This window comes from Streptomyces sp. NPDC085932, from assembly GCF_044540525.1.
Classification (GTDB): Bacteria; Actinomycetota; Actinomycetes; order Streptomycetales; family Streptomycetaceae; genus Streptomyces; species Streptomyces levis.
Genome location: NZ_JBITSJ010000002.1, coordinates 512,147 through 739,441, shown reverse-complemented (window position 1 = coordinate 739,441; position 227,295 = coordinate 512,147). Strand labels below are relative to the sequence as shown.

193 protein-coding genes, 3 tRNA genes and 2 pseudogenes (1 of these 198 running past the window's edge) are annotated in these 227,295 nt (G+C 73.1%); 89 read left to right on the top strand and 109 right to left on the bottom strand.

Features of this window, described 5'->3' with window-relative positions:
• The first annotated feature begins 1 nt into the window (after position 1).
• The 7 genes from ACIGAQ_RS12485 to ACIGAQ_RS12455 all read left to right on the top strand — a co-directional run bounded on the left by ACIGAQ_RS12485 (position 2) and on the right by ACIGAQ_RS12455 (position 9,312).
• Positions 2 to 1,006, top strand: a complete 1,005-nt coding sequence (locus tag ACIGAQ_RS12485; protein ID WP_399781892.1) for a zinc-binding dehydrogenase — start codon at positions 2 to 4, stop codon at positions 1,004 to 1,006.
• A gap of 111 nt (positions 1,007 to 1,117) precedes the next feature.
• A complete protein-coding gene (locus ACIGAQ_RS12480; RefSeq protein WP_311685074.1) occupies positions 1,118 to 2,086 on the top strand; it encodes a hypothetical protein in 969 nt (322 codons plus the stop codon).
• Positions 2,087 to 2,228: 142 nt separating this feature from the next.
• A complete protein-coding gene (gene chvE / locus ACIGAQ_RS12475; protein WP_399781887.1) occupies positions 2,229 to 3,341 on the top strand; it encodes a multiple monosaccharide ABC transporter substrate-binding protein in 1,113 nt (370 codons plus the stop codon).
• A 46-nt stretch (positions 3,342 to 3,387) separates the two neighbouring features.
• Positions 3,388 to 4,938: a multiple monosaccharide ABC transporter ATP-binding protein gene (mmsA, locus tag ACIGAQ_RS12470; protein WP_311685076.1), complete on the top strand. Its 1,551-nt coding sequence runs from the start codon at positions 3,388 to 3,390 to the stop codon at positions 4,936 to 4,938.
• Positions 4,935 to 6,179 carry a multiple monosaccharide ABC transporter permease gene (gene mmsB / locus ACIGAQ_RS12465; protein ID WP_311685077.1) on the top strand — a complete coding sequence of 415 codons (1,245 nt, stop codon included), beginning with the start codon at positions 4,935 to 4,937 and terminating at the stop codon, positions 6,177 to 6,179. Before mmsA ends, mmsB begins: the two co-directional genes overlap by 4 nt.
• Positions 6,180 to 6,236: 57 nt before the next feature.
• Positions 6,237 to 7,385, top strand: coding sequence for an aldose epimerase family protein (locus ACIGAQ_RS12460; protein ID WP_399781883.1), 1,149 nt, complete (start codon positions 6,237 to 6,239; stop codon positions 7,383 to 7,385).
• A 184-nt stretch (positions 7,386 to 7,569) separates the two neighbouring features.
• On the top strand, positions 7,570 to 9,312 hold the full coding sequence (locus ACIGAQ_RS12455; protein ID WP_399781880.1) for a pyridoxal phosphate-dependent aminotransferase: 1,743 nt from the start codon (positions 7,570 to 7,572) through the stop codon (positions 9,310 to 9,312).
• A gap of 57 nt (positions 9,313 to 9,369) precedes the next feature.
• On the opposite strand, the gene ACIGAQ_RS12450 is transcribed toward ACIGAQ_RS12455, so the two are convergent.
• The 4 genes from ACIGAQ_RS12450 to ACIGAQ_RS12435 all read right to left on the bottom strand — a co-directional run bounded on the left by ACIGAQ_RS12450 (position 9,370) and on the right by ACIGAQ_RS12435 (position 12,882).
• Positions 9,370 to 10,806, bottom strand: a complete 1,437-nt coding sequence (locus ACIGAQ_RS12450) for a family 43 glycosylhydrolase (protein ID WP_399781877.1) — start codon at positions 10,804 to 10,806, stop codon at positions 9,370 to 9,372.
• Complete coding sequence (locus ACIGAQ_RS12445) at positions 10,788 to 11,768, bottom strand: arabinan endo-1,5-alpha-L-arabinosidase (protein ID WP_399781874.1); 981 nt, start codon at positions 11,766 to 11,768, stop codon at positions 10,788 to 10,790. Before ACIGAQ_RS12445 ends, ACIGAQ_RS12450 begins: the two co-directional genes overlap by 19 nt.
• 144 nt (positions 11,769 to 11,912) lie before the next feature.
• Positions 11,913 to 12,371: a pyridoxamine 5'-phosphate oxidase family protein gene (locus ACIGAQ_RS12440; protein WP_399781871.1), complete on the bottom strand. Its 459-nt coding sequence runs from the start codon at positions 12,369 to 12,371 to the stop codon at positions 11,913 to 11,915.
• Between the two features lie 28 nt (positions 12,372 to 12,399).
• A complete protein-coding gene (locus ACIGAQ_RS12435; RefSeq protein ID WP_399781868.1) occupies positions 12,400 to 12,882 on the bottom strand; it encodes an ATP-binding protein in 483 nt (160 codons plus the stop codon).
• A 130-nt stretch (positions 12,883 to 13,012) separates the two neighbouring features.
• On the opposite strand from ACIGAQ_RS12435, the gene ACIGAQ_RS12430 reads away from it, so the two are divergent.
• Both ACIGAQ_RS12430 and ACIGAQ_RS12425 read left to right on the top strand, forming a co-directional pair.
• The gene (locus ACIGAQ_RS12430; RefSeq protein WP_399781865.1) at positions 13,013 to 13,855 is read left to right on the top strand and encodes a Scr1 family TA system antitoxin-like transcriptional regulator; all 843 of its coding nucleotides are present in this window, start codon (positions 13,013 to 13,015) and stop codon (positions 13,853 to 13,855) included.
• Complete coding sequence (locus ACIGAQ_RS12425) at positions 13,852 to 14,034, top strand: DUF397 domain-containing protein (protein WP_362274389.1); 183 nt, start codon at positions 13,852 to 13,854, stop codon at positions 14,032 to 14,034. The genes ACIGAQ_RS12430 and ACIGAQ_RS12425 overlap by 4 nt, the downstream gene beginning before the upstream one ends.
• 4 nt (positions 14,035 to 14,038) lie before the next feature.
• Here the strand turns inward: ACIGAQ_RS12425 and ACIGAQ_RS12420 are convergent, their stop codons facing one another.
• Entirely contained in the window at positions 14,039 to 14,590 is a 552-nt protein-coding gene (locus tag ACIGAQ_RS12420) for a YciI family protein (protein WP_399781862.1), read from the bottom strand.
• A gap of 99 nt (positions 14,591 to 14,689) precedes the next feature.
• Here ACIGAQ_RS12420 and ACIGAQ_RS12415 point away from each other — a divergent pair, with 99 nt between their 5' ends.
• Positions 14,690 to 15,253 (top strand): dihydrofolate reductase family protein, encoded by a 564-nt coding sequence (locus ACIGAQ_RS12415; RefSeq protein ID WP_383322960.1) that lies wholly within the window; start codon positions 14,690 to 14,692, stop codon positions 15,251 to 15,253.
• A 92-nt stretch (positions 15,254 to 15,345) separates the two neighbouring features.
• On the opposite strand, the gene ACIGAQ_RS12410 is transcribed toward ACIGAQ_RS12415, so the two are convergent.
• Positions 15,346 to 15,999 carry a DUF4360 domain-containing protein gene (locus ACIGAQ_RS12410; protein WP_362274397.1) on the bottom strand — a complete coding sequence of 218 codons (654 nt, stop codon included), beginning with the start codon at positions 15,997 to 15,999 and terminating at the stop codon, positions 15,346 to 15,348.
• A 373-nt stretch (positions 16,000 to 16,372) separates the two neighbouring features.
• A complete protein-coding gene (locus ACIGAQ_RS12405) occupies positions 16,373 to 16,831 on the bottom strand; it encodes an Rrf2 family transcriptional regulator (RefSeq protein WP_344538707.1) in 459 nt (152 codons plus the stop codon).
• 113 nt (positions 16,832 to 16,944) lie between these two features.
• Here ACIGAQ_RS12405 and ACIGAQ_RS12400 point away from each other — a divergent pair, with 113 nt between their 5' ends.
• Entirely contained in the window at positions 16,945 to 19,917 is a 2,973-nt protein-coding gene (locus ACIGAQ_RS12400) for a beta-galactosidase (protein ID WP_399781857.1), read from the top strand.
• 10 nt (positions 19,918 to 19,927) lie between these two features.
• On the opposite strand, the gene ACIGAQ_RS12395 is transcribed toward ACIGAQ_RS12400, so the two are convergent.
• Positions 19,928 to 21,442: an alpha-N-arabinofuranosidase gene (locus tag ACIGAQ_RS12395; RefSeq protein ID WP_399781854.1), complete on the bottom strand. Its 1,515-nt coding sequence runs from the start codon at positions 21,440 to 21,442 to the stop codon at positions 19,928 to 19,930.
• Between the two features lie 343 nt (positions 21,443 to 21,785).
• On the opposite strand from ACIGAQ_RS12395, the gene ACIGAQ_RS12390 reads away from it, so the two are divergent.
• From ACIGAQ_RS12390 to ACIGAQ_RS12380, 3 genes are all read left to right on the top strand, one after another.
• Positions 21,786 to 22,397, top strand: coding sequence for a toxin-antitoxin system, toxin component family protein (locus ACIGAQ_RS12390; protein ID WP_311685098.1), 612 nt, complete (start codon positions 21,786 to 21,788; stop codon positions 22,395 to 22,397).
• A complete protein-coding gene (locus ACIGAQ_RS12385) occupies positions 22,394 to 23,623 on the top strand; it encodes a hypothetical protein (protein ID WP_399781851.1) in 1,230 nt (409 codons plus the stop codon). The genes ACIGAQ_RS12390 and ACIGAQ_RS12385 overlap by 4 nt, the downstream gene beginning before the upstream one ends.
• A gap of 247 nt (positions 23,624 to 23,870) precedes the next feature.
• Entirely contained in the window at positions 23,871 to 25,271 is a 1,401-nt protein-coding gene (locus ACIGAQ_RS12380) for an FAD-dependent monooxygenase (RefSeq protein ID WP_362274409.1), read from the top strand.
• Between the two features lie 63 nt (positions 25,272 to 25,334).
• Here ACIGAQ_RS12380 and ACIGAQ_RS12375 read toward each other — a convergent pair whose 3' ends face one another.
• From ACIGAQ_RS12375 to ACIGAQ_RS12360, 4 genes are all read right to left on the bottom strand, one after another.
• Entirely contained in the window at positions 25,335 to 26,183 is an 849-nt protein-coding gene (locus ACIGAQ_RS12375) for an SMP-30/gluconolactonase/LRE family protein (RefSeq protein WP_399781847.1), read from the bottom strand.
• Positions 26,180 to 26,953, bottom strand: coding sequence for an IclR family transcriptional regulator (locus tag ACIGAQ_RS12370; protein WP_311685107.1), 774 nt, complete (start codon positions 26,951 to 26,953; stop codon positions 26,180 to 26,182). The genes ACIGAQ_RS12375 and ACIGAQ_RS12370 overlap by 4 nt, the downstream gene beginning before the upstream one ends.
• A gap of 125 nt (positions 26,954 to 27,078) precedes the next feature.
• A complete protein-coding gene (locus tag ACIGAQ_RS12365; RefSeq protein ID WP_311685109.1) occupies positions 27,079 to 28,323 on the bottom strand; it encodes a helix-turn-helix domain-containing protein in 1,245 nt (414 codons plus the stop codon).
• Between the two features lie 3 nt (positions 28,324 to 28,326).
• Entirely contained in the window at positions 28,327 to 28,479 is a 153-nt protein-coding gene (locus ACIGAQ_RS12360) for a hypothetical protein (RefSeq protein WP_010042314.1), read from the bottom strand.
• A 214-nt stretch (positions 28,480 to 28,693) separates the two neighbouring features.
• Between ACIGAQ_RS12360 and ACIGAQ_RS12355 the strand changes: the two genes are divergently transcribed.
• The 10 genes from ACIGAQ_RS12355 to ACIGAQ_RS12310 all read left to right on the top strand — a co-directional run bounded on the left by ACIGAQ_RS12355 (position 28,694) and on the right by ACIGAQ_RS12310 (position 40,565).
• Positions 28,694 to 29,689 (top strand): DUF3068 domain-containing protein, encoded by a 996-nt coding sequence (locus tag ACIGAQ_RS12355; RefSeq protein WP_311685113.1) that lies wholly within the window; start codon positions 28,694 to 28,696, stop codon positions 29,687 to 29,689.
• A gap of 216 nt (positions 29,690 to 29,905) precedes the next feature.
• Entirely contained in the window at positions 29,906 to 31,057 is a 1,152-nt protein-coding gene (locus ACIGAQ_RS12350; RefSeq protein WP_362274416.1) for a glycosyltransferase family 4 protein, read from the top strand.
• Positions 31,058 to 31,149: 92 nt separating this feature from the next.
• Positions 31,150 to 31,875: a class I SAM-dependent methyltransferase gene (locus ACIGAQ_RS12345; protein WP_362274418.1), complete on the top strand. Its 726-nt coding sequence runs from the start codon at positions 31,150 to 31,152 to the stop codon at positions 31,873 to 31,875.
• The gene (locus ACIGAQ_RS12340) at positions 31,872 to 36,044 is read left to right on the top strand and encodes an alpha-(1->3)-arabinofuranosyltransferase family protein (RefSeq protein WP_399783139.1); all 4,173 of its coding nucleotides are present in this window, start codon (positions 31,872 to 31,874) and stop codon (positions 36,042 to 36,044) included. Before ACIGAQ_RS12345 ends, ACIGAQ_RS12340 begins: the two co-directional genes overlap by 4 nt.
• Positions 36,041 to 37,288 (top strand): condensation protein, encoded by a 1,248-nt coding sequence (locus ACIGAQ_RS12335; protein ID WP_399781840.1) that lies wholly within the window; start codon positions 36,041 to 36,043, stop codon positions 37,286 to 37,288. The genes ACIGAQ_RS12340 and ACIGAQ_RS12335 overlap by 4 nt, the downstream gene beginning before the upstream one ends.
• Positions 37,285 to 38,028 (top strand): class I SAM-dependent methyltransferase, encoded by a 744-nt coding sequence (locus tag ACIGAQ_RS12330; protein WP_362274421.1) that lies wholly within the window; start codon positions 37,285 to 37,287, stop codon positions 38,026 to 38,028. Before ACIGAQ_RS12335 ends, ACIGAQ_RS12330 begins: the two co-directional genes overlap by 4 nt.
• A gap of 15 nt (positions 38,029 to 38,043) precedes the next feature.
• Positions 38,044 to 38,949, top strand: coding sequence for a hypothetical protein (locus ACIGAQ_RS12325; protein WP_399783136.1), 906 nt, complete (start codon positions 38,044 to 38,046; stop codon positions 38,947 to 38,949).
• On the top strand, positions 38,946 to 39,167 hold the full coding sequence (locus ACIGAQ_RS12320) for a Trm112 family protein (RefSeq protein ID WP_399781837.1): 222 nt from the start codon (positions 38,946 to 38,948) through the stop codon (positions 39,165 to 39,167). The genes ACIGAQ_RS12325 and ACIGAQ_RS12320 overlap by 4 nt, the downstream gene beginning before the upstream one ends.
• A complete protein-coding gene (locus ACIGAQ_RS12315) occupies positions 39,164 to 39,991 on the top strand; it encodes an FkbM family methyltransferase (RefSeq protein WP_362274425.1) in 828 nt (275 codons plus the stop codon). Before ACIGAQ_RS12320 ends, ACIGAQ_RS12315 begins: the two co-directional genes overlap by 4 nt.
• Positions 39,957 to 40,565: a hypothetical protein gene (locus ACIGAQ_RS12310; protein WP_399781834.1), complete on the top strand. Its 609-nt coding sequence runs from the start codon at positions 39,957 to 39,959 to the stop codon at positions 40,563 to 40,565. The genes ACIGAQ_RS12315 and ACIGAQ_RS12310 overlap by 35 nt, the downstream gene beginning before the upstream one ends.
• A 277-nt stretch (positions 40,566 to 40,842) precedes the next feature.
• Here the strand turns inward: ACIGAQ_RS12310 and ACIGAQ_RS12305 are convergent, their stop codons facing one another.
• From ACIGAQ_RS12305 to ACIGAQ_RS12295, 3 genes are all read right to left on the bottom strand, one after another.
• Positions 40,843 to 42,213, bottom strand: coding sequence for an MFS transporter (locus tag ACIGAQ_RS12305; protein ID WP_399781831.1), 1,371 nt, complete (start codon positions 42,211 to 42,213; stop codon positions 40,843 to 40,845).
• A 56-nt stretch (positions 42,214 to 42,269) separates the two neighbouring features.
• Complete coding sequence (locus tag ACIGAQ_RS12300) at positions 42,270 to 43,148, bottom strand: RimK family alpha-L-glutamate ligase (RefSeq protein WP_399781828.1); 879 nt, start codon at positions 43,146 to 43,148, stop codon at positions 42,270 to 42,272.
• Between the two features lie 102 nt (positions 43,149 to 43,250).
• Positions 43,251 to 43,955 carry a FadR/GntR family transcriptional regulator gene (locus ACIGAQ_RS12295; protein ID WP_399781825.1) on the bottom strand — a complete coding sequence of 235 codons (705 nt, stop codon included), beginning with the start codon at positions 43,953 to 43,955 and terminating at the stop codon, positions 43,251 to 43,253.
• A 209-nt stretch (positions 43,956 to 44,164) separates the two neighbouring features.
• Here ACIGAQ_RS12295 and ACIGAQ_RS12290 point away from each other — a divergent pair, with 209 nt between their 5' ends.
• From ACIGAQ_RS12290 to ACIGAQ_RS12255, 8 genes are all read left to right on the top strand, one after another.
• Entirely contained in the window at positions 44,165 to 45,472 is a 1,308-nt protein-coding gene (locus ACIGAQ_RS12290; protein WP_399781822.1) for an SLC13 family permease, read from the top strand.
• A gap of 57 nt (positions 45,473 to 45,529) precedes the next feature.
• Positions 45,530 to 46,975, top strand: a complete 1,446-nt coding sequence (locus ACIGAQ_RS12285) for an acyl-CoA synthetase (RefSeq protein WP_399781819.1) — start codon at positions 45,530 to 45,532, stop codon at positions 46,973 to 46,975.
• Positions 46,968 to 48,308 (top strand): carboxyl transferase domain-containing protein, encoded by a 1,341-nt coding sequence (locus tag ACIGAQ_RS12280; RefSeq protein ID WP_399781816.1) that lies wholly within the window; start codon positions 46,968 to 46,970, stop codon positions 48,306 to 48,308. The genes ACIGAQ_RS12285 and ACIGAQ_RS12280 overlap by 8 nt, the downstream gene beginning before the upstream one ends.
• Before the next feature lie 80 nt (positions 48,309 to 48,388).
• On the top strand, positions 48,389 to 48,727 hold the full coding sequence (locus ACIGAQ_RS12275) for a CU044_2847 family protein (RefSeq protein WP_311685141.1): 339 nt from the start codon (positions 48,389 to 48,391) through the stop codon (positions 48,725 to 48,727).
• Complete coding sequence (locus ACIGAQ_RS12270) at positions 48,724 to 50,412, top strand: trypsin-like peptidase domain-containing protein (protein ID WP_399781813.1); 1,689 nt, start codon at positions 48,724 to 48,726, stop codon at positions 50,410 to 50,412. The genes ACIGAQ_RS12275 and ACIGAQ_RS12270 overlap by 4 nt, the downstream gene beginning before the upstream one ends.
• A gap of 78 nt (positions 50,413 to 50,490) precedes the next feature.
• The gene (locus ACIGAQ_RS12265; protein ID WP_399781810.1) at positions 50,491 to 51,498 is read left to right on the top strand and encodes an AAA family ATPase; all 1,008 of its coding nucleotides are present in this window, start codon (positions 50,491 to 50,493) and stop codon (positions 51,496 to 51,498) included.
• Positions 51,488 to 55,948: an SAV_2336 N-terminal domain-related protein gene (locus ACIGAQ_RS12260; protein WP_399781807.1), complete on the top strand. Its 4,461-nt coding sequence runs from the start codon at positions 51,488 to 51,490 to the stop codon at positions 55,946 to 55,948. Before ACIGAQ_RS12265 ends, ACIGAQ_RS12260 begins: the two co-directional genes overlap by 11 nt.
• Positions 55,949 to 56,116: 168 nt before the next feature.
• Entirely contained in the window at positions 56,117 to 57,154 is a 1,038-nt protein-coding gene (locus ACIGAQ_RS12255; RefSeq protein WP_311685147.1) for a rod shape-determining protein, read from the top strand.
• A 51-nt stretch (positions 57,155 to 57,205) separates the two neighbouring features.
• On the opposite strand, the gene ACIGAQ_RS12250 is transcribed toward ACIGAQ_RS12255, so the two are convergent.
• Positions 57,206 to 58,159 (bottom strand): anti-sigma factor RsbA family regulatory protein, encoded by a 954-nt coding sequence (locus ACIGAQ_RS12250; protein ID WP_399781804.1) that lies wholly within the window; start codon positions 58,157 to 58,159, stop codon positions 57,206 to 57,208.
• Positions 58,156 to 58,512 carry an STAS domain-containing protein gene (locus ACIGAQ_RS12245; RefSeq protein ID WP_362274453.1) on the bottom strand — a complete coding sequence of 119 codons (357 nt, stop codon included), beginning with the start codon at positions 58,510 to 58,512 and terminating at the stop codon, positions 58,156 to 58,158. Before ACIGAQ_RS12245 ends, ACIGAQ_RS12250 begins: the two co-directional genes overlap by 4 nt.
• 184 nt (positions 58,513 to 58,696) lie before the next feature.
• On the opposite strand from ACIGAQ_RS12245, the gene ACIGAQ_RS12240 reads away from it, so the two are divergent.
• The 7 genes from ACIGAQ_RS12240 (at position 58,697) to uppS (ending at position 64,695) form a co-directional block, all read left to right on the top strand.
• Positions 58,697 to 59,383, top strand: coding sequence for an ANTAR domain-containing protein (locus ACIGAQ_RS12240; RefSeq protein ID WP_399781799.1), 687 nt, complete (start codon positions 58,697 to 58,699; stop codon positions 59,381 to 59,383).
• Between the two features lie 144 nt (positions 59,384 to 59,527).
• Positions 59,528 to 60,730: a hypothetical protein gene (locus ACIGAQ_RS12235; RefSeq protein ID WP_311685155.1), complete on the top strand. Its 1,203-nt coding sequence runs from the start codon at positions 59,528 to 59,530 to the stop codon at positions 60,728 to 60,730.
• A gap of 1 nt (position 60,731) precedes the next feature.
• A complete protein-coding gene (locus ACIGAQ_RS12230) occupies positions 60,732 to 61,301 on the top strand; it encodes a hemerythrin domain-containing protein (RefSeq protein ID WP_311685157.1) in 570 nt (189 codons plus the stop codon).
• Positions 61,298 to 61,744 carry a DUF2243 domain-containing protein gene (locus tag ACIGAQ_RS12225; protein ID WP_311685159.1) on the top strand — a complete coding sequence of 149 codons (447 nt, stop codon included), beginning with the start codon at positions 61,298 to 61,300 and terminating at the stop codon, positions 61,742 to 61,744. Before ACIGAQ_RS12230 ends, ACIGAQ_RS12225 begins: the two co-directional genes overlap by 4 nt.
• The gene (locus ACIGAQ_RS12220; RefSeq protein ID WP_311685161.1) at positions 61,741 to 62,505 is read left to right on the top strand and encodes a cytochrome c oxidase assembly protein; all 765 of its coding nucleotides are present in this window, start codon (positions 61,741 to 61,743) and stop codon (positions 62,503 to 62,505) included. The genes ACIGAQ_RS12225 and ACIGAQ_RS12220 overlap by 4 nt, the downstream gene beginning before the upstream one ends.
• 11 nt (positions 62,506 to 62,516) lie before the next feature.
• On the top strand, positions 62,517 to 62,657 hold the full coding sequence (locus ACIGAQ_RS12215) for a hypothetical protein (RefSeq protein ID WP_311685163.1): 141 nt from the start codon (positions 62,517 to 62,519) through the stop codon (positions 62,655 to 62,657).
• Between the two features lie 286 nt (positions 62,658 to 62,943).
• Entirely contained in the window at positions 62,944 to 64,695 is a 1,752-nt protein-coding gene (gene uppS, locus ACIGAQ_RS12210) for a polyprenyl diphosphate synthase (RefSeq protein WP_399781794.1), read from the top strand.
• A 30-nt stretch (positions 64,696 to 64,725) separates the two neighbouring features.
• Here uppS and ACIGAQ_RS12205 read toward each other — a convergent pair whose 3' ends face one another.
• The 26 genes from ACIGAQ_RS12205 to ACIGAQ_RS12080 form a co-directional block, all read right to left on the bottom strand.
• A complete protein-coding gene (locus tag ACIGAQ_RS12205; RefSeq protein ID WP_362274468.1) occupies positions 64,726 to 65,982 on the bottom strand; it encodes an ATP-grasp domain-containing protein in 1,257 nt (418 codons plus the stop codon).
• A 29-nt stretch (positions 65,983 to 66,011) separates the two neighbouring features.
• Positions 66,012 to 67,244: an acetyl-CoA carboxylase biotin carboxylase subunit family protein gene (locus ACIGAQ_RS12200; RefSeq protein ID WP_399781790.1), complete on the bottom strand. Its 1,233-nt coding sequence runs from the start codon at positions 67,242 to 67,244 to the stop codon at positions 66,012 to 66,014.
• A gap of 3 nt (positions 67,245 to 67,247) precedes the next feature.
• Complete coding sequence (locus ACIGAQ_RS12195; protein ID WP_362274471.1) at positions 67,248 to 67,760, bottom strand: flavin reductase family protein; 513 nt, start codon at positions 67,758 to 67,760, stop codon at positions 67,248 to 67,250.
• Positions 67,757 to 69,112 carry an LLM class flavin-dependent oxidoreductase gene (locus tag ACIGAQ_RS12190; protein WP_399781787.1) on the bottom strand — a complete coding sequence of 452 codons (1,356 nt, stop codon included), beginning with the start codon at positions 69,110 to 69,112 and terminating at the stop codon, positions 67,757 to 67,759. The genes ACIGAQ_RS12195 and ACIGAQ_RS12190 overlap by 4 nt, the downstream gene beginning before the upstream one ends.
• Positions 69,113 to 69,169: 57 nt before the next feature.
• Positions 69,170 to 70,129 carry a D-2-hydroxyacid dehydrogenase family protein gene (locus tag ACIGAQ_RS12185; protein WP_399781784.1) on the bottom strand — a complete coding sequence of 320 codons (960 nt, stop codon included), beginning with the start codon at positions 70,127 to 70,129 and terminating at the stop codon, positions 69,170 to 69,172.
• 1 nt (position 70,130) lies between these two features.
• Positions 70,131 to 71,153 (bottom strand): mandelate racemase/muconate lactonizing enzyme family protein, encoded by a 1,023-nt coding sequence (locus ACIGAQ_RS12180; protein ID WP_399781781.1) that lies wholly within the window; start codon positions 71,151 to 71,153, stop codon positions 70,131 to 70,133.
• The gene (locus tag ACIGAQ_RS12175; RefSeq protein WP_399781778.1) at positions 71,150 to 72,529 is read right to left on the bottom strand and encodes a DUF6025 family protein; all 1,380 of its coding nucleotides are present in this window, start codon (positions 72,527 to 72,529) and stop codon (positions 71,150 to 71,152) included. The genes ACIGAQ_RS12180 and ACIGAQ_RS12175 overlap by 4 nt, the downstream gene beginning before the upstream one ends.
• Positions 72,526 to 75,084: an aconitate hydratase AcnA gene (acnA, locus tag ACIGAQ_RS12170; protein ID WP_399781775.1), complete on the bottom strand. Its 2,559-nt coding sequence runs from the start codon at positions 75,082 to 75,084 to the stop codon at positions 72,526 to 72,528. Before acnA ends, ACIGAQ_RS12175 begins: the two co-directional genes overlap by 4 nt.
• A complete protein-coding gene (locus ACIGAQ_RS12165; RefSeq protein WP_399781772.1) occupies positions 75,081 to 76,490 on the bottom strand; it encodes a citrate/2-methylcitrate synthase in 1,410 nt (469 codons plus the stop codon). Before ACIGAQ_RS12165 ends, acnA begins: the two co-directional genes overlap by 4 nt.
• Entirely contained in the window at positions 76,487 to 78,073 is a 1,587-nt protein-coding gene (locus ACIGAQ_RS12160; RefSeq protein WP_311685183.1) for an amino acid adenylation domain-containing protein, read from the bottom strand. Before ACIGAQ_RS12160 ends, ACIGAQ_RS12165 begins: the two co-directional genes overlap by 4 nt.
• A gap of 228 nt (positions 78,074 to 78,301) precedes the next feature.
• Positions 78,302 to 78,916, bottom strand: coding sequence for an RraA family protein (locus ACIGAQ_RS12155; protein WP_311685184.1), 615 nt, complete (start codon positions 78,914 to 78,916; stop codon positions 78,302 to 78,304).
• A 44-nt stretch (positions 78,917 to 78,960) separates the two neighbouring features.
• Complete coding sequence (locus tag ACIGAQ_RS12150) at positions 78,961 to 81,606, bottom strand: YCF48-related protein (protein ID WP_399781768.1); 2,646 nt, start codon at positions 81,604 to 81,606, stop codon at positions 78,961 to 78,963.
• Between the two features lie 65 nt (positions 81,607 to 81,671).
• Positions 81,672 to 82,898, bottom strand: coding sequence for an MFS transporter (locus tag ACIGAQ_RS12145; protein WP_362274489.1), 1,227 nt, complete (start codon positions 82,896 to 82,898; stop codon positions 81,672 to 81,674).
• Between the two features lie 48 nt (positions 82,899 to 82,946).
• Entirely contained in the window at positions 82,947 to 83,909 is a 963-nt protein-coding gene (locus ACIGAQ_RS12140; protein ID WP_399781765.1) for a hypothetical protein, read from the bottom strand.
• On the bottom strand, positions 83,909 to 84,583 hold the full coding sequence (locus tag ACIGAQ_RS12135; RefSeq protein WP_399781762.1) for a response regulator: 675 nt from the start codon (positions 84,581 to 84,583) through the stop codon (positions 83,909 to 83,911). Before ACIGAQ_RS12135 ends, ACIGAQ_RS12140 begins: the two co-directional genes overlap by 1 nt.
• A 61-nt stretch (positions 84,584 to 84,644) precedes the next feature.
• Positions 84,645 to 85,298 carry an ATP-binding protein gene (locus tag ACIGAQ_RS12130; RefSeq protein ID WP_311685189.1) on the bottom strand — a complete coding sequence of 218 codons (654 nt, stop codon included), beginning with the start codon at positions 85,296 to 85,298 and terminating at the stop codon, positions 84,645 to 84,647.
• 431 nt (positions 85,299 to 85,729) lie between these two features.
• Positions 85,730 to 86,287, bottom strand: coding sequence for a pyridoxamine 5'-phosphate oxidase family protein (locus ACIGAQ_RS12125; protein WP_311685190.1), 558 nt, complete (start codon positions 86,285 to 86,287; stop codon positions 85,730 to 85,732).
• The gene (locus ACIGAQ_RS12120; protein WP_399781757.1) at positions 86,287 to 87,576 is read right to left on the bottom strand and encodes an ATP-grasp domain-containing protein; all 1,290 of its coding nucleotides are present in this window, start codon (positions 87,574 to 87,576) and stop codon (positions 86,287 to 86,289) included. The genes ACIGAQ_RS12125 and ACIGAQ_RS12120 overlap by 1 nt, the downstream gene beginning before the upstream one ends.
• A complete protein-coding gene (locus ACIGAQ_RS12115; protein ID WP_399781754.1) occupies positions 87,573 to 88,445 on the bottom strand; it encodes an NAD(P)-dependent oxidoreductase in 873 nt (290 codons plus the stop codon). The genes ACIGAQ_RS12120 and ACIGAQ_RS12115 overlap by 4 nt, the downstream gene beginning before the upstream one ends.
• A 49-nt stretch (positions 88,446 to 88,494) precedes the next feature.
• Positions 88,495 to 89,232, bottom strand: coding sequence for a TSUP family transporter (locus tag ACIGAQ_RS12110; RefSeq protein WP_311685196.1), 738 nt, complete (start codon positions 89,230 to 89,232; stop codon positions 88,495 to 88,497).
• Positions 89,225 to 90,454 (bottom strand): MFS transporter, encoded by a 1,230-nt coding sequence (locus ACIGAQ_RS12105; protein ID WP_399781751.1) that lies wholly within the window; start codon positions 90,452 to 90,454, stop codon positions 89,225 to 89,227. The genes ACIGAQ_RS12110 and ACIGAQ_RS12105 overlap by 8 nt, the downstream gene beginning before the upstream one ends.
• Position 90,455: 1 nt before the next feature.
• On the bottom strand, positions 90,456 to 91,424 hold the full coding sequence (locus ACIGAQ_RS12100) for a diiron oxygenase (protein ID WP_399781748.1): 969 nt from the start codon (positions 91,422 to 91,424) through the stop codon (positions 90,456 to 90,458).
• Entirely contained in the window at positions 91,421 to 92,746 is a 1,326-nt protein-coding gene (ectB, locus tag ACIGAQ_RS12095) for a diaminobutyrate--2-oxoglutarate transaminase (protein ID WP_399781745.1), read from the bottom strand. Before ectB ends, ACIGAQ_RS12100 begins: the two co-directional genes overlap by 4 nt.
• A complete protein-coding gene (locus ACIGAQ_RS12090; protein ID WP_399781742.1) occupies positions 92,743 to 93,717 on the bottom strand; it encodes a 3-methyl-2-oxobutanoate hydroxymethyltransferase in 975 nt (324 codons plus the stop codon). Before ACIGAQ_RS12090 ends, ectB begins: the two co-directional genes overlap by 4 nt.
• The gene (locus tag ACIGAQ_RS12085; RefSeq protein ID WP_399781739.1) at positions 93,707 to 94,876 is read right to left on the bottom strand and encodes a pyridoxal phosphate-dependent aminotransferase; all 1,170 of its coding nucleotides are present in this window, start codon (positions 94,874 to 94,876) and stop codon (positions 93,707 to 93,709) included. Before ACIGAQ_RS12085 ends, ACIGAQ_RS12090 begins: the two co-directional genes overlap by 11 nt.
• A gap of 9 nt (positions 94,877 to 94,885) precedes the next feature.
• Positions 94,886 to 96,265: an LLM class flavin-dependent oxidoreductase gene (locus ACIGAQ_RS12080; protein ID WP_399781736.1), complete on the bottom strand. Its 1,380-nt coding sequence runs from the start codon at positions 96,263 to 96,265 to the stop codon at positions 94,886 to 94,888.
• A 262-nt stretch (positions 96,266 to 96,527) separates the two neighbouring features.
• Between ACIGAQ_RS12080 and ACIGAQ_RS12075 the strand changes: the two genes are divergently transcribed.
• A complete protein-coding gene (locus ACIGAQ_RS12075; protein WP_399781733.1) occupies positions 96,528 to 97,778 on the top strand; it encodes an acetyl-CoA carboxylase biotin carboxylase subunit family protein in 1,251 nt (416 codons plus the stop codon).
• A 34-nt stretch (positions 97,779 to 97,812) separates the two neighbouring features.
• Entirely contained in the window at positions 97,813 to 98,817 is a 1,005-nt protein-coding gene (locus ACIGAQ_RS12070; protein ID WP_399781730.1) for a ketopantoate reductase family protein, read from the top strand.
• A 151-nt stretch (positions 98,818 to 98,968) separates the two neighbouring features.
• On the opposite strand, the gene ACIGAQ_RS12065 is transcribed toward ACIGAQ_RS12070, so the two are convergent.
• The 3 genes from ACIGAQ_RS12065 to ACIGAQ_RS12055 all read right to left on the bottom strand — a co-directional run bounded on the left by ACIGAQ_RS12065 (position 98,969) and on the right by ACIGAQ_RS12055 (position 99,371).
• Positions 98,969 to 99,042, bottom strand: a tRNA-Ile gene (locus ACIGAQ_RS12065).
• Positions 99,043 to 99,220: 178 nt separating this feature from the next.
• Positions 99,221 to 99,293 (bottom strand) — tRNA-Asn (locus ACIGAQ_RS12060).
• A 5-nt stretch (positions 99,294 to 99,298) separates the two neighbouring features.
• Positions 99,299 to 99,371 (bottom strand) — tRNA-Asn (locus ACIGAQ_RS12055).
• A 158-nt stretch (positions 99,372 to 99,529) separates the two neighbouring features.
• On the opposite strand from ACIGAQ_RS12055, the gene ACIGAQ_RS12050 reads away from it, so the two are divergent.
• From ACIGAQ_RS12050 to ACIGAQ_RS12035, 4 genes are all read left to right on the top strand, one after another.
• Positions 99,530 to 99,835: a YtxH domain-containing protein gene (locus tag ACIGAQ_RS12050; protein WP_311685211.1), complete on the top strand. Its 306-nt coding sequence runs from the start codon at positions 99,530 to 99,532 to the stop codon at positions 99,833 to 99,835.
• A gap of 150 nt (positions 99,836 to 99,985) precedes the next feature.
• Complete coding sequence (locus tag ACIGAQ_RS12045) at positions 99,986 to 101,431, top strand: FGGY family carbohydrate kinase (protein ID WP_311685213.1); 1,446 nt, start codon at positions 99,986 to 99,988, stop codon at positions 101,429 to 101,431.
• A 111-nt stretch (positions 101,432 to 101,542) separates the two neighbouring features.
• Positions 101,543 to 103,276: an ABC transporter ATP-binding protein gene (locus ACIGAQ_RS12040; RefSeq protein WP_311685215.1), complete on the top strand. Its 1,734-nt coding sequence runs from the start codon at positions 101,543 to 101,545 to the stop codon at positions 103,274 to 103,276.
• A complete protein-coding gene (locus ACIGAQ_RS12035) occupies positions 103,276 to 105,204 on the top strand; it encodes an ABC transporter ATP-binding protein (protein ID WP_399781725.1) in 1,929 nt (642 codons plus the stop codon). Before ACIGAQ_RS12040 ends, ACIGAQ_RS12035 begins: the two co-directional genes overlap by 1 nt.
• Positions 105,205 to 105,306: 102 nt before the next feature.
• Here the strand turns inward: ACIGAQ_RS12035 and ACIGAQ_RS12030 are convergent, their stop codons facing one another.
• Complete coding sequence (locus tag ACIGAQ_RS12030) at positions 105,307 to 106,608, bottom strand: RNA polymerase sigma factor (protein ID WP_311685219.1); 1,302 nt, start codon at positions 106,606 to 106,608, stop codon at positions 105,307 to 105,309.
• A gap of 138 nt (positions 106,609 to 106,746) precedes the next feature.
• Here ACIGAQ_RS12030 and ACIGAQ_RS12025 point away from each other — a divergent pair, with 138 nt between their 5' ends.
• Together ACIGAQ_RS12025 and ACIGAQ_RS12020 are read left to right on the top strand one after the other, a co-directional pair.
• Complete coding sequence (locus ACIGAQ_RS12025; RefSeq protein ID WP_311685221.1) at positions 106,747 to 107,364, top strand: hypothetical protein; 618 nt, start codon at positions 106,747 to 106,749, stop codon at positions 107,362 to 107,364.
• Positions 107,361 to 108,353, top strand: coding sequence for a nucleotidyl transferase AbiEii/AbiGii toxin family protein (locus ACIGAQ_RS12020; RefSeq protein ID WP_399781721.1), 993 nt, complete (start codon positions 107,361 to 107,363; stop codon positions 108,351 to 108,353). The genes ACIGAQ_RS12025 and ACIGAQ_RS12020 overlap by 4 nt, the downstream gene beginning before the upstream one ends.
• A gap of 6 nt (positions 108,354 to 108,359) precedes the next feature.
• Here the strand turns inward: ACIGAQ_RS12020 and dnaG are convergent, their stop codons facing one another.
• From dnaG to ACIGAQ_RS12000, 4 genes are all read right to left on the bottom strand, one after another.
• The gene (dnaG, locus tag ACIGAQ_RS12015; RefSeq protein ID WP_311685226.1) at positions 108,360 to 110,276 is read right to left on the bottom strand and encodes a DNA primase; all 1,917 of its coding nucleotides are present in this window, start codon (positions 110,274 to 110,276) and stop codon (positions 108,360 to 108,362) included.
• Between the two features lie 29 nt (positions 110,277 to 110,305).
• Complete coding sequence (locus ACIGAQ_RS12010) at positions 110,306 to 111,571, bottom strand: FAD-dependent oxidoreductase (RefSeq protein WP_311685228.1); 1,266 nt, start codon at positions 111,569 to 111,571, stop codon at positions 110,306 to 110,308.
• Between the two features lie 133 nt (positions 111,572 to 111,704).
• A complete protein-coding gene (locus tag ACIGAQ_RS12005) occupies positions 111,705 to 112,982 on the bottom strand; it encodes a deoxyguanosinetriphosphate triphosphohydrolase (protein WP_399781717.1) in 1,278 nt (425 codons plus the stop codon).
• Positions 112,983 to 113,116: 134 nt separating this feature from the next.
• A complete protein-coding gene (locus ACIGAQ_RS12000) occupies positions 113,117 to 113,887 on the bottom strand; it encodes a sirohydrochlorin chelatase (RefSeq protein ID WP_399781714.1) in 771 nt (256 codons plus the stop codon).
• A 212-nt stretch (positions 113,888 to 114,099) separates the two neighbouring features.
• Between ACIGAQ_RS12000 and ACIGAQ_RS11995 the strand changes: the two genes are divergently transcribed.
• On the top strand, positions 114,100 to 114,786 hold the full coding sequence (locus tag ACIGAQ_RS11995) for an ElyC/SanA/YdcF family protein (RefSeq protein WP_311685234.1): 687 nt from the start codon (positions 114,100 to 114,102) through the stop codon (positions 114,784 to 114,786).
• A gap of 102 nt (positions 114,787 to 114,888) precedes the next feature.
• A complete protein-coding gene (locus ACIGAQ_RS11990; RefSeq protein ID WP_399781710.1) occupies positions 114,889 to 117,042 on the top strand; it encodes a molybdopterin oxidoreductase family protein in 2,154 nt (717 codons plus the stop codon).
• 3 nt (positions 117,043 to 117,045) lie between these two features.
• On the opposite strand, the gene ACIGAQ_RS11985 is transcribed toward ACIGAQ_RS11990, so the two are convergent.
• Positions 117,046 to 118,710: a M4 family metallopeptidase gene (locus ACIGAQ_RS11985; RefSeq protein WP_399781707.1), complete on the bottom strand. Its 1,665-nt coding sequence runs from the start codon at positions 118,708 to 118,710 to the stop codon at positions 117,046 to 117,048.
• 139 nt (positions 118,711 to 118,849) lie between these two features.
• On the opposite strand from ACIGAQ_RS11985, the gene ACIGAQ_RS11980 reads away from it, so the two are divergent.
• Positions 118,850 to 119,263, top strand: coding sequence for a gamma-glutamylcyclotransferase family protein (locus ACIGAQ_RS11980; protein WP_399781704.1), 414 nt, complete (start codon positions 118,850 to 118,852; stop codon positions 119,261 to 119,263).
• Between the two features lie 99 nt (positions 119,264 to 119,362).
• Here the strand turns inward: ACIGAQ_RS11980 and ACIGAQ_RS11975 are convergent, their stop codons facing one another.
• A complete protein-coding gene (locus ACIGAQ_RS11975; RefSeq protein WP_311686692.1) occupies positions 119,363 to 119,971 on the bottom strand; it encodes an NAD(P)H-dependent oxidoreductase in 609 nt (202 codons plus the stop codon).
• A 269-nt stretch (positions 119,972 to 120,240) separates the two neighbouring features.
• On the opposite strand from ACIGAQ_RS11975, the gene ACIGAQ_RS11970 reads away from it, so the two are divergent.
• Positions 120,241 to 120,762, top strand: coding sequence for a hypothetical protein (locus ACIGAQ_RS11970; protein ID WP_311686694.1), 522 nt, complete (start codon positions 120,241 to 120,243; stop codon positions 120,760 to 120,762).
• Between the two features lie 112 nt (positions 120,763 to 120,874).
• The gene (locus ACIGAQ_RS11965) at positions 120,875 to 121,564 is read left to right on the top strand and encodes a class F sortase (RefSeq protein ID WP_399781700.1); all 690 of its coding nucleotides are present in this window, start codon (positions 120,875 to 120,877) and stop codon (positions 121,562 to 121,564) included.
• Here ACIGAQ_RS11965 and ACIGAQ_RS11960 read toward each other — a convergent pair.
• The gene (locus ACIGAQ_RS11960; RefSeq protein ID WP_311686698.1) at positions 121,502 to 121,894 is read right to left on the bottom strand and encodes a helix-turn-helix domain-containing protein; all 393 of its coding nucleotides are present in this window, start codon (positions 121,892 to 121,894) and stop codon (positions 121,502 to 121,504) included. The two genes, ACIGAQ_RS11965 and ACIGAQ_RS11960, sit on opposite strands and share 63 nt — an antisense overlap.
• Before the next feature lie 106 nt (positions 121,895 to 122,000).
• Between ACIGAQ_RS11960 and ACIGAQ_RS11955 the strand changes: the two genes are divergently transcribed.
• Entirely contained in the window at positions 122,001 to 122,897 is an 897-nt protein-coding gene (locus tag ACIGAQ_RS11955; protein ID WP_399781696.1) for an NAD(P)-dependent oxidoreductase, read from the top strand.
• Here ACIGAQ_RS11955 and ACIGAQ_RS11950 read toward each other — a convergent pair.
• Positions 122,894 to 123,676 carry a sulfite exporter TauE/SafE family protein gene (locus ACIGAQ_RS11950; protein ID WP_362274554.1) on the bottom strand — a complete coding sequence of 261 codons (783 nt, stop codon included), beginning with the start codon at positions 123,674 to 123,676 and terminating at the stop codon, positions 122,894 to 122,896. The two genes, ACIGAQ_RS11955 and ACIGAQ_RS11950, sit on opposite strands and share 4 nt — an antisense overlap.
• 153 nt (positions 123,677 to 123,829) lie before the next feature.
• Here ACIGAQ_RS11950 and ACIGAQ_RS11945 point away from each other — a divergent pair, with 153 nt between their 5' ends.
• From ACIGAQ_RS11945 to ACIGAQ_RS11915, 7 genes are all read left to right on the top strand, one after another.
• On the top strand, positions 123,830 to 125,047 hold the full coding sequence (locus ACIGAQ_RS11945) for an NAD(P)/FAD-dependent oxidoreductase (protein WP_399781693.1): 1,218 nt from the start codon (positions 123,830 to 123,832) through the stop codon (positions 125,045 to 125,047).
• Positions 125,047 to 127,653: a nitrite reductase large subunit NirB gene (gene nirB, locus ACIGAQ_RS11940; RefSeq protein ID WP_399781690.1), complete on the top strand. Its 2,607-nt coding sequence runs from the start codon at positions 125,047 to 125,049 to the stop codon at positions 127,651 to 127,653. Before ACIGAQ_RS11945 ends, nirB begins: the two co-directional genes overlap by 1 nt.
• Positions 127,650 to 128,000, top strand: a complete 351-nt coding sequence (gene nirD, locus ACIGAQ_RS11935) for a nitrite reductase small subunit NirD (protein WP_399781687.1) — start codon at positions 127,650 to 127,652, stop codon at positions 127,998 to 128,000. Before nirB ends, nirD begins: the two co-directional genes overlap by 4 nt.
• A 132-nt stretch (positions 128,001 to 128,132) precedes the next feature.
• Entirely contained in the window at positions 128,133 to 129,071 is a 939-nt protein-coding gene (locus ACIGAQ_RS11930; protein ID WP_311686708.1) for a superoxide dismutase, read from the top strand.
• Between the two features lie 401 nt (positions 129,072 to 129,472).
• Positions 129,473 to 130,630, top strand: coding sequence for an alkaline phosphatase PhoX (locus tag ACIGAQ_RS11925; protein WP_362274562.1), 1,158 nt, complete (start codon positions 129,473 to 129,475; stop codon positions 130,628 to 130,630).
• 111 nt (positions 130,631 to 130,741) lie between these two features.
• Positions 130,742 to 131,215: an excalibur calcium-binding domain-containing protein gene (locus ACIGAQ_RS11920; RefSeq protein ID WP_399781683.1), complete on the top strand. Its 474-nt coding sequence runs from the start codon at positions 130,742 to 130,744 to the stop codon at positions 131,213 to 131,215.
• Positions 131,216 to 131,307: 92 nt separating this feature from the next.
• Complete coding sequence (locus ACIGAQ_RS11915; RefSeq protein ID WP_399781680.1) at positions 131,308 to 131,826, top strand: NUDIX hydrolase; 519 nt, start codon at positions 131,308 to 131,310, stop codon at positions 131,824 to 131,826.
• 7 nt (positions 131,827 to 131,833) lie between these two features.
• Here ACIGAQ_RS11915 and ACIGAQ_RS11910 read toward each other — a convergent pair whose 3' ends face one another.
• From ACIGAQ_RS11910 to ACIGAQ_RS11900, 3 genes are all read right to left on the bottom strand, one after another.
• Positions 131,834 to 133,183 (bottom strand): erythromycin esterase family protein, encoded by a 1,350-nt coding sequence (locus tag ACIGAQ_RS11910; RefSeq protein WP_399781677.1) that lies wholly within the window; start codon positions 133,181 to 133,183, stop codon positions 131,834 to 131,836.
• Between the two features lie 172 nt (positions 133,184 to 133,355).
• Positions 133,356 to 136,103 (bottom strand): pyruvate, phosphate dikinase, encoded by a 2,748-nt coding sequence (gene ppdK, locus ACIGAQ_RS11905; RefSeq protein ID WP_399781674.1) that lies wholly within the window; start codon positions 136,101 to 136,103, stop codon positions 133,356 to 133,358.
• Between the two features lie 406 nt (positions 136,104 to 136,509).
• A complete protein-coding gene (locus ACIGAQ_RS11900; RefSeq protein ID WP_399781671.1) occupies positions 136,510 to 137,712 on the bottom strand; it encodes an ROK family protein in 1,203 nt (400 codons plus the stop codon).
• Positions 137,713 to 137,832: 120 nt separating this feature from the next.
• On the opposite strand from ACIGAQ_RS11900, the gene ACIGAQ_RS11895 reads away from it, so the two are divergent.
• The 3 genes from ACIGAQ_RS11895 to ACIGAQ_RS11885 all read left to right on the top strand — a co-directional run bounded on the left by ACIGAQ_RS11895 (position 137,833) and on the right by ACIGAQ_RS11885 (position 143,099).
• Positions 137,833 to 139,245 (top strand): MGH1-like glycoside hydrolase domain-containing protein, encoded by a 1,413-nt coding sequence (locus ACIGAQ_RS11895; RefSeq protein WP_399781668.1) that lies wholly within the window; start codon positions 137,833 to 137,835, stop codon positions 139,243 to 139,245.
• A complete protein-coding gene (locus ACIGAQ_RS11890) occupies positions 139,242 to 141,179 on the top strand; it encodes a glycogen debranching N-terminal domain-containing protein (RefSeq protein WP_311686720.1) in 1,938 nt (645 codons plus the stop codon). The genes ACIGAQ_RS11895 and ACIGAQ_RS11890 overlap by 4 nt, the downstream gene beginning before the upstream one ends.
• A gap of 153 nt (positions 141,180 to 141,332) precedes the next feature.
• Positions 141,333 to 143,099, top strand: a complete 1,767-nt coding sequence (locus ACIGAQ_RS11885) for a CDP-alcohol phosphatidyltransferase (RefSeq protein ID WP_399781664.1) — start codon at positions 141,333 to 141,335, stop codon at positions 143,097 to 143,099.
• Here ACIGAQ_RS11885 and dusB read toward each other — a convergent pair whose 3' ends face one another.
• A complete protein-coding gene (dusB, locus tag ACIGAQ_RS11880) occupies positions 143,100 to 144,233 on the bottom strand; it encodes a tRNA dihydrouridine synthase DusB (RefSeq protein ID WP_399781661.1) in 1,134 nt (377 codons plus the stop codon).
• Between the two features lie 78 nt (positions 144,234 to 144,311).
• On the opposite strand from dusB, the gene ACIGAQ_RS11875 reads away from it, so the two are divergent.
• Complete coding sequence (locus ACIGAQ_RS11875) at positions 144,312 to 145,760, top strand: MFS transporter (protein ID WP_399781658.1); 1,449 nt, start codon at positions 144,312 to 144,314, stop codon at positions 145,758 to 145,760.
• 100 nt (positions 145,761 to 145,860) lie between these two features.
• Positions 145,861 to 146,067, top strand: coding sequence for a hypothetical protein (locus tag ACIGAQ_RS11870; protein WP_311686726.1), 207 nt, complete (start codon positions 145,861 to 145,863; stop codon positions 146,065 to 146,067).
• 34 nt (positions 146,068 to 146,101) lie between these two features.
• Here the strand turns inward: ACIGAQ_RS11870 and ACIGAQ_RS11865 are convergent, their stop codons facing one another.
• The 5 genes from ACIGAQ_RS11865 to ACIGAQ_RS11845 form a co-directional block, all read right to left on the bottom strand.
• A complete protein-coding gene (locus ACIGAQ_RS11865) occupies positions 146,102 to 146,959 on the bottom strand; it encodes a GNAT family N-acetyltransferase (protein ID WP_399781655.1) in 858 nt (285 codons plus the stop codon).
• 100 nt (positions 146,960 to 147,059) lie between these two features.
• Positions 147,060 to 147,647: a TetR family transcriptional regulator gene (locus tag ACIGAQ_RS11860; protein ID WP_399781652.1), complete on the bottom strand. Its 588-nt coding sequence runs from the start codon at positions 147,645 to 147,647 to the stop codon at positions 147,060 to 147,062.
• A 25-nt stretch (positions 147,648 to 147,672) separates the two neighbouring features.
• The gene (locus ACIGAQ_RS11855; RefSeq protein ID WP_399781649.1) at positions 147,673 to 148,677 is read right to left on the bottom strand and encodes an aldo/keto reductase; all 1,005 of its coding nucleotides are present in this window, start codon (positions 148,675 to 148,677) and stop codon (positions 147,673 to 147,675) included.
• An 85-nt stretch (positions 148,678 to 148,762) separates the two neighbouring features.
• Positions 148,763 to 149,377 carry a LysE family translocator gene (locus tag ACIGAQ_RS11850; RefSeq protein WP_399781646.1) on the bottom strand — a complete coding sequence of 205 codons (615 nt, stop codon included), beginning with the start codon at positions 149,375 to 149,377 and terminating at the stop codon, positions 148,763 to 148,765.
• Between the two features lie 136 nt (positions 149,378 to 149,513).
• Positions 149,514 to 150,896 carry a glycine--tRNA ligase gene (locus ACIGAQ_RS11845; protein ID WP_311686736.1) on the bottom strand — a complete coding sequence of 461 codons (1,383 nt, stop codon included), beginning with the start codon at positions 150,894 to 150,896 and terminating at the stop codon, positions 149,514 to 149,516.
• A gap of 227 nt (positions 150,897 to 151,123) precedes the next feature.
• Between ACIGAQ_RS11845 and ACIGAQ_RS11840 the strand changes: the two genes are divergently transcribed.
• Genes ACIGAQ_RS11840 through ACIGAQ_RS11825 form a run of 4 tightly spaced genes read left to right on the top strand, consistent with a single transcriptional unit; the run spans position 151,124 to position 154,269 of the window.
• On the top strand, positions 151,124 to 152,104 hold the full coding sequence (locus tag ACIGAQ_RS11840) for a metal ABC transporter solute-binding protein, Zn/Mn family (protein WP_399781642.1): 981 nt from the start codon (positions 151,124 to 151,126) through the stop codon (positions 152,102 to 152,104).
• Between the two features lie 20 nt (positions 152,105 to 152,124).
• Complete coding sequence (locus tag ACIGAQ_RS11835; RefSeq protein ID WP_362274597.1) at positions 152,125 to 152,892, top strand: metal ABC transporter ATP-binding protein; 768 nt, start codon at positions 152,125 to 152,127, stop codon at positions 152,890 to 152,892.
• Positions 152,892 to 153,794, top strand: coding sequence for a metal ABC transporter permease (locus tag ACIGAQ_RS11830; protein WP_311686743.1), 903 nt, complete (start codon positions 152,892 to 152,894; stop codon positions 153,792 to 153,794). Before ACIGAQ_RS11835 ends, ACIGAQ_RS11830 begins: the two co-directional genes overlap by 1 nt.
• Positions 153,795 to 153,852: 58 nt before the next feature.
• Positions 153,853 to 154,269: a transcriptional repressor gene (locus tag ACIGAQ_RS11825; protein ID WP_311686745.1), complete on the top strand. Its 417-nt coding sequence runs from the start codon at positions 153,853 to 153,855 to the stop codon at positions 154,267 to 154,269.
• A 102-nt stretch (positions 154,270 to 154,371) separates the two neighbouring features.
• On the opposite strand, the gene ACIGAQ_RS11820 is transcribed toward ACIGAQ_RS11825, so the two are convergent.
• From ACIGAQ_RS11820 to ACIGAQ_RS11805, 4 genes are all read right to left on the bottom strand, one after another.
• Entirely contained in the window at positions 154,372 to 155,121 is a 750-nt protein-coding gene (locus tag ACIGAQ_RS11820; RefSeq protein WP_399781637.1) for a YoaK family protein, read from the bottom strand.
• 107 nt (positions 155,122 to 155,228) lie between these two features.
• Entirely contained in the window at positions 155,229 to 156,062 is an 834-nt protein-coding gene (locus ACIGAQ_RS11815) for an isoprenyl transferase (RefSeq protein ID WP_311686749.1), read from the bottom strand.
• 34 nt (positions 156,063 to 156,096) lie between these two features.
• Positions 156,097 to 156,843, bottom strand: a complete 747-nt coding sequence (gene recO / locus ACIGAQ_RS11810) for a DNA repair protein RecO (protein ID WP_399781634.1) — start codon at positions 156,841 to 156,843, stop codon at positions 156,097 to 156,099.
• A gap of 26 nt (positions 156,844 to 156,869) precedes the next feature.
• Positions 156,870 to 157,085 carry a hypothetical protein gene (locus tag ACIGAQ_RS11805; RefSeq protein WP_311686753.1) on the bottom strand — a complete coding sequence of 72 codons (216 nt, stop codon included), beginning with the start codon at positions 157,083 to 157,085 and terminating at the stop codon, positions 156,870 to 156,872.
• Between the two features lie 330 nt (positions 157,086 to 157,415).
• Here ACIGAQ_RS11805 and ACIGAQ_RS11800 point away from each other — a divergent pair, with 330 nt between their 5' ends.
• Together ACIGAQ_RS11800 and ACIGAQ_RS11795 are read left to right on the top strand one after the other, a co-directional pair.
• The gene (locus ACIGAQ_RS11800) at positions 157,416 to 157,931 is read left to right on the top strand and encodes a GNAT family N-acetyltransferase (protein ID WP_399781631.1); all 516 of its coding nucleotides are present in this window, start codon (positions 157,416 to 157,418) and stop codon (positions 157,929 to 157,931) included.
• A gap of 49 nt (positions 157,932 to 157,980) precedes the next feature.
• The gene (locus ACIGAQ_RS11795; RefSeq protein ID WP_399781628.1) at positions 157,981 to 159,462 is read left to right on the top strand and encodes an alpha/beta hydrolase; all 1,482 of its coding nucleotides are present in this window, start codon (positions 157,981 to 157,983) and stop codon (positions 159,460 to 159,462) included.
• 22 nt (positions 159,463 to 159,484) lie between these two features.
• Here the strand turns inward: ACIGAQ_RS11795 and ACIGAQ_RS11790 are convergent, their stop codons facing one another.
• Positions 159,485 to 159,931 carry a protein phosphatase gene (locus ACIGAQ_RS11790; RefSeq protein WP_399783133.1) on the bottom strand — a complete coding sequence of 149 codons (447 nt, stop codon included), beginning with the start codon at positions 159,929 to 159,931 and terminating at the stop codon, positions 159,485 to 159,487.
• Positions 159,931 to 160,331 (bottom strand): annotated as a pseudogene (locus tag ACIGAQ_RS11785) (FadR/GntR family transcriptional regulator); the annotation flags it as partial. The gene ACIGAQ_RS11790 and the pseudogene ACIGAQ_RS11785, both read right to left, overlap by 1 nt.
• Before the next feature lie 261 nt (positions 160,332 to 160,592).
• Here ACIGAQ_RS11785 and ACIGAQ_RS11780 point away from each other — a divergent pair.
• Genes ACIGAQ_RS11780 through ACIGAQ_RS11760 form a run of 5 tightly spaced genes read left to right on the top strand, consistent with a single transcriptional unit; the run spans position 160,593 to position 167,118 of the window.
• Positions 160,593 to 162,224, top strand: coding sequence for an ABC transporter substrate-binding protein (locus ACIGAQ_RS11780; RefSeq protein WP_399781625.1), 1,632 nt, complete (start codon positions 160,593 to 160,595; stop codon positions 162,222 to 162,224).
• A gap of 4 nt (positions 162,225 to 162,228) precedes the next feature.
• The gene (locus tag ACIGAQ_RS11775) at positions 162,229 to 163,191 is read left to right on the top strand and encodes an ABC transporter permease (RefSeq protein WP_399781622.1); all 963 of its coding nucleotides are present in this window, start codon (positions 162,229 to 162,231) and stop codon (positions 163,189 to 163,191) included.
• Between the two features lie 8 nt (positions 163,192 to 163,199).
• Positions 163,200 to 165,173, top strand: a complete 1,974-nt coding sequence (locus tag ACIGAQ_RS11770) for a dipeptide/oligopeptide/nickel ABC transporter permease/ATP-binding protein (RefSeq protein WP_399781619.1) — start codon at positions 163,200 to 163,202, stop codon at positions 165,171 to 165,173.
• Positions 165,170 to 166,189 carry an oligopeptide/dipeptide ABC transporter ATP-binding protein gene (locus ACIGAQ_RS11765; RefSeq protein WP_399781616.1) on the top strand — a complete coding sequence of 340 codons (1,020 nt, stop codon included), beginning with the start codon at positions 165,170 to 165,172 and terminating at the stop codon, positions 166,187 to 166,189. The genes ACIGAQ_RS11770 and ACIGAQ_RS11765 overlap by 4 nt, the downstream gene beginning before the upstream one ends.
• Positions 166,186 to 167,118, top strand: a complete 933-nt coding sequence (locus ACIGAQ_RS11760) for a dihydrodipicolinate synthase family protein (protein ID WP_311686764.1) — start codon at positions 166,186 to 166,188, stop codon at positions 167,116 to 167,118. Before ACIGAQ_RS11765 ends, ACIGAQ_RS11760 begins: the two co-directional genes overlap by 4 nt.
• Here the strand turns inward: ACIGAQ_RS11760 and ACIGAQ_RS11755 are convergent.
• The 6 genes from ACIGAQ_RS11755 to leuA all read right to left on the bottom strand — a co-directional run bounded on the left by ACIGAQ_RS11755 (position 167,115) and on the right by leuA (position 175,141).
• Positions 167,115 to 168,302 carry an exo-alpha-sialidase gene (locus ACIGAQ_RS11755; protein ID WP_399781613.1) on the bottom strand — a complete coding sequence of 396 codons (1,188 nt, stop codon included), beginning with the start codon at positions 168,300 to 168,302 and terminating at the stop codon, positions 167,115 to 167,117. The genes ACIGAQ_RS11760 and ACIGAQ_RS11755 overlap by 4 nt on opposite strands.
• Positions 168,303 to 168,305: 3 nt before the next feature.
• Positions 168,306 to 168,968: a response regulator transcription factor gene (locus ACIGAQ_RS11750; protein ID WP_311686767.1), complete on the bottom strand. Its 663-nt coding sequence runs from the start codon at positions 168,966 to 168,968 to the stop codon at positions 168,306 to 168,308.
• Positions 168,965 to 170,218 carry a histidine kinase gene (locus tag ACIGAQ_RS11745; RefSeq protein WP_311686769.1) on the bottom strand — a complete coding sequence of 418 codons (1,254 nt, stop codon included), beginning with the start codon at positions 170,216 to 170,218 and terminating at the stop codon, positions 168,965 to 168,967. The genes ACIGAQ_RS11750 and ACIGAQ_RS11745 overlap by 4 nt, the downstream gene beginning before the upstream one ends.
• A 49-nt stretch (positions 170,219 to 170,267) precedes the next feature.
• Entirely contained in the window at positions 170,268 to 172,361 is a 2,094-nt protein-coding gene (locus ACIGAQ_RS11740; RefSeq protein ID WP_399781608.1) for an MMPL family transporter, read from the bottom strand.
• Positions 172,362 to 172,534: 173 nt separating this feature from the next.
• A complete protein-coding gene (locus ACIGAQ_RS11735) occupies positions 172,535 to 173,233 on the bottom strand; it encodes a TerB family tellurite resistance protein (RefSeq protein WP_311686772.1) in 699 nt (232 codons plus the stop codon).
• 186 nt (positions 173,234 to 173,419) lie between these two features.
• Positions 173,420 to 175,141 (bottom strand): 2-isopropylmalate synthase, encoded by a 1,722-nt coding sequence (gene leuA, locus ACIGAQ_RS11730; RefSeq protein ID WP_311686774.1) that lies wholly within the window; start codon positions 175,139 to 175,141, stop codon positions 173,420 to 173,422.
• Between the two features lie 334 nt (positions 175,142 to 175,475).
• Between leuA and ACIGAQ_RS11725 the strand changes: the two genes are divergently transcribed.
• The 3 genes from ACIGAQ_RS11725 to ACIGAQ_RS11715 are packed head-to-tail and all read left to right on the top strand — an operon-like array spanning position 175,476 to position 178,214.
• Positions 175,476 to 176,537 (top strand): M4 family metallopeptidase, encoded by a 1,062-nt coding sequence (locus ACIGAQ_RS11725; RefSeq protein ID WP_399781604.1) that lies wholly within the window; start codon positions 175,476 to 175,478, stop codon positions 176,535 to 176,537.
• A 20-nt stretch (positions 176,538 to 176,557) separates the two neighbouring features.
• Positions 176,558 to 176,824, top strand: a complete 267-nt coding sequence (locus ACIGAQ_RS11720) for a protealysin inhibitor emfourin (RefSeq protein WP_311686778.1) — start codon at positions 176,558 to 176,560, stop codon at positions 176,822 to 176,824.
• Positions 176,825 to 176,882: 58 nt separating this feature from the next.
• On the top strand, positions 176,883 to 178,214 hold the full coding sequence (locus ACIGAQ_RS11715) for a GH1 family beta-glucosidase (protein WP_399781600.1): 1,332 nt from the start codon (positions 176,883 to 176,885) through the stop codon (positions 178,212 to 178,214).
• Between the two features lie 13 nt (positions 178,215 to 178,227).
• On the opposite strand, the gene era is transcribed toward ACIGAQ_RS11715, so the two are convergent.
• Entirely contained in the window at positions 178,228 to 179,181 is a 954-nt protein-coding gene (gene era / locus ACIGAQ_RS11710; RefSeq protein WP_311686782.1) for a GTPase Era, read from the bottom strand.
• A 181-nt stretch (positions 179,182 to 179,362) separates the two neighbouring features.
• On the opposite strand from era, the gene ACIGAQ_RS11705 reads away from it, so the two are divergent.
• Positions 179,363 to 180,670 carry an ammonium transporter gene (locus ACIGAQ_RS11705; protein ID WP_399781598.1) on the top strand — a complete coding sequence of 436 codons (1,308 nt, stop codon included), beginning with the start codon at positions 179,363 to 179,365 and terminating at the stop codon, positions 180,668 to 180,670.
• Positions 180,667 to 181,005 carry a P-II family nitrogen regulator gene (locus ACIGAQ_RS11700; protein WP_399781595.1) on the top strand — a complete coding sequence of 113 codons (339 nt, stop codon included), beginning with the start codon at positions 180,667 to 180,669 and terminating at the stop codon, positions 181,003 to 181,005. Before ACIGAQ_RS11705 ends, ACIGAQ_RS11700 begins: the two co-directional genes overlap by 4 nt.
• A 26-nt stretch (positions 181,006 to 181,031) precedes the next feature.
• Here ACIGAQ_RS11700 and ACIGAQ_RS11695 read toward each other — a convergent pair.
• The 9 genes and pseudogenes from ACIGAQ_RS11695 to ACIGAQ_RS11655 form a co-directional block, all read right to left on the bottom strand.
• Positions 181,032 to 181,247, bottom strand: a pseudogene (locus ACIGAQ_RS11695) (hypothetical protein); the annotation flags it as partial.
• A gap of 98 nt (positions 181,248 to 181,345) precedes the next feature.
• A complete protein-coding gene (locus tag ACIGAQ_RS11690; protein WP_311686788.1) occupies positions 181,346 to 181,699 on the bottom strand; it encodes a cytidine deaminase in 354 nt (117 codons plus the stop codon).
• Between the two features lie 20 nt (positions 181,700 to 181,719).
• Positions 181,720 to 182,079 (bottom strand): MmcQ/YjbR family DNA-binding protein, encoded by a 360-nt coding sequence (locus ACIGAQ_RS11685; protein WP_311686790.1) that lies wholly within the window; start codon positions 182,077 to 182,079, stop codon positions 181,720 to 181,722.
• Entirely contained in the window at positions 182,076 to 183,380 is a 1,305-nt protein-coding gene (locus ACIGAQ_RS11680; RefSeq protein WP_311686792.1) for a hemolysin family protein, read from the bottom strand. The genes ACIGAQ_RS11685 and ACIGAQ_RS11680 overlap by 4 nt, the downstream gene beginning before the upstream one ends.
• A 6-nt stretch (positions 183,381 to 183,386) precedes the next feature.
• Entirely contained in the window at positions 183,387 to 183,884 is a 498-nt protein-coding gene (gene ybeY / locus ACIGAQ_RS11675; protein WP_311686795.1) for an rRNA maturation RNase YbeY, read from the bottom strand.
• Between the two features lie 14 nt (positions 183,885 to 183,898).
• Positions 183,899 to 184,966, bottom strand: coding sequence for a PhoH family protein (locus ACIGAQ_RS11670; protein ID WP_311686797.1), 1,068 nt, complete (start codon positions 184,964 to 184,966; stop codon positions 183,899 to 183,901).
• A 180-nt stretch (positions 184,967 to 185,146) separates the two neighbouring features.
• Entirely contained in the window at positions 185,147 to 186,283 is a 1,137-nt protein-coding gene (locus ACIGAQ_RS11665; RefSeq protein WP_362274648.1) for a PfkB family carbohydrate kinase, read from the bottom strand.
• A gap of 135 nt (positions 186,284 to 186,418) precedes the next feature.
• Positions 186,419 to 187,708, bottom strand: a complete 1,290-nt coding sequence (locus ACIGAQ_RS11660; RefSeq protein ID WP_399781588.1) for a glucarate dehydratase family protein — start codon at positions 187,706 to 187,708, stop codon at positions 186,419 to 186,421.
• Positions 187,705 to 188,652 (bottom strand): 5-dehydro-4-deoxyglucarate dehydratase, encoded by a 948-nt coding sequence (locus ACIGAQ_RS11655; RefSeq protein ID WP_399781586.1) that lies wholly within the window; start codon positions 188,650 to 188,652, stop codon positions 187,705 to 187,707. The genes ACIGAQ_RS11660 and ACIGAQ_RS11655 overlap by 4 nt, the downstream gene beginning before the upstream one ends.
• 95 nt (positions 188,653 to 188,747) lie before the next feature.
• Here ACIGAQ_RS11655 and ACIGAQ_RS11650 point away from each other — a divergent pair, with 95 nt between their 5' ends.
• Both ACIGAQ_RS11650 and ACIGAQ_RS11645 read left to right on the top strand, forming a co-directional pair.
• Entirely contained in the window at positions 188,748 to 189,530 is a 783-nt protein-coding gene (locus tag ACIGAQ_RS11650; protein ID WP_399781583.1) for an IclR family transcriptional regulator, read from the top strand.
• A 216-nt stretch (positions 189,531 to 189,746) separates the two neighbouring features.
• Complete coding sequence (locus ACIGAQ_RS11645; protein ID WP_399783130.1) at positions 189,747 to 191,072, top strand: MFS transporter; 1,326 nt, start codon at positions 189,747 to 189,749, stop codon at positions 191,070 to 191,072.
• Positions 191,073 to 191,132: 60 nt separating this feature from the next.
• Here the strand turns inward: ACIGAQ_RS11645 and ACIGAQ_RS11640 are convergent, their stop codons facing one another.
• The 10 genes from ACIGAQ_RS11640 to hrcA form a co-directional block, all read right to left on the bottom strand.
• Positions 191,133 to 192,125, bottom strand: a complete 993-nt coding sequence (locus ACIGAQ_RS11640) for an adenosine deaminase (RefSeq protein ID WP_311686810.1) — start codon at positions 192,123 to 192,125, stop codon at positions 191,133 to 191,135.
• A gap of 20 nt (positions 192,126 to 192,145) precedes the next feature.
• On the bottom strand, positions 192,146 to 193,051 hold the full coding sequence (locus ACIGAQ_RS11635) for a ribonuclease Z (RefSeq protein ID WP_399781579.1): 906 nt from the start codon (positions 193,049 to 193,051) through the stop codon (positions 192,146 to 192,148).
• A gap of 5 nt (positions 193,052 to 193,056) precedes the next feature.
• On the bottom strand, positions 193,057 to 193,410 hold the full coding sequence (locus ACIGAQ_RS11630; RefSeq protein WP_362274661.1) for a histidine triad nucleotide-binding protein: 354 nt from the start codon (positions 193,408 to 193,410) through the stop codon (positions 193,057 to 193,059).
• 85 nt (positions 193,411 to 193,495) lie between these two features.
• Positions 193,496 to 196,645, bottom strand: coding sequence for a S41 family peptidase (locus ACIGAQ_RS11625; protein WP_394814335.1), 3,150 nt, complete (start codon positions 196,643 to 196,645; stop codon positions 193,496 to 193,498).
• A 90-nt stretch (positions 196,646 to 196,735) separates the two neighbouring features.
• Entirely contained in the window at positions 196,736 to 197,293 is a 558-nt protein-coding gene (locus ACIGAQ_RS11620) for a hypothetical protein (protein WP_399781576.1), read from the bottom strand.
• Positions 197,294 to 197,342: 49 nt separating this feature from the next.
• The gene (locus tag ACIGAQ_RS11615; protein WP_311686820.1) at positions 197,343 to 197,735 is read right to left on the bottom strand and encodes a VOC family protein; all 393 of its coding nucleotides are present in this window, start codon (positions 197,733 to 197,735) and stop codon (positions 197,343 to 197,345) included.
• A 16-nt stretch (positions 197,736 to 197,751) separates the two neighbouring features.
• A complete protein-coding gene (locus ACIGAQ_RS11610; RefSeq protein WP_399781573.1) occupies positions 197,752 to 198,492 on the bottom strand; it encodes a 16S rRNA (uracil(1498)-N(3))-methyltransferase in 741 nt (246 codons plus the stop codon).
• Positions 198,489 to 199,577, bottom strand: a complete 1,089-nt coding sequence (locus tag ACIGAQ_RS11605) for a nitronate monooxygenase (protein ID WP_399781570.1) — start codon at positions 199,575 to 199,577, stop codon at positions 198,489 to 198,491. The genes ACIGAQ_RS11610 and ACIGAQ_RS11605 overlap by 4 nt, the downstream gene beginning before the upstream one ends.
• 100 nt (positions 199,578 to 199,677) lie before the next feature.
• Positions 199,678 to 200,814, bottom strand: coding sequence for a molecular chaperone DnaJ (dnaJ, locus tag ACIGAQ_RS11600; RefSeq protein ID WP_311686826.1), 1,137 nt, complete (start codon positions 200,812 to 200,814; stop codon positions 199,678 to 199,680).
• Positions 200,814 to 201,830 (bottom strand): heat-inducible transcriptional repressor HrcA, encoded by a 1,017-nt coding sequence (gene hrcA / locus ACIGAQ_RS11595; RefSeq protein ID WP_031111606.1) that lies wholly within the window; start codon positions 201,828 to 201,830, stop codon positions 200,814 to 200,816. The genes dnaJ and hrcA overlap by 1 nt, the downstream gene beginning before the upstream one ends.
• A 171-nt stretch (positions 201,831 to 202,001) precedes the next feature.
• On the opposite strand from hrcA, the gene ACIGAQ_RS11590 reads away from it, so the two are divergent.
• Both ACIGAQ_RS11590 and ACIGAQ_RS11585 read left to right on the top strand, forming a co-directional pair.
• Entirely contained in the window at positions 202,002 to 202,733 is a 732-nt protein-coding gene (locus tag ACIGAQ_RS11590) for an MBL fold metallo-hydrolase (RefSeq protein WP_362274675.1), read from the top strand.
• A 31-nt stretch (positions 202,734 to 202,764) separates the two neighbouring features.
• On the top strand, positions 202,765 to 203,568 hold the full coding sequence (locus ACIGAQ_RS11585) for a DUF3097 domain-containing protein (protein ID WP_399781565.1): 804 nt from the start codon (positions 202,765 to 202,767) through the stop codon (positions 203,566 to 203,568).
• 12 nt (positions 203,569 to 203,580) lie between these two features.
• Here ACIGAQ_RS11585 and hemW read toward each other — a convergent pair whose 3' ends face one another.
• Both hemW and ACIGAQ_RS11575 read right to left on the bottom strand, forming a co-directional pair.
• Positions 203,581 to 204,813: a radical SAM family heme chaperone HemW gene (hemW, locus tag ACIGAQ_RS11580; protein ID WP_362274678.1), complete on the bottom strand. Its 1,233-nt coding sequence runs from the start codon at positions 204,811 to 204,813 to the stop codon at positions 203,581 to 203,583.
• A gap of 47 nt (positions 204,814 to 204,860) precedes the next feature.
• Positions 204,861 to 207,209: a SpoIIE family protein phosphatase gene (locus ACIGAQ_RS11575; protein ID WP_399781562.1), complete on the bottom strand. Its 2,349-nt coding sequence runs from the start codon at positions 207,207 to 207,209 to the stop codon at positions 204,861 to 204,863.
• A 192-nt stretch (positions 207,210 to 207,401) separates the two neighbouring features.
• Here ACIGAQ_RS11575 and ACIGAQ_RS11570 point away from each other — a divergent pair, with 192 nt between their 5' ends.
• Together ACIGAQ_RS11570 and ACIGAQ_RS11565 are read left to right on the top strand one after the other, a co-directional pair.
• Entirely contained in the window at positions 207,402 to 211,427 is a 4,026-nt protein-coding gene (locus ACIGAQ_RS11570; RefSeq protein ID WP_399781559.1) for a HAMP domain-containing protein, read from the top strand.
• Positions 211,424 to 211,894 (top strand): response regulator, encoded by a 471-nt coding sequence (locus tag ACIGAQ_RS11565; protein ID WP_311686836.1) that lies wholly within the window; start codon positions 211,424 to 211,426, stop codon positions 211,892 to 211,894. The genes ACIGAQ_RS11570 and ACIGAQ_RS11565 overlap by 4 nt, the downstream gene beginning before the upstream one ends.
• 12 nt (positions 211,895 to 211,906) lie before the next feature.
• Here the strand turns inward: ACIGAQ_RS11565 and ACIGAQ_RS11560 are convergent, their stop codons facing one another.
• Together ACIGAQ_RS11560 and lepA are read right to left on the bottom strand one after the other, a co-directional pair.
• A complete protein-coding gene (locus ACIGAQ_RS11560) occupies positions 211,907 to 213,781 on the bottom strand; it encodes an AMP-dependent synthetase/ligase (RefSeq protein ID WP_399781556.1) in 1,875 nt (624 codons plus the stop codon).
• Between the two features lie 274 nt (positions 213,782 to 214,055).
• Positions 214,056 to 215,924 (bottom strand): translation elongation factor 4, encoded by a 1,869-nt coding sequence (gene lepA, locus ACIGAQ_RS11555; RefSeq protein ID WP_399781553.1) that lies wholly within the window; start codon positions 215,922 to 215,924, stop codon positions 214,056 to 214,058.
• 238 nt (positions 215,925 to 216,162) lie between these two features.
• Between lepA and rpsT the strand changes: the two genes are divergently transcribed.
• On the top strand, positions 216,163 to 216,429 hold the full coding sequence (gene rpsT, locus ACIGAQ_RS11550; protein ID WP_010042013.1) for a 30S ribosomal protein S20: 267 nt from the start codon (positions 216,163 to 216,165) through the stop codon (positions 216,427 to 216,429).
• A 176-nt stretch (positions 216,430 to 216,605) separates the two neighbouring features.
• Here the strand turns inward: rpsT and ACIGAQ_RS11545 are convergent, their stop codons facing one another.
• Positions 216,606 to 217,001 (bottom strand): nuclear transport factor 2 family protein, encoded by a 396-nt coding sequence (locus ACIGAQ_RS11545; protein WP_362274690.1) that lies wholly within the window; start codon positions 216,999 to 217,001, stop codon positions 216,606 to 216,608.
• Between the two features lie 99 nt (positions 217,002 to 217,100).
• Between ACIGAQ_RS11545 and ACIGAQ_RS11540 the strand changes: the two genes are divergently transcribed.
• Complete coding sequence (locus ACIGAQ_RS11540) at positions 217,101 to 217,526, top strand: VOC family protein (protein ID WP_399781548.1); 426 nt, start codon at positions 217,101 to 217,103, stop codon at positions 217,524 to 217,526.
• Positions 217,527 to 217,654: 128 nt separating this feature from the next.
• Here ACIGAQ_RS11540 and holA read toward each other — a convergent pair whose 3' ends face one another.
• From holA to leuS, 8 genes are all read right to left on the bottom strand, one after another.
• Positions 217,655 to 218,644: a DNA polymerase III subunit delta gene (gene holA, locus ACIGAQ_RS11535; RefSeq protein WP_179272662.1), complete on the bottom strand. Its 990-nt coding sequence runs from the start codon at positions 218,642 to 218,644 to the stop codon at positions 217,655 to 217,657.
• Between the two features lie 206 nt (positions 218,645 to 218,850).
• Positions 218,851 to 219,096, bottom strand: coding sequence for a hypothetical protein (locus ACIGAQ_RS11530; protein WP_362274693.1), 246 nt, complete (start codon positions 219,094 to 219,096; stop codon positions 218,851 to 218,853).
• Between the two features lie 79 nt (positions 219,097 to 219,175).
• A complete protein-coding gene (locus ACIGAQ_RS11525) occupies positions 219,176 to 220,018 on the bottom strand; it encodes an arylamine N-acetyltransferase (protein WP_399781545.1) in 843 nt (280 codons plus the stop codon).
• 4 nt (positions 220,019 to 220,022) lie between these two features.
• Positions 220,023 to 222,548, bottom strand: coding sequence for a ComEC/Rec2 family competence protein (locus ACIGAQ_RS11520; protein WP_399781542.1), 2,526 nt, complete (start codon positions 222,546 to 222,548; stop codon positions 220,023 to 220,025).
• A gap of 170 nt (positions 222,549 to 222,718) precedes the next feature.
• Complete coding sequence (locus ACIGAQ_RS11515; protein ID WP_399781539.1) at positions 222,719 to 223,960, bottom strand: helix-hairpin-helix domain-containing protein; 1,242 nt, start codon at positions 223,958 to 223,960, stop codon at positions 222,719 to 222,721.
• 119 nt (positions 223,961 to 224,079) lie between these two features.
• Entirely contained in the window at positions 224,080 to 224,925 is an 846-nt protein-coding gene (locus tag ACIGAQ_RS11510; protein WP_311686849.1) for a DegV family protein, read from the bottom strand.
• Between the two features lie 72 nt (positions 224,926 to 224,997).
• Positions 224,998 to 225,744: a hypothetical protein gene (locus tag ACIGAQ_RS11505; RefSeq protein ID WP_311686851.1), complete on the bottom strand. Its 747-nt coding sequence runs from the start codon at positions 225,742 to 225,744 to the stop codon at positions 224,998 to 225,000.
• Between the two features lie 216 nt (positions 225,745 to 225,960).
• A protein-coding gene (gene leuS / locus ACIGAQ_RS11500) for a leucine--tRNA ligase (RefSeq protein ID WP_399781535.1) crosses the window boundary here: on the bottom strand, positions 225,961 to 227,295 show its end. It continues 1,548 nt past the right edge of the window; only the last 1,335 of its 2,883 coding nucleotides appear in the window; its start codon lies beyond the right edge, outside the window; the stop codon is at positions 225,961 to 225,963.

Here is a 227,295-nt window from a genome sequence, read left to right as displayed (position 1 = left end):
CGTGAGCACCGCGGTTGTGATCGACGCCCCGGGCGAGCACCGTCTCGTCCCGCACGAGCCCCGGCTGCCCGGGGCCGGCGAGGCCCTGGTGCGCGTGCACGCCTCCGGCATCTGTGGCAGCGACCGCGAGGTGTACCAGGGCAACCGCCCCGAGGGCTATGTGCGCTATCCGCTCACCCCGGGCCACGAGTGGTCCGGGACGGTGGAGGCCGTGGGCGCGGACGTCCCCGCCTCCCTGGTCGGCCGGAAGGTCGTCGGTGAGGGCTTCCGCAACTGCCAGGTCTGCGACCGCTGCCACGCGGGCGACACGACCCTGTGCGCGGCCGGGTACGAGGAGACCGGGTTCACCCAGCCGGGCGCGATGGCGGCCACCCTGACCCTCCCGGCCCGTCTGCTGCACGTACTGCCGGACGGCTGCGACCTCACGGCCGCGGCGCTGCTGGAGCCCGCCGCGTGCATCGCGGCCGCCGCGCTGAAGGCGAACGCGCGGCCCGGCGAGAGGGTCGCCGTGGTCGGCACGGGCACGCTCGGCATGTTCGCCGTGCAGTTCCTGAGGGCGAACTCGCCCGCGGAGTTGCTGGTCGTCGGCACCCGCCGGGACCGTGAGGCGCTGGCGCGGCAGTACGGCGCGACGGACTTCCGGACCAAGGACCAGCAGCTCCCGGACGACGTCGACGTGGTGATCGAGACGGCCGGGTCCGCGGACGCCGCCCGGCTCTCCGCCGCACTGCTCAGGCGCGGGGGCCGGCTGGTCCTGACGGGCATCCCGGCCCCGGGCGCCGAGGGCCTCGACCCGACCGACCTGGTCGTACGGCAGCTGGAGGTGCACACCGTCTTCGGCGCTCCGCCGGACGCCTGGGCGCACACCGTGCGGGTGTTCGCCGCCGGGCTGCTCGACCCGCTGCCGCTGGTGACGCACGAGCTGCCGCTCGCCGAGTTCCCGCAGGCCATCGAGCTGGTGGGCGCCGGCGATCCGAAGGTGGGCAAGGTGCTGCTCCGCCCGTAGCCGTACGCCGGTACGGGGGCGACCTGACGGCCCCCGTACCGGCGTACACCCAGCCGTGCCGTACCCAGAGCCGCGAACCTCGTCCGAAATATCGAACCGAAGGACATTCCTGTGACCGACGCTTCCGCCCCGGCCGCCCGCAGGCCCGGTGAGCAGGCGCTCACCGCGCTGGGCCTGAACGCGCCCGCCCTCGACCCCGCCGACGCGTCGCCGCACTCCTTCCCCGGCGGCGGCCGCTGGCGCACGGAGATCCCCTCGTGCGAGGGTCCCGAGGCGCTGGCCGTGGTGCTGAAGGAGGCCTCGCGGCTGGACGTGCCGATCCACCGGATCAGCCAGGGCAGCGGTGTGTGGATGCTGACCGACGCCGAGATCACCGAGATGGTGGAGGCGACGGCCGAACGCGACATCGAGCTCTGCCTGTTCACCGGCCCGCGCGGCACGTGGGACATCGGCGGGTCCACGCGCACCGACTCGCGGGGTGCCGGACTGCGCGCCCGCGGCCACGACGCCGTCGCCGGATGCGTCGAAGACGCCGTCCGGGCCACGGAGTTGGGCGTCAAGTGCCTGCTCGTCGCCGACGAGGGCGTGCTGTGGACGCTGCACCGGGCCCGCATGTCCGGCATTCTCCCGGCCGACACCACGCTCAAGGTGAGCGCGCTGATCGGCCCCGTCAACCCGGCGGCGTACGCCGTCCACGAGCGCCTCGGCGCCGACTCGGTGAACGTCCCGAGCGACCTGACGCTCGATCACCTCACCGAGATCCGCCGGGTGTCCGCCGCCCCCATGGACATGTACATCGAGGCCCCCGACGATCTCGGCGGCTACGTCCGGATGTACGAGGTCGCCGAGCTGATCCGGCGCGGCGCACCGCTCTACCTGAAGTTCGGCCTGTCGAAGGCGCCCGGGATCTACCCCTACGGGCACCACATGCGCGAGCTGACCCTGGCCACCGCCAAGGAACGCGTGCGGCGCGGCCGGCTCGCCCTGGACCTCCTGGCCCGCCACGGGGCCGACGGCGACATGGCGCCGCTGGGCTCACGGCTGCCGGGTGATCTGCAACGGTTCGAAATCTCGTCATAACGTTCCGGAAACTCGTCTTACAAAAGACGACACAGCCGACCACAATCCCACACATCTCTTCTCGGTCTTTCCGGCACGACCACCCGGAGCGACTTTCGCGCCTCCCAGACCGAGCCCTGCACACAGATCAAGGATGATGATCATGCGTAACCGCAGAGCCGCCTTCGCCGCCATAGCCGGAGCCGCGTCCCTCGCCCTGACCCTGACCGCCTGCGGGCAGAACAGCGAGGGCGGCAGCGAGGAGAGCGGGGACAGCGCCAAGGGCGCCACCATCGGCATCGCGATGCCGACCAAGTCCTCCGAGCGCTGGATCGCCGACGGCAAGAACGTCGTCACGGAACTGGAGTCCAAGGGCTACAAGACCAAGCTGGTCTACGGCGAGGACGACCCCGACCAGCAGGTCTCGCAGGTCGAGAACCTGATCACGCAGGGCGTCAAGGCGCTGATCATCGCCGCCATCGACAACAAGTCGATGAACAACGTGCTCCAGCAGGCCAAGGACGCGAACATCCCGGTCATCTCCTACGACCGCCTGATGCTCGGGTCGCAGAACGTCGACTACTACGCGTCGTTCGACAACGAGAAGGTCGGCGAGCTCCAGGGCACCTACATCGTCGAGAAGCTCGGCCTGAAGGACGGCAGCAAGAAGGGCCCCTTCAACATCGAGCTGTTCGCCGGCTCCAACGACGACAACAACACCCGCTACTTCTTCGGCGGCGCGATGAAGGTCCTGCAGCCCTACATCGACAAGAAGCAGCTCGTCGTCCGCTCCGGCCAGACCGAGCTCAACCAGGTCACCACCCTGCGCTGGGACGGCGGCACCGCCCAGAAGCGCATGGACGACATCCTGACCTCGGCCTACAAGAGCCAGCGCGTCGACGCCGTCCTCTCCCCCTACGACGGCATCTCCATCGGCATCCTGTCGGCCCTGAAGTCCGACGACTACGGCTCCAAGAGCAAGCCGCTGCCGGTCGTCACGGGCCAGGACGCCGAGGTCGCCTCGGTGAAGTCGATCATCGCCGACCAGCAGTCGATGACCGTCTACAAGGACCTCCGCAAGCTCGCCAAGGTGTCCTCGAACATGGTCGACGCGCTGCTCAACAAGAAGAAGCCCGAGGTCAACGACACCAAGACCTACGACAACGGCGCGAAGGTCGTCCCGGCCTACCTGCTGGAGCCGGTCGCCGTCGACAAGGGCAACTACCAGAAGGAGCTCGTCGACTCCGGCTACCTCAAGGAGAGCGACCTCAAGTAAGCCCCGCCACCCACCGACGATTCACCACTGATTGGAAGGCACGACCATGGCGGGACCCGTCCTGGAAATGCGCTCGATCGTCAAGACCTTTCCCGGCGTCAAGGCGCTGTCGGACGTCACGCTGACCGTCCGGCAGGGCGAGGTCCACGCCATCTGCGGGGAGAACGGCGCCGGCAAGTCGACCCTGATGAAGGTCCTCTCCGGCGTCCACCCGCACGGCACGTACGAGGGCGACATCCTCTTCGAGGGAGAGGTCTGCCAGTTCAAGGACATCCGGGCCAGCGAAGAGCGCGGCATCGTGATCATCCACCAGGAGCTGGCCCTGGTGCCCTACCTCTCGCTCGCGGAGAACATCTTCCTCGGCAACGAGCACGCCACGCGGGGCATCATCAGCTGGACCGAGACCCTGCGGCACGCCACGGAACTGCTGCGCCGGGTCGGTCTGTCCGACCACCCGGACACCCGCGTCGCCGACATCGGCGTGGGCAAGCAGCAGCTCGTGGAGATCGCCAAGGCGCTGTCCAAGAAGGTGAAGCTGCTCATCCTGGACGAGCCGACCGCCGCCCTGAACGACGAGGACAGCGGCAAACTCCTGGATCTCATCCTGGAGTTGAAGAAGCAGGGCATCACCTCGATCATCATCTCCCACAAGCTCAACGAGATCCGCAAGGTCGCCGACTCGGTGACGATCCTCCGCGACGGCCAGACCATCGAGACCCTCGACGTGAAGGCGCCGGAGACCACCGAGGACCGGATCATCAGCGGCATGGTCGGCCGCGACCTGGAGCACCGCTTCCCGGAGCGGACGCCGCACGAGCCCGAGGAGGGCGCCGCACCCGCCCTGGAGATCCGCAACTGGACCGTGCACCACCCGATCGACCAGCAGCGCAAGGTCGTCGACGACGTGTCCCTCCAGGTGCGCCGCGGTGAGATCGTCGGCATCGCGGGCCTGATGGGCGCCGGCCGCACCGAACTGGCGATGAGCGTCTTCGGGCGCACCTACGGCCGGTACGCGGGCGGCACGGTCCTGAAGGACGGTACGGAGATCCGTACGAAGTCCGTCCCGGAGGCGGTCAAGCACGGCATCGCGTACGTCACCGAGGACCGCAAGCACTACGGCCTCAACCTCATCGACACCATCAACCGGAACATCTCGCTGAGCGCCCTGGGCAAGGTCGCCAAGCGCGGTGTGGTCGACGAGCACGAGGAGCGGCAGGTCGCCGAGGGCTTCCGCAAGTCCATGAACATCAAGGCGCCGACCGTCTTCGAGCCGGTGGGCAAGCTGTCCGGCGGCAACCAGCAGAAGGTCGTCCTCAGCAAGTGGATCTTCTCGGGTCCGGACGTGCTGATCCTGGACGAGCCGACCCGCGGTATCGACGTCGGGGCCAAGTACGAGATCTACACGGTCATCGACCAGCTGGCCGCCCAGGGCAAGGCGGTCGTCTTCATCTCCTCCGAGCTGCCCGAACTGCTCGGCATGTGCGACCGCATCTACACGATGGCCGCGGGGCGGCTGACGGGTGAGTTCTCGCGGGCCGAGGCCTCCCAGGAATCGCTGATGCGTCAGATGACGAAGGACAAAGAGGTATCCCGATGAGCACGGACGTGACCGCCAAGAGCCCGGCCCCCGCGCCGCCGGGCAGGAGCGGAGGAGCCGCGGGCGACGGCCTGCTGGCCCTGGTGCTGGACGGCATGCGCCGCAACATGCGGCAGTACGGCATGCTGATCGCGCTGGGCCTGATCGTGGTGCTGTTCGCCGTGTGGACCGACGGCGACCTGCTGCTGCCGCGCAACGTCTCCAACCTGGTGCTGCAGAACAGCTACATCCTGATCCTGGCGATCGGCATGATGCTGGTCATCATCGCGGGCCACATCGACCTGTCGGTCGGCTCGCTGACGGCGTTCGTCGGCTCGATGGCCGCCGTGTTCATGGTCAAACAGGACATGCCGTGGCCGCTCGCGGTGGTGCTGTGCCTCGCCGTGGGCGCGGTCGCGGGCGCGGTCCAGGGGTTCTTCATCGCCTACGGCGGCATACCGTCGTTCATCGTGACCCTGGCGGGCATGCTGATCTTCCGCGGTCTGACGGAGATCTTCCTGGAGGGCCAGACCCTCGGCCCGTTCCCGGACGGACTGCAGAAGGTCGCCAACGGCTTCCTGCCCGAGGTCGGCCCGAACACCAACTACCACAACCTCACGCTGCTGCTGGGCTTCGCGATGATCGCCTTCGTGATCTTCCAGGAGGTCCGTGACCGCAAGCGGCAGCAGGAGTTCGCGCTCGACGTCCCGCCCGCCAAGCTGTTCCTGCTGAAGCTGGTCGCGATCGGCGCGGCCATCCTGACGCTGACGCTGCTGCTGGCCAGCTACAAGGGCGCCCCGATCGTGCTGCTCATCCTGGGCGTGCTGCTCGTCGGCTTCGGCTACGTGATGCGCAACGCGATCATCGGCCGCCACATCTACGCGATCGGTGGCAACCTCCCGGCGGCCAAGCTGTCGGGTGTGAAGGACAAGAAGGTCACCTTCCTGGTCTTCCTGAACATGGGCATGCTCGCGGCCCTGGCGGGTCTGGTCTTCGCCGCCCGCTTCAACGCGGCCTCTCCCAAGGCCGGCCTCAACTTCGAGCTGGAGGCGATCGCGGCCTCGTTCATCGGCGGCGCGTCGATGAGCGGCGGTGTCGGCACCGTCCTCGGCGCGATCATCGGCGGCCTGGTCCTGGGCGTGCTGAACAACGGTATGAACCTCGTCGGCATCGGCACCGACTGGCAGCAGGTCATCAAGGGCCTGGTGCTCCTGGCGGCGGTCGGGTTCGACGTGTGGAACAAGCGCAAGGTCGGTTCGTAAGTCCATCAGGGCCCCGCCACCACGGCGGGGCCCTCTCCTCATACGGGAGCCGCACACATGGAACTGAACAGACGCACGGTCATCGCGGGAGCGGCGGCGGCGGGCATGGCCGCCACCACGCTCGGCGGCACGGCGCACGCCACGGGAGGCAGGAAGCCGGTGAAGACGCTCTTCGGCAAGCTCGCCGACGGCACGAAGGTGCACCTCTGGTCCCTGGAGAACGGCGGCACCCGCCTGAAGGTCCTCTCCTACGGCGGCATCGTGCAGTCCCTGGAGATCCCCGATCGCCGCGGCCGCTACGCCAACGTCTCCGCGGGCTTCGACAACATAGAGGACTACGTCGCCAGCAGCCCGTACTTCGGCGCCCTGATCGGCCGGTACGGAAACCGCATCGGCCAGGGCAAGTTCACGCTCGACGGCAAGAACTACCAGCTCTCCGTCAACGACGGCGAGCAGAGCCTGCACGGCGGCGCCAAGGGCTTCGACAAGCGCGTCTGGGACGTCGAGCCGTTCGTGAAGGGCTCCGACGTCGGCCTGTACCTGTACTACACGAGCGTCGACGGGGAGATGGGCTACCCGGGCACGCTCAAGACGAAGGTGACGTACACCCTCACCAGGCACGGCGACTGGCGCATCGACTACGAGGCCACCACCGACAAGGCCACCGTCGTCAACCTCACCAGCCACGTGTACTGGAACCTGGCCGGCGAGGGCAGCGGCACCATCGAGGACCACGAGCTGTCGATCGCCGCCTCCCGCTACACGCCCACCGACGCGGGCCTGATCCCCACGGGCGAGCTGGCCAAGGTCGCGGGCACCCCGTTCGACTTCCGCAGGGCCAAGCCGATCGGCCGGGACATCCGCGTCTCCCACCCGCAGCTGGTCACCGCCAAGGGCTTCGACCACAACTGGGTCCTGGACAAGGGCATCACCGCCCGGCCCGAGCACGTGGCCACCCTGCGCGACCCGTCCTCCGGCCGCACGATGAAGATCTCCACGAACGAGCCGGGCCTGCAGTTCTACTCCGGCAACTTCCTCGACGGCACGCTCACCGGCCCGTCCGGCCGCACCTACCGGCAGGGCGACGCGCTGTGCCTGGAGACACAGCACTTCCCGGACTCGCCGAACAAGCCGTCGTTCCCGTCGACGGTGCTGCGGCCCGGGCAGACGTACCGGACGACGACGATCCACACGTTCGGCCGCTGACCGGCACCTGCGGTCGTCTCAGCCGTCTGCACCGGTGGCACACGTCTTCCTGAGGGAAGCCTCAGTGGTTGAACGGCGTCACCCGGGTCTCCGTATGTAAGGGCGGCCCGCGCTCCCCCGCGCGGGCCGCCCTTGAACGTCGGGTCCGGCCGTCCCCCACGGGCCCGCCCCCTACGGAGGTTTCATGGCCGACAACGTCACGTCGCTGTTCCGCAGTACCGCGGCACACAGCCCGTCGATGGCGGCTCTGACACGCGAGGGCGGCGAAGGGGCCGGCCCCGTGGACTTCTGTATCCCCTGCAACCCCTACTTCCCCACCCCGGCCATGTTCGAGGACATGGCGGGCAAGCTGCGCGACATCATCACCTACTACCCGAGCAGCGCCGACACGATCACGGCCGAGCTGTGCAGCCTGCTCCAGCTGCCGCCGCAGTGCGTCGCCATGGGCAACGGCTCGACCGAGCTGATCACCTGGATCGACCATCTGCTGGTCCGTGAGTCCCTCGCCGTCCCCGTCCCCACGTTCGGCCGCTGGACCGACCAGCCCATGGAGACCGGCAAGCGGGTCGACATGTTCCCGCTCCAGGAGTCCAGCGGCTTCGCCCTCGACCTCGCCCAGTACGCCGAGTTCATCCGCGCCCGCGGCACCCGGGTCGCCGTGATCTGCAACCCGAACAACCCCGACGGCGGCTTCCTGCACAAGCACGCCGTCGTGCAGTTCATGGACGCCATGGCCGATCTCGACCTGGTCGTCATCGACGAGTCGTTCCTGGAGTTCGCCGACGCCGAGGCCGAACCCTCCGTCGTGCAGGAGGCGATGCTCCGGCCCAACGTCGTCGTGCTGCGCAGTCTCGGCAAGAACTTCGGCCTGCACGGCATCCGCTTCGGCTACCTCGTCGCCAACCCGGCGCTCGCGGGCCGCATCCGTTCCATGCTGCCCAAGTGGAACCTCAACTCCTTCGCCGAGCACGTCGTCTTCATGCTCAAGGAGCACGGCCCCGAGTACGCGCAGAGCCTGCAACAGGTGCGCCGGGACCGCCTGGACATGGCGAGCCAGCTCTCCGCGCTGCCCGGCCTGACGGTCTACCCGTCCCAGGGCAACTTCCTCTTCGTGCGCCTGCCCGTGGGCGCCGAGGGCACCGTGGTCCGGGACCGCATGCTCACCGAGCACCGGATCCTGGTCCGCGAGTGCGGCAACAAGATCGGTTCGTCCAGCCGCTTCCTGCGTCTCGTGGTGCGCCCCCAGGTGGACGTGCGTCGCCTGGTGTCCGGCCTGGAACAGGTGCTCTACGGGACGTCCAGGAGGGGAGCCGCCGTACCCGAGCTGGGCAACGGGACCAGCTACAGCTCGGGTACGGCGGCCGTGGACCGGCTGGTGAGCGAGACGAACGGGGCGGGAACGCGGGGGCTGGCGGCGCAGGCTCTGGCCGCGCCGGGCGGACCCGGACCGGCGGCGGTCCCTGCCCCCGTTCCGGCCGCGGTTCCGGCCGCCGCGAGCGCCGGTCCCGGTGGCCCGGGTCTCGCCCCCGCACCGGCGCCCGCCGCGCCGATGCCCACCCCTGTGCCTGCCCCCGTCCCCGCTCCGGCCGCCGGCATCGGCATGCCGCTCCCCGCCGCCGCGTCCGCCGTGCCGGCGGGTGTGGGCGGCGGGATGCCGATGCCGGCCGCGGCACAGATGCCGCAGCCGCAACCGCAGCCGGTCCCGCAGATGCCCCAGCCGCAGGTGCCCCAGCCCCAGGTACCGCAGCCGGCACCCCAGCCGGTGGCCGCGCCCTTCACCGGGCCCACGCCGCCCGGTGTTCCGGCCCGTGGTGGCCTGACGGCCGCGCAGGTACGGGGCACGAACGGCCTGACGCCCGCGCCGGCCACGGGCTGGCCCGCCGCGCAGAGCTGGCCGAACGCGGCGGGGATGGGCCAGGCGGGGTAGTTCCGGGGGCGGAGCCGTCGTGGCTGGTCGCGGGGTTCCCCGCCCCCCAGGGCGGCGCTACACGGCCGTCAGCTTCCACTGCTGGCACGCGTTGTTCAGCCATGCCCACTGGCGTACGTCCGCCCCGTCCGCCGTCCCGCAGTTCGCCACGTCGGCGACCTTGCCCGTCGCCTGGTTGGTGATGCGGACGAAGCCGCCGTCCGTGGCCACGAAGCGGAACCGCTGGCAGGTGTTGTTCAGCCACGACCACTGCCGCAGGTCGGCGCCGTCGGCGGCGGAGCAGTCGGCGGTGTCGAGGACCTTGCCGGTGGCGACGTTCACCAGGCGGTGGGTGTCGTCGCCGAGGTCCTCCAGGCGCCAGCGCTGGTTGGCGTTGCCGTTGCAGGTGTACTGCGCGACGTTGGCGCCGTCGGCCGACGAACCGCCCGCCACGTCAAGGCACTTGCCGCTGTTGCGGTTGGTGACCGTGTAGGTGGCGGAGGCGCCGGACGGCTCCCCGGAGGGCCCGGGGAGGGAAGCCCCCAGCCGCACCGGTGTGCCGAAGTTCGGTGTCCCGTCGGCGTTCCAGGTGAACTTCTGCGCGCGGGTCGTCCGGCCGTTGTCGCAGCCCTCGGAGGCCGAGTCGTTGGCGTGGTAGACGATCCAGTTCTCGCGGCCGTCGGGTGAGGTGAAGAAGCCGTTGTGGCCGGGCCCGTACACCCCGCCCGCGTCGCTGCGCTGGAAGACGGGCGTGGACTTCTTCGTCCAGGACGACGCGGCCAGCGGGTCGGGGCCGGTCAGCTCCAGCTGCCCGAGCTTGTAGTCGGGGGTCCAGCAGCCGCTGGCGGAGTAGATCAGGAAGGTGCGGCCGCCCCGCTGGAGCACCTCGGCACCCTCGTTGACCGTGCCGCCCTGCCGTTCCCAGGCGTACGTCGGAGTCGAGATGGTCGAGTAGGAGCCGCTGACGGTGTACGGGTTGGACATGGGGGCGATGACGAGGTTCTGCGTCCCGCCCGTGATGGCGCTGCCCAGCATGTACAGCCGGCCGTTCACGTTCAGCACGCTCGGATCCAGCATCCACACGCTGCTGAGCTGCCCCTTGTAGGTGTACGGCCCCATGGGGTCGGAGCCGGCGCTCTCCAGGACGTGGCTGCGCTGGGTCGGGTTGTAGTCGGACACGTTCTGTCCGGCGACGTAGTACAGGTACCAGCGGCCATTGAGGAAGTGCAGCTCGGGCGCCCAGATGTTGCAGCAGCGGGAGGCGGCGTCGCCCTTCCACACCTGGACGCTGGGGGCGGTGGAGAGCCCGGCGAGGGTGGTGGACTTGCGGATGGTGATGACGTCGGTCCAGCTGGTCGTCACCAGGTAGTAGTTGCCGTCGTGGTAGGAGATCCAGGGGTCGGCGCCCTTGACGGACTTGACCGGGTTGGTGAAGGAGGCGGCGCTCGCCTGCGGCTGCCCGACGGACAGGGCCAGCAGCAGGGCCGCCAGCAGCGTCAGTAGGCGACGGGCCATCCGCTGCTCCAGTTCAGGAGGTTGATGCCGAGCTTGGGCGTGCCGTTGTCGTTGCCGTCGTAGTAGTGGTAGACGATCAGGTCGCCGTCGGCGTCCTTCAGGATCGACTGGCCGCCGGGACCGATGACGCTGCCGTGCGATTCGAGGACGGGCGTGCCACCGTTGTTCATCAGGTCGACGCCGTTCCTGTCGCGGTAGGGGCCGGTGACGCTGGTGGCGCGGCCGACCTTCACCTTGTACGTGGAGCCGGTGCCGGCGCAGCAGGTGTCGTAGCTGGCGAAGAGGTAGTAGTAGCCGCCCCGCTTCACGATGAAGGGCGCCTCGACCGCCTTGGTCCCGGTGGGGCGGGAGGCAAGCGAGTACCGGGTGGTGTGGGAGGCCAGCTGCTTCCCGGTGGCGGGGTTGATGCGGATCATCTTGATCCCGGTCCACCAACTGCCGAACGACAGCCACCACGTGCCGTCGTCGTTCACGAAGAGGTTCGGGTCGATGGCGTTGAAGTCGCTGGCGGAGTTGGAGGTGTAGACGGTGCCCTGGTCGGTCCAGCTGCCCGGCTGGCCGGTGGTGGAGGTCGCCAGTCCGATGGCGGAGGTGTTCGAGCCGAACTTCGAGACGGAGTAGTACATCAGGTACTTGCCGCCCTGGTAGGAGATGTCCGGCGCCCAGGCCTCGGGGACGGAGGAGTAGTTCCGCCACCAGCTCGGCCTGCTGGTGAAGGCGTCGGCGCCGTTGCGGAAGGCGGTGCGGTCTCTGCTGGTCTTGTGGGCGATGCCGCCACCGGTGGCGTAGAGCAGGTACTGGCCGGACGAGGTGCGGATCATCGACGGGTCGTGGGTGACGATGTCGCCCGTGACGCGGCCGGGGTTGGGGTAGGCGGACGCCGTGCCCGGGATCAGGGCCAGGAGGGCGGCGGCGGGGAGGGCGAGCAGGGCGGTGCGCCTGTGCAGGGGGATGCGGCTCATGCGGTGTTCCTCCTTGCGGTGGGGGAGTTCGAGTGGTCGACATCTCGAACGATGCTCGCAAGTTCGAACGGACCGTAGAATCGAACCCCTTGCGCGTCAATGGTCCGCGCAGCAACAACCGGGCGCCCGCCCCGGGCAGGTGCCCTACCCCTCGACGTCGAGCGCCGTCCCGTACAGCCGGTCCACCCGCAGCCGGATGACAACCCGCTGCTCGTCGACCAGTTGCCGCAGGAACGCGCCCTCGTCCTGCGGCGCGGCGTCCGCCGGGATCATGGCGAGCAGCTCCCGCCCGACCGCGTCGCCAGGGACGGACGTGACGTCGGAGACCTCCGCCTCCCCCTCGGCGACGGCGAACGACCAGACGTCCCCGCCCTGCACGTGCAGGGCGGCGCGGGGTTCGCGGCGCAGGTGCGTAACCTTGACGCGGTCGGCCGTGGTCGAGAACCGCAGTGTGCGGGACTCGGCGTCCCAGCTGTACGCCATGGTGGTCAGGTGGGGGTGGCCACTGCGCTTGACGGTGGCGAGCGTGCCGAACCGCTGCGCGGCGAGCAGGTCGGACAGGGCTTCGTCGGACAGGATGCGGGGCGTCGCTCTGTCAGTCATGCCCTCACCAACGCCGGGGCGCCGCGGGTCATTTCGAGCCGGGGACGTCGATCCATTCCGGCAGGTCGACCTCCGCCCGCACGGTCTTGCCGGGCGGCTCGCGGTCGAGCACCTCCCAGCGGTCCGCGAGCGCGTCGACGAGGACGAACCCGCGGCCGTGCTCGTCGAGGGCCCGGGGCGTCCGCACGGCACCCGGTGCGGGCGGACGCGGCGGCCCGCTGCGGGAATCGGCCACCTCGATGCGGACTCGGCCCGGCGCGAGCTCCAGCCGCAGCGCGAAGTCCCGCCCCGGCACACGGCCGTGCGTGACGGCGTTGGCCGCCAGCTCGGCCACGACCGCCCCGACCGCGTCGGAGACGTCCGTGCCGTAGGGGATGCCCCAGGAGTGCAGCTCGCTCAGCGCGAGGCGGCGGGCGAGTCGGGCACCGCGTGGAGTGGAGCTGAGACGCTGCTTGAACACACGTACGGTGACCGGAGGTCGGGCGATGCTGGGGATGATCGGCGCTTTCATGCGCCCAATGTGACCTGCGGGGATGGCGATCCGCCAGGCCGGAGCCGCGTACGCTGCGGCAGCGTACGCGGTCACGGACTGGACAGTACCGGTGACGGGCCGTGACCATGATCCGGGGAGGTGACCGACAGTGGTCGATGGCATGGCGGGGATGGGCACGGGTGGCGAGCCGGAGTCGTCGGACAGTCTGCGGACGTTCGGGGCGGTGGTCCAGGGCTTGCGCGAACACGCCGGGCTGAGCCGGGAAGAGTTCGGGGAACTGGTGCGGTTCTCCAAACACACGGTGGCTTCGGTGGAGCTGGGGAGGCGGATGCCGGATCCCACATTCGTGGCACGCGCGGAGGAGGCCTTGGGTATGGCAGGTGTCCTCCAGAAGGCAGCGGGACGCCTGGAGCGGCAGCCAGGTTTGGCGGCATGGTTCCGACGTTGGGCTCAGCTGGAGCAGGTGGCGATCACCCTGTACACCTACGAGTGCCGCATGGTTCCGGGCCTCCTGCAAACGGAGGCCTACGCACGCCAGCTGTTCATCGACGAGCTGCCCCCGCTGGGCGACGAGCAGGTTGAGGCTCAGTGGACAGCACGAGCGGAGCGGCAAAAGTTACTGCAGGAGCGTCCGAACACCGCGTTCAGCTTCATCGTCGAGGAGCACGTGTTCTTACGGCGCACAGGCGGGAGCCAGGTCACGCGCGACCTCATCGACCACGTGCTGAGGGTCGCGCAGTTGCGCAACGTCGAGATCCAGATCATGCCGTTGAGGCAGGAGTCCCATGCCGGGCTGCACGGCCCTCTCCAATTGCTGGAAACCCCCGATAACCACTGGTTCTCCTACCTCGAAGGACAGCAGAGCGGCCAGCTGATCAGTGACCGGAAAGTAGTCAGCGTGCTGCAAAGGAGGTATGCCAGGATGCGAGCACAGGCTCTCTCCCTCTCAGACTCCGTGAGCCTGTTGCAGCGCCTGCGAGGAGACCTATGAGCACCAGTGAGCTGACGTGGATCAAGTCGAGCTACAGCAGCAGTGGCTCCGGCGACTGCCTGGAGGTCGCCACCTGCCCCGACACCATCCACATCCGGGACTCCAAGAACCGGCAAGGCCCCGAACTCCGCGTCTCCCCCACCGCCTGGTCCGCCTTCCTCACGCACGCCGGCGAGTAACCCCTCACCTCCGCCCCCCGAACTCCCACTCCTGCACCTCGACCTCGGCATACGCGCCCCGGGTCAGCACCGCACCCGCCGCCTCCGCGTCAGCGGCACGTACCAGTGCCGCCGTACCCACCCACACCTCACCGTCGTCGGACAGCAGTGGCCCGTACGCGATCAGGTCGTCCCGCACGGCCGCCGGGACGTCGAGATCCACACCCGGCCCCGCGCCGAAGCCGAGCACGAGGTAGCGGTTTCCGCCCGACCGGCCGCCGGGGAACTCCCACATGGTCCGCCCGAGCACGTTCCGCCACCGCCGCAGCAGGACGTCCCGGTACACCCCGGCCTGCTGGTTGGGCTCGTCGAAGGCGAACGCCCGGGCGGCGGCGGGGTCCGGGAGGTCGACGATGTGGACACTGCCCGTGGGGGTCTCCCCGTCCGCGGCGAAGGTGGGGCCACGCGCGATCAGCTCCGCCTGGTAGCCGTCCTTGTAGGCCCAGTGCGCCTCGCCCAGCTCCTGGCGCAGCGGCAGGGAACCGGGCCGGTCACGGTGGTAGCAGAAGAACTCCATGCCTCATCCAATCGCGTCCGGCCGGGATCGCGCGCGTCGCGATGAGTTCTGCCTGGCCCGGCGGTCGTAAGGTCGGAACCGTCAACCAGGAGGACTTCGATGCGCAGCGTGACCTATTCGATGAACGTCTCGCTCGACGGCTACATCGTCGGGCCCGACGGCGATTTCAACTGGTCGGAGCCCCTCCCGGACGTCTTCCGCTACTGGATCGACGACATCCGGCAGGTCGGCGTCCACGTGATGGGGCGGCGGCTGTACGAGACGATGCTGTACTGGGAGACCGCCGAGCAGGAGACCACCCCGGACGAGGCGGAGCGCGAATGGATCGGGCTCTGGAATCCGCTCCCCAAGGTGGTGTTCTCCACCACCCTGTCGGAGGTGCGCGGCGCTGCCCGCCTGGCCTCCGGCAGCCTCGCGGAGGAGATCGAGCGGCTGCGGGCCGAGCCGGGCGAGGGCGAGATCGCGATCGGCGGTGCGACGCTCGCCGCGCAGGCGGCCGATCTGGGGCTGATCGACGAGTACCGGGCCATGGTGTACCCCGTCCTGGTCGGCGGCGGCATTCCCTTCTTCCCCCGCGGTGAGCGCCGGGTGGATCTCGAGCTCGTGGAGACCCGTACGTTCAGCTCCCAAGTCGTCCTGCTGCGCCACCGCGTGAAGCGTTAGACGGCTGGCCGGGCTGCACCGGGGGCCGGCTCCTGCTCCGGCCCCCGGCGGCTCACTGATCGGGCCACTCCTTCGAGCCGCCCGTCAGGCCGTCAGGACCGCCCGGGACACTCCTTCCACGCCATGTGGTACACGGTGCTGATGTCCCCGTCCGTCGAGTCCATCGTCATGAAGCTGACCTTGTCGGCCGCCTGCGTACCGGCGTTGACCCGGATCTCGGTGTTGATGTTGAAGTTGCGCTGGACGCCGCAGGGCGCGTAGACGAGCTGGGCCCAGTCCGTCTCGTCGGTGGCCTGCCAGTTGTCGTTGTACGGGCCGCTGAAGGGGTGGCTGCGGTGCGCCGTGCTCGGGGAGCCCTGGAAGTAGTACGAGGCCCGCTGGGTGGCGCTCGCCCCGCGCTGCAGTGAGGCGAAGCCCCGGTAGTCGGCGCTGGCGATGGCGTACGTGAAGCCCTGCGGCACGTGGACGATCAGGCTGAGCTGGCAGTTCTTGCGGAACGCGGTGGGGTCGGAGCTCCCGCCGGCCTGGGCGAGGTAGTCGCTGTAGGTCACCGTGAAGGCCGTGTTGTCCTCGGAGACGGCGACCGCGGTCGTGCCCTGGGGGCAGCCGGAGCCGTTCACGGTGGCGACCTTGATGACAATCTTGTCCGGGGGCGGGTCGACGAACCCGGAGGACGGGGATTGTGCGGGAAGTGCGCTGGTGAGCAGTGCGGCGATCGCGCCGCTCAGGAGCAGGCCACCGGCCATGGTTCTCCCATCCGTTCGTGGGGGGTGGATCGAAAATGGACATGGACATGTCAAGACGACCGCCCATGCGCGCCCGACCTGTGTCCTTGAGATGGAGGAGCTGTGAAGGCCGGGAGCGGTCGCATCGTACGCAGGGCGACAGGCGTCGGCCAGGTCGGTCTCCGGCCATTCACAGGGGCCGGATTTCACATCGCCGGAGGTGAGGGGGCCGCCCTCCCGTCCGGCCCCGCTCCGGCGCCCGCCCCGTCGCCACGCCCGTGCCACCGGACGCATAAGGTGCGTTACCAATGCGTCGACCGAGGCCCCCGAGGACGCGATGAGGATCACCCACGGACCCGCACCCCGCCGTCCGCTCAGCCGCGGGCGCGGCCCGTCACGGGTTCTCCCAGGCCGCCGGTTCGGCCGCCAGCCGCTCCACCGGCTCGGGCAGCGCCCCGGCCGCGAGGTCGGCGATGGTCACACCCTCCAGGATGCGGCGCACATTGGCCCGCAGCGCGATCCACAGCGGCAGCAGCGGCTCGGCGGTGCCGGTGTAGGCGAGACCGGTCGGCCGCTCGCCGCGCACCGAGACGATCGGGCCGTCCACGGCCCGGATCACGTCCGCGACGGTGATCAGGTCCGCCTCCCGGGCCAGGCGGTAGCCGCCGCCCCCGCCGCGGCGGCTGTCGACGACACCACCGCGGCGCAGATCGCCGAGGATCCCCTCCAGGAACTTGTGGGGGATGTCCTGCGCGGTGGCGACGGCTTCCGCCTTGACCGGCCCCTGGCCCTGCCGGACGGCCAGTTCCACGACCGCTCTCACCGCGTAGTCCGCACGTGCCGAGATCCTCATAGGACCATTGTCGCGGTCACCCTGTAGACATTGAGCACACGCACCACACACCGCACCGCACCGCACCCCGCATGACGCACCACGCACGGCATGGCACAACAGGAGGCGCTCCCTTGGAGCTCAGCAGGCGTACCTTCCACGCTCTCGCCGGCACGGCGGCGCTCGGCTTCGCGCTGACCGGCAGCGGGTCGCCGACCTCCGCCAACCCGGCCCGGACCGCCCCGACGGGCCCGCCGCCTCCCGTGCCGCGCGCGGACGGCCGACGGCACGAGATCGGCTTCGACCGGTACTCGCTGCTGATCGACGGCCGCCGCCTGGTCCTGTGGTCGGGCGAGATGCACCCCTTCCGGCTGCCGAGCCCGTCGCTGTGGCGCGACGTGCTGGAGAAGATGCGCGCCCACGGCTACAACGCGGTCAGCGTGTACGTCGCCTGGAACCACCACTCCCCCGCACCCGGCCGCTACGACTTCACCGGCGTGCGCGACCTGGACCTGTTCCTGCGCACGGCCGCCGAGACAGGGCTGTACGTGATCGTGCGGCCCGGCCCCTACATCAACGCCGAGGTCGACGCCGGCGGCTTCCCCGGCTGGCTGACCGCGACCGACGGCACGGCCCGCACCTCCGACCCGACGTATCTGCGCTACGTCGACGAGTGGCTCACCGCCGTCAACGCCGTGGTGGCCGGACGCCTGTTCACCCGCGGCACGGGCACGGTCCTGCTCTACCAGATCGAGAACGAGTACGACGCGCACGTCGGCGAGCCGGCCGGGCGCGCCTACATGTCGTACCTGTACGAGAAGGTCCGCGCCGACGGCATCGACGTGCCGCTGTTCCACAACGACAAGGGCAGGAACGGCCATTGGGCGCCCGGGTCGTTCGGCACCGGCGGGGAGAAGGGGCGCTGGCTGTACGGGTTCGACTCCTACCCCGAGCCGGACGAGGTGCCGCCGGACTGGGGGCACTTCGGGCCCGGCGGGGCGAAGGGCGGGGCCACCGCCAGCCCGCGCACGCCCGGGTTCGTACCGGAGTCCGGCGGCGGCTGGTTCGACCCGTGGGGCGGCTCCTGGTTCGACGGCAAGGGCTACGCCGAGTCGCGCCGGACCAGGGACGCGGCCTACGAGCGGCGCTTCTACCTGACCCACCTCGCCAACGGCATCACGCTGCACAACGTCTACATGACGTACGGCGGCACCTCCTGGGGGTGGCTGCCCGCACCCGCGGTCTACACGTCGTACGACTACGGGGCCGCCTTCGACGAGGCCCGCAACGCCACCCCGAAGCTCGCCGCGATGCACCAGATCGGGCAGTTGCTGCGCCACGTGCCCGACCTCGCCAAGCTGAACCCGGCGAAGCGGGTGCGCGCCACCGACGAGCGGGTCCGGGTCTACCACCTCACCAACCCCGACACCGGCGCCCACGTCTACGTCCTGCGCAACGACACCGGCGAGGCCGTCTCCACCACGCTGCCGGACGCCGGGATCGACGTGCCGGTCACCGTCCAGGCCCGCGACGCCAAGCTGATCGCGGCCGGGCTGCGGCTCGGGCGGCGGACCCTGGTGCACTCCACCGTGCAGCCCATGGTGAACCTGACCGCGGGACGGCAGGACATCGCCGTGTTCACCGGCCGGCGGGGCGAGATGGCGCAGGTCGTGCTGGAGTGCGCGGACGAGCCGACGCCGATGCGGCTGGACGCGGAGCCGGCCTGGGCCTACAACCTCGGCAAGCTGAACATCACGGCTCCGCTCGGGGCCGGCGGACTGAGCCGGGTACGGGTCGAGGGCGACGGCGTGGACACGCCGATGCTGGTGCTGTTCGCCGACGACGCCACCGCGCTGCGCCTGTGGCCCTACGAGACGCCGTCCGGCCCGCTCCTCGTCTACGGCCCGGCCCTGCTGCGCTCGGCCGAGCTGCGCGGCTCCACCGTCCACCTCACCGGTGACACCATCGGCGCGACCGGCCTGGAGGTGTGGGGGCCGACCGGGATCACCCACGTGACGTGGAACGGGCGGGCGGTGCCCACGCGGATCAGCGCCTCCGGCAGCCTGCTCGCGCTGCGGCCGCTGCCCGGGGTGGCCCGGCCGGCCCTGCCCGCCCTGGACCGCTGGCGGCGTCGCACCGAGAACCCGGAGGCCGAGCCGGACTTCGACGACGCGGACTGGACGATCGCCGACAGGACGACGACCTTCAGCACGACGCCCGTGCCCGACGGGCAGCCCGTGCTGTTCGCCGACGACTACGGCTTCCACTACGGCGACGTCTGGTACCGGGGCACGTGGACGGGCGCGGGCGGCGTCGAATCGGTTTCCCTGGCCTACAGCACCGGCACCCAGGGCCTGCTGATGGCCTGGCTCGACGGCGAACCGCTGGGCACCCACCGCATGCCCGTGCCGGACCGGAGCCGGGCCCGGCAGGGGACGTGGACGGCGCAGGTCTCCTTCGACCTGCCGGACGAACTGCGCGAACGGCTGCGGGAGGAGGAGCCCGGGACGCGCCACGTGCTGTCCGTGCTCGTGCGGCCGATGCAGCACGACATGGACGGCGAGGCGCGCGACACGCACAAGGCCGCGCGCGGACTGACCGCGGTCGCCTTCGAGGGCGCCGACCCTGAGGTGACCTGGCGCATCCAGGGCGCCACCGCGCCCGACCCGGTGCGCGGTCCCCTGAACAACGGCGGGCTGTACGGCGAGCGCGAGGGCTGGCACCTGCCGGACCACGACGACCGGGACTGGACGAGGACCGAGCTGCCCCGGGCCGGGCGGCGGCAGGGCGTCACCTGGTACCGCACGGGCTTCCGGCTGGACGTCGACCCGGGCGTCGACGCCTCGGTCGGTCTCGTCCTCGACGACGATCCGGGCCGGGCCTACCGTGTGCAGATCTTCCTCAACGGCTGGAACCTCGGCCAGTACATCAACGACGTGGGGCCGCAGCACACGTTCGTACTGCCGAACGGGATCCTGCGCACACGTGGTGCCAACACACTGGCGCTGGCGGTGCTGTCCGACGGGACCACACCCTCCGGGCCGGGGACCGTGCGGCTGACGCTGCTCGGTGCCGCGGCCGGAGGAGTGCCCGTGAAACCGGTGTGACCGGGCGCCGTCACGCCAGCCGGATCACGTTCCAGGACAGCGGCTCCAGGACGGTGCTGAGCGTGCCGTCCTGGAGGGTCGTGCCGTCGACCGCGTGCGGGGTGACCCGGTCGGGGTCGTCGAGGGTGTTGCGGGCGTCGGGGTCGGCGTCCGCGAGGGCGCTGTGCTCGACGACCGAGGTGAGGCCGAGGCCGCCGAGGGTGACCTCCAGCGGCAGCGCCTCGGTGCGGCCGCGGTTGACCGCGAAGACGGTGACCGAGCCGTCCTCGCCGCGCACGGCGGTGGCGTGCAGCAGGTCGGTCTCGCCGTACTTCCTCGTCCGGTACGTCGGTGAGTCCACGCGGACGTCGAGGACCCGGCCACGGCCGTACCGGGCGGCCTGCGCGAACGGGAAGAACGTCGTCTGCCGCCAGGCCGGGCCGCCCGGCTCGGTCATGATCGGCGCGATGACGTTGACGAGCTGGGCGAGGCAGGCGACGGTGACCCGGTCGGCGTGCCGGAGCAGGGCGATGAGGAGCGAGCCGAGGACGACGGCGTCGGTGACGCTGTAGTTGTCCTCCAGCAGGCGCGGCGCCTCCGGCCAGTCGTGCTGCTCGAAGGTCTTGGCGTGCGCCTCCCACTCGGGCAGGTACCAGACGTTCCACTCGTCGAAGGAGAGGTTGATCCTCTTCTTCGACTTGAGTTTCGCGCCCACGTGGTCGGCGGTCGCGACGACGTTGTCGATGAAGGACTCCATGTCGACGGCGGAGGCGAGGAAGGAGTCGAGGTCGCCGTCCTCGGGCCAGTAGTAGGCGTGCAGGGAGATGTAGTCGACGAGGTCGTACGTCTCCTCCAGGACCGTCGCCTCCCACGCGGCGAAGGTCGGCATGGACTGGCTGGAGGAGCCGCACGCGACGAGTTCGACACCGGGGTCCTGCTGGCGCATGGCCCGGGCCGTCTCGGCGGCGAGGCGGCCGTACTCCCCGGCCGTCTTGTGGCCGGTCTGCCAGGGGCCGTCCATCTCGTTGCCCAGGCACCACAGCCGGATGCCGAAGGGGTCCTTGTCGCCGTGGGTCACGCGCAGGTCGGACAGGGCGGTGCCCTCGGGGTGATTGGCGTACTCCTGCAGTTCCAGGGCCTCGGCGACGCCGCGGGTGCCGAGGTTGACGGCCATCATGGGCTCGGCCTGGGGGCCGATCTTGCGGAGGAAGCCGATGTACTCGGACAGGCCGAAGCGGTTGGTCTCGGTGGAGTGCCAGGCCAGGTCGAGGCGGCGGGGGCGGTCCTCGGCGGGGCCGACCGAGTCCTCCCACCTGTAGCCGGAGACGAAGTTGCCGCCGGGGTAGCGGACGGCGGTGACGCCGAGTTCGCGGACCAGGGCGAGGACGTCCTGGCGCAGGCCCTGGTCGTCGGCCGTGGGGTGGTCCGGTTCGAAGACGCCGGTGTAGACGCAGCGGCCGAGGTGCTCGACGAAGCTGCCGAAGAGGCGGGGGCTGACCTCGCCGACGACGAAGGCCGGGTCGAGGGTGAAGCGGGCGGTGTGCATGGTCGCCTTTCGGGGTGGGTGGTTCCGTCTCGGTGGCGGCTGCGGGTCCGTGGGGGCTGATCGCGCCCACGCGGCGGAGCCGCACATGAGCACAGCCCCGCGCCCCTTCGCGCCACCCTTCTCCGTTCGGGATATCGACAGTCGCTCGTCACTTCGGACGGGACCGTAGGTTCGAAGCGTCGGCGCGTCAATGGTGCGGTCGCGGATTGGACATGACTCAGCGGGCACGAACGGTCGTTCTCCGTTGAACATCGGACGCCGGATCGCATGACGCGCACACTTTCGGGCGCGTAGGCTCGGACGGGCCGCCGAAGCCGCCGGCCGGTGGTGAGAAGGGGGAGCGATGGACATCGCGGGCGCGCGGACGATGGCCGCCCGAGTCACCGCCGCGCTCGGGCGCTCGCGCCGCGGCGCGGCCCTGCGCGGCCTGGCCGCCGACCTCACCGCCGCGGTGCGCGCCAGACCCCAGGCGCCCTCGGACGTACGGTCGTTGTGCCGGGCGCTGTGTGAGGAGATGAGCGCGCGGCGCGGCGGGCGCCCCGTGGAGCTGCGGTTCGAGCGCTTCCCGGACGAGATAGAAGTGACCGGCCTGTGGGTCGAGTTCCAGGACTTCGACCTGGTCATCGTGGAGGAACGAGCCGAGGCGGTGCAGCAGTTGGTCATCCTCGGGCATGAGCTGTGGCATCTGCACGCGGGGCACGGGCATCACCACGGAGCGGGCGCGGCGGCGGCCCACGCGTTCGCCGACCGGCCGGGGTGGGACGACGTCGCCCTGGCGGTGGCCGCCCGCAACGGCTCCCGGGAACGGGACGAGGCCGAGGCCGACGCCTTCGGGCACCGGCTGGCGGCCGGGTGCCGGGCGCTGCTGCCGGGCGGGCGCGGGCCGGACGTACCCCTCGAACCCGTGCAGCGTTCGCTGTACTACCGGGGGCCGCGAGGAGGTGCGGCACCGTGACGACGGTGGCGCTGACCCCGGTCGAGTTCGTCAACCAGTTCTATCCGAACTTCTGGTGGATCCCCGCGGGGGTCCTGGCCGCCGCCCTGGCCATCAAGCTGCCGAGCATCATCCGGCTGTGGAAGGACCCGATGCTGCGCGCGGTCGGCGGGCTGCTGCTGCTCGCCTGCGCGGTGTTCGTCTTCGTGGCGCCGTCGACCATCGCGCGGGTCAACCGGCTCACCGGGGTGGCGAACTTCTCGGGCCCCTGGGTCTACTCGCTGCTCACCGCGTTCTGCGCCTTCTGCCTGCTGCTGATCATCTCCTGGCGCAACGGCCTGTCCGACCGCTCGGACCGCACCCGCCGCGCGATGCGCGGGGTCGTGGCGGTCTACTCGGGCGTGATCGTCGCCATGTGGGTGCTGTTCGCCCTCGCGGACGTGCCGGTGGAGCGGCTGCGGGACCTCGACACGTACTACGCGAACACCCCGTACATGCGCGAGGTGATCGTGCTGTACCTGCTCGCGCACACCACGGCCGCGCTGGTCACCAACGGGCTGATCTGGAACTGGGTGCGCACCGACGGACTCGACTCGTTGCTGCGCTGGGGGCTGAAGTTCCTCGGCGTGGGCTACGCGGCGCAGTTGTTCTTCGACGTCGCCAAGATCAGCGCCGTGGTGGCGCGTTGGTCCGGGCGGAACGTGGACTGGCTGAGCACGGCCGTCGCCCCGCCGCTCGCCTGCCTGTCCGCCGTGCTCATCGCGATCGGCTTCATCCTCCCGCACGCCGGGCAGTACCTGCACGGCCGCTGGCACGTGCGGCTCGCCCACCACGAACTGCGGCCGCTGTACTTGCTGATGAGGACAGTCAACGGCACCGGGGTGCCGTTCCTGCTGCGTGCCACTCCGGAACTGCGGCTGGTCCGCCGGGAGACGTTCATCCGCGACGTGCTGCTGCCGCTGGCCCGGCACATCGACGAGGACCGGCGTGAACGGTTCCACGACGCCGCGCTCGCCCTCGGCCACCCGCCCGAGCGGGCCGAGGTGCTCGCCGCCACCGCGGCGATCCTGGACGCCGCCGAGGCCGGGACCCGGACCCCGCAGGACGACGGCGGCGGGGCCCGTGACACCACGGAGCTGCTGCGCGGGATCGGCGCCGTGTCCCGGGCCCTGCGCCGCACGGAGGACCTCCGGGCGATCCGCGCGCTGGCCCGTGACCACGCGGAGGGCAGATCGCTCACCGGCTGACCGGCCCTCCGGAGGGCACCCTCCGGCGTCCGCGGGCGCCGTGCCCCGGCCCGATGCGCGCACGGGGCCCGCACGGGGGGCCGCGCGCCCGGTGTGTGAAGGTACGGTGAGAGCCGTCCGGGACGAGGTCCGCACGGCTCGAAACGCGGTGCCGGGGGGCGGTGTTGTGCGCCGCGCGGCCGTGGCCGGACGTCGGGGAGTGCCCGCAGGGGGCAAGGAGCCTTCATGGCTGAGTGCGAGGAGTCGCATGTCGCGTAGAGCTGTCGTCATCGGTGCGGGGCTGGCCGGCATGCTGGCCGCGGCGGCCCTGTCCGCCGTCGCGGACGAGGTGGTCGTGCTCGACCGCGACGACCTGCCCGAAGGGCCGGAGCACCGCAGGGGTCTGCCGCAGGGGCGTCACGCGCATCTCCTCATGGCCGGCGGCCTGGCCCCCATGGAGGACCTGGTGCCGGGCGTGAGCATGCGCAAGCACCTGCTCGCCGCCGGTGCGCACGAGATCCCGCTCGGCTCGGGCATGGTCGCCCTCACGCCCGAGGGCTGGTTCCGGCGCTGGCGCCACCCCGGCCCGCGGATGCTGACCTGCACCCGGGCGCTGCTCGACTGGGCGGTGCGGGGGGCCGTCCTGGACAACACCGGGGCGGTCGTCCGCAAGGCTCGGGTGCTGGAGCTGACGGGGTCGCGGCAGCGGGTGACCGGGGTCCGTCTCGCGACCGCCGCCGGGGAGGAGGACCTCGCCGCCGACTTCGTGGTGGACGCGAGCGGGCGCGGCTCGCGGATCGTGACCTGGCTGGCGGGGCTGGGCATCGACGACGTGCGCGAGAAGACGGTGGACGCCGGCCTGGTGAACGCCACCCGTCTCTACCGCACCCCCGAGGGGGCGGATCGTTTCCCCTTGACGATGGTGCAGGCCGATCCGTATCAGGGGCGCCCCGGACGCAGCGGCATGGTGCTGCCGATCGAGGGCGACCGGTGGATGGTCAGCCTCGCCGGCACCCGGGGCGGTGGCGAACCGCCCTCCGACCCGGACGCGTTCCTGCGGTACACCCTGGACCTGCCCGACCCCATCGTGGGCCGGCTGATCTCCGGAGCGGAACCGCTCACCGAGGTGCACGTCAGCCGCAGCACCAGCAACCACCGCCGCTACCTGGAGAAGGCGCGCACCTGGCCCGAGCGCCTGGTCGTCCTCGGTGACGCCCTGGCCACGTTCAACCCCGCCTACGGGCAGGGCATGTCGGTGGCCGCGCTGGGCGCCCGGGAGCTGGACCGCGAGCTGCGGCGGTCGGGCCTCGACGCGCCCGGGCTGGCCCGGCGGGTGCAGCGGCGGGCGGCCCGGCCGGTGGAGTCCGCGTGGACGATGGCGGTGAGCCAGGACGTCTGGTACCCGGGGACGCGGGGCGGCTCGCCCGGGGTCGCGGACCGGCTGGTCACCGCCTACACGCGCCGCATGATCCGCACGGCGACCGGCTCGTACACGGCGGCGTCGGCCCTCTGGGACGTGATGAGCATGACGACGGGACCGACGCGGCTGCTGCGGCCCTCGACGGTCCTGGCGACGCTGAGCGGACCGCCGTTGCCGCCGGCGGCGGGGGCGCCGCTGACGGAGGACGAGCGGGCGGTCCTGCGACGACTGGACCGCACGGGAAGCTGAGGCGGGGGACTCGCCCGGGCCCGGGGGCGGTCCGGTTCGCGCTTCCGGCCGCCCCGCCCCCGGTCAGCCGGCGAACGCGGGCTGGGCCACTCCCCTGCCCGCCCCCGGCACCACGAACAGCGACCCCGCCAGGGCGGGCGGGTCGCTCAGGCCCGTGCGGGCCGTCGTGACGTACAGGTCGCTCAGCCCGGCCCCGCCGAACGCGCAGGCCGTCACCAGCGGCACGGGCAGGTCGATCACCCGGTCCAGCCGGCCCTGCGGCGTGTACCGCCGCACCGCACCGCCCGCCCACAGGGCGACCCACACGCAGCCGTCGGCGTCCACGGTGAGCCCGTCGGGGAAGCCGGCGCCCTCCTCGATCTCGGCGAGGGTGCGCCGGCCGGACACCCGCCCGTCCGCGTGGTCGAAGACGTCGATGCGGCGGGTGGGGGTGTCGATGTAGTACATGAGCCGCCCGTCGGGGCTCCAGCCGGTGCCGTTGGAGACCGTGACGTCGTCGAGCACGACCTCCACGGCGCCCTCGCCGGTGACGCGGGACAGCGTGCCGCCGCCCGGCGCCTCGTCGTAGCGCATGGTGCCGGCCCACAGCGCGCCGTCGGGCGCGACCGCGGCGTCGTTGGCGCGCCGGCCGGGCACGGGTTCCCGGTGCAGCCAGCGGAACTCTCCGTCGGGGTCGAGGAGCCCGACGCCGTCGCGCAGGTTGAGCACCAGGCCGCCCCCGGCACGCGGCTTCACGGCCCCCACGTGCTGCTCGGTGCGGCGGACCGTGCGCCGGCCGGTGGCCGGGTCGTAGCTGTGCAGGCGCGAGCCGAGGATGTCGATCCACAGCAGCCGGGAGGCCGCCGCGTCCCAGGTCGGGCCCTCGCCCAGCTCGGCCTCGGCGCGCACGGCGATCTCGTACGGCCTCGTCATGCCACGCTCCGGTGGCCGAGGTGCTCGGACAGCTCGGCGGCACCCTTCGCGGCGAGCTGCTCCAGCTCGGCGCGGCGCTCCTCGCTCCAGCGGATCATCGGCACGGAGATCGACAGGGCGGCGACGACCTGCCCGGTGCGGTCGCGGACCGGCGCGGCCACGCAGCTGACGTCCGGGTTGGACTCGCGGCTCTCCACGGCGAGGCCCCGTTCACGGATCCCGGCCAGGGCCTCGCGCAGAGCGCCCGGGTCGGTGATGCTGTTGGGGGTCATCGCGACCAGCTCGGCGCCGTCGGGGATCCGCGCGGCGAGCTCGTGCTCGGGAAGGGAGGCGAGCAGCATCTTGCCGACGGAGGTGCAGTGCGCGGGCAGCCGGCGGCCGGCGGCCGACACCATCCGCACCGCGTGCGTGGAGTCGACCTTCGCGATGTAGATGACGTCCGTGTCCTCCAGGATCGCCACGTGCACGGTCTCGTCGCAGGTCTCGGCGACGGACCGGGCGACCAGCTGCCCCTCGGCCGCGAGGTCGAGCTGCTCGGCGTAACGGGCACCGAGCTGGTACGGGCGCACACCGAGCCGGTAGCGTCCCGGCTGGCCCGGCACCGGGACGATGTACTTCCGGGCGGCGAGCGTGGTGACCAGCTCGTGCACGGTGGTGCGCGGCAGCTGCAGCTTGCGCACGATGTCGGGGGCGGAGAGCGTCCCGTCCCCGTCGAGGAAGAGCTCGAGAATGTCGAGAGCCCGGGTCACGGCTGGTACGAGTCGTCCCACGACCGGCCCCCTCCCTAATGTGTTCTCAGCGCCCGCGTTCGATATTTCAACAGGCGATCGGCATGACGAACACAGGCTAGCCATAGAGGTTTGCCCGGGCAATGGGGAGAGGAAGGTCGGTCCGGTCACCGTCGCCCCCGTACCACCCCCAGTTCCCCCCGCAGCCGCTGGGCGCGCAGGACCAGTTCCAGTTCGAAGCGGCGGTCCGGGTCGTCTATCTCGTCGCCCCAGAGTTCTCGGATCTGGCGGAGGCGGTAGCGGACCGTCTGGGGGTGGACGCCCAGGCGGGTGGCGACCTCGGGGGCGCCGCCGCGGGTTTCCAGCCAGGCCAGGAGGGTTTCGGCGAGGCGGCGGCCGTGGGTGGGGCCGCAGTGGGTGAGGGGGGCCAGGCAGCGCAGGGCCAGGTCGTCGATGAGTTCCTCGGGCTGGAGGAGGACCAGGGCCTCGGTGTGCTCGGTGCAGTGCAGGACCTCGCCGGAGGGCAGCAGGTCGCGTTCCATGAGGCGGACCGCCGCCTCAGCCCAGCGCAGCGACTTCGCCGCGTCGGCCAGCGGCACGGGCGGGCCGATCGCGCCGGACCAGCCGGCCAGGGCCCGGTGCAGCAGTTCGTGGCGGCCCGCCGCGTCCGGCTCGGGGACCACCATGCGGGGCTGTTCGTACTCCATGTCGAGCAGAACGCCCTGACCCACGGCGGGGGCCATCGCCTCGCGGGCCGGGCGCAGCAGGACGCCGACGGCGACCTTCTCCGGCAGCGGCCAGCCGATCCGGGCGGCGCGTTCGGTGAAGGCCTCGGTGGGGTCACCGCGGTGGTGTTCGGCCAGCAGCAGTTCCATCAGGCGGCGTTGCAGCCGCAGGCGTTCGCCGGCCTGGCGGGCCGCCGCCTCGGCGTAGCCGCGTACGGACTGGTCGACCAGTCCGTCCAGGTACTCGTAGCCCGCGTCGACGAGCTCGTACATCGCCGGGGGCGGGATCTCCACGCGCTGACCTATGTCGGCGAAGCGGCGCCAGGCCAGGCGTACGCCCATGCGGTAGATGGCCTGGAGGGAGTCCAGGGAGCGGCCGTTCAGGCCCTCGCCGCGGCCGAAGTCCTGGAAGACGCCGGGCGGGACGGTCGGGCGCCCCTCGGAGTGCTCCAGGTGCTGCACGAAGACCTCGATGGCGCGGCGGATGCCGACCAGGGCCATCGGCTCGCCGGAGTCGTCGAGGACGACGGGCAGGTGCGGGTACTCGCGCTGGATCTCGCGGAGGATCTCCTCGGCGAGCTCGGGCGCCTCGGCCATGGCGATCGCGGCGAACCGGCGCACCTGGAAGCGCGGTACGTCGTGCCAGGCCGAGCGGGTGGTGACGGTTCCGGTGCGGGCGGCCGTCATCCGTCAACTCCCCTGACCGGCCTGCTCGTAGGTGATCAAGGGCGTGTTCGGCTGGTCGGGTGTGGCTTCGAGCAGCGCGACCACGCCCAGCGCGGCCCCCACGGCGAGGGCGGCGGCGAGCGCTACGGTCAGCGCGGCAGCGAGCAGTCTGGACATCGCAGGGTCAGCCTCTCTGTCCGGATCCGTCCGGAGATCGTCCGGAGGTTGCCCCACCCCGGCACCCCGTCCCTGCCTGTCGCGCCCAGTCTCGACAAGCATTGACACCCCGTCAAGAGCCGCCTACGGTTCCCGGCCCAGCCGCACGCGCGCATTCCGCCGCCGTGCCGGTCCTCTCGTACGTCGAGCCGTCCCAAGCCACTGGAGTGCCCGGATGCGCCGTACAACCTCTCCCTTTTCCCTGGTCCTGCTGGGTCTCGGTACGTTCCTGCTGGTGCTGGCACCCCTGCTCGCCTGGTACGTGCAGCCGCGGGCCGCGGTGAACCCGATCGACATCGACACGACCGCCGTCTACGAAGGCCGGGGCAGCGTCTTCGACACCGACCGGATCGAGACGGTGCCCGGCCGGAAGATCACGGTGACCCAGCGCGTGCGGGGCGACGTCGCGGACAGCGAGCGCAGCGGCAACGCCGTCTGGGACGTGACGACCACGGTCGACACCGACAAGTCGCTGCCGGCCGCGGATCCGCACGACGCGCTGGACTTCACGCCGCACCGCTGGGTGATGGACCGCAGGACCACCCGGCCGGTGCACTGCTGCGGGGAGAAGCCCTACATCGAGGGCGAGGCGTACCTGAAGTTCCCGTTCGACGTGCAGAAACGCTCCTACCAGTGGTGGGACAACACCCTCGGGGACACGGTCGTGCTGCGCTACCGGGGCACCGCGAAGGTCCAGGGCTACACCGGCTACAAGTTCACCGGCTCGGTGCCGGCGACCAGGACCGGCACCCGGATGGTGCCGGGCACCCTCGTCGACCAGCCGAACCGGCCGCAGGTGCTGGCCGAGGAGTGGTACGCCAACCACGGCTTCGTGCTGATCGTCGACCAGGCCACGGGCCGGGTGCTGTACGCGCAGACCGGGCCGAAGCGCACGCTGCGGGCCCCCGGCGCGAAGAAGGACGCGGCGGTGCTGCTGGACAGCGAGAAGGTCGCCTTCACGACGGCGACGCAGAAGGAGGCGGTGCGGCAGGCGAAGCGGGACAGCGGTCAACTCCGGCTCGTGGGGACGACCTTGCCGATCGGCGCGGGAATCGCCGGTCTGGTGCTCGCCGCGGTGGGCGGCGTTCTGGTGGCCCGTGGGCGGAAGGAGCCGGAGCAGCCCACTCCGTCCGATGTGTCCGGTACGCCCCAGCCGACCCTCACGATGTGATGTGACGTCAGCTCTAACAAAGCCGGAAATTGTCACGTCGGTGAGTAGCCGTGGAGTTCGTCCGGGCGAAAACTGTCCAACCCCACCCGAGCACACCCCGTCCACACTCCCCTCCCAGGAAGAGCTCAGGCCCCCCACAGGCCGTCCCCTCCCCGACGACCCCACCCCCACGCGTTCCCCACCGAGTTCCGCACCCCGAGACGAGTTGGAGCACCCATGCCCCAGCACGTACCGTCCACGCTGCGCACCGCGTCCCCCCACGCGTCGCAGCACCCTCCGGCGCTCCCCCCACAACCGCGCCGGATCGTGTTCCTCGCCCACCGCGACCTCGACAATCCTGCCGCCGGCGGCTCCGAGCTGCTGGTCGACAAGCTCGCCGACGGGCTGACCCGGCTGGGTCACCAGGTGACCCTGCTGTGCGGCGGCCCCGCCTCCTTCCGCGACTACCGGGTCGTGTCGGCGGGCGGCCCGTACGGGCACTACCTGCGCGCCCGGTCGGCCTTCACCCGCCAGGTCGGCGACTGCGATCTGCTGGTCGAGGTGTGCAACGGCATGCCGTACCTGGCGCCGCTGTGGCACCGGGGCCCGACCCTGTGCCTGGTCAACCACGTCCACACGGACCTGTGGACGATGCGTTTCGGCGGCCCGCTGGCGCCGGCGGCCCGCCTCGGCCGAAGACTCGAACACTGGGCGCTGACCGGGGCGCAGCAGCGCAACCTGCTGGTCGCCGTGTCGTCCTCGACGGCCCACGCCCTGCGGGGGATCGGGGTCGAACGGGAACGGATCCGGGTCGTGCACAACGGCGTCGAGGAGCCGGGGCCCCGAGCCGACCGGTCACCCGAGCCGCTCTTCGTCGCCGTCGGGCGGCTCGTCGAGTACAAGCGGATCGATCTGCTGCTGCGGCTGTGGGAGCGGGTGCGGCCGGTGACCGGCGGGCGGCTGGTGATCGTCGGCGACGGTCCGGAGCGGGAACGGCTGGAGCGGCTGGCCGGGCCCGGCGTGGAGTTCACCGGGTACGTCTCCGAGGCCGAGAAGCACCGGCTGCTGTGCGCGGCCTGGCTGTTGCTGCACCCCTCCGCCGTGGAGGGGTGGGGGCTGGTCGTGACGGAGGCGGCGGCCCGGGAGACCCCGAGCGTGGCCTTCGACGTGCCGGGACTGAAGGACTCCGTGGTCGACGGTGAGACCGGGGTCCTCGCGCGCGGCGAGTCCTCGTTCGCCGCGGCGTGGTGCGCGCTGGCGCTGTCCGCGCGGCGGCGGGAGCTGATGGGCAAGGCGGCCCGGGAGCGGGCGGCACAGTTCCGGTGGGACCGGACCGTGCGGCAGTTCCGGGTGGTGGCCGCGGAGGCGGTGCGGAGTTGGACTCCGTGACGTCGCCCATTCGGCGTGTCGGTCGTGCCGTGTCGCGTGTGCGGGACGTGTGTGGCTGGTCGCGCCCCTCCCCGCGCCCCTCGGGAACCCGTTTGAAAGACCCTTCGTTGCGACGATCTGTTGCCCTGTTCCGCGCCTTCCTCCACGAGCAGGAGGACCCCGCGGCCTGCTACTCCCTGCTGGCCCGTGACGCGGTCGACCAGGTGGAGGCCTGCGACGGGCCGGTCGCCGGCCGTACCGTCCTGGACGTCGGCGGGGGCGGCGGGTATTTCACCGAGGAGTTCCGACGGCGCGGGGCCCACGCCTACCTGTTCGAGCCGGACCCGGCCGAGCTGGGCGAGAAGCCGCCCGACGGCGCCGTCGTCGCCGACGGGTACCTGCTCCCGCTGCGGGACGGCGTCGCGGACGTCACCTTCTCCTCCAACGTGCTGGAACACGTCGCCGACCCGGAGACGTTCCTCAGCGAGCTGGCGCGCGTGACCCGGCCCGGCGGGCTGATCTACGTGTCGTTCACCAACTGGCTGTCGCCGTGGGGCGGGCACGAGTGGGCCCCGTGGCACTACCTCGGCGCCGAGCGGGCCCGGGCCCGTTACGCCCGGCGGACCGGCAGGCCCGCCAAGCACACGCTCGGCGAGAACCTGTTCGCGGTGCACATCGGCTCCACCCTGCGGCAGGTGCGGGCCCGGGACGACGTCACGGTCGTCTCGGCGCGCTCCCGCTACTGGCCCTTCCTCGCGGAGGCCGTCGTCAAGGCGCCCGGGATCCGCGAGTTCGCCACCTGGAACCTCCTCCTCATCCTGCGGCGGTGTCCTACATGACAACCACGGTCCAGGCTCCTCCCCCGGCAGCCGTCCCCACCACCGCGACCGCGTCGGGCCCGCCCGACGGTCCCCGGTCGCGGCGCTGGCTGCTGGGTTTCTGGGCCGTGGTGTTCGTGCTGTTCCTGGCGGTGCAGCCGGGTCGGCAGACGTTCGACACCAAACTCGGGGTGACCACCGATCCGGGCCGGTTCCTCGGCGACCTGGGGCAGTTGTGGCATGACCGGGCCGGGTTCGGCGGCATCCAGGACCAGTACGTCGGCTATCTGTGGCCGATGCTGCCGTTCTACTGGGTGTGTGACCTCGTCCGCCTGCCGGTGTGGCTGGCGGAGCGGCTGTGGTTGTCGGTGGTCGTGTCCGTCGCCTTCTGGGGGGCGTTGCGCCTCGCGGAGCGGCTGCGGGTGGGCAGCGGGGCCTCGCGGCTGCTCGCGGCGGTGGCGTACGCGCTGTGGCCGCTGTTCACGACCGTCATCGGCTCCACGTCGGCCGCCGCGCTGCCCGGCGCGTTCCTGCCGTGGGTGCTGCTGCCGCTGACGGACGAGCGGTACGCCGCCCGGGTCGCCGCCCTGCGCTCGGCGCTGCTCGTGCCGTTCATGGGCGGCGTGAACGCCTCGGCGACGCTGGCGTCCCTGCTGCCGGTGGGGCTGTACCTGCTGTCCCGGCCGCCGGGACCGCGGATGCGCAGGCTGATCGCCTGGTGGGTCCCCGCGGTGATCGTGGTGACGGCCTGGTGGTGGGTGCCGCTGCTGCTGCTCGGCGTCCACGGCGAGAACTTCCTCCCCTATATAGAGACCGCGCAGACCACCACGGACACCATGTCGGCGACCGAGGCGCTGCGCGGGGCCGGGAACTGGGTCGCCTATCTGCACTTCGGTGAGGCCTGGCTGCCGGCCGGCTGGACCGTGGCCTCCTCCGTGCTGGTGATCGTGTGCTCGGCGCTGGCGGCCGGGCTGGGGCTGGCCGGGCTCGCCCGGCGGGACGTGCCCGAGCGGCGGTGGCTGGTGCTGACGGTGCTGGTGACCGCGCTGGTGCTGCTCGCCGGGTACGGCGGGGCGTTCGGGGCGCCGTTCCACGACGTGATGCAGGGCTGGCTGGACGGGTGGCTGTCGCCCTTCCGCAACATCTACAAGTTCCAGACGGGTCTGGCGCTGGCGCTCGTGCTGGGCCTGGCCCATCTGGTGGGGGTGGCCGCCGAGCGGCGCGGCGCCCGGCCGGTGCGCGGCCGGCGTCTCGCGCCGCTCGTCGCGGCCGTGCTGATCCTGCCCGGGCTGCTGTGGCCGTACCTCAACGGCTCGATCCTGAACCCCGGTTCCTTCCGGAAGCTCCCCACCTACTGGCAGGCCACGGCCGACTGGCTGGAGAAGTACTCGCCGGACTCGCGCGCCCTGGTCGTCCCGGCCACGGCGCACGGCGTCTACACCTGGGGCTCCCCCATCGACCAGCCGCTCGACGTGCTCGCCGAGTCGCGCTGGGCGCAGCGCGACTACGTCCCGTTCGGCACGCCCGGCAACCGGCGCGCGATGGACGCGGTCGAGCAGGCCCTGCTGTCCGGTGCCGAAGTTCCGGGTCTGGCCGACTACTTGAGCCGGGCCGGGCTGTACTACGTCGTCGTGCGCAACGACCTCGACCCCGACCAGATCGGCGCCGTGCCGACCGCGACCGTCAAGCGCACCCTGGAGCAGTCGGGGTACGAACGGGTCACGGGGCTCGGCCCGGTGATGACCGGCGGCCGGATCGCCCAGGACGCCCCGCTCCAGGTCGAGGGGCTCTACCCACGGCAGCGGGCCGTGGAGATCTACCGTCCGGCGGGTCCGGACGTCGTCCGGCCCGGGCAGGCCGCGCTCGCCCCGGTCGCCGACACGGCCGTGGTGTCCGGCGGGCCCGAGGCGCTGCTGCCGCTGGCGTCCGAGCTGCGCGGGCGGGCCACCGTGCTGACCGGGGACAACCACCCGGGGCTCGGCACCCCGGCCGTGCAGGTGGTGGGCGACGGGCTGCGCCGGGCCGACACCCGGTTCGGGCTGGTCAACGCCAACACCTCGTACACGTACACGCGCGACGAGCGCAACGCGTCCGGGGCGCAGCAGGACCCGGGCGAGAAGCCGCGCCAGATCCTGCCGACCGAGGGAGCCGAGCACCAGACGGTCGCCGAACTGCGCGGCGCGCGCTCGGTGTCGGCGTCCTCGTACGGCAACTGGCTGTTCCACCTGCCGCAGTACGATCCGGTGAACGCCTTCGACGGCAACCCGGACACCGCCTGGACGGAGGGCGCCCCGGACACGCCGGACGGGCAGTGGCTGCGCATCGGCTTCACCGGTACCTACGCCATGCCGTCCTCCTTCGAGGTCACGCCGCTGCCGCAGGAGAGCGTGCGGGCGGCGGCGACGAAGGTGCGGGTGGAGACCGAGAAGGGCGAGCGGACCAGCTTCCTCCAGCCGAACGGCAGGACCCAGCGGATCAAGGCGCCCGAGGGCGCCACGCGTTGGATGAAGCTGACGATCGTGGACTCGGTGGAGCGCCGGGCCGGGCTCACCGGCGCGGGCTTCTCCGAGATCGACCTGCCCGACGTCCGGGTGACCCGGCTGCTGCGGCTGCCGTCCGACGCGGACGAGGCCGGCGCGAGCGCCACCGTCGTCTCCCTGCACCGTGCCTCGGACCCGACCGGTCTGTCCCCGACCGGCACCGAGGCGGGCCTGCACCGCCGCTTCACGACCCCGGCCGCCGGGACGTACGAGGTGAAGGCGCGCGCGGTGCCGGTGCCGGGCGCGGCACTCGACGAGCTGCTGTACGAGGTGGCGCCCGAGCAGCAGGCCCGGATCGTCGCCACCGCGGACTCCACGGCACGCCTCGGCGCGGGCATCGGGGCGCGCAACCTCACCGACGGCGACCTGACGACGGCGTGGATCGCGGGCGACCGGCCGACGATCCACCTGCGCTGGGAGGGCAAGCAGCCGGTCGGTGAGCTGGTCCTGGCCCCCGCGGGCGGGCTGTCGGCCCGCGCCTCCGAGGTGCACATCAGCTCCCCCGACGGCGCGGCCATCGCCGGGGTCGACGAGAACGGCTGGGTCCGCTTCCCGCCGATCACCACCGACCGGCTGGACGTCACGGTCACCGAGACCGCCCCGCTGACCCTGCACAACCCGGTCGCCGACGAGAACCTGCGCCTGCCGGTGGGGCTGACCGAGGCGTACATCCCCTCCCTCGACCAGTACCGCACCCCGCAGCCGGACGGCACCCGCGCCTTCTCCCTGCCGTGCGGCAAGGGCCCGGACGTGGCGCTGGACGGCGAGCTGTACCAGTCGGGCGTGAAGGGGACCGTGCGCGACCTGGTCGAGCGGCGGGGCGTGGAGGTGACGCTCTGCCAGGAGGGCCGGGGCGACACCGAGGTGCGGCTGGCGGCGGGCGAGCACCGGCTGGAGGGCGGTGACGCGGGCCCGCTGGCGCTCACCGACGTGACCCTGACGCGCGGGACGGTGCCCGAGGCCGCCGCGGCCGGGCGCGAGCTGCGGATCCGGGACTGGCTGGGCGACCGGCGCGAGGTGACGGTCGGCTCGGGCGCGGCCTCGTACCTGACCACGTACGAGAACTTCAACGACGGCTGGCGGGCCACGCTGGACGGCAAGGAGCTCACCCCGGTCCGGCTGGACGGCTGGCAGCAGGGCTGGCGGATCCCGGCCGGGGCGGGCGGCGCGGTGAAGCTGTCGTACGAGCCGGCCACCACTTACGACATCGGGCTGATCGGCAGTGGCGTCGGCATCGCGGCGCTGCTGGGCCTGGCGGTGTGGCGTCGCCGCGCACCGAACCCCGACGCGCCGCAGCCCGCCCCGCCGCTGCCCGGCCTGTGGCTCGGCGCGGTGGCGCTGACGCTGGTGGGCGTGGTGATCGCGGGGTGGCTGGCGCTGCTGGTCCCGGCGCTGGCGCTGCTCGCCGCGCGGCGGCACGCGCTGCTGGTGCCGCTCGCGCTCGCCGCCCTGGCCGGGGCGGGGATCGCCGCGGCCTTCGGGGCCGGGGAGCCGGTGGGCGCGGGCGGGGGCGCGTTCGGGCACGTGGCCCAGCTGCTGGCCCTGACCGGCCTGTTCGCGGCACTCGTGAGCCTGCGCGAGCAGCCGGCATCGGAGGCGCCGACGCGGCCGTTGCCGAGGACGGACCCCGGGGAGGGCAAGGCCGTATGACGACACCGGTCCGCATCCCGTTCCCGGTGGTGGACGAGGTCTCCCGGCACTGCTTGCAGGAGGAGGAGCCGGAGACCGTCCACATCGAGGTGCACCTGCCGGGCCCCCTCGACCACGCCCGTCTGCGCAAGGCGTTCCTGGAGGCGCTGCACCGGCATCCACGCGTCCTCATGCGGGAGGCGCCGGGGCCGTGGTACCGGCGGCGCTACGAGTGGGAGCTGACGCGCGAGCCGGACGTGCAGGTGGTGACCTTCAGCCCGTCGGGCCCGCGCGCCGTGCAGGAGGCCAGGGCCCGGGCCCTGGCGCAGGCCCCGCCGCTGTCGCAGTCCCCGCCGATCCGCCTCGAAGTGGTGGACTCGGTCCTCTTCCTCACCATCAACCACACCGCCCTCGACGGCCCGGCCTGCCTGCGGGTCCTGGCCACGGCCGCCGAACTGTACGGCGGCCGGGACAACTCCCCCGCCGCGCCCCCGGTCCGCCCCGCCGAACCGCACCAGGAGCCCCCGGACACCCCGACCAACTGGGCGCCTCCGGCGCGCGTCGCACGGGGCACGCCCGAGCCGTCCCCCGGCAACGGCCTGCTGGTCACCGAACTGCCCCTGCCGCACCGCCCCAAGGGCTCCCCCTACACCGTCAACGACCAGCTCATGGTCACCACGGCGCTGACCCTCGCCCACTGGAACCGGGAACACGGCGCCCGGCCCCGGCCGCTGCGCATCACCATGCCCGTGGACGACCGCCCCCGGGACACCTCGATGCCCATCGGCAACGGCACCCGCCTGGTCGAGGTCCCCTTCGCGCCGCGGGAACTGCGCGACCCGCACCTGCCGGACCTGCTGCGCCGCACCGCGGAACGCACCCGGGCGCTGAAGTCCCTGCCCCGCCCCCAGCTCGGCCACGGCGCCACCCTGCTCACCGCTCCCTGGGCGCCGGTCGCCGCCCGGGCCGCCCTCACCCGCACCCTGCGCCGGGCCGCCGCGCCCTGGACGTCGACGACCCTGCTCAGCAACATCGGCCGCATCCCCTACCCGCTGGACTTCGGCGAGGAGGCCGGCCGCGCGCACGCGGTCTGGTTCTCCGCCCCGGCCCGGATGCCGCGCGGCCTGACGGTGACGACCGCGTCCACGGCCGGCCGCCTGCACCTCGCCCTGCGCTGGTCCCGCGCCCTGCTCGGCCCCGGCGACGGCGCCCATCTGCGCGACCTGTTCGAGCACTACCTGCACACCACGGAGGCCACGTCATGACGGCCCTGCCGACCACCGCGCCACCCCCGAAGGACCTGCGCGACTTCTACGAGAACCCGGCCGTCCCCGTCGCCTCCGGCACCTCGCGCAGCCTGCGTCAGGCCCGCATGCTGGCCCGGGCGCTCGGACCGGCCGCCGGCCGCCCCGGGACCGTGCTGGACATCGGCTGCGGCGACGGCACCGCCGCGGCCACCGCCGCGCCCCTGCTGCCCGGCCACCGCATCGTCGGCGTCGACTGGTCCCAGGACGCGCTGCGCCGCGCCCGCACCCGCGTCCCGTACGCGGTCCGCGGCGAACTCACCGGCGGCGGGCTGCCGTTCGCGTCCGGCTCGGCCGACGCCGTGCTGTTCAGCGAGGTGATCGAGCACCTCGTCGACCCGGACGCGGCGCTGGACGAGATCCGCCGCGTGCTGCGCCCCGGGGGCCACCTGATGCTCTCCACGCCGAACCTGGCCGCCTGGTACAACCGGGCCCTGCTGCTCGCGGGCGTGCAGCCGGTGTTCTCGGAGGTCAGCCTGCGCGGCATCCACGGCCGCCCGGGCAGGGAGGTCGTGGGGCACCTGCGGCTGTACACCCCGCGCGCGCTGCGGGAGTTCGTCGCCGCGTCCGGCTTCACCGTCGTACGGCTGGAGGGCGCCCCCTTCCACGGCGTGCCGCGCCCGCTGCGGCCCCTGGACCGGCTGGCCTGCGCCCGGCCGCAGCTCGCGTCGATCCTGTTGCTGCACGCCCGGAGGACGTAACCCATGTGGTGGGGAGTGGCCGCGGCCCTGCTGGCGAACACCCTGTACAGCCTGGGTTTCGTGCTGGAGAAGCGGGCGCTCACCTCGCTCCCCGAGGTGAGCATCCGGCAGCCGGCCCGGCTGCTGCGCCTGGTCCTCGGCAGTCCGCTGTGGATCGGCGGCTCCCTCGCCCTCGCCGCCGGTTTCGCCGCCCAGCTCGTCGTCTACCGCACCCTGCCGATCGCCGCCGCGCAGGGCATCTTCGTCTCCGGTCTGGTGCTGCTCGTGCTGCTGTCGGCCCGGCTGCTCGGCGAGGAGACCAGCGGCCGGGAGCGGTACGCGCTCGGCGCGATCCTGCTCGCGCTGCTGATGGTGGTGCTGTCGCTGCGCGAGGGCACCGACAGCGTCAGCCAGGACGCCCCCTACCAGCTGATCCTTCTGGTGTGCGTGCCGTCGCTGGCGGCCGGGGTGTGGCTGTACGGCTCCGCCGAGCGGCGCGCCCGCAACCGGCACCGGCGCCCGACCACCGGTGTCGAGTACGGCGTGGCGGTGGGTCTGCTGTACGGCGTGAGCTCGCTGGCCATCAAGGGCGTCTCCGGTCATCTGACGACGGACGGGATCGGCGGCGCGGTGCTGGGCCTGCTGAGCTCCCCGTATCCGTATCTGCTGCTGTTCACCGGCGTGTTCGGCCTGGTGATGTCGCAGGCGGCGCTGCAGCGCTGCCGTGCCTCGCTGATCGTGCCGGTGTGCACGACCGTGACCTGCCTGTTCACGGCGGTGCTCGGCACGCTGTCGTTCGGCGAGGCCCTGCCGCACGACCCGCTGCGGCTCGCCCTGCGGGTGGCGGGCACGGCCCTGGCGGTCGCCGTGCTGCTGGCCATGCCGAAACACGACTCCGCTCCCCAACCCACCGCACCTGCCGAGGAGTTGGCATCCCCATGAAGTCCGACGACCCGCTGCTGACGATCCTGGCGTGCCCGCTCGACAAGGGTCCGCTGCATCTGCTGCCCGAGGAGGCCGGGCGCGAGGAGGCGCTGTACAACCCGCGCCTGCACCGCCGTTACCCGATCGTGGACGGCATCCCGCAGCTGCTGCCGTCCTCGGGCGAGCAGGTCCCGGACGACGTGCACGAGGACCTCCTCAAGAGGATGGCGCCGTGACCAGCCTGGCGGCGCGTCTCGCCCCCTTCCTGCCCCGGCGGCTGGTGGCCGCGACGGCCCGGGCGCTGTATCCCCGCTTCGAGCCGGAGCTGGCCCGGCTCGCCGAGCTGTGCCCGCAGGGCTGCGGGACGGCGGTGGACGTCGGCGGCTGGTACGGGCCGTGGACGCACCGGCTGGCCGGCCGCGCCGAGCACGTCGTGGCGATCGAGCCGGTGCCCCATCTGGCCCGGCTGCTGGCGGCCGCCGCCCCGGCGAACGTCCGGGTGGTCCGCGCGGCCGCCTCGGACCGGCCGGGCATCGCCCGCCTGTGGCTGCCGGCGGGCGACTCGGGTGACCGGGGCGTCTCCTCGCTGGTGCGGCGCGAGATCCACGGCCGGGCCCTGGACGTGCCCAGCGTCACCCTGGACGAGCTGGGACTGCGCGGCGTCGGCTTCATCAAGATCGACGTGGACGGCAACGAGCCGGCGGTGCTGCGGGGCGCGACCGGTCTGCTGGCACGCGACCGGCCCGCCCTCTTCGTCGAGCTGGAGTCCCGCATCCAGCCGATCGCCCCGGTGGTGACCTATCTGACCCTGCTGGGCTACGACGGCTGGGTGCTGCCCGGGGACACCTGGGTGCCGCTGGCGAAGTTCCCGCTGGAGGACCACCAGGCCCGCGCCTCCCACGTCGTCTCGCACGGCCTGCTCCGCCGCGTGCTGCCCACTCCGCTGCTGCGGGGCCCGCGCTACGTCAACTCGGTGCTGTTCCTGCCCGACGGCCGCCGCCCCGGCACCGCCCCGGTGGGCGACGATGGGTCACATGCCCTCCGGAAAGCACCCCGCTAGCCCCTTCGGTCCGCTCGACTTCCAGCTGGTGCTGCTGCGCCGCATGGCCGACCACAACCCGGACCTGGTGGAGGCCGCCCGGCACGAGCTGGGGGTGTCGATCGCCGGCATGCGCGAGGCCAACAAGCGCTGGCAGGCGATGGTCCGCTCCCCGCGCTCCCGCGCGCCCCTGTCCCGGTACCGCTCCGTCCTGGGCGAGCCGGAGTCCCGGGCGCCGCGCCGGATCGGCGACCTGGACTGCGAGGCCTGGCGGTGGCCGCTGCCCCTCTGGCCGGACCTGCGCTTCGAGGTGCTGACCGCCCCGAACGGCGCGGTGTGGAACGAGTGGCTGGTCCGCGCTCCCGGCGCGCCGGGCCCGGAGCTGCGCACCCTGGACGACCTCACCCCCTGGTCCTGCACGGTCGACGAGGCGGCCCGTGCCTTCGCCCCGGCCCGCCCCCTGGAGGGCTCGGCGCCGACCCGGTGGGGCCTGGCGTTCACCGCACCGGACGCCCGGGGCGTGCGGCGGGAGGCCGCAGCGGAGTTCACCTGGGGGCTGCTGCAACGGGTCGCCGTCACGGGCACCCAGGGCTGAGGGCCGCCTGCCCCCCGGCCCAGGGCCGGGCAGGGACTGGTCGGGGAAGGCGGGACCGCGGGAAGGCCGGCGACCGCAGGCCGGCGCCGCTCCAGGCCGTGTCCGTGTCCGTACAGTCCCTCCGTCCGCCCGGAGGGCGGGCCCTGCGGCGTCCGGTGCGTGCTCTCGGCGTGCCGGACGCAGTCCCTCGTACCCGGGCGTACTCGGGACTGGGTCCGGTGCGGCGCGAGTGCGTGCCGGGCGTCGCGGGGCAGGAGGGACTGTCCGGACAACACACCTAGGGCGGTGTGGACCGCTCGGCGCGGGTGGGCACGCACCACCGGGCGAGGAGCGCCGCCGCGAGGTAGGCCGCGGCGCCGATGAGCATGCTGGTGCGGATGCCGGTGCCGTAGGTCGCGGCCGAGGCGAGCAGGCTGCCGCCGAGCGCCACGCCGGTGGCGCTGCCGATCTGGCGGGTGGTGTTGAACAGGGCGGAGGCGGCCCCCGCGTAGGCAGCGGGCGCGGCGCCCATGACGGTGGCGGTCGAGCCGGTGAGGGCGAAGGAGGTGCCGAAACCGGCGGCCATCATGGGGAGCACCAGCGCCGCGTAGGCCGGCTCGGCGCCCGCCGCGGCCCAGCCGACCAGGCCCGCTGCCGCCAGGAGCATCCCCGCGACGACCAGCGGGCGGTCGCCGGTGCGGCGGCTCAGACGGCCGGAGAGGACGGAGGCGAACATCGTCATCGCCACCGCCGGGAACAGCGCGAGGCCGGTGCCCAGGGCGCTGTAGCCGCGCTGGTGCTGGAACTCCAGGCTGGCGGTGAAGACCATGCCGTAGAAGCCGAAGTTGAACAGCAGGCCGATCGCGGCCCCGCCGCCCAGGGCGCGGGAGCGCAGCATGGCGAGCGGCAGCGCGGGCGACCGGGCCAGCCGCTCGCGCAGGGCGAAGGCCGCGGCGGCCAGGACGGCCAGCCCGAGCCCGGCGAGCACGGCCGGGTCGGACCAGCCGCGCCGCCCCGCCTCGTTGAGCGCCGCGGTCAGCAGCGCCACCGCCGCCACGACCGCGAGCTGCGCGGGCACGTCCAGTGCCCGGTCGGTGCGCCGGGGGGAGCGGGAGACGTGCCGCAGGGTGAGCGCCAGGCACGCCGCGCCCACGGGCAGGTTGATGAGGAACACCCAGCGCCAGCCCGCCGTGGAGACCAGCAGCCCGCCCAGCAGCGGCCCGGCGGAGGCCGCGATGCCCGCCATGGCGCCCCACAGCCCGAAGGCCCGCGCCCGTGCGGCCCGTTCCGGATAGGACTGCTGGAGCAGGGCCAGCGAGCCGGGCACGATCAGCGCCGCGCCGAGCCCCTCCACCAGCCGGGCCACCACCAGGAAGGCGGCGCCGGGCGCGAGGGCGCAGGCGGCCGAGGCCACGGTGAAGACCGCCACGCCCGCGCAGAACACCCGCCGGTTGCCCAGCCGGTCCCCGAGCGCGCCGCCCGTCAGCAGGAATCCGGCGAGGACGAGCGTGTATCCGTCGGTGATCCACTGGATGCCGGTCAGCGAGGCCGACAGCTCCCGGCCGATCACCGGCACGGCGACGTTGATGACGGTGACGTCGAGGATCACCATGAAGTACCCGGAGCACACCGCCAGCAGGGGCGCCCGGGACCGTCGCTCGGAGGGCATGGCCCTACCAGTACACCAAAAGCCGCATCACGGGACGTACGCCCCGCTCGTGGTGGTCAGCGTGCGGCGGCCAGCACCGACCGGACGACCCGGGGCACGGAGGCCGGGTGCACGTACAGGAACAGGTTCGGCTCGATCAGCTCCAGCTCCATCAGCAGGGGCTCACCGTCCGGCCCGGTGGCGAGGTCCACGCGCGCGTACAGCAGCTCCGGGCTGCCGGGCACGGCCGCCAGCGCCCGCTCGGCGACGGCCAGTTCGGCGGCGGTGGGCTCCCAGTGCCGTATGCCGGGGTGGGCGACCTTGTCCGCGTCGTACGGGGTGCCGGGGGTGAGGACGGCGCCCTTGACCCCGGCGTGCAGCAGGCGGCCGCCGAAGAACTGCAGGGCCCGTTCGCCGTGCGTGTCGACGGCCGTCAGATACGGCTGCACCATCGCGGTGAGCCCCTCGGCGTGCATCCGGGCCACCTGCCGCAGGGCGGCGTCGTGCTCCCCGGCCGGGTGGCGGGCGGCGTACCGCGCCCCGGCGCCGGAGGTGGGTTTCACCACGTACTCCTCGTCCGCGGGCAGTTCGACGGGGTCGCCGGGCGCCAGGTAGCGGGTGGGCACGGCGGGCACCCCGGCCCGCGCGAGTTCCCCCAGGTACCGCTTGTCGGCGTTCCACCGCACCACCTCGACCGGGTTGACGAGCCGGGTCGCCCGCGCGCAGCGCTCGGCCCAGGCCGTGAACTCGGCGGCGCGCCAGCTGTAGTCCCAGGTGGAGCGGAGGAGGGCGAGATCGAAGGCCGCCCAGTCGACGCGGGGGTCGTCCCAGGCGACGGCGACGGCGTCGGCCCCCGCGTCACGCAGCGCACCGGCCAGCACCGGCAGATCGCGGTCCTTGTGCTCCTCGCCTCCGGAGTCATAGGTGACGAGCGCGATACGCGGGGTGCCGGCCACGGCGACTCCATCCTCGGTCAGACGAACGCTTACGAATTCCGGCCGCAGGCTAACAACGCCGGCCGCCGCGGCGTGACGGAGGACCCGGGACCGGGTGGGCGGTCAGGAGTCGTCCGGTTCCCAGTCCAGCAGGCGGACCTTTGCCACCGTGCGGACGTGGCGGCGCATGGCCGTGGCGGCCTGGCGGGGCCGGCCGGCGGTGATCGCGTCGAGGATGGCCCGGTGCTGGGCGAGGGAGCGGGAGGGGCGGCCGGGCTGGCGGAGGGACTCGGTGCGGCTCTCGGCGATCTGCTCGGCGATGGAGCGCATGAACTCGGCGAGCAGACTGCTGTGGGCCGCCGCGGTCACCGCCGCGTGGAACAGCCGGTCGCCCTCGACGCCGTGACCGCCCTGCCCGATCTCCTCCGTCATCCGGTCGAGCGCGGACCGCATCGCCGCCAGGTCGCCCTCGGTCCGCCGCTCGGCCGCGAGTTCGGCGAGTTTCGTCTCCAGCGCCTCCCGGGCCTCCAGGACGTCGGGCAGGCGCCGACGGCGTTCCACCATCCGCTCGACGGGCTCGGCGTCGAGGCTGTCCCGCACGAGATACGTGCCACCGCCGTGCCGCGCCTCCACCAGGCCCTGGACCTCCAGCACCACGATGGCCTGCTTCACCGAGGCCCGGCTGACCCCGAGCCGCTGCGCGAGGTCCCGCTCGGGCGGCAGCCGGTCGCCGGCGCGCAGACCGCCCTCGGCGACGTACTGGCGCAGCCGCTCCAGCACTTGCTCGTACAGGCGCTGTTTGGCCATGGGGCGCAGGGCGTCGGTCACGGGGTCCCCCTCTCGCCGGGAGCGTAACACCGGACCTTCACAGTGGCGGAGTGGCTGAGCCAATTCCTGCGCGACCCCTTGACGGGGGCCCGGGCCGCACCCACGCTGTTCGATCAGCACACCCCAAGTGGCTCAGCCACTCGTCCACTGTCCGGCGTCCACCACGGGTGTGCTCCCAGCCGCTCCGGGGCCCAACGACGGGAGCCCGCATGTCCCCCGAACTCCTCTCCATCCTCGTCCTCGTCGTGGTGTTCGTGATCGCCACCACCCGTTCCGTCAACATGGGCGCGCTCGCCTTCGCCGCCGCGTTCGGCGTGGGCGGGCTGGTCGCGGGCCTCGACGCGGACGGCATCTTCGCCGGTTTCCCCGGCGACCTGTTCGTCGTCCTGGTCGGCGTCACGTACCTGTTCGCGATCGCCCGCGCCAACGGCACCACCGACTGGCTGGTGCACGCCGCCGTGCGGCTGGTGCGGGGGCGGGTGGCGCTCATCCCGTGGGTGATGTTCGCGCTGACCGGCGCGCTCACCGCGATCGGCGCGGTCAGCCCCGCGGCGGTCGCGATCGTCGCCCCCATCGCGCTGAGCTTCGCCGCGCGCTACGGCATCAGCCCCCTGCTCATGGGCGCGATGGTCGTCCACGGCGCCCAGGCGGGCGGCTTCTCCCCCATCAGCATCTACGGCTCGATCGTCAACGGCATCGTCGAACGCGAGCGGCTCCCCGGCAACGAACTGGCGCTGTTCCTGGCGTCCCTGGCGGCGAACGTGGTGATCGCCGGTGTGGTGTACGTGGTGTGCGGGGGCCTGAGGCTGTGGCAGCGGGGAGCCGTGGACGGACCCGTCGACGAGCCCGGTGACACGCCCGATGACTCGCCCGGCGGCGCACGGACCGCGCAGGACGGGGACGCCGCGCCGGCCGCCCGCCTCACCCCCGCCCGCATCGCCACCCTCGTCTCCCTGCTGGCCCTGGTCCTCGCCGTCCTCGTGCTCGACCTGGACGCGGGCCTGACCGCCATCACCCTCGCGGTCGTCCTCAGCACCCTGTGGCCCGAGGACAGCCGCAAGGCGACCGGCCAGATCGCCTGGCCCACGGTCCTGCTCATCTGCGGCGTGCTCACCTACGTCGGCGTCCTCGACGAGATGGGCACCATCACCTGGGCCGGCGAGGGCGTGGGCGGCATCGGCGTGCCCCTCCTCGCCGCGGTCCTGCTCTGCTACATCGGCGCCCTGGTCTCGGCGTTCGCCTCCTCGGTGGGGATCATGGGCGCCCTGATCCCCCTGGCCGTGCCGTTCCTGGAGCGCGGCGAGATCGGCGCGGTCGGCATGGTCGCGGCGCTCGCCGTCTCGGCGACGGTCGTGGACGTGAGCCCCTTCTCGACCAACGGCGCGCTCGTCCTGGCCGCCGCCCCCGACGTCGACCGCGAGCGTTTCTTCCGGCAGCTGATGGTGTACGGAGGAATCGTGGTGGCCGTCGTGCCGACGGCCGCCTGGCTGGTGATGGTGGTACCCGGCTGGGGCTGACCCAGGCCACCCGACCTGCGCCGTCCACCGGACGCGACAGCTAAGGAGATGTGACGCGTGACCCCTCTCTTCCCGGCCCTGACCGAGCACCCGGCCGACCGGCCCGCCCTCCGGTTCGGCGAGCGCTCCCTGACCTACGCGCGGCTCGCCGCCGCGGCCGGAGCGCTCACGGGCCGCTTCGGCGGGGCCGCGCGGGTCGCCGTCTGGGCGACGCCCACGCTGGAGACGGCCGTCGCCGTCACCGCCGCGCTGCTGGCCGGCGTGCCCGCCGTACCGCTCAACCCCAAGTCGGGCGCGAAGGAGCTGGGGCACATCCTGTCCGACAGCGCGCCCGGCCTGGTGCTCGCGGCGCCGGACGACGAGCTGCCCGCCGCCCTCGCGGACCTCCCCCGCGTCGACGTCGACGTGCACGGCAGCGGCCCCGTCCCCGAGGACCACGGCCGGGACGAGGACCCGGCCCTGATCGTGTACACCTCCGGCACCACCGGCCCGCCCAAGGGCGCCGTCATCCCGCGCCGGGCGATCGCCTCCACCCTGGACGCCCTGGCCGACGCCTGGCAGTGGAGCGGCGACGACGTCCTCGTGCACGGGCTGCCGCTGTTCCACGTCCACGGCCTGGTCCTCGGCACGCTCGGCCCGCTGCGCCGGGGCGGCTCGGTGCGGCACCTGGGCCGGTTCACCACCCAGGGCGTCGCCCGCGAACTGACCTCGGGCGCCACCATGCTGTTCGGGGTGCCGACGATGTACCACCGGATCGCGGAGGCCGTGACGGGCGACCCGGAGCTGGTGAAGGCGCTGACCGGGGCACGGCTGCTGGTCTCCGGTTCCGCCGCGCTGCCCGTGCACGACCACGGGCGGATCGCGACGGCGACCGGCCGGCGGGTGATCGAGCGGTACGGCATGACGGAGACACTGATGAACACCAGCGTCCGTGCCGACGGGGAGGCCCGCCCGGGCACGGTCGGCGTGCCGCTGCCGGGCGTGGAGCTGCGGCTGGCCGAGGACGACGGCTCGGAGGTCGCCGCGTACGACGGGGAGACGGTGGGCGAGATCCAGGTGCGCGGCCCGAACCTGTTCACCGAGTACCTGAACCGGCCGGACGCCACCGCCGCCGCCTTCACCGCCGACGGCTTCTTCCGCACCGGCGACATGGCGGTGCGCGACCCCGACGGCTACGTGCGGATCGTGGGCCGCAAGGCCACCGACCTGATCAAGAGCGGCGGTTACAAGATCGGGGCCGGTGAGATCGAGAACGCGCTGCTGGAACACCCGGGCGTGCGGGAGGCCGCCGTCACCGGGGAGCCGGATCCCGACCTGGGCGAGCGGATCGTGGCGTGGATCGTGCCGGACGACCCCCAGGCGCCGCCCGCGCTGGAGGAGCTGGCCGGCCACGTGGCCGAGCGCCTCGCCCCGCACAAGCGTCCCCGGGTCGTCCACCACCTCGACGCGCTGCCCCGCAACGACATGGGCAAGATCATGAAGCGGGCGCTGACCCATGGCTGAGCGGCTCTCCGCCCGTGAGGTCCTCACCGCCCTCGCCGACGAGGCGACCTTCGGCGAACTGCCCGCCCCCGCGCGGAGCGCGCCGCCCGACGGCCCGCTGGCCTGGCCCGGCTACGACGCCGCCCGCGCCCGGGCCGCCGCACACACCGGCGAGGAGGAGTCCGTGGTGTGCGGCACCGCCCGGGTCGGCGGCACCCGGGCGGTGCTGATCGCGTTCGAGTTCGGCTTCCTCGGCGGCTCCCTCGGCGAGCGCACCGGCGACCGGCTGGAGGCGGCGTACGCGTACGCCCGGGAGCGGCGCATCCCGGTCGTGCCGCTGGTCGCCACCGGGGGCAGCCGGATGCAGGAGGGCATGCGGGCACTGACCCAACTCCAGCGGGTGGCCCGGCAGTCCGCGCTCACCCGGGAGGCCGGCCTCCCCCAGGTGGCCGTGGTGCGCGACCCGACGACCGGGGGCGGCTGGGCGACGCTGGGCGCGGGCGCCGACGTGATCCTCGCGCTGCCCGGGGCGCAGGTCGGCTTCGCCGGCTCCCGGGTGCGCCCGGCGGACGCGGACCCGGCGGCGTACACCGCCGAGGCGCAGGTCGCGGCGGGCGCGGCCGACGCGGTCGTCCCGCCGGCCGAGCTGCGCGCGACGCTGGCGCACTGGCTGCGGCTGCTGACCTGCCCTTCCACCACCCCCGCCCCGCCGCCCGAGCCGCTCGGCGAGACCGCGGTCCTGCCCGCCACCGGCTGGGACGCCGTCCGCCGCGCCCGCTCGCCGCTGCGCCCGCGCGCCGCGGCCTACCTGGACGCCTACTTCACCGACCGGGTCGCGATCGGCGGCGACCGCTGCGGCGGAGCCGACCCGGAGGGCATGCTGTGCGGCTTCGGCACGCACGAGGGCCGGACGGTCGCCTACGCCGCGCAGACCGGGACCGCGACCCGCCCGGCCGGTTACCGCACCGCCGCCCGGCTGATCCGCCTCGCGGACCGGCTGGGCATCCCCGTGCTGACTCTGGTGGACACCCCGGGCGCCGCCAACGACGCCGAGGCGGAGCGGCAGGGCGCGGGCGCCGCGATCGCCGACCTGTTCGGCGCGGTGGCGAGCGCCCGTACGCCGCTGACGACACTGGTGATCGGCGAGGGCGGCTCGGGCGGCGCGCTGGCCCTGGCCGCGCCCGGCAACACCTGGGCCACGCCCGACAGTTACTTCTCGGTGATCGCCCCCGAGCTCGCGGCGGCGATCCTCAAGCGCCCGCCCCGCGAGGTGGAGGCGACGGCGGACCGGCTGCGCATCCGGCCGCAGGACCTGGTGGAACTGGGGGTGATCCGGGGCACGGTCGGACCCTGAGGCGGCGGTGGCTGCCTCACACGTCATCAAGTACCGTCCGTCACAACAGGAATGCCCAACGCAAGGACGACGGGGGTGCCGTGGACGGGTTGGTCGAGTTCAGAACCGCTGACGGTGCGGTGGTCACGGTCGAGGCGGCCGAGGAGCGCTCCGGCTCCCGCCTGGTCTCCCGGGGCGACGGCACCGTCCAGGCGACCCGCACGTTCGAGGGCGCCCTGGACGGGGTGCGGGCGGCGGCCGAGTCCGCGCTGCGGGTGTTCCGCGACGGGTCCCTGAAGCCGGACGGCGTGGAGATCGAGTTCGGCGTCAAACTGGCCGCCGAGACGGGCGCGTTCATCGCCAAGGGCACCGCCGAGGGCCACCTGGTGGTCAGACTCACCTGGTCCCCGGCCACCCCGGAGGCAAGCGCGGCCTCATGAACAGCGCCGAGTGGCACGCCCGGATCGAGTTACGGGGCCGGGTGACCGGAGCGGGTTTCCTCATCACGCCGAGCACGGTCCTGACGTGCGCCCATGTGGTGGGCGACGGCGAGGAGCTGGCGGTGAGCTTCACGGAGCTGCCGGGCACGCCGCCCGTGCCCGCCCGGGTCGTCGCCCACGGCGGCTGGAGCGGCGGCGCCGCCGACCCCGGTGACCTCGCCGTGCTGGAGCTGGACCGGGAGATGCCGATCGCCCCGGCCGCCCTCGCCCCGGTCGGCGCCGCCCACGGCACGCCCCCGCGCAAACTCGTCGTCTACGGCTACCCGGCCGGCTACGACGAGGGCACCCTCGCCGAATACCGGGTCACCGCCCCGCAGTTGATCCGGCGGGAGTGGCTCCAGCTGGAGGCCTGGCACGCCGGGGGCCAGCCGCTGGCCCCCGGCTTCAGCGGGGCCGCGGTCACGCTGGCCGACACCGGCGAGGTCATCGGCATGGTCACGGCGGCGGCCGACGCGCCTCGGGTGCGCACCGGCCGGATGATGCCCACCCAGGTCATGGCCCGCTACTGGCCCGCTCTGCAGGGCCTGGTCCCCACCTCCGACCACACCACCGCCGACCGGGCCCGGCTGCGCGCCCTGGTGGAGACGGCGGCCCGGGCGGGTGTCGACTGCGACCCGGTGCGGCTGTACAGCGCGGCGGCCGACCCGTTCGACCCGCCACCGCCCGAGGAGGGCTTCGACTCGCTGTGGTCGGCGGCCCTGTTCGTGCTCTGCGAGCTGGACGGCCCGGGCGCCGCACGGACCGTCGCCCGGTTCGCCGACCGGCTCGAAGCGCTGCTGCACACCCCGGCCGCGGCACCCGCGGCACCCGACTGGTCGCCGATCCTCGTGGAACTCGGCCACAGCGGCGCGGGCGACGGCCTGGTCCGGGTCGAGGTGTCCGCGTACAGCGAGGGCCGGCGGCATCCGGTCGACTCCGGCACGGTCGAACAGCACCGGCTGCACGCCTACGTGCAGGACCGGATCGAGGCGGCGTTCCGGTATCTGACGCCCGGCGCCGACGAGCTGGTGGCGTTCGCGCTGCCCCGGGACTGGCTGGACTGGCCCGTCGACCGCTGGGAGAGCGCCCCGGACGACGCCACCCCGCTCGGCTGTCTGTACCCGCTGGTCGTCACCGACCACGCCCGGCGCAAGGCCAGCACCCGGCACGTGCTGACCCGGGCGTGGAAGCGGCTCGACGCCGTCCCGGGGGCGCGGCTGCACCGCGTGGAGTGCGGCGGTCCGGAGGAGCCCGGGCGGCTGCGGATGCGGCTGCGCCGGCCCGACGCCTGCCTCGCCGGGTTCGGCACCGACCCGGTCGCCTCCCGTACCCGGCCGCACTTCGACGTCTCGCTCACCGCGCCGGCCCCGGTGATCGTCTGGTCGCGGGGCGGCTGCGGCTCGGGGCAGGAGGACTGCGCCGGGGCGGACGGCTGCACGGGCAAGGCCTTCCTGGACGCGCTCGACGCGTGCGTGGCGGCCGTACCGCCGGCCGAACTCCCGCGGTACGTCCTCGCGTTGCGTGAGGAGGCGCACGCGGAGGAGGACCACTGGGCGCGCGGCATCCAGTTGCTGTGGGACGACCCGCGGGTCTTCGCCGACCCGCACGCCGTCGCCGCGGCGCACGCGGGGTCGCCGGTGGCCTGACCCGCCCGGGGCCGCCGCACGGTGGCCCGACGCGTCCGAGGAACAGCTGCACGAAACGGAGAGCGGAGAACACCCCCCATGCCGCACTGGTCCGTCTACACCGGCGACCACGAGCCGCACGACGGCATCGACGACCTTCCGGCCCCGCCGCCCTGGCGCGCCTTCGACGGCGGGCCCCCGCTGCCGCAGCCGCACGACGGCGACGACACGTCGGCCGTCTCCCCGGACCGGGTGCACCGGGCCAAGTCCTACGTCGCCACCGCGGAGACCGTCCGGCTCGTCAACGCCGCGCTCGTGCTGCGCCGGCCGCTGCTGGTCACCGGCCCGCCCGGCACCGGCAAGTCCTCGCTGGCCTACGCGGTCGCCCGGGAGCTGCGGCTCGGCCCGGTGCTGCGCTGGAACATCACCAGCCGCAGCACCCTCGCCGACGGTCTCTACCAGTACGACCCGCTGTCCCGGCTGTACGCGGCCCGGGAGGGACGGGACCGGTCCGGCGGTGTCGAGGACCATCTGCGCCTGGGCCCGCTCGGCACGGCCCTGCTCCCCTACGAGCGGCCGCGCGCGCTGCTCGTCGACGAGATCGACAAGAGCGATCTGGACCTGCCGAACGACCTGCTGAACGTCCTGGAGGAGGGCCAGTACGAGATCCCCGAACTGGTCCGCGCGGCACGCCACTCGGGGGAAGGGGCGGCCGAGGTCCTCGCCGACGGCACGGACTCCGCCGTCACCGTCCGGCGCGGCCGGGTCCGCTGCCGTGCGTTCCCGTTCGTGGTCCTGACCAGCAACGGCGAGCGGGAGTTCCCGCCGGCGTTCCTGCGGCGCTGCGTCCGGCTGAAGCTGCGCCGCCCCGACCGCGACCAGCTCACCGACATCGTGCGCGCCCACCTCGACACCCCCGGCGGCGACGCGGACCGGCTGATCACCCGCTTCCTGGAACGGGCCTCCGGCGGCGAACTGGCCACCGACCAGCTGCTGAACGCCCTCTACCTGACCGGTGTGGCCGGCCTGGACGCCGACTCCCGCGACGACCTGGCCGAACAGCTGATGCCCTACCTCAGCGCGACGGCGGACGACGATGGCTTCTGACCCGGGCCCACCGCCCCCGGCCCGGACTCCGGGGCCGGCCCCGGCTCGGGGCTCGGCCCCGGCGCCGGGTTCGGCTCCGGGTTCGGACCCGGCTCCAGGTTCGGCTCGGGGCTCGGCCCCGGCTCCGGGTTCGGCCCTGGCCGGCCCTTCCTCCGTCGCCCGGCTCGCGGCCGTCCTGGTCGCGGCGGGGGCCGAGCCGACGCCGCGCGAGATCGCCGAACTGGTGTGGCTGGCGGATCAGTTGGAGAACGAACGGCCGGGCGCGCCGTCCGAGCGGAACAGGCGGTCCGAGGAGACGGCAACCGCAGCCGGACACCGGAGCCCGCCCGCCCCACCCGCGCCCGCGCCCGCGCCCGCGCCGGCCGAGGGCACCCCGCCCGCGGACGCGCCGCCCCTCCCCCCGCGGCAGAAGCCGGCCGGCCGGGTGGCCGAGCGCGTGCCGCTGACCCTGCCCGCGCCGCGGTCCCCGGGCCGTCCCGGCAGCGGCGGCGGAACTCCCCTGCTCGCCCCGGCGCCCCCGATGCTCCCCCACCCCCTCGCGCTGCAACGCGCGCTGCGCCCGCTGAAGCGCAAGGTGCCCTCCCCGCACGCGCGGGTGCTGGACGAGCGGGCCACGGCCGACCGGATCGCGCGGCTCGGCGCCCACCCCGACGTGTGGCTGCCGGTGCTGCGCCCGGCCCCCGACCGCTGGCTGCGCCTGAACCTCGTGCACGACACGGGCCCGACCATGCCGGTCTGGCGCCCCCTGGTGAGCGAACTGCACACGGCCCTCGCCCAGTCGGGCATCTTCCGCACGGTCACCCTGCACCCGGCCACGCCCGACGGCCGGGCCCACCGGGTCCCCGACCCGGGCGACGGCCGGACCGTCACCCTCGTCGTCAGCGACTGCACGGGCCCGCAGTGGCGCCCGGGCGAGGCCGGCGACCGCTGGTACCGCACCCTGCGCCACTGGGCGCGCCGCATGCCCCTGGCCGTGGTGCAGCCCTTGCCCGAGCACCTGTGGTCCTCGACCGCGTTGCCCGCCGAGCCGGGCCTGCTGACCTCCCCGGCCACGGCGGCACCGTCGGCGGCCCTGGCCTTCGCCCCGTACGACCCCGCCACCCCGCCCCCGCGGCGGGCGCTGCCCGTGCCGGTGCTGGAGCCGGGCGCGCCCTGGCTGGCCCACTGGGCGGCCCTGGTCGCCGGCCCGGGCGGCACCCGCACGCCGGGCGCGGCGGCCTGGCTGCCGCCCGCTCCCGCGCCGCCCGCGGAACCGGCCCCGGACCTGGCCGGTTCCTCCCCCGAGGAGCTGGTGCTGCGCTTCCGCGCGACCGCGTCCCCGGAGGCCTTCCGGCTCGCCGGGCACCTCGCCCTGGCGGTCCCGTCGGTCCCGGTGATGCGCCTCGTCCAGCGCGCCGTGGAGCGCGACCCGCGCCCCCGGCACCTCGCCGAGGTGATCCTCAGCGGCATGCTCACCGCCGTCCCCGGCCCGCCCGGCTCCTACGCGTTCCGGCCCGGCGTACGGGAGTTGCTGCTGCGCTCGCTGCCCCGCACGGCCCGGGGCCGGACCCGGGAGTTCCTCGCGGAGATCGGCGGCCTGATCGACGAACGGGCGGGGCTCGCCGCCGGGGAGTTCCGGGCCCGGACCGACGACGGGCAGGACGGCTCGGGCCCGGCATTCGCCACGGTCAGCGAGGAGACCGTGCGACGGCTGGGCGGCGGGGCGCCGCCGGAGCGACTGTTCGCCGGGCGCTACCGGCTGACCGGCCGGCGCGGCTGGAACGGACGGGTCTCCCGGGCCGTGGACGTGCGCACCGACCGGCAGGTGATCGTGCGTCAGTACCGCGCGCAGGCGGCTCCGCACGAGCGGTTCCTGCGGGAGGCGGCCGCGCTGGCGAGGGTCGACGACCCGCACGTGGTGCGGGTGCTCGACTTCGGGGTGGAGGACGACACGCCCTACCTGGTGACCGAGTTCCTGGACGGGCTGACGGTGTCGGAGGTGCTGGCGGGCATCGACTTCCGTACCTTCACCCGGCTGGTGGGCCAGGGCATGGCCGGCCTCGCCGCGCTGCACGCCCACGGCTTGGTGCGGGGCGAGCGGGGTCCGGCGGGCCTGCTGCTGCGGCCCGACGGCACCGTGCTGCTCAGCCGTTTCGCCCTCGGCGAGGAGTCCCGGGGCAAGGATCCCGCGTCGGACGTGGCGGAGCTGCGGTGGCTGCTGAAACAACTGGCGGTGGGCGTGCGGGTGCCGCCCGAGCACCGCGATCTGCTCGACCTCGTCGACCGGCGCGAGATGGCGGAGGCCGCCGCCCACGCGGAGCGTCTGGCGGCGACGGGGCCGTGGCCCGCGGCGCGTTCCGTCACCCTGCTCGGCCCGCCGCGCATCAGCGACGGCACAGGCGACATCGAGCCTCCCTCCCCGGCGGCACTGGCGCTGCTGTGCATGCTGCTCCTGCGCCCCGGCCGGCGCGTGCCCCACAGCAGGCTGGCCGAGGGTCTGTGGGAGGAGCCCCCGCCGGAGCGCGAGGCCGCCGCCCGGCTGGCGGAACTGGCGCAGGAGGTGCGACAGGTGCTGCCCCCCGACCGCCTGGTGTCCTTCACCCGCTCCTACGCCCTGCACGCGCCGGACGTGTACGTCGACGTCACGCACTGCGAGGCGCTCGCGGACAGCGACCCCGAGCGCGCCCTGGACCTCTGGTACGGCGAGCCCCTGGACGGCGTTCCCGGCCCCGCCGCCGCGGCCGTCCGGGACCGGCTGCGGGCCCTGCGACGCGACCTCCGGTCGGCCCGGGAACGCGCCGAAGGGACCGGCGCCCCGGTCATCCTCTTCGAGGCCGACGACCTCACCGGCCACCCCGAGGCGCGCATCACCCTCGAGTACGCGGTGCACGAGATGCTCTCCCGCGGCGCCCTGGCCGCCCACCGGTTCGACGTGCGGGTCCGCCCCGACGGCTACGCCGTCCACACCGAGCCCGGCACCTACGTCCTGCCCGTCCTGGTCGCCGTCCTGCGCGGCCTGCCCGAGGTCCTCACAGGGCTGGTGGACCCGCCGCCGCTGACCGTCACCTTCTGGGACCGCCCCACCCCGCCCCCGGCGTCACCGCCCGTACCGGCCGGCATCCAGGTGGTGGTCTCCCCGGCCGTGTACGAGCAGTTCGCCGCCAGCTCCGCCGCCCAGGGCCCGCAGCGCCTCCAGCCCCTCTACCAGGACGGCGCCGGCGACACCCCGCCCGTCGCCTGGTACTGCCCGCTCACCCCCGCCGTGACCCCCGGGCCCGAGGCCCGCGACCTGGTGCAGGGCCCCTACATCACGCACGACCCGAGCCGGCTCGGGGTACCGGCCCCGGGCCGCACGGCCGTCGTCCTCACCCGGCCCGACGGCCCGCTCACCCTCTTCGACCCGGCCCGGCCGCACGGCGACCGGCCGGGGCGTGCGGTGACGTACTACAAGGTGGACCTCACCACTCACCAGTCCCACCACCGGGTCTCCCTGCCGAGCTCCGGCAAGGGCGTCTTCGCGGCGGCGGTCGAGCTGTCCTGGCACGTGGAGGACCCGGTGGCCTTCGTCCGGGCCGAGGTCACCCGGGTCTCCGAGGCGCTGCTCGGCCATCTGCTGGAGGAGGCGGCGCGGATCACCCGGCGGCATCCGCTGCGCCGGGCGGGCGCGGCCCAGCGGGCGGTCAACGCGGGGCTGCGCCGCTGGCCGGTGCCCGGGCTGTCGGTGGCGGTGTCGGTGCAGCTGGCCCCCGAGGGCACGGCCCTGCCCGCGCCGCAGGGACCGGTCCCCGCGCAGCGCCCGCTGGCGGACCTCCTCGCCGGGGCCGACTCCGTGCTGCTCGGCTTCGACGGCCCCCTGGCCCGGCTGTTCTCGGCGCAGGCGGCGGGCGAGGCGGTGCTCGACCTGCTCGCCCTGGTCGCCCGGCACCGCGCCCCCCGGGACGTCCCGCCGGCCGCGGTGCGGGAGACGTTCACCCATCCGCTGGACGTGCTGCGTGCCTTCGCGCGGGACCCGTTGGGTCCGCTGCTGCGGGAGCGCCTCGACGCGCTCGAACTGCGCGCGGTCCCGGACGCGCCCACCACGCACAACTCCGTGCCGCTGGTGCGTGTCCTGCACGACTCGGGCCGGCGGGTCAGCGTGGTCTCGGACGTCGGCGCCCCGGCCGTCCACCGCTACCTGGACCCGTACGGCCTGCCCCTGGCCGGCGGCGTCCACGCCCGCGGCACGGACCTGTCCCTGCTGACCCCGCACCCCGACTGCCTGCTGCGCGCCATGCACTCCTCCGGGGGCGGTGCGGTGACGGGCGTGCTGATCGGCTCCACGGTCGCCGAGCTGACCGCCGCCCAGCAGGCGGGCCTGCGTTTCGTCGGTCTCGCCCGCAGCGCCACCGCCGGCCGGCTGCTCCAGGAGGCGGGCTGCGAGACGACCGTCACCTCCCTGGCGCCGGTCCTGGAGGCCGCCCGCTCCCTGTAGCGCGGGGCGAACCGCCCGTTCGGCGGCGCCCCGCCCGGCCCCCTTCGGAAGGCGGCCCCATTTCCTCGCGCGCACGATGCGAGGGAGGCCCGCCACCCGGCGGTCCCACGTCCGCGAGGCCCGCCACCTGGCGGCCTCCCACGGTCTGCGCTCTCGGGAGGACCTGCCATGACCGCCAGTCTGGAGCAGCTGCGCCGCTGCCACTTCGCCGTCGACCTGGGGGCGGCCCGCACACGGGTCTACGTCAAGGGTGCCGGGCTCGTCGTCGACCAGCCGTCCGCCGCCGCCGTGAACACCCGCACCGGGGCGCTGATCGCGGTCGGCGAGCTCGCGGAGCAGATGACGGGCCGCACCCCGGACTACATCCGGGTCGTCCGGCCGGTCTCCGGCGGCACCGTCGTCGACATCGAGATGGCCCAGCGCATGCTGCGCCACCTGCTCGGCGACAAGATGCGCCGCGCTCTGCGCCGCAAGCCCATCCTGCGCGCCGCCGCCTGCACCCCGCACGACGCCGACCCGCTCGCCCAGCGCGCCGCGATCGAGACGCTGGTCGGCCTCGGGGCCCGGCGGGTGGAGCTGGTGGACACGCTGATCGCGGCCGCGGTCGGCTGCGGGCTGCCCGTGGAGCAGCCAGAGGCGACCATGATCATGGTGTGCGGGGCGGCGGCCACGCAGGTGGCGGTGCTGTCCCTGGGGGCGATCGTCACCGCCGAGCGCATCCCGGTGGGCGGCGAGGCCGTCGACCAGGCGATCGTGCAGCACCTGCGCCACGAGCACGAGCTGATGCTGCCGAGCCAGTCGGTGCGGCCGCTGCAGCTCGCCCTGTCGGGCAACGGCCTCACCCCGCACGGCCCGGCCTCCACGGAGATCCACGGGCGGGACGTCGCCACGGGCCTGGCCCGCTCGGTGCAGGTCGACACCGCGGCCGTGCGGGACGCCATCCAGACACCGCTCACCTCCATCCTCGACGGCATCGGCAAGGTGCTGCGGTCCTGCCCGCCCGACCTGGTCGCCGACCTCGCCGACCGGGGGATCATGATGGTCGGCGGCAGCGCCCTGCTGCCGGGCCTGGACCAGATGCTGCGGCAGGCGACGGGCATGCCCGTGCACATCGCGGAGCGCCCGGACGTGTGCGCCGTGCAGGGGCTGGGCGCCATGCTGGAGGGCAGGATCGAACCGCTGGCCCTGGACCCGCTGGGCAGCTGAGCGCCCGGCTGCGGATCAGAGGCCGGTTCACCGGGCGGTCCGGAGGCCGGTTCAGAGGGCGAACCAGCAGCGCACGGTCGTACCGCTGTCGCCCCGGTGCACGCGCACGAGGTCGGCGATCAGGTTGACCAGCAGCATCCCGCGGCCGCCGCGCTGGTCCCGGGGCACGGGCCGGCGCCCGGCCAGCAGGTCCGCGAGCCGCCCCTCGTCCCGCACCTCGCAGACCACGTGCCCGTCCTCGCTCCACACCCGCAGGACGCCGGTCCCGCCGCCGTGCACCACGCTGTTGGTGGTGAGCTCGGCCATGGCCAGGGCCAGGTCGTCCCGCTTGACGCCGGTGAGACCGAGCCGGGAGGCCTCCCCGACCGCGACGTGCCGGGCGTCGGGGAGCGACTCGGCGTCGAAGGAGAAGGCCAGCGCGTGCCCGACGGGGTCGAAGGGCTCGTTGTAACGGTCGACGACGTCCCCCGGGGCGTACGCGGCGCTCTCCCGTGCCGTCCGGGCGCCCTCGGGGATGACCACGGGGTGGGTGGCGTGGGCGTCGGCGAGCATGTGCTCGGGGAGCCCCCGGGTGTCGTAGGGGCACAGGATGGTCGTCGTGCTGCCGCGGAAGGCGGCGTTGATGAGCGCTTCGTGCTGGGCGCAGGCGGGGTACTCGGTGGCGGACCGTCCGGCCCAGACGGGCTCGCCGATGATCCGGACCCGGCGGCCGGCCGGCTGGGTGTCGGCGAAGGCGCGCAGCACGCCGGGGATGATCCGCCCGGGGTTGCGTCCGGCCTCCTGCATGTCCAGCAGCCGCACCGCCGCCGCGTCGTCGCCCAGGGCGTCCCGGACGAGGGCGAGGTTCTTGCCGGGCACCGCGACCGCCACCGGCTCGCCGGCCTCCAGGCCGTCGCGCACGAAGGGCACCGTGACGTCGAGGTACTCCTGCTCGTCGCGGTAGAAGAACGCGGGATGGACGAACGGTTCCAAGGGACCGAAGGGGTCCGCCGGCGCAGCGGTCATGACGCACTCACCTCGATCCCCTCCTGGTCGGGCCACAACAGGTCCAGCGTCCGTCGCAGCGCCGCCGGGGGCCGGCGCACCACGAACCGCCGCCCGTCCCGCAGCTGCCCGGCGGCCGCCGCGAGCGCGCCCGCGCCCGCCACGTCCACGAACGTCACGTCGGACAGCTCCAGGTGGTACACGTCCTCGCCCTCACGAACGGCCTGCTCGAGTACACCTTCCCAGATCGCACGTGTGGTCAGACCCACCTCCCCGGCCGCCCGGACTCCCCGGCGGCCGGGCAGCGGGAACACCGCCAGGCCCGGCCGAGGCCCGTCGGCCTCGGCGGACGGCACCTGAAACGGACTGTCCACGCCTTCTCCCCACGCTCCTCGACCACAGCGCTCGTACCCGCACGACGGGTGCTCATTCCCCGGAGCCGAGTGTAGTGAGCCGTACGGCGGGCAGGCGCACCTCACACCGGCGTCGACGGGGGCGAGTGACGTGGTGCAGTCCGGCGAGACGGACCCGACCGACGAGGACCGACAAGGCGGTGACATGACCTCTGCGGCATCACCACATCTCACAGGAGGACTGAACACCCTGGTCATCCGCGGCCGCGTCGACGCGGACCGGGCCGAGCTCACCCCGCGCGGCGAGCTCGTCCACGGCTGTGGGGACGTCCTGGCGCGCACGCTGGCCGAGCTGCCGGCCGGCGTCACCCGGGTCGATCTGGACATGGCGGACGTGCATTTCATGGACACGGCCGGGCTGCAGTTCCTGGACGTGCTGGGGGACTTCCGCCGCCGGCGGTCGCTGACCGTGACGGTGACGAACTGGAACGGCCAGCCGCGCCGCATCCTGGAGCTGGCGGGCCTGAACACGGCCGACCCGCTGACCGGCCCGGACCCCACCGAGCCGGCCCCGGCCGCCCCGGCGGCCTCGGCGGTCGCCCTGGAGCGCGCGGAGCGCCTGCACGTCCTGCAGGAGGAGGTCGATCAGCTGCGCCAGGCCATCGCGTCCCGCCCGGTCATCGACCAGGCCCGCGGCATCCTGATGGCGACGCACGGCTGCTCGTCCGACCAGGCCTGGCACATCCTGCGGGAGACGTCCCAGCTGTCCAACACCAAGCTGCGGGACGTGGCGGCGGCGGTGACGGCGAGCGCGGAGGCCGACGGCCCGCCGCCGCCGGCCGCGCTGCGCACGGCGTTGCAGACGGCCGTCGCGCGGCGCCGCAGGGGCTGACCCGGCGAGGGGCCCGCGGGCCGGACACGGCCGGACACTCCGTTCCCCGCGTCCCTGAGGTTCCTCACCGGCACGCCGGTTTCCCGTGGGGGGCGCTCGGGTACCCGGCGGCGGCCCGCTCCGCCCTTCGGCGAGGAGAACCCCATGGGTTTCAACCCCCTCGAGCACCAAGGCATCCCCCTCGACCGTCAGCTGCGCAGCTGGCGGGAGCTGGACGTCGAACCGATCGACCCCGACCACGCGGATCCCTACACCCGCTGCCGCGTCATCACGATGAACGGCATCGAGGTCGAGGCGATCCTCTTCAGCCACCAGCTCGCCCGCAACACCGTCGACCCCGAGGTCAAACGGCAGCTCGCGCAGGTCCGTTACATCGAGGCCCAGCAACAGAAGGCCGTCAACTGGCTGCTGCCGGGCCTGGCTTCGGTCCTGGAGACGACCATCGCCTACGAGCAGGTGGCCGTCGACCTGACCGGCTGGGTCGCCCGCCACGAGCCCGACCCGTATCTGAAGCAGGCGTACGAGTTCGGTGTCCTGGAGGACTTCGACCACCTGTACCGGTACGCCAACCTCTACGAGATGATCGAGCACCGCAAGGCGGAGTCGATCGTCGACGGGCTGACCGAGGTGATGCCGGGCCGGCCGACGAAGTACCACCACCGCCACCCGGCCGACAACGTCCGCGAGCCCTACGACCGCTCGACGACCAACCCGCTGTCGAAGCTGCACGCCCTGACGATCATGTCGGCGGAGCAGCAGACCATGAACTTCTACATGAACGTCGGCCCGCAGTACATGGAGCCGATCGCCCGTCAGCTCTACCAGGAGATCGGCCTGATCGAGGAGGAGCACGTCACCCACTACGAGTCCCTGGTCGACCCGGGTGAGACGTGGTGGGAGCAGCTGGTCAACCACGAGTACAACGAGTGCTATCTCTACCACTCCTTCATGGAGCAGGAGCCGGACCCGAAGGTGCGGGCCATCTGGGAGCTGCACCTGAACATGGAGCTGGAGCACCTGCGCATCGCCTGCGACCTGATGCGCCGTCACGACGGCCGGGAGCCGCAGGAGGTCCTCGCGCCGGAGCTGCCGAACGTGCTCACGTTCGAGGAGAACAAGACGTTCGTGCGCAACCTGCTCGACACCCAGATCGACCTGACCACCCTCGGCGCCGGATACGTCCGGGACGCGCACGAGCGGTTCGAGAAGCTGCAGGAGCAGATCCACGGCGGCGAGGAGCCGCCCAGTGAGCGCGTGATGGTCCAGCACGACGAGATGTTCGGCCGCGAGTACCGCGTGGAGACCGAGGGCGAGCACCCCGACCCCGCGCTCCGGGAGGGGCACTGACATGGCAGGGATCGCAGCGAGTGACACCGACGTCGTCGCGCTGCTCATGCGCCAGCACGGCGACATCCGCAACCTGTTCGACGAGGTGGAGCGGACGGCCGGGGACGAGCGCCGCGCCGCGTTCCGCGACCTGGTCCGGCTGCTGGCCGTGCACGAGACGGCCGAGGAGGAGGTCGTGCGGCCCTTCACCCGGGCGAACGTGCCGGGTGGCGAACAGGTCGTCGAGGACCGCCTGAACGAGGAACGGGAGGCGAAGGAACTGCTGTCGCGGCTGGACGGCATGGACACCGACGACCCGAAGTTCCTGCCGGAGCTCCTCGCCCTGCGCCTGGACGTGATGGCACACGCCCGGGCGGAGGAGCGTTACGAGTTCAACCACATCCGCCGCCACGCGGACCGGGGCCGGCTGGCGTCGATGGCCTCGGCCCTGAAGGCGGCCGAGGCGATGGCCCCGACCCGCCCGCACCCCGGCACGGAGTCCGCGGCCAAGAACCTCGCCGTCGGCCCGCTCGCGGCCCTGGTCGACCGTACGCGGGACGCCGTCCGCAAGGCCATGGGCAAGGACGGGTGACGTACCGCCGCTCGCTGGCCGGTGGAGCGCTGTCGGGAGTCGGCCTCGCCGCGTTCGTCGACGAGGTCGTGTTCCACCAGCTGCTCCACTGGCACCACTTCTACGACCGGTCCACCCCGGACGTGGGGCTGGTCTCCGACGGCCTGTTCCACGCCGGGGGGTGGCTCGCCATGGTGGCGGGCCTGTTCGTCTACGCCGACCTGCGCCGCAGGGGCGGCCCGCTGCGCCCGGCCTGGTGGTCCGGCGTCTGCCTGGGTCTGGGCGGCTTCCAGCTCTACGACGGCACGGTCCAGCACAAACTGCTGCGGCTGCACCAGATCCGCTACGAGGTCGACCCGCGGCCCTACGACTGGACCTGGAACGTCGTCGCCGCCCTGTTCCTGCTGGCCGGGCTGCTGCTGTGGCGGCGGGCCCGGCGCGCGGCACGCGGGAGGCCACGGTGACGGCGCCCGCTCCCCTCCCGCTGGCCGTCCTGGTGTGCTGCCTGCTGTACACGGCCTCGGCGACCCGGCTGCGCCGGCGCGGGGACCGCTGGCCGGTGGGCCGGGACGCGGGGTGCTGGCTGGGCGGGGGTCTGCTGGTGGCCGCGTTCGCGGTGCCGTGGGAGCAGTGGCTGCCTGCGTTCACCGCGCACACGGCCGCCCATGTCACGGCCGGCATGGCGGCCCCGCTCCCCCTGGTGCTGGCCCGGCCGGTCACCCTGGCCCTGCGCACCCTCCCGCTGCCCGCCCGGCGCGCCCTGGTCGCCGTGACCCGCTCCCGCCTCGCCGCGGCCCTGGTCTTCCCGCCGGTGGCCGCGGCCCTCGACATCGGCGGCCTGTGGCTCCTCCACCGGGCTCCGCTGCCGCCGTCCCTGCACCACCACCCCCTCGTCCTGCTCCACTTCTTCCTCGCCGGTCTGCTCTTCACGTTCGCCCTGCTCGCCGTGGACCCGGTCCGCCACCGGCCGGGGCTCGCCGTGCGCGCGGGCACCCTCCTGGCGGCCGCCGCTGCCCACGCCGTCCTGGCGAAGAGCCTGTGGGCGACGGGGCCGCCGGGCACCGCGTACACCCCCGCCGACCTGCACCTCGCCTCGCAGCTCATGTACTACGGCGGCGACGCGGTGGAGATCGCCCTGGCCCTGCTGCTGGCGTCCCAGTGGTACCGCGCCCAGGGGCGATCACTCCGGCCGCACCGGGGTACCCGGCAACCGGCACCGGCATAAGGAGACAGACCATGAGCGAGCAGACCCCGTCCCAGGCCGAGGGCGACCGCGAGGACGAGCAGGACACGCAGAACACGCCGACCCCCACGCCGTCCCAGGCGGAGGGCGAACGGGACGACACCGGCTCCGGGGACGACGAGGCGACACGCTAGCCGTGCACGCCACCGGCACGCCCCTGCGTACGCCCGCACTCGACCGCCCCACACCCCCGGCCCGCCACCCCGCCACGCCACGGCTCCCGGGCCGGCGCCCGCACGGCGGCGGGCGGGCCACGTGGCGTCCGCGCGGCCTGCCCGCCTCACCGCCCCGCCCGCGCGGCCGGTGGCATGCGCGGCGCGGATGGTGAGCCCGACGGGCCGGGCCCGGGGTGGACTCCCCCGGCGCGGTGGGGGCCCGCATGTGCGGACGCCCGCACGGGCGGGACGTAATGTCCTCGGTGTGAGCGATGCGCCTGCCGACCCGGCCCTGCGGGCCGCCTACCGACTGTGCCGACGCCGGACCAAGACCCAGGACCCGGCGGAGTACGCCCTCATCCAGCTGGTCCCCGCGCCCCTGCGGCCGGCCCTGCACGCCCTGTGGGCCGCGGCCAACGCCCTGGACGACCTGGGCGACGACCGCACCGCGCCCGCCGCCGAACGGGCCGTCCGCGTGGAGGCGTGGATCACCGCCCTGCACCGCGAACTGCCCACCGGCACCAGCCCCGACCCGATCCGCCGCGCCCTGGTCGACACGGCGGCCCGCTGGCGCCTGGACCTGTCCGAGCTGCACGACGCCATGACCCAGGTACGGGACGACACCGAGGGCCGGCGCTTCACCGACTGGGCGCAGTGGCGCGCCTGGGGCCGGGAGAACCTGCTGCCCTGGTTCTCCCAGGTCCGCTCGGTCTTCGACCGCGCGGGCGTCCCCGTGGCCCTGCGCCTGGACACCCGGGAGGCCTACGAGGAGTTCCTCGACGGCGTCCGGCTCACCGACATCCTCACCGACCTGTCCGCGGACCTCGCCGAAGGCGACCTGCTGCTGCCCGAGGAGGCCCTCGGCCGGCACCCGGGGGCGGCGGAGGACCTGGTCCACCGCCGCTGGAGCCCCGCCGTGTCGGCCCTGGTGGGCGAGTTGACGGGCCTGGCCCGCCGGTGGGTCGCCCAGGAGACCCTCACCCGCGGCATGCACCCCGGCCCCGCGACCGTCCTGCACACGATGGCCGCCCTGCTGGGCGCGCAGCTCGACGCCGTCGACGCGGCCGGCCCGTCCCTGCTGCGCACACGGCCCCGCCCCTCGCTGCGCACCCGCGCCCGCATCCTCGCCCCGGCCCGCACGCGCGCGGCCCTGGCCTGGTCGCTGACGCCGCTCTCGCTGCCACCGGCCCGGACGCCGGACGCCCCGCAGCCGGTCCCCGCGCCCGTCCGGCCGGCAGCCGCCCCGGCCTTCCGCCGCCCGCCCCCGCACTCGAGCGGCGAGCGGCCCCCCGCCATCCCGGCCGCCCACCTCCCCACGCACGTCGCCGTGATCATGGACGGCAACGGCCGCTGGGCGCAGCAGCGCGGCCTGCCCCGGCACGAGGGCCACCGGGCCGGGGCGCACGCGGTGCGCGAGGTGGTGCACGGCGCCTTGGAGATGGGCCTGCGCCACCTGACGCTGTACACGTTCTCCACCGAGAACTGGAGCCGCGACCGGGAGGAGGTGGACGCGATCCTCGGCCTGCTGCGCGACGAGGTCGCCGAGAACCCCTTCCGGGACCTCGACGTCCACCTGCGCTGGCACGGCCGCGCCGGGCGGCTGCCCCCCGATCTGGCCGATCTGCTGCACCTGCGCGAGCGCACCACCCGCGGCCGGACCGGGCTGACGCTGACGATGTGCATCGACTACGGCGGCCGGGACGAGATCACCCGGACCGCGGCCGCGCTGGCCCGCCGGGCGCGGGCGGGGCATCTGGATCCCGACCGGATCACCGACGAGGACTTCGCCCGCCACCTGCCCCACCCGGACATGCCGGACGTGGACCTGCTCTGGCGCACCGGCAACGAGCAGCGCACGTCCAACTTCCTGCCCTGGCACTCGGCCTACGCGGAGCTGCACTTCACGCCCGGCCTGTGGCCCGACACCGACCGCCGTGACCTGTGGCAGGCCGTCACCGCCTACACCGGCCGCCAGCGGCGCCTCGGCGCGGAGAGCCCGAACCCCCTGCCCCTGTAGGGGCCCCGCCCACCGGCGGGGCCGGCGGGGTCACACCGTCTCGCCCCGTCGGCCCGGCACCCGCAACCGGAACTCCAGGCTCTCGGCGGCCTCCCGAGCGGCGGTCACCGCCTCGTCGGCGGTGTCCGCCAGGGCACGGGCGTAGGCCACCCGCGACTCCGAGTCGCGCAGTCCGTCGATCCGCGCGCCCGGGCGGGCGCCGACGGTGACCTCCGTGACGCCGGGGCGTGCCCGGGCCTCGTCGACGCCGACGACCTCGTCGAGGACGCCGGTGGCGTCGAGCGCGGCGAACCAGATGGCCGAGCAGCGGGCCGGGCGCTCCTCGGCGAGGGTGGCGCGGATGCCCGGGAGCACCTTCTCGCCGAGGGTCTGGCGCGCGGTGCAGTCGTCCACGTCGACTCCGGTCGCGTCGAGCGTCAGCGCCGGGATCAGGTCGCCGCCCATGCGGACGTGCGTCTCGATCAGCCGCGGGCCCCGCTCGCCGAGCACCACTTCGGTGTGGGTGGGGCCGAACGCGATCCCGAGGGCGTCCAGCACGCCGGCCACGTACGCGTCGACCTCCTCGCGCACGTCGTCGGGGAGCGGCGCGGGCGACACGTGGCCGAGTTCGACGAGGCTGCCCGGGTCGGAGAACTTGCGGGTGACGGTCACGACCTGGTGCTCGCCCGCCTCGGAGAACGCCTCCACGCTGTACTGCGGGCCGTCGAGGAACTCCTCGACCAGGACACCGGTGTTGGGCAGCCCGAGGTAGCTGCCGCCGGCCCGCTCGAAGGCCTCGGCGAGCTGACTGTCGTCCGTCACCTTCGTGACCCCGGCGCTGCCCGAGCTGGAGATCGGCTTCACCACGCAGGGCAGGCCGTGTTCGGTGACGAAGGCGCGCAGTTCGCCGAGGTCGGCGACCCGGGCGCTGGCCGTGGCGTCGACGCCCGCCTCGCGCAACCGGATCCGCATGGCCTCCTTGTCGTGGACGAGGGAGACCGTGGCCGGGCTGTGGGCGGTCAGGCCGAGGGCCTCGGCTATGACCGCGTAGTGGTCCTGGTCCCGTTCGCCGAAGGTGCCGATCCGGGTGAAGGGGTGCCGCGCGTGCACCGCGGCCGCCATGTCGATCCACTCCTGCTCGGGTGCGTCGCCGCGCACGCCGACGACCCGGGCGTTCTCGCCGGGGGCACGGACCTTGCCGATGTAGTCCAGCTGGCAGATCACCGTCGTGGCGGTGCCCGGCCGGAGGCCGCGGATGCGGGCGGGGAAGTCGCGGCCGGGGCCGACGATCAGGACGTGTTCGGACAAGGTCGGTCTCGCTCTCTGTTCGTGTGGGACTACTGCCAGGCCGTATTCTCGTGCCACCACTGCATGGCCTCGGCCAGGAGCTTGCGCACCGCCTCGGCGGTCTCGGCCCGGACCACGAAGGAGGCCGCCCCGTCCCCGACGTGCTCGACGCCGTCGCACCGCGCCCCGGGTTCCCGAAGGAGCGTCATCTCCGTCCCCGGCACGGGGCACGGCCCGGCCGGCGGCACGAAGACGCCGCGGCCGGGCGGCACGAGGACGAAGCCGACGGCCACCGAGGGGGCCGGGGGCTGGGCGGTCAGGGTGAGGGGCAGCCCGCACTGCGCCCGGAGCCCCTCGCGCGCCAGGTGGACGCCGAAGGCGTGCGCGTACTGGTCGCCGACCAGGGATCCGCCCGCGCGGCTGGCGATCTCGCACAGCACCGGCACGCCGTCCGGCCCGATCCACGCCTCCAGGTGGAAGGCCAGCGGGTGCGGGGCCGCGGGCAGGGCGCTCACCACGTCGCGGGCCATGTCCCGCAGCACGGCCGTGCGGGGATCGTCGGGCGCCAGCAGCACGCTGCCGATGTGCAGTTCGTCGTGGATGCGCTCGGCGAGGCCCCCGGTGTACTGGCCGGGCCAGGCGTGCACGATCCGTCCGTCGCGCATGATGCCGTCGACGTGGAAGAACTCCCCCGTGACGAAGCCCTCGACCATCCACTGGGCCGTCAGGTACGGCACGTCCGAGCCGGCTTCGCGGTCCAGGAACGCCGTGACGTCGACCGGGCCGCGCAGGATCGACACGCCCTCGGCGCCCGCGCCCAGCCGCGGCTTCACCACGACCGGGAAGCCCTCGGCGTCGATGAAGTCCAGCAGGTCCGCGGGGCTGTCCACGGGGGCGAAGGCGGGCAGACCGATCCCGGCCGCCCCGGCCACCTGCTTCATGACGAGCTTGTCCCGGTACGCGGTCGCCGACGCGACGTCCTGGCCCGGCAGACCCAGCCGGGCCCGCAGCCGGGCCGCCCGGAGCACGTCGCTCTCGCTGGTGCTGGCGACGAGGTCCACCCGGTACGCGCGGGCGGCCTCCTCGGCCGCGTGCTCGGCGGACCAGCTGTGGTAGGAGTCCACCAGCCGGTGCATCGGGAAGTGCTCGGCGAGGACGTCCTCGGCACCCGCCACCGCCTTGGGCGTCGTGAGCAGGACGATCTCGTCCCTGGTGCGGTCCAGCCACTCGTGCAGCGGGCGGGTGGCGAGGGGCTGCCGGGAGAGCAGCAGGATTCGGGGCATGGTTCACGTCCTCGCTCGGATGGGGGCGGTCACGGGACGCAGGTCTCCGTGCAGATGCACCAGGCTGTCCCCGGGCGCCCCGTGTCGTACGTGTTCGACGGCGCCCACCAGCAGATGGTGGTCGCCCAGCCGGAGTTGCCGGTACGGCGAGCAGATCAGCCAGCTCAGGCAGTCGTCCAGCAGCGGCACCCCGCACGCGTGCGGCCGCCAGGCGAGGGGCGGCGCGAACCGGTCGCCGGACCCGGCGAACCGCAGGGCCAGCTCCGCCTGGTGGGCACCGAGCAACTGGATGCCGAACCGGTCGCAGGCCCTGACCCGGCCCCAGGTGTTCGAGGTCTCGGCGAGCGTGACGGAGACCAGGGCCGGAGCGACGCTGACGGAGGTGAAGGAGGTCACGGTCACGCCCACGGGCCCGTCCGCGTCGGCGGCGGTCAGCACGGCGACCCCGGCGGCGTGCGCCCGGAGCACGGACCGCAGCTCCGCCCCGTCGACGGTGACCGGCTCCACGACGCTCACCGGGTGGCCCCGGCCGCGGTCCGGAAGTCCGGCCGCGGCAGGCCCAGGTTGGCGCGGAGCGTCGTGCCCTCGTACTCGGTGCGCATCAGTCCGCGGCGCTGCAGCTCGGGCACCAGCAGGTCGACGATCGCGTCGAGGCCGCCCGGGTGGTAGTCCGGCATGATGTTGAAGCCGTCGGCGGCCTCGTCGGTGAACCACTCCTCCAGCTGGTCCGCGACGGTCTCGGGGGTGCCCAGCAGGAAGCGGTGGCCGCGGCCGGCGGCGACGGAGAGGTACAGCTCGCGGATGGTGAGGCCCTGCCGCCTGGCCTGCTCGTAGATCATCTGCTGCTTGCTGGTGCTGCCCTCCGTGGCGGGCAGTTCCGGCAGCGGCCCGTCGAGCGGGTATCCGGAGATGTCGACCATGCCGAGCTGGTACGACAGCATGCCCAGGCCCACCACCGGGTCGACGAGCGCCTGCAGCGTCGCGTACCGGTCCTCCGCCTCGGCCAGGGTGCGGCCGACGACGATGAAGGCGCCGGGCAGGATCTTGACGTCGTCGGGGTCTCGGCCGTGGTCGGCGACCTGCTTCTTCAGACCGCGGTAGTAGACCTGCGCCTGGTCGAGGGTCTGCTGCACGGTGAAGACGACCTCGGCCCAGCGGGCGGCGAAGTCCTGGCCGTCCGGCGACGAGCCGGCCTGCACGATGACCGGGTAGCCCTGCGGCGGGCGGGCCACGTTGAGCGGGCCCCGCACCGAGAAGTGCTCGCCCCGGTGGCCGAGGATGTGCAGCTTTTCCGGGTCGAAGTAGCGCCCGGACTCCTTGTCGTACAGGAAGGCGTCGTCCTCCCAGCTGTCCCACAGGCCGGTGACGACCTCCATGAACTCGCGTGCGCGGTGGTAGCGGGCGGCGTGCTCGGGCTGCTGGTCCAGGTTGTAGTTGCGCGCCTCGGCGTCGGTCGCCGAGGTGACGACGTTCCAGCCGGAGCGGCCGCCGCTGAGGTGGTCGAGCGAGGCGAACTGCCGGGCGACGGTGAAGGGTTCGTTGTACGTCGTCGACGAGGTGGCCGTCAGGCCGATGTGGGTGGTGTGCACGGCGAGCGCGGACAGCAGGGTGAGCGGCTCGAAGTGGACCATGCGGCCCTGCCTGCTGAGTTCGTCGGCGTCCTTGTACTTGGTGCGCACACCGGCACCGTCGGACAGGAAGACCATGTCGAACTTGCCGCGTTCGGCGGTCTGCACGAGCGAGCGGTAGTAGTCGAAGTCGAGGCCGCCGTCGGGGCGGGCCTCGGGGTGGCGCCAGGCGGCTATGTGGTGGCCGGGTGCCGGCAGGAAGGCGCCGAGCTTCATCATGCGGCGCTGTGGGCTGGTCACCGGTGTTCTCCCTTGCTGTGGGACGGGCGGGTTCGGACGCGGGGCCCTGGGCGAGGGTCAGCCGAGGCGGCGCACCGGGTCGCCGGCCAGGTAGGCCTCGATGTCCTCCACGGCCTGGCCGTAGTACGTGCGGTAGTTGCTCTGCGAGACGTAACCGAGGTGGGGGGTCGCCAGCAGCCGGGGCGCCGTGCGCATCGGGTGGTCCGCGGGCAGTGGCTCGATGTCGAACACGTCGACGCCGGCTCCGGCGATCCGGCCCTCGTGCAGGGCGGCGAGCAGGGCGTCCTGGTCGACGATGGCCGAGCGGGACGTGTTGACCAGGTACGCCGTCGGTTTGAGCAGGGCCAGTTCGTCCGCGCCGAGCAGGCCGCGGGTGCGCTCGCCCAGCACGAGGTGGACCGAGACGAAGTCGCCGGTGCGCAGCAGCTCCTCCTTGGAGGAGGCCAGGTGGACGCCGGCCTCCTCGGCGCGCTCCTTGGTGAGGTTCTGGCTCCAGGCCGTCACCTCCATGCCGAAGGCGAGACCGACCTGGGCCACGCGGCTGCCGATCTTGCCCAGGCCGAGCAGTCCGAGACGCCGGCCGTTCAGGTCGGCGCCGACGGTGGACTGCCAGGGTCCGCCGGTGCGCAGCGCGTTGTTCTCGGTGACGATGCCGCGGGCGAGTCCCAGCAGCAGGGCCCAGGTCAGCTCGACCGGCGGGGTGGAGGAACTGCGGGTGCCGCAGACGGTGACGCCGTTGCGTTCGGCTGCGCTGTAGTCGATCACCGAGTTGCGCATGCCGGACGCCACGAGCAGTTTCAGGCGGGGCAGGCGGTCCAGGAGGGAGGCGGGGAAGGGCACGCGCTCCCGCAGCGTCACCGCGATGTCGAAGTCCGCCAGGGCGGCGGCCAGTTCGTCCTCGGAGGTGAAGTGCTGGGTGAAGGGGACGACCTCCACCCGGTCCTGGACGGCGCTCCAGTCGGCCACGGTGGTGGCGACGTTCTGGAAGTCGTCGAGCACGGCGCAGCGCAGCCGCATGTCAGTCCTCTCCGTGGAGCGTGTGGGTGGCGTGGACGGGCGTGGCGTGGACGCGGGTGGCGCCGATGCCGGGCCCGGCGGGCAGGGTGAGGGTGCCGCGGTCGATGCGGACGCCGGCGAACGGGTCGTCGAGCAGGCCGACGGGCCCGTCCAGGTCGAGGTGGTCGGCGAGCGGGGCGAGGTGCGCCATGGCGGTGGTGCCCAGGGCGCTCTCCACCTTGCAGCCGAGCATGGTCCGCAGCCCGCAGGCACGGGCGAGGACGAGCATCTCGTGCGCGGCGGCCAGGCCACCGCACCGGACCAGCTTGATGTTGACGCCGCTGACCCGGCCGCGCAGGCGCAGCACGTCCTCGGGCCCGCCGCAGTCCTCGTCGGCGAAGACCGGGACCGGGGAGCGTTCGTGCACGTACCGCAGGTCGTCCAGGGCACCGGGGGCGACCGGCTGCTCCAGCAGCTCGACGTCGTGCCGGTGCAGCTCCTCGGCAACCCGCAGGGCCTGGTCGCGGGTCCAGGAGCCGTTGCCGTCGACGCGGATGCGCCCGTCGTAGACCGAGCGCAGCACCCCGGCGCGCCGGCCGTCGTCGCCGGGGGTGAGTTTGAGTTTGAGCACGGGCCAGTCGGCCAGCTCGCGCGCCTGCCGGACGAGTGCGTCGTCGGGGCCGGCGCCGAGGGAGAGCGCCGTGGGCGGCAGGGGCAGCCCGTCGAGGCCGAGGAGGCGGTGCAGGGGCAGGCCGGCCGCCTTGCCCAGCAGGTCGTGCAGGGCCATGTCGACGGCGGACCGGGTGGCGGGGCTCACCGGCCCGAGCCGGTCCAGCGCGCGGCGCGGTCCGAAGGGTGTGGCGTCGGCGAGCGGCGCCGCGCAGGCGTCGAGTTCGGCCGGTACGGCGTCCCGCGCGGTGCCGAGGCCGCGCAGCCCTTCCCAGGTCAGTTCGACGACGCTCTGGCGCACCTCGGTGGTGACGCCGGTGTTGCTGACGAACGGTTCCCGGAGCGCGATGACGACCTCGTGGTGGGCGAGTCTCACCCCAGCACCTCCTCGAAGCCGGCGACCACGCCGCAGGCCTGCCGGAAGGTCAGCTCCCGGAACCCCTCGGGCTCCACCGGCGCGGCCGCGTCGCGCGGTGTGCCGTCGGCCGGCACGCCGCTGCCGCTGCGGAAACGGCCCCGCAGGTACGGCGACAGCCGGTCGCGGTGGGAGTCAAGCCAGGTCAGGGTGGTGTCGTAGGCGGCGTCGGGACCCGCTGCCCGCACCGCGGTGAACAGTTCCGCCATGACCTCGGCGTCGGCCGGTGCCGTACTCGGCGGGCAGAGCATGAAGGCCTGGGCGGGCAGCAGCACGAAGGCCACCGGAGCGGCCTCGTCGAAGTGGCGGGTCAGCGGGTCGGTGATGGCCCGCAGGGAGCGCACGGTGGAACGCCGGGAGAGGTAGCCCCCGCGCCGGGGCGGGCAGCCGGCCATGGCCCGGGCACCCCAGTGCAGATGGGTGACGAAGGGCCGCTCGGGCGGCCCGGCCGGAGCGTCCGGGTGGTGCACGTCGAGCAGGGCGAACAGCACGTTCGTGAGCTGGAGCGACATCACCGGCAGGACCGGCGGCAGGTCGCGCATCCGGGCGAAGAAGTCCGCCGGTTCCACCAGCGCCCGCACCGTGAGCATGACCGCCTCGGCGAGCGCCCGGGCCGAGGGGTAGCGGTGGCCGTCGAGGACGTAGCCGCTGCCGTCCGGCCGCAGGTCGCAGCGGCTGACCTCGCCGTCCAGGCGCACGGCCTGGCTGATCAGCTCGGCGAACGCCTGGTTGCGGCCCTGTGCGGCCGCCTGCTCCAGCAGCAGGGTGAGCATGTCGGTGACGAGCGGGGCCCGGTCGGTGAGGACGGCGGCCCACTGCCGGAAGCGGTGGCCGGGCAGGGCGAGCATCCGCTGCCAGTGCAGGTCCACCAGCGGGACCAGCTGCCCGTCCGCCTCGGCCTGCACCAGGGGGCAGAAGAGGGGCTTGCCGCGGTCGCGGCGCACGAAGCGGGTGCCGTCCCAGGTGTGCAGGGGCAGGACGTGCCGCTTGCCCTGCTCGATGAGCGAACCGGGCTGGTAGGCCTCGTCACCGCCCTCGGTGTCGGCCTCGGTGCGGGTGAAGCCGTAGATGAGCGGGTAGCCGTGACCGCCGCCGCAGATCGCGGTGTTGAAGTCCATCGGTCCGGAGCGGCCGGCCGCGATGTCCTCCCAGTTGCCGAGGTGGCCGGTGCGCGGCGGCAGCAGACCGGGATCCGCGCGCAGGGCGTCCAGGAGGGCCCCGACGGTCACGTCGTGCGTGCCGAGGTGCACCGGGACGAAGGTCTTCGTCCCGGCGGTGAGGGCGTCGGCTTCGGCGGCCCGGCGCAGGCCGAGCCGGTCCAGGATGTGGGTGCTCATACGGACGTGGTCTCCTGTGCGCGCAGTCGCCCCAGCAGGTACGGCAGCGTGCCGCCGGCCAGCAGGACGTCCCACTCGCCGCCCGACTGCACGTCGGCGCGTGCCGTGAACGTCCGCTCCCCGGCGGTGACCTCGACCTCCCCGGTCTCCCGCGCCCGGTCCAGGTCCAGGTCGAACTCCTCGTGGCCGGTCAGGCCCAGGCCGGCCCAGCTCTGCCCGGCGGGCAGCAGCAGCGGCAGGATGCCCATGGCGCACAGGTTGGTGCGGTGGATGCGCTCGTAGCTCTCCGCAAGGACCGCCCGCACGCCCAGCAGCCAGGGCCCCTTGGCGGCCCAGTCCCGGGAGGAGCCCATGCCGTAGCTGCGGCCGGCCAGCACGATCAGCGGGGTGCCGGAGTCGGCGTAGCGCCGGGCGGCGTCGAAGACGGGCAGCCGTTCGCCGCTGGGCAGGTGCAGCGTCCGGCCGCCGCTGTCGCCGTCGTCGCCCAGCAGGAGGTTGCGCAGCCGGGGGTTGCTGAAGGTGCCGCGCGCCATCACCTCGTGGTTGCCGCGCCGTGAACCGTAGGAGTTGAAGTCGCGCACGCCGCGTTCGAGGAGGTAGCGCCCCGCGGGTGAGTCGGCGGGGATGGCGCCGACCGGGGAGATGTGGTCGGTGCTGATGTCGTCGCCGAGGGCGACCAGGGCGCGGGCCCCGGACAGGGAGCGCAGGACGGGGGCCGGGTCGGCGTAGGCGGGCGGCCGGATGTACGTGGACTGCGGGTCCCAGGCGAAGACCTCGCCGTCCGGGGCGCCGATCGCCTCCCAGGCGGGGGCGGGTTCCTGGTCGTGCGTGAACATCTCGGGCGCGATGAACCGGTCCTCAAGTTCCCGCAGTTCGCCGTGGTGCGGCCACAGGTCACGCAGGTGGACGGGGCGGCCCTCGGTGTCCGTGCCGAGCGGCTCGTTCTCCAGGTCGGCGCGGACGGTGCCGACCAGGGCCAGCGCGACCACGAGGGCCGGGGAGGCGAGATAGCCCGCGCGGACCTGGCCGTGGACGCGGGCCTCGAAGTTGCGGTTGCCGCTGAGCACGGCGGCCACCGTCAGGCCCAGGCGGTCGACGTCCTCGCCGACCCCCGGGTTGAGCGGGCCGCTGCCGCCGTTGCAGGTCATGCAGCCGTATCCGACGACGTGGAAGCCCAGTTGCTCCAGGTCGCCGAGCAGGCCGGACTCCGCCAGGTAGCGGGTGACCGCGCGGGAGCCCGGGGCGAGACTCGTCTTGACGTGTGCGGGCACGCTCAGACCGCGTTCCACGGCCCGGCGGGCGAGCAGTCCGGCGGCCAGCATGGCCTTCGGGTTGGAGGTGCTGGTGCAGGACGTGATGGCCGCGATGACCAGGTCCCCGTCGGAGACGACGTCGCCGGTGCGCGGTTCGCCCCCGTGCAGTTCCGCGAAGGAGGCGGGCAGTTCGCCGAGGCCGATGCGCTGGTCGGGCCGGCTGGGGCCGGCCAGTCCGGGGCCGACCTCGCCCAGGTCGAAGTCGATGGTCCGCGCGAAGGCGGGGGCGCCGTCCGTGCGCAGCAGCCGCTGCCGCACGCAGTACTCCCGCACCCGGGCCACGTCGGCCTCCGTGCGGCCGGTGCGGCGCAGGTAGTCCAGCGTCTCCTCGTCGACGGGGAAGAACGCGGTCATGGCCCCGTACTCGGGTGCCATGTTGGCGATGGTGCACCGGTCGGGCGCGGTGAGCTCGGCGACACCGGGGCCGGTGAACTCCAGCATCACGGCGCGCACGTTCTCGGCGCGCAGCCGGCGGGTCAGGGCGAGCACCACGTCGACGGGCGAGGTGCCGGGGCTGACCGCACCGGTGAGGCGGACGCCGACGATCGGGGGCAGGGTGAGCGACTGGGCGAGGCCCAGCATCTGCGCCTCCGCCTCCAGGCCCCCCACGCCCCAGCCGAGCACCCCGAGACCGCCCACCATCGTGGTGTGGCTGTCGGTGCCGAGCACGGTGTCGGGGTACGCGGTGCCGTCCGGGCCCTGCGCGACGACGGTGGCGAGCCGCTCCAGATTGACCTGGTGGACGATGCCCTGGCCGGGCGGGATGACCCGCAGCCCGTCGAACGCGCCCTCGGCCCACTTGAGGAACGAGTAGCGCTCCTGGTTGCGGGACATCTCCAGTGCCTCGTTCAGGCCGAGCGCGTCCGGACGCCCGGCCCAGTCGGTCTGCACGGAGTGGTCCACGACCACGTCGATGGGCAGCGCGGGGTTGACCCGCCCCGGCTCGGCGACGCGGTCGCGCAGCGCGGCCAGGTCGACGAGCAGCGGGATGCCGGTGTAGTCCTGCACGAGGATGCGGGCGGGCCGGAACGGCATCTCCAGGCCGGGTTCCTCGCCGAGCGCGAGGCGCTTGCCGAGCACCTCGGCCTGCGCCGGGTCACCGCCTCGCAGCAGGGACTCGATCAGGATCCGGCCCGTGTAGGGGACGGCGCCGAGGTCGAACCCGCGCTCCGCGGCGAAGCCGGGCAGTGAGGGCTCGGCGGTCGGCTCGGCGGCCGGCGCGGCCGGTGCGGTGGAGGTCATCGGTCGTACGCCTTACGGTAGGTGCGCCCGTGCGGCCCCACGTACGTGAGCAGCGGCCGGATCAACACGTTGTTGGACTGCTGTTCCAGTGCCTGGGCGACCCAGCCCGGGGTGCGGCCGACGACGAACAGCGGCACGGCGAGGTCGTCCGGCAGGCCGAGCAGCCGGTAGGCGAGCCCCGCGTAGAGGTCCACGTTGGGGGCGACGCCGTGCCGGCCGTACGGGCGCATGGCGGTGGCCACGGCGTCGAGGATGTCGAGGCCCGAGGTGTCGCCCCGCTCCTCGCTCAACTCGACGACGGTGGCGCGCAGATGACGCACGCGCGGGTCCTCCGTGCGGTAGACGCGGTGGCCGAAGCCCATCACGGCCTCGCCCCGGGCCTGCAGCGCCTCCACGTGCGCCCGCGCGTTCTCCACGGAGCCGACCTGGTCGATGAGGCCGACGACGCGCTCGGCGGCACCCCCGTGGACCGAGCCGGCGAAGGCGGCGACGGCGGCGGTGATCGCGGCGGTCATGCCGGCGCGGCAGCCGATGGCGACACGGGCGGTGAACGCCGAGGCGTTGGAGCTGTGGTCGGCGTGGACGATGAAGCCCTTGTCGATGAACCGCACCGCGGCCGGTGTGGGCCGCTCGCCGAGCAGGACGGTGAGGAACGCCTCGGCGTGGGAGGCGTCCTCCGGCGGCTGCAACGGTTCACGGCCGGTGCGCAGGGCGTGGTGGGCGGCGACGATCATCGGTATCCGGGCGATCAGCGAGACGCCGGTCTCCAGGGCCTCGGCGTAGCTCTCGTCGGTGCCGGGGGCCCGCTGCGGGCCGAAGGCGCCCAGCGCGGAGACGCAGGTGCGCAGCGCCTCCATGGGGTGGGCGTGCGTGAGTTCACGGAGCAGGCCGAGGACGGGTTCGGGCAGGGCGCGGGCGGCGCGCAGCTGCTTGTCGAAGCTCTCCAGGGCGGCGGCGTCCGGGAGTTCGCCGTGCACGAGCAGGTGGGCGACCTCCTCGAACGAGGACCGCTCGGCCAGGTCGTGGATGCTGTAGCCGCGGTACTCGAGGACTCCCTCGGCGCCGTCGATGTGCGTGATGGCGGTCCGGTCGAACACGACGTTCTCCAGGCCGCGGTGCACCACGGGGCCGTCCGGCCGCCCGGGGGCGGTCGCGGGGACCCCCGCGTCCCCGCGGGCCGCCCGGGTGGCCGGGGCGGCGGCGAACGCGCGGACGGCGGCCACCGAGCGGAGCCCGAGCGTCAGCTCGTCGTCGATCTCGACGCCGTACTCCTGCTCGATGGCGACCAGCAGCGAGACGTGGCCGAGCGAGTCCCACTCCCTGATCGACTGGTAGGCGAGCGAGTCCGTGACACGGTCCTCGGAGATGCCGAGGGCACGGGCTATGAGCTGGTCGACGTTGCTCACGATTCCCTTTCTTCGGTGGAGGTCAGGCGTTCGTCGAGGCGTCGGCGCACCGCCCGGCGGTCGATCTTGCCGTTGCCGTTGACGGGCATCTCGTCGACGACGTGCACCGAGCGCGGCACCATGTAGGGGGGCAGCGCGGCGTCGCAGGCCGCGGTCAGCGCGGCGGGGTCCGTGACGCCGGTGACCACGGCGCCGACGGTGTCCGCTTCGGGCCACAGCAGGGCGACGGCCTCGACGGCGCCGGCGCGGCGGAGCACGGCCTCGATCTCGCCCAGTTCGACGCGGTGGCCGCCGACCTTGACCTGCTGGTCGTTGCGGCCGAGGCAGACGTACTCGCCGTCCTGGAGGCGCACCAGGTCCCCGGTGCGGTAGTAGGTCCGGCCCCGGTGGGCGAAGTAGCGCTGTGCGGTGATCCCGGGGGCCCGCCAGTAGCCCGGCGTGGTCTGCGCTCCGGCCACGCAGAGCTCGCCCGTCTCCCCGTCGGGCACGGGGTGCAGCCCGTCGTCCACGACCAGGGTGTGCAGGCCCGGGTAGGGGCGGCCGATGGGCACGTTGTCGTGCACGCAGGCGGCGGGGCTGGTGGCCGGGTCCCAGCGGTGCACGGTGCAGGCGATGGTGAGTTCGGTCGGGCCGTACAGGTTCTCCACGACCGAGTCCGGGGCCGCGGCCTGCCAGGCCTCGGCGGTGGCGCGGGGCAGTGCCTCGCCGCAGAACAGGCTCCAGCGCAGCGTGGGCATGGTGCCGGGCCGCAGCGCTCCGCGCCTGCGCAGCATGGCGGCGACCGACGGCACCGAGAACCACACCGTGATCCCGTTGCGCTCCAGGTACTTGAAGGGCGCCAGGATCTCGATGGGTTCCATCGCGCAGACCCGCGCGCCGTTCTCCCAGGCCATGAAGAGGTCGAAGACCGACAGGTCGAAGGTCTGGTCGAAGGTCTGCGTGAGCCGGTCGTCGGGCGTGAGCCGGTACCGCTCCTGGTTGGCGGCGAGGAACGCGCGGACGTTGCCGTGGGTGACCGGGACGCCCTTGGGGGCGCCGGTGCTGCCCGAGGTGAACAGCAGGTAGGCGATGTCGTCGGGCGACACCTCCGGCAGCGTCTCCAGGGGTGCGGCCACGGCCAGGTCCATGGCGTCCACGACCCGTACGTCCCCGAGGTCGCCGGCCTGGCTGCGCACGACGTCGGGCAGCAGGACGACGGGGCTGCGCGGCAGACCGCGCAGCAGCCCGGCGAGGGCGGGCAGTGCGGTGGAGTCGACGATCAGCGCGTCGACGTCGGCCCGCTCCAGCATGGTCCGGGTGCGCTCGGCGGGGAACTTGGGGTTCAGCGGCACGAAGGCGGCACCGGCGCACAGCGCGGCGGCGACGCCCAGGTACGAGGCCTCGCTGCGGTGGGCGAAGACGCCGACGCGCCGGGGCCGGCCGCCGGCCGCCTCGACCAGCCGGGTGGCCCACCGGCGTGCGGTGGTCGCGGTCTCCTCGTAGGTGTAGCCGCGGCTGCCGATGGTCAGAGCGATGCCGTCGGGCAGGATGCGCGCGTGGTGGAGGAGGCCGGCACCCAGGCGCGCATGCAGTGCTGTGGTCATGTCGATCCAACTCATCGGTGACTGGACGCGACTGACGCTAGCCATGCGGCTTCCCGGCGGCGCGTTTGTGCGCGCTGAATCCCTAAACACCCGTGAGTTGAGAAAAATGCGTTCTGCTCATTTGCCGCACGGCGGGTTCCGTCCGGTGTCCGCACACACGAAACAGCGGTGTGCTCCGGAGGACCGCTCCGGAGCACACCGCTGCCGCGACGTGGGAAAAGGGGTGGATCAGGCGGTGAAGCCGCCCTCGCTCAGCGCCTTGTCGATGCGGGCGCGGTGGTTCGCCTCCCAGGCGTCGAGGGACTCCTCCGCCTCCTTGGCCAGCTTCGCCCGGGCCGCCGTGAGGATCTCGTCCTGACGGGCGGCGGGGGTGACGACGATGCCCTCCTCGTCGGCGACGACGATGTCGCCGGGGTGGACGAGCACCCCGCCGACCCGGGCCGGTTCGCCGAGCGAGCCGACCTTCTTCTTGGTGCCGGGGATCGGGATGACGCCGCGCGAGAAGACGGGGAAGCCCGCCTCGCGCACCTCGCCGAGGTCGCGGATCACACCGTCGACCACGAAGGCCGCGACACCCCGGCGCTGGGCGACGGCGCACACGTTGCCGCCGGCCAGCGCGTAGTCCACGTCGCCCGACTCCACGACGATGACGGAACCCGGCTCGGCACGGTAGATCGCGGCGTGCAGCATCAGGTTGTCGCCGGGCTCGCACCGCACGGTGTAGGCGGGTCCCGCGACGCGGGGCGAGTCCCACAGCGGGCGGATGCCGGTGTCCATGACCTGCGCGCGGCCGAGCAGGTCGGCCAGGGTGGTGGGGGGAACGTCCTTGAATGCGTTGTCCATTGCTTCCTCTGTCTCGGTGTCGAGGTGTCCCGGTCGCGGATCGGTCAACGGCCCGGCGTCGCGTCCTTCTCCGGGCTGTAGAAGTGCTGATCCCAGGTGGCACCTCCGTCGGAGGTCGACAGTACGGTCCCTTCGTCCCCGACGATCCACGCGTCCCGTTCGGTCAGGGCCCGTACGTTCCACAGGGACATCCCGGTGCCCGTGGTGCCGGTGCGCCAGGTCGTGCCGCCGTCGTGGGAGGTCAGGACGGTGTCGCTCCGGCCGACCACGCGGCCGGTCCTGCCGTCCGGTGTGAAGTGCACGGCGGTGAAGTTCTGCCGGGTGGGGCTCTCGCGGCGCTCCCAGGTGCGGCCCCCGTCGGCGGTGTGCAGGACGGTGCCGCGGTGCCCGACGGCCCACGCGGTGGCGGCGTCCACGGCGTGGACGTCGATCAGGTCGTCGGAGCCGCCGCTGTCCTGCGCCTCCCAGGTGGCGCCGCCGTCCCGGGTGGCGAAGACGCTGCCGCCGGTGCCGACGGCCCAGCCGGTGCGGTCGTCGGCGAAGTCCACCGCCCACAGGGCGCAGTCGGTGGCCGGGAGCTTCTGGTGCGTCCAGGTGGCGCCGCCGTCCCGGGTGCCGAGGACGGTGGGCCCGTCTCCGACGGCCCAGCCGGTCCGGGCGTCGGGGCGGACATGGACCTCCAGAAGGTCCTTGGCGCTGCCGCTGGGCTGCTGCCGCCAGGACCGGCCGGCGTCCTCGGTGACCAGGATGGTCCCGGCGCGGCCGACCGCCCAGGCGGTGTCGTGGTCGGCCGGGGAGACGGAGTAGAGGTTGGCGGCCGTGCCGCAGGGCTGCGGCGCCCAGCGGCGTCCGTCCCGGGTCGCCAGCACGGTGCCGCCGTCGCCGACCACCCAGCCGTCCCGGCCGCCGGGGAAGAGGTGCACGCCGTACAGGTTGCGTCCCGTGCTGGCGATGTGGGAGGACCAGCTCGCGCCCTGGTCGGCGGTGGCGATGACGGAGCCGCCGTCGCCGACGGCGCACACCTGCTCACCCTCGGGCTGCGCCCAGACGGCTTTCAGGTTGTCGGCGATGCCGCTGTCCTGCGCCTCCCAGGTTGCGCCGCCGTCCTTCGTCGCGCGGACGGTGCCGCCGTCGCCGACCGCCCAGCCGCGCTCCCCCGAGCCGGTGAACGCGACGCCCCACAGGCTCACGCCGGTGCCGCTGTCCCGGGTCCGCCAGGTGGCTCCGCCGTCCCGCGTGGTCAGCACGGTGCCGGAGCGGCCGACGGCCCAGGCGGTGCCGTCCGGGCCGGCGTGGACGCGGGTGAGGGTGGCGCGGGTTCCGGAGGTCTGGCCGTGCCAGGTGGCGCCGCCGTCGCCGGTGGCGAGGATCGTGCCCCCGCCGCCGACCGCCCAGCCCCGCTCGCCGTCGACGTGCACGCTCAGCAGCGGCACATCCACGCCCGTCTCCCGCCGGTGCCAGGTCGTGCCGCCGTCCTCCGTGGCCAGGAGCAGGCCGGCGTCGCCGACCGCCCAGCCCCGCTCGCCGTCGGCGTGCACACTCAGCAGTGGCACGTCGACGCCCGTCTCCCGCCGGTGCCAGGTCGTGCCGCCGTCGTCGGTGGCCAGGAGGAGGCCGGCGTCGCCGACGGCCCAGCCGTGCCGGGCGTCGGCGCGGAAGGTGACGTCCCACAGTTGCTCGCCGGTGCCGGTCCCGGCCACCTGCCAGGTGCTGCCGCCGTCCGTGGTGACGGCGAGCAGGCCGTCCCGGCCGACGGCCCAGCGGGCGGCGCCGGCGCCGTGCACCGCGACGAGGTCCTTGTGGATGCCGCTGAGCTGCGGGGTCCAGCTCTCGCCGCCGTCCGGGGTGGCGAGGATGAGGCCGGAGTCGCCGACCATCCAGCCGTGCCGGGTGTCGGGCAGGAACGCGAGGGACACCACGTCCTTGGCCGTGCCGCTGGACTGCGGGGACCAGGTGCGGCCACCGTCGTGGGAGGCGAGGACGACCCCGTCGTCGCCGGAGGTCCTGACCTCGCGGCCGTCCGGCGCCGCCCAGAGCCCGTACAGGTCCAGGCCGGTGCCGCTGTCCGCGCGGACCCAGGTGGTGCCGCCGTTCTCGGAGCGCAGCACGGTGCCCGAGCGGCCGACGGCCCAGCACAGGCCGGGCGACACGGCGTAGATGCCCCGCAGGTCGACCTCGGTGCCGCTGTCCTGGACGACCCAGGTCTCCCCCGCGTCGGTGGTGGCGTGGATGCTGCCCCGCTTGCCGATGATCCAGGCGGTCCTCTCGTCCAGCGTGAAGCAGCGGGTGAAGTGGGTGCCGTCGGAGGACTGCCGCTGCCAGGTCGCCCCGCCGTCGAACGAGACGAGGACGGTGCCGCTGTCGCCGACGGCCCAGCCGGTGCGCCCGGTGGGGTCGAAGGAGATGCCGTACAGGTTCCGGTCCGTGCCCGTGCTCCGGCGCTCCCAGGTCCGGCCGCCGTCCGTGGTGTGCAGGATGACGCCGTCGCGGCCCGCTATCCAGCCGCGCCGGGTGTCGGCGAAGCAGACCGCGCGCAGGTCCTTGTCGGTGCCGCCCTGGGCGTGCCAGCGCCGGCCGCCGTCCGTGGTGCCGAGGATCATGCCGCCGTCGCCGACGGCCCAGCCGTGGGTCTCGTCCACCAGGCAGACGCCTTGGAGGTTGACGCTCCGCGGGGCAATGGTGCAGGTCATGGGTGACACCTCGCTGGGTGAAGGGCGTGGGAAGGGCCTGCCGGGGCGGCGGGCAGGCCGGGAGTTCAGGCCGCGGCGGCGGCCTTCGCGGCGGAGGCGGCCCGGCTGCGCACCCCGCGGGCCACGACGGCCGGCATGGCGGCGCCGAGCACGGCGTACGACACGGCCAGGACGATCCAGCCGACCGTGCCGTGGCCGATGATCAGCCAGGTGAAGACGGCGGGGGCGAACATCTTGCCGATGTCGCCGCCCATCTTGTAGGTGCCCTGGTACTGGCCCTGGGCGTGGTCGGGGGCGAGGTCGAAGGCGATGGTCCAGCTGCCCGCCGCCTGCCGGATCTCTCCCAGCGCGTGCAGCAGGGCGCCCGCGATCAGCAGGACGCACGCCGTCAGGGCCCCGCTCGTCCCGGTCGTGGCGAAGACCAGGCAGGCGGCCGCCACGCAGCCCGCCCCTTGCAGGCTCGCCCAGGACGCGGATCTCGGGTCGTCGGTGCCGCGGGCCGCCCTGGTCTGGAAGGCCACCACGAAGGTGGTGTTGACCAGCAGGATGACCGCGCTCATCCAGCGCGGGGCGTCCGTGTGGCTGATGATCCACAGCGGCAGCACGATGTCGAGCAGCAGGGCGTGCGTGACGAGCAGTCCGTCCAGGGCGGTGAAGGCCAGGAAGGGCATGTCCCGCAGGACGGCGAAGGCCGCGCCCGCCGAGGCGGGCACCGGCGGCACCGGCGCCTCCTTGAGGGTGAGCAGGCCGGTGGCGAGGAAGCAGACGGCGGTGAACAGGACGGCGCCCTGGAAGCCGACGCGTTCGCCCCAGGCCAGGACGAGGCCGGAGATGCAGGCGCCGATGGACATGGTCACGTTGAGCGCGGCCCGGATGTAGGCCATGACGTGGGCCCGTTCGCCCTGCGGGACGTTGGCCGCGATCATCGCCTTGCGGGCGTTGTTCCCGGCCCGGTAGGCGAGGCCCTGCACACAGGTGACGAGCAGGTACGACCAGAACCCCTCGACCAGCACCAGCGCGGCGGTCAGCGGCGCCAGCGCGAGGAACGACCAGAGCTGGACCGTGCGCGGCCCGGCCCGGTCGGCGAGGTGGCCGAGCGGGATGCTGGACACCAGGACGAGGCCGGCCGCGATGCCCACGCTGATGCCGAGCTGGCTGGGCGTCAGGTGGACCATGGTCACCGCGTAGATCGCGTTGATGGCCATCCACAGCCCCTGCCCCAGGCTCATCACCATGGTGATGAAGGTGAGCATCCGGGCCGGGCCGGGCGGGGGGAGCATACGGGTCAGCACGGGTCGTCTTCCTGTCACTTCGCCACCGTCATGGACTCGTTGGGGAGGCTAGGTCATGGGGGTGGACGCACCACCGTTGTGGGCGCAAACCGACTTGACTGCGGAAAGCCTGTTCTTCTCGTAAATCCAACGGCCGTTCCGCGGCCGGGCCGCTGCCCCGTCGCGCACCCTCGGGCAGGCCCGCACGCCCCGGTCCACGCAGCGCGGGGCGCGGGTGCGGGGCACGGGGGCACGCCGGTGGTCGGGCAGGTCGTGCCGCCCGGCGAGGAGTTCCTGCAGGCGCACCTTGGCGGCCATCAGGGGCACCCGCAGCCGGCGCTCGCGCGCTTCGGCCCGCCGCTGCCGGTCCGGGCGCCGTGTGCCGTACCGCCATCGGGCCCAGGGCGCCCCGGGCCGGCCGAGTCGCAGCGCGCCGACGACGAGCAGCGGCGGGCAGAACAGCCCGACGAGCCCGGTCCAGGTCTTGCCCTTGAGCAGGGTGACCACGGCGAGCAGGAGGGAGCAGGTGACCTCGGCGGCGAACGCCGCGGCGTCGCCGCCCGGGCCGAGGCGCCCCCAGTGGTGGAAGCCGGGCGGCCGCAGCCCGGTCAGCATCAGGCCGCTGAGGGCTACGGCGGCGAAGACGGCGTCCACCGAGGTGCGGCCCCGCTCGGTCCAGTAGACGTCCTCCAGGTGCAGGATCAGCGCGAACTCGTCCAGCACCAGGCCCGTTCCGATGCCGAACACCACCGCGACGGCGGCGCGCCAGGCGAGCCGGCCGTCCGGCACGGCCAGCCCGGCGGCGCCCGCCCCCGCCATGAGGACCACGCCGAAGACGGCGTGGTGGACGTGGAGCCCGCCGAGCCGGATGTTTCCGGGCCACCAGCGGACTCCGGCCCGGATCAGCCGGACGCTGAACCGTATCCCCACGAAGGCGGTGAGCAGCCCGGCGAGGAAGGAGAACAGCGGCAGCCGCCCCGGGGCCACGATGCTCTGCTGGAACCAGGGCTGAAGGGCGCTGAAGGGCTCCATCAGAGGCCGGAGTACAGGTGCTGGGGCCGTCCGCTGTCGCCGTACCGGAGGGTGAGCTGCAACTTGCCGTTGGCGGCGAGGAACTTGAGGTAGCGCTGGGCGGTCGAGCGGCTGATCCGGGCCAGCTCGGACACCTCCTGGGCGGAGACCTGGTCGTCCCCGTGGTCGGCGACGATGCGCGAGACCAGCTCGGCGGTGCGCTCCGAGTACCCCTTGGGCATGGCGTGCCCGGCCTCGTGGGTGCGCAGGGCGCCGAACGTGCGGTCGATGCGGGCCTGGTCCATCTCCTTGCCGTCGTCGATGGTGCCGCGCAGCTGGGCGTACGCCTCCAGCTTGCAGCGCAGGCCGTCACTGGTGAACGGCTTGGCGAGGTAGTAGAGGGCGCCGGAGCGCAGGGCTTCGTGGACGGACGCGGGACGGCGGTCGGCCGTGACCATGATGATGTCGACGTCGTGGCCCAGTTGCCGGAGCCGGCGCGTGAGGGACAGTCCGCTCTCGTTGGGCAGGAACTGGTCGAGGAGGATCAGGTCGATACCGCCGCGCTCGACGGCCGCGAAGGCCGGAGCGGCGCTGTGTACGATGCCGGCCACCCGGAATCCGGGTACCTCGGACACATAATGGGCGTTTATTTTCGCCACATAGAAATCGTCGTCGACGACGAGCACGTTGAACATCTTTCCCCCGGTTACATGGTTCGCCCGACGCTCGCGCGCCGGTGCGGCTCTTTTTTAATTCCTACGAACGGCGGCCCATCGATACGGTGAAGACGGCGCCGCCGCCCTCACGGTCGGCGACGGTGACCGAACCGCACCGCGCCTCGGTGATGGCCCGCACGAGCGAGAGGCCGATCCCGCGCGGCCGCGCGGCCGTCGAGCGCTTGGTGGAGGCTCCCCGGTCGAAGATCCACTGGCGCAGGTGCGGGTCGACGCCCGTCCCGTTGTCGCTCACCCGCAGCTCGATGGCGTCCCTTCCCCGGCGGAGGGCGACCTCCACCGTGGGCGTGGCGCACACCGTCCCGGCCACCGCGTCGAGGGCGTTGTCGATGAGGTTGCCCACGACGGTGACCACCTCACCGGCCGCCTCGATGTCGCCGGGCAGGCAGGTGTCGTGGCTGATGCGCAGCCGCACCCCGCGCTCCTGCGCGGCGAGCAGCTTCCCGACCAGCTGGGCGCGGACCACACAGTGTCCGACCCGCTTGACGATCTCGCCGACCTCGGCGAGGGGTACGCCCGCCGGCTCGGTGAACGAGCCCGGCCGTTCCCTGGCGTGCCGGGCGAGCTCCAGCAGCCCCTGGAGCGTGTGCAGGGCGTTGCGCCGCTCGTGCCGCCGGACGTCCGCGTCGGCGAACTCCGTCAGCGCACGAGGCAGGAGCGCTTCATCTCGTGTCATTCGGGCCTTTTCCGTCGCTTTCAAGCCTGGCCACCAGGACCACCGGATCGAGTTTCCGGCCCGTGGCCGTGCTCATTGGCAAAATCGGCAGAAGTCACGCCGGGCATCCAAGCAACAGGGCAGCAGTCCACGCCACCTGATTTGCGCCATGCCCGCCGGATAAAGGCCGGAAATCGCTCCCGAACGAGGAGCGGTCGACGGTAATGCGGCCCCGCCATCGGTCGGGCGCGGCCCGTGTGCCGCCGCTCCCTGATGTCCCCGCCACCGTCGTCGAGTTGGCGCAAAGCGGTCGTGCGGTCTCTTTCCCGGGTGCGGCCCGCGGGTCGGGCCGCGCGCACGCGCCGGACCGAGCCGACCGGTCGGCTCCGAAGGGGTCCGCACCGCGCACGCCCGGTCGGGCGGCGCGGTGCGCGGACGTCCTGCGGCGGCTCCTACGGCTCCTGGTGCGGCCGGGCCGGCAGGCCGTCGATGCTGGTGGTGTTCTTCAGCCGCATGTAGTCCTCCAGTTCCCGGTCCGACTTGCGCCGGCCCCACTGGTCCTGGAGGTCACGCTCACGGACCAGTTCCATCTCCGGGACGGTGAAACCGCACGAGTCCGTGATGCGGCCCAGCGAGACGACGATGACGGAACGCGGGATCGGGTGCTTGCCGAAGTGCCCGATCAGGGTGTCCCATTCGGGGGCGTCGGGAAAGACGCAGCGCGCGGTGCCGTACAGCCGCAGCGTCTTCGGCCGGCGGGTGAACGAGCAGAACATCAGGGTGATGCGCCCGCTCTCGCGCACGTGCGCGATGGTCTCGGCCCCGGACCCGATGAGGTCCAGGTAGGCCACCGTCGTGTCGTCGAGGACGGTGAACGTGTCCATGCCTCCCTTGGGGGAGACGTTGACGTGCCCGTCGGCCGACAGCGGCGCGGTGGCCACGACGTACATCGGGGACTGGGCGATGAAGTCGCGCAGCGCGGGGGTCAGCCCGTCGTAGACCTTGCCCATCAGGACCTCCTGTGCGCGCTCGGCGGCGTGGTGCCGAGCAGCCGTTCGGGACGGGGTGCCACGGCCGCGATGGGGCGGGGCGCGCCCGGCTCCGCGTCGGGCCGGGTCTCGATGGTGATCCGGGCGGCGAGTTCGCGGGCCCGGGCGCGCGCCTCGCCGGCCGATGCACCCCGCACGATGAGCAGTCCCGACCGGTCGTACGACCAGGCGATGGGGGCCACCGTGTCCCCGGGTGCGACGGACACCTGCACGGCCACCACCTGCGGATCGGCGCGGACCTCGTCGGTTCCGGTGACGGACTCCACGACGCCCGGCGGGGCGGTCAGGAAGCGGATGGCGCCGCCGCCCCGGGCCGGGCCGGGGGTGACCGGGGCGGTGCGGCCCGCGTACCAGAGGAAGGCCAGGGCGTCGATGTCGATCCCGTACACCTCGTGGACGAGGTCGGCGATCCGGTCTCCGCCGCGCCGGTTGTGGGACTCCACCAGGCGCGGGCCGTCGGCGGTGACGATGACCTCGGTGTGCGAGGGGCCGTCCTGGACGCCCACGGCGTCCAGCATCCGGGAGACCAGCGACTCGATCCGGGACGTGGTGTCGGCGTCGAGGCCGGCCGGCTGGACGTGCCCGACCTCGACGAACGACTCCAGCTTCTCCTTGGCCGTGTGGGCGACGACCACGTGCTCGCCCGCGAAGCTGAACGCCTCCACACTGAACTCCGGGCCGCGCAGGTACTGCTCCATCACGAAGGTGTGCAGCCCGAACTCCGCCGCCCAGGCCGCGACATCGGCGACCGCGTCGGGGCCGGGCACCAGCCGCACGCCGAGACTGCCGGAGCCGTACCTGGGCTTGATGACCGCCGGCCCGAACTCGGCGACGAAGGCGCGGAGGTCGGCCTCGTCGTGTCCGAGCCGGGCGGCGACCCCCTCGATGCCGCGGTCGGCGAGCAGTTCCCGGAACGCCAGCTTGTCCTGCAGCGGGCGGACGGTGTCGAGGCCGGTGCCGGGCAGGCCGAGGGCGGTGGTCGCTGCCGCCGCCGACTCCAGGCCGTCCTCGATCATCGACACGACCCGGGCCAGCGGCCGGTGCCGGTGCACGGCGGCCAGCAGATCGGCCACCGCCTGCGGGTCGCGGTAGTCGGTGAGGTGCGCCTCTGCCACCAACTCCAGTCCGGAGCGGTCGAGTTCGTGCGGCCCGTGCACCCAGACGATGTCGTAGCCGGCCTGCCGCGCCTTGTGCAGGGCGGCGACCTGGCCGCCGATGACGGCGATGCGTGGTGCGCTCCCGTGCGTCATGCGCGCAGCTCCCTGCCCGAGGCGTGCTCCAGCCAGCGCACGACCTCGACGTTGTCGGCGCCGGCCGGCAGTTCCTCGTGCGCCCGCTCCCACAGGTTCCGGCAGGCCTGCCCGAACGCCGCGGGGCCGCCCGCCGAGTCCAGCAGCGACGTGCCGATGCGGATGTCCTTGAGCATCAGGCGCAGGGCGAAGCCGGAGTCGAAGGTGCCGGGCAGGACATGGTCGGGGAGCTTGGTCTGCGAGGCGTGGTTGCGGCCGGTGGACGCGTTGATCACCTCCAGCATCGCCGCGGGCTCCAGGCCGAACGCCCGCCCGGCGAGCATGACCTCGGCGACCGCGGCGAGATTGACCGCGGAGAGCAGGTTGTTGAGCGCCTTCAGCGCGTGCCCGGCGCCCAGCGGCCCCACCCGGTACACCGTGCCGAGCGCGCCGAGCACCTGCTCCGCGCGCTCCACGTCCCCGGGCTCGCCCGCCGCCATCAGGGTCAGCTCGCCCGCCCGCGCGGCGGCCGGGGAACCGGAGACCGGCGCGTCCACCACGGACACCCCGTGCGCGGCGGCCGCGCTGCCGAGGGCGAGCGTGTCCTCGGGCGCCGAGGAACCCGTGTCGATGATCAGCGAGCCCGCGGCCAGGTGCGGGAGCAGTTCCCCGGCCACCTGCCGCACGGCCGCTCCGTCGGGGAGCATGGTGACCACCACCGGCGCGGCCAGCTCAGCGACGCCAGCCGCCGTCCGCACGCCCGGGTACGCACCGGCCTCCGCCGCGACACCCGCGTCGACGTCGTACGCGACCACGTCGAAGCCGCGGTCGGCCAGCCGGCGGCACATCCCGCCGCCCATGGCCCCCAGACCCGCACATCCCACCCGCATGATCCGTTCCCTTCTCTGTAGCTGTGCGCGCGCGTCCGGGCGGACGCGCTCATGCCGTGACGGTGGCGAGCAGCCCCCGGACGGTCAGGACGAGCGCGGCGGCCACCGCGAGGACGAGCACCGCGCCGCGCATCCGGCCGCCGTCCACGTGCTTGCGGACCGGCCCGGACAGCGCGAACCCGGCCACCACCGCGGGCAGCAGCAGGGTCCCGAAGAGCAGTTGCTCACGCGGCAGGCGGCCGACGGCGGTGAGGGAGCCGAGCGAGAGCAGGGCTCCGGCCGTGAAGAAGACGCCGAGCGTGCCGCGGACCGTGGGCCCGGGCTCGCGGTGGTAGACGAGCGCGATGAACGGCCCGCCGATGGACGAGGTGGTCCCCGTCAGGCCCGCCACCGCGCCGGAGGCCAGCAGGGTGCCCCGGTTCCGGGGCAGCCGGGCCGGGTCGAGGACCAGGAGCGAGACGACGCCCAGGGTGATGCCCGCCGAGAGCAGGTCGAGCGTCGGCCCCGAGACCACGAGGATCACGTACGAGGCCGCCGCCGTGCCGGCGATCCGCCCGGCCAGCGCCCAGGAGACGCCGTGCCAGTCGGTGTGGGAGATCTCCCGCGTCGCCCCGAGCACGGCCAGGACGGCGGCCACCAGCAGCAGCGACCCCGGCATCAGGCGCGGCGCGGCGATCTGCACCACGGGCGCCGAGACCAGGGCGAGTCCCACACCCAGGCTGCCCTGGACCAGCGCGCCGAGGAACACGGCCACGGACGCGCAGACCAGAGCGGGCAGTTCAGGCATCGGCGGGCACCACGGGAGGCGTCCGTTCCCCGGCCGCTCGGGCGACCCGCTCGGCCGCACCGCCCGCCACCACGAGGACCGCCGCGGCCACCACCCAGCCGAGCGTTCCCGCCCCGAGCAGCAGCCCGGTGACCATCACGGGCCCCAGGACCCGCTGTCCGGCCACGCTCAGGTTGAAGACGGAGAGGTAGCGTCCGCGCTGCTCCGGCGGGGCGAGGGCGATGGACAGGTCCCACACCGCGGCGTTGGCGATCACCTCGGCCAGGGTCAGCAGCACCACGGCCGTGGCCAGCCACGCCACGGCGGGGCCGCCCGCCACCGAGCCGGACGCGGCGAAGCACAGGCTGCTCACGCCGAGCACGGCGCCCGTCCAGGTCAGCATGCGGGTGGTGCGCCGCTGGCCGGTCGCCAGTCTGCTGACCGGGATCTGCAGCACCACCACGAGCGCCGTGTTCAGCGCGAACAGCACGGAGACGGTGACCCGCGGGGCGTCCGTGTGCTCCAGGATCCACACGGGCATCGCGACCAGCAGCATCGTGTCGAAGAAGAACAGCAGGAAGTTGAGCGCGGTCAGCGTCAGATAGCGCCCGTCGGGCAGCACCCGGCCCGCGGCCGGCTTCTCCCCGGCCCCGTCCGAACCGGCCCCGGCCACCGGTGCCGCCAGCTCGGGCACCCGCAGCACCAGCACCGCACCGCCCAGGAAGGCCAGCCCGATGGCGACCAGGGTGATCCGGTAGGCGGTCTGGGTGTCGCTGGCGAGCGCGACGCCGGCCGCCAGGGCCCCGGCCCCCAGACCGCAGTTGCGCACCACGTTGACCACGGCGAGCAGCCGGGTGCGCTCCTGGCGCTCCGGCACGGCCACGGCGACCAGCGCCTGGAGCACCGGCGGCCCGGCCCTGTCGCACGCCACCGCGCACAGCGTCACCACCATGAACTGCCAGAAGCCGGTGACGAAGACGTACGCCGCGCAGCACAGCCCGCGCCCCGTGTACACGGCGGCGAGCACCCGCCGTGCCCCGTACCGGTCGGCGAGGACGCCGCCGAGCAGCGAGATCCCGAGCGCCACGATGCCGGCGAGGGCGAGCCCGGAGGCCACCTGGTTCGCCGACAGGTCGACCTGCCGCGTGAAGTAGGCCATGGAGCTCGCCATGAACAGGCCGATGCCGAGGGACTGGACGAGTGCGGCGACGGCGAGCCGGCGGCCGCCTGCGGTGAGCTTCACGTCACTCGGCTCCGAAGTCGAACTCGACCCGGTCCTCCAGCTCCATCTCGCGCACGATGCGCCGCACCCCGGAGAAGTCGCGCACCAGCAGGTCGTTCCCGGCCTGGCGGCGGCAGTCCTCGACGATCTCGTCGGCCTTCTCGAAGCCCGCCGCCCGCAGGATGCCGGGCCAGACCGCGAAGTCCTGCTCCACGAAGGCGTGCAGCGCCTTGGGCAGCGCGTCGGTGAAGGCACGGCGCTGCTCGTCGTTCATGTGCACGTACAGCGCCTTGGCGACCTCGACCATGACGGACGAGTGCGCGGACTCGTCGCGGGCGTGCAGCCGGGGCACCAGGGAGTGCAGCGGCTGGACGGTCTTGTCGCGGGAGAGCAGCTCCAGGTAGGCGTTGACGCTGATCTCCGAGACGGTCGTCCACACCAGCTTCAGCAGGTCGCGCTCCCAGGCCTCCGACGCCTTCGCGTCGGCCTCCAGCAGCCGGCGGTAGGTCACGGTGTGCGGGTAGGCGGGCTCGCCGGTGACCTGCCGGACCTCCCGGGTGCGCTGCATGGCGATCATGTGCATGTAGGTGTGCCAGACCTCGTCCACGTGCGTCTGCTGGACGGCGCGCTTGAGCTGGATCCCGTCGGCGCCGGGGAAGGCGCCGTGCATGATCATGGCGAAGGTCGGGTTGGCGACGTGTTCCTCGGCCGCGATGACCCGCTCGTTGTACACCAGCCACGCCATCGTCAGCACGCGCCGGCGCTGCTCGGGCGGCGCCGCGAGGTACAGCGGGTGCCCGGCGAACGGCAGCAGGTGTTCGGGGTAGTCCGGCAGCTGCTCGTCGTACTCCTCCGGCTCCGAGATCCGGTCCAGGTCGGTGCGGATCGTGGCGCGCCGCGGCCAGGAGTCGGCGATCCGGCGCAGCACGCTCTCGTCGATGCCGTGCTCGTGGCCGTCCTCGATCGTCTGCTCGTGCTCGGCGATGCTCACGCCAGGTCCCCCTCGGTTGCGTCGGCTTGCGCGGCGGACGCGATCGCGTCGGCCAGAACGGCGAGGCCGGGTGCCAGGTCGTCGGCGCCCGCCACGATCGGCGGCATGATCTTGAGGACCTGGCCGCGGGCACCGGACGTCTCCACCAGGAGCCCGCGCGCGAACGCGGCCCGCGACACCCGGTCCGCCAGCGCCGGGTCGGTGAAGCCGAGCCCCCGGATCAGCCCGCGGCCGAGCACGGTGCAGCCGAGGTCCGTGAACCGGGCCGCCAGCTCGGTGAGCCGGGCCTCCAGCTCGGCGGCGTTGCCGCGCACCCGCTCGGCGAACTCCGGCTCCGCCCAGCGGTCCAGGCAGGCGGTGGCGGTGACGAAGGCGAGGTTGTTGCCGCGGAAGGTGCCGCTGTGCTCGCCGGGGCCCAGCTGGTCGAACTCGGGCCGGACCAGCACGAGGGCCATCGGCAGGCCGAAGCCGCTGATGGACTTGGACAGGCAGATCAGGTCGGGGACGATGCCGGCCTCTTCGAAGCTGAAGAAGGTGCCGGTGCGGCCGCACCCGGCCTGGATGTCGTCGACGATGAGCAGGATGCCCCGCTCGCGTGCGATGTCGGCCAGGCGGCGCAGCCAGGGCGCGCTCGCCGCCGCGAGACCGCCCTCGCCCTGCACGGTCTCCACCACGAACGCCGCCGGCAGGTCGACGCCGCTGCCCGGGTCGTCGAGCATCCGGGTGAGGTAGTCGAGGGTGTCGACGCCGTCGCCCGCGTACCCCTCGTACGGCATGCGCGTGACGTGGCCGAGCGGTACGCCGGCCGCGCCGCGCTTGAAGGCGGTGGCGGAGGCGGCGAGCGCGCCGAGCGACAGGCCGTGGAAGCCGCCGGTGAAGGCGATGACGTCCGTGCGCCCGGTGACCCGGCGGGCCGTCTTGAAGGCCGCCTCCACGGCGTTGGTGCCGGTGGGACCGGTGAACTGCACCCGGTGGTCGAGGCCGCGCGGGGCGAGCACGACCTCGCGGAAGCGGTGCAGGAACGCGGCCTTGGCGCCGGTGTGCAGGTCCAGGCCGTGCACCGGACCGTCGGCCTGGAGGTAGTCGATGAGGGCGGCCCGCACCTCGGGCGGGTTGTGCCCGTAGTTCAGCGCGCCGGCGCCCGAGAGGAAGTCGATGTACTCGCGGCCGGCGGCGTCCCACATGCGGTGTCCCGACGCGCGGGTGAAGACGGCGGGGAAGCGCCGGCAGTAGGTCCGCACGGCCGATTCGAGCTCGTCGAAGACGGCCGTGTCCGCCCCGGGGCCCACCGCTTCTTCGGTGACCGGTTCGACGGTGGTCATGAGGCGCTCCAGGGGTCGATGGCGGTGATCTCGGCGGTCTCGCGGGCGCTCTGCGCGGTGCGCGGGGACAGCGGGAACCAGCCGGCGAGGGTGAGCCGCAGCAGCTCGCGCATACGGTCGGCGATCAGCTCGGGCGTGTAGCGGTCGGGCACCTCGGCCGCGTCGATGACCGGGGTCGGCGGGAAGTACCGCCCGCCGGGCACGGGGCGTACGACCGCGTCCCACAGATTGAGGCTCTGGCCGCCCCAGCGGGCCCGGCCGCTGAACACCGAGTACAGCGGCAGGCCTTCGGGGTGCGGCCGGCTCAGGGCCTGGTTCACGGCCTCACTGACCATCTCGACGATCAGGCCGCAGCCGCCCGCGTCCCTGGCCCGGCGGGCCTGCGCGAAGAGCGCCAGCGCGCCGTCCAGGGCGTCGCCGTGCCGGGCCAGGCCGCCGCTCTGCGGGGTGTAGCCGAGGTGGGCCAGCGTCGGGGTGCCGGTCGCGGCCACGGCCTCGATGCAGCCGAACTCGCCCTCTCCCGCGACCTCGATCTTGACCGCGTCCGCGCCGGCCGCCGTGAACCGGTCGGCGGCGGCCCGGGCCGTGGCGGCGCTGCGGGTCGTGCCGTCCGGTAGGTCGGCGAGCAGGAACGGCCGCCGCCCGGCGGGGAATTCGGTGTCCAGCGCCTTGCGCACCTCGGAGACGAGACCGGTCAGCGTCGCCAGGCCCCAGTCCTGCTCGGCGGCTCCGGACAGCGTGGTGCCGCTGCGGCCCAGGTGCGTCATGAAGTAGGAGTCGCCGACCATCACGCACTCGACGGGGGCCTCCCGCAGGTCCGGTGCGCGCAGCGCCTCGGCGAGGCCCTCGACCTCGTAGCCGCGGTACGCGTTGATCTTCAGTCCGAGCTGTGCGGGGCTGTCGTACCGGTGCAGATACGGAGCCAGCGCGGATGCCGCCGCGGGCCTGGCCACGATGGTGTCAACGGTCAAGGCCGCCCTCCCAGTAGATTTTGTTGATACGCCCGATGGCGTCCGCGACGGCCTCTTCGGGGGCCGCGGTGAAGCAGAGCCGGGCCCAGCCGTCGCAGTGGCCGCCGAAGACCCGGCCGGGTGCGAGTCCGACCCCGGCCTCGGCGCAGCGGCGCACGAACGCGTCGCCGTCGCCGTACCGGCTCAGGTCGAGGAAGGTGTAGAGCCCGCCCGCGACGCGGGTGTGCGGGATCTCCAGTGCCGAGTCGGCCCGCTGCCAGGCCCGTTCCGCCAGCTCCCGGCGCCGCGCGAGTTCTTCGGCGGGTGTCGACAGGGCGCGGAACGCGGTGAACTGGGCGGCCGTGGACACCGAGTACAGGGTGTGCAGCGACCACTTGGTGAGGGTCTCCTCCACGCCGGGCGGCGCGATCAGGTGGCCCACGCGCGCGCCGGGCATGGCGTACGTCTTGCTGCAGCTGTGCACCGAGAAGGTGCGCTCGGCCGCGCCGGGCACGGTCGCCATGTCGAGGAACCCGGTGTCGCCGAAGTCGTAGTTCTCGTAGGCGTTGTCGGCGATCAGCCAGAGGTCGTGCCGTTCGGCCAGCGCGGCGAGGTCGCCCAGGGCGCGCTCGTCGAGGCGGAAGCCGGTCGGGTTGTTGGGGTTGTTGAAGTAGACGGCCCGGGTGCGCGGCCCCACGGCCCGCTCGATCGCCGCGACGAAGTCGAAGCCGGGGTCCTCGCTCAGCTCCAGGAAGACCGGCACCTCGCGCGGCGTCCCGCCGGCCGCCCACACCAGGCCGGTGGCGAACAGCCACTGCGGGGACAGGACGAGGACCTCGTCGCCGGGGTTCAGGATCGCGTGCAGGACGACCGCGATGGCGTGGGTGGCGCCGCTGGTCACCAGGACCTGCCCGGGGTCTACGGGGGTGCCCCGGCGCCGGCTCGCCGTGTCGGCGAACGCCTCGCGCAGTGCGGGGACCCCGGCCGGCGGCGCGTGCTCGTGGGGCGCGATCCCGAACTCGGCGCGCTCCCACGTGCCGGGCCGCGCGCACGGCTCGAAGACGGTTCTGCCCTGCTGCAGGGGCACCGGCTCGGCGTGCGCGCCGGAGCGCAGCAACCGGTCGACGGTCACCAGCGGGGAGGGCGGTATCTCACTGAGGGTTCTGGCCAAAGACGGCATGAGGTGTGCTCACTCCTGGACTTGTACCGGGCCGGTGCTGAGCGGGAGTTCGGCGGCGGCGCCGCGGGCGGGCCGTTCGAGGCCGAGGTTGCCGCGCAGGGTGGTGCTCTCGTACTCGGTGCGGAACAGGCCCCTGCGCTGCAGCTCGGGCACCACGAGGTCGACGAAGTCGTCCAGGCCCTGCGGCAGTACGGGCGGCATGACGTTGAAGCCGTCGGCCGCCTCGCCGGTGAACCACTCCTCCATGAGGTCGGCGACGTCCTCGGGGGTGCCGATGACGATGCGGTGCCCGCGGCCGCCGGTCAGCGACCGGTACAGCTCCTTGATCGTCAGGCCCTCGCGGCGCGCCTTGTCGTAGACGAGCTGCTGCCGGCTGGTGCTGCCCTGGGTGGTCGGCAGTTCGGGCAGCGGCCCGTCCAGCGGGCAGCCCGAGATGTCGACGTCGCCGAGGAGCTGGGTGAGCAGTCCCAGCCCGACGACCGGGTCGACCAGTTCCTGGAGCACGGCGTACTTGTCCTCGGCCTCGGCGCGGGTGCGGCCGACCACCGGGAAGAGGCCGGGCATCACCTTCATCCGGCCCGGGTCGCGTCCGTAGGCGGCGGCCTGCCGTTTGATGCCGCGGTAGAACGTGCGGGCCTCGTCCACGGTCTGGGCGGCGGTGAAGACCACCTCGGCCCAGCGGGCGGCGAAGTCCTGGCCGTCCGCGGAGGCGCCCGCCTGGATGAGGACGGGGTAACCCTGGGGCGGGCGGGCCACGTTGAGCGGCCCGCGCACCGAGAAGTGCTCGCCCTTGTGGTCCAGGACGTGCATCCCGCCGGGCTCGAAGTAGCGCCCGGACTCCTTGTCGTAGCCGAACGCGTCGTCGTCCCAGCTGTCCCAGAGGCCGGTGACGACCTCCATGAACTCCCGGGCGCGGTGGTAGCGCGCGGCGTGGTCGGGCTGGGCGTCGCGGTTGAAGTTGCGCGCCTCGGCGTCCGTCACCGAGGTGACGATGTTCCAGGCCGCCCGGCCGGCGCTGAGATGGTCGATCGAGGCGAACTTGCGGGCGATGTGGAACGGTTCGTTGTACGTGGTCGACGCCGTCGCCGCGAGGCCGATGTGCGTGGTGTGCACGGCGAGGGCGGACAGCAGCGTCAGCGGGTCGAACTGGAGGAAGCGGCCCCAGCGGCTCAGCTCGTCGGCGTCGCGGTAGGGGGTGCGGATGCCCACTCCGTCGGCGACGAAGAACATGTCGAACCTGCCGCGCTCGGCGGTGTGCAGCAGTTCGCGGTAGTGGGCGAAGTCCAGGCCGCCGTCCGCCCGGGCCGTGGGGTGCCGCCAGGAGGCCACGTGGTAACCGGGGGTCAGCAGGAAGGCTCCCAGACGGAGCGTACGGCGTGTCACGCCCATGACAGATCTCCGTGTCCTTGCAGGCGGGTTCTCGGGACCGACACGGACATTAGATGAGCGTCCGGGGCCCGGACACGGTTCTGCGTGCACTGTGGCTTTACCTCGGAAAGCTCCTTCTGCTTCTTTTGACCACCGCGAGCAGAACGATTTTTCCGCTCTAAAGCGAGGTATTCGCCAGTACCGGCCGGATTCCGTCCCACACTTCTAGCCTTGGTGCCGCACGCGGCCCGACGCGTGCTTTCACAAGCCCTGGGAGGTGCTGGTGACGGCAGGAGCGGAACGGAACGTTCTGGCCTTCGTGGACAGCGACTACGCGGACACCCCGTACGACAAGTGGGCCGCCGACACGGGCGTACGGCCGCACCTGCTGGTCTCCGCGGCCAGGTTTCCGCAGTACCGGCACATCCCGGGCGCCGTGTCCGTGGCCGGCTACCACCGGGGCGGCGAGGCGGAGCGGGCCGCCCTCGACCTCGCCGCGCGCGTCCCGCCGGCCGCCGTACTCGCCCGGATGGAGGGCGATCTGCTGCGCGCCGCACGACTGCGGGAACTGCTCGCGGTACCGGGTCAGGATTTCGCCGGCGCGCTCGCGTTCCGCGACAAGGTCCGTATGAAGACCCTGGTGCGCCGCAGCGGACTGGAAGTCCCGGAATTCGCCCCGATACGCGTCGCGTTCGATCTCTTCCACTTCATCCGTGAGCACGATTATCCGGTGGTGGTGAAACCGGCCTTCGGTTCCGGTTCCACCGGCACCCAGGTGCTGCGCGGCCCCGCGGACCTGGCCCGGCTCCTCGCCGCGGGCCTGCCGGAGCACGCCCAGGTGGAGCGGTTCGTCGAGGGGCCCATGTACGTGGTGGACGGCTTGGTCGTGGCGGGCACCCCGGTGGCCGCCTTCGCCTCGCGCTACCTCAACGACTGCCTGTCCTTCCGCGAGGGCACCTACCTGGGCTCGGCGCAGCTCACCCGGGACCACCCGCTGACGGACCGGCTGATCGACTACGCGCGCCGGGTCCTCGCCGCGCTGCCCACGCCCGAGTGCACCACGTTCCACCTGGAGGTCTTCCACACCCCCGACGACCGTCTGGTGCTGTGCGAGATCGGCAGCCGCACCGGGGGCGCGCTGACCGCCCCCGCCATCCGCGCCGCCTCCGGCTTCGACCTCGACCGGCAGTGGTTCAGCGCCCAGGTCGCCCCCGAGCAGCCGGCCGGGACCGGGACGCACGGTGTCGCGCCGGGCCACGGCGCGGGCTGGGTCGTCTTCTATCCCGAACGGGCCACGCTCGCCGCCCTGCCCGCGGACCCCCCGCCCTTCGTGGTGGAGGAACGCCTGCGGGGTACGGTGGGCACGGCGTACCGAGGTGGTCAGAAGTCCGGTGTGTACGTGGCGGGTTACGTCCTGACCGGGGCCGACGACGACGAGGTCGAGCGCCGGGCGCAGGAGCTCGCCCGGTGGTACGCCGCGGGGGTGCGGTGGACCGGGCACCACGACCGGGAGGATCACGCGCCCCTCGACTGACAGCGGATCGGACCAGCGGGGAGCCAGGAGCGCAATGCGGTACATCATCATCGGGTCGGGAGCGGTCGGCGGTTCGATCGGGGGACGGCTGCACGAGAGCGGCCGGTCCGTCGTCCTGGTCGCCCGCGGCGCGCAGGTCGGGGCGCTGCGCGAGCGGGGGCTGCGGCTCACGGTCCCCACGGGCACGCTCACCCTCGACGTACCCGTGGCGGCCGGGCCCGAGGACGTCGACCTGCGCGAGGACGACGTGCTCGTCCTCGCGGTCAAGACCCAGGACAGCGTGGCCGCCCTGGACGCCTGGGCGGCACGGCCGGTGGCGGGCGGCGGCACGGCGGGCGAGCGCCTGCCCGTGGTGTGCGCGCAGAACGGCGTGGAGAACGAGCGCCTGGCCCTGCGCCGCTTCCGCGAGGTGTACGGCGTGTGCGTCATCCTGCCCAGCAGTCATCTGACGCCGGGTGAGGTCGTGGCGCCCTGCGGCCCGTACACCGGCGCCCTGGTCCTCGGCCGCTACGGGACGGGGCCGGACGACACCGCCCGGCGGATCGCCGACGACCTGGAGAAGTCCTGCTTCCTGGCGCCGGTGGTGACGGACGTGATGCGCTGGAAGTACGGCAAGCTCCTGGGCAACCTCGCCAACGCCGTCGAGGCCGTCTGCGGCTCCGCCTCGGACGCCGCCGCCAAGGAGCTGACCGCCCGGGCGAAGGCGGAGGGCACCGCCGTCCTGGACGCCGCGGGCATCGCGTACGCGAGCGGGGCGGAGATCACCGAGCTGCGCGGCGGCACGGTCGACGTCCAGCCGCTCCCCGGCGAGCCCACGCGCAGCTCGACCTGGCAGAGCCTGGCACGGGGCGCGGGTTCGATCGAGACGGACTACCTCAACGGGGAGATCGTGCTGCTGGGCCGCGAACACGGCGTACCGACCCCGGTGAACGCGGCCCTCCAGGCCGCCGCCCGGGAGAGCGCACGGCGGGGCACGGAGCCGGGCAGCCTGAGCGCCGACGACCTGACCCGCCGCATCACCGGGAGCACCACCGCCTGAGCGGCACCCCGGGCCGCCGGGAGAAGACGAACCGCGCCTGCGGGCGCCCCCGGCGGCTCCCGCGCCCCCTTCGCTGCTCGCGCACAAGCGACGAAGACGGAGGGAAACGGAGGGGGACGGATGGAAACGGTTCTGCGCGAGAGGCGCGCAGTGGGGCGGGTGGGACTCGAACCCACGGCCGACGGATTATGAGTCCGCTGCTCTAACCGGCTGAGCTACCGCCCCATAGCGGCGTGTCGCGTACATGTGTGCGCGCCGTCTGCCGCAGCATAGCCGCTCATACGATCTCCTGCTTCGGATGGTCGGCTCGGCCACGGCGTTCGTGACCTTGATGACTCCGCCCCGGGCCGGACGGTTCCACCGGACATGAAAAAGGACCCCTGAGGGGTCCTCGTTCACCGTGCTCCCCCGACTGGACTCGAACCAGTAACCTGCCGGTTAACAGCCGGCTGCTCTGCCAATTGAGCTACGGAGGACCGAGCTCCCCGGACTGGACTCGAACCAGTAACCTGCCGGTTAACAGCCGGCTGCTCTGCCAATTGAGCTACCGAGGAAGGTCTCGTTGCATCGAACGTACCTACCTGGGTATTCGCCAGGGGGCGCGCGCTCGCTGCGACACATACATTAGCGCAAGCAGGGGGGTGCTCCGCCAATCGGTACTCCCCGGCGCCGACGCCGCACCGGAGACTCACGCAAGGGAAGGGTGGCAGCCATGCGTTACCGGCTCACGTTCGTCGCCGGAGTCGTGCTGGGTTACGTGCTGGGCACGAGGGCCGGACGCGAGCGCTACGAACAGCTCAAGAAGTCCGCCCGGCAGTTCGCGCAGAACCCCGCCGTCCGCAACACCGCGGAGACTGCGGCCCAGCAGGGGCGCGAGTTCGCGGGCAAGGCGTACCACGTGGTCAGCGACAAGGTCGGCGACCGCGTCCCGGACTCGGTCGCCGACCGGGTCCGCCACCTCAAGGAGCGCGCCACCCACAACGGCGGCCAGGACGACTGGGGCACGAGCAACACCTGAGCGGGTCTCTTCGATGCCGGTGTGGTGCCGCCCTCAGGGGCGCGGGGAAGTGCGCGACCAGCCACGACGAGACCCGCAGTCACCACCCGGCACTGACCCCTGCGGCGCCCGTGGCCCGGCCCGGCGCGGCCGTACGGCAGAATTTTGGCCATGGGGATAGTCGCCGGGTTGGACAGTTCACCCGATTTCACTCGCATCGTCGTCTGTGACGCGGACACCGGAGCCGTGCTCCGGCAGGGATACGCGCCGCATCCGGTGGAGAGCCCCGACGGCGGCCGGCCGTCCGACGTCGACCCGCAGGCCTGGCTGCTGTCCCTGGGCGAGGCCGCGGGCGGCGGGCTGCTGGAGGGCGTGCAGGCGATCGGCGTCTCGGCGCAGCAGAACGCGGTCGTGCCGCTCGACGCCCAGGGCAACACCGTGCGCCCGGCGATGGTCGGCGGCGACAAGCGCACCCAGGTCGCCGCCGCCGATCTGGTCGACGCGCTCGGGGGGCGCGAGGCCTGGGCGCAGGCCGTGGGCTGTGTCCCGCAGGCCGCGCAGCCGGTGACGAAGCTGCGCTGGCTGGCGCGGACCGAGCCGGAGAACGCGCAGCGCACGGCGATCCTGCTGCAGGCGCACGACTGGCTGGTGTGGCAGTTGCTGGGCCGGCCGGTCAGGAGAACGACCGACCGGGGCGGGGCGTCCGGTACCGGGTACTGGTCGGCGGCGACCGGCGCCTACCGGCCGGACCTGGTCGAGCTGGCGCTGGGCCACCAGGTGATGCTGCCGGAGGTGATCGGCCCGGCGGACGCGGCGGGGACCACGCCGGAGGGGCTGCTGATCTCCGTGGGCACCGGCGAGACCATGGCGGCGGCCTTCGGTCTGGGTATCGGCCTCGGGGACGCGGTCGTGTCGCTGGGGGCGTCCGGGTCCGTGATGGCCGTGCACCCCGAGGCGCTCGTCGACGGCTCGGGGATGATCACCGCGCTGGCCGACGCGACCGGCATGCACCTGCCCGTGGTCACCACGCTGAACGCCGTACGGACGCTGCGCGGGACCGCGGAGCTGCTGGGGCTGCCCGATCTGGAGAGCCTGTCCGACCTGGCCATGAAGTCCACCCCCGGGGCGCACGGGCTGGTGCTGCTGCCCTATCTGGAGGGTGAGCGGACGCCGAACCTGCCGCACACCGCCGGGACCCTGGCGGGCCTCAGGCGCGAGTCGATGAAGGCGGAACACCTGGCGCGGGCCGCGTTCGAGGGCATGCTGTGCGGGCTCGCGGACGCGCTGGACGTGCTGCGCGGCCGGGGTGTGGAGGTGCGGCGGGTGTTCCTGCTGGGTCCGGCCGCCGAACTGCCCGCCGTGCAAGCCGCGGCGCCCATGCTGTTCGGCACGCAGGTCGTGGTGCCGCAGCCCGCGGACTACGCGGCGGTCGGCGCCGCCCGGCAGGCGGCCTGGGCGCTCGGGGTGTCGCAGGGCACGCTCGACACGCGGATGCCGCCGCTGTGGCAGGGCGCGGTCGCGCAGGTGCTGGAGCCCGGGGAGGAACTGGCCGTGGGGCAGGCGGTGCGCCAGCAGTTCGTGTCGGTCAGGGAGCAGACGCACCCCGGGGCCTTCTGAGGGCTTGACCGCCTGTTGGGTTAATTCGGTTGAGGTAACGCGGGTGGAGTGTCCGACGATAGGGGCCAGGGGCAACCAACCGCCCCGTCGACCACCCCCGAGAGAAGCAGCGTGCTCATACGACTTCTGCGGACCTACCTCAGGCCCTACAAGAGACCCATCACCCTGCTGGTGCTGCTGCAGTTCCTGCAGACCTGCGCCACGCTCTACCTGCCCACGCTGAACGCCGACATCATCGACCAGGGCGTGGTGAACGGCGACACCGGCTACATCATGGGCTACGGCGCCCTGATGATCGGCATCTCGCTGGTCCAGGTCGTGTGCAACATCGGTGCCGTCCACTACGGCGCCCGTACGGCGTCGGCGCTCGGGCGGGACGTGCGCGCGGCCGTGTTCGACCGGGTGCAGTCGTTCTCCGCGCGTGAGGTGGGTCACTTCGGCGCGCCGTCGCTGATCACGCGGACGACCAACGACGTCCAGCAGGTGCAGATGCTGGCGCTGATGACGTTCACGCTGATGGTGTCGGCGCCCATCATGTGCGTCGGCGGCATCGTGCTGGCGCTGGGCCTGGACGTGCCGCTGTCGGGCGTGCTGGTGGCGGTCGTGCCGGTGCTGGGCATCTGCGTGACGCTGATCGTGCGGCGGCTGCGGCCGCTGTTCCGGTCGATGCAGGACCGTCTGGACACGGTGAACCGGGTGCTGCGTGAGCAGATCACCGGCAACCGGGTGATCCGGGCGTTCGTGCGCGACGAGTACGAGCAGCGGCGCTTCCGCAAGGCCAACACCGATCTCACCGACGTCGCGCTGGGCACGGGCAACCTGCTGGCGCTGATGTTCCCGATCGTGATGACGGTGGTGAACCTGTCGTCGATCGCCGTGGTGTGGTTCGGCGCGCACCGCATCGACAGCGGCGGGATGCAGATCGGCGATCTGACCGCGTTCCTGGCCTATCTGATGCAGATCGTGATGTCCGTGATGATGGCCACCTTCATGTTCATGATGGTGCCGCGCGCGGAGGTGTGTGCCGAGCGCATCCAGGAGGTGCTGGACACCTCCTCCAGCGTCGTGCCGCCGTCGGCGCCGGTGCGGGAGCTGCGCCGGCACGGGCATCTGGAGATCCGCGGGGCGGGCTTCCGCTATCCGGGTGCCGAGGAGCCGGTGCTGCGGGCCGTGGACCTCGTGGCCCGGCCGGGTGAGACGACCGCCGTCATCGGCTCGACCGGCAGTGGCAAGTCGACCCTGCTGGGGCTGGTGCCGCGGCTGTTCGACGCGACCGAGGGACAGGTCCTCGTCGACGGGGTCGAGGTGGCGGAGATCGAGCCGAAGCTGCTCGCGAGGACCGTCGGGCTGGTGCCGCAGAAGCCGTACCTGTTCGCGGGCACCGTGGCGACCAACCTGCGCTACGGCAATCCGGACGCCACCGACGAGGAGCTGTGGCACGCGCTGGAGGTGGCGCAGGCCAAGGACTTCGTGGAGCGGCTGGAGGGCGGGCTCGACTCCCCCATCGCGCAGGGCGGGACCAATGTCTCCGGCGGGCAGCGGCAGCGGCTCGCGATCGCCCGGACGCTGGTGCAGCGCCCGGAGATCTACCTGTTCGACGACTCCTTCTCCGCGCTCGACTACGCCACCGACGCGGCGCTGCGGGCCGCGCTCGCGCGGGAGACCGCCGAGGCGACCGTGGTGATCGTCGCCCAGCGGGTGGCGACCATCCGCGACGCCGACCGGATCGTCGTCCTCGACGAGGGGCGGGTGGTCGGCACCGGCCGGCACCGGGAGCTGATGGCGGACAACGAGACCTACCGGGAGATCGTGCTCTCCCAGCTCACGGAAGCGGAGGCGGCCTGATGGCGGGGCCCATGGGGCGGATGATGGCCGGGGGCGGCCCCGACCAGCGCTCGCTGGACTTCAAGGGATCGGGCAAACGGCTCCTCGCGCAGTTCCGCCCGGAGCGCGTGACCATCGGTGTGCTGCTGCTGTGCGTGGTGCTCAGCGTCGGGCTCAACGTCGTCGGGCCGAAGATCCTCGGCAAGGCCACCGACCTGGTCTTCGCGGGCATCGTCGGGCGGGGCATGCCCGAGGGGGCGAGCAAGGAGCAGGTCCTGGAGGGGATGCGCGAGCGCGGGGACGGGGACGTCGCCGACATGCTGCGCAGCACCGACTTCACCCCCGGCGAGGGCATCGACTTCACGGCCGTCGGGCATGTGCTGCTGCTCGCGCTGGGCGTGTTCACGGTGGCCGGGCTGCTGATGGCCGTGGCGACGCGGCTGGTGAACCGGGCCGTGAACCGGACGATGTTCCGGATGCGCGAGGACGTGCAGACGAAACTGTCACGGCTGCCGCTGTCCTACTTCGACAAGCGGCAGCGCGGTGAGGTGCTGTCGAGGGCGACGAACGACATCGACAACATCGGGCAGACGCTGCAGCAGTCGATGGGCCAGCTCATCAACTCGGTGCTGACGATCATCGGCGTGCTCGCCATGATGTTCTACGTCTCCTGGATCCTCGCACTGGTCGCGCTGGTCACCGTGCCGCTGTCGTTCGTGGTGGCCACGCGCGTGGGCAAGCGGTCGCAGCCGCACTTCGTGCAGCAGTGGCGCTCCACGGGCACGCTCAACGCCCACATCGAGGAGATGTACACCGGGCACACCCTGGTGAAGGTGTTCGGGCGGCAGGAGGAGTCGGCGAAGCAGTTCGCCGAGCAGAACGAGGCGCTGTACGAGGCCGGGTTCAAGGCGCAGTTCAACAGCGGGGTCATGCAGCCGCTGATGATGTTCGTGTCGAACCTCAACTACGTGCTCGTCGCGGTCGTCGGCGGACTGCGGGTCGCCTCGGGCTCGCTGTCCATCGGTGACGTGCAGGCGTTCATCCAGTACTCGCGGCAGTTCTCCATGCCGCTGACGCAGGTGGCGTCCATGGCGAACCTGGTGCAGTCGGGTGTCGCCTCCGCCGAGCGGGTCTTCGAGCTGCTGGACGCGCCGGAGCAGGGCGCCGATCCGGTGCCGGGGGTGCGGCCCGAGGAACTGCGCGGGCAGGTGGCACTGGAGCACGTGTCGTTCCGCTACGACCCCGACAAGCCGCTCATCGAGGACCTGTCGCTGAAGGTCGAACCCGGGCAGACCGTGGCCATCGTCGGCCCGACCGGCGCCGGCAAGACGACCCTGGTGAACCTGCTCATGCGGTTCTACGACGTCACCGGCGGGCGCATCACCCTCGACGGCGTCGACATCGCGCGGATGTCGCGGGACGAGCTGCGGGCCGGCATCGGCATGGTGCTTCAGGACACCTGGCTGTTCGGCGGCACGATCGCGGAGAACATCGCATACGGGGCGTCCCGGAAGGTGACCCGCGGGGAGATCGAGGAGGCGGCCCGGGCCGCACACGCCGACCGGTTCGTCCGGACCCTGCCGGACGGGTACGACACGGTGATCGACGACGAGGGCACGGGCGTCAGCGCGGGCGAGAAGCAGCTCATCACCATCGCCCGGGCGTTCCTGTCCGACCCGGTGATCCTGGTGCTGGACGAGGCGACGAGCTCGGTCGACACGCGCACGGAGGTGCTCATCCAGAAGGCCATGGCCAAACTCGCCCACGGGCGGACCTCGTTCGTCATCGCGCACCGGCTCTCCACGATCCGCGACGCGGACACGATCCTCGTCATGGAGAACGGGGCGATCGTGGAGCAGGGCGCGCACGAGGAGTTGCTGACGTCCGGTGGGGCTTATGCGCGGCTGTACCAGGCGCAGTTCGCGCAGGCGGTTGCGGAGGTGGACTGAGTCGCGTCCTGCGGTGCCGAGGGGGGTCGCGGGGCGGCTGCGGGCCGGTGGGGGCCGGTCGCGCAGTTCCCCGCGCCCCCGACGGGGCGCGGGGAGGCGGCGTCAGTCCAGATAGCCCCGCAGCTGGTCCGCGAAGGCGTGGTCCCGCAGCTTGTTCAAGGTCTTGGACTCGATCTGCCGTATCCGCTCCCTGGTCACGCCGAAGATCCTGCCGATCTCCTCCAGGGTGCGCGGGCGGCCGTCCGCGAGCCCGTAGCGGAGCTGGACCACCTTCCGCTCCCGCTCCCCCAGGGTCGACAGGACGGCCTCCAGATGCTCCCTGAGCAGCAGGAACGCGGCCGACTCCACCGGGGAGGCCGCGTCGCCGTCCTCGATGAGGTCGCCGAGGGCGACGTCGTCCTCCTCGCCCACGGGCGCGTGCAGCGACACCGGCTCCTGGGCGAGGCGCAGCACCTCGCCGACCCGCTCGGGCGGCAGGTCCAGGTGGGCCGCGACCTCCTCGGCCGTCGGCTCGTAGCCGCGCTCCTGGAGCATGCGGCGCTGGACGCGGACGACACGGTTGATGAGCTCCACGACGTGCACCGGCACCCGTATCGTGCGGGCCTGGTCGGCCAGGGCGCGGGACATGGCCTGGCGGATCCACCAGGTCGCGTACGTGGAGAACTTGTAGCCGCGGGCGTAGTCGAACTTCTCGACGGCGCGGATGAGTCCGAGGTTGCCCTCCTGGACGAGGTCGAGCATGGTCAGGCCGCGGCCGACGTACCGCTTGGCGACGGAGACGACCAGGCGCAGATTGGCCTCGATGAGGCGGCGCTTGGCCATCCGTCCCATGACGACGAGCCGGTCCAGATCCAGGGCCAGCCGGCTGTCCAGGTCGGGGGTGGTGCTCAGCTTCTCCTCGGCGAACAGCCCGGCCTCGACGCGGCGGGCGAGTTCGACCTCCTCGGCCGCGGTCAGCAGGGGGATGCGGCCGATCTCCCGCAGGTACTGGCGGAACAGGTCCGAGGAGGGGCCGCTGCCCGTGTCGGCGCGGGCCGGGGGCGGTTCGACGGCCTCGGGGACCTCGGCCGTCCCGATGGCCTCGGCGGGCGGCTCCTCCGGCTCCGCCTCCGACTCCGGGTGGTGCCCGACGCGGCTCTGCGCCGGGACCGCGGGCAATGCGCCGGCCTCCGCTTCCGGCGCTGCGCCGGCGGCGCCGAGGGCACCGCGGACGTCGGTCTGGGTGAGGGTCTGGGTCTGCACGGGGGCGACCTCCAGGATGATCGCTGCCAGGGGGTGCGGCAGCGGTACTTCGGGGGCGGAGTCGACGGCCTCGCCGCTTTCCGTCCCGTACGCGATGAGCGGAACCGCGGGGATCTGGGACCCGTCGGTGACGGACCGGCCGCGCTCCGAGGACTCAGGCACCGGAACCCAGTGTGGGGTAAGACACATCGTCGCCACGAGGGGCGTGCGGTGACTTTTTGCCTCCGGTCCGTGACCGCGCGCTCGCGCCTCGTGGAAACCCGGATGCCTCACCCGCCCCTGGTCTGCGACGATCGGCCGATGTCCGCTTTCCTGTACGAATCGCATGTGACGGTCCGCTGCTCCGGCCCGGCCGAGTCCGCGCGGCTGCGCCGCTGGGCGGCCGCGGGCGGGTTCAAGCTCACGCACATCGTGCTGGCCAGGGGCCGGATGCGGGACCAGCCGATGCTCACGCTGTCCGGTTCGGCGACGTACGCCGACGAGGCGGCGCGGGTGCGCCAGGTGGCGGCGCGGCTGCGGGAGGACGGTTTCGACCCGGTGCGCGTGAAGATCGAGTCCTCGCCGCGGGCACCGGAGGTGCCGCGCGAACCCTGCGCCGACGGGCGGTACTTCGAGCACCACGTGAAGCTGCTGCTGCCCGCGGACACGGACCTGGGGGCGCTCGCGGCCCGGGTGGTACCGCACGGCGCCCATCTGTCGTGGAACGCCCGGCGGGTGCGGGGCGCACGGCACGAGCGGTTCGTGACGCAGCGCTGCCGGGCGGTGGACGCCGAGGGCGCGGGCCGCGCGCTGGAGCGGCTGCTGGCCGAGCTCGACGGCTTCGACGTGCTGGGCGTGGAGCGGGAGTTCGTGCTGCACGACAGCGATGTGACGGTGGACGACGGATGGCTCCAGGAGCCGGTGGGGGCGGGCAGATGACCGGGACGTCGTGGGAGGGGTTCGACTGGCGCAGCACCGAGGTCCCGCGGGTGCCGCCGGACGAGGCCACCCGCAGGGCCAATCACCTGCCGAGGACGCTGCGGCCGGTGCCGGGGGACGACGTGGTGCAGCTCCCCGTCTTCGACCCGGCCCTGAAGCAGTACCAGAACGCCTACCGGGCCACCGACCCGCGCTTCCGGGACCCGGAGCGGGGCGAGGTGTGGCGGGCGGCCCGACGACGGGCCCTGGATCTGGTCCTCGCCGCGATCGCGGACTCGCCGTGGGTCGACGCGCTGGTGCTGCGGGGCAGTGTGCTGATGTCGGCCTGGTTCGGTGAGGCCGCGCGCGAGCCCGGTGACCTGGACTTCGTCGTGGTGCCGCACACCTGGCGGATGGAGGACGGCCGTACCGACCGGATGCTGACCGGGATCGCCGAGGCGGCGCAGGGACGGGCCGTCGCGCACGGCCGGGAGGTCGGCGTCTCGGCGCGGGGCGCGGTCGTCGAGGACATCTGGACCTACGACCGCGTGCCGGGCCGGCGCATGGTGCTGCCCTGGGGCGCGGCCGGACTGCCGGGCGGTCACGTCCAGCTGGACTTCGTCTTCAACGAGCGGCTGCCCGAGGAGCCCGAGCCGGTGGAGCTGGCGGGCGGTGCGGTGGTCCAGGCGGCGACGCCGCAGCTGTCGCTGGCGTGGAAGCTGATGTGGCTGATCAACGACGTGCACGCCCAGGGCAAGGACCTGTACGACGCGGTCCTGCTGGCCGAGCGGCACCCGCTGCGCCGCGAGCTGCTGCACGAGGTGTTCCGGCTGTCGGGCGAGTGGCCCTACGCCTGTCAGGAGGAGATCCTGCTGGAGCACGTGGTGGAGGCGGTCGGGTACGTCGAGTGGAACCACTTCGTCACCGAGTACCCGCGCTTCCGGGACGACGAGCGGGAGTTCGCCGAGCGGCTGGTGCGGGCGGTGAGGCCCGCCTTCGAGGGGGCCTGACCGGCGTCAGAGCGCCGCGGCGCCGTGCTCGCGCAGGGCCTGGTCGTACTGCTGGAGCACCCACAGCTCGTTCTGGACGGCGGCCAGCCGGGCCGGGTCGCCGTGGGTGCCCAGGCGGGTGAGCTGGCCGGTGATGTCACGGATGCGGCGCTCCACGGCCCGGCGGCGGACCGTGACCAGCTGGGCGCCGGCGTAGTTCTCGTCGACGCCCTTCACGCCCTTGTGCAGCATGATCGCCTCGACGGCCAGCTCGGTCACCATCGCGCGGACCGCGTCGTCCGGGGCGGCCTCCCGGACCCGGACCAGATAGTCCTGGGGGTCCGCGAGACCCGCTTCGGCGCCGCCCGCGTCCAGGATGGCCTGGCGTACGGCGGCGTAGGGCGGGGCCGTGAACTCGTCGACGCCGTACGCGTCGAAGGCCGGGGAGACCAGCTCGGGGCGCTGCAGGGCGAGCTTGAGCAGTTCGCGTTCGGTGGCGTAGACGGGGTTGCGGAGGTTGAGGGCCGGGCCCCGGGGGGTGGCGGACGGCTCGGCGGACGGGTGCTGCCGGGGTGCGTGCCGGTCCGGGGCGGGGCCCTTGCCGCCGCGTTCGCGGGCCCAGCGGGCCAGCTGGGCCACGCGCTTGACCACGAACTGGGTGTCGAGGATGCCGAGCATGCCGGCGAGCTGCACGGCGACCTCGTGCTGGGCGCCGCTGTTCTTGATGCGGGCGACGATCGGGGCGGCCTCGTCGAGGGCGGCGGCGCGGCCGGCCGGGGTGTCGAGGTCGTAGCGGCCGACGATCTGGCGCAGGGCGAACTCGAAGAGCGGGGTGCGGGGTTCGACCAGGTCGGCGACGGCCTCGTCGCCCTTGGCCAGGCGCAGGTCGCAGGGGTCCATGCCGTCGGGGGCGATGGCGATGTACGTCTCGGCGGCGAACTTCTGGTCGTCCTCGAAGGCGCGCAGGGCGGCCTTCTGGCCGGCGGCGTCGCCGTCGAAGGTGAAGATGACGCGGGCCGAGCCGTTGTCCATCAGCAGGCGGCGCAGGATCTTGATGTGGTCGCCGCCGAAGGCGGTGCCGCAGGTGGCGATGGCGGTGGTGACTCCGGCGAGGTGGCAGGCCATGACGTCGGTGTAGCCCTCGACGACGACCGCGCGGGAGGCCTTGGCGATGTCCTTCTTGGCGAGGTCGATGCCGTAGAGCACCTGGGACTTCTTGTAGATCGCCGTGTCCGGCGTGTTGAGGTACTTGGGGCCGTTGTCCGCCTCGTAGAGCTTGCGGGCGCCGAAGCCGACGACATCGCCGCCGATGTCGCGGATGGGCCACATCAGCCGGCCGCGGAACCGGTCGATGGGGCCGCGGCGGCCCTCCTGGGAGAGACCGGAGAGCAGCAGCTCCTTGTCGGTGAAGCCCTTGCCGCGCAGGTAGCGCGTGAGGTGGTCCCAGCCCTGGGGGCTGTAGCCGACGGAGAAGTGGTGGGCGGCGGCCTGGTCGAAGCCGCGCTCGGCGAGGAACTGCCGGCCGGTGTCGGCCTCGGGACTGGTCGCGAGCTGTTCCGCGTACCACTCCGCGGCGATCTTGTGGGCCTCGACCAGGCGGATCCGCTCGCCGCGCTGGTGGGAGGGGTTGTACCCGCCCTCCTCGTAGCGCAGGGTGATGCCCGCCTGGCCGGCCAGGCGCTCGACCGCCTCCGAGAACGTGAGGTGGTCGATCTTCATCACGAACGTGATGGTGTCGCCGCCCTCCTGGCAGCCGAAGCAGTGGAACAGGCCCTTGGCGGGGCTGACCTGGAAGGAGGGCGACTTCTCGTCGTGGAACGGGCACAGACCCTTGAGGTTGCCGCCGCCCGCGTTGCGCAGCTGGAGGTACTCGGACACCACGGCGTCGATCGGGACCGCGTCCCGTACCGCCTTCACGTCCTCGTCGTTGATCCGTCCTGCCACGCGTGAAGTCTACGGGGCCGGACCGACACTCACGGTGCGAGGTCTTCGAGCGGAATGTGGGGGTCTGCGAGGTGCTCCGTGTTCACCCGTGCCCTGCCCCGGATCAGGCGCTGGATCGTGTCGGTGACGTTCCACACGTTCACGTTCATCCCGGCCAGCACCCGGTTCTCCTTCACCCAGAAGGCGACGAACTCGCGCTTGCCCGCGTCGCCCCGGATGACCACCTGGTCGTAGCTGCCGGGCGGTGCCCAGCCCGAGTACTCCATGCCGAGGTCGTACTGGTCGGAGAAGAAGTAGGGCACCCGGTCGTAGGTCACGTCGTGGCCCAGCATGGCGCGGGCCGCCGCCGGGCCGCCGTTGAGGGCGTTGGCCCAGTGCTCGACCCGCAGCCGGGTGTCGAACAGGGCGTGCGGGAAGGAGACGACGTCGCCGGCCGCGTGGATGTCCGGGTCGGAGGTGCGCAGCCGCTCGTCGACGACGATGCCGCCGCCGTGCGCCGGGTCGGCGATCTCCAGGCCGGCCGCCTCGGCGAGGTGGGTGCGGGGAGCCGCGCCGATCGCGGCGAGCACGTCGTGCGCCGGGTGCTCCTCGCCGTCGTCGGTGCGGGCCGCGAGGACCATGCCGTCCTGGCCGGTGATCTCGGTGAGCCGGGCGCCGAAGTGGAAGCGGACGCCGTGCTCGCGGTGCAGCTCGGCGAAGAGCTGGCCGAGCTCGGGGCCGAGGACCGAGTGCAGGGGGGTCGGGCCGCTGTGGACCACGGTGACCTCCGCGCCGTACTCGCGGGCCGCCGCCGCGACCTCCAGGCCGATCCAGCCGGCGCCGGCGATCACCAGGTGGCCGTTGTCCCGGCCGAGGTTGGTCAGCACGTGCTTGAGGCGCTCGGCGTGGGCGAGCCGGCGCAGGTGGTGGACGCCGGCCAGGTCCGTGCCGGGGATGTCGAGGCGGCGGGGCTCGGCGCCGGTCGCCAGGAGCAGCTTGTCGTAGCGGACGGCCGTGCCGTCGTCGCCGAAGCGGACGGTCTTCGCCGAGCGGTCGATCGCGTCGACCGTCTGGCCGAGGTGCAGCTCGATGTCGTGGGCCGCGTACCAGGCCGGTTCGTGCACGAAGACGCTCTCGCGTTCCTCCTTGCCCAGGAGGTAGCCCTTGGACAGGGGCGGGCGCTCGTAGGGGTGGTCGCGTTCGTCGCAGATCAGTATCACCCGCCCGGTGAAGCCCTCCGCGCGGAGCGTCTCGGCCGCCTTGGCGCCGGCCAGTCCGCCTCCGACGATGACGAATGTCTGATCCGCGTCGACCACTTGATGCCTCCTCGTCAGGGTGTCGCCACTTGCGAGCGTCCCGCACGGAGCGTGATGCGGGAAGAGGGAGTGACCCGATCAGGCCACGGAGGGTCACATTCGGGCGTCCGGTGTCCCTCGGTTCCCGCCCGTCTCACGCGTGCCCCGTCAGCCGGGCGTGAAGCGAACGGGCGGAGGTGTCGGTGAGGGAGGCGATCTGGTCGACGACCGCCCGCTTGCGGGCGCGGTCGTCGGGCGCCTGGTCGAACAGCGCGCGGAACTGCGGGTCCAGACCGTCGGGGGCGCGGGCGGTGAGCGCCTCGGCCAGTTCGGCGACGACCACGCGCTGGTCGGCGCGGAGCCGCTCCTGTTCGGCGCGCTGCATGACGTAGAGGTCGGCGACGGCCTTGAGGACGGCGCACTCCATGCGGGTCTCGCGCGGGACGACCAGTTCGGCGGAGTACCGGGTGAGCCGTCCGGTGCCGTGGGCGGCGCGGGTCGCGGCCTCGGCGGCCAGGCAGAAGCGGCCGATGAGCTGGCTGGTGGCGTCCTTCAGGCGGGCCTGGGCGACGGCGGTGCCGTCGTAGCCGTGCGGCCACCACTCCTGGGCGAGGAGCCGGTCGAGGGCCTCGGCGAGTTCGGCGGGGTCGGTGCCGGCGGGCACGTAGCGGCCGAGGGCGACCTGGAAGACGTCCCGCCGTTCGGGGTCGGCGTGCAGGCAGTTGGGGTCGATGTGCCCGGCGTGCAGGCCGTCCTCCACGTCGTGCACCGAGTAGGCGACGTCGTCGGACCAGTCCATGACCTGCGCCTCGAAGCAGGTGCGGGTGCCCGGGGCGTCCTTGCGGACCCAGTCGAAGACGGGGCGGTCGTCCTCGTAGACGCCGAACTTGCGCGACCCCGGGTCGGTGGGGTGGGCGCCGCGCGGCCAGGGGTACTTGGTCGCGGCGTCGAGGGCGGCGCGGGTGAGGTTGAGGCCGACGGAGCCCTCCGGGGTGAACCGCTTGGGCTCGATGCGGGTGAGGAGCCTGAGGGACTGGGCGTTGCCCTCGAAGCCGCCGCAGTCGGCCGCGAACTCGTTGAGGGCCTGTTCGCCGTTGTGGCCGAAGGGCGGGTGCCCGAGGTCGTGGGAGAGGCAGGCGGCCTCGACGAGGTCCGGGTCGCAGCCGAGGGCGGCACCCAGCTCGCGGCCGACCTGGGCGCATTCCAGGGAGTGGGTGAGGCGGGTGCGGGGGCTGGCGTCCCAGGCGGGGCCGAGCGTGCCGGGGGTCACCACCTGGGTCTTGCCCGCGAGTCGTCTCAGGGCGGCGCTGTGCAGGACCCGGGCCCGGTCGCGCTGGAAGGCGGTGCGGCCGGGCCGCTTGTCGGGTTCGGGGGCCCACCGCTCGACTGACGTCGGGTCGTAGGCCGTGGGGTGCGTCGTGGTGCCTGCCATGGGTCGACAGTACGGGTACGGGTGTGGTGGGGGTGGCAGCGTCTGCCGGGTTGGGGTGTTCGGCGGGTGCGGGGGTGTCGTGGCTTGTCGCGCAGTTCCCCGCGCCCCTTCAGGGCGTGACCCGCCGCCCGGTGTCAGGCCGAGACCGGTAGCGGCAGCGAGGGCGACGCCCGCAGGGCCTCGTCGTAGCGGTGCAGGACGAGCTCGGCCATCGACGGGTGCGTGCCGAGGGGGGCCGCCGCGATCCACGGGGCCGCCTGGGCGCACTCCGTGGCGAAGCGGCCGGGGGCCGTGAAGTAGGAGGCGAGGGCGATGTGGCGGCGGCCCCGGGCGAGGAGGGTACGGACGGCCTGCTGGACGGTGGGGGTCGCCGCCGAGGCGTAGGCGGGCAGGACCGGGACGCCCAGGCGGGCCGCCAGGAGGTGGGCCGTGCGGGCGGTGTCCGTCCTCGCGTCCGGGTCGCGGGAGCCCGCGGCCGCGAGGACGACGGCGCTGGTGCGGCGCGGAGTCGCGCCCCAGCCGGCCTCGGTGAGGCGGTCCTGGAGGGCGTCGACCAGGAGGGGGTGCGGGCCCAGGGGGGCCGCCACCCGCGTGCGGGCCGGGGAGGCCGCCGCCATCTCGGGGATGTCCCGCTTCACGTGGTAGCCGCGGCTGAGCAGGAGGGGGACCAGGACGGCCTCGGTCCCTCCCAGGGCGGCGAGGGTGTCGGGGAGCAGGGGGGCGTTGAGCTCGATGTGGCCCAGGTGCACGGGCACTCCGGGGCGCAGGGCACGGACGCGGTCCAGGAGGGCGCGGACGGTGCTCAGCGCACGCGGGTCGCGGCTGCCGTGGGCCACGACGACGAGGGCGGGCGGGGCCGGGCGGCGCGTGGCGGGCGGCGGGACGAGGCCGAGCTGACTGGGCATGCGTCGATGGTCGCGGCGCCACGTTGCCTCCCCGTTGCCGGGGCGTCACGGGTGTTTTCCGGCGGTTCACCATCGGGGACCGGGGGTGTGTGAGGCGTCGTGACCTGGGGTTTCCCTCGCGGGAGTGAAGCTGCTCACGCGCCGGTGGATGAACCGGACGGCCCCGCGGGGCGTCCCTGACGTCGGGAGCCGAACCGGGGAGGGGCGTGTCCATGCGTCGTGTGACGTTGCGCAGACCGCGACTGCCGCGCACCCGCCGGGGGCAGCGGCGGCTCGTGCAGGCCGTGATGGCCGGGTGCGTGCTCGCGCTGTCCCCGTCGGCCTGGATGTACACCACGACCGGCGACCGGCTGCGGACGGCGGACGAGGTGCCGCGCACGGATGTCGCCGTGGTGTTCGGGGCCGGGCTGTGGGACGGGGAGCCCTCGCCGTATCTCGCGCACCGGCTGGACGCGGCGGCGGAGCTGTACCGGCGGGGGCGGGTCGAGGTGGTGCTCGTCACCGGGGACAACAGCCGCGAGGACTACGACGAGCCGGACGCGATGCGCGGCTATCTGACCCGGCACGGGGTGCCCGACGGGCGGATCGTCAGCGACTACGCGGGGTTCGACACGTGGGACTCCTGCGTGCGCGCGAAGAAGATCTTCGGGGTGGACGAGGCGGTGCTGATCAGCCAGGGGTTCCACATCCGGCGGGCGGTGGCGCTGTGCGGGGCGGCGGGGATCGAGTCGTACGGGGTCGGGGTGGACGCCGTGCACGACGCGACCTGGTACTACGGGGGCGCCCGGGAGATCCTCGCCGCGGGGAAAGCCGCCCTGGACGCGGTGTTCCGGCCCGACCCGCGGTTCCTCGGGCCCCGGGAGCCGGGGGTGGAGCGGGCGCTGGGCGAGGCCGGGTAGCCGGTGCCTCACCGGGGCGGGCCGACGGAGGGGAGGTCCCCGTCGCGGCCGCGTAACAGGGGGCCGTCCCGGGCGTAACACGGCCGAAGCACGCTGGACGGCATGCAGAACACCGCCACGCCCACGCACTGCCCGTACTGCGCCCTGCAGTGCGGGATGAACCTCACGCCCACACCGGACGGGACCGTCGAGGTGAGCGAGCGCGCGGACTTCCCGGTGAACCGGGGCGCCCTGTGCGGCAAGGGCCGTACGGCTCCCGCGGTGCTCGCGAGGAACGTGCGCCTGACCCAGCCGCTGGTGCGCGACGCGGCCGGCACGCTGGTGCCCGCCTCCTGGGACGAGGCGCTGGACCGGATCGCCGCCGGGCTGGGCCGGACGCGGGCGGCGCACGGGCCGGACGCCGTCGGGGTGTTCGGCGGGGGCGGTCTGACGAACGAGAAGGCGTACACGCTCGGCAAGTTCGCGCGGGTCGTGCTCGGCACCTCCCAGATCGACTACAACGGCCGCTTCTGCATGTCGTCGGCGGCGGCCGCCGGCATCAAGGCGTTCGGGCTGGACCGCGGGCTGCCGTTCCCGCTGGAGGACATCCCGAAGTCGGGCTGCGTGATCCTGGTCGGGTCGAACCTCGCGGAGACCATGCCGCCGTCGCTGCGGTTCTTCACCGAGCTGAGGGAGAACGGCGGCACGCTGATCGTGATCGACCCGCGGCGCACCAGGACCGCCGAACAGGCCGACCTGCACCTGGCGCCCCGCCCGGGCACCGACCTGGCGCTCGCCCTGGGCCTGCTGCACCTCGTCATCGCCGAGGGGCGGGTGGACGAGGAGTACGTCGCCGAGCGCACGGCCGGCTGGGAGGACGCGCGGGCCGCCGCGATGGCCCACTGGCCGGAGTACGTGGAGCGGATCACGGGGGTGTCCGTTCCCGAACTCCGGGAGACCGTGCGGCTGTTCTGCGCGCCGGAGTCGGCGATGGTCCTCACCGCGCGCGGTCCCGAGCAGCAGTCCAAGGGCACGGACACCGTCGGCGCCTGGATCAACCTGTGCCTGGCGACCGGCCGGGCGGGCCGCCCGCTGTCGGGGTACGGCTGCCTGACCGGGCAGGGCAACGGGCAGGGCGGCCGCGAGCACGGGCAGAAGGCCGACCAGCTGCCGGGCTACCGCAAGCTCGACGACCCGGCGGCCCGGGCGCACGTCGCCGAGGTGTGGGGCGTGGACCCGGACAGCCTGCCGGGGCCGGGGCGCAGCGCGTACGAGCTGCTGGACGCGCTGGGCACCGACATCAGGGCGCTGCTGCTGATGGCGTCCAACCCGGTGGTGTCGGCGCCGCGTGCCGCCCACGTCGAGGAGCGCATCAGGTCGCTGGACTTCCTGGCGGTGTGCGACGTCGTGCTGTCGGAGACGGCGGCGCTCGCGGACGTCGTGCTGCCGGTCACCCAGTGGGCCGAGGAGACCGGCACCACGACCAACCTGGAGGGCAGGGTCCTGCTGCGCCGCCGGGCGATCACCCCGCCGGACGGGGTCCGCAGCGATCTGGAGGTCCTGCACGAACTGGCCGCCCGGCTGGGCGTGGAGAAGGGCTTCCCGACGGATCCGGAGGAGGTCTTCGAGGAACTGCGCCGGGCGAGCGCGGGCGGCCCGGCCGACTACTCGGGGATCACCTACCGCAGGCTGGCCGAGGAGAACGGGGTGTTCTGGCCCTGCCCTGCCGTGGAGGAAGCGGTCGAGGACGGCGAGGACGCCCTGCTCGACGCGCCGCTGCCCGACGATCCCGCCCGGGAGACGCCCACCGCGCACCCGGGCACGCCCCGCCTGTTCCTCGACCGCTTCGCCACGCCTGACGGCCGGGCCCGCTTCGTGCCCGTGTCGCACCGGGCGATCGCCGAGGAGCCCGACGACGAGTACCCGGTGCTGCTGACCACCGGGCGGGTCGTGGCGCAGTACCAGTCCGGGGCGCAGACCCGGCGCGTGGCGGAGCTGAACGCCGCCGCGCCCGGGCCGTTCGTGGAGATCCACCCCCGGCTGGCGGCCCGGCTCGGGGCGGCCGAGGGCGATCCGGTGGCCGTGGTGTCCCGGCGGGGCCGGGCCGTGGCACCCGCCAGGATCACGAGCGCCATCCGGCCCGACACCGTGTTCATGCCGTTCCACTGGCCGGGCGAGGGCCGCGCCAACACGCTGACCAACCCCGCGCTCGACCCGACCTCGCGGATGCCGGAGTTCAAGGCGTGCGCGGTGCGGCTGGAGACCGTCGAGCGGTAGGGGTCAGCCCACCGCGACGGCCTTCCAGGCGGCCGCCACCGCCTTGTGCTCGGTGCTGTCGGCGCCGTAGAGGTCCTCGGCCGCGCTCAGGGTCGCCGTGCGGGCGTCCGCGTAGGTGGTCGAGGACGTCATGTGGACGGTCAGCGCGCGGTACCAGATCGCGCCCAGCTTGGCGCGGCCGATGCCGGTCACCGTGGAGCCGTCGCAGGTCGGGGAGGTGTGGGCGACGCCGTTGAGGGTCTTGCTGCCGCTGCCCTCGGCGAGCAGGTACGCGAAGTGGTTGCCGACGCCCGAGGAGTGGTGCACGTCGAGGTCGCCGAGCTTCGGGCTCCAGCAGTCCGCCGACCTGCCGTCCTTGGAGGGCCTGTCCATGAAGCGCAGGGCCTCGCGGCCGAGGCCGGAGCGGACGACCTTCTCGCCGATGTGCCAGTCGCCCGGGTCCTCGGGGTTGGCCGCGTGAAACTCCACCAGGGTGCCGAAGATGTCCGAGGTGGCCTCGTTCAGGCCGCCGGACTCGCCCGAGTACCGCAGCGCGGCCGTCTTGGACGTCACGCCGTGGGTCATCTCGTGCCCGGCCACGTCCAGGGAGACCAGCGGGCCCATCAGCTTGCCGTCGCCGTCGCCGTAGGTCATGCAGAAGCAGGTGTCGTCCCAGAAGGCGTTGTTGTAGTCCTTGCCGTAGTGGACGCGGTTGAACGAGCCCTTGCCGTCGCCGGCGATGCCGCTGCGGCCGTGGGCCTGCTCGTAGTAGTCCCAGGTGACGTCCGTGCCGTACTGGGCGTCCACCGCCACGGTGGCCCGGTCGGCCGCCGCTCCGGTGCCCCAGTGGTTGTCGGCGTCCGTGAACACCGTGGCCGGAGCGCGGGTCAGACAGATCGTCAGCAGGCACCGGTCCGTCCTGTTCGCGGCGTCGCCGGTGTAGGTGCCGCCGCGTGTGGCGTCCGAGAGCCGGTACGAGGAGCCGGACGCCGTCGTCTCCAGCGGCACCGTGCCGCCGTAGAGGGACGCGCCGTCACCGGAGGCCGACTCCAGGGTGTCCCAGGCGTCGATCCGGGCGCCGGTCGCCGCGTCGGTCAGCACGGTCCGCCCGACCGGGTTGCCGAGGTCGTCGTGGGCCACCGCGTCGGTCTGCCAGGCCAGCCTGGGGGCGCCGTGCAGGGCGTCGACGACCAGGCGGGGCTTGGCGGTCAGCTTCCGCAGGGTCTCGCCGAGGTGTGCGGCGCGCAGCAGGTTCGCCGCGCGGCCGGCGGCCTCGGGGGCGGCCACCTTCGGGGTGACGGTGGCCAGGGAGAGCGGGGACGTCGTCGCCCGGGTGGTGTTCCGGTGGGTGCCGTCGGGCTTCAGGTGGAGGACGAAGTCGCCGCCGAGGACGGGGAGTCCGTGGTAGGTGCGGTCGTAGCGGACGTGGCGGCTGCCGTCGTCGTCGAGGACGACGTCCCGGACCTTCGTCCGCTGGTCCGGGGTGAGTCCGAGCTCCGCGGCGCGGTCCGCGAGCACGGTCCCGGCCTCCTCGATCGCCGCGGCCCGGGTCGGCCGGTCCGCGGCGCCGGAGGCGTCGGCTGCGCCGGCGGTCGGGGGGAGCACGGCGGCCACGAGGGCGGCGACGCCGGTGGCGGCCGCGCCGGCGGTGGCGAGGCGGGAAGCGCGGGCGGGACGTATCCGACTCATCGGTCTCCTCGTACGGGCGCACCCGGTCGCGTGGGGTCGACCGGGTGCGGCGTTGATGTCGACCGCGAGTCAAGGCGTCACCGACCTGGCATGTCCATAGCACCGCTGTGGAGGTGTGTGAGGGTGGAGAATCGTTCCTGTGACCCTGCCTTTCTTCGTCTACGGCACCCTGCGGCCCGGGGAGGTCAACCACGACCTGTTCCTGCGCGGCCGTGTCCGCTCCGAGGAGCCCGGGGAGCTCGCGGACGCGGTGCTGTACGAGGGGCCGGGCTATCCGTTCGCGGTGGAGGAGCCGAGCGGTGGTGTGGTGCGCGGGGAACTGGTGCCCGCGCGGCCGGAGGCGTACGCGGGGCTGCTCGCGGAGCTGGACCGGCTGGAGGAGTACGTGCCGGGTGATCCGCGGAGCCTGTACGTGCGGGTGGAGCGGAAGGTCGTCCGGGCTGCGGACGGGGTGGGTGTGCGGGCCTGGGTGTATGTCGCGGGGGTGGAGGTGGCGGCGCGACTGCGGGGTGCCGGGCGGCGGGTCGCGGGCGGGGAGTGGCGGGGGCGGTAGGGGGTGGCCGGGGGGCGGTAGGGGGTGGGGGCGCGGGTCGTGTGCCGGTGTGGGTGGGTTGTGGTTGCTCGCGCAGTTCCCCGCGCCCTGACGGGGCCCTCAGGCTGTGTACGGATGTGCCGTTCTGGCCTGCCTCAAGGCTCGGGCCCACCAGGCCAGTTGGTCCAGCATCGTCTTGGCCGCCGCGTTCGGGGCGGAGGGGTCGCGCAGGGTGCCCCGGTCGTCGAAGGACGCTCCGGCGTTGTGGAAGGAGACGGTGTCGCGGACCGTCACGGCGTGCAGTTCCGCGAAGACCTGGCGCAGGTGCTCCACGGCACGCAGGCCGCCGGCCAGTCCGCCGTAGGAGACGAGGGCGACCGGCTTGGCCCGCCACTCGCCGTAGTGCCAGTCGACGAGGTTCTTCAGACCCGCCGGGAAGGAGTGGTTGTACTCGGGGGTGAGGACGACGAACGCGTCCGCGCGGGCCAGCTTCGGGGTGACGTCCGACAGCACGGCGGTGGCCGCCGGCGTCGGTTCGAGGGACGTCGGCAGCTCGGCGTCGGCGACGTCCACGACCTCGGCGACCATGTCGGCACGGTCCCGCAGCCGGTCCAGGAGCCAGTCGGCGACGACCGGGCCGAAGCGGCCGTGGCGGTTGCTGCCGACGACCAGGGTCACCCGGAGGGCGTCGGTCTGCTCGGCGGTGGGTGCGTCAGCGGTTGTCTTCATGCGCCACAGCCTCATACCTCAACCTTGGTTCAGGTCAAGCGCCGCCGCGCGTTCACGGGTCACCCGTTCACCCGCGCCCGGCGCGATTTTCCGACCTCGCCCGCCGCACGACGTGTGACCTGGCGAAACGCCACCTGACGGCCCGTCGGGCCGACCGTGCGCGACACCCGTTCACCCCAATTCTGACGGCCTCTCAGAAAGCGCCCGGGCCACGCTGCCCGTTACCTCGGAAGGGCAGGTGCACGACCGAACAGCTCGAAGGAGCACCGATGCGACGTACCGCCCGGCCGCTGACCGCCACCGCGCTCGCCGTCGCCGCCGCCGCGCTCGCCGCCACCCCGGCGCACGGCGCCCCGGCCGGTGACCTCCGGGTGTCCCCCGCCTCGGTCGAGCCCGGTGCGCACGTCACGGTGCGCACCTCGGCCTGCGGGCAGGACGGCGCTGCGGCCGGTGACGCCAGCGCGGTCGGGGCCGGTGCCTTCACGCTGGCGCCGGGCCGGTACGAGACGGCGGCGAGCGGGCGGTTCAGGGTGCCGCCGAGCGCGCAGCCGGGGACGTACGAGATCACCGCGACGTGCGCCGGGAGCGGGCGGCGGGTCACCGGGGACCTGGTGGTCACGCTGACGGCCGGGCACGAGCAGGTCCATCCCCGGGGGAGTGTGAAGACGGGGGTCGGCGGCGCCCTGGGCCCCGATCCCGTGCAGACCGCGGCCGGTGTGGCGGCTCTCGCCGTCGCCGCCGCGGGCGGTACCTGGCTCCTGCATCGCCGGGCGAGAGGCGACGGGATCTGACGGACACCCTCCGCTGTCCGTCGCCGGTACCGCATGTCCCCTCCCCCTCCGGGTCCGACGCCCCTCGCGGCCCGGAGGGGGGCACGGGGCCGGAGTCGAGGAAAGGGTCGGTATGCGCAGGTTCCCCAGGTCCGCCCGCCCCGTGGACCCGGCGAACGCGGCCATGGCGGCCGTCACGGTGTTCGCCCTGTGCTGCGGGGTGTGGCTGCTGCGCGAGGGCGCCGAGACGCACGCCCCGCCGCAGCCGACCGCCGCGCAGGCCCGCGCCGGACAGGACGGGCGGGCGGGTGTGGAGGGCCTGGACGGGCGGGCCGGTGAGCCGGAGCGGCCCGCCGCGCCGGCGCTGCCGCCCTCGCCGCCCGACCGCATCCGCATCCCGGCGATCCGGGTGGACGCGCCCCTGACCGGGCTCGGCCTGACCGGGAGCGGCAGCCTCGACGTGCCCCCGGCCGCGCGGACGAACCTCGCCGGCTGGTACGAGGCCGGCACCACGCCCGGCGAGCGGGGCACGGCGATCGTCGCGGGCCACGTCGACAACGCCGACGGCCCCGCCGTCTTCCACGACCTCGGAGCCGTGCAGAAGGGCAGCACGATCGAGGTGGACCGGCGCGACGGCAGCGTCGCCGTGTTCACCGTCGACGCCGTCGAGGCCTACGCCGCGAAGGACTTCCCCGACGAGAAGGTCTACGGCGCCGCCCGCCGCCCCGAGCTGCGGGTCATCACCTGCGGCGGCACCTACTCACGCGCCACCGGCTACCAGGGGAACGTCGTCGTCTTCGCGCACCTGACCGGGAGCCGCTGACCCGCCCAGGACGTGGGTCCTGCCCCACGCCCCCAGCGGTTCCAGCGCCTCGTTCAGGGACACCCCCCGGGGCGTCAGGGAGTACTCCACGCGCGGCGGCACCTCGTCGTACGCCTCGCGGTGCACCAGCCCGTCGGCCTCCATCTCGCGCAGATGCGAGGCGAGCACCTTCTCGGTGACGCCGGGCAGCTCCCGGCGCAGCTCGCCGAAGCGGCACGGCCGCTCGTGCAGCGCCCACAGCACGAGCACCTTCCACTTGCCGCCGATCACGTCCATCGCGGCGTCGATCCCGCACACGTACGCCCCCGGCCGCCGCCCCGTCGTTCCCATGCCCGCGCTCCTCCCCTGCCGCTGCCTGGATCCTTCCCGCGAGGTAACCACCCACTTCCAAGTGCGTACTTGAGCAGGCGCTTCCCCTGCGACGAGCCTAAACGCCATGACCGACACCGCAGTTGCTCCCCGCACCCCCGTCACCCTGCTCGGCGCCGGCGCCATGGGCACCGCACTGGCCCGTGCCTGGCTCGCCGCCGGGCATCCGGTGACCGTCTGGAACCGTACCCCCGCCCGGGCCGAGGCCCTGGCCGCCGAGGGCGCGGCCGTCGCGCCGAGCGCCGCCGCGGCCGTCGCCGCGAACCGCCTGGTGGTCGTCTGCCTGCTGGACGACGCCTCGGTGGGCGAGGCCCTCGACGCCGCCGACCTCACCGGGCGGGACCTGGTGAACCTGACCACCGGAACCCCGGGCGAGGGCCGTGCGCGCGCCGCCTGGGCCGAGGCGCGCGGCGCGCGGTTCGTGGACGGCGGGATCATGGCCGTACCGCCGATGATCGGGGTCCCGGAGTCCGGCGGTTACGTCTTCTACAGCGGTTCCCCCGAGCTGTTCGAGGAGCACCGCGACACCCTCGCCGTACCGGCCGGCACCCGCTGGGTCGGTACCGACCCCGGTTTCGCCGCCCTGCACGACGTGGCGCTGCTGAGCGCCATGAACGGCATGTTCGCGGGCATGCTCCACGCCTTCGCCCTGGTGCGCGGGGAGGACATCGCCCCGAAGGACTTCGCTCCCCTGCTCGCCGGCTGGCTGACCGCGATGGCCCCGGCCGTCCACCAGACCGCCGAGCAGTTGCAGAGCGGCGACTACACCAAGGGCGTGGTCTCCAACCTGGCGATGCAGGCGGCGGGCATCCCCACCTTCCTGCGCACGGCGGAGGAGCAGCGGGTCAGCCCCGAGCTGCTGACGCCGTACCTGGACCTGATGCGCGAGCGGGTGGCGCAGGGGCACGGGGACGAGGACGGGACGGGGATGATCGAGCTGCTGGACCTGCGCGGCCGCTCCTAGGCGATCCACTGCTCGTACGCCAGATTCCCCACCAGCGCGAACACCACCGTCAGCAGCACGACCCGGACGAAGCCGCTGCCCTTCTTCAGGGCGGTGTGGGCGCCGAGGGTGCCGCCCGCGAGGTTGAAGACGGCCATCAGGGCGGCCAGCTGCCACAGGACCGCGCCCTGCCAGGCGAAGGTGGCCAGGGCGCCGGCGTTGGTGCAGCAGTTGACGATCTTGGCCGTGGCGGAGGCGGTGACCAGGTCGAGGTGGAGGACGGCGGTGAGGGCGAGGACCAGGAACGTGCCGGTGCCGGGGCCGATGAGACCGTCGTAGAAGCCGATGCCGAGGCCCGCCAGGCCGATCGCGGCGAGGATCTGCCGGCGGGTGGCCGGGCCGGTCGCGGGGGCCGTGCCGAAGGCGGGCCGCAGGATCACGAACGCGGCGACGCCGAGCAGCACCACCATGATCACCGGCTTGAGGACCTCGGTGCTCATCCCGGCCGCGAAGAAGGCCCCGGCGGAGGAGCCGGCGAGGGCGGCCAGCCCGATGCGGACCGCCGTGCGGACGTCCACCGGGGCCTTGCGGGCGTAGGTCACCGCCGCGCCCGTCGTGCCGACGATGGCGACCGCCTTGTTGGTGCCGAGGGCGTGCGCGGCGGGCGTGTGCGACGGCAGGCCGAGCAGCAGCACCGGCAGCAGCAGGAGGCCCCCGCCGCCGACCACGGCGTCGATCCAGCCGGCGGCGAGGGCCGCCAGGCAGAGCAGGACGATCATGGTCAGCGATATGTCGGGCATGATCGCGACCTTATGCGAAACGCGCCTCACCGCTGGTCGCCGCCCGCATCCCGGAACCCTCACACCCACCCCGCGCTCCCGCTGAGGGCAGCGTTCCCCGTGGGAAACAGACGTGATGCTGCCGGGTAACACCGGCAGCGCACGCTCGACGGCATGACCTCGAACGAGCGTGTGGTGGTGATCGGCACCGGCCTCGCGGGCGTACGGCTCGCCCGGCGGCTCGGTGAGCTCGGCACGCCCGCGACCCTGATCGGCGAGGAGGAGCACCGGCCCTACAACCGGGTGCTGCTCGCCGAGGTGCTGGCCGGACGGTACAGCCCCGAGGTGATCGCCCTGCCGGCACCCGCGCGGGTGGTGCGCGCCCGGGTCACCGGGATCGACCGCGAGCGGCGGAGCGTGGCCTGCGCGGACGGCTCGGTGATCGCATACGACCGGCTGGTCCTGGCCACCGGCTCCAACCCGGTGCTGCCGCCGCTGCGCGGCCTGTTCACCGAGGACCGCGAACTGCCCGAGGGCGTGCACGCCTTCCGCACCATGGACGACTGCCTGGGCCTGTCCGAGGCGGTCCGGCCGGGTGCGAAGGCCGTCGTCATCGGCGGCGGTCTCCTCGGGGTCTCCGCGGCCCGGGCGCTCGCCCTGCGCGGCGCCCAGGTGGTGCTCGCCCAGCAGTCCGAGCGGCTGATGGAGCGCCAGCTCGACCCGGCCGCCTCGCGGCTGGTGCAGCGGCACCTGACCGGTCTCGGCGTGGAGGTGCACACCGAGTGCCGCGTGCGGGACGTGCGCTGCGTCGGCGGCGCGGTCCGCTCCGTGGAGCTGGCCGACGGGTACGCCCTCGACGCCGACCTGGTGGTCGTCGCCTGCGGTGTCCACCCCCGGGCCGGCCTCGCGCAGGCCGCCGGCCTGGACGTCCGCAAGGGCGTCGTCGTCGACGACGAGCTGCGCACCTCCGACCCGTACATCCACGCGATCGGCGACTGCGCCCAGCACGACGGCGTCCTGTACGGCCTCGCCGCTCCCGCGCTGGAACAGGCCGACGCCCTCGCGGCCCTGCTGGCCGGCGACACGACGGCCCGCTACACCGGCACCCGCTCCCTGACCCGGCTCACGCTCAACGGGCAGGACAGCCCCCTGGACCTCGCCGCGTTCGGCGAGACCGAGGCGCTCCCGGGCGACGACGTCGTCCAGCTCACCGACGCCACCCGCGGCACCTACCGCAAGGTCGTCGTCCGCGACGACCGCCTGGTCGGCGGGGTCCTCGTCGGCGAACTCGGCACCGTCGGCGCGCTCGCCCGCGCCTGGGAGGGAGCAGAGCCGCTCCCCTCCGACGGCGGCCCGCTGCTCCACCTGCTCACCAACGATGGAGGCTCCTGATGACGGCCACCCCCGGGGCTACCCCCACGATCGTGCTCGTCGGCCACGGCATGGTCGGCCAGCGCTTCCTCGAAGCGCTCGCCGAGCGCGGCCTGACCGCCACGCACCGCGTGGTCGTGCTCTGTGAGGAGCCGCGTCCGGCCTACGACCGGGTCCAGCTCACCTCGTACTTCTCGGGCCGGACCCCGGAAGACCTGTCCGTGACGGACATGAGGTTCATCGAGGACCACGGCATCGAGCTGCGCGTCGGCGACCCGGCCGAGACGATCGACCGGGAGGCCCGCACGGTCACCGCCCGCTCCGGGCTCGTCGTCGGCTACGACGTGCTGGTCCTGGCCACCGGCTCCTACCCGTTCGTGCCGCCGGTGCCGAACAAGGACGCCGAGGGCTGCTTCGTCTACCGCACGATCGAGGACCTGCTCGCCATCGAGGCGTACGCCGCGAGCAGGGCCACCACGGGTGCCGTGGTCGGCGGCGGGCTGCTCGGTCTGGAGGCAGCCGGAGCGCTGAAGGGACTCGGACTCGACGCGCACATCGTGGAGTTCGCGCCCCGGCTGATGCCCGTCCAGGTCGACGAGGGCGGTGGGGCGGCCCTGCTGCGCACCATCGAGGAGATGGGCCTGAGCGTCCACACCGGCGTCGGCACGCAGGAGATCGTGGTCGGCGAGGACGGCGCCGTCACCGGCATGAAGCTCTCCGACGGCTCCGAACTCGCCACCGACATGGTGGTGTTCTCCGCCGGTGTCCGCCCGCGCGACCAGCTGGCCCGCGACTGCGGCCTGACCGTCGGCGAGCGCGGCGGCATCGCGGTCGACGAGCAGTGCCGCACGGTCGCCGACCCGCACGTGTTCGCCATCGGCGAGTGCGCGCTGGCGGCGGACGGCCGGGTGTACGGCCTGGTCGCGCCGGGTTACGAGCAGGCGGAGACCGCCGCCGCGACGATCGCCCGGGACGAGGCGGAGTTCACCGGCGCCGACCTGTCCACCAAGCTGAAGCTGCTCGGCGTGGACGTGGCGTCCTTCGGTGACGCGCACGGCACCGCCGAGGACTGCCTGGACGTCGTCTACTCCGACTCCCGTGCGGGCCTGTACAAGAAGCTGGTCATCGGCCGGGACGGCACGCTGCTCGGCGGCATCCTGGTCGGCGACGCGGAGGCCTACGGCACGCTGAAGGCGTTCACCGGCTCCGTCCCGCCGGTCTCCCCCGAGTCGCTGGTGCTGCCCGCCGGTGCCGGGGCCCCGGCCCAGCTCGGCCCGGCCGCGCTGCCGGACGAGGCGATCATCTGCTCCTGCAACAACGTCACCAAGGGCACCATCCGCGGGGCGGTCACCGAGCACAGGTGCACCACCGTGCCCGAGGTGAAGAAGTGCACCAAGGCCGGCACCACCTGCGGCAGTTGCGTCAAGGTCCTCGGCCAGCTGGTCACCGCCGAGCTGGAGGCGTCCGGCGTCGAGGTCGACAAGGGCCTGTGCGGCTGCTTCTCCCAGACCCGCGAGGAGCTGTACGAGATCGTCCTGGCGTTGCGCGTCACCTCCTATCAGGACCTGCTGGACCGGCACGGCCGCGAGGAGGCCCGGGGCGGCGACGGCTGCGAGGTCTGCAAGCCGGCCGTCGGCTCGATCATCGCCTCCCTCGCCCCGACGATCGGCGCGAGCGGCTACGTCCTGGACGGCGAGCAGGCCGCCCTGCAGGACACCAACGACCACTTCCTGGCCAACCTGCAGAAGAACGGCTCGTACTCGGTCGTGCCCCGGATCCCCGGCGGCGAGATCGCCCCGGAGAAGCTGATCGTCATCGGGGAGATCGCCCGCGACTTCGGCCTCTACACGAAGATCACCGGGGGTCAGCGGATCGACATGTTCGGCGCGCGCGTCGAGCAACTGCCGGTGATCTGGGCGCGCCTGGTGGACGCCGGCTTCGAGTCCGGCCACGCCTACGGCAAGTCGCTGCGCACGGTGAAGTCCTGCGTCGGCTCCACCTGGTGCCGCTACGGCGTCCAGGACTCCGTGAAGATGGCGATCGACCTGGAGCTGCGCTACCGGGGCCTGCGCTCCCCGCACAAGCTGAAGTCGGCGGTCTCCGGCTGCCAGCGCGAGTGCGCCGAGGCCCAGTCGAAGGACTTCGGCGTGATCGCCACCGCCAACGGCTGGAATCTGTACGTCGGCGGCAACGGCGGCGCCACCCCGCGCCACGCGGACCTGCTCGCGCAGGACCTCTCGGACGCCGAACTGGTCCGCCTGATCGACCGGTTCCTGATGTTCTACATCCGCACGGCCGACCGCCTGGAGCGCACCTCGACCTGGCTGGAGCGGATCCCGGGCGGCCTGGACCACGTGCGGGACGTGGTCGTGCACGACTCGCTCGGCATCTGCGACGAGCTGGAGCAGCTGATGCGGGCGCACGTCGCGCACTACCGCGACGAGTGGTCCGAGACGATCAACGACCCCGAGAAGCTCGCCCGGTTCGTGTCGTTCGTGAACGCGCCGGACACCCCCGACCCGGTCGTCGCGTTCGTGCCCGAGCGCGACCAGATGAAGCCCGACCTGCCGCTGCTGTCCATCGGCATGCGACCCGCCGACGTTCTGGAAGGAAGCGCCCAGCGATGACCCTGGCACCCGAGACCACCGACCTGAAGGTCCAGCTCTCCCTGGACGGCGACTGGTTCACGGTCTGCGACCTGAGCACGCTGCTCCCGGGCCGCGGGGTGGCGGCGCTGCTGCCCGGCGGCCGCCAGGCGGCGATCTTCCGCGACCGCACCGGCGAGCTGTTCGCCGTCGACAACCGCGACCCCTTCACGGGTGCGGCCGTCCTCTCCCGCGGGCTGACGGGCACCCACCGGGGCCGCCCCTTCGTCGCCTCGCCGCTGCTGAAGCAGCGCTTCGACCTCGCCTCCGGCCAGTGCCTGGACGACGAGGCGGTGCGGGTGACGGCGTACGCGGTGCGTACCGCGTAGCGGCCGGGACCGACCCGGCGCGGCCGCTGTCGAGTTCCTGTCGGGTTCGGCCGACCCGGTCCGCCTCCGGGGGTGCGTCGCGTTTCATCGGATGCGTCGCGTCACACCCCCACCTTTCCTGGAGGTCCGACCATGACCCGGAACCATCCCCGGCCGTCCCGGCGCACGGTGCTCGGCGGGGCCGTGGCCGCGCTCACCGTGGCCGCCGGCACCGGCACCGCGCAGGCCGCCGGCGAAAGCCGCTGGCCGGCCGAGTTCCCGCTGCCCGACGGCTGGCTGCCCGAGGGCATCACGATCGGCGGCAGGCCGTACGCGTACCTGGGTTCCCGCGCGAACGGCGCCGTGTACCGCGCCGACCTGCGCACCGGCCGGGGCCGGGTGCTGCACGCGGGCGGCCCGGGGCTCGCGTCGATCGGGCTGAAGCTGGACCACGACGGGCTGCTGTACGTGGCCGGGGGTGGCGGCGGCACCGCGCGGATCGTCGACGCGCGCACCGGCGAGCTGCTCGCCACCCACCGGCTCACCGAGGACGCCGCGCCCTTCGTCAACGACGTGGTGCTGCACGAGGACCGCGCCTGGTTCACCGACTCCCGCGCCGCGGTCCTGCACGGCGTGCCGCGCGGACGCCCGGGCCGGGTCCGCGCCCTGCCGATCGGCGGCGCGTGGGTGCAGGCGCCCGCCGGGACCAACAGCGCGAACGGGCTGGTCGCCACCCCCGACGGGAGCGCCCTGATCGTCGTCAACGCGGGCCGCCTGTACCGCGTGTCCCTGCGCACCGGTCACGCCACCGTGATCGCCCTTCGGGGAGCGGCCGACGTGGCCAACGGCGACGGCCTGGTCCGCGTCGGCCACAGGCTGTACGTCGTGCAGAACCGTCTGAACAAGGTCACCGTCTGGCACCTCGACCGGCACGCCACCACCGCCACCCTCACCGGGACGATCACCGACCCGCGCTTCGACGTGCCGGCCACGGCCGCCCGCTGGGGCCACCGCCTCTACCTCGTCAACGCCCGCTTCACCAGCCCGCAGACGCCCGAGACGACGTTCAACGCGGTGGCCGTCCCCCTGTAGCCGCCTCGGGGAAGGCGCCCGGGTCCCGGAGGCCCGGGCGTGGCCGCAGCGGGGCGCCGTACCGCTGCTCCTCCGGCAGGCGCCGGGTGTCAGGCAGAACCACACGGCATCGCAGGACGGCCGGGGCGAGGACCGGGCCGCTCCGTCCACCGGGGCGGCGACCGGACGCCGGGGCGGTCCGCCCGGTCCGCGCCCCCACTCGGCCCTCCGCCCCGCCTCCCCGGCCCTCCCGGACCGCCCGGCCGTCTCGCGGCCACAGGCGGCTCACAGCATGCCGTTCCGCGGCCACTGGTTGTCCACGCTCCGTCAACCCCGGCCGCCTAGCGTCCCTTTCCGCCTCCCCCCACGCACGACCCTGCCGTCGACCGGCGGCGGGGCGGTACGGCACCTCTGGAGTGAGAGTGGAACGTCGTAGCCTCCTGCGTGCGGCCGTCCTCGGCGGTACGTCCGCCGCGCTGGGCGGAACCCTGTGGCGCGGCGCCGCGTACGCGGCCCCGGCCCAGCCCGGGGCCGGCCCCTACGGGGCGCTGGGCTCCCCCGACGCCAACGGCATCAGACTTCCCAGCGGCTTCACGAGCCGGGTGATCGCCCGCTCCGGCCAGCGGGTCGGCAGCACGTCGTACACCTGGCACAACGCCCCCGACGGCGGCGCCTGTTACGCCGACGGCACCGGCTGGATCTATGTCTCCAACTCCGAGATCAACCCCTCGGGCGGCGCGAGCGCGGTGAGGTTCTCGTCGACCGGCGCGATCACCGGCGCGTACCGCATCCTGTCGGGCACCCGCCAGAACTGCGCGGGCGGCACCACCCCGTGGAACACCTGGCTGTCCTGCGAGGAGGTCGACCGCGGCTACGTCTACGAGACCGACCCCTGGGGCGTGAAGGCGGCCGTGCGCCGGGACGCGATGGGCCGTTTCAAGCACGAGGCGGCGGCCGCCGACCCGGTCCGCCGGGTCGTCTACCTGACGGAGGACGTCACCGACGGCTGCTTCTACCGCTTCCGGCCGGCGACCTGGGGCGACCTCTCCTCCGGCACGCTGGAGGTGATGGTGGCGGGCAGCGGCACGAGCGGCCCGGTCACCTGGGCCCGCGTGCCCGACCCGACCGGCGCCACCGCCACCCGCAACCAGGTCTCCGGCGCCAAGCGCTTCAACGGCGGTGAGGGCTGCTACTACGCCGACGACACCTGCTGGTTCACCACCAAGGGCGACAACCGCGTCTGGCAGTACAACGCCGCCGCCCAGACCATCGAACTCGCCTACGACGACTCCCTGGTCACGTCCGGCACGGCCCCCCTCACCGGCGTGGACAACGTCACCGGCTCCTCCTCGGGTGACCTCTTCGTCGCCGAGGACGGCGGCAGCATGGAGATCTGCGTCATCACCCCCACCGACGTGGTCGCCCCCTTCCTGCGCGTGGACGGCCAGTCCGGCTCGGAGATCACGGGCCCGGCCTTCTCCCCGGACGGCACCCGCCTGTACTTCTCCAGCCAGCGCGGCACCAGCGGCAGTTCCTCGGGCGGCATCACCTACGAGGTCCGCGGCCCGTTCCGCGTGTAGTCCCGGCCCACCGGGCTTCACGCGACCATCACAAATTGGTCACCTCTCCCTCATCCGGAGCTGCCCGGTCCTACGGTCATCCCCTCACGTACCACCACTGGGGGGATGACCATGACCCATCCGTACACCGGACCGCACAACGGTCCGTACCCCGCTCCGCGGCCGGACCGGCCGGCGCCCCGCTGGGCCCGCAAGCGCTATGTGCTGCCCGCCCTGGCCCTGGCCCTGTTCGTCGGCGCCGGGATCGGCGCGGGCGGCGGGGAGAGCGGTACCGACGCCAAGCCCGCGGCCGCGAAGCCGCGGCCGACCGTCACGGTCACCGCGACGGCCACGGCCACCGCGAAGCCCGAGCCGGCGCCCACCGTCACCGCGACGAAGACCGTCCGGGCCACCACCACCGTCACCGCCCGCCCGGCGGCCGGCGGCTCCGACGACGGCGGGAGCGGCTCCGGCGGCGGCGCGGCCGTGTCCTACGGCAACTGCAGCGAGGTCCGGGCCGCCGGCGCCGCCCCCATCCACCGGGGTGAGCCGGGCTACGCCTCCCACCTGGACCGGGACGGTGACGGGGTCGCCTGCGACACGTGAGCCGGACCCGCCGGTGACCATCGGCGGGCTCGGCCGTTCCTCCGTTGGGGGCAGTTCGTCCGGGCTGTCCTGCCGACGGAAGGGACATCACCGTGGACACGACCGCGCCCGCCACCGACGTACCGCGCGTGCTGCCGCGTGCCGAGTGGGTCAAGACGCTGCCGCAGACGATCGTCGCGTCCTGCGTCCTGCTGCTCGACGCGGAGGACCGGATCCTGCTGCTGCGCTACGCCGCGGGCCAGCCCGGGGCCGGGCTGTGGGGGCTGCCCGGCGGCATGCTCGACCACGGCGAGGACCCGGTGGGTGCCGCCTGCCGGGAGGTGCACGAGGAGACCGGGCTCGTGCTGGACGGCCCGCCCCGGCTCGTCGGCTACGATCACCGCGCCGACGTGAAGGGCACGGGCCCGGTGATCGACTTCTACTACTACGGCGGCCGGCTCCCCGCCGAGGCGACCGTCCGGCGCAGCGGCGAGCACGACGACCACGGCCTGTTCGCCCTGTCCGAGCTCGGCGCCACGCCCCTGCTGCCCGCGCTGCCCGCCCTCACCGCCCTGCACACCGCGGCCCTGGCCGGCACCGTCGTACCGCTGCGGGAAGGCCTGCCGCTGTGAGCCCCGCTCAGGGCGCGGGCAGCAGGTCCACGGCCCGCACCCGGTCCTGGTGGACCAGGACGTCGTAACAGCGGCCCAGGGCGATGTCGAAGGCGTTGCGCGGTTCCGGGTAGGCGGTGCCGACACTGCGTGTGGGCCGCGCCCCGGCCAGCCAGCGGCGGGCCGGGGCCGGGGCGATGCGCAGGTCCAGGACCCAGCGCTCGTGGCGCACCCGGTCGAGGGTGTGCTCGTTGGCGCCGGGCGGCATGGGGCCGACCGTGTGGGTGAGCATCCGCTCCTCCTCCGGGTCGGTGGCCTTGAACGAGCCCTGGCCGAAGGTGAGTCCGACGCTCGCGTAGCCGCTGCCGAGCCGGTCGCGCAGGACCGCGCCCTGGGTCCTGGGCAGGACCTGCGGGTCCTCGGGCCGGTAGCCGATGTGGTTGTTGTGCCCGGACAGCAGGACGCGGTGCCCGGTGTGGGCCTGCCACCAGAGCACGTTGTCCGCCATGTCCTCGTCCCGCCGGCGCATGGCCTCGGCGACCTGGTCGGGGTCCGCGAAGTCGAAGCCGTAGCCGGTGGCCGTCTGGTCGATGACCGTGGCGTGCCGCAGCACCTCGGCGAACTCCCGGTGCGCGGCGGGCCCGCCGGGTGCGAGCGTCCGCAACAGGCGCAGGGCACGGCCGGTCCTGGCCGCCATCGCCCGCCGTTCGGCGAGCGGCCGGGCCAGGTACGCCCGCTGGTACGCGCCGGAGGGGACGGCCGGGCGCAGCCCTCGGTAGAGCGCCTCGAACCGCGGGGCGTGCCGCGGCCGGACCCGGGCCACCCAGTCCGTCACCCGGTCGTACAGCTCCGGGCCGGTGTAGCCCCAGTCGTCGCCCATGAAGCGGACCGGGTCGTGCGGACGGCGGCGGTTGTACTCCCGCATCCACCGCACCAGGGCCAGGTTCTCGGCGGTGGGGTTCAGCGCGTACGTGTACTGGAGGTCCTCGCGCATGATGCGCTCCGGGTCGCCCTTGCCGTGCACGACGTAGTCGTCCAGGCGGACTCCGGTGCTCCAGGCCGTCTCCAGCGCGAACGTGCGGAAGCCCCGCCGCTCCACGAGGTACCGGAAGACCCGGGCCTTCAGGGCGAGGAAGTCGTGCGACCCGTGCGTCGCCTCCCCCGCCCCCACCACGACGGCGTCCCCGACGGCCCTGCCGAGCGGCTCCAGGTCACGGGTGTCGCCGCCGGGCTCGGCGGTGCGCAGCGGATGCGCGCCGCGTTCCAGGGCCGCCACCACCGGATCCGGGGGCGGCGTGCGCGGAGCGGCGGCCGCGGGGGCCGGGACGAGCAGGGTGAACGCCAGAACGAGGAGGGTCCACGGACGCGGGCACGACATGTCGGCATACGTGCCCGGTCCGCCCCGGTGATGAACCCGGCCCCCTGAGCGGAACGCCGGAGCGGGCCCCGCCTCCGCACAAGGTGGGGCCCGCTCCTCTTCCGTGGGCCGGAGCCGCCGCGATCGGTGAGGGTCGGGGACCGCCGACGGCTCCGGGTTCCGTGGGTCCCGGCTAGCGGTGGTCGCTGCCCTGGGACTGGACGGCCGCCCGGCCCGCTTCCAGGCGGGCGACCGGGATGCGGAACGGGGAGCAGGAGACGTAGTCGAGTCCCACCTCGTGGAAGAAGTGGACCGACTCCGGGTCGCCGCCGTGCTCGCCGCAGACGCCGAGCTTGAGGTCGGGCCGGGTCTCGCGGCCGGCCTTGGCGGCCAGCTTCACCAGCGAGCCGACGCCGTCCTTGTCGATCGTCTCGAAGGGGGAGACGCCGAAGATGCCCTTCTCCAGGTAGGCGGTGAAGAAGCTCGCCTCCACGTCGTCCCGCGAGAAGCCCCACACCGTCTGGGTCAGGTCGTTGGTGCCGAAGGAGAAGAACTGCGCGGCCTCGGCGATCTGACCGGCGGTCAGCGCGGCGCGCGGCAGCTCGATCATCGTGCCGATGGACAGCTTCAGCTCGGCACCGGAGGCCGCCTCGACCTCGGCGATGACCTTGTCGGCCTCCTCGCGGACGATCTCCAGCTCCTGGACCGTGCCGACGAGCGGGATCATGATCTCGGCGCGCGGGTCGCCCTTGGCGGCCTTGCGCTCGGCCGCGGCCTCGGCGATCGCCCGGACCTGCATGGTGAACAGGCCGGGGATGACCAGACCGAGACGGACACCGCGCAGTCCCAGCATCGGGTTCTGCTCGTGCAGGCGGTGCACCGCCTGGAGCAGGCGCAGTTCGTTCTCGTGCGGCTCCTGGCGGGACTCGGCCAGGGCCACGCGCACGGACAGCTCGGTGATGTCCGGCAGGAACTCGTGCAGCGGCGGGTCGAGGAGGCGGATGGTGACCGGCAGGCCGTCCATCGACTCGAAGAGCTGCACGAAGTCCTGCTTCTGCAGCGGCAGCAGCTCCTTGAGGGACTCCTCGCGCTCGGTCTCGGTGTCGGCCAGGATCAGCCGCTCCACCAGCTCGCGCCGGTCGCCGAGGAACATGTGCTCGGTGCGGCACAGGCCGATGCCCTGGGCGCCGAAGCGGCGGGCGCGCAGCGCGTCCTCGGCGTTGTCGGCGTTGGCCCGCACGCGCAGCCGGCGCTTGCGGTCGGCGAAGGCCATCATGCGGTGGACGGCCTCGACGAGCTCGTCGGCGTCGTCGGCGCCCGGGTGCATCCGGCCCTCGAAGTACTCCACGACCGGCGACGGCACGACCGGCACCTCGCCGAGGTACACCTTGCCGGTGGAGCCGTCGATGGAGACGACGTCGCCCTCCTCGACGACGTGCCCGCCCGGCACGGTCATCCGGCGGCGCTTGGTGTCGACCTCCAGCTCCTCCGCGCCGCAGACACAGGTCTTGCCCATGCCGCGGGCGACGACGGCCGCGTGGGAGGTCTTGCCGCCGCGGGAGGTGAGGATGCCCTCGGCGGCGATCATGCCGTCCAGGTCGTCGGGGTTGGTCTCGCGGCGGATCAGGATGACCTTCTCGCCGGAACGGGACCACTTGACGGCCGTGTAGGAGTCGAAGACGGCCTTGCCGACGGCGGCGCCCGGCGAGGCGGCGATACCGCGCCCGACCTGCTCGACCTTGGCGCTCTCGTCGAAGCGCGGGAACATCAGCTGCGCGAGCTGGGCGCCGTTGACGCGGGTGAGCGCCTCGGCCTCGTCGATCAGGCCCTGGTCCACCAGCTGGGTGGCGATGCGGAAGGCCGCGCCCGCGGTGCGCTTGCCGACGCGGGTCTGGAGCATCCACAGCACACCGCGCTCGATGGTGAACTCGATGTCGCAGAGATCCTTGTAGTGGTTCTCCAGGGTCTCCATGATCTGCATGAGCTGGTCGTAGGACTTCTTGTCGATCCGCTCCAGATCGGCGAGCGGCACCGTGTTGCGGATGCCGGCGACGACGTCCTCGCCCTGCGCGTTCTGCAGGTAGTCGCCGTAGACGCCCTGGTGGCCGGAGGCGGGGTCGCGGGTGAAGGCGACGCCGGTGCCGGAGTCGGGGCCGAGGTTGCCGAAGACCATGGAGCAGACGTTGACGGCCGTGCCCAGGTCGTGCGGGATGCGCTCCTGGCGGCGGTAGAGCTTGGCCCGGTCGCCGTTCCAGGAGTCGAAGACGGCCTTGATGGCGAGGTCCATCTGCTCGCGCGGGTCCTGCGGGAAGTCCCGGCCGGCCTCGGTCTTGACGATCTTCTTGAACTTGGTGACGAGCTTCTTGAGGTCGGCCGCCTCCAGCTCGGTGTCGACGGTGACCTTCTTGGCCGCCTTCGCCGCCTCCAGGGCGTCCTCGAACAGCTCGCCGTCGACGCCCAGCACGGTCTTGCCGAACATCTGGATGAGGCGGCGGTAGGAGTCCCACGCGAACCGGTCGTCGCCGGCCTGCTTGGCCAGGCCCTGCACGGACTTGTCGGAGAGGCCGATGTTGAGGACGGTGTCCATCATGCCGGGCATGGAGAACTTGGCGCCCGAGCGCACCGACACCAGCAGCGGGTCGTCGGCCTGGCCGAGCTTCTTGCCCATGCGGGCCTCCAGCGCGTCGAGGTGCGCACTCACCTCGTCACGCAGTGCCGCCGGCTCCTCGCCACTGTCCAGGTAGACCTTGCAGGCCTCGGTGGTGATCGTGAACCCGGGCGGGACCGGAAGGCCCAGGTTCGTCATCTCGGCGAGGTTGGCGCCCTTGCCACCGAGGAGGTCCTTGAGGTCCTTGTTGCCCTCGGTGAAGTCGTAAACGAACTTCACGCCCTCAACGCTCGCGGCCGACTCGGCTACCGGGAGATCTTTGTTTTCCGACACGGGTCTCGACTCCTCGAGGACGCGGTGGCTGCCCTGACGGCGAGGAACATACCCAGATCAAAGGCTTCTGGGGAGGTCCACTCGCGCGTCATGCGCCTGTAACCACTCGTCCGCCAGCGGATCGAAAGTCAAGGCTCGGCAAGCGATCACAGCCGCATGTTTTCACTTCTTGAACGCAAGAACCTTCCAGCACCCCACTGAGCGCTCATGTGAGCGAGGTTTCCGCACATTTGATTTCGCTCGATGAACGATCAAAGGGTGGCACTCAGTGCCACCCTTTGAGGAAGTGCAGCCGCTCATGATCCGCTCATCTGAGCGCAAGCCTTATCAAGGGTGGCGAGAATCACGCTGCCACAGCCGACGGGATTTCACCATGCGGACGCGTCTTCGAGCGGAAACGCGCCCGTCACACGCCGAGCGCGCGCAGCCTCTCCTCGACCCTTTCGGGCGCGTAGAGGTGCTCCACGACCATCGCACCGGCCCCGACCAGCCCCGCCCGCTCGCCCAGCCGCGCCGTCACGACGTCCAGGCGGGCCGTGGAGCGGGGCAGCGCCCGCTGGTAGAGCAGCTCGCGCACGCCCGTGAGGAAGGGCGTTCCGGCCAGATCTCCGGCGATCATCAGCACGCCGGGGTTGAGCAGGGTCACGACGGTCGCCAGGACGTCCCCGACGCGGCGCCCGGCCTCCCGGGCGAGCCCGACGGCCTCGGGGTGCCCGGAGGCCAGCAGGTCCCGCACGTCCGAGCCGGAGGCGGCCCGCACCCCCGCCTCCGCGAGCCGCCGCGCGACCGCGCCACCGCTCGCGACGGCGGCCAGACAGCCGTAGGAACCGCAGCGGCACAGCGCCTGGGCGCCCTCGGGGACCCGGATGTGCCCGATGTCCCCGGCTCCGCCGTCGACGCCCCGGAACACCGAGCCGTCGACCACGACCCCGGCGCCGATGCCGGTGGAGACCTTGACGAGGACGAAGGCGGAGCAGTCGGGATAGCCGGTGCGCTGCTCGCCGTAGGCCATGAGGTTGGCGTCGTTGTCCACCAGGACCGGTACCGGGCCGGCGCCCGTGTGCTCGGCGAGGGCGCGGGCGGTGCGGCCCGTGATGTCGTAGCCGTCCCAGCCGGGCATGATCGGCGGCTGCACGACGCGGCCGGCCTCGCTGTCGACCGGCCCGGGCACCGCGAGCCCGACCCCGCACACGGCCTCGGCCCGCTGCCCGGCCTTCTCCAGCAACTCGGCGAACCAGCGGCCCAGTTCGCCGAGCACCGCGTCCGGGCCGTCCTCGACGACGAGGGTGCCTGAGTGCTCGGCGAGGATCTCGCCGCTCAGCGACAGCACGGCCGCCCGGGCGTGCCGGGTGTCGAGGTCGGCGGCCAGGACCACCGCGTGCTCGTCGTCGAACTCCAGCGTGATGGAGGGCCGTCCGCCCAGCGGTGAGTCCACCGGCCCCCCGGCTCCCTCGCGCAGCCAGCCCGCGCGGAAGAGCCGGTCAAGCCGCTGCCCGACGGTCGCCCGGGACAGTCCGGTCGCCTGCTGCAGCGCACCCCGGGTCGTGGCGCGACGACTGCGCACCAGTTCGAGCAGATCCCCGGCGCTGGCCTGAACGCGTCCCGTCATGCGCACCCCCTTGTGTTTCCCAACTCTGCATTACATAGTGGGTTTTGCGTGTTAAATAGACGTAACCCTACGGTAGCCCCCGCCGATCCTGGCAGGAGTACGTCTTTGGGAGAGCCCCGAGTGGATCGCACCGCCCAGCTCAGCACGCGTCCCGCGGGGCGCGAGATCGCATACGATCCGGCCGCCGCGCCGCCCTCCGTGCAGGTCAGGGCCGCGCAGGTGCTGGAGGCCAACTGGACGGGCCGGTCCACCGTGCCCTCCCGGGGCCTGTATCCCCACCAGTGGTCCTGGGACTCGGCGTTCATGGCGATCGGCCTGCGGCACCTGTCGCCGTTACGGGCCCAGACGGAGCTGGAGACGCTGCTCGCGGCGCAGTGGGGGGACGGGCGGATCCCGCACATCGTCTTCAACCCCTCCGTCCCGCTCGACGCGTACTTCCCGAGCCCCGACTTCTGGCGCTCGTCGGCAGCGGGGCGCGCGGCGGGCGCCCCGGGCACCGTACAGACCTCCGGGATCGTGCAGCCACCGGTCCACGCGCTGGCCGCCTGGCTCGTGCACCTGGCCGACCCGGGTCTGTCGAGGGCGCGCGGCTTCCTGCGCCGGGCCCACCCCCGGCTCGCCGCCTGGCACCGGTACCTGCTGGGCCGGCGCGACCTGAGCGGCGCCGGCCTGGTCTCCGTCGTGCACCCCTGGGAACAGGGTATGGACAACAGCCCCTGCTGGGACCGCCCGCTGTCCCGGGTCGCACCGGCCCCGGCCCGTTCCTTCCGCCGCGCCGACCTCGACCACGGCACGCCCGAGGACCGGCCGACGGACCTGGACTACGGGCGCTACGTGCGGCTGGCTGCGGACTACCGCGACGGCGGATACGCCGACGGACGGGGCGAGTTCGCCGTGGAGGACCCCGCCTTCAACGCGCTGCTCATCGCCTCCGAGCACGCCCTGGCCCGGATCGCCCAGGAGCTGGGCGCATCCGGCCGGGAGCACGCCGCCCGCGCCGAGCGGCTGACGGCGGCGCTGGTGCAGCGGCTGTGGGACCCGGCCGCCGGGATGTTCCTGTGCCGGGACGTGCGCGCCGGGGAGCCGATCCCCGAGCGCGGGGTCTCCGGCCTGATCCCGCTGCTGCTGCCCGGCCTGCCGCGCGACCTCGTGGCCACCCTGGTCCGCACGCTCTGCGGCCCGCACTTCGGACTCGGCGGCACGACCCGGCTGGTCCCGAGCTACGACCTGCTCGGTGCGGCCTTCGACGCGCACCGCTACTGGCGCGGCCCGGCCTGGTTCAACACCAGCTGGCTGCTGGAGCGCGGCCTGCGGCTGCACGGCGAGCGCGGCCGGGCCGACGCCCTGCGCAGGGGCATCCTGCACACCGCCGGCGCCTCCGGCTTCGCGGAGTACGTCGACCCGTACACGGCACGGGCCTGCGGCACCACCGGCTTCGGCTGGACCGCCGCGCTCGCGCTCGACCTGCTGCACGACCGTCCCTCAGGGGACCGCAACGGCCTCACGGCGATCAAGGGAGGGGACCGGGGATGACGGACCGGCATCATCTGCTCGTGCACGGCCAGACGTTCGCCGCCGTCGGCGATCGCGGCGACATCAGCGGCTACCGGGGCGGCAGCGCCCCGGACGGCATGTTCGTGCGGGACGCGCGGCACCTGAGCCGGTGGCAGCTCACCGTCGACGGCGCCGTGCCGGAGACGCTGACGCCGGTGGCCGACGGGGACACCGCGCGCTGCGTGCTCGTCCCGCGCGGCGGCCGCGACGAGCCGCCCGCCTGCACGCTCTTCCGCGAACAGGCCGTCGGGGACGCCTCGTTCGTGGAGTCGCTGCGCGTCACCAGCAACCGGCCGGTGCCGACGACGGTCCGCCTCGCGGTCATGGCCGACGCCGACTTCGCCGACCAGTTCGAGCTGCGCTCCGACCACCGCACCTACCCGAAGGCCGGTGCCGTCCGCTCCCGTCAGGTCCTCGGCCACGGCGTGGAGTTCGTCTACCGGCGGGGCGAGTGGCGCTCCGTGACGAGCGTGACGGCCGAGCCCCGGCCGGACGCCGTGGAGGAGACCGGCACCGGCGCCCGCCGCCTGGTGTGGACGGTGGAGCTCGCCCCGCACGGCACGGCCGAGCTGGTCCTGCGCGTCATCGCCCGCCCGCACGGCGACCGGCGCGCCCTGCGTGTGCCCCGCTCCCCCGCCGCCGTCCAGGAGCACCTCATCGCGCGGGAGGGCGCGTTCATGGAGGGCGTGGCGTTCCCGAGCGGCTGGCCGGAGCTGGCCGCGGCCTGCGCGCGAGGGCTGGCGGACCTGGCCGCGCTGCAGGTCCCGGCGACCGGCCCGGACGGCGAGGAGCTGCGCGTGCCGGCCGCCGGCGCCCCCTGGTTCCTCACCCTGCTGGGCCGGGACGCCCTGCTGACCTCGCTGTTCGCCCTGCCCTACCGGCCGGGGCTGGCCGCCGCGACCCTGCCCGCCCTCGCCGCGACCCAGGCCACCCGGGCCGGTGCCGACGAGGTCGCCCAGCCGGGGAAGATCGTGCACGAGGTGCGGCACGGCGAGCTCGCCCACTTCGGCCAGGTCCCCTACCGCCGCTACTACGGCTCGGTCGACGCCACCCCGCTGTTCCTCGTCCTGCTCGGCGCGTACACCGAGCACACCGGTGACACGGCCCTGGCGCGCCGTCTCGAACCCCACGCCCGGGCCGCCGTCGGCTGGATGCTCGACCACGGCGGCCTCACCTCGCGCGGCTACCTGGTCTACCGGGCCGACCGGGGCGGCCTCGCCAACCAGAACTGGAAGGACTCCCCCGGCGCCATCTGCTCCGCCGACGGCACCCGCCCGCACGGGCCGGTCACGGCGGCCGGCGCCCAGGGCTACGCCTACGACGCGCTGCGCCGCACGGCGTGGCTCGCCCGCACGGTGTGGCAGGACGGGACGTACGCGGAGCTGCTGGAACAGGCGGCCGGTGATCTGCGCGACCGTTTCCAGCGGGACTTCTGGATGCCGGAGCGGTCCTTCCCGGCGCTGGCGCTCGACGGACGCGGCGACCGGGTCGACGCGCTGGCCTCCGACGCCGGGCACCTGCTGTGGTCGGGCCTGCTGGACAAGGAGTACGGCGAACTGGTCGGCCGGCGCCTGCTGGAGCCGGACTTCTTCTCCGGCTGGGGCGTGCGCACCCTGGCCGCCGGGCAGCCCGCCTACCACCCGCTGTCCTACCACCGCGGGTCGGTCTGGCCGCACGACAACGCGCTGATCGCCCTGGGCCTGGCCCGCTACGGGCTGCACGACGAGGCCCGCGCGGTCGCCCACGGCCTGGTCGACGCGGCGTCCGTGACCGGGCACCGGCTGCCCGAGGTGCTCGCGGGGTACGGGCGCGACACCCACCCGGAGCCCGTGCCGTACCCGCACGCCTGTGTGCGCGAGTCCCGGTCCGCGTCGGCCCCCTTGGCGCTGCTCACGGCGGTCGGCGGCGCCTGAGGGCCGGGTGGCCGTTCGTTTGCCGGGTGTTTGCCGAGCGCCGGCCCGGCGGGCTGAACGCATCCGCCGGACGCCCCGTACGGAACGGAGGCGGACCCGTCCCCCCACGCGGGTCCGCCACTTCGCCGGGTTTCGTACGGGAAGGACCTCCGGGTGCCTGTCTTCACACGCCTCCGCCAGTCACCGCCGGCGGAGCACCTCGGGGAGGACGTCCGCGCGGCGGAGACGGGCGCGGCCGCTGCCGCGTCCCGGCTCGCGCACCTGCGGGCCTGGCGCACCCGTCACCCCCGGGCCGCCCGCGCCCTGCGCCGCACCACCACCGCCGTCGCGGCCGTGCTGGTCCTCGGTGCCCTGCTCCTGCCCAACACGCTCCCCGCGCTCGCGCCGCGCAGCTTCACCCGCGTCCCGGCGGAGGCGGTCGCCGGTGCCGTCGTCGTGCTGGCGCTGCCTCGCCGGCCCCGGCTGGCCGCCGCCGTGCTCTACGGGCTCGGCCTCACCGTGCTGACCGCCGTGAACCTGCTCGACATGGGCTTCAACGAGTACCTGGGCCGGGGCTTCAACGCCGCGCTGGACTGGGACCTGCTGCCCGACGCCCAGGCGTACGTGGCGGACACGCTCGGCGCCACGGTCGCGACCGCGGCCGCCGTCGGCGCGGTCGTGCTGATCCTGCTGCTCGCCGCCGTCCTGGTCGCGGCCTCGGTCCGGCTCGCCGGGACACTGGCCCGGCACCGCGCCCGGGCAACCCAGGGGGCCCTGGCCGCCGGGACCGTCTGGGTCACCTGCTCCGCCCTCGGGCTCACGCTGTTCGGCGGCCCGATCGCCTCCGAGCGCGCGGCCGGTGCCCTGCGCGCGCACGCGCAGCGCACGGTGGACTCGCTGCGGGACGAGGCGGCGTTCGCACAGCAGGCGAAGGCGGACAGCTTCGGCGCCACCCCGCCCGATCAGCTCCTGCCCGACCTGCGCGGCAAGGACGTGATCTTCACGTTCATCGAGAGCTACGGCCGCAGCGCACTGGAGGACCCGGTCATGGCCCCCGGCGTCGGCCGGACGCTCGCCGAGAGCACCGGGGCCCTGGCCGAGGCCGGCTTCCACGCCCGCAGCGGCTGGCTGACCTCGGCGACCTTCGGCGGCAGCAGCTGGCTCGGCCACTCCACGACCATGTCCGGCCTGTGGATCGACAACCAGCGGCGCTACCGCACGGTGACCGCGGGCGAGCACCTGACCCTGACCAAGGCGTTCCGCAAGACCGGCGCCTGGGACACGGTCGGCGTGATGCCGGGCGTGCAGAAGGGCTGGCCGGAGGAGGAGTGGTACGGCCTCGACCGGCTCTACGACGCCTTCGACCTGGGCTACCGAGGGCCGAAGTTCAGCTGGTCGACCATGCCCGACCAGTACGCGCTGGAGGCGTTCCAGCGCCGGGTGCACGGCAAGAAGCGCGACAAGCCACTGATGTCGTTCGTCATCCTGACCTCCAGCCACCAGCCCTGGGCCCCGATCCCGAGGATGGTCGGCTGGGACGAACTCGGCGACGGCTCGGTCTTCGACGCGATCCAGAGGGCGGGGAACAAGGCCTCGGACGTCCTCACCGACACCACCAGGTCCCGCGAGGAGTACGGGAAGTCGATCCAGTACTCGGTCACCAGCCTCACCCAGTGGCTCCAGCGCTACGGCACCGACGACACCGTCCTGGTCTTCCTCGGCGACCACCAGCCCATCGCCCGGGTCAGCGGCGACCGCGCCTCGCGGGACGTGCCGGTGTCCCTGGTCGCCAAGGACCCGAAGGTCCTGGAGAGGATCGACGGCTGGAACTGGACGGAGGGCCTCAAGCCCGCCGCCGACGCGCCGGTGTGGCGCATGGACTCCTTCCGCGACCGCTTCCTGAAGGCCTACGGCTCGACACCGCACCCCTCGAAGGGCTGATCAGCCGCCGGAGGTGTCGAGCTCGGCGTCCTCGCCGACGCCGGCGCAGTCGTAGGGGTCCTTCAGCCAGCCGTCCGGCAGCACCACCCGGTTGTTGCCGGAGGTGCGGCCGCGGGGCCCGTCGGCGCCGGCCGGCCAGGGCTGGTCGAGGTCCAGCTCGTCCAGGCCGGAGCGCAGCTCCTCCAGGGACGAGGTGATCGCGAGGCGCTTGCGCATCTCGGAGCCGACCGCGAAGCCCTTCAGGTACCAGGCGACGTGCTTGCGGAAGTCGATCACGCCCCGCGACTCGTCGCCGATCCACTCCCCGAGCAGCGTGGCGTGCCGGACCATGACGTCGGCCACCTCGCGCAGGGCGGGCCGGGCGATGTCCTCGGTGCGGCCCTCGAAGGCGGCGACCAGGTCGGCGAAGAGCCAGGGCCGGCCCAGGCAGCCGCGCCCGACCACGACTCCGTCGCAGCCGGTCTCACGCACCATCCGCAGGGCGTCCTCGGCGGACCAGATGTCGCCGTTGCCGAGCACCGGGATCTCCGGGACGTGCTCCTTGAGCCGGGCGATGGCGTCCCAGTCGGCGGTGCCGCCGTAGTGCTGGGCGGCGGTGCGGCCGTGCAGCGCGATGGCGGTGACGCCCTCCTCGACGGCGATCCGGCCGGCGTCGAGGTAGGTGATGTGGTCGTCGTCGATGCCCTTGCGCATCTTCATCGTCACGGGCAGCTCGCCGGCGCCGCTGACGGCCTCGCGCAGGATCGCCCGCAGCAGGTTCCGCTTGTACGGCAGCGCCGAGCCGCCGCCCTTGCGGGTGACCTTCGGCACCGGGCAGCCGAAGTTCAGGTCGATGTGGTCGGCGAGGTCCTCCTCCGCGATCATGCGGACGGCCTTGCCGACGGTGACCGGGTCCACGCCGTAGAGCTGGATCGACCGGGGCCGCTCACTGGCGTCGAAGTGGACGAGCTGCATGGTCTTCTCGTTGCGCTCGACCAGCGCCCTGGTGGTGATCATCTCGCTGACGAACAGCCCCTTGCCGCCGCTGAACTCCCGGCACAGGGTGCGGAAGGGCGCGTTGGTGATCCCGGCCATGGGGGCCAGGACGACGGGCGGCTGGACGGTGTGCGGGCCGATCTGCAGGGGCGTGGACATGCCTCCATTGTGCCGTGCAATGGAATGGCAAAATTCATTAGTTAGGCGCACTATCGAAATCGGCGTACGATGGCACGCATGCCCGAGCTCAGTCCCCGCCGCCGCATGCTCGTGCTCGCGATCTGCTGCATGAGCCTGCTGATCGTGAGCCTGGACAACACGGTCCTGAACGTGGCCCTGCCCTCCATGCAACAGGACCTGCACGCCAGTACGTCGGGTCTGCAGTGGACGATCGACGCCTACACGCTGGTCCTGGCCTCGCTGCTGATGCTCGCGGGCTCCACCGCCGACCGGATCGGCCGCAAGCGCGTCTTCATGGCGGGCCTGGTCGTCTTCACGATCGGCTCGGTGCTGTGCTCCCTCGCGCCGGACCTCCACGCCCTGGTCGCCTTCCGGATGGTCCAGGCGGTGGGCGGCTCCATGCTGAACCCGGTCGCCATGTCGATCATCACCAACACCTTCACCGACCCGCGCGAGCGGGCCCGGGCGATCGGCGCGTGGGGCGCGGTCGTCGGCATCTCCATGGCCGCCGGCCCGCTGGTCGGGGGCCTGCTGGTGGAGTCGGTCGGCTGGCGCTCGATCTTCTGGATCAACCTGCCGGTGGGCCTGCTGGCCCTGCTGCTCACGCTGCGCTTCGTCCCGGAGTCCCGCGCGCCCCGGGCCCGCCGCCCGGACCCGGTGGGGCAGGTGCTGGTGATCGCGCTGTTCGGTTCGCTGACGTACGCGATCATCGAGGCGCCGAGCACGGCCCTCGCCTCCCTGGCCCCGCTGATGGCCCTGGCCCTGGCGGCCCTCGCCGCCCTGCTCTGGTACGAGCCGCGCCGCGCGGAACCCCTGATCGACCTGCGCTTCTTCCGCTCGGCTCCGTTCAGCGGCGCGACGGTCATCGCCGTCAGCGCGTTCGCGGCGCTCGGCGGCTTCTTGTTCCTGTCGACGCTGTACCTGCAGAACGTACGGGGGCTGACCGCCCTGGAGGCGGGGCTGTGGATGCTGCCCATGGCGGTGCCCACGTTCCTGTGCGCGCCGCTGTCCGGCCGCCTGGTCGGCACGCGCGGCCCCCGGCTGTCCCTGGTGATCGCGGGCCTCGCGATGACCGCGAGCGCCGTCCTCTTCGCCGCGTTCGAGGCCGAGACCTCGAACGTCACGCTCTTCCTCGGCTACGTGCTGTTCGGCGTCGGCTTCGGCTTCGTCAACGCGCCCATCACCAACACGGCGGTCTCCGGCATGCCGCGGGCCCAGGCGGGCGTGGCGGCGGCGGTCGCCTCGACGAGCCGGCAGCTCGGTCAGACGCTGGGCGTCGCGGTGGTGGGGGCGGTGCTCGCGTCGGGTGTGGGGGCGTCCTCGTACCGGGAGGCGTTCGTGTCCGCCGCGCGGCCGGGGTGGTGGATCCTCGTGGCGTGCGGGTCCGCGGTGCTGGCCCTCGGCGCCGTGACCAGCGGCCGCTGGGCCCGCGGAACCGCCGAACGCACCGCCGCGAGGCTGGCGTCACCGGAGGTGCGGGACGTGGTGGCGACAGAAACGGCCTGACAGCTCCGTCCCGGGGAATCCCCTTTGATGTCGGTCCTGCCGCACGCTCCTTGCCGCGGGCGGGCCGGGCCGGCCGGATTCCTCGGACGCGGGAGGCGTGATGGCGGACATCGACACGAGCAAGGTCAGCCGGTGGGACCTGCACGGGCGCCGGCATGTGGTGCAGGTGCTGCGTACGGGCGTGCAGCGCACGATCAGATGCGGCACCTGCGGCTGGCGCGGAGGCGCGCAGTTCCTGCCCTGGCTGAAGGCGGAGGAGCACCTGGCCCAGGCCCACCAGGCGACGGTGGACCCGACGGCGGCGTGAGCGGCCCGGGCGGGAGGGACGTCGCGGACACGGCCTAGTAGAGGATCGAGGGCAGGTAGGCCCCGTCCGGTGTGGTGTAGAGGCCGACGGTCATCAGGCTCATCAGCTGCACGACCTTGAGACCGTGGGACAGGCACCAGCGGAGCAGCACGGCGTCGCTCACGGGGACGAGGATGCCCGGGCCGCCGAACCGCGGTGCCGCCGCGATCAGCGCCTGCAGGTCCGGGGTGGTCTCGCCCACGGCGTGTGCGAAGAACGCCAGGTTGGTGGCGTAACCGGTGACGCGTCCCGCGCGCTCCACGACCCGGGCCGTGCCCTGTTCCAGCGCGTCGGCGACCTCGCCGCCGCGGTCGACGCCGTGGACCTGCCGGCACACGTCGTTGCAGGCGCCCAGGTCCGCGTCCGTGGCCGCCCGCACCGCGTACCCGGGCAGCGCGCGCCCGATCGGCGGCCCCTGCACGCAGGCGACGGTGGCGCGGTGGACGAAGCCGAGGCTCACGTACAGGGAGAACGACCGGTTGTGGTAGCCGCTCTGCAGCAGACGGACGCCCGGGGCCCCGCGCTCGGCGGCCCGCTCCATCACGTCCCGCATCAGGCGGCGGCCCACGCCCGCGTTCTGCACGGCCGGGTCGACGGTGACCGGCCCGACCCCGGCGACGGCCGAGCGTTCGTCGAGGAAGTTGCTGCCGACGACCCGCCCGTCGAGTTCGGCGACGACACCGTAGAACCCCGGGTGCGTCAGGGCGCCCTCGATCAGCGCGGCACCGATCTCGGGGCTCGGGATGTCGGGCGGGAAGGCGTGCTCCGCGGCGACCCCGGCGAAGGCCTCGTAGCAGATCCGGCCGCACTCCGCGGTGTCGTCCGGGGTGCCCGGGCGGAGTATGAGGTCCACGATCGCCAACCCCTTCTTCGCGCATCCCCCGCGGCGGCCCGCCCCTCGGTTTCCATCCTGGGCCCCGAGAGGGCCGGGCGCACCCGGTACGGCGCTCCGCTCAGGCCCGCAGCCCGCGCAGCAACACGTCGACGACCGCCGTGAAGTCCGCCTGCGCCCCCGGCTCCTCCCACTCCCGGGCGTAACAGGGGTCGTGGAAACGGCCCGTGGCCTGGAAGACCGCGCGGGCCGTGGCCTCGGGGTCGTCGGAGGCGAAGGCGCCGCTCTCCACGCCGTCGCGGACGATACGGGTCAACTGGGCGGTCAGCTCGGCGATGTGCTCGCCGACCGCCGTGCCGTTCTCGCCCGTGAGGACCGTGTACGTGGCGAACAGCTCCGGGTCCGCGCCCGCCTTGCGGCGCTTGGCGGCGAACAGCGCGGCGAGCCAGTCGCGCAGCCGGGCCTCCGGGGCGCCGTCGCCGGCGGCGATCCCGGACAGTTCGCCGGAGGTGCGGTCCAGCCAGCGCTTGGTGACCGCCTCGCGCAGCGCCGCCTTCGTCCGGAAGTGCCGGTAGACGCTGCCGTGGCTGACGCCGAGCGCGCGGGCCACGTCCACCACGGTGGCCTTGGCCGGGCCGTGGCGGCGCAGCACCTCCTCGGTCGCCTCGAGGATGCGCTCGGCGGTCAGGGTCTCGCTGGTCGGTGCCATGCCCTGACCGTACCCGCAGGCCGGTTCACGCTTCGAGGTGCGCCATCTGCGCCGCCGGGTAGCGGTCGCCGGCGGCGGCTCCGGCGGGCACGGCCTGCTCGATCGCGGCGAGGTCGGCCGCGTCCAGCGTCACGTCCAGGGCGCCCAGCGCCTCGGTGAGCCGGTCGCGGCGGCGGGCGCCGACCAGCGGCACGATGTCCGTGCCGCGGCTGAGCACCCAGGCGATGGCGATCTGCGCGACGGTGACGCCCTTCTGCTCGGCGATCTTCCGCAGCGCCTCGACGAGTGCGAGGTTGTGCGTGAGGTTGTCGCCCTGGAAGCGCGGGGACATCGCCCGGAAGTCGCCGGCGCCCAGCTGCCGGTCCGCCGTGAAGTGGCCGGAGATCAGCCCCCGGGAGAGCACCCCGTAGGCCGTGACGCCGATGCCCAGCTCACGGACGGCCGGCAGGATCTCGGCCTCGATGCCGCGCGAGATCAGGGAGTACTCGATCTGCAGGTCCGCGATCGGGGCGGTGGCGGCGGCGCGGCGGACGGTCCCGGCGCCGACCTCGCTGAGGCCGATGTGCCGCACGTAGCCCTTCTCGACCAGGTCGGCGATCGCGCCGACCGTCTCCTCGACCGGCACGTCGGGATCGAGGCGGGCGATGCGGTAGACGTCGATGTGGTCGACGCCGAGCCGCTGCAGGGAGTAGGCGGCGAAGTTCTTCACGGCGGCGGGCCGGCCGTCGTAGCCCGACCAGCTGCCGTCCGGGCCGCGCAGGGCGCCGAACTTCACGCTGACCAGGGCCTGTTCGCGCCGGGCGGCGGGTGCCGCGCGCAGGGCCTCGCCGATCAGCATCTCGTTGTGGCCCATGCCGTAGAAGTCGCCGGTGTCGAGGAGGGTGACGCCCGCTTCGAGCGCCGCGTGGATCGTCGCGATGGACTCGGCCCGGTCCGCCTCGCCGTACAGGGCGGACATGCCCATGCAGCCGAGACCGAGGGCGGAGACCCGGGGGCCGGTGATTCCGAGGGATCGGGTTCGCATCGTCATGTCCTCCACGATGACATGACAGCTGACAGATTTCAATATCTGTCATTCAATACTTGTCAGCCGCCGGGTGTCCGACGTCCGCCCCCTACCGGGCCGTGGCCGCCAGCTTCGCGCCCAGCACCACGAACGACCCCGCGAAACCCCGGCGCAGCCACGTCATCACCCGCGGCCGGCCCAGCACCTGGCTGCGCACCGACGCGGCCAGCAGCCCGTAGGCGGCGAACACCAGGAAGGTGGCCAGCATGAACACCCCGCCGAGACCGGCCATCCGCATCAGCGCGTGCGGCTCCCCCGGGGTCACGAACTGCGGCAGGAACGCGAAGAAGAAGATCGTCAGCTTCGGGTTGAGGATGTTGATCAGCACGCCCCGCACGATCACCTGCCGCGCGGACAGCGGCGCGGACTCGCGCTCGCCGGCCCCGAGGGCGTCCCGGTCGCGCAGCGTGGCCCACGCCATGTAGAGCAGGTAGGCGACGCCGGCGTACTTCAGCACCTGGAAGGCGGTGGCACTGGCGTGCAGCAGGGCGGCCACACCGGTCACCGTGGCCAGCAGGTGCGGCACGATCCCGAGGGTGCAGCCCATGGCCGCGACGACACTGGCGCGGCGGCCCCGGGAGAGCGCCGCGGCGAGGGTGTAGACGACACCGGTGCCCGGCGTGGCGACGACGATCAGGGTGGTCAGCAGGAAGGCGAGGCTCATGCCCCCACCCTGGTGCGGCCCGGCCGGCGGCAACAGGACCAATCACCCTCGCCGTTGGGGGACCACTCCCGCCGGAACACGACGGTGCCGGGCCCCTCCTGGGAGGGACCCGGCACCGTCGCAGGAAGAAGAGGCGTCAGCAGCCGATCAGGCGGGCCGCCAGGTAACCCTCGATCTGGTCGAGGGAGACGCGCTCCTGCTTCATCGAGTCACGCTCGCGGACGGTGACCGCGTTGTCCTCCAGCGTGTCGAAGTCGACCGTCACGCAGAACGGCGTGCCGATCTCGTCCTGACGGCGGTAGCGGCGGCCGATGGCGCCGGCGTCGTCGAACTCGATGTTCCAGTGCTGGCGCAGCGCCTGGGCGAGGCCCTTGGCCTTCGGCGACAGCTCCGGGTTGCGGGACAGCGGCAGCACGGCGACCTTCACCGGGGCGAGGCGGTGGTCCAGGCGCAGCACCGTGCGCTTCTCCATCTTGCCCTTGGCGTTGGGCGCCTCGTCCTCGATGTAGGCGTCCAGCAGGAACGCCAGCATCGCGCGGCCGACACCGGCCGCGGGCTCGATGACGTAGGGGGTCCAGCGCTCGCCGGCCTCCTGGTCGAAGTAGCTGAGGTCCTGGCCGGAGGCCTTGGCGTGGGCGCCGAGGTCGTAGTCGGTGCGGTTGGCCACGCCCTCCAGCTCGCCCCACTCACTGCCGCCGAACTGGAAGCGGTACTCGATGTCGGCGGTGCGCTTGGAGTAGTGGGAGAGCTTCTCCTTCGGGTGCTCGTACCACCGCATGTTCTCCTCGCGCAGGCCCAGGCCGGTGTACCAGTTCCAGCGCTGCTCCATCCAGTACTCCTGCCACTTCTCGTCCTCGCCCGGCTTGACGAAGAACTCCATCTCCATCTGCTCGAACTCGCGGGTGCGGAAGATGAAGTTGCCGGGCGTGATCTCGTTGCGGAAGGACTTGCCCATCTGGGCGATGCCGAACGGCGGCTTGCGGCGCGAGGTGGTCTGCACCTGCGAGAAGTTGGTGAAGATGCCCTGCGCGGTCTCGGGGCGCAGGTAGGCGACGGAGCCGGAGTCCTGGGTCGGGCCGAGGTGCGTGGACAGCAGGCCCGAGAACTGCTTGGGCTCGGTGAACTGGCCCTTGTTGCCGCAGTTGGGGCAGTTGACGTCGGCCAGGCCGTTCTCCGGCAGGCGCTTGTGCTTGGCCTCGTAGGCCTCCTCCAGGTGGTCCGCGCGGAACCGCTTGTGGCAGGAGGTGCACTCGGTCAGCGGGTCCGTGAAGGTGGCGACGTGGCCGGAGGCGACCCAGACCTCGGGGGCCAGGATCACGGACGAGTCGATACCCACGACGTCCTCGCGGGACGTCACCATGTAGCGCCACCACTGGCGCTTGAGGTTCTCCTTGAGCTCGACACCCAGGGGGCCGTAGTCCCAAGCGGCGCGCTGGCCGCCGTAGATCTCACTACAGGGGAATACGAAGCCACGGCGCTTGCTCAGGCTGACGATGGTGTCGATCTTGTCGGCGGCCACGGTGCTCTCTTCATTACGACGACGAATACTGACGGTGCGGCGCGGAGCGCCTCGATGAGGGGTGGTGGTCGGGCAGCGGGCGGGCGAAGCGAGATGCTTCCAGCGAATGCTTCAGGTTACCGGCGGGGGCGCCCCCTCAATCAAATCGCTCCCCCCTCCGACGCCCCGAAGGTCCCGGTCAGGGCGTTTGTTGACAACGGTTTCCATATTTGTTGAAAATGAGTGTCATGAACGTACGACGACGCCTCATACCCGCCGCCCTGGCCTCCGCTCTCGGCCTGGGCGCCCTGACCGCCTGCTCCAGCGACAGCGCGGCGACGGGCAACACGGCCAAGTTCGACGTCGTCGCCTCCTTCTACCCGATGGCGTTCCTCGCCGAGCAGATCGGCGGCGACCACGTCAACGTCACCAGCCTGACCGAACCCGGTCAGGAACCGCACGACCTGGAGATCAGCACCCGGCAGCGCGCGCAGCTGGAGGAGGCCGACGCGGCGCTCTTCCTCAAGGGCCTGCAGCCCGCCGTCGACGAGGCGGTCGCCCAGACCGGCATCAAGACGAAGATCGACGCGGCCACGCTCACCACCCTGGAGGACCACGGCACCGGCGGCCACAGCCACGAGGGCGAGGAGGGCCACTCCGAGGAGGGCCACGCCGAGGAGGAAGGCCACGCCGAGGAGGAGGAGCACGCCCGCGACCCGCACGTCTGGCTCGACCCGGTGAAGTACGCCCAGGTCGCCGAGGGCGTCGGCAAGGCCTTCGAGAAGGCCGACCCGGACCACGCGGCCGACTACAAGAAGAACACCGCGGCCCTGGTCGGGAAGCTGAACGACCTGAACGGCACGTTCGAGAGCGGCCTGAAGAACACGAAGACCAAGGTCTTCTTCACCAACCACGCCGCCTTCGGCTACCTCGCCGAGCGCTACGGCCTCACCCAGGAGGCCATCTCCGGCCTCGACCCCGAGAGCGAGCCCAGCGGCGCCCGGGTCAGGGAACTCCAGCAGGAGGCCAAGGCCGACGGCGTCACCACCGTCTTCTACGAGACACTGGTCTCCGACAAGACCGCGAAGACCCTCGCCCGCGACGCGAACCTGAAGACGGACGTCCTCGATCCGCTGGAGGGCATCACCGACAAGTCCCGCGGCGACGACTACTTCCAGGTCATGGAAGCCAACCTCAAGGCCCTGCAGAAGGCCCTGGGAGCCAAGTGATCGACCCATCGGAGGACGGCATGACCGAGCCCGTCGTATCCCTGCGCGGCGTCCGCGCGGACCTGGGCTCGCGCCCCGTGCTGCGCGGCATCGACCTGACCGTGCGCCGCGGCGAGGTCGTCGCGCTGCTCGGCGCGAACGGCTCGGGCAAGTCCACGGCCGTGCGCAGCGTCATCGGCCAGGTGCAGACCGCCGCCGGCGAGATCCGGCTGTTCGGCACGGACCGCAGGCGATTCCGCGACTGGCACCGCGTGGGCTACGTGCCGCAGCGCACCACGGCCGCCTCCGGCGTGCCCGCCACGGTGACCGAGGTGGTGCTCTCCGGCCGGCTGTCCCGGGCCCGCTTCGGCGTGCTGCGCAAGGCGGACCACGCGGCCGTGCGGCGCGCCCTGGACCTGGTCGGCATGGCCGACCGGGCCAAGGACCCGGTCGACGCCCTCTCCGGCGGGCAGCACCAGCGCGTCCTGATCGCCCGCGCCCTGGCCTCCGAACCCGAGCTGCTGATCATGGACGAGCCGATGGCCGGCGTCGACCTGGCCAGCCAGGAGGTCCTCGCTCACACGCTGCGCGAACAGGTCTCCCAGGGCGCGACGGTCCTGCTCGTGCTGCACGAACTGGGCCCGCTGGAGCCTCTGATCGACCGGGCGGTCGTCCTGCGGGACGGCTGCGTCGTCCACGACGGCCCGCCCCCGAAGGCCGTCGGACAGCACGCCCTGCCCGGCCACGACCACGTACACCCGCACGCACCGGCGGGCGCCGAACCGATCCGCACGGGACTGCTGAGCTGATGGACTTCCTCGACTACGCCTTCATGCAGCGGGCCCTGCTCGCCGCCGTCCTGGTCGGCATCACCGCTCCGGCCGTCGGCATCTACCTCGTGCAGCGCCGCCAGGCCCTGATGGGCGACGGCATCGGCCACGTGGCGATGACCGGCGTCGGCCTCGGCTTCCTGCTGACCTGGTCGCCGGTGTGGATGGCGACCCTGGTCTCCGTCCTCGGCGCGGTCCTCATGGAGCTGATCCGCTGGTACGGCAAGACGCGCGGCGACATCGCCCTCGCGATGCTCTTCTACGGCGGCATGGCCGGCGGTGTGATGTTCATCAACCTCGCGCCGACGGGCTCCAACGCCAACCTCACCTCCTACCTGTTCGGCTCCCTGTCGACGGTGTCCGAGTCGGACGTGACGGCCATCTGCGTCCTGGCCGCCTTCGTCGTCCTGGTCACCCTGGGCCTGCGCCGGCAGCTGTTCGCGGTCAGCCAGGACGAGGAGTTCGCGCGGGTGACGGGCCTGCCGGTGCGCGCCCTGAACCTGCTGACCGCGATCACCGCGGCCGTCACCGTGACGGTGGCGATGCGCGTGGTCGGTCTGCTCCTGGTGAGCGCGCTGATGGTGGTGCCCGTCGCCGCCGCCCAGCAGATCGCCCGCAGCTTCGCCGCGACCTTCGTGATCGCCGTGGCCATCGGCGTGAGCGTGACGATCGGCGGCACGGTCACCTCGTACTACCAGGACGTGCCGCCCGGCGCGACGATCGTGCTGCTGACCATCGGCGCGTTCATCGTGCTGACGGCGCTCGCGGCCCCGCTGGCCCGCCGCCGCGCCCGGGCCCGGGCCGCCGCGGACAGCGCGGGGGACCCCACCGAGTGCGCGATCCCGGGCAGCCGGGAGGCCGCCGACGAGGTCGGTGTCTGACCGCCCTCACCCCGGGCTGGCACAATGGCCCGGGCAAGGCAGACGTGAGGAGGCAACGGTGACGACCGCTGGACCGTCCGTGAAGGGCCGCGCCACCAAGCAGCGCGCCGCCGTGGCGGCGGCCCTGCAGGAGGTCGACGAGTTCCGCAGCGCGCAGGAACTGCACGACATGCTCAAGCACAAGGGCGACTCGGTCGGGCTCACCACGGTCTACCGCACCCTGCAGTCCCTCGCCGACGCCGGCGAGGTCGACGTGCTGCGCACCGCCGACGGCGAGTCCGTCTACCGCCGCTGCTCCACCGACGACCATCACCACCACCTCGTGTGCCGCGCCTGCGGCAAGGCCGTCGAGGTGGAGGGCCCGGCCGTGGAGAAGTGGGCCGAGGCCATCGCCGCGGAGCACGGCTACGTCAACGTGGCCCACACGGTGGAGATCTTCGGCACCTGCGCCGACTGCGCGGCGGCCGCGACGTAAGCGGCCGGACGCGTCGCGCCTCGGCCCGGCCGTTCCGCCCGCCGGGCAGCGCCGGCCCGACCATCCGCGAACAGCACCACCGCGCGGCGGCGGAGCAGGCGATCAGCCCACTCCGGACTCCCCGGCACGCTCCGCCCGCGGCGGCAGTGCCGAGGTGACCGCCGCGAGGAGCAGTACCGCGGCGGCGATGACGAGCAGCGCCCGCCCGGTGCCCAGCGGCACCAGCAGCAGCGTGCCCAGTACCCCGCCGGCGAAGATGCCGCCGACCGTGGCCGTCCAGCGCGTGCGCGCCAGCCGCTGCCGGGCCGGCATCCCGCGCAGCGCCGTCCGGGGGCGCTTCAGCACGTCGTTGACGAGCTCGGCGATGGCCGTCTGGCTCAGCAGGGTCGGCATGCCGGGGACGTGGACGCGCAGCGCGGTGGAGGCCCGCACCCCCATGGCCAGCGCGACGAGCGCGATGACGGCGTGGTCCTGGCCCGCGTCGGCGGCGGCCCGCGTGCCGTGCCGCCACAGCGTCACCGCACCGGCGGCCACCAGCAGCGCGGCCTCGCAGACGAGCCCGGCCGGGAACCAGGCCCTGGCCCGCTCCGCGAGGGCCTTCAGCGCGACACCCGCGAGGGCGGCCCCGGTGACGAACGCGCCGATCGCGGTGGCGGGCCGCGCCACCGGGACGTCCCCTTCCCCGGCGAGCGCGAAGGACAGGAAGAGCACGTTCCCGGTCGCCAGCGCGCAGAACACCTTGCCCATCGTCAGGAAGCTGACGGCGTCGACGGCGCCTGCCAGCACGGTGAGGACCGTGAGGACCGTCACCCGCCGGGCATCGGTCGCGAGGGCCGGGGACGCATCGGGCATGCGGCCAGTGTGGGCGGCACCGCGGCCGCCGGCCGGGACCGGAGGCCCCAACACGCGGTCGACGGCTACGGCCGGCCTACCGCGGCCGGGCCGGGCCGCCGGCCGGGCTACTGCTGCTTGCCCTCCATGGCCAGCAGTTCCTCGTTCGGGATGGCCCCGCCGAAGCGCCGGTCGCGGGAGGCGAACTCCAGGCAGGCCCGCCACAGGTCGCGCCGGTCGAAGTCCGGCCACAGCACGTCCTGGAAGACCATCTCGGCGTAGGCGCTCTGCCAGATCAGGTAGTTGGAGGTGCGCTGCTCGCCGCTGGGGCGCAGGAACAGGTCCACGTCCGGCATGTCCGGGTAGTACATGTACTTGGCGAAGGTCTTCTCGTTGACCTTGGACGGGTCGAGCCTCCCGCTGCGCACGTCCTCCGCGAGTGCCTTCGCCGCGTCGGCGATCTCGGCCCGGCCGCCGTAGTTCATGCAGAAGTACAGGGTCAGCCGGTCGTTGCCCTTGGTCTGCTCCTGGGCGATCTGGAGCTCCTTGGCGACGGACCGCCACAGCTTGGGCATCCGCCCGACCCAGCGCACGCGCACGCCCAGTTCGTCGAGCTGGTCGCGGGTCTTGCGGATGAAGTCGCGGTTGAAGTTCATCAGGAAGCGCACCTCGTCGGGCGAGCGCTTCCAGTTCTCGGTGGAGAAGGCGTACAGGGAGATGGCGCCCACGCCCATCTCGATGGCGCCCTGGAGCACGTCCAGCACCCGCTCGGCGCCGACCTTGTGCCCCTCGGTGCGCGGCAGGCCGCGGTCCTTGGCCCAGCGGCCGTTGCCGTCCATGACGATCGCCACATGCTGCGGTACGAGCTCCCCGGGGAGCTTCGGCGGCCGCGCGCCGGACGGGTGCGGCTCCGGCGTCCTGTACTCCCGGCGCTGGCGCCCCAGGATCCCGCGTACGGCCATGTGTGTCTCGTCTCCTCGTGCTTGCTTGCTTCGGTCACTTCTCGACGTAGCGCAGCGAGCGCAGCCCGCGCTCCATGTGCCAGTGCAGATAGGCGGACACCAGTCCGCTGCCCTCCCGGACGTGGCGCGCCTCGCACGCGTCGGCGGTCTCCCAGTCTCCCGTAAGCAACGCGCCGAGGAGTTCCAGGGCCTGGGGCGAGGGTACGACGCTGCCGGGCACGCGGCAGTCCACGCAGACGGCGCCGCCCGAGGCGACCGAGAAGAACCGGTTGGGGCCGGGCATCCCGCACTTCGCGCAGTCGCTGAAGGTCGGGGCGTAGCCGTTGACGGCGAGGGAGCGGAGCAGGAACGCGTCGAGCACGAGGTGCGGCGCGTGCTCGCCCCGGGCGAGGGTGCGCAGGGCGCCGACGAGCAGCAGGTACTGCTGCACGGCCGGCTCGCCCTCGTGGTCGGTGAACCGCTCGGCGGTCTCCAGCATGGCGGTGCCGGCGGTGTACCGGGCGTAGTCGGTGACGATGCCGCCGCCGTAGGGCGCGATGGTCTCGCTCTGGGTGCACAGCGGCAGCCCGCGTCCGACCAGCTCGCTGCCCTTGGCGAAGAACTGCACGTCGACGTGGGAGAAGGGTTCGAGGCGCGCGCCGAACTTCGACTTGGTCCGGCGCACGCCCCGGGCCACGGCCCGTACCCGGCCGTGACCGCGCGTGAGCAGCGTGATGATCCGGTCCGCCTCACCCAGCTTCTGGGTGCGCAGCACGATGCCGTCGTCGCGGAACAGACTCATGGCGCCATTCTCGCAGGGTCAGTGCGTCAAGGGACCTCGCCCCTGCTGCGGGCGTTGGCGTACGCGGTCGCCGCGCGCAGCCGCTCGGCCGGGGTGGCGTGCCGGACGGCGCGGGGGTCGGCGTCCCACTCCTTGCCGCCGCCGTACGGCCGCAACTGCACGTAGGGCCCCTCGTGCCCCATGACGATGCCGATGCGTCCGCTGCGGGTGTCCACGACGTAGGCGCCGACGGGGGGCTTCATCGCACCACCGCCGCGGCCGGGCGGGCCGACCGGAGGGAAGGCCGGACCGAAATCGTGAGCGGGCAGGGCGCTTCCCGCACGACATTCACCGGGGTGATTCCCGGTGAGGGCTGGGAAATTCCGGCCTTGGCGTTTTCTGCCCGCAATTCTTTCACCGCGTCCTCCGCTTCTTCGGCGCAGAGCGCCGAGTGTCGTGCCTCCACCGGCCTCCCCTTCCTTCCGGAGTTTCACTCTTCGCATCTTTCCGGTGACTCTCCGCGTCTACACTCGGGAAGGCTCTGTGCCGTACAACTGCGGCGCACGACAAAGGGGTTCGGGCATGATCGAATCGTGAATACGACAGGGAGGCCGCCCGGGACAGCGCCGGAGCCGCGAGCGGACCGGGAATGGTCCCTGCGCGCCGCGGAACCGGCCGATGTGGAGGCGATAGCGGAACTGCGGGCGGTGGTGATGCGCCTGGATCTGGAAAGGCTGGGCCGCTACGACCCGGACCGGGTGCGCCGGCGCCTGCGGGACGGCTTCCGCCCCGAGCACACGTCGGTCGTCCTGGTGGCGGGCGCCTTCGCGGGCAGCGTCGCCCTGCGCCCGGCGGAGGACGGCCACTGGCTGGAGCACTTCTACCTCGCGCCCGGCGTCCAGGGCCGGGGCCTCGGCTCGGCGGTGCTGCGCACGCTGCTGAGCGGGACGGACGCCACCGGCACCGCCGTCCGTCTCGACGTCCTGCGGGGCAGCCCGGCGCGCCGCCTGTACGAACGTCACGGCTTCCGGGTGGAGAGCGAGGACGCGACGGACGTCCTCATGCTCCGCCCCCCGGCGGGATGCGGGGGTAATCCCCCGGCGGAATGAGGGAGTTGCCCGGATGTGGGGCGGGGCCGGGAGGCGTCAGGATCGGCGCATGAACTCGAAGCAGATCACGCGTCATGCCTCAGTCGCCGCGGCCTGCGCGGTGCTGTTCTCCCTCGCCGTCCCGCTGACCGCGTCCGCCGGCGCCGCCGAGCCGCTCACGTGGTCCGCCTGCCGGGGCGAGGGCCTCGACCCCAGACAGCGGTGCGCCACCGTCGAAGTCCCGATGGACTACTCCGACCCGGACGGGCGGACCGTCGAGATCGCCGTCTCCCGCATTCCGAGCGAGAAGCCCTCCGCCCGCCGCGGCGCCCTGTTACTCATCCCCGGCGGCCCCGGCGGGGACAGTCTCTCCGACCCCTCCGGCAAGGGGCAGAAGCTGCCGCAGAAGGTACGTGACGCCTATGACCTCATCGGCTTCGCGCCGCGCGGCATGGCGCCCTCCACCGCCGTCGACTGCAAGCTCGACCCCGCCGACCTCAGCAGGACCAAGCTGCTGCCCTGGCCCGCCCCGGACGGTTCCGTCGCCGGGAACATGGCCACCGCCCGGCGCATGGCCGAGGCCTGCGGCCGCAACGGCGGTGAGCTGCTCCGGCACATCAGCACCGCCAACGAGGCCCGCGACCTCGACCGCGTCCGGGCCGCGCTCGGGGAGCGGAAGATCTCCGCGTGGGGCGTGTCGTACGGCACGTACGTCGGCGCCGTCTACAGCCAGCTGTTCCCGCACCGTACCGACCGCATCGTGCTGGACAGCAACAACGACCCCGATCCGACCCGCGTGACCCGCGGCTGGCTCGCCGCCTTCGAGCGGGGCGTGGAGGACAACTTCCCCGAGTTCGCCGCGTGGGCGTCGCGCCCGGGCAATCCGTACCGGCTGGCTCCCACCGCCGACGGGGTGCGCTCCGGGTTCCTGCGCCTCGCCGCGCGGCTGGACCGCGAGCCGCTCCCCTGGCCCGGCGCCAACCCGGAGCGGCTGGACGGCACCGTGCTCCGTCAGACCATGCTGACCAGCCTCTACGACCCGGACGACTATCCGGTCCTGGCCCGGACGATCCTGGCCGCCCGCAAGAACACCGTGCCGCCCGTGCCCCAGTCCCCGCCCGAGTCGGTCCTGCAGAACGTCGCCGCGGTGGGCGTCGGCACCATCTGCAACGACGTCGACTGGCCGGACTCGGCCGCCGCGTACCAGGGCGACGTCGACGAGAGCCGGGCGCGGTTCCCGCTCACGGCGGGCATGCCGCGCGGGCCGATGGCGTGCGCGGCCCTGCCGTACGAGCCGCGGGAACCGGCCGTGCGGATCACCGACCGCGGGCCGTCCAACGTGCTGCTCGTGCAGAACGAGCGGGATGTCGCGACCCCGCTCAGCGGCGCCCTGAGGCTGCGCCGGGCGCTGGGCGACCGGGCCGTCATGGTCACCGTGAACTCCACGGGCCACGACGCCTACCTCGCCAACGGCAACGCCTGCGGCGACCGGGCGGTCTCCCGCTTCCTCGCCACCGGCGAGCGGCCGGGATCCGACCTGTACTGCGGGTGACGTCAGCGGGGGGCCGGGCGGCTCACCCCTGGCCGAACCGGTGGACGTACCGCCGCTGCCAGGGCGTCTCCACGGCCCGCCGGTCGTAGTGCCGCCGGACGTACGCCACGGCCTCCGTCGCGGGTACGCCGTCCAGCACCGCGAGGCAGGCCAGGGCCGTGCCGGTCCGGCCGCGTCCGCCCCCGCAGGCGATCTCCACCCGTTCCCCGGCGGCCCGCTCCCACGCCACGGCCAGAACCGCGTGGGCGGCCGCCGGGTCCACCGGGAGCCGGAAGTCGGGCCAGCGGATCCACTCCGACTCCCAGGGCACCTCGGGCGGCCGGCGGCCCAGCAGGTAGACGCCGTAGGAGGGGTGGGGCGCGGTGGGGTCGAGGGGGTGGCGCAGGCCCCGGCCGCGCACCGACCGGCCGGAGGGCAGGTGCAGGACGCCGGCGTCTCGCTCGCTCCACAGATCGCTCACGTCCGCCATCATGCCCCGTGATCGCCGCGCGGGCAGGGGGTTCGGCCCATGCCCGGCGACGCCTCGGCCAACCGCGCCTCGAGGCCTCGGAAGTGCACGACCACGGCCCGCCGTGCGCCCTCCGCGTCACGGGCGCGCAGAGCGGTGACGACGTCGCGGTGGCGGCGGGCCGTGACCTCGGGCGGGGGTCGTGGGGCCGGCCGCGGGCGCCGGAGACCCGCCGGAAGACCGTCCGGAAGGCGGCGAGGAGCTGCGGGACGAGGTCGTTGCCCGAAGACGCGCAGAGCACCTCGTGGAACTCGCGGTCCGGCCCGGGGAAGGAGCGGTCCGCGCCACTGTCGCCCTTCCCGGCGCCGGCGCCGGTTCCGGCGGCGGCCTCCCTCCGGGTCGCCACCCGCTCCGGCTCGTCCGGGCCCGGACATGCGCCGCATCGCGCCGTGGACGTCCCACGTCCCAGCGCCGGCGGCACCGGATACCGCGGCAGGCCTGACAGGGCGTCAACTCATGCCACTTCGCCGTGCCATTGGTGCGACCTCCGGCGGATGGGCCATTCGTGTGCGATCCCTTGACCGGCCTCACGGCCCCTCCTATGGTCGCGCTGACCGCAGGACGTAGGACGTCGTATCTCCGCAGCCAGTCCCTTCCCCCCAGACCTCTCGCTGGAGGACCCGTGCGCGACGTGACCCCCGACGTGCCGGCGCCGCACCGCCGGTCGTTCCTGAAGTACACCGGCGCGCTGGGCGCGGCCGCGGCCGTCTCCGCGTCCCTGTCGGCCTGCTCGTCCGGGCCCGAGTCCACGAACGACACCGGTGAGGGCGGCAGCGGGGCGAACCGGACGCTGACAGCGGTGATCGGCTACGGCAACGACGGCAGCTGGGACCCCACCCAGACGGCGTCCGCGTTCTCCATGGCCGCCAACCACCACATCTACGAGGGCCTGCTGGACACGGACCCGATCTCCCGGGAGCCGTACGCGGCCCTGGCGACCGAGGTGCCCGAGGACCCGGGCGCCACCTCGTGGAGGTTCGCACTGCGGGAGGGTGCCACCTTCCACGACGGCAGGCCCGTCACCGCCGACGACGTGGTCTTCGTCTTCGACCGGATCCTCGACCCGGACACCCAGACCCTCGCCAAGGGCTTCTTCGCGAGCTGGCTGAAGGAGGTCCGGAAGATCGACTCGCGGCAGGTCGAGCTGGTGCTCCGGTTCCCCTTCCCGGACGGGCTCTCGCGGCTGACCCTCGCCAAGATCATGCCGAGGCACGTGTTCGGGCGGCCCGGCGGCTGGGACGACGCCATCAAGGGCAAGGCGGTCGGCTCGGGCCCCTACCGGCAGACCGCGCACCACCCGAAGTCGAACACGACCTTCGAGGCGTTCGACGCCTACAACGGCCCGCGCAAGCCCGCCTTCCGAAGGATGAACTGGCTGACGATCGTGGACGCGGCCCCCCGCGTCGCCAGGATCTCCGGGTCGAGCGCGGGCGCGCAGATCGCGGACAACATCCCCTACGCCAACATCGGCCAGCTGGAGGGCAGCGGACTCACGGTCGCCGGCGGGGCCGGGATGAACAACCTGTTCCTGATGTTCAACACCCGGCGCAAGCCCTTCGACGACGTACGCGTGCGCCAGGCCCTGCACTACGCCGTCGACACGGAGAAGATGGTGGAGGTCGCCCTCAAGGGCCACGGCCGACCGGCCACTTCCTTCCTCGACGAGAGCAACCCCTCCCACCGCCGGGCCAGGACCGTCTACGACCACGACCCGGACCGGGCGAAGGCGCTGCTGAAGAAGGCCGGGGTCAAGGACCTGAGCATCGACCTCCTGGCGGTGAACGTCAGCTGGATCGTCGACTGCCTGCCGACGATCAAGTCGTCCTGGGACGCGATCGGCGTGCGGACGACCCTGTCCCCGCAGGAGACCACGGCCGTGTTCACGAAGCTGGACCAGAAGCAGGACTACCAGGTCGTGGCCGCCGCCTCGAACCCCAACCAGTTCGGCCTCGACGCCGACCTGATCATGCACTACAACTACGGCCCGGGGAACCTGTGGATGCAGTACACCCGGTGGGCCTCCGACCCCGTCGCCAGACAGCTCTTCAAGGACATGGACCGGGCGACCCGGGAGCCGGACGCCGGGAAGAAGAAGGCGATGGTCCAGGACTACATCGACGTCGTCGCCGAACAGGCCGTGCTCTACCCGGTCGTCCACAACGAGCTGATGACCGCCTGGGACCCGAAGCGGCTCAGCGGCATAAGGGCCCAGCCCTACCCGGGCATCAACCTCGTGCAGGCCAAGTGGGCCTGACGGCATGACGGCCGTCCTGCGGATCCTGCTGCGCCGCGTCGCCCTGCTCGTGCCGCTGCTGCTCGGCATCGTGCTGTTCGTGTTCCTGGTGATGCGGTTCTCGGACGTCGACCCGGCGTCCGCGTTCTTCCAGGGCGCCAACCCGACCCCGCGGCAACTGCACGACTTCCGCGAGGAGCACGGCCTGCTCGACCCGCTGCCCGTGCGCTACGCCGCCTTCGTCGCCGACCTGCTCCACGGCGACCTGGGCACCAGCGCGCTGACCCGGGCACCGGTGATCGACCAGGTGACCACCGCGCTGCCGCTCACCCTCCAGCTCACCTTCCTGGGCCTCGGCATCGCGGTCGTACTGGCCCTGCTGGGCGGCGTCACCGCGGCGATCCACCGGGACCGGCTGCCCGACCAGATCATCCGGGTGGTGTCGCTGACCGGGGTCGCCGCGCCCGGGTTCTGGCTGGCGCTGCTGATGATCCAGTACCTGGCGGTCGACCTGGGCTGGTTCCCGACCGGCGGCTACATCAACCCGGCCGACTCGTTCACCGGCTGGCTGAGGACCATGGCCCTGCCGGCGTGCGCGCTGTCGCTGCCGGTGGCGGCGCAGCTGACCAGGATCGTGCGGACGGCCGTGGTGGAGGAGCTGGACAAGGACTACGTGCGCACGGCGGTCGGCAGCGGGCTGCCGCCCCGGGTGGTGGTCGGGCGCAACGTCCTGCGGAACGCCCTGATCAACCCCCTCACCGTGCTCGGGCTGCGCGTCGGCTATCTGCTGGGCGGCGCGGTCGTCATCGAGACGATCTTCTCGCTGCCCGGCATGGGCAAGCTGATGATCGACGCCGTGAAGAACGGCGACCCGGCCGTCGTCCAGGGCGTCGTGCTGACCACGGCGGCCGGGTTCGTGGTCGTCAACCTGGTCATCGACGTCCTGTACCTGCTGGTCAACCCGCGACTGAGGGATGCGCCCCGATGATGACGCGCATGCTGACCCGCAAGGGCCTCGCCGAGAGGCTGTCCCGGCCCGGGGTGCGGCTGCGCGGCCGGCGCCGGCTGCCGCCGGCGTCGAAGGCCGCCGTCTGCTTCCTGGCGGTCGTCGTCCTCATGGCCCTGCTCGCGCCGCTCCTCGCCCCGCACGACCCGCTCGACCAGCAGCCACCGGCCGACGGCACCGGGCACCCGTCCGCCGGCCACTGGATGGGCCAGGACAGCCTCGGCCGGGACATCCTGAGCCGGCTGATGCACGGGGCGCGCTGGTCGCTCGCGATCGGGCTCGGCGCGACCGGGCTCGCCCTGGTGGCCGGAGCGCTGCTCGGGGCGATCGCCGCGACCTCCCGCAAGGCCGTGGACGAGACGCTGATGCGCTGCCTGGACGTGGTGATGGCGTTCCCCGGCATCGCCCTCGCGGCCGTGCTGGTGGCGGTGTTCGGCGGCGGGATCACGGTGCTGATCTGCGCGATCGCGTTCCTGTTCACACCGCCGGTGGCGCGGGTGGTCCGGGCCAACGTCCTCGACCAGTACGGCGAGGACTACGTGACGGCGGAACGGGTCATCGGTGCCCGCACCCCGCACATCGTGCTGAAGCACGTGGCGGTCAACTGCGCCGCGCCGGTCCTGGTGTTCTGCACGGTCCAGGTCGCCGAGGCGATCGTCTTCGAGGCCTCGCTGTCCTTCATCGGGGCGGGCGTGCGGCCGCCCGACCCGTCGTGGGGCAGCGTCGTCGCCGACGGCAAGAACATGGTGCTGACCGGGGGCTGGTGGGCGACCGTGTTCCCGGGGCTGCTGATGCTCGTCACGGTGCTGTCCCTGAACGTCCTGTCCGAGGGCGTCTCCGACGCGTGGGCGGCCCCGTCGGCCCGGGAGGTGCGGGCGCCCGGCGACGACCGGCTGGAGGCGCCCGAGCCCGGCAGCGGGGAGGTCGTGCCGCTGCCCGGCCTGACGGAGGCCGCCCGCAGGCTGCGGGCCCGGGCCCGGCACGTCCCCAGGGACGGGCAGCCGGTGCTGGCGGTGGAGAACCTCGCCATCAACTTCGACGGGCGGCACGGCGGCGTGGACATCGTGGACGGCATCAGCTTCGAGGTGCACCCCGGCGAAGTCCTGGGACTGGTCGGGGAGTCGGGCTGCGGCAAGTCGCTGACCGCGCTGGCGGTGATGGGCCTCCAGCCGAAGGGGGCACGCGTGCGCGGCCAGGTCCGCTTCCACCAGCGGGACCTGCTCGCCGAGCCGGTGCGCGTCCGCCGCAGGCTGCTCGGCCACGAGATGGCGATGGTGTACCAGGACGCGCTGTCCTCCCTCAACCCGGCCATGACGATCCGCGCCCAGCTCAAGCAGGTCGTACGGCGCGGCGGGCGGCGCTCCCCCGCCGAGCTGCTGACGATGGTCGGCCTGGACCCCGAGCGCACCCTGCGCAGCTACCCGCACGAGCTGTCCGGCGGGCAGCGCCAGCGCGTCCTGATCGCGCTGGCCCTGTCCCGCGACCCGAAGCTGATCGTCGCCGACGAGCCGACGACCGCGCTCGACGTCACCGTGCAGGCACAGGTGATGGAACTGCTGCTGCGGCTGCGCGAGGAGCTGGGCTTCGCGCTGGTCCTGGTCTCGCACGACCTGGCGCTGGTCGCGGACGTCACCGACCGGGTGGTGGTGATGTACGGCGGGCAGATCGTGGAGACCGGCGTCACCGCGGACCTGGTGGAGTCCCCCGCCCACCACTACACGCGCGGCCTGCTCGGCAGCGTGCTGTCGCTGGAGTCGGCCCAGGAGCGCATGACGCAGATCAGGGGCGTCGTGCCGTCCCCGGCCGACTTCCCCGCAGGCTGCCGCTTCGCCGGCCGGTGCCCGCGCGCGAGCGAGGTGTGCCGGACGACGGCGCCCGTCCTGACCGGTACGCGGGCCCACACGGCGGCCTGCCATCACCCGGCCCTGGAACTGGCCACGACGGAGACCGAGGCCGTGTCATGAGCGCCCTGGTGGAGCTGTCCGACGCGCACGTCGTCCACAAGGCCCGCAGCGGCGGGGTGTTCACCCGGGACCGGGTGTACGCGCTGACCGGCGCGGACCTGGCCGTCGCGCCCGGCGAGACGATCGGCGTGGTCGGCGAGTCGGGCTGCGGCAAGTCGACCCTGGCGAAGGTGCTGGTCGGGGTGGAGCGGCCGACCCGCGGCACGGTCGCGTTCCGGGGGCGGGACCTGTGGGCGATGCCGGCCGCCGAGCGCCGCAGGGCCGTCGGCGCGAGCACCGGCATGATCTTCCAGGATCCGTCAACGGCCCTGAACCGCCGGCTGCCCGTCCGGCGGATCCTGCGCGACCCGCTGGACGTGCACGACCGGGGGACCCGTGCGCAACGCGAGGAGCGGGTGCGGGAGCTGATGTCCCTGGTCGGCCTGCCCCGGGCCCTCGCCGACGCCCTGCCCGGCCAGTTGTCGGGCGGGCAGCGCCAGCGCGTCGCCATCGCCCGGGCCCTGGCCCTGGAGCCGGACCTGGTCGTGGCGGACGAGCCGACCAGCGCCCTGGACGTGTCGGTCCGGGCCCAGATCCTCAACCTCCTGCTCGACCTGAAGGAACGCCTGAACCTGGCCCTGGTGTTCGTCTCGCACGACATCCAGACGGTCCGGCGGATGAGCGACCGGGTGATCACCATGTACCTGGGCCGGATCGTCGAGGAGTCCCCGGCCGCCCTGGTCACCGACCGGGCCCGGCACCCGTACACCCGCGCCCTGTTCTCCGCCACGCCCGGCCTGCTCGACCCGATCGAGCCCATCCCGCTGGCCGGTCCCGTCCCCTCGGCGACCCGCCCGCCGAGCGGCTGCCCGTTCCGCACCCGCTGCTGGAAGGCGGACGGCGTCTGCGCGGAACAGATGCCGGGCTTCTCCGCCGCGTCGGCGCCCGCACACCGCTTCCGCTGCCACCATCCTGTCCAGGAGGACGAGTCGACCCGTGACCTCGTCCCCCGGAGCGACCCGATGGAGGCCCCATGACGATCACCCAGCCGGCCGGTGTCATCCCGCCCCTGTGCACACCCCTGACACCGGACGGCGAGGTGGACGTCCCCTCGCTGCTCAGGCTCGTCGACCATCTGGCCGCAGCAGGAGTGCACGGCCTGTTCGTGCTCGGCTCGACCTCCGAGGCGGCCTATCTGACGGACGCCCAGCGCAGGCTGGTGGTCGAGTCGGTCGTCCGTCACGCCGGCGGGCAGCTCCCGGTGCTGGCCGGGGCCATCGACATGACCACGCCCCGGGTGCGGGACCACGTCGCCGCGGTGACGGCGGCGGGCGCGGACGCGGTCGTCGTCACCGCCCCGTTCTACGCCCGCACCCACCCGGCGGAGATCGCCCGCCACTACCGCGCGGTCGCCGCCGCCAGCCCCGTCCCGGTCGTCGCCTACGACATCCCCGTGGCCGTCCACACGAAGCTGCCCGGGGACGTCGTGCTGGAGCTGGCCGCCGACGGCGTCCTGGCAGGGCTGAAGGACTCCAGCGGCGATCTGGCCGCCTTCCGGCAGGTCGTGACCGGCGTCCGCGACCACCAGGGCATCACCGGCTTCAGCGTGCTCACCGGATCCGAGCTGATCGCCGACGCGGCCCTGGCGATCGGCGCGGACGGTGTGGTGCCCGGCCTCGGCAACGTCGACCCGCACGGCTACGTCCGCCTGGACCGCCTGTGCCGCGCCGGGGACGCGGAGGGGGCCCGGGCCGAACAGGAGCGGCTGTGCGCCCTGTTCGGCCTGGTATCGGTGGGCGACCCGGCCCGCATGGGCCCGGGCTCCTCCGCGATCGGTGCGTTCAAGGCAGCGCTGCACCTGCGGGGCGTGATCGACTGCCCGCTGACGGCCGAGCCGCAGGTGCCGCTGTCGCCGGACGAGGTGGAGCGGGTCGGGAAGTACCTGGCCGCGGCGGGGCTGCTCTAGAGCTCCCCGGCCGGAATCCGGCGGAACTCGATCGTCTCGTAGGTCCCCCGGACGCCGGTCTCGTAGAGGACCCCCACCGTCCCGCGGCCGAGCGGCACCAGGTCGGAGTAGGCCGCGGGCTGCGTGGAGAGCGTCAGCGCCTTGGTGAAGGTGGCGCCGCCGTCGGTGCTGCGCCACACGGCCATGGCCCGGCGGGCGGTCGGGACGGACGGGCCGGAGAACAGCAACGGGGCGCGGCGGCCGGCCGGTTGCAGCACGCTCCCCTGGACGACCGGGACGTCGTCCAGGGTGGGCTGCGCGGCGTAGGGCCGGTCGAGGGAGGCGCCGCCGTCGCTCGACCGGCTGTCGAGGCGGTGGCCCGGGCTGCTGCCGTGCTGGTCACGGGCGTTGAAGTACACGTCCCCGTCGGGGAGTTGGGCGGCGGTGGACTCGTTGGCGTTGTGCGTGCCGTCGTAGGAGTCGTCGACGAAGCCGAGCCGCCAGGTCCGGCCGCCGTCGTCGCTGAGGAGGGCGTGGGCGCCGTAGTGGCGGGGTTCCCTGCCGGTGCCCGGGGAGCCGGGCGGCGGGGACGCCGAGTGGTTGGCGGGGACGACCAGACGGCCCGCGTACGGGCCCCGGGTGAGGGCGAGCGCGTGGCCGGGGCCGGTCGCGTACCAGCGCCAGGAGGGGTGTTTCACCTGCGCGGTGATCTCGCGGGGCGCGGTGAAGCGGCGGCCGTCGTCCCGGCTGCGCTGCACGAAGACGCGGCGGCTCTGTTCGGGCGTGACCTCCCCGCGCATGATCTGCGCCTCCGTCACGTCACCGCTGTTGTAGGAGGTCAGGAGCACGACGGCGCCGCTGCGCGGGTCGACGACGGGTGCCGGGTTGCCCCGGGTGTCGCCGTCCCCGGCGGCGACGACGGTGAGCGGGCCCCAGGTGCAGCCGCCGTCCGCCGAGCGTCTCAGCACGACGTCGATGTCGCCGCTGTCGCCCGCCCCGCCCCGTCTGCCCTCGGCGAAGGCGAGGACCGTGCCCCGGGGCGTGGTGACGACGGCGGGGATGCGGTACGTGGCGTAGCCGCCCTCGCCCGAGACGTACGGGACGGAGGAGGTGCAGCCGGGGGCGGCCGAGGCGGTGGCGGCTCCCGCGGTGAGGGGGGTGAGGAGGACCGAGGTGACCAGGAGGGTGCGGCTGAGGAGTCTCATCCCTCAGATGCTCCCCGGCGTCACCATCCCCGACTCGTACGCCACGATGACCAGCTGCGCCCGGTCCCGCGCCGCCAGTTTGCCCATGATGCGGCTGACGTGGGTCTTCGCGGTCAGCGGGCTCAGACCCAACGCCTCCGCTATCTCGGTGTTGTTGAGGCCGCGCGCGACCAGCGTGAGCACTTCCCGCTCACGGTCGGACAGGCACTCGGGCCCGCCGGCCGGCGGCGGCGTGGGACTGCGCAGGAACCGCTCGATCAGCCGTGCCGTGGGCCCGGGCGACAGCAGGGACTCACCGGCCGCGACGGTCCTGATGCCGTCCAGGAGTTCGGCCGGCCGGGTGTCCTTGACGAGGAACCCGGACGCGCCGGCGCGCAGGGCGTCGACGATGTTCTCGTCGGTGTCGTACGTGGTGAGCACGAGCACCCGGACGCCCGCGAGGTCCTCGTCGGCCGCGATGAGCCGGGTGGCCTCGATGCCGTCCAGGTCGGGCATACGGATGTCCATCACCACCAGGTCGGCGCGTGTGGCGCGGGCCAGTTCCACGGCCTGCCGGCCGGTGGCGGCCTGGCCGACGACCGCCATGTCCCGGGCCGAGTCCACGAGCATCGCGAACGCCTCGCGCACCAGGGTCTGGTCGTCCGCGAGCAGCACCCGAATCGTCATCCGGTCCTCTCCCCCGTCGTGGTCAGCGGCAGGACCGCCGTCACCTCGAAACCGCCCCCGGCCCGCGGTCCGGCGTCGAGTGTGCCACCCACGCTGCGGGCCCGCTCCCGCATCCCGACCAGCCCGAAGCCCGGGGTGCCGCCCGCGGCCGGTCCGGCGCCGTCGTCGCTGACCGACACGTGCAGGGCGCCCGCCCGCTCGTCCAGCGCGACCCGGACGGCCGGTCCGGGTCCGGCGTGCCGTACGGCGTTGGTGAGGGCCTCCTGCACGATGCGGTAGGCGGCGGCGCCGACGGCGGGCGGCGCGTGCCGTATCCGTACCGTCTGCTCGACCCGGGCACCGGCGAGCCGGGCGGCCTCCGCCAGGTCGGGCAGCCCGTCCAGGCCCGGCAGCGGGCCGCGGGCGTCGGCGCTGCCGTGCGCGGCGTCGTGGGCGCGCAGCACCTCCAGCGTCGTGCGCAGTTCGCCGCGGGCGCTGCGGCACGTCTCGGCGATGTCGTCCAGGGCCTTGGCGACCGCCTCCCGGTCCAGCCGCTCCGGATCGGCGGACAGCACGTGGGCGGCGACGGAGGTCTGCACTCCGATCAGGGTGATGCTGTGGGCCAGCAGGTCGTGCAGGTCGCGGGCGATCCGCAGCCGTTCCTCGGCGACGCGCCGCCGGGCCTCCTCCTCCCGGGTGCGTTCGGCCCGTTCGGCGCGCTCCACGATGGAGGCGACGTACTGGCGGTAGAAGCGCACGTCGACGCCGCAGAACAGCACGGCGACGACCCAGCCGGAGATCTTCAGCAGCTCCAGTGCCTCGTGGGCGCTGACGGTGAGCATCACGCTGACGGAGAGGGCGATGACCCCCGTCCCGACCAGGACCGTGCGCAGCGGGCGGCCGGTGACGGCGACGGTGTAGAGGGCGATGTAGGTGGCCGGGGTGGGCGCGGAGTGGACGTGGTCCAGCGCGTGGTACGGCGCGACACAGGCCACGATCAGCGCCAGCACGAGCAGCGGCCGGCGCCGCCGCCAGGGCAGCGGGGCGTGGGCGGCGAGCAGCAGCGTCCAGCCGAGGGCGTCGGGCTCGCGCCCGTCGTCGACGAACAGCGCGATGCCGGCCGCGAGCACCGCCGCGACGAAGGCGAGCAGCGTGTCGTTGCGGACGGCGTGCGGGGCGGTCAGGGGGTCGCGGTTGACGGCGGCCATGACCCGCTCGGCGGTTCGCGACCGGCTCGTGGCCGCGGTGGTGGGTTGCTGCACGGGCATCATCCTCGGCGAGGAAGGCGTCCCTCCGGGAGGGGAGGGACGCCGTCGGCGGTCAGGTGACGTGCGCGGACACGGGCTCGTCCCGCGTCGCCGGGGTGGCCCGCCGCGGTGCGCGCGAGAGCCCGCCCGGCCACCACATCCGCCGTTTGAGCAGCACACTGGCCGTGGTCACCAGGTACGTCCGCACCAGGAACGTGTCCAGCAGCACCCCGACGGCGATGACGAACCCGAGCTCGACCAGGCCGACCATCGGCAGGGTCGTCAGCACCGCGAACGTCGCCGCCAGCACGACCCCCGCCGAGGCGATCACCCCGCCGGTCGTCCGCAGCGCGGTCAGCGCCGCCGCCTCCGGTTCGGCACCCCGCACGGACTCCTCCCGCATGCGGTGCATCAGGAAGATGCCGTAGTCGACCCCGAGGGCGACCAGGAACACGAACGACAGCAGCCCGAGCCCGGGATCCGTCCCGCCGAAGCCGAGCACCGGCTCGAACACCAGCCCGCCGATGCCGAGCGCCGCGCCCCACACCGCGACCACCGCCACCAGCAGCAGCAGCGGCGCGACCAGACTGCGCAACAGCCCCACCAGGATGACGAACACGGCGGCCAGCACCAGCGGCACGATCACCTTGCGGTCCCGCGCCTCGGCGGCGGCGAGATCGATCTGCTGGGCGCTGGGCCCGCCGACGTACGCGCCCTCGGGGTCGAGTCCGGCGCGCAGGGCCTCGACGGTGCGGGTCTCGGCCGGGGTCTCCGGCGGCGCGGTGGCGAAGACGGCGATCTCGGTCCAGCCCGACCCGCTGCGCCCGGGCACCGCCTCGGCGACCCCGTCGGTCACCCGGGCCCGCGCCAGGACCGCCTCGGCCGCGCCGTCGGGCGCGATGACGGTCAGGGGCCGGCTGCTGCGCTCGGGGTATTCCCGCGCCAGCGTCCGCATCGCGGTGATGGACTCGGGCCGCTCGGTGAAGGAGTCCTCCTGCTTGATGCTGCCGGACAGGTTCAGCGTGCCGAGGGCGAGCGCGCCGAGCAGTACGCCTCCGCCGACGAGCACGGCGGCGGGCCGGCGCGTCGCCGAGGTGCCCATCGCGGCGAACAGCGACCGCCGGGCCTTGGGCTCGCTGCCGAAGGCGGGGACCAGTGGCCAGAACACCCGCCGCCCGAGCAGGACCAGCACCGCGGGCAGCAGCGTCGTCATGGCGACCAGCGCCGCGAGCACCCCGGCCATGCCGACCGGCCCCATGCCGCTGCTGCTGTTGAGGTCGGCGGCGAGCAGGCACAGCAGCCCGGCCGCGACGGTCCCCGAGGAGGCGAGGACGGCCGGCCCGCAGCCGCGCAGGGCGGCGCGCATGGCGTCGTAGGGGCGCTCGTGGCGGCGCAGTTCCTCGCGGTAGCGGGAGACGATCAGCAGCGCGTAGTCGGTGCCGGCGCCGAGGACGAGGACGGTCATCACGCCGCCGCTCTGTCCGGTGACGGTGACGCCGAACAGTTCGTGCAGTCCGTACCCGGCGGCCATCGCCACGGCGGCGGCGACGCCCGCGACGGCGAGCGGGACCAGCCACAGGAAGGGGCTGCGGTAGATGAGCACGAGCAGCACGGTGACGACGGCGAGCGTGGCGAGCAGCAGGGTGGCGTCGAGCGTCTCGAACACCTTGTTCATGTCGGTGTTCAGCGCCCCCGGTCCGCCGACCTCGACGGTGAGTCCGCCGCCGCCCTCGGCGATCTCCCGCACGCCGTCGACGAAGGCGTCCCGGGCCTCCTCGTCCTGGCCCGGCTGGGTGCTGGAGACCGGGTACATCAGGGTGGTGCCGTCCTTCGACGGCACGCCCCGCGGCTCACCGGCCAGGTCGTGGGCGGCGCGCACCTCGGCGATCTGCTCGGCGGCGGTGCGCCGGTCGGCGTCGGTGAGTCCGCCGCCGCGGTGGTACACCAGCACCAGGTCGGTCGACTCGCCGCCCGGCAACTCGTCCTGGATGCGCGCCACCTGCGTGGAGTCGGCGCTGTCGGGCAGGTAGTCGACCGCGCGGTTCTGCTGGATGTCGGCGAACCTGCCGGCGAGCGGCCCGAGCAGCACGAGCGCGGCGATCCACAGCCCCACCACCACCCAGGGCACGGCCCGCCGCCGCCCCGTACGCGTCCTTACGGCCCCCATCTGTCCGGCTCCCTCCGGTCGGGTGTCTGGAACGGACTCCAGACTCCCGGCGCGCGGGGTCCGGCACGTCGGGCGTGAGACCGAGCCGGGGGTTACTGCGTGGGGCGGTGCGGCGGACGGATTACTCCCCGGGGAGTACCGCCGGTGCCACGACGGCGTACGGGCCGCCGGTGCTACGAGGGCGTACGGGCCGCCGCCGCGAGCAGGCGGGTGACGTCGTCGGAGCAGATCGTGAGCGCCGCTCCGACGGTCGCGAGGACGTCCCGCTCGGCCGGGGTGTACGGCCCGTCCGCCAGGGCGATGCGCGCGCCCTGCAGCAGGATCGATTCGCGGCCGACGGTGGCCAGGTGCGGGGTGAGCGGGTCGAGGGCCTCGTGGAGCTCTATGGCCAGCCCGGCGCCGCAGGGTTCGCCGGTGATGCGGCCGGTGTCCGCCTCCAGCGCCTCGACGAGGGCGGCCAGCTGCTCCTCGGTGCAGTCGTCGAAGCCGGCCGCGCGCACGGCGAGCACGGCGGACTCCAGCGCCGTACGGGATCCGGCGCCGCCCGCGGCGAGGACCGCGAGGGCGACGGTGTGCACCGCGTCGCGGAGCATCGCCGAGAAGCGCGTGGTGGTCGGGTGGTCGAGGACGTCGGTGCCGAAGTGGCGGCGGCAGGCGGCGCACTCCACGACCGGTCCGGTCTCGCCGCGCGGCAGCACGGGCACGCCGAGCAGGGTGAAGCGGCGCTGTCCGGTCAGCCGCTGGTAGTTGCGGTCTCCGCCGCAGCCGGGGCAGAAGAACTCCCCGTCGCCGGCGGCCGTCCACGCGGTACGGGTGCCCAGGATGCGGGCAAGCCCGGCGGCACGGCCGTTTCGTCCCCGTCCTGGCAGCACGTCGCACCTCCGTCACGCCGCGCGGCAACGCCGCCGCGCTTGCGTGATGTTAGCCACATCCGCGAGGAGGAGTCAGCACCCCGGAGGAGACCTTTCCGTGACCCTCACAGGGATTGGCCGGTATGTGACGGGGCTCCGCCCGCCGGACATCGGCGGACGGAGCCCTCAAACCGCCTGCGAGGCTGGTCAGCGCGTCGCGCGGTTGACGGCCGAGACGACGGCCTTCAGGGAGGCGCGCGTCGTGTTCGCGTCGATTCCGATCCCCCACAGGACCTTGTCGTCGATGGCGCACTCGATGTAGGAGGCGGCCTGCGCGGAGGCGCCCTCGCTCATCGTGTGCTCCTGGTAGTCCAGCAGGCGTACGTCGATGCCGATGGACTGCAGGGCGTCGAAGAACGCCGAGATGGGGCCGTTGCCGGAGCCGGTGAGGACGGTGTCCTGGCCGTCGACCGTGGCCTCCACCTGCAGCGTGTCCACGCCGTCGGTGTCGGTGGTCGACTGGTTGTTCTTGACCTGGATCCGGCCCCAGGGGTTGTCCGGGTTGGGCAGGTACTCGTCCTGGAAGACGGCCCAGATGTCCTTCGGCGTGACCTCGCCGCCCTCGGCGTCGGTCTTGGCCTGGATGAGCTTGGAGAACTCGATCTGCATCCGGCGCGGCAGGTCCAGCTTGTGGTCGTTCTTCAGGACGTAGGCGATACCGCCCTTGCCGGACTGCGAGTTGACCCGGATGACGGCCTCGTAGGAGCGGCCGACGTCCTTGGGGTCGATGGGCAGGTAGGGGACCGCCCACTCGATGTCGTCGACGGTGACGCCCTTCGCCTTCGCGTCGGCCTCCATGGCGTCGAAGCCCTTCTTGATGGCGTCCTGGTGGGAGCCGGAGAAGGACGTGTAGACCAGGTCGCCCACGTACGGGTGGCGCGGGTGGACCTCCATCTGGTTGCAGTACTCCCACGTGCGACGGATCTCGTCGATGTCGGAGAAGTCGATCTGCGGGTCGACGCCCTGGGAGAAGAGGTTCATGCCCAGGGTGACCAGGTCGACGTTGCCGGTGCGCTCGCCCTGGCCGAACAGGCAGCCCTCGACGCGATCGGCGCCGGCCATCAGGGCCAGCTCGGCGGCGGCGACGGCGGTGCCGCGGTCGTTGTGCGGGTGGATCGACAGGCAGACGTGCTCGCGGCGGGAGAGGTTGCGGCCCATCCACTCGAAGCGGTCGGCGTGCGTGGAGGGGGTGGAGCGCTCGACGGTGGCGGGCAGGTTGAGGATGATCTCGCGGCCCGGGCCGGGCTGCCAGACGTCCATGACCGCCTCGCAGACCTCCAGCGCGAAGTCCAGCTCCGTGTCGGTGAAGATCTCGGGGCTGTACTGGTAGCCGAACTCGGTCTCGGGGCCCAGCAGCTTCTCGGCGTACTCCATGACCAGGCGGGTGCCGTCGACGGCGATCTGCTTGATGTCGTCCTTGGAGCCGCGGAAGACGACCCGGCGGAAGACGGGGGCCGTGGCGTTGTAGAGGTGGACCGTGGCGCGCCTGGCGCCCTTCAGGGACTCGACGGTCCGCTCGATCAGGTCCTCGCGGGCCTGGGTCAGCACGGAGATCGTGACGTCGTCGGGGATGGCCCCCGGCTCCTCGATGATGGAGCGCACGAAGTCGAAGTCCGTCTGGCCCGAGGCCGGGAAGCCGACCTCGATCTCCTTGTAGCCCATCTTGACCAGCAGGTCGAACATGGCGCGCTTGCGGGCGGGCGACATGGGGTCGATCAGGGCCTGGTTGCCGTCGCGCAGGTCGGTGGAGAGCCAGCGGGGGGCGGTGGTGATGCGCGCTTCCGGCCAGGTGCGGTCCGGGATGTCGACCTGCTCGTAGCGGCCGTACTTGTGGATCGGCATGGAACTGGGCTGCTGGCGGTTCGCCATGATGCTGTGGGCTCCTCAGAGGGTGTCCGGAAGGACGGCCGACGACGCAGCACCAAGCTCCGCGGGGAGGGAGTCGGCCTCGACTACAGGCCCTCGCCGCGGCAGCTAAGGAGAAGCAGCCCGAAACGCATGATGCGCAGCATGCTAGCCGAGCCCCTTCCTGCGCGTGGGGTCGTATCAGTATGCGGGACCGGCCACGCAAACGGGACAAAAAGTGCGCTACACCACTTCGCCCTAGCACTCACCACGGAGTGTGAGGGTCGTTGTCCCGGTATTTCACCAATCATGGTGGCGACTGGTGACAGGCTCGTCACACAGTGCAAGGGTGCCGGGCATGACGACTCACGGGGGCTTCGAGCCCGTCTTCTGCACCATCGTCCCGCCCCACGTCCTCGACCGGCTCGCCCAGGCCGAGGACCCCGCGCTCGCCGGACCCGCCCGCCGCACCCTGCAGCGCGACGCCTACGAGCGCACCCAGCGCCGCCTGACCACCGTCCTCGGCGCCACCGCCGTCCCCTCGGCCGCCGACGGCAAGCCGCAGCGCACCGTCCACGACGCCCGGCACGGCACCGACCTGCCCGGCCACCGGGTCCGCGGCGAGGGCGACGCCCCCGGCGAGGACGCCACCGTCAACCGGGCCTACGCCGGACTCGGCGCGACCTTCGACCTGTTCCTGCGCGCCTTCGGACGCGACTCGATCGACGGCAACGGCCTGCCGCTGAACGCGACCGTGCACTACGACCGCGACTACAACAACGCCTTCTGGAACGGCGAGCAGATGGTCTTCGGCGACGGGGACGGCGAGATCTTCCTCGACTTCACCCTCCCGATCGACGTCATCGGCCACGAACTCGCCCACGGCGTCACGCAGTACACGGCCAACCTCACCTACTTCGGCCAGCCCGGCGCGCTCAACGAGTCCCTGTCGGACGTCTTCGGCGCGCTGATCAAGCAGTACACGCTCGGCCAGACCGCCGCCGAGGCCGACTGGCTGATCGGCGCCGGGCTGCTCGCCCCGCGGGTGACCGGCAAGGCGCTGCGCTCCATGAAGGAGCCGGGCACGGCGTACGACGACGACGTGCTGGGCAAGGACCCGCAGCCCGCGACCATGGACGACTTCGTCCGCACCGGCCGCGACAACGGCGGCGTCCACATCAACTCGGGCATCCCCAACCACGCCTTCTACCTCGCCGCCACGGCCCTCGGCGGCCCCGCCTGGGAGCGCGCGGGCCAGGTCTGGTACGACGTGCTGACCGGCGGCGAGCTGAAGGAGCAGGCGCTGTTCGCCGACTTCGCCACGCTCACCGTCAAGGCCGCCCGGGAGCGCTTCGGCGACGGTGAGGAACTCGACGCCGTGGCAAAGGCCTGGGAGCAGGTCGGGGTGCGGACGCTGTAGTTCCGTACTAGACAGGTGCCATGCGTATTCAGGTGAGGCGCACGGGCGGATTCGCGGGCATCGAGCGGCACGCCGAGGTGGACACCTCGGGCCGCTCCGATGCCGCCGAGTGGCACGCGCTGGCCGAGCGGGCGCTCGCGGACGGCCGGACCACGCCGCCGATCGGGGTGCCGGACGGGTTCGCCTACCAGATCACCGTGGACGGGAAGACGGTGTACGCGGCGGATCCGCGGCTGACCGACGACCAGCGCACGCTGATCTCGCGCGTCCTGAAGGAGGGGGCGTAACGGCCGGTTCCCGCCCGGCCGTTGACTTCCGTTACCCCCGGTACGGATGATCCGGCGCATGGCGACTGACGCAGGCACCCCGATCCCCCGTTTCCCGCCCGGCTTCCTGTGGGGCGTGTCCACCTCGGCCCATCAGATCGAGGGCGCGGCGGAGCTGCGCGAGCCGTCCGTGTGGGACGTCTTCACGGCCGAGCCCGGGCGGGTCAAGGACGGATCGACGGCGGCGGTGGCCTGCGACCACTTCCACCGCCACCGCGAGGACGTGGCGCTCCTGGCGGACCTGGGCGTGAACGCCTACCGGTTCTCCGTCTCGTGGCCGCGCGTGCGCTCCGAGGGCGGCCTGGACTTCTACGACCGGCTGGTGGACGACCTGTGCGCGGCGGGCGTGCGCCCGGTGCCGACGCTGTTCCACTGGGACCTGCCGGCGGACCTGGACTGGCTGGACCGCGACACGGCCGCGCGCTTCGCCGAGCACGTCGCGCTGGTCGCCGGCCGGCTCGGCGACCGCGTGAGCCGGTGGATCACGCTGAACGAGCCCGCCGAGCACACCCTGCTGGGCCACGCCCTGGGCGTGCACGCGCCGGGCAGGCGGCTGCTGTTCGACGCGCTGCCGGTCGCCCACCACCAGCTGCTCGCCCACGGCCTGGCCGTCCGCGCCCTGCGCGCAGCGGGCGCCACGGACATCGGCGTCGCCAACTCGCACGGCCCGACCTGGGCCGCCTCGACGGAGGCGGCGGACGTGGAGGCGGCGGACTTCTACGACCTGCTGCTGAACCGCCTGTTCGCCGACCCGCTGCTGCTGGGCCGCTACCCGGACGGCATCGAGGCGCTGCTGCCCGGGGACGTCGAGGCCGACCTGAAGGTGATCGCCGAGCCGATCGACTGGTACGGCGTCAACTACTACGCCCCGACCCGGGTGGGCGCACCGCGGGGCACGGAGATCGACTTCGGCGGGGTCACCATGCCGGCGGAACTGCCCTTCTCCGTGCGGGAGATCGAGGGCCACCCGGTGACCGACTTCGGCTGGCCCGTCGTACCGGAGGGGCTCACGGAGGTGCTCACCTCCTTCCGCGACCGCTACGGCGACCGGCTTCCGCCGGTCGTCGTCACCGAGAACGGCTGCTCGTACCCGGGCCTGGACGACCAGGACCGCATCGCGTACCTGGACGGTCATCTGCGGGCCCTGCACCGGGCGCTGGAGGCGGGGGTCGACGTGCGCGGGTACTTCGTCTGGTCGCTGCTGGACAACTTCGAATGGGCGGAGGGCTACGCCCGCCGCTTCGGTCTGGTGCACGTCGATTTCGAGACCCTGGAGCGGACGCCCAAGGCCTCGTACGCGTGGTTCCGGGAGGTGCTGCGCGCGCAGCGGGAACCCCGGGACCCCCGCTGAGGGGACCCGTTGGTCAGAACCCCAGGCGGCGCAGCTGCTTGGGGTCGCGCTGCCAGTCCTTGGCCACCTTGACGTGCAGGTCCAGGAAGACCGGCGTGCCCAGCAGGGCCTCGATCTGCTTGCGGGACTTGATGCCGACCTCCTTCAGGCGCTTGCCCTTGGGGCCGATGATGATCCCCTTCTGGCTGGGGCGCTCGATGAAGAGGTTGGCGTGGATGTCGAGGAGGGGCTTGTCGGCGGGGCGGTCCTCGCGCGGGAGCATCTCCTCCACCACGACCGCGATGGAGTGCGGCAGCTCGTCGCGGACGCCCTCCAGGGCCGCCTCGCGGATCAGCTCGGCCACCATGACCTGCTCCGGCTCGTCCGTCAGGTCACCCTCGGGGTAGAGGGCGGGACCCTCCGGGAGCATCGGGATCAGCAGGTCCGCCAGCAGCTCGACCTGCTTGTCACCGACCGCCGACACCGGGACGATCTCCGCCCACTCGATGCCCAGCTCCTTGCCCAGCTGGTCGACCGCGATCAGCTGCTCGGCCAGGGTCTTGCCGTCGACGAGGTCCGTCTTGGTGACGATCGCGACCTTCGGCGACTTCTTGATGCCCGCGAGCTCCTTGGCGATGAACCGGTCGCCGGGGCCGAGCTTCTCGTTCGCCGGCAGGCAGAAGCCGATCACGTCGACCTCGGCCCAGGTGGTGCGCACCACGTCGTTCAGACGCTCGCCGAGCAGGGTGCGCGGCTTGTGCAGCCCCGGGGTGTCCACCAGGATCAGCTGCGCGTCCGGGCGGTGCACGATGCCCCGCACGGTGTGCCGCGTCGTCTGCGGCCGGTTGGAGGTGATCGCCACCTTCTGCCCGACCAGAGCGTTCGTCAGCGTGGACTTGCCCGCGTTGGGGCGGCCCACGAAGCAGGCGAAGCCGGCACGGTGGACGGTCTCGCCCGACTCTTCGGATGACTGCATACGAACGCTCATGCCGCCCATTCTCCCTGATCCAACCGGCCCCTCCGCACCGCGGCCCGCGCAGCCCCGGCCGCGTGAGCTTTCCGAAACCCTCACGCAACGAAACACCGTGGAAACACGGCCGTGCGCGGCCGGAAACGCACACCCGTGAACCTCTGACGAGCCCCCGCAGCGTCCACCCGTTGGAGACACCGTGCCCCTGGCCGCCGCACACGCCGACACCGGCGACACCGCCTGGCTGCTCGCCGCCACCGCCCTCGTCCTGCTGATGACGCCGGGCCTGGCCCTCTTCTACGGCGGCATGGTCCGCACGAAGAGCGTCCTGAACATGCTGATGATGAGCTTCGTGTCCATCGCCCTGGTGACGGTGGTGTGGCTGGCGGCCGGCTACTCGCTGGCCTTCGGCGAGGACGCCGCGGGAGGGCTCATCGGTGGGCTCGGCCACGCCGGCATGAGCGGCCTCGGCCCGGACAGCGTCCAGGGCACGGTCCCCACGCTGCTGTTCGCCACCTTCCAGCTCACCTTCGCGATCATCACGGCCGCGCTGGTCAGCGGCGCGGTCGCCGACCGCGCCAAGTTCGGGGCCTGGCTGGTCTTCGTGCCGGTGTGGGCGCTGCTCGTATACGTTCCCGTCGCGCACTGGGTGTGGGGCCCGGGCGGCTGGATCCTGGAGCGGCTCGGCGCGCTCGACTTCGCGGGCGGACTCCCCGTGGAGATCGTCTCCGGTGCCTCTGGACTGGCGTTGTGCCTGGTCCTGGGCCCGCGCATGGGCTTCAAGAAGGAGGCCATGCGGCCGCACAACCTGCCCATGGTGATGCTGGGCGCCGGTCTGCTCTGGTTCGGCTGGTTCGGCTTCAACGCCGGCTCCGCCCTCGGTGCCAACGGCCTCGCCGCGGCCGCGTTCCTCAACACCCTCGCCGCGGGCTGCACCGGCCTGCTCGGCTGGCTCTTCGTCGAGCAGAAGCGCGACGGCCACCCGACCACGCTGGGCGCCGCCTCCGGCGCGGTCGCGGGCCTGGTCGCCATCACGCCCTCGTGCGGGTCCGTCTCCCTGCTCGGCGCCCTGGTCGTCGGCCTCACCGCGGGGACGGTCTGCTCGTACGCCGTGAGCTGGAAGTTCAAGCTGAACTACGACGACTCCCTGGACGTCGTCGGAGTCCACCTGGTCGGCGGGGTCATCGGCACCCTCCTCATCGGCGTCTTCGCCGTCGAGTCGATGACCGGCGGTGCCGAGGGCCTGCTGTACGGCGGCGGACTCGGCCAGCTGGGCAGGCAGCTGGTGGCCGTGGTGGTCGTCGCGGCGTACGCGTTCGGGGTGACGTACGGCATCGGCAAGCTGATCGACGTCACGATGGGCCTGCGCGCCGGCGAGGAGCAGGAGCAGACCGGACTGGACCTTACGGTGCACGCCGAGACGGCCTACGATCACGGGGTCCTGGGGCACGGTGCCCCGGTCTCCTCCGTCGTCTCCCCCGCCCAGAAGGTCACCCCCCAGGCATGAAGCTCATCACCGCGATCGTCAAGCCGTACCGCCTCGACGAGGTCAAGAACGCCCTGCAGGAACTGGGCGTGCACGGCCTGACCGTCTCCGAGGCCAGCGGCTACGGCCGGCAGCGCGGCCACACCGAGGTGTACCGGGGCGCCGAGTACCGGGTGGACCTGGTGCCGAAGGTCCGGATCGAGATCGTCGTGGAGGACGCGGACGCCGAGGCCGTCATCGACGCGGTCGTCAGGGCCGCGCACACCGGCAAGATCGGCGACGGCAAGGTGTGGGCGCTGCCCGTGGAGACGGTCGTGCGGGTGCGCACGGGCGAGCGCGGCCCCGACGCGCTCTGAGCACCGGGGCCGCGTCGCGCTCGTGCTCAGTCGAACACGAACGGGCCCGGTGGCTGCGGCCCGGTCGCCGTGCACGTGATGGTGATGCCGAAGACGGTCATCCGCAGTGAGCCGCCGAAGGCCTCCAGGCTGTCGCCGGAGGCCACGGTGCCGCTGAGGGGGCCGACCCCGACGGGGGCGCCGACGGCCATCGCGGGGTTCTCCGTGCCGGTGAAGCCGACCGTGCCGCCGCCGGCTTTCAACCTGACGGCCCGTCGGAACTTACGGTTCCCTTGATGCCGCTGGGAGCAGGGAGCGGCAAGGTGGAAACCCGCCTGATCACCGGCGGTTACAGCGTGATTCAGCCGGCCGTGACCGTGCTGCGGACCGTCCCGTCCGGCCCCGCCAGCAGCACCGGCGTCTGCGCGCTGCCGAGGTCCCGCACGGCCGCCCGGTCCTCGTCGGACACCGACTCCGCCTCGCTCACCACCGCGGCCGCCTCCAGCGAGCGCGCCCCCGAGGCCACCGCCATAGCCACCGCCGTGCGCAGGGCGCTCAGCTTCAGGGAGTCGAGGGACACCGTGCCCGCGACATAGGTGCGTCCGGTCTCGTCCCGCACGGCCGCCCCCTCGGGCACACCGTTGCGGGCCCGCGCGGAACGGGCCAGGGTGACGATCTTGCGGTCCTCGGGGTCGAGCGCGCTGCTGTCGGTCATGATCCGAGCATACGGAAGCGCTACGGGCGGTCGAGGCGGAGGCGGTCCGCTCGCGGCAGGCCGGCCACGACGAGGTCGTAGGAGTCCTCGACGAGCTCGCGGACCAGCCGGTCCGGGAGGCCGCCGTCGGCGGTGACCGTGTTCCAGTGGCGCTTGTTCATGTGCCAGCCCGGCACGATGAGCCCCTCGTGCTCGCGGCGCAGGCGGACCGCCTCGTCCGGGTCGCACTTGAGGTTGACCTTCAGGGGGCGCGCGTCCAGGAAGGACAGGGCGAACAGCTTGCCCCGCACCTTGAACACCGAGATCTCCGGGCTGAAGGGGAAGTCCTCCTCCGCCGCGTTGAACGACAGGCAGAACGCGCGCAGTTCCTGCGGGGTCACTCCGGCTTCTCCTCCTGGGGCGGCTCGGGCGGGTCCACCGGCTCGGCGAGCACGGTCACGATCTTGTTCCGGCGGCCGGCCGCCGCCTCCGCGGTCAGGCGCAGCTCCCGCCCGTCGGGCAGGGCGACCACGGACGACGCCCCGGCGATGGGCACCCGGCCCAGCGCCTTGGCGAGCAGGCCGCCGACCGTCTCGACGTCCTCGTCGTCGAACTCCTCCAGGCCGTACAGCTCGCCCAGGTCGCCGATGTCGAGGCGGGCGGTGACCCGGAAGCGGTCCTCGCCGAGCTCCTCCACGGGCGGCAGTTCCCGGTCGTACTCGTCGGTGATCTCGCCGACGATCTCCTCCAGGATGTCCTCGATCGTGACGATGCCGGCCGTGCCGCCGTACTCGTCGATGACGACCGCGACGTGGTTGCGCTCCTTCTGCATCTCGCGCAGCAGGTCACCCGCGTTCTTGGTGTCGGGCACGAAGAACGCCGGGCGCATGGCCGTGGACACCTGCTCGGACTCGGCCTCGCGGCTGATGTGCGTCTTGCGGACCAGGTCCTTCAGATACACGATCCCGACGATGTCGTCCTCGCTCTCGCCGGTGACCGGGATGCGCGAGAAGCCGGAGCGCAGGGCGAGGGTGAGGGCCTGGCGGATGGTCTTGAAGCGCTCGATGACCACCAGGTCCGTGCGCGGCACCATGACCTCGCGGACCAGGGTGTCGCCCAGTTCGAAGACCGAGTGCACCATGCGGCGCTCCTCGTCCTCGATGAGCGACTCCTTCTCGGCGAGGTCGACCAGGGCGCGCAGCTCCGCCTCGGAGGCGAACGGGCCGCGCCGGAAGCCCTTGCCGGGGGTGAGCGCGTTGCCGATGAGGATCAGCAGCGACGGGATCGGGCCCATGATCCGGGCCAGCGGGACCAGGACGTAGGCGGAGACCGTCGCCGTGTTCAGCGGGTGCTGGCGGCCGATGGTGCGCGGCGAGACCCCGACGGCGACGTACGACACCAGGACCATGACCGCGATGGCGATCAGCAGGGCCTGCGTGGTGCCGTCGAACTCCTGCAGACAGCCGTAGGTGATCAGCGCGGCGGCGGCCATCTCGCAGGCGACGCGGACCAGCAGCGCCACGTTGAGGTAGCGGGTCGGGTCGGCGGCGACCTGGGAGAGCTTGGCGCTGCCGCGGCGGCCGGAGCGCACGGCCTCCTCGGCGCGGAAGCTGGAGACGCGCGCGAGGCCCGCCTCCGCGCAGGCGGCGAGCCAGGCGACGACCACCAGGGCGACGGCGCCCAGGGCGAGTTGCGGACTCATCGGCGGCTACGAGACCGTCGGCGCCGGGGACGGGCCGGTCAGGCCCCGCTCCGCGCGCCAGCCGTCCACGATGGCCGCCTGGAGGCCGAACATCTCGGCCTTCTCGTCCGGTTCCTCGTGGTCGTAGCCGAGCAGGTGCAGCACGCCGTGGACGGTGAGGAGCTGGAGCTCCTCGTCCATGGAGTGCTGCGTCTCCGCTTCCCTGCCCTGCTTCTCGGCGACCTCCGGGCACAGCACGATGTCGCCGAGCAGCCCCTGCGGCGGCTCGTCGTCGTCCTTGGACGGCGGACGCAGCTCGTCCATCGGAAAGGACATGACATCCGTCGGGCCGGGGAGGTCCATCCACTGGATGTGGAGCTGCTCCATGGCGTCGGCGTCCACGACGATCACCGAGAGCTCGGAGAGCGGGTGGATGCGCATCCGCGCGAGCGCGTAGCGGGCGATGTCGAGGATCGCCTGCTCGTCGACCTCGGTTCCGGACTCGTTGTTGACGTCGATCGACATGGTGCTGTGTGTGTCTACTTCCCCTTGTGCCCGGACTTGCCGCGGCCCTTGTGCGCGCCGTTCTGGGTGCCGTGCTTCGTGTCGTACTGCTCGTACGCGTCGACGATACGGCCCACCAGCTTGTGCCGGACGACGTCCTGCGACGACAGCCGCGAGAAGTGCACGTCCTCCACGCCGTCCAGGATGTCCTGGACCTGCCGCAGGCCGGACTTCGTCCCGTCCGGGAGGTCGACCTGCGTCACGTCACCCGTGATCACGATCTTCGAGTCGAAGCCGAGGCGGGTGAGGAACATCTTCATCTGCTCGGGGCTCGTGTTCTGGGCCTCGTCCAGGATGATGAAGGCGTCGTTGAGCGTGCGGCCGCGCATGTAGGCGAGCGGCGCGACCTCGATCGTGCCCGCCGCCATCAGGCGCGGGATCGAGTCCGGGTCGAGCATGTCGTGCAGCGCGTCGTACAGCGGGCGCAGGTAGGGGTCGATCTTCTCGTAGAGCGTGCCGGGCAGGAAGCCGAGGCGCTCGCCGGCCTCGACCGCCGGGCGGGTCAGGATGATGCGGTTGACCTGCTTGGACTGCAGGGCCTGCACGGCCTTGGCCATCGCCAGGTATGTCTTGCCGGTACCGGCGGGGCCGATGCCGAAGACGATGGTGTGCTTGTCGATCGCGTCCACGTAGCGCTTCTGGTTGAGCGTCTTGGGGCGGATCGTGCGGCCGCGCGAGGACAGGATGTTCTGCGTGAGCACCTGGGCCGGGGTCTCCTGGCCGTCGCTCTCGCCGTTGTCGCTCGCCTTGAGCATGGCGATCGAGCGTTCCACTGCGTCCTCCGTCATCGGCTGCCCGGTGCGGAGCACCAGCATCATCTCGTCGAACACGCGGGAAATGAGGGCGACGTCCTTCGGGTCGCCGACCGCGCTGATCTCGTTGCCCCGGACGTGGATGTCGGCCGCCGGGAAGGCCTTCTCGATCACGCGCAGGAGGGAGTCGCCGGACCCCAGGACGGTCACCATGGGGTGCTGGGCGGGGACGGTGAACTGTGCTCTCGCCTGCTCCTGCGCGGGGGTGTGAGCTGTGGGTGTCTGAGTCATGGGCCGGCGCTGAAGGCCTGCGGTTCCTCCTCGTCACGGCCGCGCAACTGAGGGCGGCCTCACGATTCCCAGGGTACGACGGGGCGGTGACAACGCCGTAGGGGTTTTGGGTCGGGGCTTCTCACGGCTTCTCACCAGGGGTTCCGGAGCGGAGGTCGCGGAGGGGACGGCACTCCTCCGTCACGCCGAGCGGCGGAAACCGATGGTGGGGACGGCTCGCCGCAGCGGCCAGGGCCGCACCAGTTCCTCCGACACCAGGTCGGCCAGGAAGCCGTACCGCTGCAGCGCCTCCGCCGACTGCCCCTCGACGGACTGCACCTTGCGCCACCAGGCCGCGATCTCCGACCAGCCCGGCGCCGACAGGGAGCCGCCGAACTCCTGCACCGACAGCGCCGCCGTCAGCCCGGCGAAGGCCAGCCGGTCCGCGAGCGGCCAGTCGGCCAGCGTCCCGGCGACGAACCCGGCGACGAACACGTCCCCGGCGCCGGTCGGGTCGAGCGCCTCGACCTCGATCGCGGGCACCTCGGCCGTCTCCCCGGTCCGCCGGTCCACCGCGTACGCCCCGTCCGCCCCGAGGGTGACCACGGCCAGCGGCACGTACTCGGTCAGGGCGTGCGCGGCGGCCCGCGGGCAGTCCGCGCCCGTGTACCGCATGGCCTCCTCCGCGTTCGGCAGGAACGCCTCGCAGTGCCGCAGGTCGGGCAGGCCGGCGAGGTCCCACGCGCCGGTGTCGTCCCAGCCGACGTCGCCGAAGACCCGGGTGCCCTTGCTCGCGGCCTGGGCGATCCAGGGCGCGCTGACGCCCGGCGCGAGGGAGGCGACGGCGGCGCGGGCGCGGGGCGGGCACTCGGGGGCCGGTTCCTCGGGGGGCGGCTCGTGGCCGTGCGAGACCATCGTGCGCTCGCCCTCGTAGGCCATGGAGACGGTGACCGGGGAGTGCCAGCCGGGGACCGTGCGCGACGGGGAGAGGTCGATGCCCTCGCCGTGCTCCAGGGCGTCCCAGCAGTAGTCGCCGTAGTGGTCGTCGCCGAAGGCCGCGGCGAGGGACGTGCGCAGGCCGAGGCGGGCGAGCGCGGTGGCCATGTTGGCGACGCCGCCGGGGCTCGACCCCATCCCGCGCGCCCAGGACTCCGTCCCGCGCACCGGGGCGGAGTCGAGGCCGGTGAAGACGATGTCGAGGAAGACCGTGCCGGTGAGGTAGACGTCCCAGGGCGGGTCGTCCGGCGTGCGCAGGGGGGCGAGGGGATCGACCTGGCTCTGGCGGTGCGATCCCTTTCCGGCCGGGCCCTTTCCGGCCGGGGCGGTGGACGCGATCACGATGCGCTCCCTGACGTGGTGCGGATCAGGCCAGTCTGCACCACATCACCGACGACGTGACGCCGATCACGCCGGACCCACCCGGCCCGTCAGCTCGCGCGGGGCCTCCGCACGCCCTCCCCTGGGCCACGCGCCTCACCAGCGCGGCATCGAGGGCGTCCGCCACGCCGGGTCGGCGACCCGCATCGCCGCCGCGTCGTCGCGGTCACGCAGCGCACCGTCGTCCTCCAGCCACCGCCGGTGCAGCGCGGCCAGCCGGTCGCGGTCCAGTTCCACGCCGAGCCCGGGAGCGTCGGACACCGTGACCCTGCCGCCCTCGAAGGCGAGGCGCTCGGTGAGGACGTCCTCCGACTGCCAGGGGTAGTGGGAGTCACAGGCGTGGTGGAGGTCCGGGAGGGTGGCCGCCACGTGCGTCATCGCGGCGAGCGAGATGCCCAGGTGGGTGTTGGAGTGCATGGACACGCCGACGCCGAAGGCACGGCAGACGGCGGCGAGCTGCCGGGTGGCGCGCAGCCCGCCCCAGTAGTGGTGGTCGGAGAGCACGATCTGCACGGCGTCACGGGTGAAGGCCTCCTTGATCTCGGAGAAGGTCGTCACGCACATGTTCGTGGCCAGCGGCACACCGGTCCGCGCGGCGACCTCGGCCATGCCGGCGGTGCCCAGGGTGGGGTCCTCCAGGTATTCGAGGACGTCCGCGAGCTCCTCGGCCACCCGCAGCGAGGTCGCCGGCGACCAGGCGCCGTTGGGGTCCAGCCGCAGCGGATGCCCGGGGAAGGCCGCGGCGAGCGCCCGTACGGCGGCGATCTCCTCGTCGGGCGGGAAGACGCCGCCCTTGAGCTTGAACGAGGTGAAGCCGTACCGCTCCGTGAACCGGCGGGCCTGTTCCACCACCCCGGCCGGGTCGAGGGCGGCGCCCCAGTCGTCCGGCTCGGCCGGCACGCCCCGCGGGTGGCCCGCCCACTTGTAGAACAGGTAGGCGCTGTACTCGACGGCGTCGCGCACCTTGCCGCCGAGCAGCGCGTGCACGGGCAGTCCGAGGGCCTTGCCGAGGGCGTCGAGGCAGGCGACCTCGAACCCGGAGAGCACGGACAGCCGCAGTTTGCCGGCCGTCTGGACGCCGCGCAGGCCGCCGACGTCGACGGCGTTCCCGACCCGGGAGGCGTCCACGGCGACCTCGTCCGCGAGGGTGGGCAGCGCGTTCAGGTCACTGACCCGCCGCCCCTTGAGCCGCTCGGCGAAGGGCCGGGCCAGTTCCAGGTACGTCGTGTCGCCGTAGGTCTCCCCCACGCCGGTGACGCCGTCCGATGTGACGACCTCGACGATCAGCCGCGGCGTGTAGGGCTGGTGCACGCCCTGCGTGTTCAGCAGCGGCGGGTCGGCGACCAGGACCGGCGTCAGCCGGACGTCCGCGACGGTGAGGTTCACAGCGCGGCTCCCACGAGGTCGAGTCCGGTGGCGAGGAGGGTGCCGAGGGCGGCCAGGTCGGCGGGCGAGGGGTCGGTGAGCGGGGCGCGTACGGGGCCCACGGCGTGGCCGCGCAACCGGGCGGCGGCCTTGACCAGGGACACGGCGTACCCGGGGACGCGATCGCGCAGTTCGACGAACGGGACGTAGAAGTCGCGCAGCAGCTTGTCGACCGTGCCGTGGTCGCCGTCGCGCAGGGCGGCGAAGAAGGCGTCGGCGATCTCGGGGGCGAAGGCGTGGACGGCGGAGGAGTAGGCCGGGACGCCGACGGCGGCGTAGGCGCGGGCCTGGAGCTCGGCGGTGGCGGCCCCGTTGAAGAACAGGAAGTCCTCGGGCGCGGCCAGCGTGAGGCGCTGCAGCCGGTCGAGGTCGCTGTGGCCGTCCTTGAGGCCGATGACGGTCGGCAGGGCGGCGACGCGCCGCAGCGAGGCGGCGGTGAAGGCCACCTGGCCGCGCTGGTAGGCGATCAGGGGCAGCGGGGTGCGGGTGGCGAGCTGTTCCAGCTGGGCGACCAGGCCGTCCTGCGGGGCGGCGACGAGGTAGTGCGGCAGGACGAGGAGCGCGTCGGCTCCGGCGTCCTCGGCGACGCGCGCGAACCGGGCGGCCTGTGCCCAGCCGTAGCCGGTGCCCGCGACGACGGGGACGCGGCCGGCCGCCTCCTCGACGGCGATGGTGACGACCTGCCGGTACTCGTCCTCGTCCAGCGAGAAGAACTCCCCGGTGCCGCAGGCGGGGAAGACGGCGCCGGGCGCGGCGGCGAGCCGCTCGGCGACGTGGCGGCGGAAACCGTCCGGGTCGAGGGTGCCGTCGTCGCGGAAGCCGGTCAGCGGGAACGACAGCACGCCGCGCGCCATGCCCTCCCGCAGCCGCTGCGCGACCGCCACCGGTCCAGCGTTCACGGCCATCTCCTCATATAGACGTCATCCATGTATGAGAACGAAGGTTAGGTGGGCGAACAGGGACCGTCAACCGGGCGCAGCGGGACGATTACGATCGGCCCATGTCAGACACAGGGGGCGTCCGCGAGGTGAAGTCCGCGGCGCGCACGGTCGCGCTGCTGGAACTCCTCGCGGCGCGCGGCGACCGCCCGGCCCGGCTCCAGGAGCTGGCCGACGCGCTCGGCGTGCCGCGCAGCTCCATGTACGCGCTGCTGCAGACCCTGATCTCGCGCGGCTGGGTCCGCACCGACGTCACCGGCTCCCTCTACGGCATCGGCATCCACGCCCTGCTCACCGGCACGAGCTACCTCGACTCCGACCCCCGGGTCAGGATCGTGCGGCCGTATCTCGACGAGGCGTCCGAGGCGCTCGGCGAGACCATCCACCTGGGCCGGCTGGACGGGCGGGACGTGGCGTATCTGGCGACGCGGGAGTCGCACGAGTACCTCAGGACGATCAGCCGGGTGGGGCGCCGCCTGCCCGCGCACGTCGGCGCCCTGGGCAAGGCGCTGCTGGCGGAACGCCCCGACAAGGAACTGCCCGAGGGACCGTACGAGGCGCTCACCCCGAACTCGCACACGAGCCGGGAGTCCCTGGCGGCCGACCTCGCGCGGATCCGGGACCGCGGCTGGTCCGTGGACCGCGAGGAGGGCGTACCCGGCATCGTGGGCTTCGGGTTCGCCCTGCGCTACGACACCCCCGCGCAGGACGCGATCAGCTGCTCGGTGCCGGTCGCCCGGCTCACCCCGGAGCACGAGGAGCGGATCGTCGCCGTGATGCGGGAGATCCGGGCCAAGATCGAGGCGACGGTGCCGACGGGCGCCGGGTCGGTGCACTGGCGCTAGCGCGAACGCGCGCGAGGAGCGGCGGCGGGGGGCCTCGGACAGCCGGCGAAGGGCGCTCGTTTACCCGGGCTTCACCACCCCAAACGCAACGTGCTCCACATCACACCCTCCGGGCTCCCGTGCCCGAGTACTTGCTTGATACAAATTGCCCGCGCGTTCCTGTCCGTCGACGGTCGTCGCCCCATCTCCCCTCTTCTGCCGCTCCTTTCGCATGCCCTGGGAACGCCCGTGCTCGCCCCCCGCACCACCCCCTGGCCCCTCGTCGCCCTCTTCACGGCCGGGTACCTCGCTCCGTACCTGCTCCCGACCACCGTGGGCAGACTCGACTCGGCCCTTCCGCTCTCCGCCACACAGTCCGGTGCCGTCGGCAGCGCGCTGCTGCTGAGTTCGGCCGCCGCCGGATTCGCCCTGGCCTCCCGGGTCGAGCGGATCGGCGCCCGCACCCTCGCCCGGCTCGGCCTCGTCCTGGCCGTCCTCGGCTACGGCGGCGCCGCGCTGACCTCCGCCGTCCCGGCCGTCGTCGCCGGCGCGATGGTCGGCGGTTTCGGCTCCGGCACGGCGACGACCGTCGCCGCCACCCTCATCGCAGCCCAGCGCGACCCGCACCGGGCCTCCACCGCCGGGCTGCTGAGCGTCTCCGCCCTCGCGGGCGCCGTGTACCTGACGGTTCCGCACCTGGGCCCGGGGCACGGCCTGCCGCTGTCCGCGATCGCCCTCACGTCCCTGGCCGTCTGGCCGCTGACCGGCCGGCTCCCCTCCGGTCTGCCCGCCGCACCGGCCCGGCAGGACAGGGCCCGTCTGCCGCACGCCCGTTCCGGGCTGGTGCTGGCCGTCGCCATGGTCTGCTGGTCGCTCGCCCAGAACTCCCTGTGGGGCGTGAGCGGACGCATCGGTCTGGAGCAGGCCCGCCTCGGCGAGGCCACCGTCGGTGCCGTGTTCGCCGTGGCCCTGGGCGCCGGACTGGCCGGAGTCCTCGCGGCCGGTGCCCTCGGCGCACGGCTCGGACGTGCCGTGCCGATCGGCCTGGGCACGGTCCTCATCGCCGGCTGCATCGCCGTCAGCGCCTCCGCCACCGGCCTCGGCAGCTTCGCGGCCGGCGAGATCGCCTGGAACACGCTGTACCCGGTGGTGCTGTCGTACCTCATCGGGCTGGCCGCCTCGCTCGACTCGCGCGGCCGCTGGGCGGTGCTGGTCGGCTCGGCGTCCTCGCTGGGCACGGCCGCCGGGCCGCTGACCGGCAGTGTGCTGTCGGCGCAGGCCGGCTTCCCGGTCATGGGCCTGGTGCTCGGCGCCGGCCTGCTGGTGATCGCGCTGCCGATGACCGCCGTGGCCCTGCACACCGGCGGGCGCCCGCTGCTGCCGGGCGCGATCCGCCGCCGCGGCGGGCACCCGGCCGCCCTGGTCGCCGCCGCCACGGGCACGCCCACGGGCGCCGTTCCCGAGATCGGCGCCCCGGAGCAGCCGGTGGTCGAGATCCCCGTGGAGACCCCGGCCGTCCCCGCCCAGCGCGCCTACGGCAAGGCGGGGTCCGAGGTCCTGTGAGGGCCTGGGCCGTGTCCGTACAGTCCCTCCGTCCGCCCGGAGGGACTGTACGGAAACGGTCTAGGAGAAGGTGTACGCCTCGACCTCGGCGAGGTACCGCGCCCGCAGTTCCTCGTCGTCCTCCAGGAAGGAGGCGAGGAAGGAGTTGCGGGCCAGCTCGCGCAGCCGCTCCTCCTCCAGGCCGAGGGTCGCGCGCACGGCGTCGAAGTTGTCCCCGGCGTAGCCGCCGAAGTAGGCCGGGTCGTCGGAGTTGACCGTGCACATCAGGCCGGCGTCCAGCATGGCGGGCAGCGGATGGTCGGCGAGGGTGTCGACGGTACGCAGCCGGACGTTCGACAGCGGGCACAGCGTCAGCGGCACCCGGTCCCGCACCAGCCGCTCCACCAGCGCCGGGTCCTCCACGCAGCGCAGCCCGTGGTCGACCCGCTCGACGCCGAGCACGTCCAGCGCCTCGGTGATGTACTCCGGGGGCCCCTCCTCGCCCGCGTGGGCGACCCGCCGCAGTCCCAGGGCGGCGGCCGCCTCGTAGACCTCGCGGAACTTCACCGGCGGGTGCCCGACCTCCGCCGAGTCCAGCCCGACGCCGGTGATCCGGTCCAGGTAGGGCTTGGCCGCCTCCAGGGTCGCCAGGGCCGACTCGGCGGACTCGTCGCGCAGGAAGCACAGGATCAGCCGGGTCGAGACGCCGTGGTTCTCCTCGCTGCGTCCCAGCGCCCGCCACAGCCCCTCGACGACCGTGCCGAGCTCCAGACCGCGGCCGGTGTGGGCCTGCGGGTCGAAGAAGATCTCCGCGTGCCGCACGCCCTGCGCGGCGGCCCGGGCGAGGTACTCGTTCGCCAGGTCCTCGAAGTCCCGCTCGGTGCGCAGGACGGCCATGAGCTCGTAGTACAGGTTCAGGAACGACTGGAGGTCCTCGAAGCGGTAGGCCTCGCGCAGCTCGTCCGTGTCGGCACAGGGCAGCGTGAGGCCGTTGCGCGTGGCGAGCTCGAAGGCGAGTTCCGGCTCCAGGGTCCCTTCGATGTGAAGGTGCAGTTCGGCTTTGGGGATGGGCATCAATGCATCGTACGGGCGTTTCACCGACGCTTCGGAACCGGCACCCGGAGGAGGTCGTGGGCGACGGTCAGCTCGCCCTCGTACCCGGCGGCCCGCGCCTGCCGCTCGAACTCGTCCGGATCGGTGTAGCGCTGGCTGAAGTGGGTCAGCACCAGGTGCCGCACCCCACTCTCCCGCGCCACCCGCGCCGCCTGACCTGCCGTCAGGTGGCCGTGCTCCACGGCCAGTCGCTCGTCCTCGTCGAGGAAGGTCGACTCGATGACGAGCAGGTCGCAGCCCTCGGCCAGCGCGTACACGCCGTCGCACAGCCGGGTGTCCATGACGAACGCGAACCGCTGTCCGCGCCGCACCTCGCTGACGTCCTCCAGGGTGACCCCGCCGAGCGAGCCCTCACGCTGGATCCGCCCCACGTCCGGGCCCTTCACCCCGTGCGCGGCGAGCCGCTCGGGCAGCATGCGGCGGCCGTCGGGCTCGACGAGGCGGTAGCCGTAGGACTCGACCGGGTGCGACAGCTTGCGGGCCTCCAGCGTGTAGCCGCCGGCGCGGGCGAGGGGCCCGTCGGCGTCGACCGGCGCCTCGGTGATGCCGACGGTCTCGCGGTAGGCGGTGGCGTACCGGAGCCGGTCGAAGAAGCGCTGCCCGGAGCGGGGGTAGTGGGCGGTGATCCCGTGCGGGACCTGGTCGAGGTTGATGCGCTGGATCACTCCGGCGAGGCCCAGGCTGTGGTCCCCGTGAAAGTGGGTGACGCAGATCCGGTTCAGGTCGTGCGCGGCGACCCCGGCGCGCAGCATCTGGCGCTGCGTGCCCTCGCCGGGGTCGAACAGGATGCCCTCGCCGTCCCAGCGCAGCAGGTAGCCGTTGTGGTTGCGGTGCCGGGTCGGGACCTGGCTGGCGGTGCCGAGGACGACGAGTTCGCGTACGGACAAGGCGGTTACCCCGGGGGCCATTCGAGGCCGCGGCCGCCGAGGACGTGGCCGTGCACGTGCCAGACGGTCTGGCCGGCGCCGCTGCCGGTGTTGAAGACGAGGCGGTAGCTGTCGAGCTTCTCCTCGTCGGCGACGGCCCGGGCCTCGCGGAGCACGTCCGCGGTGAGGGCCGGGTCGGCGGCGGCGAGGGCACCGGCGTTCTCGTAGTGCGCCTTGGGGATGACCAGGACGTGCGTGGGAGCCTGCGGATTGATGTCGCGGAAGGCGAGGGTCGTCTCCGTCTGGCGGACGATCGTCGCCGGGATGGTGCCTGCGACGATCTTGCAGAACAGGCAGTCGTCCTGGGGTTCCCCGGCCATTCGGTTACCTCCGAAGTCTGGGCGGTGTGATCGCAGTCGGCATCGTATCGCCGTCCGGTAGGGCGGTTCGGCCCCTGGCCGTGTCCTAGAGGGTCGGCAGGGCCGGGGGCGTCTTCGCCGGACTGGCCTCCAGCGCCTCCAGGGCCAGTCGGATCGCCTCGTCCAGTTGCGCGTCCCTGCCCGCCGCGTGGTCCTGCGGGCGCTGGACGACCTCCACGTCCGGGTCGACGCCGTGGTTCTCCACGCCCCACCCGTACCCCTCCAGCCAGAACGCGTACTTCGGCTGGGTGACCAGCGTGCCGTCGACCAGGCGGTAACGGCTGTCGATGCCGATGACGCCGCCCCAGGTGCGGGTGCCGACCACGGGGCCGATGCCGAGGGCCTTGATCGCGGCGTTGACGATGTCGCCGTCGGAGCCGGAGAACTCGTTGGCGACGGCGACGACCGGGCCGCGGGGCGCGTCGCGCGGGTAGCTCTCGGCGCGCATGCCGCGGGGCAGGTCCCAGCCGACGACGCGGCGGGCCAGTTTCTCCACGACGAGCTGGGAGGTGTGGCCGCCGCGGTTCTCGCGGACGTCGACGACCAGCCCCTCGCGGGCCACCTCGACGCGCAGGTCGCGGTGGATCTGCGCCCAGCCGGGCGCCTGCATGTCCGGGACGTGGAGGTAGCCGAGGCGGCCGCCGGACTTCTCGTGGACGTAGGCGCGGCGGTCGGCGACCCAGGCGTGGTACCGCAGCGGTTCCTCGTCGGCGACCGGGACGACGACGGCGTGCCGGGGGTCGCCGCCGCCGGACGGGGAGATGGTCAGCTCCACCGGCTTGTTCGCCGTGCCGATCAGCAGCGGGCCGGGGCCGGTGACGGGGTCGACGGGCTGCCCCGCGACCGCCACGACGGCGTCCCCGGGGCGTACCGCGACGCCGGGTGCGGCCAGCGGGCTGCGGGCGTCCGGGTCGGAGGTCTCCGAGGGCAGGATGCGGTCGACGCGCCAGGTGCCGTCCTCGTGGCGGGAGAGGTCGGCGCCGAGCAGGCCCTGGCGGGGGCCGCCGCCGGATCCGCCGCGCGGGGTGACGTAGGCGTGAGACGTGCCGAGTTCGCCTTGGACCTCCCACAGCAGGTCGACGAGGTCGTCGTGGGTGGCGAGCCGCTCCACGACCGGGCGGTAGCGGTCGAGCACGCCCTCCCAGTCGACGCCGCTCATGTCCGGCCGCCAGAAGTGGTCGCGCATGATGCGGCCGTTCTCGTCGAACATCTGCCGCCACTCGGCGGCGGGGTCGATCATCTGGCGGACCCGGCTCAGGTCGACGGTGATGTTGCTGTCGCTGTCGTCGTCCCCGGAGGCGCGCCGGTCGCTGGGCACGACCTTCAGGCGCCCGTCGGTCCACAGCAGCACCCGCTTGCCGTCACCGCTGACCTCGAAGTGGTCGGCGTCGACGGCGAGATGCTCGACGCGCTGCTGGGCGAGGTCGTAGCGCTCCAGCTCGGTCTTCGGCTCGGGGTCGTCCGGGGTGGCACGGGACGCGCCGAGGACACCGGCGACCGGGTGGCGCAGCCACAGCACGCCGTCCTTGGCGGCCCGCAGGTTGGAGTAGCGGGCGGCCTCCACCGGGAAGGGCACGATGCGGTCGGCCAGGCCCTCCAGGTCGATGCGGGTGGTGGGGGTGCCCTCGCTGTCGGGCGTCTCCTCCCGGTCGGGCGCCTCGAAGGAGCGGCCGTGCCGCTGCGGGCCGAACGGGGAGGGGGTGGTCGCCGCGAGCGTGATGAGGTGCGGCCGGGCGCCCTCGACGAAGGCCAGGTCGAAGACGTGCTCGTCGTAGACCGGGTCGAAGGAGCGGGTCGACAGGAACGCGAGGTGCTTGCCGTCCGCCGTGAACGCGGGGGCGTAGTCCTGGAAGCGCAGCGGGGTCGCCTCGGTGACCGACAGGTCGGTGGTGTTGGCGAGCTTCAGCTGGCTCAGGGGCCGCGGGCCGGGGTGGGACCAGGCGAGCCAGGCCGAGTCGGGCGAGAAGACCAGCCCGGACACGTCGCCGTCCTCGCTGCGGTCGACCTCCCGCACCTCGCCGGTCTCCCGCTCCACGAGCAGCAGCCGCCCGTCGTGGGAGGCCACGGCGGCCCGGCTGCCGTCGGGGGCCATGGCGAGGTCCAGCACCCTGCCGAGCTGCCCGGCGGCGAGCCGGCGCGGGGTCGCGCCCGGGGCGAGGCCGGTGGCGGGGGCGAACTCCAGGGCGTCGTCGCCCTCGGCGTCCGTCACCCACACCACCCACTCCTCGCCGTCGGCGCGGAAGGTCCGCGGCAGCCGGGCCCGGACACCGGGTGTGGCGGCCAGGGCGCGGGCCGGACCGGAGCGGTGGGTGACCCAGTGCACGGTGCCGCGCACGGAGACGGCACTGCCGCGCGCGGTGTGGTCCGGGGAGGCCGATCCGAACCAGCGGGAGGCGTTCACCGGGAACGGCTGCAGGTCGACGCGCTGCCCGCCGAGGCGCACGTCGAGCCGGCGCGGCTCGGCCCCGTCCAGGTCGTCCAGCAGCCAGAGTTCACCCGCGCTGGACCAGACGACACGGCTGCCGTCGGTGGCCGCGTGCCGGGCGTAGAAGCCGTCGAGAGGCGTGTGCCGGCGCAGGTCGGAGCCGTCGGCGAGGGAGGAGTAGAGCGCGCCGGTGCCCTCGTGGTCGGAGAGGAACGCGACCCGGTCGCCCACCCACAGCGGGTCCTCGATGTTGCCGTCGAGGTCCTCGTGCAGCCGGACGAACTCGCCGTCGCCCTCGCGATCGATCCACAACTTGCCCGCCGTGCCGCCCCGGTACCGCTTCCACCAGGCCGCCTCGCGCCCCATCGGCGCGGACAGCAGCACCGTGTGCGGCCCGTACGCGACGTGGCCGACCGGCCCGTACGGCAGGACGGCGGCCGGGCCGCCGTCCAGCGGGACGGCGCGCGCCCAGGTGCGGCGCAGGCTGGCCTGGCCGTGGGAGCTGATCGCCAGGACCTCGCCGCCGGGCGTCCAGCCACGCACCTGGGTCTTCGAACTGCCCCAGTGGGTCAGGCGCTTGGCGGGGCCACCGTCGACCGGGGCAACGAGCACCTCCGGGGCGCCGTCGCGGGTGGAGGTCCAGGCGACGGTGGTGCCGTCGGGCGAGATGCGGGGGTGGGTCACCGGCGTGTTGTCGGCGCTGACCCGCCAGGCCCGGCCACCGTCGAGCGGCGCGAGCCACACGTCGTCCTCGGCGGTGAAGGCGACCAGGTCGCCGTGCACGTGCGGGAAGCGGAGGTAAGCAGGCGATGTCACCTGATCACCCTATGCAGCGAGGGCGCCGCGCGGAACGGGTTCGGATCACTTGCCCTCGACAGGGCGGCAGTCCGGGTACCGGTCGCACCAGATGGTCTGGGTGACGGTCACCGTGACGGTGGGCCCCGGCCGGTCGTTCGTGGGTCCGCCGCCGACGGGGGACGGGCTGGTGGCGTCGCAGTCGCCGAGCCCGTCGACCTGGAACCACACCTTGCCGTCGACCTTGGCGGTGATGTTCCCGCGCACACAGGCCCCGTCCACCGCGTGGGTGACCTTGCCGTCGACGGTGATGTCCTTGCCGTCGTCGGTCTCGCCCTCGCAGTCGACGGTCGCGACGGTGTTCTCGCTCGCCGAGGGCGACGCCTTCGTGTTCCGGCCGCTGTCGCCGTAGGAGGCGGTGCAGCTGAGCCAGCGCACGCCCGCCTTCTGACGGTCGAGTTCCCGGGTCACGGTCTCGTCCGTGGTGTACGCGACGGCCGCGGTACTGATGCCGCCGCCCGGCTCGCAGGCGACGGCGCCGCCCACGGCGACGACCGCGAACACCGCTGCCCCGGCCGCCCGCCGCCCGCGCGGCCCCCGCCGAAACCTCCTCGAAGCCCCCATGAAGGGCAGCCTGCCATCGACGGGGGCGGCGCGGTAGGGCGCAAAGGCGTCAACCGCGCAGCAGCAGCCACTCCTGGAGCTCCACCAAGTTGCCCTCGGGGTCCTTGAGATGGGCGACCCGCATCCGGTCCGTCAGGGGCGCCGGCCCGTGCAGGACCGTGGCGCCGCGCAGCGTGATCTCCTCGCAGTACGCGTCCAGCGCGTCCACCCGCAGCACCACCAGGGACCGGTGCCCGGTGGCCGCGTCCCCCACCTCGTCGAGCACCTCGGCCATCATCGACCGGTCCTGCAGCGCGATCCCGGCGGAGCCGACCGCGGGGCTGAACTTCTCGTACGGGCCCTCACTGGCGCCCGACTGCGGCTTGAGGCCGAGGACGTCGCCGTAGAAGCGGTAACACGCGGCGAAGTCGGTGACGAGCAGGCGTACTTGGGCGAGTTCCACGGTGCCTCCAGGGGGTTCAGGACCAGCGGCCGGTACGCGCCAGGAGGACGGCCGCGGCCGCCGTCCCGGCAGTCGATGTGCGCAGCACGCTGCGCCCGAGGCGGTACGCCCCGGCCCCCGCCTCCTCGAACAGCGCCAGTTCCTCCGGCGCCACGCCCCCCTCGGGCCCCACGACCAGGACGATCTCACCGGCGGCCGGCAACTCGGCCGTGGCCAGCGGGACGTCGCCGCTCTCGTGGAGCACCGCGGCGAAGTCGGCCTCGCGCAGCAGCGCGGCGACCTGCTGGGTCGTGGCCGCGTCGGCGACCTCCGGGAAGCGCACCCGGCGCGACTGCTTGCCGGCCTCCCGCGCGGTGGCCCGCCACTTGGCGAGCGCCTTCGCCCCGCGCTCGCCCTTCCACTGCGTGATGCAGCGGGCCGCGGCCCACGGCACGACGGCGTCGACGCCGACCTCGGTCATGGTCTCGACGGCCAGCTCCCCGCGGTCGCCCTTGGGCAGCGCCTGCACGACGGTCACCCGCGGCTGCTCCGGGGACTCCTCGCCGACCGAGTCCAGCTGGACGATCAGCCGGTCCTTGCCCTCGGTGCCGAGCACCACGCAGTCCGCCCAGCGCCCGGCCCCGTCGGTGAGGATCACGTCCTCCCCGGGCCGCAGCCGCTTCACGGACACGGCGTGCCGCCCTTCCGGCCCGTCCAGGACGTACCGTCCGCCGCGGCCCGCGTCGAAGTGCTCGACGACGAACACCGGCGCGGTCATCGCACGCCTCCGCCCGCGACGCCCCCGCCCGACAACGCTGTCCTGGCGGCGGCGAGTTCGGCGGCCAGGACCTCCGTCAGCTGTCCGGCGGGCAGTTCCCGGGCCATCCGGTGGCCCTGCCCGGCCCACAGCGCCATGCCCTGCGCGTCCCCGGCCTTGGCGGCGGCCTTGCGCAGCGGCGAGGTGAGGTGGTGGATCTCGGGGTAGGCGGCGGGCGCGTACGGGCCGTGCTCGCGCAGGAAGCGGTTGACGAGCCCGCGCGCCGGGCGGCCCGAGAAGGCCCGGGTCAACTCGGTCCGCACGAACAGCGGGTTGGTCAGCGCCTGCTTGTGCAGGGCGTGCGCGCCGGACTCGTGCGTGGCGAGGAAGGCCGTGCCCAGCTGGGCCGCGTGGGCACCGGCCGCGAGGACCGCGGCGATCTGGCCGCCGCGCATGATGCCGCCGGCGGCGACGATCGGGATGCCGACGGCCTCCCGGACCTGCGCGACCAGGGTCAGCAGGCCGAGGCCGGAGCCGTCCGTCTCGGGGACGTCCCGGTGGGTGCCCTGGTGGCCGCCCGCCTCGACGCCCTGCGCGATCACGGCGTCCGCGCCGGCCCGCTCGACGGCCCGGGCCTCGTCGGGGGTGGTGGCGGTGGCCAGGACGAAGGTGCCGACCCGGTGCAGGGCGTCGACCACCTCGCGGTGCGGCACGCCGAAGTGGAACGACACCACCGGGACGGGGTTGTCGCGGAGCACCGCGAGTTTGGTCTCGTAGCCGTCGTCCCGGCCGCTCTCCGGGTCGCCGAGCTCGGCCTCGTACCAGGTGGCCTCGCCGGACAGCTGGTGGGCGTAGACGTCGACGGCGGCGGGGTCGGCGTACTCCGGCTGCGGCATGAAGAGGTTGACCCCGAAGGGCCGGCCGGTGAGGCTCCTCAGCTGCTTGATCTCCTGGTACATCCCGTCGGCGGTCTTGTACCCGGCGGCGAGGAACCCGAGCCCGCCCGCTTCGCACACGGCGGCGGCGAGCTTCGGCACGGAGACGCCGCCCGCCATGGGGGCCTGCACGATCGGGAGCGGGAAGAGATCGGTCAGTGCGGAGGACATGACCGCATGTTGTCACGTCCTCCGGACAACTCCGAATCCGGCCTGCCGTGTGGCATAGACCAGAGGAACTACCGCTTCCGCACCCCTGCCGGCCCTCGCGTCAGCGGCCGTTGAAGGCGTCCTTCAGCCGCGAGAACAGCCCCTGCTGACCCGGCTGGAACTGGCCCGTCGGCCGTTCCTCGCCGCGCAGCTTGGACAGTTCCCGCAGGAGGCGCTCCTGCTCGGGGTCGAGCTTGGTCGGGGTCTGGACCTCGACGTGCACGATGAGGTCGCCGCGTCCGCCGCCGCGCAGGTGCGTGACGCCCCGGCCGTGCAGCGGGATCGACTGGCCGGACTGGGTGCCCGGTCGGATGTCGACCTCCTCCATGCCGTCGAGCGTCTCCAGCGGCACCTTCGTGCCGAGGGCGGCCGCCGTCATCGGCAGCGTGACCGTGCAGTGCAGGTCGTCGCCGCGGCGCTGGAACTGCGCGTGCGGCAGCTCGTGGATCTCGACGTAGAGGTCGCCCGCGGGACCGCCGCCGGGCCCGACCTCGCCCTCGCCGGCGAGCTGGATGCGCGTGCCGTTGTCCACACCGGCCGGGATCTTGACCGTGAGGGTGCGGCGCGAGCGCACCCGGCCGTCGCCCGCGCACTCGGGGCACGGCGTCGGGACGACCGTGCCGAAGCCCTGGCACTGCGGGCACGGGCGGGACGTCATGACCTGGCCCAGGAAGGACCGGGTCACCTGTGACACCTCACCGCGGCCGCGGCACATGTCGCACGTCTGCGCGGAGGTGCCCGGGGCGGCGCCCTCGCCGTTGCAGGTGTTGCAGACGACGGCGGTGTCGACCTGGATGTCCTTCGTCGTGCCGAAGGCCGCCTCGTCGAGCTCCACCTCGATGCGGATCATGGCGTCCTGGCCGCGGCGGGTGCGCGAGCGCGGTCCGCGCTGCGACGCCGTACCGAAGAACGCGTCCATGATGTCCGAGAAGTTCCCGAAGCCGCCGGCTCCGAAGCCGCCCGCGCCGGCGCCGCCGGACTGCGAGAGCGGGTCGCCGCCGAGGTCGTAGACCTGCTTCTTCTGCGGGTCCGACAGCACCTCGTAGGCGGCGTTGATCTCCTTGAACCGCTCCTGGGTCTTCGGATCGGGGTTGACGTCCGGGTGCAGCTCGCGGGCGAGCCGCCGGAAGGCCTTCTTGATCTCTTCCTGCGACGCGTCGCGGCGCACGCCGAGTACGGCGTAGTAGTCCGTGGCCACTACGACTCCGCCAGGATCTGTCCGACGTACCGTGCCACTGCGCGTACCGCTCCCATCGTTCCCGGGTAGTCCATGCGGGTCGGTCCGACCACGCCGAGCTTGGCGACTGCCTCGCCGCCCGAACCGTAGCCGACCGACACGACGGACGTGGAGTTGAGTCCTTCGTGGGCGTTCTCGTGACCGATACGGACGGTCACGCCCGGATCCTTCGCCTCGCCGAGCAGCTTGAGGAGCACGACCTGCTCCTCCAGCGCCTCCAGCACCGGCCGGATCGTGAGGGGGAAGTCATGACCGAAGCGGGTCAGATTGGCGGTGCCGCCGATCATCAGCCGCTCCTCGTTCTCCTCGACGAGCGTCTCCAGGAGTGTGGAGAGCACCGTGGAGACCGTACCCCGGTCCTCGTGCTCGAAAGCCTCCGGGAGATCCTCCACCAGACTCGGCACATCCGCGAAACGGCGGTTCGCCACCCGGCTGTTGAGGCGCGCACGCAGATCCGCGAGCGAGGCCTCGCCGAAGGGCGCCGGGCAGTCGACGACCCGCTGCTCGACCCGCCCGGTGTCCGTGATCAGCACGAGCATCACCCGCGCGGGCGCCAGGGAGAGCAGCTCCACGTGCCGCACGGTGGACCGGGTCAGCGACGGGTACTGCACGACGGCGACCTGGCGCGTGAGCTGCGCGAGCAGCCGCACCGTGCGCGCCACGACGTCGTCGAGGTCGACGGCGCCCTCCAGGAAGTTCTGGATCGCGCGCCGCTCGGGAGCCGTCATGGGCTTGACGCCGGCGAGCTTGTCGACGAACAGGCGGTAGCCCTTGTCGGTGGGGATGCGCCCGGCACTGGTGTGCGGCTGGGCGATGTATCCCTCGTCCTCCAGGGCCGCCATGTCGTTGCGCACGGTCGCCGGGGAGACTCCGAGGTTGTGCCGCTCGGTGAGGGCCTTGGAGCCGACCGGCTCCTCGGTGCCGACGTAGTCCTGGACGATGGCGCGCAGCACCTGAAGCCTGCGTTCACTGAGCACCGCGCACACCTCCAGAAGTCGTCCGCCCGTTGCCTGCCACTCGCGGCCTGGCACTCTGCGCGTGCGAGTGCCAACGTTCCCCGGCCCAGTGTACGGCGGTGGGGTACGCCTCCGGCAAGGCTGGTCGTGCGGCGTCGTGCCCCGGGCGGGGCGCACCGCTAGCGTCGCGGTATGACGGTGACTTGGGAAGAGGCCGGGTGGGAGCGCCTGGCCGCCGGGGTGGGCCGGTGCCGGCTGCCGGTGTGGGACTGCACGGCGGGACTGGTCGCCGGCGAGGGGGCGGTCCTCGTGATCGACGCCGGGTCGAGCCCGGCCGAGGGCGCGCGGGTGCGTGCGCAGGCGCGGGCGCTCACCGGTCGCCGTGTGACACATCTCGCGCTGACCCATCCCCACTTCGACCATGTCTTCGGGGCGGCCGCGTTCGAGGACGCGGAGACGTTCGGGGCGGTCGGCGTGGACGCGGTGCTGAGCCGAGCGCGGGACCGCGAGGAGCTGTGCGCGGACGCGGTGCGCAACGGCCTGGCGGAGACCGTGGCGCGCGAGTCGGCGGACCGGCTGGTCCCGCCCCGCCACCTGGTCTCCGGCGAGTGGACGCTCGACCTGGGCGGCGGCTGCCAGGTGCTGCTGGCGAACGTGGGTCCGGGGCACACCGCGCACGACCTGGCGGTGCTGGTGCCGGGCGATCCGGAGGTGGTGTTCTGCGGCGACCTGGTCGAGGAGTCGGGCGAGCCCCAGGCCGGCCCGGACGCGGTGCCGTCGCAGTGGCCGGCCGCGCTGGACCGGCTGCTCGCCCTGGGCGGCGAGGACGCGCTGTACGTGCCCGGTCACGGAGCGGTGGTGGACGCGGCGTTCGTCCGGGCCCAACGGGACGCGCTGGCGGCGCGTTTCGGCGTGTCGTCGTGACCGTCCGGCGGCTTTCCCTATCGTCATGCGAATGCGCCAGTACTCGACCGATCTGACCCCGCCGTGGAAGAAGCCGAAGCCGGTCCCCGAGGTCCCGGCGGAACCGGGCCTGGTGGTCGAGGAGCCCGGCACCGGCTTCTGCGGGGCGGTCGTCCGCTGCGAGGCGGGCACGGTGACGCTGGAGGACCGCTTCGGCAAGCACCGCGTGTTCCCGATGGAGCCGCGCGGCTTCCTCCTGGAGGGCAGGGTGGTGACACTGGTCCGCCCCTCGCCGGGCGCCCCGGCGCGGCCCACGCGCACGGCCTCCGGCTCGGTGGCCGTCCCCGGCGCACGCGCGCGCGTGGCCCGGGCCGGCCGCATCTACGTCGAGGGCCGGCACGACGCCGAGCTGGTCGAGAAGGTGTGGGGCGACGACCTGCGCATCGAGGGCGTGGTGGTGGAGTACCTGGAGGGCGTCGACGACCTGCCGTCGATCGTCGAGTCCTTCGCCCCCGGCCCGGACGCGCGCCTCGGCGTCCTGGTCGACCACCTCGTGCCGGGCTCCAAGGAGTGGCACATCGCGCAGTCGGTGACGAGCGAGCACGCGCTGGTGGTGGGCCACCCGTACATCGACATCTGGGAGGCGGTGAAGCCGTCGTCCCTCGGCATCGGGTCCTGGCCCCGGGTCCCGCGGGGCCAGGACTGGAAGACGGGCGTGTGCCGTGCCCTGGGCTGGCCGCAGAACACGGGCGCGGCCTGGCAGCGGATCCTGTCGGGGGTCCACTCGTACAAGGACCTGGAGCCGGAGCTGCTGGGCCGGGTGGAGGAACTGATCGACTTCGTGACGGCGGCCTAGGCCGGCGCTCGCTCAGTCCACGAGATCGCGCACCACGCCGTCGGCCAGCAACCGCCCGCGCAGGGTCAGCACGGCCCGCCCCCGCGCATACGGCTCCTCCTGGAGCAGGCCGTCGGCCAGGGCCCTGCGCGACGCCGCCAGCCCGTCCGCCCGCAGCAGCGCCAGCGGTACTCCGTCCCGCAGCCGCAGCTCCAGCAGGATCCGCTCGACCCGCCGGTCCTCCTCCGAGAGCACCTCACGCCCGGCCCCGGGCGAACGTCCGGCCGCCAGCGCCGCCGCGTACGCGCCCGGGTGCTTCACGTTCCACCACCGCACCCCGCCCACGTGGCTGTGCGCCCCGGGCCCGGCCCCCCACCAGTCGGCCCCCCGCCAGTACAGCTCGTTGTGCAGGCACCGCCCCGCCGCTGAGGTCGCCCAGTTCGACACCTCGTACCAGTCGAACCCGGCGCCCGAGAGCACCTCGTCCGCGATCAGGTACCGGTCGGCGTGCACGTCGTCGTCGGTCGTCGGCACCTCGCCCCGGCGGATCCGCCGCGCCAGCTGCGTCCCCTCCTCGACGATCAGCGCGTAGGCGCTGACGTGGTCCGGCCCGGCCCCCAGCACCGCGTCCAGCGACGCCCGCCAGTCGTCGTCCGACTCCCCCGGCGTGCCGTAGATCAGGTCGAGGTTGACGTGCTCGAACCCGGCCGCCCGGGCCTCCGCGACGCACGCCTCCGGACGCCCGGGCGTGTGCGTGCGGTCCAGCACCTTCAGCACGTGCTGCCGCGCGCTCTGCATCCCGAAGGAGATCCGGTTGAAGCCCCCCTCGCGCAGGGTCGCCAGATAGGCCGGGTCGACCGACTCCGGGTTGGCCTCCGTCGTGACCTCGGCGTCCGGCGCGAGCCCGAACTCGTCCCGGACGGCCTCCAGCATCCGGACGAGGTCGCCGGCGTCCAGCAGCGTCGGCGTGCCGCCGCCCACGAACACCGTGCGGACGGGGCGCGGGTCGTCCCCGAGGACCTTGCGGGCCAGGCGGATCTCGTCGACGAGGGTCTCGGCGTAGTTGTCGCGGGAGGCGAGCACACCGCCGGTGCCGCGCAGCTCGGTGGCGGTGTAGGTGTTGAAGTCGCAGTAGCCGCAGCGCGTGGCGCAGTACGGGACGTGCAGGTAGAACCCGAGCGGGCGGGCGGCGGCCCCGGCGAGGGCGGACGCGGGCAGCGCGCCGTCCTCGGGGACGGGCTCGCCGTCGGGGAGAGCGGAAGGCATGCCTTCCATTGTCCAGCACCCGCGCGGTGTCCCGTCCGGGGCGGGGTTCACTCCGCCTGGAGCACCAGCAGCGCCAGATCGTCCGCCGGGGGTCGCGCCCCGAACTCGTGCACGAGCCGCTGGATCCTTTCCGCTATGAGCTCCGCGTCCAGGCCCGCGCACCCGGCCAGCGCCGCCGCGAGCCCGTCCCCGTCGTCGAACTGGCGGGAGCCGGAGCGGCGCTCGGTGACGCCGTCGGTGACGCACAGCAGCGTGTCGCCGGAGCGCAGCTCGAAGGTCTCGCTGGTGTACGTGGCGTCCTCCAGGACGCCCAGCAGGGTCTGCGGCTGCGCGCACGCGTGGACCTCGCCGCCCGCCCCGAGCCGCAGCGGCAGCGGGTGCCCGGCGGAGGCGACGGTGCAGCGGATGCCGCCGTCGAAGGGGATCAGCTCGCCGTAGAGCAGGGACAGGAAGCGCGTCTGGGGGCCGTCGCCGGGCGGGGTCGGCCGTGCGCCCGCCGCCACCAGGGCCCGGGCCGCCGCGTCCGCGGCCTCCGTGGCGTCGTCGAGCAGGAGCTGGTTGAGACGGTCGAGGACGTCGGCCACCCGGTAGCCCTCGCGGGCGAGCAGCCGCAGCCAGGGCCGGGCCAGGCCGATGACGACGGCCGCCTCGGGCCCCTTGCCCTGGACGTCGCCGACGGCGAAGCACCAGCGGCCGTCGCCGGCCGGGAACAGGTCGTAGAAGTCGCCGCTGGGCCCGCCCTTGTCGCAGGGCTCGTAGACGAGGGCGCTGCGCACGCCGGGGATCTCGGCGACGGCCCCGGGCAGCAGGCCGCGCTGCAGGACGGCGCTGATGGTGGCCTGACGGGCGTACTGGCGGGCGGCGCCGATGGCCAGGGCCACCCGGCGGGCGAGGTCCTCGACGAGGCCGGTGATCTCGTCGGGGAAGCCGGCGGTGCCGGACCGCCCGATGACCAGGGTGCCGAGCGGGCGTCCCCCGGCGACCAGCCGGTACGCCAGGGCCGAGCCGGACTCCCCCGGGGCGTCGCCGAGCGCCTCGCCGGGCCACGGGCACACGACGGGCCCGGAGCCCGCGGGGTCGGACGGGGGCGGCGGCTCCTTCTCCAGGGTCCGGCGCAGCTCCTCGATGCGGTTCTCACTGCCGTGCCAGACCCGGGCCAGCCGGGGACCGCCCGCCCCGCCGCTCCAGCCGCCGCCGGTGGCCTCGTCCTCCAGCCAGACGGCGCACCAGTCGGCCAGCCGCGGCACGATCAGCTGTCCGGCGAGGGCGGCGACCAGGTCCTCGTCGAGCTGCCCGGCGAGCAGGTCCGAGGCCTCCGCGAGGAAGGACAGGGCTCCGCGGCCGAGCCAGGAGCCGTCGGGCCCGTCGCGCCCGTCGGGGTTCTCGTACCGGTCCCGCCAGTCCCGCAGGTCACTCCAGTCACGCAGGACGGCCGAGTCACGCGGGTCGGCAGCGTCCTGCCGGTCGGGAGAGTCCCGCCGGTCGGGAGAGTCCCGCCGGTCGGGAGAGTCCCGCCGGTCGGGAGCGTCCGGCCGGACGGGAGAGTCCCGTTGATCGAGAGAGTCCCGCCGGTCGGCCGAACCCCGCCCGTCGGCCGAGCCCCGCCCGTCGGGTGAGTCCCGCTGGTCCGGGAAGTCCCGCGGATCCGGGAAGTCGCGCCGGTCGCCGAAGCCGCGCCGGTCGGGGACGTCGCGCGGACGGGGGGAGTCCCGTACGGCCCCGGCCGTGCCGTCCGCGTCGCCGCGGGGTGGCTCCGGCGCCAGGATCTCGGCCACCCGTAGATCGCGCGCCAGCGCGCGTTCCCCGGCGTACGCCTCGATCTGCTCCCCGGCCGTGCACCCCACGGCGGGCAGCCGCGCCCACACCGTCTTCCGGCCGGTGCGGTACGTGATCCCCCAGGCCTCGCAGAGCGCGCCGACGAGCCGCAGGCCGCGCCCGTACTCCGGGGTGTCGTACGGCGTCTCCGGCTCGCCGCCGCGCGGGGCGCGCGACGGGTGGTGGTCGGAGACCTCGACGACGAGGGCGGCCGTCTCCGGGGCGTCGCCCTCCAGCCGGCACTCCAGCTCGACGTCGGTGCCGGCGTGCACGACGGCGTTGGTGACGAGTTCGCTGACGACGAGCGTGGCGTCGTCGCGGAGGCCGCCGGTCAGGTGCTCGGCGCCGGGCGCGCCGAGCCCGGCCCACTCGGCGAGCGCCTCACGCACCAGGGCGCGGGCGGCTCCCGGCGCGACCGAGCTGCCGGGCAGTGTCGCGTACGCCCGCGCGCGCTCACGCACGGCCGGCGCGGGTTCCTCGAGAACGGGCCCCTCCTGAACGGGCACGGACGTCTCCCCAGCGTGTGCAGGCGCATCTGAGGCACGGGCAGCGGTCTCCCGTTGCATCGGAATGGCCCCCATGGACGGCTCCCCGGGCAGTTCGTACGAATACGCCACAGTCGATGCCGACAGAGTGACAGACTGACCGCGCCCATAAGCGCCGAGTTACCGAAGTGGGCCGCCATGAGTGAGAACCGTGCTACTCCTGTGGTCGAAGACCGGCACGAAGACGGTCAGATTCGTGCATCCGATCTGCGTCCCCTGCTCGCGGCCATGACGGCCGCCCGCGACGGCGACTTCACCAAAGTGCCGGAAACCGGCCACGGCATGGTGGCCGAACTCACCGCGGTCTTCAACCAGATCATGGACCGCAGCGTCCACTTCACCGGCGAGGTGCGGCGGGTCAGACGCGAACTGGTGCGCCACGGCCGCCTCGACGAGCGGCTGTCGGCCAGCCCGGGGCAGGGCCTGTGGACCTCCCGGGTCGACGACGTGAACCAGTTGCTCGACGCCCTGGTCGCCCCGGCGGCGAACGCCACGCGCGTGCTGGACGCGGTGGCCGGCGGCGATCTGACCCAGCGGGTCGATCTGCACGACGGGACCCGGCAGTTGCGCGGCGACCTGCGCCGCATGGGCCGGGCCGTGAACAAGATGGTGGACCAGCTGTCCCTGTTCACCGGCGAGGTGACGCGGGTCGCCCGCGAGGTGGGCACCGAGGGGCGGCTCGGGGGGCGCGCCAAGGTGCAGGGGCTGTCGGGCAGTTGGCGGGACGTGACCGAGGCCGTCAACACGATGGCGTCCCGGTTGACGGCCCAGGTGCGGGACATCGCGGCCGTGACGACGGCGGTGGCGCGCGGCGACCTGACCCGTACGGTCACGGTCGAGGCGACCGGCGAACTGCTGGAACTGAAGCTGACCGTCAACACGATGGTCGACCAGCTCTCCGCCTTCGCCGACGAGGTCACCCGCGTGGCCCGCGAGGTGGGCACGGAGGGCCGGCTCGGCGGCCGGGCGCAGGTGCGGGGCGTCTCCGGCGTCTGGAAGGACCTCACCGACAACGTCAACTTCATGGCGTCGAACCTGACCTCGCAGGTCCGCAACATCGCCCAGGTGACGACGGCCGTCGCCAACGGTGACCTGTCGCAGAAGATCACGGTCGACGCGCAGGGCGAGATCCTGGAGCTGAAGTCCACGATCAACACGATGGTCGACCAGCTCTCCGCCTTCGCCGACGAAGTGACCCGGGTCGCCCGCGAGGTCGGCACCGAGGGCAACCTCGGCGGCCGGGCCCAGGTCCGGGGCGTCTCCGGCGTCTGGAAGGACCTCACCGACAACGTCAACTTCATGGCGGACAACCTCACCTCGCAGGTCCGCAACATCGCGCTCGTGTCCACCGCCGTCGCCCAGGGCGACCTCGGCAAGAAGATCACGGTGGAGGCCAAGGGCGAGATCCTGGAGCTGAAGTCCACGATCAACACGATGGTCGACCAACTCTCCGCCTTCGCCGACGAAGTGACCCGCGTGGCCCGCGAGGTCGGCACCGAGGGCAACCTCGGCGGCCAGGCGCAGGTCCGGGGCGTCTCCGGCGTCTGGAAGGACCTCACCGACAACGTCAACTTCATGGCGCTGAACCTGACCTCGCAGGTCCGCAACATCGCCCAGGTCACCACCGCCGTGGCCAACGGGGATCTGTCGAAGAAGATCACGGTCGACGCCCGGGGCGAGATCCTCGAACTGAAGGACACCGTCAACACGATGGTGGAGCAGCTGCGCGCCTTCGCCGACGAGGTGACGCGGGTGGCCCGCGAGGTCGGCACCGACGGGCGGCTCGGCGGCCGGGCCCAGGTGCTGGGCGTCTCGGGCGTCTGGCGGGACCTCACGGACAACGTCAACTACATGGCCGACAACCTCACCTCGCAGGTGCGCAACATCGCCCAGGTCGCCACGGCCGTGGCCCAGGGCGACCTGTCCCGCAAGATCGACGTGGACGCGCGCGGCGAGATCCTGGAGCTGAAGACCACCATCAACACCATGGTCGACACGCTGTCCTCCTTCTCCTCGGAGGTCACGCGCGTCGCCCGCGAGGTCGGCTCCGAGGGGCGGCTCGGCGGCCAGGCCCGGGTCGAGGGCGTCTACGGCACCTGGAAGCGCCTGACGACGAACGTCAACGAGCTCGCCTCCAACCTCACCACCCAGGTCCGCGCGATCGCCGAGGTCGCCTCGGCCGTGGCCCAGGGCGACATGTCGCGCTCGATCACGGTGGAGACGCAGGGTGAGGTCGCCGAGCTGAAGGACAACATCAACCTGATGGTGGCCAACCTGCGCGAGACCACCCGGGCGAAGGACTGGCTGGAATCCAACCTGGCCCGCCTCGCCGCCCTGATGCAGGGCCACCGCGACCTGATGGAGGTCGCCGACCTGATACTCCGGGAGCTGACCCCGCTGGTGAACGCCCAGTACGGCGCGTTCTACCTGGCCGATCCCGAGGAGGACGGCGCGACGGTCCCCACCAAGGGGCTGGCGTTCATCGCCGGCTACGGCGCCGCCCAGGACGCGACCGTCGAGACCGGCGGACTGCCCGTGCACGGCCTGGTCGCGCAGGCGGCCCGGGAGAAGAAGCGGATCCTGGTGGAGGGCGCCCCGCCCGACTACATCAAGATCAACAGCGGGCTCGGCGAGGCGGCGCCCACGACCATCGTGATCATCCCGATCCTCTTCGAGGACAAGCTCCTCGGCGTCATCGAGCTCGCCTCCTTCTCCCGCTTCTCCGATGTGCACCTGGCCTTCTTCGACCAGTTCGTCAACACCATCGGCGTCGCCATCAACACGATCATCGCCAACTCCCGCACGGAGTCCCTGCTCGGCGAGTCCCAGCGCCTGGCCATGCAGCTCCAGGAGCGCTCGGACGAACTGCAGAAGCAGCAAGGCGAGTTGCAGCGCTCCAACGCCGAACTGGAGGAGAAGGCCGCCCTGCTGGCCACGTCCTCGCAGTACAAGTCGGAGTTCCTGGCGAACATGTCGCACGAGCTGCGCACCCCGCTGAACTCCCTGCTGATCCTCGCCCGGCTGCTCTCCGACAACCCGGACGGGCATCTCTCGGACCAGGAGGTGCAGTTCGCGACGACGATCCACCGCTCGGGCTCGGACCTGCTCCAGCTGATCAACGACATCCTGGACCTGTCGAAGATCGAGGCGGGCCGGATGGACGTACGCCCCAAGCGGCTCCCCCTGATCAAGCTGCTCGACTACGTCCACGCCACCTTCCGCCCGCTCACCCTCGACCGGGGTCTGGCCTTCGAGGTGGCGGTCGGCGAGGACATCCCGCGCGAGATGTACTCGGACGAGCAGCGCCTGCAGCAGATCCTGCGCAACCTGCTCTCCAACGCGATCAAGTTCACCGCGACGGGCAAGGTGGAGCTGCGCGTGCGCCGGGTGCAGGACGCCGAGCGCCGCTGGGCATCCGCCCGCACGAACGACGCCGACAGCGGGGTGGTCCGCGACACCGACGACGTCATCGCGTTCGCCGTGTCCGACACGGGCATCGGCATCGCGCCGGAGAAACTCCCGGTGATATTCGAGGCGTTCCAGCAGGCCGACGGCACCACCAACCGCAAGTACGGCGGCACGGGGCTCGGCCTGTCCATCAGCCGGGAGATCGCGGGCCTGCTCGGCGGCCGGATCGTCGCCGAGAGCGAACCCGGCAAGGGTTCGACGTTCACCCTGTACGTCCCGGTCGTCAGCCCCGGCCACACGGCGCCCGCGCCGGTCCCGGAGGTCCCTGCCGCGTTGCCCCTGCCGCTCCAGCCGTCCGCCGGCCCGTTCCCGGGCGGGTCCGACGCGGACGACGCCTGGCCCGCCCCCACCAAGCTGGAGGCGTGGACGTCCGGCAGGCCGGGCCGGATCCTGTCCGGCCGGCAGGTGCTGATCGTGGACGACGACATCCGCAACGTCTTCGCCCTCACGCACGTCCTGGGCCGGGTCGGCATGAGCGTGCTCTACGCGGAGAACGGCCGCGAGGGCATCGAGACGCTGGAGCGCAGCGCCGACGTCGAACTGGTCCTGATGGACATCATGATGCCGGAGATGGACGGCTACGAGACCATCTCCGCCATCCGCCGCACACCCCGCTGGGCGGACCTGCCGATCGTGGCGCTGACCGCCAAGGCGATGCCCGGTGACCGGGAGAAGTCCATCGCCCGCGGCGCCAACGACTACGTGCCCAAGCCGGTGGACATCGACCGGCTGCTGACGGTCGTGTGCGCACTGCTGGACCCGGACGGCACGGAAGAAGAGGCATGAGCAGCGCGGACACCCACGACGAACGCGCCGGGATCCTCCTGGTCGACGACATGGAGGACAACCTGACCGCCCTGGAGGCCGTTCTCGCCTCCCTCAACGAGCCGCTGGTGCGCGCCCGTTCCGGCGAGGAGGCCATGAAGGCCCTCCTGCGCCGGCCGATCGCGCTGATCCTGCTGGACATCCGCATGCCCGGCATGGACGGCTTCGAGACGGCCGCCCACATCAAACGCCTGACCCAGACCCGGGACGTGCCGATCATCTTCCTGACCGGGGCGGACGACGACTCGGGCTACGCCTTCCGCGGCTACGCCACGGGCGCCGCCGACTACGTGACCAAGCCCTTCGACCCGTGGGTGCTCAGGGCCAAGGTCAGCGTCTTCCTGGACCTCTACCGCAAGGGCAGAGAGGTGGAGCGCCTCAGGGCGGAGGTCCGGGAGCTGCGGCGCCGGGTGGGTGACGTCTCCTAGGGGCGCGGGGACTCACGCCTCGCGCGAGCCCTCGTACATCTCCTCGATCAGGTGCTTGTACTCCCGCTCCACGACGGGCCGCTTCAGCTTCAGGCTCGGCGTGATCTCGCCGTGCTCGACGTCGAGGTCCCGCGGCAGCAGCCGGAACTTCTTGATGGTCTGCCAGCGCTGCAGCCCCTCGTTGAGCTGCTTCACGTACCCGTCGACCATCTCCACGGTCTGCGGCGCCGCGACGATCTCCGCGTACGACTTGCCTTCGAGGCCGTGCTCCTTGGCCCACTCGGTGATGGCGATCTCGTCGAGTGCGATGAGGGCCGTGCAGAAGTTCCGGTCGGCGCCGTGCACGAGGATGTTCGACACGTACGGGCACACCGCCTTGAACTGCCCCTCGACCTCCGCCGGCGCGATGTACTTGCCGCCGGACGTCTTGATGAGGTCCTTCTTGCGGTCGGTGATCCTCAGGTAGCCGTCGGGCGACAGCTCGCCGATGTCACCGGTGTGGAACCAGCCGTCCGGCTCCAGCACCTCGGCGGTCTTCTCGGGCAGCTTGTGGTAGCCCTCCATGATGCCGGGGCCGCGCAGCAGGATCTCGCCGTCGTCGGCGATGCGCACCTCGGTGCCGGGCAGCGGCTTGCCGACCGTGCCCGTGCGGTAGGCCTCGCCCGGGTTGACGAAGGACGCCGCCGAGGACTCGGTGAGGCCGTAGCCCTCCAGGATGTGGATGCCGGCGCCGGCGAAGAAGTAGCCGATCTCGGGCGCGAGGGCGGCCGAGCCGGAGACGCAGGCCCGCAGGTTGCCGCCGAAGGCCTCGCGGATCTTGGCGTACACCAGGGTGTCGGCGACCTTGTGCTTGGCGCTCAGGCCGAACGGCACGGTCGCGGTGCCGGTGCGCCGGAAGTTGTCCTGGGACACCTTGGCGTACTCGCGGGCGACCTCGGCGGCCCACTGGAAGATCTTGTACTTGGCTCCGCCGCCCGCCCGGGCCTTGGCGGCGACGCCGTTGTAGACCTTCTCGAAGATGCGCGGCACGGCCGCCATGTACGTCGGCTGCACCACCGGCAGATTCTCGATGATCTTGTCGACGCGGCCGTCGACGGCGGTGACGTGCCCGACCTCGATCTGGCCGGAGGTCAGCACCTTGCCGAAGACGTGCGCGAGCGGCAGCCACAGGTACTGCACGTCCTCGCCGCTGACCAGCCCCGTCGCGGCGATCGCCTTCGCCATGTACGACCAGTTGTCGTGCGGCAGCCGCACGCCCTTGGGGCGGCCGGTGGTGCCGGAGGTGTAGATGAGGGTGGCGAGCTGGTCCTTGGTGATCGCGCCGACCCGCTCCTTGATCAGGTCGGGATCCTTCTCCAGCCGGGCGGCGCCGCGCTTCTCCAGCTCGTCCAGGGTGAGGATCCAGTCGGCGGTCTCGGCGCCGGCCGCGTCGATCACCACGACATGGGTCAGCTCGGGCAGCTCGGCGCGCTTCTCCTTGGCCTTGGCCAGCTGCTCGGCGTTCTCCGCGATGAGCACCCGGCTCTCGGAGTCCGACAGGATGTACGCCGACTCGTCGGCGTTGGTCTGCGGATACACCGTGGTCGTGGCGGCACCGGCGCACATGATGCCGAGGTCGGCCAGGATCCACTCGACCCGGGTGCTGGAGGCGAGCGCGACCCGCTGCTCGGGCTGCGCGCCCAGCTCGATCAGGCCCGCCGCGATGGCGAAGACCCGTTCGGCGGCCTGCGCCCAGCTCAGCGACTTCCACTCGTCCGGCCCCTGTCCGGACGATGAGGGGACCGGATACCGGTAGGCCTCCGCGTCCGGCGTGGCCGTCACGCGCTCCAGGAAGAGGCCCGCCACGGACGGCGGACGGTTCTCGATCAAAGTCTGTGTGTCGCTCACGACATCCTCCGGGGCCCGCGACAGTGCGGCTGGCTCAGGTGCGGCTGGTGGGCACTCACGAGGCGTCACGAGGCGCAACGCACACCCCGTTGTTTAACTCGTGAGTAACTATCGAGCAGGGATCAGAGTAAAGGCCGACCGGCCCCCGCGTAAGGGTCCGCGGCCTGTCACTTCGTACAGAGAGCTACCCCGTGGACGCGCAGGGCCCGCCGCACTTTCGCACGGCGGGCCCCTGTTCTACCCGGTTTGGGGTGTAACCCACGGTAATCCGTGATTACTTCTTGCCCTTGCCCGATCCCGCGCTGTCATCGCTCGACAGGACCGCGATGAAGGCCTCCTGCGGAACTTCCACGGAACCCACCATCTTCATCCGCTTCTTGCCTTCCTTCTGCTTCTCCAGCAGCTTCCGCTTGCGGGAGATGTCACCGCCGTAGCACTTGGCGAGGACGTCCTTGCGGATGGCGCGGATGGTCTCGCGGGCGATGACCCGGGAGCCGATGGCGGCCTGGACCGGCACCTCGAAGGCCTGCCGCGGGATGAGTTCCTTGAGCTTGGCGACGAGCCGCACGCCGTACGCGTACGCCTGGTCCTGGTGGGTGATCGCCGAGAAGGCGTCCACCTTGTCGCCGTGCAGCAGGATGTCGACCTTGACCAGGCTGGAGGTCTGCTCGCCGGTGGGCTCGTAGTCGAGTGAGGCGTAGCCGCGGGTCTTGGACTTCAGCTGGTCGAAGAAGTCGAAGACGATCTCCGCGAGGGGCAGGGTGTAGCGGATCTCGACCCGGTCCTCGGAGAGGTAGTCCATGCCCAGCAGGGTGCCGCGCCGGGTCTGGCACAGCTCCATGATCGAGCCGATGAACTCGCTCGGCGCCAGGATCGTGGCCCGGACGACCGGCTCGTAGACCTCGGAGATCTTGCCCTCGGGGAACTCGCTCGGGTTGGTGACCGTGTGCTCGCTGCCGTCCTCCATGACCACGCGGTAGACCACGTTCGGCGCGGTGGCGATCAGGTCGAGCCCGAACTCGCGCTCCAGCCGCTCGCGGATCACGTCCAGGTGCAGCAGGCCCAGGAAGCCGACGCGGAAGCCGAAGCCGAGCGCGGCGGAGGTCTCCGGCTCGTAGACCAGCGCGGCGTCGTTGAGCTGGAGCTTGTCCAGGGCCTCGCGCAGCTCGGGGTAGTCCGAGCCGTCCAGCGGATACAGGCCCGAGAAGACCATGGGCTTGGGGTCCTTGTAGCCGCCGAGGGGCTCGGTGGCGCCCTTGGACTGGCTGGTGACGGTGTCACCGACCTTGGACTGGCGGACGTCCTTCACACCGGTGATCAGGTAGCCCACCTCGCCGACGCCGAGGCCGTCGGCGCCGAGCATCTCCGGCGAGTTCGTGCCGATCTCCAGCAGCTCGTGCGTGGCGCCCGTGGACATCATCTTGATGCGCTCGCGCTTGTTGAGCTGCCCGTCGATGACACGGACGTACGTGACCACACCCCGGTAGGAGTCGTAGACGGAGTCGAAGATCATCGCGCGGGCCGGGGCGTCCTTGACGCCGACCGGGGCCGGGACCTGCTCCACGACCTTGTCCAGCAGCGCCTCGACACCGAGCCCGGTCTTGGCGGAGACCTTGAGCACGTCGCCCGGGTCGCACCCGATGAGGTGCGCGAGCTCCTCGGCGAACTTCTCGGGCTGCGCGGCCGGCAGGTCGATCTTGTTCAGCACCGGGATGATCGTGAGGTCGTTCTCCATCGCCAGGTACAGGTTGGCGAGGGTCTGCGCCTCGATGCCCTGGGCGGCGTCGACCAGGAGGATCGTGCCCTCGCAGGCGGCGAGCGACCGCGAGACCTCGTAGGTGAAGTCGACGTGCCCCGGCGTGTCGATCATGTTCAGGATGTGCGTGTTGGTCTTGTCGTGGGTCGGGGCCCACGGCAGACGCACCGCCTGAGACTTGATCGTGATGCCACGCTCGCGCTCGATGTCCATGCGGTCGAGGTACTGGGCGCGCATCTGCCGCTGCTCGACCACTCCGGTCAGCTGGAGCATCCGGTCGGCGAGCGTGGACTTGCCGTGGTCGATGTGCGCGATGATGCAGAAATTGCGGATCAGAGCCGGGTCGGTACGGCTCGGCTCGGGCACGTGGCTGGGGATCGCGGGCACGCAGGGTCCTGATTCTTGAGGCGTCCGCAGTGTCTGCGGTCTCGGGTCGGATCGATACGTAGCCTCCATCGTCCCACGGGTGGGGACCATGGACGGGTTTGGGCCGGGAATGCACCCGCTGGTAGCCTGGGTGGCTGTGTCTCATGCCCTCTCGCAGGAGGCACGACCTCAAGAAATCACCCGGCGCGGATCCGTGCGGCCTCGTACGGCCCGTGCCAGAACCTGAAAAGGCTCATTCGTGGCGAACATCAAGTCCCAGATCAAGCGGATCAAGACCAACGAGAAGGCGCGGCTGCGCAACAAGGCCGTCAAGTCCTCCCTCAAGACCGCGATCCGCAAGGCCCGTGAGGCCGCTGCCGCGGGTGACGTGGAGAAGGCCACCGAGTACCAGCGCGCTGCCGCGCGCCAGCTCGACAAGGCCGTCTCGAAGGGCGTCATCCACAAGAACCAGGCTGCCAACAAGAAGTCGGCGCTGGCTCAGAAGGTCGCCGCGCTCAAGGGCTGACGTTTGATGTGACGCCGGAGGGAATCGAGCGGGCCCTCTCTCATCCGCTCCCGTCCGGCACCCCTCGGATCCGCGCGCGGCCTGCGTTCGCCACGCGGGCGCGGATCCACCAGTTGTGAACCGTAGGCCGGGTCTCCTCCTGTTCCCCATGGGAGGGCGCCCGGCCCTCGGCGTGTTCAGGACCAGAACGCGTTGTTCTCGTCGATGTCCTCGACGCACTCGTCGAGGTCGGTGACCTTGTCGCCCACGATCCGGAAGATGATGCACCCGGTGTCGTCGAGGTGCCTGCCGTTGCGTTCGGCGGTGAAGCGGGTCATGCCGACCGCGTGGCCGCGGCCGTCGACGGCGATGCCGATCAGTTCGGCGCGCATCGTCCCTTCGGTCTCGGCGCCGAGTCGCTCGTACATCTCGATGATCGAGTCGACCCCCTTGAAGTCGCCCGACAACGGGTGGTCTCCGGGCACGTGGTGGGTGGCGTCCCCCGCCATCAAGCCGCGCAGGGTGTCCATGTCTCCGCGCGAGAAGGCCTCGAATCCCTTGCGGACCAGCGCCGCGTGCGGGTGTTCAGCCATGTCCCTCGCCACCTCTCCGTCGTTCGGCGATGTACGGCTGACACTCCCGATTCTCCCTCCGGGCCGCCCTCACGGCACATTCCGGGGCACAGTGGAGAGATGGACGCTGACGACACGGCCGTGCTGGCCGGGGCCCGTGTGGCGACCCGGCTCCCGGCGCAGGACCTGGACCGGGCGCGGCGCTTCTACGCCGACACACTCGGCCTGGAACCGGTCGACGAACGGCCCGGCGGGCTGCTGTACCGGTGCGGCGGCGGAGAGTTCGCGCTGTTCCGGTCGACGGGGGCCTCGCCCGGCACCTTCACGCAGATGGCCTTGGAGGTCGACGACATCGACGGCGTCGTGGCGGAGCTGAAGCGGCGCGGGGTCGTCTTCGAGGAGGTCGACCTGCCCGGCTTCCGCACCGAGGACGGGATCGCCGAGGTCGAGGGGCACTACCCGAGCAAGGGGGCACGGGGTGAACGCGGCGCCTGGTTCCGCGACAGCGAGGGGAACCTGCTGGGGATCGGTCAGCCGCTGTACTGACTCTTCCCGGTGCCGGTCCTCCCGGCCCCGGCCTCCCCGTACCGACCTTCCCTGTACCGGCCTTCCCTGTGCTGAGTCCGCGAGGAATCCGGCCGACGGGCCGGACCGTGGCCGACCGACCGGGATCGTCAGCCCCGCCCGCGGGAGCGGGCCGCGCGGGCGATCGTGACCACCGCCTTCTCCAGGGCGTACTCGGGGTCGTCGCCCCCGCCCTTCACGCCCGCGTCCGCCTCGGCCACCGCACGCAGCGCCACCGAGACACCGTCCGGCGTCCACCCGCGCATCTGCTGCCGCACCCGGTCGATCTTCCACGGCGGCATCCCGAGCTCCCGGGCCAGATCGGCCGGCCTGCCCCCGCGCGCCGACGACAGCTTGCCGATGGCCCGGACGCCCTGTGCGAGCGCGCTCGTGATCATCACCGGCGCCACCCCGGTCGCCAGCGACCAGCGCAGCGCCTCCAGCGCCTCCGCCGCCCGGCCCTCGACCGCGCGGTCGGCGACCGTGAAGCTCGACGCCTCGGCCCGGCCGGTGTAATACCGCCCGACGACCGCCTCGTCGATCGTCCCCTCGACGTCCGCGACCAGCTGCGATACCGCCGAGGCCAGCTCCCGCAGATCGCTGCCGATCGCGTCGACGAGCGCCTGACAGGCCTCCGGCGTGGCGGACCTGCCCACCACGCGGAACTCCTGTCGCACGAACGCCAGCCGGTCCGCCGGCTTCGTCATCTTCGGGCAGGCCACCTCGCGCGCCCCCGCCTTGCGCGCCGCGTCGAGCAGGCCCTTGCCCTTGGCCCCGCCCGCGTGCAGCAGCACGAGGGTGATCTCCTCGGCGGGCGCCCCGAGGTACGCCTTCACGTCCTTGATCGTGTCGGCCGACAGGTCCTGCGCGTTGCGCACGACCACGACCTTGCGCTCCGCGAAGAGCGACGGGCTCGTCAGCTCGGCGAGCGTGCCGGGCTGCAACTGGTCCGGGGTGAGGTCCCGTACGTCCGTGTCGGCGTCGGAGGCCTTGGCGGCGGCCACCACCTCCTGCACGGCACGGTCGAGCAGCAGCTCCTCCTGGCCCACGGCGAGCGTCACCGGGGCGAGGGGGTCGTCATTCGCAGTCTTCCTGGCCATCGCGCCAAGCATCCCACGCCCCACTGACACCGAACCCCGGGCTCCTCCGGCCGAGGACTAGGACTCGTGCGCCGAGGACTAGGACTCGCCCGCCGAGGGCCATGACTCGTCCGCCGGGCGCTTCGACTCCTCCCTCCAGGGGACACGGCTCGTCCGCCGGGGCGACGGCACGACCCGCCCGGGGCTACGGCGCTTAACGCCTGGGGCTACGGCTCCTCCCGCCAGCCCTCCCACTCGCCCGCGAAGCGGTCCAGCTCCGCGGCGTCCAGCCGCTCCTCCTCGTCCCGCAGGACGACCAGCCACTGCGCGTCCTCCGCGTCGTCCTCACCGGCCAGCGCGTCCCGCACCAGCTGCGGCTCCTCGACGATCCCGAACCGCTCCCGCAGCGCCTCGACCACTTCTTCCGCGGCATCTCGGTCGGGCAGCACCAGCACATGTCGCACATCGCTCACGCGGGACATTGTTCCCGGTGCGGCCCGAGCGCCGCCCGGCAGGCCCGCACCCCGGGCCGGCCCGGCAGCGCCACGCCCCCTAGAGCCCGTCCGAACCCGAGGGCTGTACCGTCGGCACCCTGTCGAGCGCGATCCCGAACCGCTCGCGGTACGCGCCGAGCACCTCCTCGTCCGTCCCCAGCTCCCGCTCCTCCCGCGTGCCGTCGGCCGCCGTCGTCGTGAACCGGCGTCCGCTGAGCGTGATCCTCCCCCCGTCCCGCGTGACCCGCGAACAGACCAGCGACCGCGTGAAGTGCGAGACCGGCGACGTGCCGTGCCACCACGCCCCGGCCACGAAGTCACCGAGCGCCCGCGGCCGCACCTCCAGCCGGTACTGGGCAGTGCCGCCCCGGAACACGTCCAGGTCCGCCGCCTCCACCGTGCCGTGCCCGCCGCGCACTCCGGCCGCGTCCGGCCCCGCCTCGACGATCCGGAACGTGCCCGCCGGATCCTCCTGCTCCCCTCGTTCCCCGAACGCCAGCGGCAGGTGGCTGTGCGCCCCGAACCCGACGTCGGCCAGCCAGTCACCGCCGTCCACCGTCCGCACCCGCAGGGCGAGATGGTCGTACGGGATCCCGAGCCGCTCCCCGTCGCCGTACACCCGCCCGGCGAGCAGCGTCACGTCGTACCCCAGCGCGGTCAGCAACGCCCCGAAGGAGCCGTTGAGTTCGTAGCAGAACCCGCCCCGCCGCGCCCCCACCACCTTGTCCAGCAGCCGCTTCTCCTCCAGCACGATCTCCTCGCCGAGATGGATCGAGAGGTTCTCGAACGGCACCGTCTGCAGATGGCGCAGATGCAGCTCGCGCAGCGCGTCGACGGTGGGCCACGCCGGGTGCTCGACTCCCAGACGACGGAGGTAGGCATCAACCTGTGCTGAATTCATGGCCTCAGTCTCGCGCCACCGTCAGCCGGCCGCCCTCTCCCGTGACGGCCAGCGCGCCGTCCCGGTCCGTCCGCAGCACCGCCGCGCCTCCGGCCCGCAACGCCGCCACCGTCCCGGGGGCCGGGTGCCCGTAGGGGTTGTCCTCACCGCAACTGATGAGGGCGAGCCGCGGAGCAACCCGGTGCATGAGCCCGGGGTCCTGGTAGGCCGAGCCGTGGTGCGCGACCTTCAGCACGTCCACGCCTCGCAGTGCCTCGGCGGCCGGAGATCTCGCCAGCGCCCGCTGGGCCGGGGGTTCGAGGTCCCCGAGGAGCAGCAGGCGCAGTCCGCCCGAGCGGACCAGCAGGGCGACACTGGCGTCGTTCGGGCCCTCCGGCACCGGGTGGGTCCCAAGCATCCCCGGAGGAGCGTCCGGCGGCGGGATCGGCGGCGGCCACACCACCTGCCAGGACAGCTCACCCGCCCGCCGCTCCTCACCGGCCGCGGCCCGCGTCACGGGAACCCCCCGGGCCGCCGCCAGTCTCCGCACGAACGCGGCCTGGTCGGCGGGCTCTTCCAGACCCGTCGTCTCGATCGCGCCCACCGCCCTCCCGCGCAGCACGCCCGGCAGGCCCGCGACGTGATCGGCGTGGAAGTGGGTGAGGACGACCAGCGGGATCCTGGTGATGCCGAGCGTGCGCAGGCAGTGGTCGACGCGCTGCGGATCGGGACCCGCGTCGACCACGACCCCGGCGCCGTCGCCCGCCGCCAGCACCAGGGCGTCCCCCTGCCCCACGTCACACATCACCAGCCGCCAGCCCGGTGGCGGCCAGCCCGTGATCGTCCGGGTCAGCGGCGGCGGCTGCACCACGGCCAGCAGGAGCAGCATCCCGCAGACCCCGCACCACCAGGGATGTCGCAGCAGCCGCCGGCCCAGGAGCACCGCGAGCAGGATCACGGCGCCGAGCAGTGCCGCCCCCGTCCAGCTGCCGGGCCAGTCCACACCCGCCCCGGGCAGCGCCGCCCCGCTCCGGGCGACGCCCGCGATCCACTCCGCGGGCCACTGGGCGCACCACGCCAGGGCCCGGGCCACCGGCATCGCCGACGGGGCCGTGGCCAGCGCGGCGAAGCCCAGCACCGTCGCCGGGGCGACCGCGGCCTCCACGAGCAGGTTGCACGGCACCGCCACCAGGCTCACCCGCGCCGACAGCACGGCGACGACGGGCGCGCACAGGGCCTGCGCGGCGGCAGCGGCGGCCAGCGCCTCGGCGAGCCGGGGCGGCACCCCGCGCCGCCGCAGCCCGGCGCTCCACCGTGGCGCGAGGGTGAGCAGCGCGCCGGTGGCCACGACGGACAGCAGGAACCCGTAACTCCGCGCCAGTCGCGGGTCGTAGAGCACCAGCAGCAGGACCGCCGTCGCCAGCGCCGGGATCATCGAACGGCGGCGGCCGGTCGCCAGGGCCAGCAGCGCGACGGCTCCGCAGGCCGCGGCCCGCACCACGCTCGGATCCGGCCGGCACACCACGACGAACCCCAGCGAGAGCGCGCCCCCGAGCACCGCGGTTCCCCGCAGCGAGATGCCGAGGCGGGGCGCGAGCCCGCGCCGCTCCGCCCGCTGGGCCAGACCGGGCGGACCGAGCAGCAGCGCGAGCAGGATCGTGAAGTTGGCGCCGGACACGGCCAACGTGTGGGTCAGGTCGGTCTCCTTGAAGGCCTCCTCCAGCTCCGGCGTGATCCGCGAGGTGTCCCCGACGACGAGTCCCGGCAACAGCGCCCGGGCGTCCGCCGGCAAGTCGTCGGTCGCCTCGCGCAGCCCGGCACGCAACCGTCCGGCGAGCCGCTGCGCCCCGGAGGGCCCGTCCACCACCTCCGGTCCGGCCTCGCCGCGCACCCGCAGCACGGCCGCCACCCGGTCACCGCCCGCCATCGCCGGTGCCGCCCGCGCGGTCACCCGCAGCCGCGTCGAGGGCAACAGCCCGAGCCACGCCGACGGCCCGGACCCACCGGCGAACGTCCGCCCGGCCCGGTCACCCCGCCCGGCCGGTCCCACGTCGACGATCACCAGCACCGGCGTCCGCGTCACCGTCGAGGCGGCCCCCGCACGGTGGACGCACCGCACCTCGGCGTCGATCAGCACGGCGGCCGGAGCCAGGCGATCGCCTTGAACCCGGGGCCGGGTGAGCCGGGGATCGGAGGTGAGGTCGACCTCGGCGGTCACCGTGGCGTACTCCCGCGCCAGCCCGGGCACCGGGCCCCGCCGCAGATCGGCCGCGTGCAGCCCTGTTGAGGCGGCGGCCGCCGCGACGCACAGCAGCACGGCGGCGGCCGACACCCGTGGCCATGAGGCCGCGCCACGTCGCCGCGTCAGAGCCAGGAGCGCGACGGCGACGAGGCAGGCGGCCACGATGCCCACCACCCAGCCCGCCGGCACGGATGGCACCAGCGCCGCCGTGCCCCAGGCCGCGAGGGCGGGTGGGACGAGCCGCAGGTCGGTGGGCCCCTCCTGCCGTGGCCGTGCGAGGCCGAGCCGCGTACCGGAAGCGAGGTGCACGGACGCCCGTGCGGGGCGACGGACAGGGGCGGTCCCGGCGGGTGGCACGGGAGTGTCCGGATCGGCCCCGCCTGATCGGGCCGGGGAGCGAGGACCGGTTCCATCGGACCCGCCCGGCGACTCGGAAGCGGACCCGAGCCCGGGTCCGGCCGGAGGGCCGGAGGCGTGCCTCATGGCCGTACGAGGTTGCGCAGGTCGGCGAAGCGGCGGTCGCCGATGCCGTTCACCTCGCGCAGCTCGTCCACGGAACGGAATCCGCCGTGCTGCGTGCGGTAGTCGACGATGTGCTGCGCCAGCACGGGACCGACACCGGGCAGCGTGTCGAGCTGGTCGAGGGTGGCCGTGTTGAGGGAGACCGGAGCGCCCGGCAACGCCCCGCCCGACGCCCCTCCCACCGAGCCCGCCGCCCCTGTACTCCCCGCTCCTGCTGCCGCTCCTGCCCCCGCGACGGGAGCGGCACCGCCGACGATCACCTGCTCGCCGTCCACGAGGAACCGCGCGCGGTTGAGGCCGTCGGTGTCCGTACCGGGCTTCACGCCACCCGCTGCGCGCAGTGCGTCCGCCACGCGCGAGCCGGCCGGCAGCCGGTGGATCCCGGGATCGCGGACCTTGCCGCTGACGTCCACGACGATCTCGGCGGTTCCGGAAGTACCGGCCGTCCCGGTCGTCCCGAGCGTTCCCGCCGTTCCGGACGCAGCCGCCGTGCCGGTGGACATCGCCGCCCCTGCGGCCGCCCCGGACCCCGGCGGCCCCACCGCCCGACCGTCCTGCCCCGGCTCCTCCCCGTACCGGGCCGCCGCGCGCACCACCTCGGGCGGCCGCACGGTCTGGGTCCGGCCCGCCCAGAAGTGCTGCACGGCGAAGGCCGCGGCGACGACGAGCACCACCGTCAGAGCGAGCACGCTCCGCCGTTCCAGCCCGCACCTCGTCTGCAACCACAGCGGCATGCGCTCCCGCAGCGCGAGCCCGGCCCGTTCCCGCCAGTGCCCTTCCCGCCGGTCTCCCTCCCGCCAGTCCTCCTCCAGACGACCGCCACCGGGATCCACCCCCGCCCGAGCCTCGTCACCACCCCCGGAACCAGGCAGCCCCGGCCCAGGCGACACCGGCCCGCGCGCCCCCGGCCCAAGCCGCCCCTCCCCCGGCGGCCCCTCCCCCGGCGGCCCCTGCCCCGACTCCCGCCGCTCCCCTGCCGGTTCCCCGGGATCGGCCCGACTCGGCGGCTCGGCGCGCTCCCCGAACAACGCCTCCGCCCGACGGCGGAGCTCCTCCCCGGATGGGTGCCGGTGCCGGGCGGCGGCCCGGCCACGTGCCACGGACCGGGGCCGGCGGTGACGGACGCGCCCGTCGGACGCAGGGCTCCGACCGGGCCCACTGGTCGCGGTCGCTGTACGTGAACGTGATCGAAGTGCCATGCGACGAGGATCGGACACACCGCCGCACCCGCGATGATCATGGTTGATTCCCGGGGACAACCACCCACTTGTGGACAACCCCGCCACTCACACGAGTGAGACGAACCCCCTCGCAACGTTCACCGCGGCGAAACCACAACCGCCAGCAACCCCGGCCCCGTGTGCGCCCCGATGACCGCCCCGACCTCGCTGACATGCAGATCGGCCAGCCCGGTCAGCCGCCCCCGCAGCCGGTCGGCGAGGGCCGACGCGCGGTCGGGGGCGGCGAGATGGTGGACGGCGACATCGACCTGCGCACTGCCCGCGCGGTCGGCGGCGATCTCCTCCAGCCGGGCGATCGCCTTGGACGCGGTCCGCACCTTCTCCAGCGGTTCGATGCGGCCGTCGGCCAGCTGCAGCAGCGGCTTCACCGCGAGCGCGGAGCCCAACAGGGCCTGGGCGGCGCCGATCCGGCCGCCGCGGCGCAGGTAGTCGAGGGTGTCGACATAGAAGTAGGCGGACGTGCCCGCGGCCCGCTTCTCCGCCGCGGTGACGGCCTCGTCCACCGTGCCGCCCGCCTCGGCGGTCTCCGCGGCGGCGAGCGCGCAGAAACCGAGGGCCATCGCGATCATGCCCGTGTCCACGACCCGCACCGGCACGGGTGCCCGGCGGGCGGCGACCACGGCCGCGTCGTACGTGCCGGACAGCTCGGCGGAGAGATGGAGGGAGACGATGCCGGTGGCGCCGGACTCGGCCACCTTGCGGTAGGTCTCCTCGAAGACCGCGGGAGCGGGCCGCGAGGTCGTCACCGGGCGCCGCTTCTGCAAAGCCTGGGCGAGGGCGCGTGTGGAGATCTCGGTGCCCTCCTCCAGCGCCCGGTCGCCGAGGACGACGGTCAGCGGGACCGACGAGATGCCATGGCGGTCCATCGTCCGGGTCGGCAGGTAGGCCGTTGAATCGGTGACGATCGCGACATGGCGGGACATGAGCTGGAGGTTACCTGCCGTAGTGCCCGTGTGGCAGCCCGGGACCCGTGCCCTGCCGCGCGCGTGGCCGGATCAAGTGGTGCTCTCGGGGCGGGGCTTCTTCTGCCAGGGGTAGGTGGGACGCGCTGCCGGCGGGGCGATGGCCGGCCGGTCCTGCTCCTGCGCAGGGCTCGCCCCCGGGGTCTCCGGCCAGGTCTGTCCGGCCGCGGCGGCGCCCGGGGCGGGTGCCTCGGGCCACGGCTTCGAGGCGGGCGCCGAGGCGGACGGGGAGTCCGATGCCGTCCAGTGCCGCAGGGCGCCGGCCTCGACGTCGATCTGGGCGCTCAGGGTGTCCAGGTCGTCGCCCGCGAAGCGGCGGGCGCGGTCGCGGACGGCCCAGCGCAGCGCGTCCGCCGACTGCGTGATGCGCTCGGTGCGCTCGCGCAGCTCGGGCAGGCGCTCCCGCAGGGCGGTGCGGTCCGGCTCGGACTCCAGGCGCTTCAGCTCGCCGTCCAGTTCGTGGCCGTGCGCGCTGAGCCGCTCGAAGAGGCCGATGGACTCCTGCACGGACTGGTCGTCGGGGGCGGCCGCGTTCAGCGCGTCCTGGGTGGCGCGCATGGAGGTGCGCAGCTTCAGCCGCAGCTGGGCCAGTTCCCCCGCTGCGCCGGTCTGGGCCAGGGACTTGGCCCGCAGCGTGTGGTCCTCGACCGTGCGGCGGGCCTGGCTGATGCCGCGGTCCACGCTGCGCTTGGCGGCGCCGACGGCCTTGACGGTGGCGTACGCGCCGAGCACGACGAGGAGCACGAAGAGCAGGGCGAAGACTGCGATCACTGCTTCCACAAGGGCTCCTCCTCAGGGCGCCACGGCACACCTCACATCGCTCTCCACGGTAAACGCAACAGGCAGGCCCGGAGTTCCGGAAAGACCCCGAACCTGCCCGTAGGGGACCACTAGGGGACCACTAGCAGACCCACTAGGGCGCCACTGAGGGACCATCGGGCGAACCACCGGAAGGTCACCCTCACCGGTGGTTCCGTGGCCCTGCGGCCCCGGCGCTCACGCCGGAACGATGTTCACCAGCTTCGGCGCCCGCACGATCACCTTGCGGATCCCGGCCCCGCCCAGCGCGGCGACGACCTTCTCGTCGGCCAGGGCCACCTTCTCCAGTTCGTCCTCGGAGATCGACGGCGAGACCTCCAGGCGCGCCTTGACCTTGCCCTTGATCTGAACGACACAGGTCACGGTCTCGTCGACCACGTACGCCGGGTCGGCGACCGGGAAGTCCTGGTGGACGACCGAGTCGGTGTGCCCCAGCTTGCGCCACAGCTCCTCGGCGATGTGCGGGGCCAGCGGCGCGACCATCAGCACCAGCGGCTCGGCCACGGAGCGCGGCACGGGCCCGCCCACCTTGGTCAGGTGGTTGTTCAGCTCGGTGACCTTGGCGATGGCGGTGTTGAACCGCATGCCCTCCAGGTCCCCGCGCACCCCGTCGATCGCCTTGTGCAGGGCGCGCAGCGTGTCCTCGTCGATGTCGGCGTCCTCGACGTCGACGACGGTGACCTCGCCGGTCGCCTCGTCGACGATGTTGCGCCACAGCCGCTGCAGCAGCCGGAACTGGCCGACCACCGCGCGCGTGTCCCACGGACGGGAGACGTCCAGGGGGCCCATCGCCATCTCGTACAGGCGCAGCGTGTCGGCCCCGTACTCGGCGCAGATCTCGTCCGGAGTGACCGCGTTCTTCAGGGACTTGCCCATCTTGCCCAGCAGCCGGGAGACCTTCTCGCCCTGGTACCAGTAGGCGCCGTCGCGCTCCTCGACCTCGGCGGCCGGCACCGCGATGCCGCGGCTGTCGCGGTACACGTAGGCCTGGATCATGCCCTGGTTGAACAGCTTGTGGAACGGCTCCGCGGAGGAGACGTGCCCCAGGTCGTACAGCACCTTGGACCAGAAGCGGGCGTACAGCAGGTGCAGCACGGCGTGCTCGGCGCCGCCGACGTACAGGTCGACACCGCCGTGCGGCATGCCCTCGCGCGGGCCCATCCAGTACTGCTCGATCTCGGGGTCGACCAGCTTGTCGCTGTTGTGCGGGTCCAGGTAGCGCAGTTCGTACCAGCAGGAACCGGCCCAGTTGGGCATGGTGTTGGTCTCGCGGCGGTACTTCTTCGGCCCGTCGCCCAGGTCCAGCGTGACGTTGACCCAGTCCTCGTTGCGCGACAGCGGCGTCTCGGGCTGGGTGTCGGCGTCGTCCGGGTCGAAGGTGCGGGGGCTGTAGTCCTCGACCTCGGGCAGCTCCAGCGGCAGCATCGACTCGGGCAGCGCGTGGGCGATGCCGTCCTCGTCGTAGACGATCGGGAAGGGCTCGCCCCAGTAGCGCTGGCGGCTGAACAGCCA

What these genes read in the sequence shown, in the direction of transcription:
- nirB (WP_399781690.1), top strand. Translation starts at nt 125,047, where the DNA reads ATGACGGCCACCCCCGGGGCTACCCCCACGATCGTGCTCGTCGGCCAC.
- ACIGAQ_RS11750 (WP_311686767.1), bottom strand. Translation starts at nt 168,968, where the DNA reads ATGACGATTCGGGTGCTGCTCGCGGACGACCAGACCCTGGTGCGCGAG.
- ACIGAQ_RS11770 (WP_399781619.1), top strand. Translation starts at nt 163,200, where the DNA reads ATGCTGACCCGCAAGGGCCTCGCCGAGAGGCTGTCCCGGCCCGGGGTG.
- ACIGAQ_RS11650 (WP_399781583.1), top strand. Translation starts at nt 188,748, where the DNA reads ATGTCAGACACAGGGGGCGTCCGCGAGGTGAAGTCCGCGGCGCGCACG.
- ACIGAQ_RS11690 (WP_311686788.1), bottom strand. Translation starts at nt 181,699, where the DNA reads ATGACCGACAGCAGCGCGCTCGACCCCGAGGACCGCAAGATCGTCACC.
- ACIGAQ_RS12355 (WP_311685113.1), top strand. Translation starts at nt 28,694, where the DNA reads ATGCGCCGTACAACCTCTCCCTTTTCCCTGGTCCTGCTGGGTCTCGGT.
- ACIGAQ_RS12005 (WP_399781717.1), bottom strand. Translation starts at nt 112,982, where the DNA reads ATGGCAGGCACCACGACGCACCCCACGGCCTACGACCCGACGTCAGTC.
- ACIGAQ_RS12405 (WP_344538707.1), bottom strand. Translation starts at nt 16,831, where the DNA reads ATGAGGATCTCGGCACGTGCGGACTACGCGGTGAGAGCGGTCGTGGAA.
- ACIGAQ_RS11765 (WP_399781616.1), top strand. Translation starts at nt 165,170, where the DNA reads ATGAGCGCCCTGGTGGAGCTGTCCGACGCGCACGTCGTCCACAAGGCC.
- ACIGAQ_RS12230 (WP_311685157.1), top strand. Translation starts at nt 60,732, where the DNA reads ATGGCAGGGATCGCAGCGAGTGACACCGACGTCGTCGCGCTGCTCATG.
- ACIGAQ_RS11890 (WP_311686720.1), top strand. Translation starts at nt 139,242, where the DNA reads ATGACGGACCGGCATCATCTGCTCGTGCACGGCCAGACGTTCGCCGCC.
- ACIGAQ_RS12410 (WP_362274397.1), bottom strand. Translation starts at nt 15,999, where the DNA reads ATGGCCGGTGGCCTGCTCCTGAGCGGCGCGATCGCCGCACTGCTCACC.
- ACIGAQ_RS12235 (WP_311685155.1), top strand. Translation starts at nt 59,528, where the DNA reads ATGGGTTTCAACCCCCTCGAGCACCAAGGCATCCCCCTCGACCGTCAG.
- ACIGAQ_RS11510 (WP_311686849.1), bottom strand. Translation starts at nt 224,925, where the DNA reads ATGTCCCGCCATGTCGCGATCGTCACCGATTCAACGGCCTACCTGCCG.
- ACIGAQ_RS12255 (WP_311685147.1), top strand. Translation starts at nt 56,117, where the DNA reads ATGACCGCCAGTCTGGAGCAGCTGCGCCGCTGCCACTTCGCCGTCGAC.
- ACIGAQ_RS12020 (WP_399781721.1), top strand. Translation starts at nt 107,361, where the DNA reads ATGACCGGGACGTCGTGGGAGGGGTTCGACTGGCGCAGCACCGAGGTC.
- ACIGAQ_RS11790 (WP_399783133.1), bottom strand. Translation starts at nt 159,931, where the DNA reads ATGGCGGACGTGAGCGATCTGTGGAGCGAGCGAGACGCCGGCGTCCTG.
- ACIGAQ_RS12155 (WP_311685184.1), bottom strand. Translation starts at nt 78,916, where the DNA reads ATGGACAACGCATTCAAGGACGTTCCCCCCACCACCCTGGCCGACCTG.
- ACIGAQ_RS11630 (WP_362274661.1), bottom strand. Translation starts at nt 193,410, where the DNA reads ATGGCCGGGGAACCCCAGGACGACTGCCTGTTCTGCAAGATCGTCGCA.
- ACIGAQ_RS12160 (WP_311685183.1), bottom strand. Translation starts at nt 78,073, where the DNA reads ATGACCACAGCACTGCATGCGCGCCTGGGTGCCGGCCTCCTCCACCAC.
- ACIGAQ_RS11720 (WP_311686778.1), top strand. Translation starts at nt 176,558, where the DNA reads ATGCGTATTCAGGTGAGGCGCACGGGCGGATTCGCGGGCATCGAGCGG.
- ACIGAQ_RS11570 (WP_399781559.1), top strand. Translation starts at nt 207,402, where the DNA reads ATGACGGCCGCCCGCGACGGCGACTTCACCAAAGTGCCGGAAACCGGC.
- ACIGAQ_RS11970 (WP_311686694.1), top strand. Translation starts at nt 120,241, where the DNA reads ATGCGACGTACCGCCCGGCCGCTGACCGCCACCGCGCTCGCCGTCGCC.
- ACIGAQ_RS11975 (WP_311686692.1), bottom strand. Translation starts at nt 119,971, where the DNA reads ATGAAGACAACCGCTGACGCACCCACCGCCGAGCAGACCGACGCCCTC.
- ACIGAQ_RS12425 (WP_362274389.1), top strand. Translation starts at nt 13,852, where the DNA reads ATGAGCACCAGTGAGCTGACGTGGATCAAGTCGAGCTACAGCAGCAGT.
- ACIGAQ_RS11850 (WP_399781646.1), bottom strand. Translation starts at nt 149,377, where the DNA reads ATGAGCCTCGCCTTCCTGCTGACCACCCTGATCGTCGTCGCCACGCCG.
- ACIGAQ_RS12265 (WP_399781810.1), top strand. Translation starts at nt 50,491, where the DNA reads ATGCCGCACTGGTCCGTCTACACCGGCGACCACGAGCCGCACGACGGC.
- ACIGAQ_RS11620 (WP_399781576.1), bottom strand. Translation starts at nt 197,293, where the DNA reads ATGGGGGCTTCGAGGAGGTTTCGGCGGGGGCCGCGCGGGCGGCGGGCG.
- ACIGAQ_RS11855 (WP_399781649.1), bottom strand. Translation starts at nt 148,677, where the DNA reads ATGACGATGCGAACCCGATCCCTCGGAATCACCGGCCCCCGGGTCTCC.
- ACIGAQ_RS12110 (WP_311685196.1), bottom strand. Translation starts at nt 89,232, where the DNA reads ATGCCTGAACTGCCCGCTCTGGTCTGCGCGTCCGTGGCCGTGTTCCTC.
- ACIGAQ_RS11670 (WP_311686797.1), bottom strand. Translation starts at nt 184,966, where the DNA reads ATGACTCAGACACCCACAGCTCACACCCCCGCGCAGGAGCAGGCGAGA.
- ACIGAQ_RS11680 (WP_311686792.1), bottom strand. Translation starts at nt 183,380, where the DNA reads ATGAGTCCGCAACTCGCCCTGGGCGCCGTCGCCCTGGTGGTCGTCGCC.
- ACIGAQ_RS12215 (WP_311685163.1), top strand. Translation starts at nt 62,517, where the DNA reads ATGAGCGAGCAGACCCCGTCCCAGGCCGAGGGCGACCGCGAGGACGAG.
- ACIGAQ_RS11795 (WP_399781628.1), top strand. Translation starts at nt 157,981, where the DNA reads ATGAACTCGAAGCAGATCACGCGTCATGCCTCAGTCGCCGCGGCCTGC.
- mmsB (WP_311685077.1), top strand. Translation starts at nt 4,935, where the DNA reads ATGAGCACGGACGTGACCGCCAAGAGCCCGGCCCCCGCGCCGCCGGGC.
- ACIGAQ_RS11830 (WP_311686743.1), top strand. Translation starts at nt 152,892, where the DNA reads ATGGACTTCCTCGACTACGCCTTCATGCAGCGGGCCCTGCTCGCCGCC.
- ACIGAQ_RS11515 (WP_399781539.1), bottom strand. Translation starts at nt 223,960, where the DNA reads ATGGCACTTCGATCACGTTCACGTACAGCGACCGCGACCAGTGGGCCC.
- hemW (WP_362274678.1), bottom strand. Translation starts at nt 204,813, where the DNA reads ATGCCTTCCGCTCTCCCCGACGGCGAGCCCGTCCCCGAGGACGGCGCG.
- ACIGAQ_RS11960 (WP_311686698.1), bottom strand. Translation starts at nt 121,894, where the DNA reads ATGGGAACGACGGGGCGGCGGCCGGGGGCGTACGTGTGCGGGATCGAC.
- ACIGAQ_RS12445 (WP_399781874.1), bottom strand. Translation starts at nt 11,768, where the DNA reads ATGAGCCGCATCCCCCTGCACAGGCGCACCGCCCTGCTCGCCCTCCCC.
- ACIGAQ_RS11805 (WP_311686753.1), bottom strand. Translation starts at nt 157,085, where the DNA reads ATGAAGCCCCCCGTCGGCGCCTACGTCGTGGACACCCGCAGCGGACGC.
- ACIGAQ_RS11545 (WP_362274690.1), bottom strand. Translation starts at nt 217,001, where the DNA reads ATGGCTGAACACCCGCACGCGGCGCTGGTCCGCAAGGGATTCGAGGCC.
- ACIGAQ_RS12250 (WP_399781804.1), bottom strand. Translation starts at nt 58,159, where the DNA reads ATGACCGCTGCGCCGGCGGACCCCTTCGGTCCCTTGGAACCGTTCGTC.
- ACIGAQ_RS11930 (WP_311686708.1), top strand. Translation starts at nt 128,133, where the DNA reads ATGACCCGGAACCATCCCCGGCCGTCCCGGCGCACGGTGCTCGGCGGG.
- ACIGAQ_RS12185 (WP_399781784.1), bottom strand. Translation starts at nt 70,129, where the DNA reads ATGCGGCTGCGCTGCGCCGTGCTCGACGACTTCCAGAACGTCGCCACC.
- ACIGAQ_RS11715 (WP_399781600.1), top strand. Translation starts at nt 176,883, where the DNA reads ATGGCGACTGACGCAGGCACCCCGATCCCCCGTTTCCCGCCCGGCTTC.
- ACIGAQ_RS12395 (WP_399781854.1), bottom strand. Translation starts at nt 21,442, where the DNA reads ATGCACACCGCCCGCTTCACCCTCGACCCGGCCTTCGTCGTCGGCGAG.
- ACIGAQ_RS12270 (WP_399781813.1), top strand. Translation starts at nt 48,724, where the DNA reads ATGAACAGCGCCGAGTGGCACGCCCGGATCGAGTTACGGGGCCGGGTG.
- ACIGAQ_RS12305 (WP_399781831.1), bottom strand. Translation starts at nt 42,213, where the DNA reads ATGCCCTCCGAGCGACGGTCCCGGGCGCCCCTGCTGGCGGTGTGCTCC.
- ACIGAQ_RS11835 (WP_362274597.1), top strand. Translation starts at nt 152,125, where the DNA reads ATGACCGAGCCCGTCGTATCCCTGCGCGGCGTCCGCGCGGACCTGGGC.
- ACIGAQ_RS11965 (WP_399781700.1), top strand. Translation starts at nt 120,875, where the DNA reads ATGCGCAGGTTCCCCAGGTCCGCCCGCCCCGTGGACCCGGCGAACGCG.
- ACIGAQ_RS11820 (WP_399781637.1), bottom strand. Translation starts at nt 155,121, where the DNA reads ATGCCCGATGCGTCCCCGGCCCTCGCGACCGATGCCCGGCGGGTGACG.
- mmsA (WP_311685076.1), top strand. Translation starts at nt 3,388, where the DNA reads ATGGCGGGACCCGTCCTGGAAATGCGCTCGATCGTCAAGACCTTTCCC.
- ACIGAQ_RS12380 (WP_362274409.1), top strand. Translation starts at nt 23,871, where the DNA reads ATGTCGCGTAGAGCTGTCGTCATCGGTGCGGGGCTGGCCGGCATGCTG.
- ACIGAQ_RS12085 (WP_399781739.1), bottom strand. Translation starts at nt 94,876, where the DNA reads ATGCCGTCTTTGGCCAGAACCCTCAGTGAGATACCGCCCTCCCCGCTG.
- ACIGAQ_RS12450 (WP_399781877.1), bottom strand. Translation starts at nt 10,806, where the DNA reads ATGGCCCGTCGCCTACTGACGCTGCTGGCGGCCCTGCTGCTGGCCCTG.
- ACIGAQ_RS11700 (WP_399781595.1), top strand. Translation starts at nt 180,667, where the DNA reads ATGAAGCTCATCACCGCGATCGTCAAGCCGTACCGCCTCGACGAGGTC.
- dusB (WP_399781661.1), bottom strand. Translation starts at nt 144,233, where the DNA reads ATGTCCACGCCCCTGCAGATCGGCCCGCACACCGTCCAGCCGCCCGTC.
- ACIGAQ_RS11900 (WP_399781671.1), bottom strand. Translation starts at nt 137,712, where the DNA reads ATGACGGGACGCGTTCAGGCCAGCGCCGGGGATCTGCTCGAACTGGTG.
- ACIGAQ_RS12140 (WP_399781765.1), bottom strand. Translation starts at nt 83,909, where the DNA reads ATGGAGCCCTTCAGCGCCCTTCAGCCCTGGTTCCAGCAGAGCATCGTG.
- ACIGAQ_RS11755 (WP_399781613.1), bottom strand. Translation starts at nt 168,302, where the DNA reads ATGAGACTCCTCAGCCGCACCCTCCTGGTCACCTCGGTCCTCCTCACC.
- ACIGAQ_RS12415 (WP_383322960.1), top strand. Translation starts at nt 14,690, where the DNA reads ATGCGCAGCGTGACCTATTCGATGAACGTCTCGCTCGACGGCTACATC.
- acnA (WP_399781775.1), bottom strand. Translation starts at nt 75,084, where the DNA reads ATGACCTCCACCGCACCGGCCGCGCCGGCCGCCGAGCCGACCGCCGAG.
- ACIGAQ_RS11775 (WP_399781622.1), top strand. Translation starts at nt 162,229, where the DNA reads ATGACGGCCGTCCTGCGGATCCTGCTGCGCCGCGTCGCCCTGCTCGTG.
- ACIGAQ_RS11590 (WP_362274675.1), top strand. Translation starts at nt 202,002, where the DNA reads ATGACGGTGACTTGGGAAGAGGCCGGGTGGGAGCGCCTGGCCGCCGGG.
- ACIGAQ_RS12455 (WP_399781880.1), top strand. Translation starts at nt 7,570, where the DNA reads ATGGCCGACAACGTCACGTCGCTGTTCCGCAGTACCGCGGCACACAGC.
- ACIGAQ_RS11945 (WP_399781693.1), top strand. Translation starts at nt 123,830, where the DNA reads ATGACCTCGAACGAGCGTGTGGTGGTGATCGGCACCGGCCTCGCGGGC.
- ACIGAQ_RS12175 (WP_399781778.1), bottom strand. Translation starts at nt 72,529, where the DNA reads ATGAGCACCCACATCCTGGACCGGCTCGGCCTGCGCCGGGCCGCCGAA.
- chvE (WP_399781887.1), top strand. Translation starts at nt 2,229, where the DNA reads ATGCGTAACCGCAGAGCCGCCTTCGCCGCCATAGCCGGAGCCGCGTCC.
- ACIGAQ_RS12260 (WP_399781807.1), top strand. Translation starts at nt 51,488, where the DNA reads ATGGCTTCTGACCCGGGCCCACCGCCCCCGGCCCGGACTCCGGGGCCG.
- ACIGAQ_RS11815 (WP_311686749.1), bottom strand. Translation starts at nt 156,062, where the DNA reads ATGGCCGTACGCGGGATCCTGGGGCGCCAGCGCCGGGAGTACAGGACG.
- ACIGAQ_RS11920 (WP_399781683.1), top strand. Translation starts at nt 130,742, where the DNA reads ATGACCCATCCGTACACCGGACCGCACAACGGTCCGTACCCCGCTCCG.
- ACIGAQ_RS12045 (WP_311685213.1), top strand. Translation starts at nt 99,986, where the DNA reads ATGGGGATAGTCGCCGGGTTGGACAGTTCACCCGATTTCACTCGCATC.
- ACIGAQ_RS12365 (WP_311685109.1), bottom strand. Translation starts at nt 28,323, where the DNA reads ATGACGGCCGCCCGCACCGGAACCGTCACCACCCGCTCGGCCTGGCAC.
- ybeY (WP_311686795.1), bottom strand. Translation starts at nt 183,884, where the DNA reads ATGTCGATCGACGTCAACAACGAGTCCGGAACCGAGGTCGACGAGCAG.
- ACIGAQ_RS11955 (WP_399781696.1), top strand. Translation starts at nt 122,001, where the DNA reads ATGACCGACACCGCAGTTGCTCCCCGCACCCCCGTCACCCTGCTCGGC.
- nirD (WP_399781687.1), top strand. Translation starts at nt 127,650, where the DNA reads ATGACCCTGGCACCCGAGACCACCGACCTGAAGGTCCAGCTCTCCCTG.
- ACIGAQ_RS12420 (WP_399781862.1), bottom strand. Translation starts at nt 14,590, where the DNA reads ATGGAGTTCTTCTGCTACCACCGTGACCGGCCCGGTTCCCTGCCGCTG.
- ACIGAQ_RS11760 (WP_311686764.1), top strand. Translation starts at nt 166,186, where the DNA reads ATGACGATCACCCAGCCGGCCGGTGTCATCCCGCCCCTGTGCACACCC.
- ACIGAQ_RS11565 (WP_311686836.1), top strand. Translation starts at nt 211,424, where the DNA reads ATGAGCAGCGCGGACACCCACGACGAACGCGCCGGGATCCTCCTGGTC.
- ACIGAQ_RS12025 (WP_311685221.1), top strand. Translation starts at nt 106,747, where the DNA reads ATGTCCGCTTTCCTGTACGAATCGCATGTGACGGTCCGCTGCTCCGGC.
- recO (WP_399781634.1), bottom strand. Translation starts at nt 156,843, where the DNA reads ATGAGTCTGTTCCGCGACGACGGCATCGTGCTGCGCACCCAGAAGCTG.
- ACIGAQ_RS12115 (WP_399781754.1), bottom strand. Translation starts at nt 88,445, where the DNA reads ATGCGGGTGGGATGTGCGGGTCTGGGGGCCATGGGCGGCGGGATGTGC.
- ACIGAQ_RS12330 (WP_362274421.1), top strand. Translation starts at nt 37,285, where the DNA reads ATGACGGCCCTGCCGACCACCGCGCCACCCCCGAAGGACCTGCGCGAC.
- ACIGAQ_RS12280 (WP_399781816.1), top strand. Translation starts at nt 46,968, where the DNA reads ATGGCTGAGCGGCTCTCCGCCCGTGAGGTCCTCACCGCCCTCGCCGAC.
- ACIGAQ_RS12335 (WP_399781840.1), top strand. Translation starts at nt 36,041, where the DNA reads ATGACGACACCGGTCCGCATCCCGTTCCCGGTGGTGGACGAGGTCTCC.
- ACIGAQ_RS12440 (WP_399781871.1), bottom strand. Translation starts at nt 12,371, where the DNA reads ATGACTGACAGAGCGACGCCCCGCATCCTGTCCGACGAAGCCCTGTCC.
- ACIGAQ_RS11990 (WP_399781710.1), top strand. Translation starts at nt 114,889, where the DNA reads ATGCAGAACACCGCCACGCCCACGCACTGCCCGTACTGCGCCCTGCAG.
- ACIGAQ_RS12130 (WP_311685189.1), bottom strand. Translation starts at nt 85,298, where the DNA reads ATGACACGAGATGAAGCGCTCCTGCCTCGTGCGCTGACGGAGTTCGCC.
- ACIGAQ_RS11875 (WP_399781658.1), top strand. Translation starts at nt 144,312, where the DNA reads ATGCCCGAGCTCAGTCCCCGCCGCCGCATGCTCGTGCTCGCGATCTGC.
- ACIGAQ_RS11610 (WP_399781573.1), bottom strand. Translation starts at nt 198,492, where the DNA reads ATGACCGCGCCGGTGTTCGTCGTCGAGCACTTCGACGCGGGCCGCGGC.
- ACIGAQ_RS12120 (WP_399781757.1), bottom strand. Translation starts at nt 87,576, where the DNA reads ATGACGCACGGGAGCGCACCACGCATCGCCGTCATCGGCGGCCAGGTC.
- ACIGAQ_RS12375 (WP_399781847.1), bottom strand. Translation starts at nt 26,183, where the DNA reads ATGACGAGGCCGTACGAGATCGCCGTGCGCGCCGAGGCCGAGCTGGGC.
- ACIGAQ_RS11605 (WP_399781570.1), bottom strand. Translation starts at nt 199,577, where the DNA reads ATGTCCTCCGCACTGACCGATCTCTTCCCGCTCCCGATCGTGCAGGCC.
- ACIGAQ_RS12035 (WP_399781725.1), top strand. Translation starts at nt 103,276, where the DNA reads ATGGCGGGGCCCATGGGGCGGATGATGGCCGGGGGCGGCCCCGACCAG.
- ACIGAQ_RS12340 (WP_399783139.1), top strand. Translation starts at nt 31,872, where the DNA reads ATGACAACCACGGTCCAGGCTCCTCCCCCGGCAGCCGTCCCCACCACC.
- ACIGAQ_RS11950 (WP_362274554.1), bottom strand. Translation starts at nt 123,676, where the DNA reads ATGCCCGACATATCGCTGACCATGATCGTCCTGCTCTGCCTGGCGGCC.
- ACIGAQ_RS12390 (WP_311685098.1), top strand. Translation starts at nt 21,786, where the DNA reads ATGGACATCGCGGGCGCGCGGACGATGGCCGCCCGAGTCACCGCCGCG.
- ACIGAQ_RS12320 (WP_399781837.1), top strand. Translation starts at nt 38,946, where the DNA reads ATGAAGTCCGACGACCCGCTGCTGACGATCCTGGCGTGCCCGCTCGAC.
- ACIGAQ_RS12240 (WP_399781799.1), top strand. Translation starts at nt 58,697, where the DNA reads ATGACCTCTGCGGCATCACCACATCTCACAGGAGGACTGAACACCCTG.
- leuA (WP_311686774.1), bottom strand. Translation starts at nt 175,141, where the DNA reads ATGGCGAACCGCCAGCAGCCCAGTTCCATGCCGATCCACAAGTACGGC.
- ACIGAQ_RS12070 (WP_399781730.1), top strand. Translation starts at nt 97,813, where the DNA reads ATGCGGTACATCATCATCGGGTCGGGAGCGGTCGGCGGTTCGATCGGG.
- ACIGAQ_RS12350 (WP_362274416.1), top strand. Translation starts at nt 29,906, where the DNA reads ATGCCCCAGCACGTACCGTCCACGCTGCGCACCGCGTCCCCCCACGCG.
- ACIGAQ_RS11525 (WP_399781545.1), bottom strand. Translation starts at nt 220,018, where the DNA reads ATGAATTCAGCACAGGTTGATGCCTACCTCCGTCGTCTGGGAGTCGAG.
- ACIGAQ_RS11860 (WP_399781652.1), bottom strand. Translation starts at nt 147,647, where the DNA reads ATGGCACCGACCAGCGAGACCCTGACCGCCGAGCGCATCCTCGAGGCG.
- ACIGAQ_RS11745 (WP_311686769.1), bottom strand. Translation starts at nt 170,218, where the DNA reads ATGATGCCCGTGCAGCAACCCACCACCGCGGCCACGAGCCGGTCGCGA.
- ACIGAQ_RS12135 (WP_399781762.1), bottom strand. Translation starts at nt 84,583, where the DNA reads ATGTTCAACGTGCTCGTCGTCGACGACGATTTCTATGTGGCGAAAATA.
- ACIGAQ_RS12460 (WP_399781883.1), top strand. Translation starts at nt 6,237, where the DNA reads ATGGAACTGAACAGACGCACGGTCATCGCGGGAGCGGCGGCGGCGGGC.
- ACIGAQ_RS12310 (WP_399781834.1), top strand. Translation starts at nt 39,957, where the DNA reads ATGGGTCACATGCCCTCCGGAAAGCACCCCGCTAGCCCCTTCGGTCCG.
- ACIGAQ_RS12080 (WP_399781736.1), bottom strand. Translation starts at nt 96,265, where the DNA reads ATGGGCGTGACACGCCGTACGCTCCGTCTGGGAGCCTTCCTGCTGACC.
- ACIGAQ_RS11995 (WP_311685234.1), top strand. Translation starts at nt 114,100, where the DNA reads ATGCGTCGTGTGACGTTGCGCAGACCGCGACTGCCGCGCACCCGCCGG.
- holA (WP_179272662.1), bottom strand. Translation starts at nt 218,644, where the DNA reads ATGGCCAGGAAGACTGCGAATGACGACCCCCTCGCCCCGGTGACGCTC.
- ACIGAQ_RS11985 (WP_399781707.1), bottom strand. Translation starts at nt 118,710, where the DNA reads ATGAGTCGGATACGTCCCGCCCGCGCTTCCCGCCTCGCCACCGCCGGC.
- ACIGAQ_RS11870 (WP_311686726.1), top strand. Translation starts at nt 145,861, where the DNA reads ATGGCGGACATCGACACGAGCAAGGTCAGCCGGTGGGACCTGCACGGG.
- ACIGAQ_RS12360 (WP_010042314.1), bottom strand. Translation starts at nt 28,479, where the DNA reads ATGTCCAGACTGCTCGCTGCCGCGCTGACCGTAGCGCTCGCCGCCGCC.
- ACIGAQ_RS12125 (WP_311685190.1), bottom strand. Translation starts at nt 86,287, where the DNA reads ATGGGCAAGGTCTACGACGGGCTGACCCCCGCGCTGCGCGACTTCATC.
- ACIGAQ_RS11910 (WP_399781677.1), bottom strand. Translation starts at nt 133,183, where the DNA reads ATGTCGTGCCCGCGTCCGTGGACCCTCCTCGTTCTGGCGTTCACCCTG.
- ACIGAQ_RS11640 (WP_311686810.1), bottom strand. Translation starts at nt 192,125, where the DNA reads ATGCCCATCCCCAAAGCCGAACTGCACCTTCACATCGAAGGGACCCTG.
- ACIGAQ_RS11840 (WP_399781642.1), top strand. Translation starts at nt 151,124, where the DNA reads ATGAACGTACGACGACGCCTCATACCCGCCGCCCTGGCCTCCGCTCTC.
- ACIGAQ_RS11585 (WP_399781565.1), top strand. Translation starts at nt 202,765, where the DNA reads ATGCGCCAGTACTCGACCGATCTGACCCCGCCGTGGAAGAAGCCGAAG.
- era (WP_311686782.1), bottom strand. Translation starts at nt 179,181, where the DNA reads ATGAGCGTTCGTATGCAGTCATCCGAAGAGTCGGGCGAGACCGTCCAC.
- ACIGAQ_RS11655 (WP_399781586.1), bottom strand. Translation starts at nt 188,652, where the DNA reads ATGGCCGTGAACGCTGGACCGGTGGCGGTCGCGCAGCGGCTGCGGGAG.
- ACIGAQ_RS12200 (WP_399781790.1), bottom strand. Translation starts at nt 67,244, where the DNA reads ATGCCCCGAATCCTGCTGCTCTCCCGGCAGCCCCTCGCCACCCGCCCG.
- ACIGAQ_RS11540 (WP_399781548.1), top strand. Translation starts at nt 217,101, where the DNA reads ATGGACGCTGACGACACGGCCGTGCTGGCCGGGGCCCGTGTGGCGACC.
- ACIGAQ_RS11575 (WP_399781562.1), bottom strand. Translation starts at nt 207,209, where the DNA reads ATGGGGGCCATTCCGATGCAACGGGAGACCGCTGCCCGTGCCTCAGAT.
- ectB (WP_399781745.1), bottom strand. Translation starts at nt 92,746, where the DNA reads ATGACCACCGTCGAACCGGTCACCGAAGAAGCGGTGGGCCCCGGGGCG.
- ACIGAQ_RS12050 (WP_311685211.1), top strand. Translation starts at nt 99,530, where the DNA reads ATGCGTTACCGGCTCACGTTCGTCGCCGGAGTCGTGCTGGGTTACGTG.
- ACIGAQ_RS12000 (WP_399781714.1), bottom strand. Translation starts at nt 113,887, where the DNA reads ATGCCCAGTCAGCTCGGCCTCGTCCCGCCGCCCGCCACGCGCCGCCCG.
- ACIGAQ_RS11725 (WP_399781604.1), top strand. Translation starts at nt 175,476, where the DNA reads ATGACGACTCACGGGGGCTTCGAGCCCGTCTTCTGCACCATCGTCCCG.
- ACIGAQ_RS12435 (WP_399781868.1), bottom strand. Translation starts at nt 12,882, where the DNA reads ATGAAAGCGCCGATCATCCCCAGCATCGCCCGACCTCCGGTCACCGTA.
- ACIGAQ_RS12290 (WP_399781822.1), top strand. Translation starts at nt 44,165, where the DNA reads ATGTCCCCCGAACTCCTCTCCATCCTCGTCCTCGTCGTGGTGTTCGTG.
- ACIGAQ_RS11740 (WP_399781608.1), bottom strand. Translation starts at nt 172,361, where the DNA reads ATGGGGGCCGTAAGGACGCGTACGGGGCGGCGGCGGGCCGTGCCCTGG.
- ACIGAQ_RS12150 (WP_399781768.1), bottom strand. Translation starts at nt 81,606, where the DNA reads ATGACCTGCACCATTGCCCCGCGGAGCGTCAACCTCCAAGGCGTCTGC.